228 protein-coding genes, 1 tRNA gene and 8 pseudogenes (2 of these 237 running past the window's edge) are annotated in these 230,686 nt (G+C 41.8%); 25 read left to right on the top strand and 212 right to left on the bottom strand.

Annotated features, from left to right (window positions below):
• From AR335_RS03490 to AR335_RS03460, 7 genes are all read right to left on the bottom strand, one after another.
• Nucleotides 1-1,028, bottom strand: the 5' portion of a protein-coding gene (locus AR335_RS03490; RefSeq protein ID WP_062232035.1) for an aspartate aminotransferase family protein. 340 nt of this gene lie to the left of the window's left edge; only the first 1,028 of its 1,368 coding nucleotides appear in the window; the start codon lies at nt 1,026-1,028; its stop codon lies off the left edge, out of view.
• A 67-nt stretch (nt 1,029-1,095) separates the two neighbouring features.
• Nucleotides 1,096-1,374, bottom strand: a complete 279-nt coding sequence (locus AR335_RS03485) for a YokU family protein (RefSeq protein ID WP_053354352.1) — start codon at nt 1,372-1,374, stop codon at nt 1,096-1,098.
• A gap of 10 nt (nt 1,375-1,384) precedes the next feature.
• On the bottom strand, nt 1,385-2,803 hold the full coding sequence (gene ablA / locus AR335_RS03480) for a lysine 2,3-aminomutase (protein ID WP_062232555.1): 1,419 nt from the start codon (nt 2,801-2,803) through the stop codon (nt 1,385-1,387).
• Nucleotides 2,804-2,977: 174 nt separating this feature from the next.
• Nucleotides 2,978-4,378, bottom strand: coding sequence for a sigma-54 interaction domain-containing protein (locus AR335_RS03475; RefSeq protein WP_053354353.1), 1,401 nt, complete (start codon nt 4,376-4,378; stop codon nt 2,978-2,980).
• A gap of 68 nt (nt 4,379-4,446) precedes the next feature.
• The gene (ablB, locus tag AR335_RS03470; protein WP_062232033.1) at nt 4,447-5,310 is read right to left on the bottom strand and encodes a putative beta-lysine N-acetyltransferase; all 864 of its coding nucleotides are present in this window, start codon (nt 5,308-5,310) and stop codon (nt 4,447-4,449) included.
• Nucleotides 5,311-5,414: 104 nt separating this feature from the next.
• Nucleotides 5,415-6,257, bottom strand: coding sequence for a PHP domain-containing protein (locus AR335_RS03465; RefSeq protein WP_062232031.1), 843 nt, complete (start codon nt 6,255-6,257; stop codon nt 5,415-5,417).
• Nucleotides 6,258-6,305: 48 nt separating this feature from the next.
• Nucleotides 6,306-7,142: a sulfurtransferase gene (locus AR335_RS03460; protein ID WP_062232029.1), complete on the bottom strand. Its 837-nt coding sequence runs from the start codon at nt 7,140-7,142 to the stop codon at nt 6,306-6,308.
• A gap of 92 nt (nt 7,143-7,234) precedes the next feature.
• On the opposite strand from AR335_RS03460, the gene zwf reads away from it, so the two are divergent.
• Complete coding sequence (zwf, locus tag AR335_RS03455) at nt 7,235-8,743, top strand: glucose-6-phosphate dehydrogenase (protein ID WP_369795793.1); 1,509 nt, start codon at nt 7,235-7,237, stop codon at nt 8,741-8,743.
• Nucleotides 8,744-8,771: 28 nt separating this feature from the next.
• On the opposite strand, the gene AR335_RS03450 is transcribed toward zwf, so the two are convergent.
• Nucleotides 8,772-10,028 (bottom strand): MFS transporter, encoded by a 1,257-nt coding sequence (locus tag AR335_RS03450; RefSeq protein WP_062232025.1) that lies wholly within the window; start codon nt 10,026-10,028, stop codon nt 8,772-8,774.
• A 168-nt stretch (nt 10,029-10,196) separates the two neighbouring features.
• Here AR335_RS03450 and AR335_RS03445 point away from each other — a divergent pair, with 168 nt between their 5' ends.
• Nucleotides 10,197-11,366, top strand: coding sequence for an aminotransferase A (locus tag AR335_RS03445; protein WP_062232023.1), 1,170 nt, complete (start codon nt 10,197-10,199; stop codon nt 11,364-11,366).
• Nucleotides 11,367-11,399: 33 nt separating this feature from the next.
• Here AR335_RS03445 and AR335_RS03440 read toward each other — a convergent pair whose 3' ends face one another.
• A complete protein-coding gene (locus AR335_RS03440; protein ID WP_062232021.1) occupies nt 11,400-11,663 on the bottom strand; it encodes a DUF2533 family protein in 264 nt (87 codons plus the stop codon).
• 172 nt (nt 11,664-11,835) lie between these two features.
• Here AR335_RS03440 and AR335_RS03435 point away from each other — a divergent pair, with 172 nt between their 5' ends.
• Nucleotides 11,836-12,360, top strand: coding sequence for a hypothetical protein (locus AR335_RS03435; protein WP_062232019.1), 525 nt, complete (start codon nt 11,836-11,838; stop codon nt 12,358-12,360).
• Here AR335_RS03435 and AR335_RS23520 read toward each other — a convergent pair.
• The 4 genes from AR335_RS23520 to AR335_RS03420 form a co-directional block, all read right to left on the bottom strand.
• A complete protein-coding gene (locus AR335_RS23520; RefSeq protein WP_156418830.1) occupies nt 12,319-12,564 on the bottom strand; it encodes a hypothetical protein in 246 nt (81 codons plus the stop codon). The two genes, AR335_RS03435 and AR335_RS23520, sit on opposite strands and share 42 nt — an antisense overlap.
• A gap of 32 nt (nt 12,565-12,596) precedes the next feature.
• Complete coding sequence (locus AR335_RS03430; RefSeq protein WP_062232016.1) at nt 12,597-16,280, bottom strand: dynamin family protein; 3,684 nt, start codon at nt 16,278-16,280, stop codon at nt 12,597-12,599.
• 110 nt (nt 16,281-16,390) lie between these two features.
• Nucleotides 16,391-16,942: a GNAT family N-acetyltransferase gene (locus AR335_RS03425; protein WP_062232015.1), complete on the bottom strand. Its 552-nt coding sequence runs from the start codon at nt 16,940-16,942 to the stop codon at nt 16,391-16,393.
• A 93-nt stretch (nt 16,943-17,035) separates the two neighbouring features.
• Nucleotides 17,036-18,541, bottom strand: coding sequence for a DEAD/DEAH box helicase (locus AR335_RS03420; protein ID WP_062232013.1), 1,506 nt, complete (start codon nt 18,539-18,541; stop codon nt 17,036-17,038).
• A gap of 394 nt (nt 18,542-18,935) precedes the next feature.
• Between AR335_RS03420 and AR335_RS03415 the strand changes: the two genes are divergently transcribed.
• The gene (locus tag AR335_RS03415) at nt 18,936-20,345 is read left to right on the top strand and encodes a Na+/H+ antiporter NhaC family protein (RefSeq protein ID WP_053354365.1); all 1,410 of its coding nucleotides are present in this window, start codon (nt 18,936-18,938) and stop codon (nt 20,343-20,345) included.
• Here the strand turns inward: AR335_RS03415 and AR335_RS03410 are convergent.
• Both AR335_RS03410 and asd (AR335_RS03405) read right to left on the bottom strand, forming a co-directional pair.
• On the bottom strand, nt 20,342-20,977 hold the full coding sequence (locus tag AR335_RS03410) for a uracil-DNA glycosylase family protein (RefSeq protein WP_062232011.1): 636 nt from the start codon (nt 20,975-20,977) through the stop codon (nt 20,342-20,344). The two genes, AR335_RS03415 and AR335_RS03410, sit on opposite strands and share 4 nt — an antisense overlap.
• Before the next feature lie 77 nt (nt 20,978-21,054).
• A complete protein-coding gene (gene asd, locus AR335_RS03405) occupies nt 21,055-21,882 on the bottom strand; it encodes an archaetidylserine decarboxylase (RefSeq protein WP_062232009.1) in 828 nt (275 codons plus the stop codon).
• A gap of 172 nt (nt 21,883-22,054) precedes the next feature.
• Here asd (AR335_RS03405) and AR335_RS03400 point away from each other — a divergent pair, with 172 nt between their 5' ends.
• The gene (locus tag AR335_RS03400; protein ID WP_053354368.1) at nt 22,055-22,342 is read left to right on the top strand and encodes a HesB/YadR/YfhF family protein; all 288 of its coding nucleotides are present in this window, start codon (nt 22,055-22,057) and stop codon (nt 22,340-22,342) included.
• Nucleotides 22,343-22,362: 20 nt separating this feature from the next.
• Here the strand turns inward: AR335_RS03400 and AR335_RS03395 are convergent, their stop codons facing one another.
• From AR335_RS03395 to acnA, 7 genes are all read right to left on the bottom strand, one after another.
• Nucleotides 22,363-22,683, bottom strand: a complete 321-nt coding sequence (locus AR335_RS03395; protein WP_062232007.1) for a hypothetical protein — start codon at nt 22,681-22,683, stop codon at nt 22,363-22,365.
• Between the two features lie 2 nt (nt 22,684-22,685).
• The gene (locus tag AR335_RS03390) at nt 22,686-23,114 is read right to left on the bottom strand and encodes an acyl-CoA thioesterase (RefSeq protein ID WP_053354370.1); all 429 of its coding nucleotides are present in this window, start codon (nt 23,112-23,114) and stop codon (nt 22,686-22,688) included.
• Between the two features lie 138 nt (nt 23,115-23,252).
• Entirely contained in the window at nt 23,253-23,474 is a 222-nt protein-coding gene (gene tlp, locus AR335_RS03385; protein ID WP_062232005.1) for a small acid-soluble spore protein Tlp, read from the bottom strand.
• A gap of 67 nt (nt 23,475-23,541) precedes the next feature.
• Nucleotides 23,542-24,051 (bottom strand): hypothetical protein, encoded by a 510-nt coding sequence (locus AR335_RS03380; protein WP_062232003.1) that lies wholly within the window; start codon nt 24,049-24,051, stop codon nt 23,542-23,544.
• 161 nt (nt 24,052-24,212) lie between these two features.
• Complete coding sequence (locus AR335_RS03375) at nt 24,213-24,353, bottom strand: acid-soluble spore protein N (RefSeq protein ID WP_053354373.1); 141 nt, start codon at nt 24,351-24,353, stop codon at nt 24,213-24,215.
• A gap of 70 nt (nt 24,354-24,423) precedes the next feature.
• Complete coding sequence (locus AR335_RS22895; protein ID WP_082316242.1) at nt 24,424-24,552, bottom strand: FbpB family small basic protein; 129 nt, start codon at nt 24,550-24,552, stop codon at nt 24,424-24,426.
• Between the two features lie 112 nt (nt 24,553-24,664).
• Entirely contained in the window at nt 24,665-27,394 is a 2,730-nt protein-coding gene (gene acnA / locus AR335_RS03370; RefSeq protein WP_062232001.1) for an aconitate hydratase AcnA, read from the bottom strand.
• Between the two features lie 268 nt (nt 27,395-27,662).
• On the opposite strand from acnA, the gene AR335_RS03365 reads away from it, so the two are divergent.
• Together AR335_RS03365 and sspO are read left to right on the top strand one after the other, a co-directional pair.
• The gene (locus AR335_RS03365) at nt 27,663-27,854 is read left to right on the top strand and encodes a DUF378 domain-containing protein (RefSeq protein ID WP_053354375.1); all 192 of its coding nucleotides are present in this window, start codon (nt 27,663-27,665) and stop codon (nt 27,852-27,854) included.
• A gap of 89 nt (nt 27,855-27,943) precedes the next feature.
• Complete coding sequence (gene sspO, locus AR335_RS03360; RefSeq protein WP_062231999.1) at nt 27,944-28,120, top strand: small acid-soluble spore protein O; 177 nt, start codon at nt 27,944-27,946, stop codon at nt 28,118-28,120.
• A gap of 1 nt (nt 28,121) precedes the next feature.
• Here the strand turns inward: sspO and AR335_RS03355 are convergent, their stop codons facing one another.
• On the bottom strand, nt 28,122-28,376 hold the full coding sequence (locus AR335_RS03355) for a hypothetical protein (RefSeq protein WP_062231997.1): 255 nt from the start codon (nt 28,374-28,376) through the stop codon (nt 28,122-28,124).
• An 80-nt stretch (nt 28,377-28,456) separates the two neighbouring features.
• Here AR335_RS03355 and AR335_RS03350 point away from each other — a divergent pair, with 80 nt between their 5' ends.
• Entirely contained in the window at nt 28,457-28,597 is a 141-nt protein-coding gene (locus AR335_RS03350; protein ID WP_062231995.1) for a small acid-soluble spore protein P, read from the top strand.
• Between the two features lie 31 nt (nt 28,598-28,628).
• On the opposite strand, the gene selA is transcribed toward AR335_RS03350, so the two are convergent.
• Nucleotides 28,629-30,014, bottom strand: coding sequence for an L-seryl-tRNA(Sec) selenium transferase (gene selA / locus AR335_RS03345; protein WP_062231992.1), 1,386 nt, complete (start codon nt 30,012-30,014; stop codon nt 28,629-28,631).
• A gap of 94 nt (nt 30,015-30,108) precedes the next feature.
• Between selA and selD the strand changes: the two genes are divergently transcribed.
• The gene (gene selD, locus AR335_RS03340; RefSeq protein ID WP_082683333.1) at nt 30,109-31,167 is read left to right on the top strand and encodes a selenide, water dikinase SelD; all 1,059 of its coding nucleotides are present in this window, start codon (nt 30,109-30,111) and stop codon (nt 31,165-31,167) included.
• A 28-nt stretch (nt 31,168-31,195) separates the two neighbouring features.
• On the opposite strand, the gene selB is transcribed toward selD, so the two are convergent.
• Nucleotides 31,196-33,094 carry a selenocysteine-specific translation elongation factor gene (selB, locus tag AR335_RS03335; RefSeq protein WP_062231987.1) on the bottom strand — a complete coding sequence of 633 codons (1,899 nt, stop codon included), beginning with the start codon at nt 33,092-33,094 and terminating at the stop codon, nt 31,196-31,198.
• A gap of 135 nt (nt 33,095-33,229) precedes the next feature.
• Here selB and AR335_RS03330 point away from each other — a divergent pair, with 135 nt between their 5' ends.
• Together AR335_RS03330 and AR335_RS23515 are read left to right on the top strand one after the other, a co-directional pair.
• Nucleotides 33,230-33,448, top strand: coding sequence for a helix-turn-helix domain-containing protein (locus AR335_RS03330; protein ID WP_062231984.1), 219 nt, complete (start codon nt 33,230-33,232; stop codon nt 33,446-33,448).
• Nucleotides 33,449-33,707: 259 nt separating this feature from the next.
• Nucleotides 33,708-33,804: transfer RNA gene (locus tag AR335_RS23515), tRNA-Sec, on the top strand.
• Nucleotides 33,805-33,864: 60 nt separating this feature from the next.
• On the opposite strand, the gene AR335_RS03325 is transcribed toward AR335_RS23515, so the two are convergent.
• Nucleotides 33,865-34,395, bottom strand: coding sequence for a type 1 glutamine amidotransferase domain-containing protein (locus AR335_RS03325; protein WP_062231982.1), 531 nt, complete (start codon nt 34,393-34,395; stop codon nt 33,865-33,867).
• A gap of 485 nt (nt 34,396-34,880) precedes the next feature.
• Between AR335_RS03325 and AR335_RS03320 the strand changes: the two genes are divergently transcribed.
• The gene (locus tag AR335_RS03320; protein ID WP_062231980.1) at nt 34,881-35,306 is read left to right on the top strand and encodes a DUF2621 domain-containing protein; all 426 of its coding nucleotides are present in this window, start codon (nt 34,881-34,883) and stop codon (nt 35,304-35,306) included.
• Between the two features lie 34 nt (nt 35,307-35,340).
• On the opposite strand, the gene AR335_RS03315 is transcribed toward AR335_RS03320, so the two are convergent.
• From AR335_RS03315 to yneA, 11 genes and pseudogenes are all read right to left on the bottom strand, one after another.
• Entirely contained in the window at nt 35,341-35,799 is a 459-nt protein-coding gene (locus tag AR335_RS03315; protein WP_091005558.1) for a CcdC family protein, read from the bottom strand.
• A 90-nt stretch (nt 35,800-35,889) separates the two neighbouring features.
• Complete coding sequence (locus AR335_RS03310) at nt 35,890-36,600, bottom strand: cytochrome c biogenesis protein CcdA (RefSeq protein ID WP_062231978.1); 711 nt, start codon at nt 36,598-36,600, stop codon at nt 35,890-35,892.
• Nucleotides 36,601-36,689: 89 nt separating this feature from the next.
• Nucleotides 36,690-36,884, bottom strand: a pseudogene (locus tag AR335_RS03305) (ABC transporter ATP-binding protein); the annotation flags it as partial.
• A 16-nt stretch (nt 36,885-36,900) separates the two neighbouring features.
• The gene (locus AR335_RS03300; protein WP_062231976.1) at nt 36,901-37,125 is read right to left on the bottom strand and encodes a hypothetical protein; all 225 of its coding nucleotides are present in this window, start codon (nt 37,123-37,125) and stop codon (nt 36,901-36,903) included.
• Nucleotides 37,126-37,446: 321 nt separating this feature from the next.
• Nucleotides 37,447-37,659, bottom strand: coding sequence for a YneF family protein (locus AR335_RS03295; protein ID WP_053354387.1), 213 nt, complete (start codon nt 37,657-37,659; stop codon nt 37,447-37,449).
• 80 nt (nt 37,660-37,739) lie between these two features.
• Nucleotides 37,740-38,180 (bottom strand): sporulation inhibitor of replication protein SirA, encoded by a 441-nt coding sequence (gene sirA / locus AR335_RS03290; RefSeq protein WP_053354388.1) that lies wholly within the window; start codon nt 38,178-38,180, stop codon nt 37,740-37,742.
• A 137-nt stretch (nt 38,181-38,317) separates the two neighbouring features.
• Entirely contained in the window at nt 38,318-40,315 is a 1,998-nt protein-coding gene (gene tkt, locus AR335_RS03285) for a transketolase (protein ID WP_062231974.1), read from the bottom strand.
• A 180-nt stretch (nt 40,316-40,495) separates the two neighbouring features.
• Complete coding sequence (locus AR335_RS03280; RefSeq protein ID WP_062231972.1) at nt 40,496-40,780, bottom strand: iron-sulfur cluster biosynthesis family protein; 285 nt, start codon at nt 40,778-40,780, stop codon at nt 40,496-40,498.
• 106 nt (nt 40,781-40,886) lie between these two features.
• Nucleotides 40,887-41,126 (bottom strand): DUF896 domain-containing protein, encoded by a 240-nt coding sequence (locus AR335_RS03275; RefSeq protein WP_053354391.1) that lies wholly within the window; start codon nt 41,124-41,126, stop codon nt 40,887-40,889.
• Nucleotides 41,127-41,170: 44 nt separating this feature from the next.
• On the bottom strand, nt 41,171-41,827 hold the full coding sequence (locus AR335_RS03270; protein WP_062231971.1) for a YneB family resolvase-like protein: 657 nt from the start codon (nt 41,825-41,827) through the stop codon (nt 41,171-41,173).
• A gap of 7 nt (nt 41,828-41,834) precedes the next feature.
• Nucleotides 41,835-42,113 (bottom strand): cell division suppressor protein YneA, encoded by a 279-nt coding sequence (gene yneA / locus AR335_RS03265; protein WP_053354393.1) that lies wholly within the window; start codon nt 42,111-42,113, stop codon nt 41,835-41,837.
• A 155-nt stretch (nt 42,114-42,268) separates the two neighbouring features.
• Here yneA and lexA point away from each other — a divergent pair, with 155 nt between their 5' ends.
• Nucleotides 42,269-42,889, top strand: a complete 621-nt coding sequence (lexA, locus tag AR335_RS03260; RefSeq protein WP_062231969.1) for a transcriptional repressor LexA — start codon at nt 42,269-42,271, stop codon at nt 42,887-42,889.
• A 65-nt stretch (nt 42,890-42,954) separates the two neighbouring features.
• On the opposite strand, the gene cysI is transcribed toward lexA, so the two are convergent.
• The gene (cysI, locus tag AR335_RS03255) at nt 42,955-44,673 is read right to left on the bottom strand and encodes an assimilatory sulfite reductase (NADPH) hemoprotein subunit (RefSeq protein WP_062231966.1); all 1,719 of its coding nucleotides are present in this window, start codon (nt 44,671-44,673) and stop codon (nt 42,955-42,957) included.
• Nucleotides 44,674-44,699: 26 nt separating this feature from the next.
• Complete coding sequence (locus AR335_RS03250; protein ID WP_062231964.1) at nt 44,700-46,514, bottom strand: assimilatory sulfite reductase (NADPH) flavoprotein subunit; 1,815 nt, start codon at nt 46,512-46,514, stop codon at nt 44,700-44,702.
• A 236-nt stretch (nt 46,515-46,750) separates the two neighbouring features.
• Here AR335_RS03250 and AR335_RS03245 point away from each other — a divergent pair, with 236 nt between their 5' ends.
• Both AR335_RS03245 and AR335_RS03240 read left to right on the top strand, forming a co-directional pair.
• Nucleotides 46,751-47,644 carry a LysR family transcriptional regulator gene (locus AR335_RS03245; RefSeq protein ID WP_062231962.1) on the top strand — a complete coding sequence of 298 codons (894 nt, stop codon included), beginning with the start codon at nt 46,751-46,753 and terminating at the stop codon, nt 47,642-47,644.
• Nucleotides 47,645-47,851: 207 nt separating this feature from the next.
• Nucleotides 47,852-48,769, top strand: coding sequence for a DMT family transporter (locus AR335_RS03240; RefSeq protein ID WP_062231960.1), 918 nt, complete (start codon nt 47,852-47,854; stop codon nt 48,767-48,769).
• 122 nt (nt 48,770-48,891) lie between these two features.
• On the opposite strand, the gene AR335_RS03235 is transcribed toward AR335_RS03240, so the two are convergent.
• The 12 genes and pseudogenes from AR335_RS03235 to AR335_RS24800 form a co-directional block, all read right to left on the bottom strand.
• Nucleotides 48,892-49,674, bottom strand: a complete 783-nt coding sequence (locus AR335_RS03235; protein WP_062231958.1) for an SDR family NAD(P)-dependent oxidoreductase — start codon at nt 49,672-49,674, stop codon at nt 48,892-48,894.
• A 690-nt stretch (nt 49,675-50,364) separates the two neighbouring features.
• Nucleotides 50,365-50,583 (bottom strand): annotated as a pseudogene (locus tag AR335_RS22890) (IS110 family transposase); the annotation flags it as partial.
• 175 nt (nt 50,584-50,758) lie between these two features.
• The gene (locus tag AR335_RS03230) at nt 50,759-51,106 is read right to left on the bottom strand and encodes a VOC family protein (protein WP_062231956.1); all 348 of its coding nucleotides are present in this window, start codon (nt 51,104-51,106) and stop codon (nt 50,759-50,761) included.
• 283 nt (nt 51,107-51,389) lie between these two features.
• Nucleotides 51,390-52,310 (bottom strand): dihydrodipicolinate synthase family protein, encoded by a 921-nt coding sequence (locus AR335_RS03225; protein WP_062231954.1) that lies wholly within the window; start codon nt 52,308-52,310, stop codon nt 51,390-51,392.
• Nucleotides 52,311-52,884: 574 nt separating this feature from the next.
• Entirely contained in the window at nt 52,885-53,349 is a 465-nt protein-coding gene (locus AR335_RS24805) for a CBO0543 family protein (protein WP_234293175.1), read from the bottom strand.
• Nucleotides 53,261-54,451, bottom strand: coding sequence for a DUF2515 domain-containing protein (locus AR335_RS03215; protein WP_062231952.1), 1,191 nt, complete (start codon nt 54,449-54,451; stop codon nt 53,261-53,263). Before AR335_RS03215 ends, AR335_RS24805 begins: the two co-directional genes overlap by 89 nt.
• A gap of 771 nt (nt 54,452-55,222) precedes the next feature.
• Nucleotides 55,223-56,098, bottom strand: a complete 876-nt coding sequence (locus tag AR335_RS03210) for a LysR family transcriptional regulator (RefSeq protein ID WP_062231950.1) — start codon at nt 56,096-56,098, stop codon at nt 55,223-55,225.
• 111 nt (nt 56,099-56,209) lie between these two features.
• Nucleotides 56,210-56,341: an ATP-dependent Clp protease proteolytic subunit gene (locus AR335_RS22885; protein WP_082683329.1), complete on the bottom strand. Its 132-nt coding sequence runs from the start codon at nt 56,339-56,341 to the stop codon at nt 56,210-56,212.
• A 1,438-nt stretch (nt 56,342-57,779) separates the two neighbouring features.
• Nucleotides 57,780-58,685 (bottom strand): class A beta-lactamase, encoded by a 906-nt coding sequence (gene bla, locus AR335_RS03205; RefSeq protein ID WP_082683352.1) that lies wholly within the window; start codon nt 58,683-58,685, stop codon nt 57,780-57,782.
• A 756-nt stretch (nt 58,686-59,441) separates the two neighbouring features.
• Nucleotides 59,442-61,238 (bottom strand): BlaR1 family beta-lactam sensor/signal transducer, encoded by a 1,797-nt coding sequence (locus AR335_RS03200; RefSeq protein WP_062231946.1) that lies wholly within the window; start codon nt 61,236-61,238, stop codon nt 59,442-59,444.
• Complete coding sequence (locus AR335_RS03195) at nt 61,238-61,627, bottom strand: BlaI/MecI/CopY family transcriptional regulator (RefSeq protein WP_062231943.1); 390 nt, start codon at nt 61,625-61,627, stop codon at nt 61,238-61,240. Before AR335_RS03195 ends, AR335_RS03200 begins: the two co-directional genes overlap by 1 nt.
• Nucleotides 61,628-61,884: 257 nt before the next feature.
• A pseudogene (locus AR335_RS24800) lies at nt 61,885-62,672 on the bottom strand (tyrosine-type recombinase/integrase).
• Between the two features lie 54 nt (nt 62,673-62,726).
• Between AR335_RS24800 and AR335_RS03185 the strand changes: the two are divergent.
• Nucleotides 62,727-63,356: a recombinase family protein gene (locus AR335_RS03185; protein ID WP_234293172.1), complete on the top strand. Its 630-nt coding sequence runs from the start codon at nt 62,727-62,729 to the stop codon at nt 63,354-63,356.
• A 104-nt stretch (nt 63,357-63,460) separates the two neighbouring features.
• Here AR335_RS03185 and AR335_RS03180 read toward each other — a convergent pair whose 3' ends face one another.
• The 7 genes from AR335_RS03180 to AR335_RS03155 form a co-directional block, all read right to left on the bottom strand.
• Nucleotides 63,461-64,180, bottom strand: coding sequence for a DUF5131 family protein (locus AR335_RS03180; RefSeq protein WP_062231942.1), 720 nt, complete (start codon nt 64,178-64,180; stop codon nt 63,461-63,463).
• Nucleotides 64,181-64,244: 64 nt separating this feature from the next.
• Entirely contained in the window at nt 64,245-65,390 is a 1,146-nt protein-coding gene (locus AR335_RS03175; RefSeq protein WP_062231940.1) for a three-Cys-motif partner protein TcmP, read from the bottom strand.
• A 1,047-nt stretch (nt 65,391-66,437) separates the two neighbouring features.
• The gene (locus AR335_RS03170) at nt 66,438-66,719 is read right to left on the bottom strand and encodes an AbrB/MazE/SpoVT family DNA-binding domain-containing protein (RefSeq protein ID WP_062231939.1); all 282 of its coding nucleotides are present in this window, start codon (nt 66,717-66,719) and stop codon (nt 66,438-66,440) included.
• An 821-nt stretch (nt 66,720-67,540) separates the two neighbouring features.
• Entirely contained in the window at nt 67,541-67,900 is a 360-nt protein-coding gene (locus AR335_RS03165; protein WP_082683328.1) for a lecithin retinol acyltransferase family protein, read from the bottom strand.
• Nucleotides 67,901-67,975: 75 nt separating this feature from the next.
• A complete protein-coding gene (locus AR335_RS23510) occupies nt 67,976-68,122 on the bottom strand; it encodes a hypothetical protein (protein ID WP_156418829.1) in 147 nt (48 codons plus the stop codon).
• A gap of 800 nt (nt 68,123-68,922) precedes the next feature.
• Entirely contained in the window at nt 68,923-70,155 is a 1,233-nt protein-coding gene (locus AR335_RS03160; RefSeq protein WP_062231938.1) for a hypothetical protein, read from the bottom strand.
• Between the two features lie 709 nt (nt 70,156-70,864).
• A complete protein-coding gene (locus AR335_RS03155) occupies nt 70,865-71,374 on the bottom strand; it encodes a hypothetical protein (protein ID WP_062231936.1) in 510 nt (169 codons plus the stop codon).
• A gap of 542 nt (nt 71,375-71,916) precedes the next feature.
• Here AR335_RS03155 and AR335_RS23505 point away from each other — a divergent pair.
• Nucleotides 71,917-72,063, top strand: coding sequence for a hypothetical protein (locus tag AR335_RS23505; RefSeq protein ID WP_156418828.1), 147 nt, complete (start codon nt 71,917-71,919; stop codon nt 72,061-72,063).
• Nucleotides 72,064-72,103: 40 nt separating this feature from the next.
• Here AR335_RS23505 and AR335_RS03150 read toward each other — a convergent pair whose 3' ends face one another.
• The 11 genes and pseudogenes from AR335_RS03150 to AR335_RS22855 form a co-directional block, all read right to left on the bottom strand.
• Nucleotides 72,104-74,746, bottom strand: a complete 2,643-nt coding sequence (locus tag AR335_RS03150) for a TrlF family AAA-like ATPase (RefSeq protein ID WP_062231934.1) — start codon at nt 74,744-74,746, stop codon at nt 72,104-72,106.
• A 690-nt stretch (nt 74,747-75,436) separates the two neighbouring features.
• Nucleotides 75,437-75,953 (bottom strand): annotated as a pseudogene (locus AR335_RS24795) (dihydrofolate reductase family protein); the annotation flags it as partial.
• A 199-nt stretch (nt 75,954-76,152) separates the two neighbouring features.
• A complete protein-coding gene (locus AR335_RS03135; protein WP_062231929.1) occupies nt 76,153-76,428 on the bottom strand; it encodes a hypothetical protein in 276 nt (91 codons plus the stop codon).
• Between the two features lie 180 nt (nt 76,429-76,608).
• Nucleotides 76,609-77,121, bottom strand: a complete 513-nt coding sequence (locus tag AR335_RS03130) for a DinB family protein (RefSeq protein ID WP_062231926.1) — start codon at nt 77,119-77,121, stop codon at nt 76,609-76,611.
• A gap of 112 nt (nt 77,122-77,233) precedes the next feature.
• A complete protein-coding gene (locus tag AR335_RS03125; protein ID WP_062231925.1) occupies nt 77,234-78,019 on the bottom strand; it encodes an SDR family NAD(P)-dependent oxidoreductase in 786 nt (261 codons plus the stop codon).
• Nucleotides 78,020-78,303: 284 nt separating this feature from the next.
• A complete protein-coding gene (locus tag AR335_RS03120; RefSeq protein WP_062231923.1) occupies nt 78,304-78,768 on the bottom strand; it encodes a DinB family protein in 465 nt (154 codons plus the stop codon).
• Nucleotides 78,769-79,032: 264 nt separating this feature from the next.
• A complete protein-coding gene (locus AR335_RS03115) occupies nt 79,033-79,992 on the bottom strand; it encodes a sigma-70 family RNA polymerase sigma factor (RefSeq protein WP_062231921.1) in 960 nt (319 codons plus the stop codon).
• 1,268 nt (nt 79,993-81,260) lie between these two features.
• A complete protein-coding gene (locus AR335_RS03110) occupies nt 81,261-81,668 on the bottom strand; it encodes an enoyl-CoA hydratase-related protein (protein WP_062231919.1) in 408 nt (135 codons plus the stop codon).
• Nucleotides 81,669-81,708: 40 nt separating this feature from the next.
• Nucleotides 81,709-82,446: a DUF421 domain-containing protein gene (locus AR335_RS03105; protein WP_234293170.1), complete on the bottom strand. Its 738-nt coding sequence runs from the start codon at nt 82,444-82,446 to the stop codon at nt 81,709-81,711.
• A complete protein-coding gene (locus tag AR335_RS03100) occupies nt 82,436-83,134 on the bottom strand; it encodes a carbonic anhydrase (protein ID WP_062231917.1) in 699 nt (232 codons plus the stop codon). The genes AR335_RS03105 and AR335_RS03100 overlap by 11 nt, the downstream gene beginning before the upstream one ends.
• A gap of 801 nt (nt 83,135-83,935) precedes the next feature.
• Nucleotides 83,936-84,168 (bottom strand): annotated as a pseudogene (locus tag AR335_RS22855) (transposase); the annotation flags it as partial.
• Between the two features lie 47 nt (nt 84,169-84,215).
• Here AR335_RS22855 and AR335_RS03095 point away from each other — a divergent pair.
• Entirely contained in the window at nt 84,216-84,437 is a 222-nt protein-coding gene (locus AR335_RS03095; RefSeq protein WP_062231914.1) for a DUF3006 domain-containing protein, read from the top strand.
• A gap of 133 nt (nt 84,438-84,570) precedes the next feature.
• Here the strand turns inward: AR335_RS03095 and AR335_RS25415 are convergent.
• Together AR335_RS25415 and AR335_RS03090 are read right to left on the bottom strand one after the other, a co-directional pair.
• Nucleotides 84,571-84,783 (bottom strand): annotated as a pseudogene (locus AR335_RS25415) (hypothetical protein); the annotation flags it as partial.
• Nucleotides 84,784-84,873: 90 nt separating this feature from the next.
• On the bottom strand, nt 84,874-85,479 hold the full coding sequence (locus tag AR335_RS03090) for a hypothetical protein (RefSeq protein WP_062231911.1): 606 nt from the start codon (nt 85,477-85,479) through the stop codon (nt 84,874-84,876).
• Nucleotides 85,480-86,670: 1,191 nt separating this feature from the next.
• On the opposite strand from AR335_RS03090, the gene AR335_RS03080 reads away from it, so the two are divergent.
• Nucleotides 86,671-87,009 carry an STAS domain-containing protein gene (locus AR335_RS03080; RefSeq protein WP_062231908.1) on the top strand — a complete coding sequence of 113 codons (339 nt, stop codon included), beginning with the start codon at nt 86,671-86,673 and terminating at the stop codon, nt 87,007-87,009.
• A 696-nt stretch (nt 87,010-87,705) separates the two neighbouring features.
• A complete protein-coding gene (locus AR335_RS03075; protein ID WP_156418827.1) occupies nt 87,706-88,278 on the top strand; it encodes an STAS domain-containing protein in 573 nt (190 codons plus the stop codon).
• 322 nt (nt 88,279-88,600) lie between these two features.
• Here AR335_RS03075 and AR335_RS03070 read toward each other — a convergent pair whose 3' ends face one another.
• The 15 genes and pseudogenes from AR335_RS03070 to AR335_RS03005 form a co-directional block, all read right to left on the bottom strand.
• Nucleotides 88,601-89,629 (bottom strand): alpha/beta fold hydrolase, encoded by a 1,029-nt coding sequence (locus tag AR335_RS03070; protein WP_062231904.1) that lies wholly within the window; start codon nt 89,627-89,629, stop codon nt 88,601-88,603.
• Between the two features lie 381 nt (nt 89,630-90,010).
• Complete coding sequence (locus tag AR335_RS03065) at nt 90,011-90,853, bottom strand: tyrosine-type recombinase/integrase (RefSeq protein ID WP_062231902.1); 843 nt, start codon at nt 90,851-90,853, stop codon at nt 90,011-90,013.
• A gap of 398 nt (nt 90,854-91,251) precedes the next feature.
• Nucleotides 91,252-92,280: a winged helix DNA-binding domain-containing protein gene (locus AR335_RS03060; RefSeq protein ID WP_234293169.1), complete on the bottom strand. Its 1,029-nt coding sequence runs from the start codon at nt 92,278-92,280 to the stop codon at nt 91,252-91,254.
• A 129-nt stretch (nt 92,281-92,409) separates the two neighbouring features.
• A complete protein-coding gene (locus tag AR335_RS03055) occupies nt 92,410-92,952 on the bottom strand; it encodes a DinB family protein (RefSeq protein ID WP_062231899.1) in 543 nt (180 codons plus the stop codon).
• 128 nt (nt 92,953-93,080) lie between these two features.
• Entirely contained in the window at nt 93,081-93,386 is a 306-nt protein-coding gene (locus tag AR335_RS03050) for a hypothetical protein (RefSeq protein ID WP_062231896.1), read from the bottom strand.
• Nucleotides 93,387-93,499: 113 nt separating this feature from the next.
• Nucleotides 93,500-94,726: an aminopeptidase gene (locus AR335_RS03045; protein ID WP_062231894.1), complete on the bottom strand. Its 1,227-nt coding sequence runs from the start codon at nt 94,724-94,726 to the stop codon at nt 93,500-93,502.
• Between the two features lie 121 nt (nt 94,727-94,847).
• Nucleotides 94,848-95,390, bottom strand: a complete 543-nt coding sequence (locus AR335_RS03040; RefSeq protein WP_062231892.1) for an NADPH-dependent FMN reductase — start codon at nt 95,388-95,390, stop codon at nt 94,848-94,850.
• Between the two features lie 198 nt (nt 95,391-95,588).
• On the bottom strand, nt 95,589-96,134 hold the full coding sequence (locus AR335_RS03035; RefSeq protein WP_062231889.1) for a dihydrofolate reductase family protein: 546 nt from the start codon (nt 96,132-96,134) through the stop codon (nt 95,589-95,591).
• A 417-nt stretch (nt 96,135-96,551) separates the two neighbouring features.
• The gene (locus tag AR335_RS03030) at nt 96,552-97,052 is read right to left on the bottom strand and encodes a VOC family protein (RefSeq protein WP_062231887.1); all 501 of its coding nucleotides are present in this window, start codon (nt 97,050-97,052) and stop codon (nt 96,552-96,554) included.
• A gap of 148 nt (nt 97,053-97,200) precedes the next feature.
• Nucleotides 97,201-97,886 (bottom strand): annotated as a pseudogene (locus AR335_RS22845) (IS1595 family transposase); the annotation flags it as partial.
• A 346-nt stretch (nt 97,887-98,232) separates the two neighbouring features.
• Nucleotides 98,233-98,409: pseudogene (locus AR335_RS03020) on the bottom strand (KGG domain-containing protein); the annotation flags it as partial.
• A 471-nt stretch (nt 98,410-98,880) separates the two neighbouring features.
• Nucleotides 98,881-99,147, bottom strand: coding sequence for a GlsB/YeaQ/YmgE family stress response membrane protein (locus AR335_RS03015; RefSeq protein WP_062231881.1), 267 nt, complete (start codon nt 99,145-99,147; stop codon nt 98,881-98,883).
• A 254-nt stretch (nt 99,148-99,401) separates the two neighbouring features.
• Complete coding sequence (locus tag AR335_RS25410; RefSeq protein ID WP_369795791.1) at nt 99,402-99,497, bottom strand: hypothetical protein; 96 nt, start codon at nt 99,495-99,497, stop codon at nt 99,402-99,404.
• Nucleotides 99,498-99,514: 17 nt separating this feature from the next.
• Nucleotides 99,515-99,784 (bottom strand): hypothetical protein, encoded by a 270-nt coding sequence (locus AR335_RS03010; RefSeq protein ID WP_234293167.1) that lies wholly within the window; start codon nt 99,782-99,784, stop codon nt 99,515-99,517.
• Between the two features lie 223 nt (nt 99,785-100,007).
• Nucleotides 100,008-100,880 (bottom strand): AraC family transcriptional regulator, encoded by an 873-nt coding sequence (locus AR335_RS03005; protein ID WP_062231879.1) that lies wholly within the window; start codon nt 100,878-100,880, stop codon nt 100,008-100,010.
• 521 nt (nt 100,881-101,401) lie between these two features.
• Here AR335_RS03005 and AR335_RS03000 point away from each other — a divergent pair.
• A complete protein-coding gene (locus AR335_RS03000) occupies nt 101,402-102,109 on the top strand; it encodes a hypothetical protein (RefSeq protein ID WP_062231876.1) in 708 nt (235 codons plus the stop codon).
• A gap of 138 nt (nt 102,110-102,247) precedes the next feature.
• Here AR335_RS03000 and AR335_RS02995 read toward each other — a convergent pair whose 3' ends face one another.
• From AR335_RS02995 to AR335_RS02970, 7 genes are all read right to left on the bottom strand, one after another.
• Nucleotides 102,248-102,532 (bottom strand): hypothetical protein, encoded by a 285-nt coding sequence (locus AR335_RS02995; protein WP_062231874.1) that lies wholly within the window; start codon nt 102,530-102,532, stop codon nt 102,248-102,250.
• Between the two features lie 248 nt (nt 102,533-102,780).
• Nucleotides 102,781-103,758, bottom strand: coding sequence for an NAD(P)H-dependent flavin oxidoreductase (locus AR335_RS02990; RefSeq protein ID WP_062231872.1), 978 nt, complete (start codon nt 103,756-103,758; stop codon nt 102,781-102,783).
• A 341-nt stretch (nt 103,759-104,099) separates the two neighbouring features.
• Nucleotides 104,100-105,611: a phospholipase C gene (locus tag AR335_RS02985; protein WP_082683325.1), complete on the bottom strand. Its 1,512-nt coding sequence runs from the start codon at nt 105,609-105,611 to the stop codon at nt 104,100-104,102.
• Between the two features lie 215 nt (nt 105,612-105,826).
• Nucleotides 105,827-106,270 carry a JAB domain-containing protein gene (locus AR335_RS02980; protein WP_082683324.1) on the bottom strand — a complete coding sequence of 148 codons (444 nt, stop codon included), beginning with the start codon at nt 106,268-106,270 and terminating at the stop codon, nt 105,827-105,829.
• A gap of 751 nt (nt 106,271-107,021) precedes the next feature.
• Nucleotides 107,022-107,189: a hypothetical protein gene (locus tag AR335_RS23500; RefSeq protein WP_156418826.1), complete on the bottom strand. Its 168-nt coding sequence runs from the start codon at nt 107,187-107,189 to the stop codon at nt 107,022-107,024.
• Nucleotides 107,190-107,217: 28 nt separating this feature from the next.
• Entirely contained in the window at nt 107,218-107,592 is a 375-nt protein-coding gene (locus AR335_RS02975; protein WP_062231871.1) for a hypothetical protein, read from the bottom strand.
• A 14-nt stretch (nt 107,593-107,606) separates the two neighbouring features.
• Nucleotides 107,607-108,104: a M23 family metallopeptidase gene (locus AR335_RS02970; RefSeq protein WP_062231868.1), complete on the bottom strand. Its 498-nt coding sequence runs from the start codon at nt 108,102-108,104 to the stop codon at nt 107,607-107,609.
• On the opposite strand from AR335_RS02970, the gene AR335_RS24790 reads away from it, so the two are divergent.
• Nucleotides 108,096-108,236: a hypothetical protein gene (locus AR335_RS24790; RefSeq protein WP_234293166.1), complete on the top strand. Its 141-nt coding sequence runs from the start codon at nt 108,096-108,098 to the stop codon at nt 108,234-108,236. The genes AR335_RS02970 and AR335_RS24790 overlap by 9 nt on opposite strands.
• A gap of 230 nt (nt 108,237-108,466) precedes the next feature.
• Here the strand turns inward: AR335_RS24790 and glnA are convergent, their stop codons facing one another.
• The 5 genes from glnA to spoVK form a co-directional block, all read right to left on the bottom strand.
• Entirely contained in the window at nt 108,467-109,801 is a 1,335-nt protein-coding gene (gene glnA / locus AR335_RS02965) for a type I glutamate--ammonia ligase (protein ID WP_062231866.1), read from the bottom strand.
• A gap of 45 nt (nt 109,802-109,846) precedes the next feature.
• A complete protein-coding gene (locus AR335_RS02960) occupies nt 109,847-110,239 on the bottom strand; it encodes a MerR family transcriptional regulator (RefSeq protein ID WP_053358269.1) in 393 nt (130 codons plus the stop codon).
• 126 nt (nt 110,240-110,365) lie between these two features.
• Nucleotides 110,366-111,628, bottom strand: coding sequence for an aminotransferase class I/II-fold pyridoxal phosphate-dependent enzyme (locus AR335_RS02955; RefSeq protein ID WP_062231864.1), 1,263 nt, complete (start codon nt 111,626-111,628; stop codon nt 110,366-110,368).
• A 12-nt stretch (nt 111,629-111,640) separates the two neighbouring features.
• Nucleotides 111,641-112,876: a GTPase HflX gene (hflX, locus tag AR335_RS02950; protein WP_062231862.1), complete on the bottom strand. Its 1,236-nt coding sequence runs from the start codon at nt 112,874-112,876 to the stop codon at nt 111,641-111,643.
• Between the two features lie 40 nt (nt 112,877-112,916).
• Nucleotides 112,917-113,855: a stage V sporulation protein K gene (gene spoVK, locus AR335_RS02945; RefSeq protein WP_062232540.1), complete on the bottom strand. Its 939-nt coding sequence runs from the start codon at nt 113,853-113,855 to the stop codon at nt 112,917-112,919.
• Nucleotides 113,856-114,174: 319 nt separating this feature from the next.
• On the opposite strand from spoVK, the gene AR335_RS02940 reads away from it, so the two are divergent.
• Nucleotides 114,175-114,786, top strand: a complete 612-nt coding sequence (locus AR335_RS02940; protein ID WP_053354411.1) for a YitT family protein — start codon at nt 114,175-114,177, stop codon at nt 114,784-114,786.
• Between the two features lie 125 nt (nt 114,787-114,911).
• Here the strand turns inward: AR335_RS02940 and AR335_RS02935 are convergent, their stop codons facing one another.
• The gene (locus AR335_RS02935; protein ID WP_062231858.1) at nt 114,912-115,487 is read right to left on the bottom strand and encodes a YhcN/YlaJ family sporulation lipoprotein; all 576 of its coding nucleotides are present in this window, start codon (nt 115,485-115,487) and stop codon (nt 114,912-114,914) included.
• A 136-nt stretch (nt 115,488-115,623) separates the two neighbouring features.
• Here AR335_RS02935 and AR335_RS02930 point away from each other — a divergent pair, with 136 nt between their 5' ends.
• Nucleotides 115,624-116,625 carry a tyrosine-type recombinase/integrase gene (locus AR335_RS02930; RefSeq protein ID WP_062231856.1) on the top strand — a complete coding sequence of 334 codons (1,002 nt, stop codon included), beginning with the start codon at nt 115,624-115,626 and terminating at the stop codon, nt 116,623-116,625.
• Nucleotides 116,626-116,667: 42 nt separating this feature from the next.
• Here the strand turns inward: AR335_RS02930 and hfq are convergent, their stop codons facing one another.
• The 7 genes from hfq to miaB form a co-directional block, all read right to left on the bottom strand.
• The gene (gene hfq / locus AR335_RS02925; RefSeq protein ID WP_053354414.1) at nt 116,668-116,895 is read right to left on the bottom strand and encodes an RNA chaperone Hfq; all 228 of its coding nucleotides are present in this window, start codon (nt 116,893-116,895) and stop codon (nt 116,668-116,670) included.
• Between the two features lie 17 nt (nt 116,896-116,912).
• On the bottom strand, nt 116,913-117,875 hold the full coding sequence (miaA, locus tag AR335_RS02920; protein ID WP_062231854.1) for a tRNA (adenosine(37)-N6)-dimethylallyltransferase MiaA: 963 nt from the start codon (nt 117,873-117,875) through the stop codon (nt 116,913-116,915).
• A 129-nt stretch (nt 117,876-118,004) separates the two neighbouring features.
• Nucleotides 118,005-119,903, bottom strand: coding sequence for a DNA mismatch repair endonuclease MutL (gene mutL / locus AR335_RS02915; RefSeq protein WP_062231852.1), 1,899 nt, complete (start codon nt 119,901-119,903; stop codon nt 118,005-118,007).
• A 13-nt stretch (nt 119,904-119,916) separates the two neighbouring features.
• Nucleotides 119,917-122,490, bottom strand: coding sequence for a DNA mismatch repair protein MutS (gene mutS, locus AR335_RS02910; protein ID WP_062231850.1), 2,574 nt, complete (start codon nt 122,488-122,490; stop codon nt 119,917-119,919).
• Nucleotides 122,491-122,618: 128 nt separating this feature from the next.
• Nucleotides 122,619-123,191: an outer spore coat protein CotE gene (cotE, locus tag AR335_RS02905; RefSeq protein ID WP_053354418.1), complete on the bottom strand. Its 573-nt coding sequence runs from the start codon at nt 123,189-123,191 to the stop codon at nt 122,619-122,621.
• Between the two features lie 256 nt (nt 123,192-123,447).
• Entirely contained in the window at nt 123,448-123,879 is a 432-nt protein-coding gene (locus tag AR335_RS02900; protein ID WP_053354419.1) for a RicAFT regulatory complex protein RicA family protein, read from the bottom strand.
• Nucleotides 123,876-125,399: a tRNA (N6-isopentenyl adenosine(37)-C2)-methylthiotransferase MiaB gene (gene miaB / locus AR335_RS02895; RefSeq protein ID WP_062231848.1), complete on the bottom strand. Its 1,524-nt coding sequence runs from the start codon at nt 125,397-125,399 to the stop codon at nt 123,876-123,878. Before miaB ends, AR335_RS02900 begins: the two co-directional genes overlap by 4 nt.
• A gap of 212 nt (nt 125,400-125,611) precedes the next feature.
• Between miaB and AR335_RS02890 the strand changes: the two genes are divergently transcribed.
• Nucleotides 125,612-126,805: an MFS transporter gene (locus AR335_RS02890; RefSeq protein ID WP_062231846.1), complete on the top strand. Its 1,194-nt coding sequence runs from the start codon at nt 125,612-125,614 to the stop codon at nt 126,803-126,805.
• Between the two features lie 31 nt (nt 126,806-126,836).
• On the opposite strand, the gene AR335_RS02885 is transcribed toward AR335_RS02890, so the two are convergent.
• The 106 genes from AR335_RS02885 to ftsY all read right to left on the bottom strand — a co-directional run.
• Nucleotides 126,837-127,703: a 2-oxoacid:ferredoxin oxidoreductase subunit beta gene (locus tag AR335_RS02885; protein WP_053354422.1), complete on the bottom strand. Its 867-nt coding sequence runs from the start codon at nt 127,701-127,703 to the stop codon at nt 126,837-126,839.
• Nucleotides 127,704-129,440 carry a 2-oxoacid:acceptor oxidoreductase subunit alpha gene (locus AR335_RS02880; protein WP_062231844.1) on the bottom strand — a complete coding sequence of 579 codons (1,737 nt, stop codon included), beginning with the start codon at nt 129,438-129,440 and terminating at the stop codon, nt 127,704-127,706.
• Nucleotides 129,441-129,760: 320 nt separating this feature from the next.
• Nucleotides 129,761-130,021, bottom strand: coding sequence for a stage V sporulation protein SpoVS (spoVS, locus tag AR335_RS02875; protein ID WP_053354424.1), 261 nt, complete (start codon nt 130,019-130,021; stop codon nt 129,761-129,763).
• A gap of 129 nt (nt 130,022-130,150) precedes the next feature.
• Nucleotides 130,151-130,945: a TIGR00282 family metallophosphoesterase gene (locus AR335_RS02870; RefSeq protein WP_053354425.1), complete on the bottom strand. Its 795-nt coding sequence runs from the start codon at nt 130,943-130,945 to the stop codon at nt 130,151-130,153.
• A gap of 57 nt (nt 130,946-131,002) precedes the next feature.
• Nucleotides 131,003-132,568 (bottom strand): ribonuclease Y, encoded by a 1,566-nt coding sequence (gene rny, locus AR335_RS02865; RefSeq protein ID WP_053354426.1) that lies wholly within the window; start codon nt 132,566-132,568, stop codon nt 131,003-131,005.
• Nucleotides 132,569-132,984: 416 nt separating this feature from the next.
• The gene (gene recA, locus AR335_RS02860) at nt 132,985-134,034 is read right to left on the bottom strand and encodes a recombinase RecA (protein ID WP_062231842.1); all 1,050 of its coding nucleotides are present in this window, start codon (nt 134,032-134,034) and stop codon (nt 132,985-132,987) included.
• A 124-nt stretch (nt 134,035-134,158) separates the two neighbouring features.
• Complete coding sequence (locus AR335_RS02855) at nt 134,159-135,400, bottom strand: competence/damage-inducible protein A (RefSeq protein ID WP_062231840.1); 1,242 nt, start codon at nt 135,398-135,400, stop codon at nt 134,159-134,161.
• An 84-nt stretch (nt 135,401-135,484) separates the two neighbouring features.
• The gene (pgsA, locus tag AR335_RS02850) at nt 135,485-136,063 is read right to left on the bottom strand and encodes a CDP-diacylglycerol--glycerol-3-phosphate 3-phosphatidyltransferase (RefSeq protein ID WP_053354429.1); all 579 of its coding nucleotides are present in this window, start codon (nt 136,061-136,063) and stop codon (nt 135,485-135,487) included.
• A gap of 48 nt (nt 136,064-136,111) precedes the next feature.
• Nucleotides 136,112-136,996, bottom strand: a complete 885-nt coding sequence (locus AR335_RS02845) for a helix-turn-helix domain-containing protein (RefSeq protein ID WP_062231838.1) — start codon at nt 136,994-136,996, stop codon at nt 136,112-136,114.
• Between the two features lie 25 nt (nt 136,997-137,021).
• Nucleotides 137,022-137,795 carry a DUF3388 domain-containing protein gene (locus AR335_RS02840; RefSeq protein ID WP_053354431.1) on the bottom strand — a complete coding sequence of 258 codons (774 nt, stop codon included), beginning with the start codon at nt 137,793-137,795 and terminating at the stop codon, nt 137,022-137,024.
• Between the two features lie 157 nt (nt 137,796-137,952).
• Nucleotides 137,953-138,210, bottom strand: a complete 258-nt coding sequence (locus AR335_RS02835) for a DUF3243 domain-containing protein (protein WP_053354432.1) — start codon at nt 138,208-138,210, stop codon at nt 137,953-137,955.
• Nucleotides 138,211-138,308: 98 nt separating this feature from the next.
• Complete coding sequence (gene ymfI / locus AR335_RS02830; RefSeq protein ID WP_062231836.1) at nt 138,309-139,034, bottom strand: elongation factor P 5-aminopentanone reductase; 726 nt, start codon at nt 139,032-139,034, stop codon at nt 138,309-138,311.
• Between the two features lie 60 nt (nt 139,035-139,094).
• Nucleotides 139,095-140,384 carry an EF-P 5-aminopentanol modification-associated protein YfmH gene (yfmH, locus tag AR335_RS02825; protein WP_062232538.1) on the bottom strand — a complete coding sequence of 430 codons (1,290 nt, stop codon included), beginning with the start codon at nt 140,382-140,384 and terminating at the stop codon, nt 139,095-139,097.
• A gap of 1 nt (nt 140,385) precedes the next feature.
• Complete coding sequence (yfmF, locus tag AR335_RS02820; RefSeq protein WP_053354434.1) at nt 140,386-141,669, bottom strand: EF-P 5-aminopentanol modification-associated protein YfmF; 1,284 nt, start codon at nt 141,667-141,669, stop codon at nt 140,386-140,388.
• A 128-nt stretch (nt 141,670-141,797) separates the two neighbouring features.
• The gene (locus AR335_RS02815; protein WP_053354435.1) at nt 141,798-142,760 is read right to left on the bottom strand and encodes an ABC transporter permease; all 963 of its coding nucleotides are present in this window, start codon (nt 142,758-142,760) and stop codon (nt 141,798-141,800) included.
• Entirely contained in the window at nt 142,760-143,815 is a 1,056-nt protein-coding gene (locus tag AR335_RS02810; RefSeq protein ID WP_062231834.1) for an ABC transporter permease, read from the bottom strand. Before AR335_RS02810 ends, AR335_RS02815 begins: the two co-directional genes overlap by 1 nt.
• Nucleotides 143,812-145,341, bottom strand: a complete 1,530-nt coding sequence (locus AR335_RS02805; RefSeq protein WP_062231832.1) for an ABC transporter ATP-binding protein — start codon at nt 145,339-145,341, stop codon at nt 143,812-143,814. Before AR335_RS02805 ends, AR335_RS02810 begins: the two co-directional genes overlap by 4 nt.
• 133 nt (nt 145,342-145,474) lie before the next feature.
• Nucleotides 145,475-146,545, bottom strand: coding sequence for a BMP family lipoprotein (locus AR335_RS02800; RefSeq protein ID WP_062231830.1), 1,071 nt, complete (start codon nt 146,543-146,545; stop codon nt 145,475-145,477).
• 89 nt (nt 146,546-146,634) lie between these two features.
• A complete protein-coding gene (locus AR335_RS02795; RefSeq protein ID WP_062231828.1) occupies nt 146,635-147,360 on the bottom strand; it encodes a GntR family transcriptional regulator in 726 nt (241 codons plus the stop codon).
• Nucleotides 147,361-147,573: 213 nt separating this feature from the next.
• Nucleotides 147,574-149,928 carry an FtsK/SpoIIIE family DNA translocase gene (locus AR335_RS02790; RefSeq protein WP_062231826.1) on the bottom strand — a complete coding sequence of 785 codons (2,355 nt, stop codon included), beginning with the start codon at nt 149,926-149,928 and terminating at the stop codon, nt 147,574-147,576.
• Nucleotides 149,929-150,022: 94 nt separating this feature from the next.
• Complete coding sequence (locus AR335_RS02785) at nt 150,023-150,253, bottom strand: YlzJ-like family protein (protein WP_062231824.1); 231 nt, start codon at nt 150,251-150,253, stop codon at nt 150,023-150,025.
• Nucleotides 150,250-150,993 carry a ClpP family protease gene (locus AR335_RS02780; protein WP_062231822.1) on the bottom strand — a complete coding sequence of 248 codons (744 nt, stop codon included), beginning with the start codon at nt 150,991-150,993 and terminating at the stop codon, nt 150,250-150,252. Before AR335_RS02780 ends, AR335_RS02785 begins: the two co-directional genes overlap by 4 nt.
• A gap of 97 nt (nt 150,994-151,090) precedes the next feature.
• Complete coding sequence (locus AR335_RS02775) at nt 151,091-152,764, bottom strand: ribonuclease J (RefSeq protein ID WP_062231820.1); 1,674 nt, start codon at nt 152,762-152,764, stop codon at nt 151,091-151,093.
• Between the two features lie 224 nt (nt 152,765-152,988).
• Complete coding sequence (gene dapA / locus AR335_RS02770; protein WP_053354444.1) at nt 152,989-153,861, bottom strand: 4-hydroxy-tetrahydrodipicolinate synthase; 873 nt, start codon at nt 153,859-153,861, stop codon at nt 152,989-152,991.
• A gap of 48 nt (nt 153,862-153,909) precedes the next feature.
• Nucleotides 153,910-155,160 carry an aspartate kinase gene (gene dapG / locus AR335_RS02765; protein ID WP_062231818.1) on the bottom strand — a complete coding sequence of 417 codons (1,251 nt, stop codon included), beginning with the start codon at nt 155,158-155,160 and terminating at the stop codon, nt 153,910-153,912.
• A gap of 20 nt (nt 155,161-155,180) precedes the next feature.
• Entirely contained in the window at nt 155,181-156,227 is a 1,047-nt protein-coding gene (gene asd / locus AR335_RS02760; protein WP_062231816.1) for an aspartate-semialdehyde dehydrogenase, read from the bottom strand.
• Between the two features lie 195 nt (nt 156,228-156,422).
• A complete protein-coding gene (dpaB, locus tag AR335_RS02755; protein WP_062231814.1) occupies nt 156,423-157,010 on the bottom strand; it encodes a dipicolinate synthase subunit B in 588 nt (195 codons plus the stop codon).
• Nucleotides 157,010-157,909, bottom strand: coding sequence for a dipicolinic acid synthetase subunit A (dpaA, locus tag AR335_RS02750; RefSeq protein WP_053354448.1), 900 nt, complete (start codon nt 157,907-157,909; stop codon nt 157,010-157,012). Before dpaA ends, dpaB begins: the two co-directional genes overlap by 1 nt.
• A 288-nt stretch (nt 157,910-158,197) precedes the next feature.
• Entirely contained in the window at nt 158,198-159,436 is a 1,239-nt protein-coding gene (locus AR335_RS02745; RefSeq protein ID WP_062231812.1) for a M16 family metallopeptidase, read from the bottom strand.
• Between the two features lie 86 nt (nt 159,437-159,522).
• Nucleotides 159,523-160,506 carry a polysaccharide deacetylase family protein gene (locus AR335_RS02740; RefSeq protein ID WP_062231810.1) on the bottom strand — a complete coding sequence of 328 codons (984 nt, stop codon included), beginning with the start codon at nt 160,504-160,506 and terminating at the stop codon, nt 159,523-159,525.
• A gap of 101 nt (nt 160,507-160,607) precedes the next feature.
• A complete protein-coding gene (gene pnp / locus AR335_RS02735; RefSeq protein ID WP_062231808.1) occupies nt 160,608-162,728 on the bottom strand; it encodes a polyribonucleotide nucleotidyltransferase in 2,121 nt (706 codons plus the stop codon).
• Nucleotides 162,729-162,900: 172 nt separating this feature from the next.
• Nucleotides 162,901-163,170, bottom strand: a complete 270-nt coding sequence (gene rpsO, locus AR335_RS02730) for a 30S ribosomal protein S15 (RefSeq protein WP_053354452.1) — start codon at nt 163,168-163,170, stop codon at nt 162,901-162,903.
• 142 nt (nt 163,171-163,312) lie between these two features.
• The gene (ribF, locus tag AR335_RS02725) at nt 163,313-164,251 is read right to left on the bottom strand and encodes a bifunctional riboflavin kinase/FAD synthetase (protein WP_062231806.1); all 939 of its coding nucleotides are present in this window, start codon (nt 164,249-164,251) and stop codon (nt 163,313-163,315) included.
• Between the two features lie 24 nt (nt 164,252-164,275).
• Nucleotides 164,276-165,199 (bottom strand): tRNA pseudouridine(55) synthase TruB, encoded by a 924-nt coding sequence (truB, locus tag AR335_RS02720; RefSeq protein ID WP_062231804.1) that lies wholly within the window; start codon nt 165,197-165,199, stop codon nt 164,276-164,278.
• A 73-nt stretch (nt 165,200-165,272) separates the two neighbouring features.
• Nucleotides 165,273-165,626: a 30S ribosome-binding factor RbfA gene (rbfA, locus tag AR335_RS02715; RefSeq protein WP_053354455.1), complete on the bottom strand. Its 354-nt coding sequence runs from the start codon at nt 165,624-165,626 to the stop codon at nt 165,273-165,275.
• Between the two features lie 26 nt (nt 165,627-165,652).
• Nucleotides 165,653-165,931, bottom strand: a complete 279-nt coding sequence (locus AR335_RS02710; RefSeq protein ID WP_053354456.1) for a DUF503 domain-containing protein — start codon at nt 165,929-165,931, stop codon at nt 165,653-165,655.
• The gene (gene infB, locus AR335_RS02705; protein ID WP_062231802.1) at nt 165,928-168,216 is read right to left on the bottom strand and encodes a translation initiation factor IF-2; all 2,289 of its coding nucleotides are present in this window, start codon (nt 168,214-168,216) and stop codon (nt 165,928-165,930) included. Before infB ends, AR335_RS02710 begins: the two co-directional genes overlap by 4 nt.
• Nucleotides 168,217-168,235: 19 nt before the next feature.
• Nucleotides 168,236-168,538 carry a YlxQ family RNA-binding protein gene (locus AR335_RS02700; protein ID WP_369795759.1) on the bottom strand — a complete coding sequence of 101 codons (303 nt, stop codon included), beginning with the start codon at nt 168,536-168,538 and terminating at the stop codon, nt 168,236-168,238.
• A 1-nt stretch (nt 168,539) separates the two neighbouring features.
• Nucleotides 168,540-168,800, bottom strand: coding sequence for an RNase P modulator RnpM (gene rnpM / locus AR335_RS02695; protein WP_062231800.1), 261 nt, complete (start codon nt 168,798-168,800; stop codon nt 168,540-168,542).
• 27 nt (nt 168,801-168,827) lie between these two features.
• On the bottom strand, nt 168,828-169,919 hold the full coding sequence (nusA, locus tag AR335_RS02690) for a transcription termination factor NusA (protein ID WP_062231798.1): 1,092 nt from the start codon (nt 169,917-169,919) through the stop codon (nt 168,828-168,830).
• A 17-nt stretch (nt 169,920-169,936) separates the two neighbouring features.
• Nucleotides 169,937-170,410, bottom strand: coding sequence for a ribosome maturation factor RimP (gene rimP / locus AR335_RS02685; protein WP_053354460.1), 474 nt, complete (start codon nt 170,408-170,410; stop codon nt 169,937-169,939).
• A 161-nt stretch (nt 170,411-170,571) separates the two neighbouring features.
• Nucleotides 170,572-174,867: a PolC-type DNA polymerase III gene (locus tag AR335_RS02680; RefSeq protein ID WP_062231796.1), complete on the bottom strand. Its 4,296-nt coding sequence runs from the start codon at nt 174,865-174,867 to the stop codon at nt 170,572-170,574.
• A gap of 100 nt (nt 174,868-174,967) precedes the next feature.
• The gene (locus tag AR335_RS02675; RefSeq protein WP_062231794.1) at nt 174,968-176,680 is read right to left on the bottom strand and encodes a proline--tRNA ligase; all 1,713 of its coding nucleotides are present in this window, start codon (nt 176,678-176,680) and stop codon (nt 174,968-174,970) included.
• Nucleotides 176,681-176,700: 20 nt separating this feature from the next.
• Nucleotides 176,701-177,978, bottom strand: coding sequence for an RIP metalloprotease RseP (gene rseP / locus AR335_RS02670; protein WP_053354463.1), 1,278 nt, complete (start codon nt 177,976-177,978; stop codon nt 176,701-176,703).
• A 16-nt stretch (nt 177,979-177,994) separates the two neighbouring features.
• Nucleotides 177,995-179,143 (bottom strand): 1-deoxy-D-xylulose-5-phosphate reductoisomerase, encoded by a 1,149-nt coding sequence (locus tag AR335_RS02665; protein ID WP_062231792.1) that lies wholly within the window; start codon nt 179,141-179,143, stop codon nt 177,995-177,997.
• A 23-nt stretch (nt 179,144-179,166) separates the two neighbouring features.
• Nucleotides 179,167-179,961, bottom strand: coding sequence for a phosphatidate cytidylyltransferase (locus tag AR335_RS02660; protein WP_062231790.1), 795 nt, complete (start codon nt 179,959-179,961; stop codon nt 179,167-179,169).
• A gap of 15 nt (nt 179,962-179,976) precedes the next feature.
• Complete coding sequence (locus AR335_RS02655; RefSeq protein ID WP_062231788.1) at nt 179,977-180,735, bottom strand: isoprenyl transferase; 759 nt, start codon at nt 180,733-180,735, stop codon at nt 179,977-179,979.
• An 86-nt stretch (nt 180,736-180,821) separates the two neighbouring features.
• Entirely contained in the window at nt 180,822-181,379 is a 558-nt protein-coding gene (frr, locus tag AR335_RS02650) for a ribosome recycling factor (RefSeq protein ID WP_053354467.1), read from the bottom strand.
• Nucleotides 181,379-182,104, bottom strand: a complete 726-nt coding sequence (pyrH, locus tag AR335_RS02645; RefSeq protein ID WP_053358273.1) for a UMP kinase — start codon at nt 182,102-182,104, stop codon at nt 181,379-181,381. The genes frr and pyrH overlap by 1 nt, the downstream gene beginning before the upstream one ends.
• 94 nt (nt 182,105-182,198) lie before the next feature.
• The gene (gene tsf / locus AR335_RS02640; protein ID WP_062231786.1) at nt 182,199-183,083 is read right to left on the bottom strand and encodes a translation elongation factor Ts; all 885 of its coding nucleotides are present in this window, start codon (nt 183,081-183,083) and stop codon (nt 182,199-182,201) included.
• A 102-nt stretch (nt 183,084-183,185) separates the two neighbouring features.
• On the bottom strand, nt 183,186-183,911 hold the full coding sequence (gene rpsB, locus AR335_RS02635) for a 30S ribosomal protein S2 (protein WP_062231784.1): 726 nt from the start codon (nt 183,909-183,911) through the stop codon (nt 183,186-183,188).
• A 175-nt stretch (nt 183,912-184,086) separates the two neighbouring features.
• The gene (locus AR335_RS02630) at nt 184,087-184,515 is read right to left on the bottom strand and encodes a DUF6115 domain-containing protein (RefSeq protein WP_062231782.1); all 429 of its coding nucleotides are present in this window, start codon (nt 184,513-184,515) and stop codon (nt 184,087-184,089) included.
• A gap of 28 nt (nt 184,516-184,543) precedes the next feature.
• Nucleotides 184,544-185,311 (bottom strand): FliA/WhiG family RNA polymerase sigma factor, encoded by a 768-nt coding sequence (locus AR335_RS02625; RefSeq protein WP_062231780.1) that lies wholly within the window; start codon nt 185,309-185,311, stop codon nt 184,544-184,546.
• A 26-nt stretch (nt 185,312-185,337) separates the two neighbouring features.
• Nucleotides 185,338-185,826, bottom strand: coding sequence for a chemotaxis protein CheD (locus AR335_RS02620; protein ID WP_156418825.1), 489 nt, complete (start codon nt 185,824-185,826; stop codon nt 185,338-185,340).
• On the bottom strand, nt 185,819-186,460 hold the full coding sequence (locus tag AR335_RS02615) for a chemotaxis protein CheC (RefSeq protein WP_053354473.1): 642 nt from the start codon (nt 186,458-186,460) through the stop codon (nt 185,819-185,821). The genes AR335_RS02620 and AR335_RS02615 overlap by 8 nt, the downstream gene beginning before the upstream one ends.
• Nucleotides 186,460-186,927 carry a chemotaxis protein CheW gene (locus AR335_RS02610; RefSeq protein WP_062231777.1) on the bottom strand — a complete coding sequence of 156 codons (468 nt, stop codon included), beginning with the start codon at nt 186,925-186,927 and terminating at the stop codon, nt 186,460-186,462. The genes AR335_RS02615 and AR335_RS02610 overlap by 1 nt, the downstream gene beginning before the upstream one ends.
• Before the next feature lie 22 nt (nt 186,928-186,949).
• The gene (locus AR335_RS02605) at nt 186,950-188,947 is read right to left on the bottom strand and encodes a chemotaxis protein CheA (RefSeq protein ID WP_062231775.1); all 1,998 of its coding nucleotides are present in this window, start codon (nt 188,945-188,947) and stop codon (nt 186,950-186,952) included.
• A 15-nt stretch (nt 188,948-188,962) separates the two neighbouring features.
• Complete coding sequence (locus AR335_RS02600; protein WP_062231773.1) at nt 188,963-190,015, bottom strand: protein-glutamate methylesterase/protein-glutamine glutaminase; 1,053 nt, start codon at nt 190,013-190,015, stop codon at nt 188,963-188,965.
• On the bottom strand, nt 190,003-190,887 hold the full coding sequence (locus tag AR335_RS02595; protein ID WP_062231771.1) for a MinD/ParA family protein: 885 nt from the start codon (nt 190,885-190,887) through the stop codon (nt 190,003-190,005). The genes AR335_RS02600 and AR335_RS02595 overlap by 13 nt, the downstream gene beginning before the upstream one ends.
• Complete coding sequence (gene flhF, locus AR335_RS02590) at nt 190,880-192,004, bottom strand: flagellar biosynthesis protein FlhF (RefSeq protein WP_062231769.1); 1,125 nt, start codon at nt 192,002-192,004, stop codon at nt 190,880-190,882. Before flhF ends, AR335_RS02595 begins: the two co-directional genes overlap by 8 nt.
• The gene (gene flhA / locus AR335_RS02585) at nt 192,001-194,034 is read right to left on the bottom strand and encodes a flagellar biosynthesis protein FlhA (protein ID WP_053354479.1); all 2,034 of its coding nucleotides are present in this window, start codon (nt 194,032-194,034) and stop codon (nt 192,001-192,003) included. Before flhA ends, flhF begins: the two co-directional genes overlap by 4 nt.
• A 30-nt stretch (nt 194,035-194,064) precedes the next feature.
• On the bottom strand, nt 194,065-195,138 hold the full coding sequence (gene flhB / locus AR335_RS02580; protein ID WP_175501852.1) for a flagellar biosynthesis protein FlhB: 1,074 nt from the start codon (nt 195,136-195,138) through the stop codon (nt 194,065-194,067).
• Between the two features lie 5 nt (nt 195,139-195,143).
• Complete coding sequence (gene fliR / locus AR335_RS02575) at nt 195,144-195,914, bottom strand: flagellar biosynthetic protein FliR (protein WP_053354480.1); 771 nt, start codon at nt 195,912-195,914, stop codon at nt 195,144-195,146.
• A 4-nt stretch (nt 195,915-195,918) separates the two neighbouring features.
• On the bottom strand, nt 195,919-196,191 hold the full coding sequence (gene fliQ / locus AR335_RS02570; RefSeq protein ID WP_053354481.1) for a flagellar biosynthesis protein FliQ: 273 nt from the start codon (nt 196,189-196,191) through the stop codon (nt 195,919-195,921).
• 17 nt (nt 196,192-196,208) lie between these two features.
• On the bottom strand, nt 196,209-196,829 hold the full coding sequence (gene fliP, locus AR335_RS02565) for a flagellar type III secretion system pore protein FliP (protein ID WP_231689253.1): 621 nt from the start codon (nt 196,827-196,829) through the stop codon (nt 196,209-196,211).
• A 52-nt stretch (nt 196,830-196,881) separates the two neighbouring features.
• On the bottom strand, nt 196,882-197,559 hold the full coding sequence (locus AR335_RS02560) for a flagellar biosynthetic protein FliO (RefSeq protein ID WP_062231767.1): 678 nt from the start codon (nt 197,557-197,559) through the stop codon (nt 196,882-196,884).
• Nucleotides 197,560-197,577: 18 nt separating this feature from the next.
• Nucleotides 197,578-197,940, bottom strand: coding sequence for a response regulator (locus tag AR335_RS02555; RefSeq protein ID WP_053354484.1), 363 nt, complete (start codon nt 197,938-197,940; stop codon nt 197,578-197,580).
• Nucleotides 197,941-197,958: 18 nt separating this feature from the next.
• Nucleotides 197,959-199,101: a flagellar motor switch phosphatase FliY gene (fliY, locus tag AR335_RS02550; protein WP_062231765.1), complete on the bottom strand. Its 1,143-nt coding sequence runs from the start codon at nt 199,099-199,101 to the stop codon at nt 197,959-197,961.
• A gap of 1 nt (nt 199,102) precedes the next feature.
• On the bottom strand, nt 199,103-200,089 hold the full coding sequence (fliM, locus tag AR335_RS02545; RefSeq protein WP_156418853.1) for a flagellar motor switch protein FliM: 987 nt from the start codon (nt 200,087-200,089) through the stop codon (nt 199,103-199,105).
• A 29-nt stretch (nt 200,090-200,118) separates the two neighbouring features.
• A complete protein-coding gene (gene fliL, locus AR335_RS02540) occupies nt 200,119-200,562 on the bottom strand; it encodes a flagellar basal body-associated protein FliL (protein WP_062231761.1) in 444 nt (147 codons plus the stop codon).
• Nucleotides 200,563-200,778: a flagellar FlbD family protein gene (locus tag AR335_RS02535; RefSeq protein WP_062231759.1), complete on the bottom strand. Its 216-nt coding sequence runs from the start codon at nt 200,776-200,778 to the stop codon at nt 200,563-200,565.
• A 49-nt stretch (nt 200,779-200,827) separates the two neighbouring features.
• Nucleotides 200,828-201,619: a flagellar basal body rod protein FlgG gene (gene flgG / locus AR335_RS02530; protein WP_062231757.1), complete on the bottom strand. Its 792-nt coding sequence runs from the start codon at nt 201,617-201,619 to the stop codon at nt 200,828-200,830.
• A 33-nt stretch (nt 201,620-201,652) separates the two neighbouring features.
• Nucleotides 201,653-202,120: a flagellar hook assembly protein FlgD gene (flgD, locus tag AR335_RS02525; RefSeq protein ID WP_062231755.1), complete on the bottom strand. Its 468-nt coding sequence runs from the start codon at nt 202,118-202,120 to the stop codon at nt 201,653-201,655.
• Nucleotides 202,121-202,123: 3 nt separating this feature from the next.
• Entirely contained in the window at nt 202,124-203,341 is a 1,218-nt protein-coding gene (locus tag AR335_RS02520) for a flagellar hook-length control protein FliK (RefSeq protein ID WP_062231753.1), read from the bottom strand.
• Nucleotides 203,342-203,360: 19 nt separating this feature from the next.
• On the bottom strand, nt 203,361-203,978 hold the full coding sequence (locus AR335_RS02515; protein ID WP_062231751.1) for a MotE family protein: 618 nt from the start codon (nt 203,976-203,978) through the stop codon (nt 203,361-203,363).
• Nucleotides 203,979-203,993: 15 nt separating this feature from the next.
• Nucleotides 203,994-204,431: a flagellar export protein FliJ gene (gene fliJ / locus AR335_RS02510; protein ID WP_053354493.1), complete on the bottom strand. Its 438-nt coding sequence runs from the start codon at nt 204,429-204,431 to the stop codon at nt 203,994-203,996.
• A 1-nt stretch (nt 204,432) separates the two neighbouring features.
• On the bottom strand, nt 204,433-205,749 hold the full coding sequence (gene fliI, locus AR335_RS02505; protein WP_062231749.1) for a flagellar protein export ATPase FliI: 1,317 nt from the start codon (nt 205,747-205,749) through the stop codon (nt 204,433-204,435).
• Nucleotides 205,739-206,521, bottom strand: a complete 783-nt coding sequence (fliH, locus tag AR335_RS02500; protein ID WP_062231747.1) for a flagellar assembly protein FliH — start codon at nt 206,519-206,521, stop codon at nt 205,739-205,741. The genes fliI and fliH overlap by 11 nt, the downstream gene beginning before the upstream one ends.
• On the bottom strand, nt 206,514-207,527 hold the full coding sequence (gene fliG / locus AR335_RS02495) for a flagellar motor switch protein FliG (protein ID WP_062231745.1): 1,014 nt from the start codon (nt 207,525-207,527) through the stop codon (nt 206,514-206,516). The genes fliH and fliG overlap by 8 nt, the downstream gene beginning before the upstream one ends.
• Before the next feature lie 10 nt (nt 207,528-207,537).
• Nucleotides 207,538-209,127 carry a flagellar basal-body MS-ring/collar protein FliF gene (fliF, locus tag AR335_RS02490; RefSeq protein WP_062231743.1) on the bottom strand — a complete coding sequence of 530 codons (1,590 nt, stop codon included), beginning with the start codon at nt 209,125-209,127 and terminating at the stop codon, nt 207,538-207,540.
• A 115-nt stretch (nt 209,128-209,242) separates the two neighbouring features.
• Nucleotides 209,243-209,545, bottom strand: coding sequence for a flagellar hook-basal body complex protein FliE (gene fliE / locus AR335_RS02485; RefSeq protein ID WP_062231741.1), 303 nt, complete (start codon nt 209,543-209,545; stop codon nt 209,243-209,245).
• Nucleotides 209,546-209,562: 17 nt separating this feature from the next.
• Nucleotides 209,563-210,018, bottom strand: a complete 456-nt coding sequence (gene flgC / locus AR335_RS02480) for a flagellar basal body rod protein FlgC (protein ID WP_062232534.1) — start codon at nt 210,016-210,018, stop codon at nt 209,563-209,565.
• A gap of 3 nt (nt 210,019-210,021) precedes the next feature.
• Nucleotides 210,022-210,408: a flagellar basal body rod protein FlgB gene (gene flgB, locus AR335_RS02475; protein WP_053354499.1), complete on the bottom strand. Its 387-nt coding sequence runs from the start codon at nt 210,406-210,408 to the stop codon at nt 210,022-210,024.
• A gap of 301 nt (nt 210,409-210,709) precedes the next feature.
• Complete coding sequence (codY, locus tag AR335_RS02470) at nt 210,710-211,489, bottom strand: GTP-sensing pleiotropic transcriptional regulator CodY (protein ID WP_053354500.1); 780 nt, start codon at nt 211,487-211,489, stop codon at nt 210,710-210,712.
• 13 nt (nt 211,490-211,502) lie between these two features.
• Nucleotides 211,503-212,900, bottom strand: a complete 1,398-nt coding sequence (hslU, locus tag AR335_RS02465; RefSeq protein WP_062231739.1) for an HslU--HslV peptidase ATPase subunit — start codon at nt 212,898-212,900, stop codon at nt 211,503-211,505.
• A 17-nt stretch (nt 212,901-212,917) separates the two neighbouring features.
• Nucleotides 212,918-213,460, bottom strand: a complete 543-nt coding sequence (hslV, locus tag AR335_RS02460) for an ATP-dependent protease subunit HslV (protein WP_062231737.1) — start codon at nt 213,458-213,460, stop codon at nt 212,918-212,920.
• Nucleotides 213,461-213,484: 24 nt separating this feature from the next.
• The gene (xerC, locus tag AR335_RS02455; protein ID WP_062231735.1) at nt 213,485-214,387 is read right to left on the bottom strand and encodes a tyrosine recombinase XerC; all 903 of its coding nucleotides are present in this window, start codon (nt 214,385-214,387) and stop codon (nt 213,485-213,487) included.
• Nucleotides 214,388-214,447: 60 nt separating this feature from the next.
• Nucleotides 214,448-215,752: an FADH(2)-oxidizing methylenetetrahydrofolate--tRNA-(uracil(54)-C(5))-methyltransferase TrmFO gene (gene trmFO, locus AR335_RS02450; protein ID WP_062231733.1), complete on the bottom strand. Its 1,305-nt coding sequence runs from the start codon at nt 215,750-215,752 to the stop codon at nt 214,448-214,450.
• Between the two features lie 18 nt (nt 215,753-215,770).
• Nucleotides 215,771-217,846 (bottom strand): type I DNA topoisomerase, encoded by a 2,076-nt coding sequence (gene topA / locus AR335_RS02445; protein WP_062231731.1) that lies wholly within the window; start codon nt 217,844-217,846, stop codon nt 215,771-215,773.
• Nucleotides 217,847-217,981: 135 nt separating this feature from the next.
• Nucleotides 217,982-218,857 (bottom strand): DNA-processing protein DprA, encoded by an 876-nt coding sequence (dprA, locus tag AR335_RS02440; RefSeq protein WP_234293165.1) that lies wholly within the window; start codon nt 218,855-218,857, stop codon nt 217,982-217,984.
• 62 nt (nt 218,858-218,919) lie between these two features.
• Complete coding sequence (gene sucD / locus AR335_RS02435) at nt 218,920-219,834, bottom strand: succinate--CoA ligase subunit alpha (protein WP_062231729.1); 915 nt, start codon at nt 219,832-219,834, stop codon at nt 218,920-218,922.
• Between the two features lie 36 nt (nt 219,835-219,870).
• Nucleotides 219,871-221,031: an ADP-forming succinate--CoA ligase subunit beta gene (gene sucC, locus AR335_RS02430; RefSeq protein ID WP_062231727.1), complete on the bottom strand. Its 1,161-nt coding sequence runs from the start codon at nt 221,029-221,031 to the stop codon at nt 219,871-219,873.
• A gap of 202 nt (nt 221,032-221,233) precedes the next feature.
• Complete coding sequence (locus AR335_RS02425) at nt 221,234-221,416, bottom strand: hypothetical protein (RefSeq protein ID WP_062231725.1); 183 nt, start codon at nt 221,414-221,416, stop codon at nt 221,234-221,236.
• Nucleotides 221,417-221,475: 59 nt separating this feature from the next.
• Entirely contained in the window at nt 221,476-221,745 is a 270-nt protein-coding gene (locus tag AR335_RS02420) for an EscU/YscU/HrcU family type III secretion system export apparatus switch protein (RefSeq protein ID WP_062231723.1), read from the bottom strand.
• Nucleotides 221,742-223,292, bottom strand: coding sequence for a hypothetical protein (locus AR335_RS02415; RefSeq protein ID WP_062231721.1), 1,551 nt, complete (start codon nt 223,290-223,292; stop codon nt 221,742-221,744). Before AR335_RS02415 ends, AR335_RS02420 begins: the two co-directional genes overlap by 4 nt.
• Nucleotides 223,293-223,311: 19 nt before the next feature.
• Complete coding sequence (locus tag AR335_RS02410) at nt 223,312-224,091, bottom strand: ribonuclease HII (protein WP_062231719.1); 780 nt, start codon at nt 224,089-224,091, stop codon at nt 223,312-223,314.
• 95 nt (nt 224,092-224,186) lie between these two features.
• The gene (gene ylqF, locus AR335_RS02405; RefSeq protein WP_053354513.1) at nt 224,187-225,047 is read right to left on the bottom strand and encodes a ribosome biogenesis GTPase YlqF; all 861 of its coding nucleotides are present in this window, start codon (nt 225,045-225,047) and stop codon (nt 224,187-224,189) included.
• 8 nt (nt 225,048-225,055) lie between these two features.
• On the bottom strand, nt 225,056-225,595 hold the full coding sequence (lepB, locus tag AR335_RS02400) for a signal peptidase I (RefSeq protein ID WP_053354514.1): 540 nt from the start codon (nt 225,593-225,595) through the stop codon (nt 225,056-225,058).
• Between the two features lie 92 nt (nt 225,596-225,687).
• Nucleotides 225,688-226,032, bottom strand: coding sequence for a 50S ribosomal protein L19 (gene rplS / locus AR335_RS02395; RefSeq protein WP_007202524.1), 345 nt, complete (start codon nt 226,030-226,032; stop codon nt 225,688-225,690).
• A gap of 129 nt (nt 226,033-226,161) precedes the next feature.
• A complete protein-coding gene (gene trmD / locus AR335_RS02390; RefSeq protein ID WP_062231717.1) occupies nt 226,162-226,899 on the bottom strand; it encodes a tRNA (guanosine(37)-N1)-methyltransferase TrmD in 738 nt (245 codons plus the stop codon).
• 1 nt (nt 226,900) lies between these two features.
• A complete protein-coding gene (rimM, locus tag AR335_RS02385) occupies nt 226,901-227,419 on the bottom strand; it encodes a ribosome maturation factor RimM (protein WP_062231714.1) in 519 nt (172 codons plus the stop codon).
• Between the two features lie 156 nt (nt 227,420-227,575).
• Entirely contained in the window at nt 227,576-227,803 is a 228-nt protein-coding gene (locus AR335_RS02380; RefSeq protein WP_053358276.1) for a KH domain-containing protein, read from the bottom strand.
• A 14-nt stretch (nt 227,804-227,817) separates the two neighbouring features.
• Nucleotides 227,818-228,090 (bottom strand): 30S ribosomal protein S16, encoded by a 273-nt coding sequence (gene rpsP / locus AR335_RS02375; protein WP_053354517.1) that lies wholly within the window; start codon nt 228,088-228,090, stop codon nt 227,818-227,820.
• Nucleotides 228,091-228,177: 87 nt separating this feature from the next.
• Entirely contained in the window at nt 228,178-229,521 is a 1,344-nt protein-coding gene (gene ffh, locus AR335_RS02370; protein WP_053354518.1) for a signal recognition particle protein, read from the bottom strand.
• Between the two features lie 14 nt (nt 229,522-229,535).
• Entirely contained in the window at nt 229,536-229,859 is a 324-nt protein-coding gene (locus AR335_RS02365; protein ID WP_062231712.1) for a putative DNA-binding protein, read from the bottom strand.
• Nucleotides 229,860-230,293: 434 nt separating this feature from the next.
• A protein-coding gene (gene ftsY / locus AR335_RS02360) for a signal recognition particle-docking protein FtsY (protein ID WP_062231709.1) crosses the window boundary here: on the bottom strand, nt 230,294-230,686 show its final stretch. It continues 594 nt past the right edge of the window; the window shows 393 of its 987 coding nt (coding positions 595-987); its start codon lies beyond the right edge, outside the window — the gene reads right to left on this strand; the stop codon is at nt 230,294-230,296.

The raw sequence follows: 230,686 nt of genomic DNA, 5'->3' as shown, positions 1-230,686 counted from the left end.
TTCAATCCATTTAATAAACGTTCTCCTTGTTCCTCGGCATTCTGAACAAGATTTTGTTGATCCATATAATCCATGACTGCACAGCATGCCGCAGCAGAAAGAGGGTTCGCACTGAAGGTGTGCCCGCTCATGACCACTCTGGATCCTTTTCGTATCACATTAATAATGCGGTCGGACACCACGGTTGCCGCCATTGGGGTATATCCTGCACTGAGCCCTTTGCCGAGGGTCATAATATCAGGCTCTATTCCCCAGTGTTCGATAGCAAACATTTTTCCTGTTCTGCCCATCCCCGTCATCACTTCATCAGCGATGGTTAAAATATGATACTTGTCACAGATCTCTTTCACTTTTTCATAATAGCCCGGTGGAGGTACAATCGCGCCGCCTGCAGCGCCAATGATAGGTTCAAAAATAAACGCAGCGATGTTTTCAGGCCCAATCTGTTCAATTGCACGTTCCAATTCGTCAGCACATTGTAATCTGCATCCGGGGTATGTATTTTGCAAAGGACATTGGTAGCAATAAGGTGCGGGAACAGCCGGGAAATCTTCAAGCAGCTCCGAGAATCGTTCTCTTCTCATATGATGGCCGGACATCGACAGAGCTCCGAGTGTTATGCCATGATAGCTGGTCCATCGGGAAAGTATTTTTGTTTTCGTGTAAATTCCTTGTTCCTGGAAGTACTGGATCGCTACTTTTAATGCGGTTTCCGTGGCTTCTGATCCGCTGTTGACAAAAAAGGTCCAGTTCAAGTCACCAGGAGTCATACTTGCTAACTTCTTTGCAAGTTTTTCTGCCGGCAGACTTGTGAAGTGCGAACGGTAAACGAAGGCAACCTGCTTTGCTTGTTCATGTATCGCATCCGCGATTTCATCCACACCATGGCCGATGTTTGCGGTTACGGCTCCTGAGGATCCATCGATATACCGATTGCCTTTTTCATCATATAAATAGATTCCCTTTCCATGACTGATCATGGGATAGCTTGCATCCAGCACCGGTTTAATAATTCCTGTTTTGTCCATGAAAGGCACTCCTTCCAATCATGATGGAAAAGCAACGGAAATCCGCTGCTTTTCATTGAATGCTTGTTTAATAGGATTTAAAGTAATTTTTCTTTAAAAAACGTTCTTGAGCCATTAATTCTTTGAACGTCAAAACCTGACTCAGCTTTTTTGTATCAATCAATAAAAGCTGATCTTCAATTTCTTCTACGATTTCATCTTCATGATATTCCATATTGCAAGACTCGCAATAAAGAGCCGGGATTTCTTTTATTTGAAGTGCCCGGGTACCGTCATGCAGTTCCCAGTATCCCGTCTTGGTAATGTCTTTGGCTGAGTGATCATTGCACCACATGCATTCCTTCATGAGCGGCCTCCTATGCTTCTTTCACTGTGCCATCATCCTGAATGGCTGTTTCTTTTTTCAGTTCATGTTTGAATTTCTTTTCTTTCATTTCGTCCCGTTTTTCACGTTTATCTTTCAGCGTGGCATGTTCCGGGTTCGTTTCGTATGTTTTTCTTCGGTCAAATCGGTTTAAGCCTTCAGGAACGATATTGAATTTCTCATCCTTCATAAGTGCTGTAATTCCTATTGCGGCCGGCTGCTCTGTAATACCCATGGTCTGGTTAAAGTACTCATCTGCCAATCCGGCTTTATAGTTTTGAGGTTCGGGATAAGACGTGATAACTCCTTCAAAGTTTCGTAAAATTACTTTATCAGGGCTCTGTGAAATCAAATAATTTGGCTGAAGAGAAATTTTGCCTCCCCCACCCGGTGCATCCACAACAAAAGTCGGAACAGCATATCCGGACGTGTGGCCACGTAATGCTTCTATGATCTCCAGCCCTTTTGAGACAGGTGCACGGAAATGTCCGATGCCTTCAGATAAGTCACATTGATAAATATAGTAAGGGCGTACACGGATCTTTACGAGATCGTGCATCAGCTTTTTCATAATATGCGTGCTGTCATTGATACCAGCCAGGATAACAGACTGGTTTCCGACCGGTACACCGGCATTTGCCAGCATTTCACATGCCTTTTTGGATTCCTCTGTAATTTCAATGGATGTATTAAAATGGGTGTTGAGCCAAACCGGATGATATTTCTTTAAGATGTGGCACAGATTTTCGGTAATTCGCTGCGGGAACACGACAGGAGCACGTGTTCCGATCCGAATGATTTCCATATGCGGGATTTCTCTTAGCCTTTTTAGAATATATTCAAGGATGTTGTCATTGATTAATAAACCGTCTCCTCCAGAAATCAGGCAATCTCTCACCTGCGGAGTCGCTGCAATATAATCAATGGCTGCGTCGAGCTGCTTTTTAGGTACACCCATTCCGATCTGTCCGGAGAAACGTCTTCTCGTACAATATCTGCAGTACATGGAGCATTGATTGGTTACCAGGAATAGCACTCTGTCAGGATAACGATGTGTCAGTCCAGGAACTGGAGAATCTTCATCCTCATGCAGGGGATCTTCAAGATCATATTTTGTTTTCAGGATTTCCTTTCCAATCGGTACGGACTGCATCCGGATCGGACAGCGCGGATCATCCTCGTCCATCAGCCATGCATAATACGGGGTGATATTTAAAGGAATCGTCATGGTGGATATACGAACGCCTTCCTCTTCTTCAGGCGTTAAGTTTACGACTTTTTTTAAGTCTTCAAGATTTCTTACCGTATGCGTCAGCTGCCAGAGCCAATCATTCCACTGCTCTTCTGTGACGTCCTTCCATAACTCAATTTCTTTCCAATGTCTTTTTGGCTGGTACAATCCATTCATGATAGGCATTGCGTTACCTCCTTGTATACTTAGCTCGTTAATCTATACTTGCAAGTTCCGTGCCAAAATGAATGATACTGAAAAAAAGCCTTAGATCCCTGATTATTCTGATAAGGATAATATATGCGCCTATCCACTTGTTTGGGAAAAAGAAAAAACTGCCGAAAATCCGGCAGTTCAGTGTGCATTGATTTTTAATTTATATTGCAGTGTCTGTCTCGGTATTTTGAGCAGTTGTGCAGCTTTCTGAATATTTCCATCCGAAGCAGAAAGAGCCTTGGATATCAGCTCGCGTTCCCGATGAGCGAGAGCCTCCCTAAGAGGAGGAATGGGTGTCTGCTCAATAGAGCCTGCAAGAGAAGGAGTGGCCAGGAGATGATGAGGCAAGTCTGCCACTTTTATTTCCTCATTATCATCCGCCATATTCATGGCATATTCGATCACATGTTTCAGCTCCCTGACATTTCCTGGCCATGGATATTGCTGAAAAAGATGGAATGCTTCTTCTGAAAGCCCCTTAATTTGTTTTTTGAATTGAACATTATATTGAGAAATAAAGTGCTCCGCAAGCAGATGAATATCTGAAATACGATACCGCAATGGAGGGATTTCAAAAAAAATCACGTTCAGCCTGTAGTATAAATCTTCCCTAAGTTTATTTGATTTAACACATTCTGAAGGGTGTTCATTCAATGCAGCCATGATCCTTACATTCACCAATTTGCCCTGAACAGCACCGATTCTGCGGACTACCCCATCCTGAAGGACCCTCAATAATTTTGCTTGGATATCAAGAGGCATAGAATTGATCTCATCTAGAAACAGGGTTCCACCATCCGCCAGTTCAAAAAGGCCCGGCCGGTCGACAGCACCCGTAAAGCTTCCCTTCACTGTACCGAATAAAATACTCTCCAAGAGCTGTGATGGAATTGCAGCACAGTTCTGGGCAATAAATGGTTTGTTTTTTCTCAATGAATGATTATGTATACCTTGAATAAGAACTTCTTTTCCGGTTCCGGTCTCCCCGAAGATCAGAACGGGTGAGGAAGTTTCAGATACTTTCTTCGACAGTGACTTTAACTGATCAATCTGAGGATCAGCTGAAATAAAATCCTCTAAGTGATAAGATGCATAATGGCCATTTTTTATGGTAACGGAACGGTCTTTATGAAACTGCGCCTGCATATCAAGAAGCTTCTCGGACAATTGTTTTATTTTTGTAAGGTCCTTTGATATTTCAATCGCACCGATCAGTTCCCCGTCAACTATGAGCGGCAGCGTCGTGTTGACCGTATCCACCCGCTTGCCGTTTACGTTTGTATACGTTTGATGCTGGTTGATGATCGGTTTTCCTGTTTTAATAACGTTCAGCAATGTACTGGTTTGCTGGTTTAATGAAGGAAAAGAGTATAGTACGTGCTGGTTTAGCACTTGAGGAACTTTTAAACCATCAAGCCTTGCGGCAACTTCATTATAAAAAATGGTCATTCCGCTGGCATCCACTGCATGAATTCCTTCATCAATCGTCTTCAATATGGCTTTTAGCATCTCAATGGTTTCAACCGAGTCTTTAAACATAGGCACCTCCACTCTGAATCAAAAGAACAAGCTGCTCAATTTTCATCAGGATCGCCGAAAATTCGGCACTATTTTGCTGACAGATCTCTCATCCAGAGGTTCATGTCCTCGTATTTATCAAAAATCAGGCAATTTTTTGTGAATCTCCCATGATATTTATAGCCTCTTTGAAAAAAGACGGCATTCATTCCAAACGACAAAGAGCGTGCGATGGAATAGGCACAATAGATCTTACGGTTCTTCAGTTCCAGTTCAAGCTTCTCAATCAAGATTTTCATTAGACCAAATTTTCGGTGTTCAGCCAATGTAGCACAGTCTGTAAGTTCTGCATTGTGATATTGCTGATTAATATCCGCAGATGCAGCACTTACAATTTCTTCATTCTGTTCGATCACATAATAAATGGTCCCCTGCTCCATTGTATTTTTAATATAGGAAGAATCATTCATTGGAGTGGGATATACTTGGAATACCTTTCCATATAAAGTGGATAGGCCTTCTGTATCGTTTTGGTTAGCTAATCGGATAAGGTAGTTTTCTGGCAGAGAATATCCGCCGGATTTGCCCTCTGGAAGTTCAAAAATTCGATCCATAATCTTATCTTCCTCAACCCAATAGTCACTTCTCTTCCTTTCGTTTGTGTAATATCGGCACATCGCCACAGCGTCGCTTCCATTGAAATATTGGCTGAATACCGCTTCAGGCAAAAAGCCCAATGCTAGAAAAGCTCCAACATGTTCTGATTTTGCCTTAATGATCACTTTTGAGAAATCATGCTGAACAGCCAGTTCGTTGACTTCAGCGGCCAAGGAAGAAATATTTCCCCGATAATCATCCACTCTCAAGCGTTCATTAAAATAATCCAGAAATATCTCAGCTGTTACATCTTCTTTATTAATTTCTGTTTGTTTATAAAACGTTTCAGTTTGCATTTGATTATTACCCCCATTTCTACCTTGTTTATTCCATAGCCATTTGTTTATTCCTTTAAAAATTTAAAATGAAAGGCGAAAAGAAAAAACTGCCAATTGGCAGTTTAACGATATTTTTTTGATAAGCTTTTTAACTTTTCTACTGTTATTAAGTCAGAGTATCGATTACCAAGGTCTCCGTGAAAAACTTTTCCGTTTCGAATTCCATGATAATCACTGCCTCCTGTGGGAATTAACTGGTAGCGCTCAGCAAGGTTTCGATAATGCACTTCCTGCTCGGCTGAATGATCCGAATGGTAAACCTCGAGCCCTGCTAATCCATGCTCCTTCAACTGCGGAATCAGTTCGTCCTGATCATATAAACCCGGGTGAGCCAGAACAGGGACACCCCCGGCATCAAGAATAATATTAACGCCATCAGCCGGTGATATTCTCTCAGTGATGGCATAAGCCAGCTTCCCTTTGCCTAAATACTTTTCAAATGCTTCTCTCAAAGAGCTGATGATTCCTTTCTCCATCAGTACTTCAGCAATATGAGGACGGCCAATATTACCACTGGATGATTTCCTTTTTGCTGTTACTTCTTCCATGGTGATTGAAATTCCGAGCTCCTGAAGGTTGTTAACGATCTTTTCATTTCTTTTATTTCTGACAGTACGAAGTTCCTCCAGCTTTGAAAGGAATTCAGCATTCTCATGGTCAATGAAATAACCAAGAACATGAATATCTTGGCCGTTGTCGAGCGTACTGATTTCAATTCCTGGGATACATAAAAAGTTTGAATGACTGGCAGCCTCGCTTAGTGCTTCAGAAACGCCTGAAACCGTGTCATGATCGGTAACTGCAAGCCCGCCAAGCCCTTTTTCTGCGGCAAGTCTGACGTTCTGAGCAGGCGAGTTTACTCCGTCTGATGCGGTTGAATGAGTATGCATGTCGATGTTTGCCATATTTATTTCCTTTCAATTCATACTTTAAATACGGTACGTGAAATTATTTTATTGTTTTTCAATTTTATTTTCCGGATAAGATATCCAGTCACTCCAGCTTCCAGGATATAATCTTACATTCTCGATGCCGGCTTCGTCCATGCCGAGTATATTGGCGCACGCCGTTACTCCAGATCCGCAATAGACGATCACTTCAGGTTTTTCTTTCAGACCTTTATGAACACACTTCAGCTCTGATGATTCAAGCCATTTACTTCCTTCACTCACGTTCTTTAGCCACGGAATATTCACCGCTCCTGGAATATGCCCCGCTTTCTTATCGATCGGCTCATGCTTACCTTTATACCGTTCAGGGTCCCTGGAATCAACAACAATGGCTTCCTTACCATCTTTGAGCGATACTAGTCTGACTTCTTCCATACTGACCGTTCTCCATTTGCTTTCTTGAGGAGTAAAAACCATTGGCTGCAGAACCGTATTCTCGGACGTCACTGGGTACCCTTTCCTTTCCCAGGCAGAAAAACCTTCCTGCAGGACAAAAACCTTCTCACTGCCCAGAAGCTTCAGCATCCACCATAACCTTGCAGCATATGAGCCTCCCTGATCATCGTAAGCTATAACGGTTTTCTTTTCATCAATTCCTAAACGTCCAAACGCTTGCGACATTTCTTTTTTTGACGGAAGCGGATGGCGACCTCCATGCTCTGTGACACTCCTTGACAAGTCTTTTTCTAGATCCACATAAATTGAACCTGGAATGTGTCCCGAATCGTACTGTTTCCTTCCGGCTTCCGGGTCGGATAGGCTATACCTGCAGTCACATATGACAAGCTCTGAGCGCGATAAATGAGACTCCAGCCATTCTTGTGTTACAATATTTTTCATGAGGCGACTCCTTTCGATAAATAATTCACGTATTTTTATGAAACATAGGGGAAACTGATGTCATACGCAATATTAGCAAAGTGAGGATTGATATCATGAACAACCATATTCCAGAAGCCTGTATCGTACTTTTCGGTGCAACAGGAGATCTGGCTCACCGTAAACTGTACCCTGCACTCTTTCAATTGTACCAAAAGCAAAAGCTCAACGAAAAGTTTGCTGTCATCGGTGTCGGAAGAAAAGAATTTTCACATGAAAAATTTCAGGAAGATGTGAAACTTTCTATTTCTAAAGAGAAAAACATCCAAAATGACAAAGTGGATGAATTCATCTCCCATTTTTATTTCCTTCAAATGGATGTAACCAACGAAAAAAGCTATCAAGATCTAAAATCTCTTGCTGATGAACTCGACAGCAAATACAGCCTTGGCGGAAACCGTATGTACTATCTTGCGATGGCTCCGCAATTTTTCGGTACCATTCCTTCCTTCTTAAAATCAGAAGGACTGACTGAGACGGAAGGCTGGCAGCGCCTGGTTATTGAAAAACCTTTCGGACACGATCTTCACTCAGCCACTGAACTGAATGAGCAGCTTCAGAAGAGTTTTCCTGAGGAAAGCATCTACCGTATCGACCACTATCTTGGTAAAGAAATGGTCCAAAACATTCAGGTCATCCGCTTCGGAAATGCGATCTTTGAATCGATATGGAACAACAAGTACATATCCTCTGTTCAGGTTACCTCCAGTGAAACACTTGGTGTAGAAGACCGCGCATCCTATTATGAAAAATCCGGTGCGATATTGGATATGCTGCAGAACCATATGCTGCAGATGGCGATGATGGTTGCTATGGAGCCTCCCGGCGGACTGGATCCCAAATTAATACGCGATGAAAAAGTTAAAGTGCTTCGTGCCCTGCGTTTCTACAATGAAGAAGAAGTGGCTAAAAACGTGATCCGCGGACAATATAAGGAAGGCACAATGAACGGAAAAACCGTTCCTGCTTACGTGGATGAAGAGAATGTCGATCCTGCTTCAAAAACGGACACATTTGTTGCGGCTCGCGTGTTTATTGATAATTTCCGCTGGGCTGGTGTACCGTTCTACCTTCGTACAGGTAAACGTATGGCAACAAAGGCAACAGAAATCGTGGTTCAGTTTAAGAACGGACCAATGGCGCTCTATCACGAGCATGATGACCATTATCAGCCAAACCTTCTGAGAATTCATATTCAGCCGGATGAGGGCTTGAGTCTCTCGCTGAACGCGAAGCCTCAAGGTGATTTCCCTGCCCTTCTGCCGATCAACATGAGCTATTGCAACAACTGCCATAATGAGTTGAACAGTCCTGAGGCATACGAGAAACTGATGCACGATTGCCTCCTCGGAAATTCAACGTATTTCACGCGCTGGGATGAAGTGGCTCTTTCTTGGGAATTTATTGATGGAATTACAAATGCCTGGAAAAATGGAAATATTCCTCTCTACAAATATTCTTCAGGAACAATGGGTCCTCTTGAAGCGGAAGAACTATTGAACGAAGACGGCTACACTTGGTGGCCGCCAACAAACCTTAGAACTGATCGCGATGAAAAGTAAAAAGCTCACGGCATATGCCGTGAGCTTTTTAATGCAATGCAGGGTTCAGCGGTTTTGCCTGCCCTTCTTCTTTTTTGCCTTTTTCACCTTTTTCCTTTTCGGGTTTAATCGCAAAAAAAGCAAGCAGTGCAGCAAACAGACTGACACCCGCGGATGTATAAAATACGATGGAATGATCGGATTTCATGATGATCGCATAAATGGGAGGTCCGAGAGCAACCCCGACAAAGCGCATTGAGCTATACAATGAGGTGATTGTCCCTCTCTCTTCTTTCTCTATACCTTCTGTGATTAAAGCGTCCAGACATGGCAAGGCTGATCCAATTCCTATTCCGCTGACAAAAAGAATGGCAAGCAGGAAATAGAGTCCATCTGTAAACGTAACACTCAAGATCGAAACGGCAAGCAGCATGATTCCCCCGAAAGTGAGCCATTTCATGAAAGACTTGTTCTGGCCGATCTTCTTGCCAGCAATATATGAAGAAATAGATAACGCAAGAAGCGGAATGGCTAATACGAATCCCTTTTTAATCCCGTGTATGCCGTATTCTTCTTCAAGTGTTGTGGATAAATAAAATAAAATGCCAAACAGCACAAACATGATGATCCCCCCGATTGCAAAGATAGCGATCAGCCATTTGGCGTTGTTCTTGAACGTTTTCTTAAACGATCGTAAAAATTTCTTGAAAGCCGGCGGTGCCTGTTCTTCTTTCTTTGGAGTCTTCACAAGAAAAAAAACAAGGCCGATGGAAATCAAGCAGAAAATGGGAATAAACCAAAAAGGAAGATGCCAGATGAAGGTTGCCAATATAGCCCCCACGATTGGGCTCAACACTTTGCCAAACGTATTGCTCGTTTCGATCAGGCCGAGCCCTGAGCTTACTTCCTTTTCATCATCAAACATATCTCCCACCAATGGGAGTACGACCGGAGCTGCTCCTGCTGAACCGATCCCCTGCAGCAGCCGTCCGGCCAGGATAATGTAATAAGGATCATTCATTTTCCAAGAAGCCCAGCCTGTTACGAGCCCCCCAATACCTGCTATGATCAAACTTGGAATGATGACTTTTTTTCTGCCCAGCCGATCGGACAGGTAGCCCGCGATAGGAATAAGGATGATAGCCACTATAGAATATACCGTAATGATCATCGAGACTTGAAAAGAAGATATATGCAGTTTCTTTTCAATCGAGGGCAGTACAGGGATCAACATTGAGTTTCCCAGCGTCATTACCAGCGGGATTGATGCAAGTGAAATTAAGTCCAGCTTTTTTTTCGATTCCATATTCTCCTCCAGATCCAAATAGCATACAGGCTTTTTCTTAGTATGGTTTTCACAGCTTTTTACATACAAGAAATTCAAACCATTGACTCTAAAAGGAGTTTAAAGCTAAACTTAACAACAACAGATATCCGCTGCTAAAAGCAAACGGATAAAGAAAGGAAGAATGAGTTGGAACATTTATTGAATCCCTCGGTCAGACATATTCAAATATCGGGGATCCGTACGTTTTATAACCTTGTCAGCCAATATCCGGACGCCATTTCTTTTACCTTGGGACTGCCTGACTTCCCTACTCCGGAGCATATTAAAGATGCTGCCAAACAGGCCATTGATGAAAACAAAACCGTGTATTCTCATAATGCCGGCTATTTAGAGTTAAGGAAAGCCGCCTCTTCCTTCTTGAATGAAAAATATGGAATGGAATATCATCCAGAACATGAAGTGATCGTAACGAACGGTGCCAGTGAGGCAATCGACATTTCTCTGCGCACGATCTTAGATGAAGGATGTGATGTCCTGCTGCCCGGTCCAGTATACCCAGGCTATGCTCCTGTCATCGAGATGTGCAAAGCGAATCCAGTTTATGTGGATACCACAAAAAGCGGCTTTAAACTTAACGCCGAGCTAATTCAGGAACACCTCACCCCCAATACAAGGTGCGTGATCCTGCCCTATCCTTCCAATCCAACGGGCTGTATATTATCTCCTGGCGAGCTCAAGGAAATTGCAGATGTGCTAAAAGATCAGGATGTTTTTGTACTATCCGATGAAATCTACAGCGAACTCACTTTCGAGCAGGATCATGTCTCGATCGCATCGATGCCAGGGATGAAAGAAAAAACGATTGTTATCAACGGGCTCTCCAAGTCACATTCTATGACCGGATGGCGGATCGGCCTCGTCTTTGCCCCCGCAGAGATTTCAAAACATCTATTAAAGGTGCATCAATACAATGTGACATGCGCTTCAACTATTTCACAGATGGCTGCGATTGAAGCATTAACAGCCGGCAAAGACGATGCGCTTCCCATGAAAAAAGAATATAGCAAGCGTTTAGAGTTTGTCATCAGAAGGTTAACTGAAATGAAACTGCACGCCGAAAAGCCAGGAGGAGCTTTTTATATTTTCCCTGATATCTCTCCATATGGGATCACTTCACTGGAATTTGCCACAAAGTTATTGGAAAAAGAGAGAGTAGCCGTAGTTCCCGGTTCAGCCTTTTCTGAACTGGGTGAAGGCTACATCAGGATTTCTTATGCAGCATCTATGGAACAGCTATCTGCCGGTTTAGACAGGCTGGAATCCTTTTTAAAATCCCTATCCATCACTAATCCTTAATTATTTTAGGAAATCACAAAAAAAACCAGGCATTTAAGCCTGGTTTTTCTTGTGCGCATATTCCTTTACCATTTGTTCTGTGATCAATTTCCGCTGAGGAACAATCCCCTTTTGAGCGAGCTGGTTCATTTGTTTACTTACTTCATTAATCTCTTTCACACTGAAAGGAAGTCCTTTTCCGCATTGCTCAACCGCGATATCGATCAAATTTTCTCTTCTTTGTTCCAGCCTCAGAAATTCTGATACAATCGCATGCTGTCTGCTGGAATGTTTGCTGATCTCTTGATGTACACTCATTCCTTTTCCTCCTCAAACCTCATCTTTGGTTTAGTATACCATGTGATTGATCAACATTCGTTTTTCAAAACATTTTAAATAATTTATCATTTTACAACTGACTGAAAACATAATAAACTAGATTTTGCCGGCCGATTTCTAGAAAATTACATATTTAGGGAGGTTTTGTGATATGAAGAAATTTATGAGTATTGCCGCAGTACTTTTGCTTGTGCTGAGCGTAGGATGCAGCCAGGAAAAAGAAGCAAAAGGCCAGGAAAAACCAAAATCAGAAACTTCATCGGACAAAAACAAAGAAAAATCCGCAGTATTGGATTTTGAAGTTGAATTAGGAGCAAAACTGCGTGAATATCATGCGCCGTTCAATGCCTATGCAGCAGCTCTTGATCCTGAAAAGAAAACACCAAAAGCAGACCTTGAAAAATTAGCTGCAGCAGCCAAGGACTCTGGAGAGAAAGCAGCGAAAGAAATCCCTGAGCTGAAGGTTCCATCTTCCTTGACGAAAGAAGATCAAGATGTCTTCAAAACAGCTTTCAAAGACCTTAGCCAATCGTATAAGACAAGAGCTGAAGGCCTAGGAGATGAAGCGAAAACAGCAGAAGCTGACAAACAGTTCAGTTCTTTTGCCGAAAAAGTAAATACAATCCATAAAAAACTAGGATTGATCGAAGCAAGCTTTGTCAGTGAGATCCAATAAGAGCAAAAGGGGCTGTCCTGAAAGTCGAAAATTGACCTTCAGCAGCTCCTTTTTGGCTTGAAAATCTTCAATGAAAAGTTGATTGAAGTGGAAGGTGCGAGACTCCTGCGGGACTAGCGTGACAGGTGAGACTCCCGCAGGCGCTAGCGCCAAGAGGCTCACCGCACGCCCCGCGGAAAGCGAGCACCCTGGAACGGAAATCAACAGCTTACAGACTTCTTGGACAGCCCCTTTTTTTATAATTGATTCAGTTCCAGTAAGCTTTTCTTCATCGTTTCCAGAAGCCCAGGAGTTTCAAGCGCTTTAAGCAGTCCTTCATAATAAAGGACAGCTTCTTCTTTTCTACGGCTGATTTCGGATCGCGCTGAATCATTAAATGCTGAAAGATAATACATATAGAACACCCCTGCACTATCATCCACAAAAGTTTGAACTGGGTTTTCCATCATGGTGTACATCTTTTCCATGATGTTTTTCTTTCCCCCTTCTTCAAAGAAATGACGTGCGTTCTTAAATTCTTTAAGAATCGTTTGTTTTCCCTCGGCCTCGTGAAGCTTCGTTTCAATTTCAAGGCTCTTGAACTGAATTTCCTCTTTTTCCATGTGATACTCCGGACCATTAAACCTTTTTAATGCCTGATCCATTTCCACGTGCATCTCACTGAGCAAGTAAAGAATGTATTTCTCTACCCTGAGCATGGTTGCCCTCGATTCCTGCTGCAGATCAAATTGAATCCTCTGATGCAGTTCTTTCCAGCTTTCAGGCAAAGCGTTCTTTTGTTCTTTTACCGATCCTGTGATCACAGAGGAGTTGAATGCCTCATTAAAAAATTCGGTAAACCGAAGCATAACTCTTTGTTTTACATAAAACAGCAGCTCATTGATTTCTTTTTGAAGAAGCTCTTCTTTTTGCTGCAGAAAATAGCCTTCCATCGTTTGCAGCACGTTCGTGCATGTATTCTTAAGCTCTTGTGTTTTTCTTTCACGGTCCTTTTGACTGGAGGCTGCTTCGTCGATCAGCCGCTCCAGCATAAACTTGGATTGCTGGAATTGGTTAATCGCTGAATTCATCAGCACATCTGCAAGGTCTTCTTTTAAGAAGGACATAAAGGCGTTCATGAACGGCAGGAATCCTGTCCGCTGCAATAGTTCCTGCCCTTGTAACTCTTGGTATTTGCTTCCGAGCCGGTTTCGTTCCTCCTGAGACAGTTCACCCGTCGGTTTTTGTCCCAGCAATGAAAAATAGCTCGACATCGGATACAGCTTTGGATGTCTAATCCCGAACCGGCGCAAATTATCACCGACGTGTTCCACAACATCGATGAGCTCTTCACCATCCTTCGCCAGATCTGATGCATTGATCACGAAGAACATTTTATCCAGTTCAAAGGTGTCTTTGACACGTCCGAGCTGGATCAGAAACTCACGGTCAGCGGCTGAGAATGCATGGTTATAATAGGTTACATATAGTATGGCGTCTGATTTTTTTATAAATTCAAAAGCGACGTTCGTATGGCGGGCATTGATGGAGTCAGCTCCCGGTGTATCCACCAATGTCACCCCCATCTTTGTCAGCGCGCAATCATAATAGACCGATACACTTTCTGTAAAACATGCCTTTTCTTCATCGGCAACGAATGCCTTAAACTCTGCAGCAGTAATAGACATTTCGGTACCCATCCGCTTTTCTATGGCACTGAACCCTCTATGGACCGCCATTAAAAATTGAAGGTGTGGACGAAGCTTATCAGAGCTTTTTCGACTGTCAATCTGGCCCGCTGCCTGTATGGCTTCGAGAATATTTCCTGCCTTTTTTCCAAAATAAGAAAGTGACAGGTTGATCTCATCTAAAAGATCTTGTTCTTTTTTAAAATAAATGAGTGCTGTGCCGTGCTGATGCTCTTGATCAGGCGGAACAATCCTATTGATCGTGGCAGTCGTTGGATTCGGAGAAACGGGCAAGAGTTCTTCCCCGATCAGCGCATTGGCAAACGATGATTTTCCAGCAGAAAAAGCACCAAACAGCGAGACCGTAAAATCCCGGTTTAAAAGCCGTTCTGAAAAACGTTTCATATCATCAGAACGATTTTTCATCATCTCAAGCCTGGACAGGATGGTTGCTGCGGATTCTAGCTTTTCTGCTTCATCCTCAAGACGGGACGACTCCCCGGTCTTTGCGCGGTTCACTGCTGTTTCTCCAATAGGGACGTTATCCAGTATTTCGGTTTCTTCAGAAGGATTGGCGTTTTTCTTTAAGTCTTCAACGGTAAGTTTAGAAACCTCCTCCACTTGTGCTGCAAGGACGAGATCTGCTTCTTCCATAGCAACTGCATGGTTTTGTTCATTGTACAAGGCATCTAAAATCATGCTTTCTGTGGATATCCATTTTTGGCTCACTTCTTTTGTTTTTCGCAGTGCGGCTAAAATATTTTCCTGCTCTGAGATCAGCACCTTGTACTGTTGAATCTCTGCTTGCGCGTTTTTGTCTGTCTCAATAGTGATCTGATCAAGTTCCGGCCGGTAATGCGACATAAAAGTACGCTTGATATCTTCCACGACATCATTGCAGTATTGCAAAACATAATTGCCGTTTAATGAAGCTCCAGGCTTGATAAGAGCAGCCAGCCGGTCTGGACTCAGTACCGGCTCTTCTTTCATTACAACGGAATGTGCATGAAAGTAATCTTTAAGATGCCAGTTGATCTGTGTCTTTATGTTCTCCTGCACTGATTCATAAAAGGCATGAAGCCGTGCATTTCGTTCGGCTTCAGTTTTTTTAGAGGCGAACAGAACGCCTACTTTAAAACTATCCTGCCGGCTCTCAATGTAGTTCTTGGCAAGTTCTCTCGTCTGAAAGGGCATAAGGATAGCGTTGTCCAGGATGTCTTTAAACCGTTTCGCGGCATCCGCTTTCTTTTGTACCACATCTCTTTCCAACGTTTCAATTTTACCAAGAAAATGAACAGCTTTTTGTTCACTCGCGTTTTCTTCTTCTCCTTCAGCTGTTTCAAATGCTTCTCTATAGCGGTCTTCATCAAGGTCAAGACCAGTTTGTACCGTTTTTCTGATCAAGCGCTCAGTTTCGCTGAAGGCGTTTTCCTGAATCCATTCGTCCTTCGCCAAATAAAATTTTTGGAAGAGCGTTTTGATCTCCTGAAGCTGGTTCCCGGAATGGCTGTGATCCATGATGGTGGTAAAAAAGATCTCTTCCGGTTCAATGTCCCAGCTCTTGAATCCGCTCTTAATTTTGTTTGTAAATTCACGGAACGTGATCTCTTTTTCATTGTGTTTATCGATCTGATTCACGATCAGGTACAATTTCTTTCCCTGTTCTTTCAGCAGCCGGATAAAAGTAAAATTCAGCTGTGAAAGAACATGGTTATAATCCATGATATAAAATACGACATCTGCCATATGAAGGGCAGATTCTGTTGCAACCTTATGGGCATCATCCGTTGAATCAATGCCTGGTGTATCATAGATGGCGATTCGGTCGGGAAGAACAGTACGGTCCACATTGATTTCAATACTCTCGATCTCTTCGCCGTTCTTTGCCCATTTTTTTATCTCTGACACATCAATAGGTGGATCTACACTCACTATTCCTTTGTTTCTTAATAAGATTTTTGCTGAAGGTGTTCCATTTTGGACTTTCACCACATTTGCACTTGTTGGAATCGGGCTTGAGGGCAATATGTTTTCCCCGATGAGCTCATTGATCATGCTGGATTTACCGGCAGAAAAATGGCCGCAGAACGCGATGGCAAACTGCTGGGTTTTCACTTTTTCATACAAATCCAAGACCGCACCAGCCTCGCCCCCAGAACCGAGTTTTTTTAATTCACGGTAAGCTGCGGCAATGGATGAAGCCGCACTCTTTATTTGCTGTTCACTTTGTTCGGTGATTCCTGCTCTATTCATTGAACTCTCCACTTCTCCAATACCTTTAGTCCTCTTCACTTTACCATAATTATGTATGATTCTCTATGAATGAATCTATAAAAAGAAAACTGGGGCTGCCCAGTTTTTCGCTACTCGCTTTCTTTTTTAAGGAAACAGGCCATATACCATTCATCCTGCAGTTCTTGATTGATGATCACTTGTCCTTTTTGAACGCCTTCCACGGTAAAACCAGCTTTTTCATAAAGCCTGATGGCGATTTTGTTTTCTGAGAAGACAGTCAGCCAGATCTTATAAAGTCCGTTCTCCTTCCCCCATTGGATGGAATAGTCCATTACCTCTTTGCCTATCCCTAAACCCTGTCCTTTTGAATTAATCCACGTTCTAAACATCCCCGTATGTTTTTTCATCGTAAGTTCACCTTTAATGATACGGGCGATCCCGATCACAGTTCCCTGTTTTTCGATGGCGGTATACATATTTCCTTTCATCCGGCAGTCACTGATAAAATCTTCTTCCTCACTTTTTGTGCGGGGCCTCTCTTTTTGTAAAAATTCTCCTGCATCAACGATTTCCTTTACTGCATCAACGATCTGCCCGGCATCTTCCATAACAACAGGTCTCAAGGTTATTTTTTCACCGTTCTTGGCAATAAATGTATAGGTTGAACCGATTATTTCCATCGTTATCCCTCCTATAGCTAGTATGCCAAAATCGGTTCATTGAAACCAAAAAATAAAAAAGGAACCTGCTGATTCGCAGATTCCTTTCGTATGTTATCTTGCTTTTTTGTCTTCTCTCATGCGTTTTGGCGCACGGTATGACATGTCTCGGTTGCCGCCGCCTTGACGCTGTTTGTCACTGCGGTTGCCTCCGTTTCTTCTCTTGTCTCTTGATTCGTTGCTGCTGCCGCGCTGAGGGCGCCGGCGGTCTCCGAATCGGTTGTCCCGGCGTTTTTTCACCGAAAGTGGCGGTTCGAATGTCAATTCGATCGGAGTGCTATCCGGCTCTTTAGTCAACAGTTTTAATGCTGCAGACAACAGGGATACGGAATCATGCTCTTCAAGCATTTCCATCGCTGTTTGTTTGTAGATTTGGATATCTCCGTCTTCAATCACGTTAAGAAGCTTATCAAGCGCCATGCGCTGCTGGCCTTCAATCGCCTCGTTAAGTGAAGGAACAGGACGTTTCACCATTTTACGCTTCGTGATTTTTTCAATCGTATAGAGGTGATCGATCTCACGAGGAGTGATGAACGTAACCGCATATCCTGTTCTTCCCGCACGTCCTGTACGTCCGATACGGTGAACATAGCTTTCAGGATCCTGTGGAATGTCAAAGTTATATACGTGAGAAACACCGCTGATGTCTAATCCGCGAGCTGCAACGTCAGTAGCGACCAGTACTTCAATCGTGTTGTTCTTAAACGCGCGAAGAACCATGTCACGTTTCGATTGCGGAAGGTCACCATGGATCCCTTCAGCAGAATAGCCTCTCTTGTTCAATGCTTCAGCCAATTCATCAACACGGCGCTTCGTACGGCCGAAAACGATGGCAAGCTCTGGAGATTGAATATCAAGCAATCGGGTAAGAGCATCAAACTTTTGTTTTTCTTTAACTTCTACATACTCTTGTTCAATGCTTTTAACCGTCATCTCACTTGCTTTCACACGAATGACAAGAACATCTTTCATGAAACGCTCAGCGAGCTTTTGAATCTGTTTTGGCATTGTAGCAGAGAAGAGCATCGTATGGCGCTCAGTCGGGACATTTTCAAGGATTGTTTCAATGTCTTCGATAAAGCCCATGTTCAGCATTTCATCTGCTTCATCAAGAACAACAGTATGAACGTCTTCAAGCTTTAATGTTTTTCTGTTGATATGGTCGATCACTCGACCTGGTGTACCCACAATAATATGCGGATTGTTTTTTAGTGCTTTGATCTGTCTGACGATCGATTGTCCACCATAGATCGGAAGGGTTTTAATCCCCTTAAATTGGCCAATCTTGTTTAGTTCTTCACCAACCTGAACTGCGAGTTCACGTGTTGGAGCAAGAACGATTCCTTGAATTTTACGGGCTTTTACGTCGATCTTTTCGATCAACGGAATACCGAAAGCAGCGGTTTTTCCTGTTCCTGTTTGAGCCTGTCCGATAAGATCCGTTCCATTAAGAGCGGTTGGAATCGTATCACGCTGAATCGGCGTAGCTTCTTCAAAACCCATATTGTTAATTGATTTTAGCAATTCGGGACTTAAACCTAATTCACTGAATGTTGTCAATGTGTAACTGTCTCCTTTTTCGTCAAAACCATTTCCTTATACTTCCAAGTAAATCTCCTGAAATCATCTTTTACAATCTTAAAAATCACTGGTTTAGTGTTCAATATAAAGATTATTAAACAAAGTAGGCCTTAAAAAAAGGCACATATTTAGATATAATATGCCCCTATACAGAAGTATATATAAACAGTTTTGCTTTACAATTTATTATCGAACATAACCTTAACATGACAGAAGAAATAATGCAACCTCTACATGCTGCAAACAGATCTTGCGGCATACATAATAGTGTATGCCGGTAAGGCTTTGTTGGCGATTCATGAACGATCAAGAATAATTTCCCTTGAGCATCACATGATAATGATTAGTCAATCCAGATGAATCGGGGGGCATTATGAATCAAACTTGGCTGTCCATCATACCTTTTCTTGTTGTCATTCCCATAGCGGTTAAAACGAGGCAAGTTCTGCCGGGCTTATTTATCGGCTTTCTGGCGGGCTGCTACCTGTTGGAGCCTTCCCTCATCGGCGGTCTCAAAAAAATGATCACTTTTGTCATTGAGGGTTTAACCGATAAAAGCAACCTGAAAATCCTGTTGTTTCTTTATGCTTTTTCAGGACTGGTCGGCATCATTAAACTTTCAGGCGGTATTCGCGGTTTCGTAGAAGCAGCCTCTTCAAGGATTCAGACAAAAAAAGGAGCGTTGTTCTTAACTTACGTTTCTACGATCGGCACATTCAGCGCACCCAGCTTCCGGTTCGTAACCATTGCTCCGATCATGAGGTCATTGATGAAAAAAGTAAAAATGTCTACCCAGGAATTGGGGTTTGTCATCGAAACTACAGCGACGCCGATCATTGTACTCATCCCGATCGCGACCGCTTTTGTAGGCTATATGACTTCCATCGTTGATATGGCTTTAGAGAATGAAAAGATAAAAGGCGATGCCTATTCCCTCTTTATCCAAAGCATTCCCTATAATTTTTTTTCAATTGTTATGATCATCCTTGGCATTTATTTAAGCTTTTTCCACCATTCCAGCTCACAGCCCATGAGCAGCAATGAGTCCATCGAAACTGAGGAAGATGACTGGCATAACTGTGATCCTGCGGTGTCAAAAGATCTTCCCGTCAAGCCGTGGAACTTGCTCATTCCGTTGATTATTGCCGTTTCTCTCACGTTATTCCTCACTTGGTGGGACGGGAGCAAAAAAAGTGAAGGATTTTTTAACGCCTTCATTAAAGCGGATGTACTAGATGCCATGGTGATGGCTCTTATCATCACCATATTGTTTTCGTTCGTCTACTACCGATTTCAAGGTGTGAAAACGGGGCCCCTGATGGAGGGCTTCATTGCCGGCGGAAATGAGCTGATGTCTGTTATCGTACTGCTTACCGTCGTCTGGGGCTTGTCCTCCGTGACCGACAAGCTGGGATTCTCGCGGTTTATTACCGACCATTCAGGATGGATTCCTTCCGCATTCGTTACTCCTGCTCTATTCGTTTTCGGTGCAGCAGTGTCATATTTTATTGGTTCAGCCTGGGGAACATGGGGCATTCTGATGCCGCTCGGGATCTCCATGTCCCAAGCTGCCGGCATCTCCCTTCCTCTTGTGATCGGAGCAGTATTCGCGAGTGGAACGTTCGGAGCCTTTGCATCACCGCTCAGCGATGATACGAACACGATCGCCCGGATATTGAATCTTCCAGTCATTGACTATGCGAAATACAAACTGAAGCCCGCGCTTATTGCTGCAGGAATTACTGCCGTCCTGTATGGTGTAAGCATGCTTTTCTTTTTTTAAATGTAACCCACGGCCTCAGTAACCTCGGCTATCTGTGCACTATACCGATCCTTTGACCAGGAATTATAGGAAGGATGTGGGACATCGCTGACAACTTTCCAGTTGGAAGACTGGACATCAGCAAGCCGGAACTGTTTCTGTGCAAACCGTCCGCACGGGACGATGACCAAAGGCTGATAGACAAGTTCGGTTAACCTTTGGTTAAAATCCTGCTGCATGATTTCCTGGAAAGCATTCCATGTTTCGTCCCTGTACACATCTTTATCATTCCCCACACGGACTTTTTCCGCAGCACTCACAAATTCAGGGTGGCTATCACACCATTTGCTATCTGGAATCGCTGCGCTCTGCAGCGGAAACGGGCAAACATTCAAGATGCCAAGATGGCAATAAGGTTTCTTATCGCTATTTTCTTTCAGCAGCAATCCAAAGGGGAGGCTTTGTTTCCCTTCAAATAAAACTTTGCTTACCGACCTCCCTGAAGAACCGGCCAACGGTATATGATGTTTGATTTCCTCGCGATGCGGGGACTCCAGGATAAACAGAATTCGTACATGAGGTGATATGATGTCGGACACTGAAAAATCCGCCTTCGCCTGCTGAAATAATTGTTCAATTGTTAAGAAGCTCATGAACTTTTCCTTCCTTTCTTCTTTTACTTTTTCGCTGCTAAAGCCACTGTTTTAAAAGGATGCAAAAAAGCCCGTAATTAACGGGCTTTAATCTTTCCTATTCTTTGGCCCATTTTAACAGTTGAACCGGCTTTGACAGATGGATCGAGCTCCATTTTTCCGTTTTGAAAGATTAAGATGACGGTCGAACCGAATTCAAAATGGCCGATTTCTTCCCCTTTTTTATATCGTTCAGAGGGATGCTCTGTTTTTAGCACCTTTTTTCTTGCCCGTTTATACGGCTCGCTGTATGCCACTTGCACACTTCCGACGATGAATGCTCCGACCTTCACGATGGCGATCTCCCCTGCTTTTGTGTCAGCATAGGTGACGAGTCTTTCATTTTTCGTAAAGAGCCCTTTGACATGATTAAGGCCGATATCGTTGACAGGAAACAGACGCCCCGGTATATACGTGCTCGAAGTTATTTTTCCGTCAAGCGGCATATGGATGCGGTGATAATCTTTTGGACTTAAATAGATCGTAACAAAGCTTCCTTCTTCAAAGTCCTCTTTCGCCTCACCCAATAAAGAATGCACCGAATAATCGATTCCTTTCGCCTGGATGATCGTCCCCTTTTGAATTCGTCCAAACTGAGATACCACTCCGTCAACCGGAGAAATGATCGAGTCAGCCGAATTATCAATCGGGCGCGCATTGATCTTTAATTTTCTTGAAAAAAATTCAGTAAGGTGCTTATAGTCCTGTATTGGTTTTTCAATTTCTGATAAGTTAATGTCATACATTTTGGCATATGGTTTAACATACCATTTGCTCATTTTTGTTCTTCCCAAGGAACCGGCAATACGGGAGATCCCATTTTGCGGAAGCATGGAAATAAAAACCTTTGCTACTCTATGTTTCACACTATTGTCCCCTTATATGTTACCTGTATTTCTGTCCGGTATGTATCGATATTATTATAACATGTTTCATTTAAAACAAAATTCTTTATTTGATGAGAGGCTTCAGCTATAGTAGCAAAGATGAGGAATGGAATGTTACAATCAGGCTCTCAAGGAGGTTTTACTTACTACTATGAAGATGAACATTACGGACTCTGCTGTTGCATGGTATAAGAACGAAATGGAAATAAAAACCGGAGATTTTGTGCGTTTTTTTGTGAGGCTTGGCGGCTGCAGTACAGTCCAGAGCGGCTTTTCACTGGGAGTTGCAAAAGAACAGCCGAAAGAAGCAGGTTCTGAAGTTCAGAAGGATGGAATTACATTCTACGTTGAACGAGATGACATGTGGTATTTCGATGATCATAACCTGAACATCGACGTGGATGAAGACGGTCAAACGATCGATTTTCAGTATGAATAAACAAATGAGAGGAATCGTGATTACCGATTCCTCTTTTCTGTCTTTTTTATCAGCCTTTCTACCTGATCCATTTTGTTTTCTGCCCGAAGAATTGCTGTTTGCCTGTGCCCCATCAGATCGAAGTGGGGATAGCCATGGCGGTGATGGATCCATTCTTTCTTTAGGCCATACTTCTTACCCCATTCTTCTAAGGCTATCAGATCTGAACAGCCAACCTTCGTGACCGTTTTCATATCAGGAAAGCGGGGATCATACCAAAAATGAGTAATAAAAGCAATTTTGCCGCTGGCCGCTCGTTTCTTCCAATCGTTCAGCTCTTGTCTTGCTAAACCGAATGCCATGATTATCCCTGCTTTTGTTTTTTCTGTGCTTCATAAGCCTGATGCCAATCCGGAAAAACTTTCTTAATTGAAATGGGACGAAATGAATCTTTTTTGACACAAACATGTGTCGAATTCCCAGTCACACACAGCTCATCTTTGGAATTTCTGATTTCATAACCGTATTTTACCTTCAGCCCTGTATATTCATCCACCCATGTGAAAATCTTGGCCTGATCGCCATATGTTAGAGGCTTCTTATAATTGGCATGGATCTCAGTGACTGGAGATAAAATTCCATCCTTCTCCATCTGTGCATAGCTGAATCCGAGATCTTCAATAAATGCCGTCCGGCCAATCTCAAACCAAACTAAGTAATTGGCATGATAGACGACACCCATTTGATCTGTTTCTGCATACCTTACGTCCACTTTTGCTTCTGAAACTAACATGTTCTGTCATCACCTGTCTTATATTTTCCTTTATCCGCCATTCCAATAAAGTGTAACACAGTGAAGGTGCACGGCTGAAGCAATATGCAAAAAACCCCCTATCGCAACGAATGTTACAGCAGGGGGCGGTTCTTTTATCTATTGGTTATTGCGGTAAGATTGCTCATCTTCAATCTCGCTCTGAAACGATTGAATGCTTTCTTCTCTTCTCTCGTTCTTGTTCTTGATCTGTTCTTTTTGCTGGGAAGTCATATCTGTATTCTGAACAGATTCATTTGCTTCCTGAATGTTTTGCTGCGTATTTTCTACCATCTGCTGCAGCCTTTCAACATTATTGCTTCTGTCGTCTGGTTTAACCATCGGGATTTTCCCTCCTCTAAATTTGAATCAAACATAGTTTGTATCAAAGAGGAAAAAATATTCCGGGCTAATTTCTGTTCATAATGACTGGCGAATGATATTCGATGCTGAGATCGCATAATTCTTTAAAAGCGTTCCAGCAATCCACCACTTCCTTGTCCTCCAGGTTCTGCATGGTAATACCGAGCCAATTAAGCTCTTCCGCAAGCCTGACTGAGGAACCGATCCAAATTTTTTTATTTTTCACCGTTATGAAGAATGGCTCTTCAAACCGGAACGGGAGATAGAACCCTTCCACATTCGGATGCATGATAATGTGCTGATAGACCGTGCCTTTTGTTAATTTTGCATAAAGCAAAAGAACACCGTCGCTTTTAGCGGCAGCTTTTTTAAGTTTATTTATGATTGAGTCAGGCCCAATCTCAACCGATCCTATTTCATTTCCCCAATTTAATTCTTCACGAAAAGGAACAAGATGACCGAGACGCTGCATCTGTAATTCAAGCTCCCGATATAAAACGTCCTGATCTTCCTTCTTGGTTGAGACAGGCAATGGTTTCACTTCTGCAGTTATCAACCGTACCCCTCCTATTTCTCATCTACTACATACTTCGCTAAATATGTTGATTTATATGGTGGTAGTGAACAAAACAAGAAGGAAATGCCAGAGTTTTCATTCGGAAAATGTCAAAAAAGAGGTTCTATCGCTGACGTGCAGCAATAGAACCTCTTTTTTATTCAGCCTTTTGTGGGCACATAATCAGGATGTTCATTGCCTTTGTTGGCCATTTGTTTTCCCTTATTGCCTTTTCCTTCTCTTGGCTGTGTCCCCAGATGGCTGGGTACAAAGGATTGCGGATGTCTTTTCGGGTTGCTCATATATATCTGCCTCCTTCATTACATAATATTTACTCAAAATAAAAAAAGAAACAGGAACTTCCTGTCTCCATTAGGCTTTTTTTGTATGCTTTTCTTCAAGTTTCTTCTCAATTCGTTCCATGGCTTCCTGATCGCCCAGCAGTTCCCTCTTGTTTTCTCTGACCAGGTCCTTAAACGAGATGTGTCTGTTCTTCCTCAAAATCATCACTCCATCATCCATATTCTGTTACTGTTATGGACAGGAAAAAATGTTATTATTCAAATTTCAGAAAAATAAAAAAGCCCTCCCAAAGGAGAGCTTCAATATTCATTTAGTTTTGAGGCTGTTTGTTGGAAATTTTGTTGCGAAGAACCATTGGAAGAATTCCTCCATGGCGGTAGTAGTCAATCTCTACTTCACTGTCGAAGCGTGCGATGACTTCAAACTCAATTTTTGATCCTTCTTCAGTCACGGCCGTAACCTTAATTACGTCACGCGGCTTTACATTCTCGTCAACTTGTACAGTAAAGGATTCCTTGCCTGTAAGACCGAACGTTTCTGCAGTTTCGCCTTCTTTGAATTGAAGAGGAAGCACACCCATCAACACGAGGTTGCTGCGGTGGATCCGTTCAAAACTTTCAGCAAGAACCGTTTGGATACCAAGAAGGTTTGTACCTTTTGCTGCCCAGTCACGAGAACTTCCCATTCCGTAATCTTTCCCGGCGATGACCATTAAGCCTGTGTTGTTTTCTTTATATTTCATTGCAGCTTTATAAATGCTCATTACTTCATTTTTCGGCCAGTATGTTGTCCAGCCGCCTTCTGTTCCAGGTGCGATCTGGTTGCGGATACGAATGTTGGCGAACGTTCCGCGCATCATCACTTCATGGTTACCGCGGCGTGAACCATAAGAGTTAAACTCGCGAGGCTCTACACCGTTTCTGATCAAATATTTTCCTGCTGGAGAATCTTTAGCGATTGCACCTGCTGGAGAAATGTGGTCAGTTGTAACTGAATCACCGAACTTCGCGATCAGGCGAAGATCTTTCAGCGGCTGAATTTCTTTCAAGTCAGCAGAAAGTTCTTCAAAGAACGGCGGGTTTTGAATGTAGGTTGAGTTTGCATCCCAGCTGTAAAGCTTTTCAGCACTTGTTTTTAATGCGTTCCAGCGAGCGTTCTCATCAAAAACACTTTCGTATTCTTTTTTGAACACTTCCGGTGTAACCGCTTGGTTCATCGCTTCTTTAATCTCAGCAGAAGACGGCCAGATATCTTTGAAATAAACATCGTTGCCTTCACTGTCTTTGCCAAATGAATCATTTTGAAGATCGATGTTTACCGTTCCCGCAAGCGCGTATGCCACAACAAGCGGAGGAGAAGCGAGATAGTTCGCTTTTACCAGCGGATGGATTCGTCCTTCAAAGTTACGGTTTCCTGAAAGTACAGAGGTAACCGTAAGATCATTTTTAGCGATGCCTTGTTCTACCTCAAGAGATAGTGGGCCGGAGTTACCGATACAAGTCGTACATCCGTATCCGACAAGGTTAAAGCCTAATTGGTCAAGGTAAGACATAAGTCCTGCTTTTTCTAAATATCCTGTAACAACTTTTGATCCAGGAGCAAGAGATGTTTTCACATAAGCTGGAACTTTAAGTCCTTTTTCAATGGCTTTTTTTGCAAGAAGCCCGGCACCAAGCATTACATATGGGTTAGATGTGTTTGTACAGCTTGTGATCGCAGCGATAGCAACTGCTCCCGTTTTCAAGACAGATGTTTCTCCGCTCGGATGCTTCACTTTAACTTCCTTGTTGATCTCTTCGTCTGTTAAACCGAATCCTGCGTTGCCTTGAGGAGAAACAAGCGCTTTATTAAAAGCTTCTTTCATCTTAGACAGCGGAATCAAGTCTTGAGGGCGTTTAGGACCGGAAAGATTGGATTCAATTTGTGTTAAATCGATTTCAACTACGTCAGTGAAGATCGGATCTTCAGCTCCCGGTGTGTAGAATAAGCCATTTGCTTTGCTGTATTCTTCAACAAGGGTGATCTGCTCTTCACTTCTTCCAGTAAGCCGAAGATAGTTTAGCGCTTCTTGGTCTACAGGGAAGAATCCGCAAGTCGCGCCATACTCAGGCGCCATGTTGGAGATCGTGGCACGGTCTGCCAACGGCATTTCCGCAAGCCCAGGTCCAAAGAATTCAACAAACTTGCCGACTACTTTCTTTTCGCGCAGAACTTGTGTCACTTTTAACGCAAGGTCAGTTGCGGTTGCACCGTCAGGAAGTTCACCGACAAGCTTCACGCCGATTACTTCAGGTACTGGGAAATAAGATGGCTGTCCAAGCATTCCAGCTTCGGCTTCAATTCCGCCGACACCCCATCCTAATACACCAAGACCATTGATCATTGTTGTGTGGGAGTCCGTTCCAACAAGTGAATCAGGGAAAGCTTCAAGTTCCCCTTCTACTTCGTGGCTTTGCACGACAGAAGCAAGATACTCAAGGTTTACCTGATGGACAATTCCTGTAGCAGGCGGCACCGCACGATAGTTATCGAACGCGGACTGAGCCCAGCTTAACAGCTTATAGCGCTCTTCGTTTCGTTCAAATTCAAGGTTCATGTTTACATTTAAAGAATCAGCTGTTCCATATTTATCAACCTGTACAGAGTGGTCAACTACAAGGTCAACCGGAATGTCAGGGTTAATTTGAGCAGGGTCTCCACCCATATCTTTCATGGCTTTTCTAAGAGAAGCCAAGTCAACGACAGCAGGCACACCTGTAAAATCCTGCAGGATTACACGTGACGGCTTGAAAGGAACATCGATATTCTTAAGTTCTGGAGTTCCCCATTTCGCTAGGTTCTCAATATGTTCTTTTAGAATTACTCTGCCGTCATGCTGCCTTAAAACGGATTCAAGCAAAATTTTAACGGAGTACGGCAATTTGGAAACGTTGCCCACACCCGCTTCTTCGAGTGCATTCAGTCGATAGTAGTTGTACGTTTTTCCATTTGCGCTAAATGATGAACGCGCTTTAAAAATGTCATTTTGTTGTTTAGTCATAACTCCACTCTCCTCCTTCAAACCAATCATACACCAAACAAGAGAAAAATTGTCGAAAAGTTGCACATATACTGCAAAATTCTCTCTTTACTCATTCTACAATTTCCTTCCCTTACCTATCATACGAAAGTGCTTTCAATAAGTAAATAACAGATATGTTATTAAACAATATAAGAAAATCTTATGTTCGTTTCCATTCACCAAAGATTTGCGTTTTCGTATGATATAGAGACTTAAATAACTCTCTTGGGAAAGGAGCTGAGGGCACATGGCTATTCTAAAACAACTTGCTACACTTCTTGCAATTATCGGAGCACTGAACTGGGGTCTGATTGGTTTATTTGATTTTAACGTAGTTACCGCAATTTTTGGAAGCGGTTCCGCATTAACGCAAATCATTTATGTATTGGTTGGCTTAAGCGGTCTCTGGCTGCTTGTCGATTGGTTCAGGAAAAAATAGCCTGTTCTTTTATAAAAAGCACTCCAGAATTAGGGAGTGCTTTTTTTCTTTGTTCTGCACACACTAAAGGAACAAGGGGGGTGGATCTTATGGCAAAAGCAAAAGGGAAAGCGAATCATATCCGTCCGGGAATGAATGCAGCTAAAGCTCAAGGCGGCGGCGCAGGATATGAGACGGAATTTGGCAACGAACAGCTTCACGCTTCCAACGAACCTTTGACAGAGGCACAGAAACAGAACAATAAAAAGACAAAAAAACGAAAATAAATCAGCTGTTATATTGTGAAATAAATCCTTGGAGCTCTGAACGGTACTGCTCGAGCTGCTGTCTTTGAGTTTCAGAGGACACTTCGAGTGCATTATCGATCTGCTGCAGTGCTTCTTCTGCTTCTTTTTTCAGTTCTTTTACCCTTCTGCCATAATCGGCAGCTTGGGTTTGAATGAGCTGATTTGCAGAAACTGCCTGAGAATATCCTTTTTCTGCATCTTGAAAAGCCTGTTGTTTATCTTTGTGATACGGCATTGTTCTTTCTCCTTTGTTTGATGTCATAATGTCTTTACTATGCCAAAACAAGGAATAATTTATTCAATACGGAGGGTCTTATGACAGAGCATAATAGGTTTGATGATATTCGCAAAAATGCCCCAAAAGGTCAAAATCCAGGACAGCCTGAACCGCTGAGCGGATCAAAAAAAGTGAAAAACAGAAACCACACCCGCCAGAAGCACGGCGGAAAAATGTAATTCCTCTAAAAGCCAACCTAAGCGTTGGCTTTTAGTTTAGGTTTAAGAACGTTTGAATCAGAGCCTTTTCATCCGTTTCATCCAAAGTCCTCGGATCGATGACACATTTATTGTTTCTTACCGTTACGATCACAGGAACTCTCTGCTTTCTTAACTTCTCCGCAAGCTCAGAAGGTGACAGATTACGATCCGTTACTTCTATTATATAAGCAGGCAATAGCACATCCGGCATCGTTCCGCCTCCCGGCATGGAAAACCCTTTTTTCACCGTACAATTGAACGTGCCTTCCAGCTTTCTTGCAATCCTTTCGGCCTGTGTCTGGATTTCCTCCTGTGTTCTCAGCATGTCCCGGATAACAGGAATCTCTTTCGCCTTCTCATCATTATGATAAGCGAGCAAAGTGGCTTCCAGAGCAGCAAGTGTAAGTTTATCTACACGAAGCACCCTCGCAAGCTGATGGTTTTTTAATACGGTTATTAATTCCTTCTTTCCTGCGATAATCCCCGCTTGAGGGCCGCCAAGCAATTTATCCCCGGAAAAAGAGATCAGGTCAATTCCTGCCTGAACGGCTGGCTTTATCTCCGGTTCGTCTCCGATCTTATACCGCGAGAACGGAAAGAGCGATCCGCTCCCCATATCCTCATATAAAATAAGTCCCGGATTTTTTTCTTTCAATTTCAGCAGTTCGATTGCAGGAATACTTTTTGTAAAGCCACTCATTTTGAAATTGCTGCTATGGACTTTCATAATCATAGCCGTTTCACTTGTGATCGCTCGTTCATAATCTGCCATATGCGTTTTATTAGTCGTGCCCACTTCAATCAGGCGGGCACCGCTTTCTTCCATGAGGGATGACACTCGAAAGGAGCCGCCAATCTCCACAAGCTCTCCCCGCGAAACGATAACTTCTTTCTCTTTCGCTAAAACATTCAGGATAAAATAAACGGCTGCGGCATTATTGTTTACCACCAATGCCGCTTCACTGCCAGTGATGGATGTGATCTGCTTCTCAATAACCTCATTCCGAGATCCTCTCGATCCCTCTTCAAGATTGTATTCAAGGTTCGTATAGGAAGACGCAGCCTCGGCCACCCTTTCTGCGGCAGCTCTGCTCAGCCTTGCCCTCCCTAGATTCGTATGTAAAACAACACCTGTTGCATTGATTACTTTCTTCAACAAATAGGGACCTTCTTCGTAAAGCCTGCGGCTGACTGCTTCACATACCCGGGATAGTAGTTCTGTATTTTCGGCTTTTCCATTATAGCTGCCCTTCAGTATGGCTTCCCGGAGATTACTGATTTCTTCCTGAACCCATCGTGTAATTATTTCTGCCGGAACTTCCAATTTCTCCGCCTGCCAATCTTTGGCCTGCAGAACAGCATTCACAGCAGGCAATCTCCTCAACTTTTCCTTCACGTTCCTGCTCCTTTCTTCTTTCTCTTTTTTTTAATTGTACTTTTTCGCACTTCGCCTCAAAAATGTTTATACTACATTTAAGGAGGTGGAATTCATGACAAGCCAGGATAAAATCCGTTTGACCCAGTTTTCAACCAAAGGCGGCTGAGGCTGCAAAATCGGTCCCGAGGACCTGGCACAAGTTTTGTGCCATTTACCAGAAAGAGAAGCTGACTCTAACTTGATCGTCGGCCTGGAAACTTCTGATGATGCAGGAGTATACAAACTGAGTGAAGAAGTTGCCATGATTCAAACCGTAGATTTCTTTACACCCATTGTAGATGATCCGTATATGTTCGGACAAATTGCTGCAGCCAATGCTTTAAGCGATGTATATGCGATGGGCGGCACCCCAAAAACCGTCTTAAATATTGTCGGTTTTCCGCTAAAAAAATTGGGCCATGAAGTATTAGCAGAGATTCTAAAAGGCGCGGCCGACAAAGTGCAAGAGGCTGGTGCTCTTATCGTTGGAGGACATTCCATCGATGATCAGGAGCCAAAATTCGGCTTATCTGTTACAGGCTTTGCCCACCCGGCGCAGATCTACAAAAATGTAGGATTAAAGCCCGGCGATGCTCTTATACTTACAAAACCGATCGGAATCGGCATTCAGACGACCGCCATCAAGCAGAACCGTTTGAATGAGGGGCAAGTCCGGTATGTTTCGAAGATCATGGCCTCATTGAACAAAACCGCGGCAGAATGCCTTGCTAACTATCAGCCTAATGCTGTGACCGATGTGACCGGATTTGGTTTGCTGGGACACGCCAGTGAGATGGCTAAAGGCAGTGAATCAGTTTCGGTCGCTCTCTCTTATTCCAGAACACCGGTCGTCGAAGGAACAGAAGCACTTGCCATGCAGGGAGTCGTCCCAGGCGGCACGAAAGCGAACCATCAATGGATTGAAGATTTGATCAGGTATGATGAGTCGCTGACAGAAACACAGCAATGGATATTATGTGATGCTGTTACGTCCGGCGGATTATTAGTCAGTCTGCCGGAGAACCAGGCCGATGCATATCTTAGAGATCTGCATAGCGCAGGATTAAAGCAAGCAGCAAAGATCGGCAGTGTTACCGAACGAAAAGAAAGATTGATCATCATTGAACCTTAAAAAAACTCCGATTACTGCGGAGTTTTTTTCATGCCTTATTCCATCTTCTATGATCACCTGCACGTTCTGTATATCCCAGCTGATCCAGTAATTCAAGAAACGGAATAAGAAATTTCCTGGATACCTTCAATGCCGTTTTTGCTTCCTGTATGGAAAAGGACGGTGCACAGTTCTCCTTTAATGTCTTCATATGCAAATTCAGGGCTTTGCTGTGGATCAGCCTGTCTCCCCCTGCTTGTACAGCCTGGCCTGTGCGTCGCAAATAGGATAAGATGTCCAGTCGCATTCCTTTCGGCAGTCCAGCCTGTTCGTAAAGCTGATCAAAAGGATCTGACTCAATTCCCTGCTGAAACAGCCTTTGCTCCAACTGTCGGTAACGCACTTTCCATTGGTTTGGAATCTCCGGCTGAAAATTGCTTTGTGCGATCAGATTCTGATTTTGCCGCAATGCAGCTTCATGGAGCAGTTCTTTTAAAACATATTCAATCAACAAGGCAGGATATCCTTTGAGCCGCTGTAGAAGTTCGGCTTTATCCAACCCTTCCCGCAAAGGATATAGCTGATGAAAGCGAGCTGCTTCTTCTACGATCCTGTTTTTTATCTCCGAAACGCTCTCTGACAGTGCATAATGTTCTGAAGAAACCTCAACGATGTGCTTTTCAGCCAGTAAACGCTGTAGATGGCCAGACAGAACGGCAGGGATGCCCGTCAATTTTGCCATCTCATCCACGTGCAGCAAATGATGTGATTGCAGGTGACGGATGATCCATTCTTCTGGAGCACCCTCTTTTTTCTCCTTCAGGAATGCAACAGTCTCCTCTCCAAACCGGTATTTCCCACCATTTGGATCGATCACTTCTCCGCCGCCGATCGTTTCTTCAGGAGAAGGACGCCTCAAAATGAACCGGTCACCCCGCTTGGCTATGACCGGGTGGACTAACCGAACCTGACAATAAGCAGCTCCCGCTTTTTCAGTAGATTCGTTTCTGTCAAAGAATACGATCTTACCCATGATTTCTGTAGTTCCTATGTAAAATTTGATGAGCTGGCGCTGCTTGATCTTCTTATGATTCTTGGTTAACAGCAGCATGATGTCCAATGTATCCGTAACTTGATACTCTCCTGGAGAAAAAAGAACATGCCCTCTTTTAACATCCTCATGCTTGATCCCCGTGACATTCAGGGCGGCCCTTTGTCCCGCCAGGGCATAATCCACTTGTCTGTTGTGTATCTGCAGCTGCCTTACTTTTACTATATCTCCGCCCGGCTCCATTTGCAGTGTGTCACCGACAGAGGCGGAACCTTCTAAAATCGTTCCTCTTACAACCGTTCCTTGTCCTGCTACAGTAAACGAATGGTCGATCGGCAGCCGAAATGGACCGCAGACATTTTTAGCGGTTACGTTTTCCGCCATGCCGAGGAGTTCCAACTTCAGTTCTTCCAACCCTGTTCCTGAAAAGCTGTCGACAAAATGAACAGAATGGTTAAGGAACGAGAAGCTCTTCATCATCTCTTCGATCTCTTCGAGGAGCAATGACTTCCATTCTTCATTAACCTTATCTGCCTTGGAAACTGCACAAACTAGATCCGTGATTCCCAGAAATTGAAGAATTTCAAGATGCTCAACGGTTTGCGGCATAATTCCTTCATCTGCTGCAATCACAAGGATGACCATATCAATTCCTGCTGAGCCAGCAATCATCTGGCGGATGAACCGTTCATGCCCAGGAACATCAATGATAACTGATTGGATTCCATCACCGAGGTAAAAATGAGCGATCCCGGGTTCAATTGTAATGCCTCGCTCTTTTTCCTCTTTTAACGTATCAGTATCCACGCCGCTCAACGCCTTCGTCAGTGCTGTTTTCCCATGGTCAATATGGCCGGCAATTCCAATCGTAATATGCTTTGCTCCGATCGCAGACACCTCCCTGTATTTTCTCTTTTCTTATTATATCGTACCATTTTATTTGCAGACAGGCTTCTGCGGGAAGCTTTATTCGGGTGAAACTATCTATTCCATTGCGATTGTGTTATACTATTTAAAAAGTGAGGTGGCGTTTTGAACGTTTATAAACCTAAAAAAAGCAATCTGAAATCTTTAATTGCTGATAAGAACATGAAGATCCAAGCTCTTTCAAAAAAAACCAATATCTCTGTTGACCAGTTAAACGATTACCAGTCTAAAAAAATAATGAGTCTAAGCAATGCTATGACCATCGCAAAAGAATTAGATTGCCAGATTGAAGAACTTTATGACTGGAAGAAAGTAAAAGAGTGAAACTTTCACTCTTTTTTTCCTGTTTGTTTGTTACTCAGAGCTGAAGCAATACTTTATTACGAATTAGGGAGAGAACCAACCTGAAAAATAATCTGTTTGCCGCCGGTGAATCCGTAAAAATTAAAGCTACCGATGAAATGGTCACTGTTTTACGATGCAAGTTTATTAAGAACATGAAACGCTATTCTTACATTGTGAAAGAAAATCCTTCAACATTCTACTTTGAAGAAGAACTTGTTAAGAAATAACTTCCTTCCACGGGGCCAGAAGTGCAGCTGGTGCTCGCCTGGGTCTTCAACACCTCTTGGGAGGCGCGTGCCGTCTCCGGTGGGTTCGATTCCCACATGGTCCCGCCATTGATAATGAATGAACCAAATATAAAAGAAGACGGCAGATGCCGCCTTCTTTTTTTATTGTTAGTTATACTCACCGGCCAGTACATCAGCAAATGCTTTCACATATGGGGGCAGGTCTGGCGGACGGCGGCTTGAGACCAGGTGGCCATCAACGACTACTGCCTCATCCAGCCACACTGCTCCGGCATTCTCCATATCATCCTTTATCCCGGGTGTGCTCGTTACATTTTTACCCTGAAGCATTTTTGCAGAGATCAGGACCCATCCGGCATGGCAAATTTGACCGATTGGCTTTTTATGAGTTTCCATATGCTGAACGATTTCTATAACCTTTGAAAAACGTCTCAGTTTGTCGGGTGCCCACCCGCCTGGAACGAGTAAAGCATCATAATCTGAGGGATCAATCTCGTCAAATGAATAATCCGATTCCGCAGGTACTCCGTATTTTCCTTTATAGGTTTCTCCCGCTTTCTCCCCGGCAAGATCGACTTGAGCTCCTTCTTCCCGCAAGCGCAGAATAGGATACCATAATTCCAGATCTTCAAACTCATGATGTACAAGACTCAATACCTTTTTGTCCGCTAACCGCATGTAAGGCACCTCCAAAATAATAGATTACTCTCTGTCCGATAATGTAACGTGAGTCTCAAGGTGAAGTCAAGCCATCCCGCTTGCTGCCATGATCATTATTTCCCAGCATCCATAAACGGTAGGGAGGTATACTTCTTTTTCCAGCAGGTTATCCCAGCGTTTATGCACACATGAATATTTATGCAGGCTTAGTTATCCCAGGTTTATCCACAATTTAAATTATTTACAGTTATCCACAACGAGACCTGTTATAGTGTTAATAACTTTCTGTACCAATGAATAAACTGTTATAGTTTCATTTTCGAACTGTTATAATCCTTTGGAGGATGTCATTTTTTGTCGTATAAATTATTTCCCGTAATCGATCTTTCCCTCCCCTCTTCACACACTTCCAGATGTTTATTGATTTCGTCCTGTTTCTCAAGATATAATTGTTAGAGAATACATAATAAGGTTGAAGAAACCTATTGATCGGGGTGGACAGCATGTCTGCAGGTTTTTTTCTATTCATTGCAGCCTGGACAATATTTTTAATCTCAATGTTTGCGATCGGCGGTTATTTTATGTTTCGAAAGTTTTTGAAACGGCTTCCGAAAGAAGACGGAAAATCAATCTTGGACTGGCAGGATTACTATATCCAGGAGACGATCCATTTATGGACTCCGCAGCAAAAGGCCTTTTTGGAGGAACTCGTCACACCTGTTCCCGAACTTTTCCGTGATGTTGCCCGTGAAAAGATTGCAGGAAAAATCGGCGAGCTTGCCATACAGGAAAAAGCATCTGTGATGACGCAGGATCTTATAGTACGGGGATACATTATCGCTACACCGAAAAGAGATCATAAATGGCTTATCAAAAAGTTAAACGAAAAGCACATTGACCTCTCTCCCTATAAGAGCCTTTTAGGATAAAAAAACTCGATCACCATTTGGTGATCGAGTTTTTTTATGATTTCAGCACTTTTTGATATCCGAAATACATCGCCACTCTCCAGGGGAGAATCATCCCAAACGCCACGATAAAAAACAGACCGCTCGTTTCTGTATAGGAGATCTGATGGCCAAGGTACGTCTTCATCGCCATTCGTATGAGGAAAAGAGCAATCAAAATCGCTACAAAAGCTTTTGAGCGGATAAGATATACCTCCCCTCCCCTCTTTTCAAACTTGCTTGTTTTTATAAGAAATATTGAAAAGAGACAGCCAACCAGGAACGCCTCCCCTGCCTCCCACCAGGTAACTCGGAACTCAGGAAATGCAAACATGAGAAACCCGGTGGACATGAAAAAAGGAGGAAGTATAATCTTTTTAAGTGAGGCAGGTTTTTTCGTAGCCTTCAAACGTACAAAAATAACGGTGACAGCCATGACGGCTGCCAGTATACTGCTTGCAATAAAAAACAAAATCTTTTCCTTCTTTCTTATTCAGATGGCTCAAAAAATTGTTGTTGTTTTTAAAATAAGATCGTTGCTGCTTCTTTCCAGGAGTGATCCTTCTTAAAATCCTTGAAAGCCGCCAAAAACGCGATTTACGAGAAACGAAGTGAACTTGGTCATCCAGTCAAAGTATAACATGACCCCCATAGCGACCATAAGAAAACCGCCAGATTTCATTATTTGTACATTATACCTCTTTATGCTGCTTAGTTTATCCAAAAAGAAACTTAAAAAGAAAAAAGGAACCGCAAAACCAAGAACATAAAAAGCCATATACAGCATGCCCGCTCCTGGATTGGACACAGCCAGAGCGATCACTGCACCTAGAATCGGGCCTGTACAAGGTGTCCATCCTGCAGAAAAACCGATTCCAATCAAGATGGAGCCCATGTATCCCGCAGGCCTGTTTCTGAAAGCCAGCTTTCTGTCTTTCATTAAAAACGCCGGCTTCAATAAGCCTAAAATGATCAAGCCAAAGATGACAATGATAATCGCTCCGAACTGGCGAAGAAAATCTTTGTATTCAACAAAGATATTGCCGATGAATGAAGACGATAACCCTAGGACGATAAAAACGATCGAAAAACCGAGCAAAAAATAAGCCGTATGCAGCATGGCTTGTTTTCTTTTCATTCCCTTTTCTTCTTTGATCTCCCTGACTGAAATTCCTGTGATATAAGAAAGGAAAGCCGGATAAAGCGGCAGGCAGCACGGGGAGATAAAAGACAGTAAACCAGCTCCAAAAGCCAGCCATATATTCAAGTCTGCCATCAAGTCTACTCCTCTTTATGTAATACTTTTAGTTTATAGATTTAAGACCGCTAGTTCAATGAAAATGAAGAAAAATTCCTCAGGGAGGATCATCTGGCATCATAGAAGAGCTTTCCTTTTTGCTGAAGGGAATACATTTTGTGATATAAGCCTCGTGCTTCCACCAGTTCTTGATGAGTTCCTCTTTCCACAATCTCTCCCTGATGAAGAACAAGAATCAGATCAGCATCTTGAATAGTGGACAGACGGTGAGCGATTGCGATCGTCGTTCTACCTGCCCTCATTTTCTTTAATATGTAACTAAGATATATTCTCCGACAACTCTTCCTCTAAATCCACTTTAACACCAAATATTTCAGCTGCAGCTGAATCATTTCCTGGAGCATGAATTACCATCTCAACCTTGTACAGATTCTCATTGTCAGTTAAGTATTCTCCCTGCGATGGGACAGTTTGAAATTCGTAATATCCAGCATCTCCATGGTCTTCGCCTTTAGAGTATAAATGCAAATAAATTTTTATCATAGAGTTTCTCCATCCTAAACTAACTCACTTTTCTCCCTGTAAAGTAAAACCTATACGTCTAGCCGACTCGGCTCTATATCTACTCCATTCGATAAAAGGAATTAATTTCCTTTGACTGAAAGAAGATCAACTTCCTTTTTCAATTGCTAGTAATACTCCTCCATTAATCTTTCTAATTTCATTAAAAAAACCACCCTTTCTGCTGAATCTTACGCAGAAAAAGTGGTAGTTGTCGTGATATACGAAAAATTAACCAATGACTTAAGGAATGATCAACTGATTAATCTTAATTGATGAAAAAAGCCTGCTGGTACGGGCTTTTTACTTCATCTGGTTGTTCATTGCTTTCATCATCTGATTGATTTTCTTTTGGGACGGCTTCTGACCCATTTGCATCATCATCACACGCAGCATGTTTTCATTGATTGGTGGATTCTTTTGTAGGTAATTCATCATGTATTTGCGGGCAATGAAAAATCCAATTGCTACTCCTGCAAGAAGCGCTAAAATGCCCACAAGGATATAATAAAACATAGTAAAACTTCCTCCTTCGTGTTGTCTAGCACTAGTTTACTATAAAAAGACAATCAGTTACAAGATACACGCCAAAATATTTATGACCCATAGCCTGACCTAGCCTTTAACGGATTCAACCAGCCATAGCGGTAATACTTAAAATCCATCGCAAAAAAACAGCGTTCATACTTTCGTATGTTTTCAAAAATGGCTGTTTCCGCCTCAAAACTGCCTACGCTTTGAAGAAGCATATAACGTTCTGAAAAGCTGAGCCGCGCAGAGCTTTTTTCACACTCCAGAAGGAAAGAGTGGACTTCCGCCTGAAATCCTTTTGATGAGAGCAGCATCTGTTTTATAAACGATTGAAGAGGGTTCAGCTGAAGCGGAGAGGTGATGTAAAGGATTTGTTTCATCAATACTTCTTTTTGCTGAGTAAAGGTTTTGTATTCTTCCAAAAACAGCTGAAAGAGTTTGATTTCTTTCCCAAAATACTCTTCGGCGACATCTTCCTTTATCTTATAGATCAAATACTCTCTCAAAACCGCCACCTCTCTCCCTTTTTTACAATTAGTATAATGGATTCTTTACAAAATACTTGTCTTATGCTGTAGCATGAGGCCACTTCTTTTGTCGAAAAAGAAACCCCGGAGAAAATATTCTCCGGGGTTTATACAGCTTATTTATTCAATAAAGCTTTTAATTTATTGGATACATTTTCGACTGTAAAGCCGTATTCAGCAATGATTTTTTCTCCAGGTGCTGAAGCGCCAAATTTGTCAATCGCAATTGTGTCGCCATCCAAACCAACATATTTGTGAAAGCCTTGAGATGCCGCCATTTCAATACCGAGTCTTGTTCTTACCGATGAAGGAAGAACGCTCTCTTTGTATTCTGCAGATTGCTTTTCAAAACGATCCCATGAAGGCATTGAAACAACAGAAACTTGGATTCCCTCTTGTTTTAATTGTTTCTGTGCTTCGATCGCCAAGCTGACTTCAGAACCAGAAGCGAGCAGCAACCCTTGAGGTGTACCTTCAGCTTCAGAAATAACATATGCACCTTTTTTGACATTCTCATATGCACTTTCTTTTGTCCCTTCTAGAATCGGAAGGTTTTGTCTTGTTAATACTAGTGCAGTTGGCTGATCTACACTTTCAAGAGCCAGCTTCCACGCAGCAACAGACTCATATGCATCTGCTGGCCGGATGACAGAAAGCCCAGGCATCGCACGGAGTGACGCAAGCTGTTCTACCGGCTCATGGGTAGGGCCGTCTTCACCAACTGCTACACTGTCATGGGTAAACACATAGGTTACCGGAAGCTTCATGATGGAAGCCAGACGGATTGCCGGGCGCAAGTAGTCTGAGAATACGAAGAACGTTGCACCGAATACTTTCAGTCCGCCATGAAGCGCCATTCCGTTAACAGCTGCACCCATCGCAAATTCCCTTACTCCAAACCAGATGTTGCGGCCGCTGTAATTTTCACGGCTGAAGTTTGTTTCTCCAGTAAGCATCGTGTTGTTTGATCCTGCAAGGTCAGCAGATCCTCCAAACAACCATGGAATATTTTTTGCAAAAGCATTCAATGCTTTTCCTGAAGAACCCCTTGTCGCAACAGCTTTATCAAATTCAGGAAGATTCGCATCAAAGTTTTCTGGTAATTTGTTATCGATCGCTGTTTTCAATTGAGCTGCAGCTTCACTGTGCTCTTTTTCATAGCGTGCAAATAACTCATTCCATTCCTGTTCTTTCTTTTTGCTATCTTCTTTCAATGAAGCAAAGTGTTCACTTACTTCATCAGGTACGAAGAAGTCTTCTTCAAACACCCAGTTGTATGCTTCTTTTGTCAGTTTTACTTCATCTGATCCAAGAGGAGCACCATGAGAAGCAGATTTACCGGACTTGTTAGGAGAACCGTATCCGATTACTGTTTTCACTTCGATTAACGTCGGATGTGAAGTATCCTTTTTTGCTTCGGCGATCGCATTTTCGATCTCTTCAAGGTTTGTTCCGTCTTCTATACGAAGTACTTGCCATCCATATGCTTTAAAGCGGTCTTCTACACTCTCAGAAAACGAAAGATGAAGATCTCCATCAAGAGAGATATCATTTGAATCATAAAGAACAACAAGTTTTCCGAGTCCAAGATGACCTGCTAAAGATGCAGCTTCAGCTGATACGCCTTCCATCAAATCTCCGTCTCCACAGATAGAGTACGTATGGTGGTCAACAACTTCAAAGCCGTCTTTGTTGTAAGTTGCAGCAAGATGGCGTTCTGCCATTGCCATACCTACAGCCATCGCGATCCCTTGTCCAAGCGGTCCTGTTGTAGCATCTACACCAGCCGTATGTTTGTACTCAGGATGTCCTGGCGTTTTGCTTCCCCATTGGCGGAATTGTTTTAAGTCTTCCATGGACAAGTCATAGCCTGAAAGGTGAAGCAGGCTGTAAAGCAGCATGGAGCCATGCCCTGCAGATAACACAAAACGGTCACGGTTAAACCATTCAGGATTTTCCGGGTTGTGATTCATGAATTTCGTCCAAAGACTGTAAGCCATCGGTGCAGCACCCATTGGCATACCAGGGTGTCCAGATTTGGCTTTCTCAATGCTATCTATAGCCAAGGTACGGATAGTGTTGATTGATAATTGGTCAATTGAAGCAGTAGACATTATTTAATCATCCCTTCATCTACATATGTAAAAGATTTCTCGATACCATCATAAACATATTGGACATTTTATACAAGCACAATGCCCACCAATAGTGTCCCATAAAATCTTTCTTTGATACAAATAAAAAAACCTGCATTATAACTTTATAACTTTTTGTTATAATACAGGTTCCTTTATTTAGTTTAACGCAGGGAACTCACAATAAAAGATATCTTCCCCTTCGTCATAGTCCAGTTTCATATCATCTACGAGCCAGCGGTCATCCGGTTTAACACAAAATTTCAATCCGCTTATTTCCTGAATATCATCACCGTCTGCCGGCTGAGCTGGGATGACGCCTAATGAGTATCCGCCGTTGCTTGCACTGCCGGCATATCGCGCATATAACCGGAGTGCCTCACCTTCATTAAGATCGATCTCACTATACAGTCTGACCACAGAATCCGTTATTGAAAAGGCCAAGGTGTTCTCCCCTTTCACAGTTGTTATATAACAGTATATACGAAATTCTGAATTTTGCAACAACAAAAAAGCCTGATTTCTTTGTACTGAAATCAGGACTTTTTCCTTAATGCTTCATATTGTTCTGGCTTTTTTTACTTTCTTTTAGCTTATCCGGTGTTACATCATTGCCTTCAGGGTCAATGATCTTCAATGAATGCAATCTATTTTGAAAAGAAGTTCTGACGTTTTTCAGATACTCTTCCCTTAATTGCTTTTGTTCTTTGGCTTCTTCTGTTGACAAACCTTCTTGTTTAGATTTTTTGGCAAGAAAATTTATCCGTTCCAGTTTATCTGGTGTAAGCATGGAACACCTCTCCTTTTTCCTCGATATCCCTATCGTAACGAATATTAAGTAGAGTTTCCAGTCGGAGCACTTTCTAAATACTCCTTATACCTGCGGTGAACTGTCGCTTTTGATGCTTCATATCCAAAACCCCTTAGCGTAACGGCAATTTCTGCAAACGTAAGATCCATTCCTCTAAGCCGGATGATTTCATCAACCGGAAGCACCTTCCGGTCTCTTCCTCCATGATGGATGTTCTTTAAATTCTTTTGTGGTTTATAGCCTTTTTGAACAGCCTTCCTCATTCCTCTTTTTATCTTTAAGTTATGTAGCTTGCGCTGATATTCCTCTACAACGGCAACGATTTCAAGCACCATAGACTCCGCTTCGGAAAGATGGTATTCCCCTTGGCTGCTGTAGGTATAAACTTTAATGCTCCTCTTCTGAAGTTCGTGAAGAAGAACGATCTTGGCGTTCCCCCTGCCCAACCGGGTATCATCCGTTACAAGAAGAACATCAAATTCTTCGTTTTGGGCCCGCTCGATTACCTCAAACAAACCATCCCGTTCCAGGCTGTATCCGCTTTCTCTATCTTTTATAACAGAGACAATGCCGAACCCATGGCTGACTGCCAGCTGTCTCAATTCATCTTCCTGCCGGGATAAAGAGGATGTCTGCTCTTCCTTTTCGGTGCTTACTCTGCAATAAATGATCGATCTCAATTGTGCCTCACCTGTCTTCTTCTGCCTTGATCGGTATCGTTAATTTCTGTCCTGGGGTAATGGTTCCTGCCTGTATTCCGTTATTCTTTTCAACCCAGTTGACAAATTCCCAATTTGAACCTTTGTCCTTCGTATATTCTTCGGCGATCTCCCAAAGTGAATCACCTTTATTAACGGTAATCTCCATATATTCTCTGGATCCTTCTGCGTGAGACTGATAAGCGAACATAATAAAACCTGCTGCAACAATAGATAATAGCATAAATACCGGTGAAAATCCCTTCATCGTATATCTCCCCTTTGCGAATATGTGTTCTTATTAATTTTCATTATAATAGGAACACCTGTTCTTTACAAGGGTTTTTTTCGAACTTATGTTTGTATATCTTGTTCCTGCATGCTATACTTTTTTCAAGAGTATTCAGTGAATGAGGTGTAATCATGACAAAATTATCCAGAAGACAAATCGATATCCTGGACTTTATTAAGGAAGAAGTAAACGCGAAAGGCTATCCACCATCAGTCAGGGAAATCGGTGAAGCAGTTGGACTGGCTTCAAGCTCAACCGTACACGGCCATTTATCCAGGCTTGAGAAAAAGGGGCTGATCAGGCGTGATCCTACCAAACCCAGGGCCATTGAAGTGCTCGGCCTCGAATCAGATCAGATCATAAACAGAACGCGATCAGTTAATGTACCGATCATCGGTAAAGTTACCGCGGGTTCACCGATTACAGCAATCGAAAACGTTGATGAATATTTTTCATTGCCAGAACACGTTGTAGGAGACGATAATGTTTTTATGTTAACTGTAGAAGGAGACAGTATGATAGAAGCTGGCATCTACGACAGGGACCTCGTGGTCGTCAAGCAGCAGCCAACAGCTGAAAACGGTGACATCATTGTGGCCATGACAGAAGAAAATGAAGCTACTGTAAAACGCTTTTTTAAAGAAAAAGACCACATTCGCCTGCAGCCGGAAAACGCCGCTTTATCTCCAATTTTGCTGCAAAACGTGACCATCCTTGGTAAAGTAATCGGTGTATATCGAACACTTCAATAAAGAAAAGCAAAAAACAGCGACCCCACAAACATGGCTGGGTCGCTGTTTTAGTTATAAGGATAATATTAATTATGAAAGTTTGTACCGTCCGTCGTTGCTTCTATAATGCCCGCACGAATCACAAAGTCTCCAAAGTGCTCGCCTTCTTCGCGTTCTTTCGTAAATCTAGGGAACAGCATCTTCAATTCTTTTAAAATCTCTTCCTCCCCTATGTTTTCACGATACATTTTGCTCAATCGGCTGCCGTCAAACGCTGCACCCAAATACATGTTATATTTTCCTGGCGCTTTACCGATAAACCCAATTTCACCTAGCGCATGGCGGGCACATCCATTGGGGCAACCCGTCATCCGAACGGTAATCTCTTCGTTTCTCAAGCCGTTTTCTTCAGCTATGTTATCAATCTTGTTCATTAGCACCGGAAGATAGCGTTCTGCCTCCGCCATGGCTAGACCGCAAGTAGGAAGGGCCACACAAGCCATGGAATTGCGCCGGATCGCAGAAACTTTTTGGCTGTCGAGCATTCCATACTGTTCCAACAACTCTGTAATCTCTTGTTTCTTCTCTCTCGTAATATTGGCAATTATAAGGTTCTGGTTGGCAGTCAAACGGAATTCCCCTGTATGGACCTTTGCGATTTCCCTTAAACCGGTCATCAGCTTGTAGTTCTCAAAATCCGCGATACGGCCGCCTTCAACAAACAGAGTAAAATGCCAATTCTCCTGCACACCCTGTACCCAACCATACCGGTCTCCATTATCTTCAAAAGAAAAGTCTTTCGCTTCATCCAGACTCCAGCCTAAACGGTTTTCCAGCTCTTCTTTAACGGTTTGAAGACCTAACCGGTCGACTGTATATTTAAAGCGGGCGTTCTTTCGCTGTGAACGGTTTCCATAATCTCTCTGAATGGTAATGACTTTTTCAGCCACCTCAAGAATCTGGTCCGGCATGCAAAAACCAATCACTTTTGACAGCTGCGGATAGGTTGCTTTATCTCCATGTGACATTCCCATGCCTCCACCAATGGACACATTAAATCCAATTAGCTTCCCATCTTCTACTACGGCGATTAAACCGAGGTCCTGTGAAAAGACATCAATGTCATTGGAAGGTGGAACTGCAATGCCGATTTTAAATTTACGCGGCAAGTAAAGCGGTCCGTACATCGGTTCAACTTCTTCTGTTTCTGGAGTGCCTGCTACTTTTTCCTCATCCAGCCAAACCTCGTGGTACGCTCTCGTTCTTGGCAAGAGATGGTCACTGAGTTTTTTGGACCATTCATACACATCAGAATGAACTTCTGATTGATAAGGATTGGAGATGCACATCACATTACGGTTTACGTCACCGCAAGCTGCAATCGTATCGAGCATTGATGCATGGATCTCCTGAATGGTGCTTTTCATGTTCCATTTTAAAATGCCGTGCATTTGAAACGTCTGGCGTGTGGTTAATTTTAATGTTCCATTACCATACTGGTTGCCCAGCTGATCCAAAACCAGCCATTGAGAAGGCGTCACCACTCCCCCTGGCAATCTTACTCGGAGCATGAACTGATAAGCTGGTTCAAGCTTTTGTTTCTGCCGCTCTGTACGAAGGTCTCTGTCGTCCTGCAAATAGCTGCCATGATGCTTCATGAGGCGGTTATCATCATCCGGGATACCTGCACTGATCCGGTCAAGCATCACTTCCTTCAGCGTACCCCGTAAATAATTACTCTCTTCTTTTATACGTTCCACATCACTCGGTTTGCCTTCCGGTGCTTTTAATAATGGGTTTGACATCTCTTTAAACTCCTTTCTGTTGCCGGTCAATACACGTCACGCTGATAACGTTTTTCCTGCTGCATGCGGGCCACATACTCTTCCGCTTGTTCATGGGTCATGCTGCCTTCATTTTCAATGATTCCGATCAGTGTTTGATGAACATCTTGGGCCATGTTTTTCTCATCGCCGCATATATATAAAACAGCACCTTCTTCTAACCAATGGAAGAGTTCTTTACTGTGTTCAAGCAGACGATGCTGTACATATACTTTTTCCTCGGTGTCGCGGGAAAACGCCACATCCATTTTTGTCAGAACGCCATTCTCCAGCCACTTTTGCCATTCTGTCTGGTATAGGAAATCACTGACAAAATGCTGATCTCCAAAGAACATCCATGATTTCCCCTCTGCACCTGTTTCCTCACGTTCTTGCATGAACGCCCGGAATGGCGCTACTCCTGTTCCAGGTCCTACCATAATGATCGGTGTTTCTCCGTTCGCTGGCAGTTTAAAATTCTGATTGTGCTGGATGTAAACCGGAAGTGTGTGCCCTGGCTCCAGCCTTTCCGCACATAAAATGGAACAAACGCCGCTGCGGCTGCGTCCGAAGGATTCATAACGCAAAGCGCCGATGGTTAGATGAACCTCGTCCGGATTGGCCTTCAGGCTCGAAGCAATCGAATACAAACGAGCTGGCATTTTACGTAAAATGTTGACAAAGTCCTGTGGTGAAACGGCCCATGGACCAAAGTCTTGAACGAGATCCAGAAGATCACGGCCTGAAAGATAACTTTTCAGCTCGCTCTCATGCCCTACTGACAAAAGTTCATGCAGTCTTTCATTTTCAGTTAACTGTGCTGCCTGCCGAAGCAGCGGCTTTGTTAAAACTGTAATTTCAAAATTGGTGATAAGCGCCTGCTTCAGAGCTGCCATATCCCCCTGCTTGTTCACTGTTACAATTTCTTCAGGATTCCAATGTAATTCCTCAAGAAGCAAATCAACCAGTTCCGGATCATTTTCAGGGTAGATTCCAAGACTGTCACCCGGTTCAAAAGATAGATTCGACCCTTCAAGCGAAAGTTCTAAATGGCGGGTCTCCTTATTCGAGCCGCGTCCGTTCAAATTAATATTTTCCAGAACCTCTGCATGAAATGGATTGGTCCGGGAATACGTTGCCTCTTCGGCTAGGGTTGCTGAAGCCTCTTGAAAAGCTTCACTTGCAGTCTCTCCCTGTTCCTCATTTAAACCTAATATTACTTTTGACAGCCATTCTGCTGCCGGCTCATCATAATCGAGATCGCAATCCACACGCGGTGTCAGGCGTTTACCCCCAAGCTCTTCCAGGACCTTATCAAAATCTTTGCCCGTCTGACAGAAAAACTCGTAGGAACTGTCACCTAGGGACAGGACTGAAAAACGAAGATCTTCTAGTTTTGGAGCTCTTTTGCCATGGACAAATTCATGGAACGAAATCGCATTATCCGGCGGATCTCCTTCTCCATGTGTACTAACAATGATCAGCAGGTTTTTGAGTTTCTTTAGCTGATTCGGTTTAAAGTCACTCATGGAAGAAACCGTTACCTCAAAACCTTTCTCTTTGAGAGCTTTACTGCTGTTATCCGCAATGCCTTGAGCATTCCCGGTTTGAGATCCGTAAAGGATGGTTACTTCTTTAGAAACGGGCAAAATGGAGCCGTGCTTTACAACAGCTACTGGTCCCACTGGTGCTGCAAGTGACTGAGAAGCCGCTAAGTAACCGGAAAGCCAAAGCTTTTGTGCTTCAGTTAACGTTGGTATCAGCTTGTTAAGGAGCTCAGCTTGCTCCTGATCGAATGGACTGTTTGTTGCCTGAAGTTGCAATGATAACACCTCACATTGAAATATAAACATAATTTTCCGTCATTTTTTACTTTAAAAGTTTCCCTCTAGGTTAAGACTAAATTATTTCTATCCATTAACTCGGTTTTAATCTTAAAAATAGTCAGAACCCTTAAAAAATTTATATCCTCTACTTTACCTCAGTACAAAACATTAGTAAAATACATATTAATTATCGTTGCCATTAAGATTACTAATCATAAAGGATGTTTTAAAAAATGTATTATGATGCATTAAAAACGTTCGTCACCCTGGCCGAGGTAAAAAATTTTACAAAAACAGCAGAACTTCTTCGGATGTCTCAGCCGAGCGTCAGTTTGCATATTAAAAATCTGGAAAAAGAGTTTCAAACCAAGCTTTTTCTCCGCTCACCCAAGTTTCTGCAAATTACGCCTACAGGTGAAATATTATATGACCGGGCAAAACTGATCCTTACGATTTACGAACAAGCCCGGCAGGAGATTGGAGAGCACCATACAACGATTAAAGGTGAGCTGAAGATTGGGGCCAGTTTTACCATCGGAGAATATATCCTCCCCTCACTTCTTTATGAGCTGCAAAAACAACACAAAGAGCTTCAGCTGCAAGTGCTGATTGGAAATACGGAAGAAATCGTTGGATCCGTGCGCAACTACAAAGTGGATGTTGGATTGATTGAAGGGCAAACAAACGAAAAGGAGCTTTCAGTCCATCCGTTTATGAGTGATGAACTCTTTATCGTTTCTTCCCCAAGCCACTCCCTTGCCTCCAAGGACAAAGTGACCATAGATGATCTGCAAAATCAGCAATGGGTATCAAGGGAAACGGGATCCGGAACACGCGATTATCTTACTCATGTCATCAGATCCAATGGTTTGAAAACAAAGTCTCTGCTGACGATCAGCTCCAATCAAGGCATTAAAGAGTCCGTCATTCATGGGCTGGGGCTGTCACTGCTTTCCGGCAGCGTGATCGAACGGGATGTACAGTACGGCAACCTGTCTATTATAAAAATCCAGAATCACTTCTTTAACCGAAAATTTTCCTACATTTATTCGCCCATTGTCCAGGAAAACAGAAACGTCTCTGCTTTTCTGCAGGTCATCCATCAGAAATATCCCTCTTCAATTTAATAACTGCATAACGAAAGACACTGCATTATTTGGCTGTGTCTTCTTCATGTCTCTGCAGCTGATTCAATAGTAGAACAATGAATCATTGTTTCCGTCAAGTTGGTCTAATTGGAAAATAAAAATTTTCATATATATTTTAATCAGCGTATCTACTAGATATATTTAACTTACTCACCTTTCACGTCAAACTTTAAGGAAGGATCTACGATGAAACATCATACAGTCCCCTTATTAAACATGGTTTTCATTGCTATTCTAGTATTGATATGGGGCTTTACCTGGCCTATTTCCAAGGTAGCACTTCATTATTGCCCTCCTGTACTCTTATCGGGTTTCCGATCACTTGGAGCCGGAATTCTATTGTTTCTTTTTGCTTTGCCACGATATAAGAAAATGAGTTTTAACAGAAACTGGAAGATGTACTTTTTCTCAAGTCTGTTTAATTCGGTCTTGTTCTATGGCCAGCAAACCATTGGACTGATGTTTATGCCAGCAGGATTGTTTAGTGTCATTGTTTATTTACAACCGGTTCTGATTGGTATTATTGCGTGGTTATGGATTGGAGAAACCATGACAGCTTGTAAACTTACAGGTTTGATTCTTGGTTTTACCGGAGTGGCTACGGTCAGCCTTGGAGGATTATCTTCTCATATTTCTCTCATTGGCATACTGCTCGGGGTCTGTACAGCTTTAAGCTGGGCAATCGGTACCGTTTATATGAAATCAATCAGCGCAAAAGTCGATGGGATCTGGCTGATTACCATTCAAAGTATTATCGGCGGACTGATCATGACAGGAGCAGGCAGCGGAGTGGAGAAATGGTCCAGCATTACATGGAGTTTTCCCTTTGTTCTGACCATGTTGTTTTTAGCTTTATTTTCTGTAGCCATTGCTTGGTTAATCTACTTCCATTTGCTCTCCAGAGGAAATGCAAGCATGATTGCTTCTTTTAATTTTCTCGTGCCGATCATCTCTATTTTTATTGGTATCTTATTTTTGGATGAGCCGTTCACCAACACACTTTTAATCGGATTACTCCTGATCATTGCCAGCATATATCTGGTGAATCGTAAATCAAAATTATCTGTGAGAAGAGCGAACGCTAATTTACCTACCATAAAATAAAATAATATGTATCGATTAGCCATCTTTAGTTTTCCAATTAACAATGTAGTCCCCAGCAAATTTTGATTTTCCGTTTTCCTCTATTCATTCATATTGCCAAAGAAGAAGTCTCTTCACTCATTTTATTTGGTTCTATTTTTTAACCAGCTGTCAAATTCGGTGGCGACTAGGCGTTCACCTGTTAATCCTTCAGATTGCTCGGAAGCAAGATAAACGATAGGTTTTGCCATGATTTCCGGCTTCAGAAGCTGAGAGTTTCCTTCAAGTTCCCTTCTCACTTCATCAGGTATCATTCCGGTTACGGTGGCCCCGCCAGGAAGAAGCATATTTACCGTCACACCAAATTCACGCAGGTCTTCAGCCATGATAAATGACAGGGACTCGGTTGCGGCACGAGAAGGGCCGTATGGGACAAATCCTTTTCGTTTCATGGTTTCATAATTCATCGATATATTGATGATTTTTCCTTTTGCCTGCTTGACCATCAGAGGAGCGAATCCCCGGGCGGTTAGGAAATAACCGGTCACATTTGTATCGATTAAATTTCGAAACCCTTCAGGAGAGACCTGATAGAAAGGCTGTGGTTCTGTAAGGAATTTTGGGTTTACAGTCCTCATGCCTATCCCGGCATTGTTCACGAGGACATCGATCTTACCCCATTCCGTTTTTACCCAGTTCACTGCATCATGTACCGATTCCTCTGACCTGACATCCAATGGAAGTTCAAAAACATTCGAATATCCCTTATCTTGAAGGTTTTTTACAGCTTCCGTCATTTTTGCTCCCGGACGGGATGCCACTGCAACCGTTGCTCCTTCATCAAGAAGTGCTTCTACCATGGCATATCCTAAACCGCTTGATCCTCCTGTAACAACGGCATGTACGCCAGTTAATTCTTTTGCCATTTTTCCACCTCATTTGGTTTAAATTCAAATCTTCGAAAGGATTATGATAGTATGTACAGTTTTTATATATCAGTTCCCCTGCAGTTAAAAATTTTATGTGTATCGGAAGCGACTAAGCTTTTCCAAACTTATTCTTTCTTTCTTTGCTAATAAAGTCCAGCCAAATAATCCATTATCTTAAAAACCTGGGATGGTTAAAGATCAGGAAAATCCCGACCACTAATTTAACCCTTTTTTCCATAGAAATAAATTCCTTCCAAATTCCAGAATATAACTTTATTATATCTCAAATTACTCTGAGAATAAAAAAGCTGATCCTGTAAGTGTACATAAGAACCTCGGGGTCAGCCTGACTTATTGATGTATCGATTGGATGATTTTATTTACTAAACCTTCCGCATCTTTTGCTTCTACAGTCGTTAATTGGATGCGGCAGAACGGGTTTACCCGGAACTCCAGGCACCTTCTAAAGCAATCTGTGACTTTTACATCAACTTCTTATGATGTTCGAGGCGGAGTAATTCCAACACTTTTCAGGTTTTGGTTTTCTTGTTAAACTAAACCAGCTAATAGGAGTCAATAGTTTTTTATTAAAATGAATTATCTCTCGTGGTATACTTTTTAACGGCAGGCCAAATAACCCTCCAAATACTGTTGGAAGGTTTTTCATACGCTGTATTTTTTTATGGATTAATCCAAATCTAGGAACTGCTCATTTCGTTTTAGTATTGCAAAAATCCAATGTAGGAGTTTATTTACACAAGCTATCATCGCTACTTTTGAGGGTTTTCCTTCATTTCGTTTTCGATCATAATATTCTTTTAGCTTCTTGTTTCGAGTGCTTCTTATTCCACATAATACGGCCATATACAAAGCGTGTCGTAACCGGCTTGAACCTCGGTTTAGTAATATGATTTAGGGGGCTAACAGTTTAGTTGACGAGATCTAACTCCCACGCACCCGTACGTTCTACCCTGGCTACTGAAATAATAGGTCCTATAAAAAAAAGAGCAACCAGTAAAAACTGGTTAACTCCATAATACGAATGCACCCGTTAGCTCAATAGCAAATGAATTACAACTCGCTATTTCTCCCAAAGCTCGACCAGTCGACCTTCTGGATCTTCAATCCAAATAAACTTTCCATATTCACTAATCTCATTTTTCTTTGCAAGAGGTACACCAATATGTTCGAGATGCTTAATAGTCTCGTCTAGATTATGTACTTGGAAATTTAACATCACTTGTTGTTCTGTTGGAAAATAACTGTCATTCTCGGTAAAGAAAGAAAAGATAGTTTCATTTCCTGATTGGGGTTTTATCATAGCCCCATTCCAATTTTCCATATCAATCTTCAACACTTCACTGTACCATTTTTTTACAACTTCAAGATTCTTAGTTCTCCAAAATATTCCTCCAAAACCTTTTATCATCTTATCTAACTCCTGTCCGTCATCAAATTTTCAGCTATTTCCTTTTTCAACATTACTGCTTCGTTCGATTATTAAATTCAGCAAAAAGGTGCGTAATCCTTCTTGGATCAACGCACCCGTTAGTTCAATTGGAAATCTTTTTTTCGGCATAATCCATTCTACACATGGTCCAATCAAAACTTGTTTTTTGATTTTTCCACACAGATTCCAAAAGCTTAATAATAATTCTTACTTCAACATTTCTTTTTAAAAGTTCTCCAAATATTATTGTGTTAAAAACGGTTTAGTTTGACGAAGGTATGGCTTGATTCAATACTTTATCCATACATCGCTGTATTTTTTCCTTCTTTTCAGCACTTAAAGGACGTGAAGGTGCCAATACATCGGTAGAGATCTCGATTCCCCGCATCCGTATGGCTTCTTTAGCTACATTCACAAAAGGAGAATCGAGTTTATATAAAAGGGGAAATGGCGCTAACTTTTTGTGTAATTCAATGGCTTTCCCGTAGTTTCCTTCCTTAAAAGATTGATAGAGGCCAACAGTAAGCTCAGGAATAAAATTGGCAGTTAACGGGATGGCACCGTCCCCGCCAACAGATAATGTATTTAATAAGTGATCATCGTATCCAGAGAGAACCGCAAAATCTTCTTTAAAGGACTTCACCGTTAAGATCATTTCCCTGGTATGCCCCACTGATTCAACCGTTTCTTTAATGCCCACGATATTTGGATGCGATTTCACAAGCTTAAGTACAAATTCTGGTGATAAATCTTGTCCTGTTAATCCAGGGAAATTGTAGAGCAGAATGGGTAAATCAATCGCTTCAGCAATATCGGCATAATGTTGAAAAAGATTCTCCTCCGTAAGTTGCCAATAATAAGGGTTAATGACAACAATACCGTCTGCTCCAGCCTCTTTTGCATGCATACTTAATGAGATGGTTTCTAGTGTGCTTGGAGTACCTGTTCCAATTAGAACGGGGACTCGGCCGTTAACAAACTGAATGGCAAATTCAGTTACAGCTTTTCTTAATTCAACCGTCATCTGGCTGAATTCACCACCTGTCCCTAAAAAGAACAGTCCATCTACTTTTGATTCAATTAAGAAATCAATCAGATTTCCCATACCCTTTTCATCTAGTCGTCCATCTTTATGTAATATGGTTGGAATCGGTGGAATAACACCTTGGAATTTTGCTGACATATGATCTCTCCTTTTTTAAAAATTGATTAATAGTATTAAAGCAGATCTGAGCTATATAAACCTCCTTTCCACCTAAAGGATTTTATAATATCAAACAAGGTTTCAATTCTCTGAATATATCATAACACTTTATCTGAAAAATTAGAATTATATGCCAATGGGAATAACGGACTGTAGTGTCCTTGGTACCGGACTCAATTGTTCTATTGTACGCAAAAAAACAACTAGGATTTACCTGGCTGCTCTTTTACTGATTATTCTTATCTTTTATGTATTTATTTAAGTATACCAAACTACTACGGCTATACATGCTATAGCGCCTGCCACCATGTGCTTAATTTCATTTGCCATCAAGCTATTCAGGTAAATTATGAAAAAACTTGATTTCTAAACAAATGGGGTTGTTTTTGTAGCAATCAAAACGGTTTTACAAAATCCACTTTTTCACTCGAAGCGAGTCATTTGACCGCTGTTGACGTTAGCTCACTATAAACAGAAATTTAGTTAGGTGGTTTAGAAAGGGGATACCTTATAAACTAGATGCAATTCTTTTATTTCGATAACACAGTCGTGGTTATTGAAACCATCGATAAAATTTCCATATAAGGAACATGAAGATGCTGTATCCGAAAAATGAATAAGAATGATGCCACGCTTCGCTATGAGTAAACAATCCTAATTTCTCTCCAAACTGTTCGGAAATACTTATAAAAAGTCCAATTAAAACGATAAATAGAATTCTTAAAAGCTGAGGCAACTTTTTTACGATCCGTAAAAAGAGAGCAGTAAAGATTGGCAATATCAATAATGTAAAGGCAACATTGATGGTAAATACACCTGGGAATGGTCTTGCTGGAAAGGCATACATATGTTTTCCGACAAACAGTAAGTCCAAATACGTTCCTGTGAAAGAAGAGAAAATGATGGTGGCTACAAAAGCTCCTTGATGGCTACTCTTCTTCTGCCTCTTCGCGGAGAAGGACGTTTTTTTTTGCCATAATGGCCAGTTCAATTTTTTCAAGTGTTTTGCAGTATTCATCATAAATTTTCCCATCTGTAGTTTCTCCCTTATCAATTAAGTAGTCAATGATATTCCAGTCTTCAAACCAGTCTCCGCTTTCAGGGTCTTCGTGATTAACATCTTTCCATGCGTATATTAATCGAGGACTGTATAAACGATGTGCCCCTTTTTTTAATTGGCATTTTTTTATCCGCCGTTTATAAAAGGCACGGGAGAATGACTCGTTTACATCATAAAACAAATGCGGCCAGTAGTCTTTTCTCGAACCGGTATGTGGATAATCATGAGCCCAATCGACTACTCCAGATAAGATGTTCTCACGGCAAAACAACAGTGAGTATAATCGCTTGCCCAGCAAAATCCGTTCATGAAGGGAGGTGAAATGCTTCATTGTATCACCGACTAACAATGTTTCTCGTTTGGTCTCATCCTTATAGAATGGAAAAAGAATGTGATTAAAGCGAAAAAAATCATAAAGTTTGAATCCAACGCTATTTAGCACAGTCTTTTTAAAATGGGCTTTTTGAATAACCTTTTTTTCTAAATAGCTTTGTTCATTGATAACAGTAGCAATGGCTAACGTATAGCGGTCGCCCGTCCTCCAAAAATGATTCCACATCGTTTCCATAAACGTTGACACATTGAAAAAAGGTAGAAGATGAAACAGTTTTTTGGATCTTTTCACACTTTGTTCATACAACAAAAATTGTGGATATACATCCAGGAAGATTAACCAGTTCCCTCGTTCCAAAAAAGAAAAGTAGGTGAGTTGATCTTTTTCAGACAATAGTCTCTTATATAACTCCCCTTTTAAATCCGTCATATTCCAACCGCCATTACGCGATACCATATGTCCAAGTAGTGCCCAATGGATTTCTGGGTATCGGAGGTAAAACTGATAATAGGCATGCGTACGTGTCACATTATTTTTATTGCGTTGTCTTGTACATTCTTTAATTTCATGAATTAGCATTTTCTCTTCTTCCGTTAATTCCAACGATTTAACAGAAGCTTGTTTGCTTTTACCTTTTTTCTTTAATTCATGTTTGACATCTAAAAGAAAATATGGAAATGTATGGGAATAACTATTCCATTTCCTTTTCCAATCGTTGTTATGCATCCCTCTTCCTCCCGTTAACATGAATGTTGCTCTTTCAAGGGCGATTAAGTTAATGTGGGGAATACAATAAGATGATCAATTTTTCAATCTATACAAAAGAAATGAATCTTCTACTCTACTAGTAACAAAGGGGCTACTATCATTTTATTACGAACATTAGGAATAAATGATGATCGTTTTTTCAACAACCAAACGTGATTCAGTGCTATTCAGCTTTTTCTTTTGTCGATAGAAATTGTTACCGAGAGATGCAGCCCCCATATCTTGCAAGCTTGGAATGGCACCCTCTAACATGTTAAGTACAAACTGCCGTTTAGTGTACACCATGACCTCAAGGTAATTGTTTAAATATCCTCAAAACAAGAGAATCCGTTCTCTTCTTGTCATGATTCTTCTGGATCCCTAAAAAAAGGAATTCTTAAAAATAAGAATTCCTTTTTTTAGCCATGTTTCAATTAGTCTTTAAAAAATCATGGTTATATATTTCTTCCATTCTATTAAGTTGAGCAAATCGTTCATACTCAATAGGTAATTTTATTTAATGTTCGCAATCCAGTGATCACCGTTTTGAACAAGCCTTGCTTTCCTCCATGTCTCCGTATCCCAAAGCATAATTTACTTTTCCGGGAGTTAGGCTTAGCTTTGTTTACCTTTACATTTACATGCTACGCTTATTTTCATATGAAAAATAAGCGTACTTCCTCCCCCGGTCCCAATAAATATCAAATTTACTTTGATGTGCATCATAAGAAAAGGGCATAATTACGAGAATCATGTGAAATGTTCGTTTAACCATAAGGTCGATGCTGCTATAAATTTTTCGGCAGCTGGCGGAAGATTTTTGAAGGATATCGAACCAATGCCGATGGAGGAAATTGCTCGATCATCTGAAAGGGGTATTTTTTTTACACCATCAGGCAGATTATGTAAAGCGATGTCTGGCAGGATGGCTACACCAAGGGAGTTTTTTACCATCGAGATAACAGCATGTTCATCGTCTAAATGAAAAGCAATTTCAGGAGAAAGTTTATTTGATTTCAAAATGTAATGGATGATTTTAAGGGTAGAATTTTGGACAATCAGCTTCTCTTCATTCAGTGCATTTGTCTTTATAGAATTTTCAGCACCAAGATGGTGGGTTTCCGGCACAACACAGCAAAACGCTTCTCGCTTTAAATGGAGAACCTCCAGATCGGCAGCAGGCAGCATTAAAAAACCGAAATCTACAATCCCCTGTGAAATCCACAGAGAGATTTCCTCCTGTTTCCCCTCCATAATGTCTACTTTTATATGAGGATATTGATCCATGAATTTTTTCAATATTCCAGGAAGCCATACAGCAGAAATAGATGAAAATGTGCCAATCCTAACAGTCCCTATTTCTAGTCCTCTTATTTCCCCAGCCTCCTGAAGCATTTTTTCATTTAAATATAGAATCTCCCTAATATATAACAACATTCGCTCACCGTTTACGGTTAGCCTGATGCCTGCTTTATTACGGGTTAATAAGGAAAACCCCAGCTCTTTTTCCAAGCTGGAAATGGCATGACTTACCCCTGATTGGGAAATATTTAACGATTCACTTGCTTTTGTTAAGCTGCCAAGTTCTACAACTGTATGAAATATTTCATATTTGCCTATCGACAAATTCATCCCTCTTTATATTAGTTTTACTCATAATATAACATAAAAAATGAATTAACTTCATCATATTCCGACAATAAAAGAGACTGTTTGAGCAGTCTCCCTCTTGAAACATCATTTCGGAAAAATGATTTCATCTATAATCCCATACTCTTTAGCCTCTTCAGCACTCATAAAGTAATCCCGGTCAGTATCTTTAGCCACTGCTGTGTTCCTTCGCGTCTTTTGTTTCATCATCTGGTGCATGTTCCGGCTGTTGTTTTGGTCTACGAAGGATTGTTCCTAGAAGTGCCCCAGCTAATACAATCTCTGCAGCATAATTGTTGCAAATTTAAAGGAAGAAAAACCCTATTTTATAAAACTAATGACTAACAAAAAATGATATCTAAATATAAGATCATTTTGTGGTAGCTTCAGGAACCGCATATTTACAAAGTTAAGGAAATTCCAATATTAAAAAAGCCCAATTTCTTAGCATTAATCTTAAGAAATTGGGCTTTTTTTCGTTACTCCATTAAAGCACCCTTAATAAAGTAAGGAAAATAATCGTATTAAACTATTACACGAGGAGGGTAAGAACAAACTCTTCTACGTTCTCGCCACGTGCGTTGGAAAACCCGCTATCATCACCCGAGATTGTAAATCCATATCTCTCCAGAACCTTGAGTGACCCGATGTTGTCCTTAACGGTACGAGCATATAGGGGACGGATTATTTAGAAAGTAACCCGTGAATAAATTGAAATAATCAATTTAAAAAACTTAAATCTCTTAAAATTTGGTGGTCAAAATGTGGTCAATGATTATTCCAAAAAATAAAACTGATCACTAAAACCACAAACAAAAAACCCTTAACACCAATGGTGTCAAGGGTTTTGAATCTTAATACATGGACATATATTGTTCGCGTTCCCAAGGGTGAACTTGTGTGCGGAACATATCTCACCCTTTTTTCCTTTATTAAAATATGCTCAAAATGCTATAAAATCAGCAAATTTAATTTTAAAGTTTTCAAAATATATCTTATCTTTTTAAATAATTTTGGTCATTTTTTGGTCGAGATTTTGGTCCATCACTCTAGGGATCTTCCTGTTAACAAGGAAGGGTATTTCTATCCAAGTTCGAAGAGGTAACAACCTAGACTTTTTATTATGAATGAACTTGCAAATAAATATAAGTCTCCTTATAAAATTCACCAAAGGGCTAAGGACCATTTTTCAGATGAATGATGCCCTTTTCTTCATTCTGCGGAGCGATCACTTTATTCCGCAATCGCACCCTATTATAGAATAAAAAAAAGAGCTGTTATTTGCCCTCTGGATCTTCAACTAAAGCGCCCGATTGTGGAAGATTGAAAATATGAAAGAGCTGCAAATAATCCTCAGTAATTTAACTATAGCACCAGTTAGTTGAACTAGTTTTTCACATTAAGTCCTTTATCATTTTAGTCTCTGCACCCAAATCCAATTACATGATGGGATTTTATTTCTGCATAAACTCCACCCCCGCCTAATGATGGATTACCGTATAAAAGCAAATCCACAAATAAACATCTACACTAGTAATTATTTACAGCCACAGCCTAAAAAAAGACTAATCTTTCTAATGATTGTATATGATTACTGAATGATAAGCATGTTCACTGATGCAATTTAGAATTGTGATGAGTAAATTTACTTATCTGTTCACTTAAGAGCGTTAAGTGCAACCTCTGCAGCTTCTGCGATTAAGTTATTGTCATAGGTGGCATTCTGTGCATCGCGGCTCGATAGAACTGCGATGACAATGGGAGCTCGATTCGGCGGCCAAACAATCGCAATGTCATTCCGTGTTCCATAGCTTCCTGCCCCGCTCTTATCATCGACTTCCCAATCTGTTGGTGCACCAGCCCGTATCAATGCATCTCCAGTGGTATTTCCCCGCATCCAATCCGTCAGGATCGTACGTTTTTCAGTAGGGAGCAAGTCGCTGACCGCGAAAGCCTGGAGGCTGGTAACAAGTGCTTTTGGTGTGCTTGTGTCCCGTTTATCTCCAGGAATAGCTGAGTTCAAATCCGTCTCGTAGCGATCAACTTGGGTAACGTTATCGCCAATCTGCCTCAGTGCAGTTTCAAATCCCGTAGGGCCTCCCAGCTTCTCTAATAAAAGGTTCCCTGCGGTGTTGTCGCTATATCGAACAGCAGCCTCAATAACTTCCCGAAGAGTCATCCCGGTATCTACGTGAAGCTGTGTTACGGGTGAATACGAAACGATGTCCTCGCTGGTGTATTTGACTAACTCGTCGAGTTTATCAATTGAGTAATGCTGCAGCAATGCACCTGCGGCTAGAGCTTTGTAAGTAGATGCGTAAGCGAACCGCTCATTAGGCCGATAGGAGACAATCCGATCTGTACCTGTATCGATAGCGTAGACTCCGAGCCGGGCGTCAAATTTGCTCTCGAGATCTGCAAACTCTCGGTGTATATGGGATGCTGGTGTTTTCGTGACGCCCTTTCCTGGCTTGTCAGAAGGGTTATCGGTGGTCATCGACCAGCCTGCAAGAGGTACAATTACAACCACTAGCACAAGCATGGTAAATATAAAATTATGCATACTGAAAATATTATGTGTTTTCCTCAAAATCTTAACCTCTTTCTATTCATAATAGATGTCCTGAAAATAGAATAAGCGGGTTTAATCATTATGTTTTGATAACACCAATCGGCTATTAACCAGCAGATTCTAAAAAATTGTGTATTACTTGCGGATTCAAATTCATTATTTTTGCAACGAAAAATTTATTCCGTTTACAGCTTATTTATCGTATTCAATATCACTTTTTCATAACCTTATGCTTCCCCGAAATGCTGGAGAAGAATTTCCTCCTTTCATCAATATTGATTACATGTGTAATATTAGATTTTGCATAATACTACATATGTAGTATTTGATTACGTGTATAATACTACACTTGTAATAAAAAGATGTCAATCTTATTTTGTAGTTGACTGTCCTTTTTCATTAAGGTCAAAATATGCCTGAAAAACCCTCTGACTGATGATATTAGCTGCACTGTGCGGCTGAGCATAACCATCGCGATAGGCATTTGGCAAAATAACTGCAATGGCAAACTCAGGCCAAGTCGGAAAATCAGGATAGAAAAATGAACAAAGACCATAAAAAAGGGACCATTCAGTCTTCATCGGATTGGGTTTTTTACTTTATTTTCTTTTGGATTTTTCTCTTCAAAACACATCAGCCTATTCGTTTTAGGATTTTGTGTAAAAGGCAGTTATAAATACTACAATTGTAGTATTTTATCCCGGAAAGTCCCAAAAAGGAAGGGTAATCCTTTCTGGGATTTAATTATTAATATATCTTTTTATAATGCAGGATCTGCTTGGCTATCTCCGCTGCCTTACTTCCCTGGGCTTGACCATCCTTATTTTGAATATTAATGGCAAAATAAAAACGATCATCACCTTTATCGACAAAGCCAATAAACCAGCCATTTACATTTTTCCCATTAACCATACCGGTTCCCGTTTTACCATACAACCGCCCATTCTTTTGCACGTCTATTAAAATGGCCTTTTTTACCGCTTTGATATTATCCGCTTTAAAACCCCATTTATTTTCTTCTAATTGGTATAATAATTGGACTTGTTCAATGGGTGATATTTTTAGGGAAGATTCCATCCAGTAACTATCCAAATTCCCTGAAAGATCCTCATTCCCGTATTTTATCTTGTGAAAATAATCTTGCAGCGGCTTTCTCCCTACCTCTCGATCGGTATTCTGGAAATACCAATTCACGGAACGGCTTAAAGCAGTCGTTAAATTTTGATTTTGATTCCATTCTGGAAAGGGATAAATTTTCCCGTCCCAAACCTGTTTATTGTTATTCGGGGAAACCACTTTAGATTCCAATGCAAATAAGGCAGAATATATTTTATAGGTACTATCAGGAGAAATCCTCTGTTCACTCATCTCTCGATTATATATTTGATATTGGTTTTTAGAGGGATCATATAAAACAAAGCTGCCCTTGGAGCCCTTAAAATAGGAGCTTAGATCTTCATAGACTGCATTCTTCCCGCTAAACTGATACACATCATTTGGTGTGGAAATAACGGTGGTGATTGGAGCAAGGAATAGCACAACAATTCCTAAAACAGCACAGATGACCTTGCTTTTCCATTTCAATAATAGAGAATCTCTAGAGTAACTTGCAATGCACTGGATTCTTTGATTGATTTGTTTTTTTGTCCCACCTATACCTGGAGCATACTGTTCAAGGGGCCGATTATATTTTTTATCTGCAAAACGAATGATGGTATACCCATATTCGATATATCCGCTCTCATCCAAGAGGTTTAAAACGGATGCATCACAGGCCAATTCCCGATCCATTCGAATCCTTTTTAAAGCATACCAGACGACCGGGTTAAACCAATAAATAATCTGAAACAGCCACATGACGTAATTCACGAACAGATCTTTGCTTTTATGATGGTGCAGCTCGTGCAATAACACGTATTTTAATTCATTTAACGAGAACGTTTCTGTCGTTTTGCTTGGTAAAAAAATAAAGGGCTGAAAAATCCCGAACGTGATCGGCGAGGAAATAAGAGAGGTCTCCCTCAACTTTATGTTTCTTTTCACCCCAACCATCTCTTTGCACACTTCTAATAGTTTGTTTACCTTTTGGTTATGAACAGCCACAGCCGACTTTTTGATTTGATAGATTTGATAGTTTGAATAAACAGCAGCCCCAACAAAAAGAACCACTCCAATGACCCAAACTGTAAAAAATGTATGGTAGACGAAATCGGGCGTTGACTTGTTTACCGATATCGTGAAATCATGTAATAAATCGCTGTTTGGCGCCTGAGAGGCAGCCACTCCATTAATCCTTTCACTCTTCAATGGCGCTTCTCTATGAAAAAAAAGTAAGCTTTTAAAATAGTCAGCTCCTTCTTTAAGGCGAAAATAATTCCAAGGTAAAAAGGCAGCAAGGATTGGAATGCAAAGAAAATACCAAATATGATAATGTGCTTTTACTGTCATATGATTGTTTAATAGCTTTTTGATTAACAGAATGATGAAAATAAGGAGGGATACCACGATTGTACTTACTAAAATCCGCAGCAGAATGGTATCCATTATTTCTCCCCTTCTTTCTTATCCCTCATGGACAATATTTTCTTTAACTCCGATATTTCTTCGTTCGATAGCTGATCATTTTCAATAAAATTTAAGACCATTGAATTTAACGTACCGCCGAAAAACTGCTGCAGAAAGGATTTACTTTTTTGCTCAACATAATCGTGCTTTTCAACCAGTGAAGTATATATAAACACTCGCCCATCTTTTCTTGCATGCAAAGCCTTTTTCTTAACAAGGCGTGCCAACATGGTGTGAATGGTATTTGGCTTCCAATCACTCTTATTCGATAATTTCTCCACTACATCAGGAGTCGAAATCGGCTCATAGTTCCATATAACCTTCATCACTTCATATTCTGCTTCTGATATTTGTGGAATCTCCTTCATGATAACTCTCCTACTTTTACAATTGTAGTATTTATTATAGCAGAACGGTACAAAAATATAAAGAATGTTCACTCCTTTAGCCTATGGTAAATAATCTCCCTGTGTGCTTAGGATTTATTCTGATCCCATTCGCCTTATTTAGATATAAAAATAGCCGCCCTATTCACAAGAATTATGCAAGAATATGGCCCGATACAAAAAGACACGCATTTATCTATGCGTAATCGATTTCGATTAAATATTATTTTTAGTAGCTTTCAAAAATATTTACTATAAAAATCATGTCTTAACTTTCCGCTAAGCTGCGCATATATTTTTGTAGTCTCACTCTTGCTCATGACCAAGTAAGCTTTGAATTACTTCAAGAGGTGCTCCGTTGTTGATCATGTGAGTCGCATAACTATGTCGTAATTGATGCGATGAATACTCTTTTTTATTCCCGCACGACTTGAAATACGCTTAATGATATATCTCATAAGGTCGATACTCATACGTCTTTTGGGTCTTCTTTCGGTGATAAACAGGCATGGATCCTCATCGTCTCTTTCGTCTAAGTATCTATTTAGCCAAAAAGAGCGGCGAGTATTGAAGTACACTTCTCTTTCCTTATCACCTTTTCCATGTACAATAACAGAATTTGTGGAGAAGAAAGTATCATCTCGATTGAGTTTTACAACTTACGACAACCGGTAGAATAAATAAATTCAAATAATGCATTTTCCATGGGGATATGGCACGCTTCCCTAAGATGTTCTATTTCAAGTTCTGAAAGGAATTTTGGGATTCTTTTGCCCATCTTCGGTTCCTTTAATTTAGTAGCTGGATTCTTGGAAATGAAACCTTCATCATATGTCCATTTGAAAAGTGATCGAATACAACGAACCCGATGCCCTAGACTAGACGGTTTTAAATGTTCTCCCACTTCAATTAAATAGCTTTTGAGTTTTTCTGTTGTAAATTCATTCATATTAATATCGCCAAAAAATCTTAATAACAGATTATATTGAAAGCCATAGGTTTTTAATGTTCGTACCACCTTCACCATGAATCCTGATTTTGTTAAATACCTTTTGCAGCAGGTCTACTTGGTACGGAATGAATGGATAAAGAGACGCAAACTCTTCTGCCGTACGATAACCTGAACGTAGCTGTGTCGAGTTTTGGTCAAAAGATAAGCGGTTTCGTACGAGTTGTTCAATTGGTTCGTATGTCATTTTTAACGTTTTTTCCGCTGGTTCCGTTTTTTCAAGGATACGACGAAAAGATGTCAGGTCCCAAAGATGATCGACCAGAATTGATCCAAGCATTAAGGATGTTACGAGCTGGGGATAAGTTCGTAGTCTATAAACTGGATCGGTTGGCCAGATCCACCAAGAGGCTGATCGAGATCGCCGATCAGTTGAAAGGGAGAAACATAGAGTTTGTAAGTCTTCAGGATAATTTCGATACGAGTACACCTGCAGGTAAAGCAATGTTTGGTATGCTTTCGGTTCTTGCTGAGTTTGAATGGGACATCATTCGAGAAAGAACGTTGGCTGGACTTTATGCTACACGAGCTCGGGGACGAAAAGGAGGAAGACCAAAAGCCAACGCTCAAAAGTTAAGACAAGCCATCATACTATATAAATCACAAGAGATGACCGTAAAAGAGATTCAGCCTGAAACAGGGATATATCCTTCGACACTATATCGAGCACTCTCTAAAACTTCTAGATGTAGTTATATTTAATAGTAGAAACTTGATTCTTCTCCATAATGGTTAATTATTACTATCACTTACATAAATTATAGCGATACAAAAAAAACCAAAAGAAAAGACCTTTAAAAGGTCTCTTATATAACCGCAACTTCAGGATATTCATCATAGGTTTTTCCTTCAAGTTGACGACCGAACCTATGTTTTTGAACACCACCCCACTGTTTAAAGAAAAAGGCAGTATTTTGATCTTTACACTGATCACGAATGGACGTAACCCATTCTTCGTTCATCGGTCTTGAACCTGGCCCTGATTCGCCACCAACAATTACCCAATGAATACCATTTAATTTTAAATAGTTTAAAGGACCGATTAAAGGTTCACAAGAAAGAAAACGTACATCAGCTGGAACTTTTCTTAAGTCTTTAATACGGTCAACTACTCTTTCGTCCTCGACGCTTACACCAATCCATATGTTAGGTGCCCAAGGTAGTTCCTGTCCTAACTCCGCTAATCGCTCACTTCTTTTCGTTAAAACCTGAAAAGTATGATGAGAAGCTTTAACCATTGTCTCGAATACAGAATAAATGAAAGAATCCGGAACATCTTTATGAAAAAGATCAGACATAGAATTCACAAAAATTCTTTTAGGTTTTTTCCATTCTAAAGGTTTTATGATTAAATCATGATGTAATGTAACGTTAAATCCGTTAACATAGCGGTGGTTTCCCATGGCATGAAGTCTTTTCGCCATCCGGTGAGCATAACAATTACGACAACCTTCTGACACTTTTGTACAACCTGTAACGGGATTCCAAGTAGCTTCTGTCCATTCAATGCTTGAAGAACCAGCCATAAGTATAATCCCTCCTTTATTAAGAAAATTATACCATATCCGACGAACCGGAACAAATGTTCGACTAATTAAAAACTATTATTGAATTTGGTGGATAACTATAAGGTCTACTCCTATTTTTTACTGTTATTAAACCTTTATCTTCTAATAATTTTAATGCTGCAGTTGAATGAACAGATTTCCGGAAGATAGTATCAGTTATAACAAAATCCTTCAACTCATTTGTAAGAACTTCTTTACCACTATACTCATTAAATAGTTCATCAGCCAAAACATTTAAATCTGGTTCATCGAATTCAATAAATTTAAGTTGACTTTTATTTGCTTCATAATCACTAAAGGTATATGCACCAGATCTATCTACTGACCACATAGCATCTTTCATTTTTTCTAAACCACGAATATGACTAGTACCATAGTAAAGAAAATATTCTGTTGCATTTTTTTCATTTTTCAATTCAAATGAAATTACATATTTGTAACCAGCTTTTTTTAACTGTTCCTGATATAAAGAGTGCAGAAAATACCGTCTCTTTTCTGGTGTATAATCATTCATATTTTTTAACATATCAAGCCATCTATCTGTACCAAACAATTTATGATAGTGTTCCTGTAATGATGGGAGTTTAAGAAATCTATTGATATCTTCATACATAAAATTAACAAAAATTTCTGATCCACTATTTTTGTTAAACCTTTCGATAATCTCATAAGGCGTATCTTTAAAACCGAAAGGATCAATAAATGCAAAGGTTGGGGCCATCCTACCATCCATATGGTCTAATAAATGGTTTATTGTATCAATGAACGAATGGTTGTAAAAATAAATTATTATGTTGTTGTATTGTGAAGGCGAATAAGGTGAGTTAATTGTATGATAATTGTCATTGAACAACTCGCAAACTTTTCCTTTGAGATTATTAAATCGTTCTGCGTTTTGTTCAATAAAAATAAAACGGAGTTGTGGTTTATGACTAGGGAATTGCTTCATGTATTCTACAGCTTCTTTTAGAATAATTACTGGTGAACCATCTTCTCCGCCTTCATATTCTCCAGGCCCAGAAAAACCATCTATAAAAATGGCAGGTTTATTGTGATTAATTCCAAGTGTCATTACTCTCATCCAAACCTGTAGGTACTTTCTTAAAAGTTGATGTTTTGCTGCTGTGTGTGGTTGCAATGGCCATAGCATAGGTAATCTTTTTGACATAATTTCACCTCATATTGTAATTTTTATATCCATGAAAAGTACCAACCTTACCGCTAACAGAGACAATCACATCAACCTTCCAATCGAACTCAGCTGCAGACGTTATTGTTCTGCTTCTTCATCTATAAGGAAGTGATCAGCTATGTTGTCGATCATGTTGTTGCCGGTCAAACTATTATTTTGCTTAATACAATCATGAATCCAAATTTTTAAGACATATAGATTCCATTCTTGCATGGATATATCAATCTATATTTTACCAAATTTTTAATAAAATGGTTATAAAATATTCGTAAAATCATTTATTACTTTTATTGAATCAATACTTCACTATTTATTAAAACGTTTTTAATTAATTATCTTCTTTCAAAATGCATCACCTTATTTTATGAATTCATCACTTTTTCCTGAATCACAGAAACCATTTTGGTATTCGTAAATGGGATGTCCTATTCCCTTATTCCACCGTTTCTAAATTAAAAACCAATAGAGTCTACCCTTATGGGACGTTAAGTCAACAAAAAAAAGACTCATTAGAGTCCTACTTATTTTATTCATTTTTGAGTAATATTTAATTCAAATTATTTCTAATATTACTCCTTGTCTTTTCCTTCAAATAAGAATCGATTGTTTTCTTGAATTCTATTATTTCTTTGTTATAATCATTTTTTTAATTTTAGGGAAAAGGTTAACTACTTTACTCTTTTTATTATTTTGCATACCTATTCTCCTTTAGAGGATGATTGTAAATATATAGTATTCTCAATAAAAAAATATGCAAACAAAAAGAGGTCAAATAAATGACCTCAATCTTCAACACTCGTAAGAAGTTTATCTTTCTCGTTTTCTTTTTCTTCAAGCAATGCAGTAATTTCATTTAAATTTGAAATTTTTTGTACCTGTCACTTCTAACCTTATCCTCATCCCAACCCAATGGGTTCTTTATTGTTTGCGGTTTTGGTCTTCCATACGTTCCGTAGTTGCAACCAGAGGCAAGGTCGATTCTTTTATTTGTAAAGTTCTGTCTTAAGCATTTTATTTTCGAGATTATGCGATTTGTAGTTTATCTTTTAATTCTATTATAAGTTTCATTGTTTCTTCACGACTTAACGTGATTTTTCCGTTAGCAAGTGAGATATTGTCATTTAATACCTCCCCAGTTACCATACATGCATTATAGGCTGTATATTTTTTTAGAATGATTTGTTCTCCCTCAACAAAGATTTCGACAGGATCTTTTATTTGAAGATCCTGAGTTCTTCTTAATTCGATTGGTACAACAATACGTCCTAATTCATCTACATTCCGAACAATACCAGTTGATTTCATTTGTTCCCTCCATTTTATAATTATTGACAGTATTTATAATAAAGCAAAAACCTAAAATCCGATAGGTTTTCTCCTAATTTGTAACACGTTCATAAAAGAAGTCGACCATTAATAAAAGAAGTACCCTCACATCATAAAGAAAGGTTCCTCAAATATACCCATTAAGCTATAACTCATAAGCCTTTATGTTTCAATTTTCAATAGAATAATCTTACCAGCAAGGAATATTGACTTAATCCACACAAAAAATTTTCGAGAAAAGTTTGGGCAAATAGTGGGCAATTAGGTGGGCAATTCTTACTTTTCAAACAAATAAAAAAAACTCAACACTAATAGTGTCAAGGGTTTACAGGTTTTAATACAAGCTCATATATTGTTCGCGTTCCCAAGGGTGAACTTGAGTGCGGAACATATCTCACCCTTTTTTTTCTTTTCAAAATATATTCAAATCGCTATAAAATCAGCGTTTATCATATTTGGTTTTTAAAATATTTCATTTCTTTTTAAATTATTTTGGTCCGATTTTGGTCGTGATTTTGGTCCAATATTCTACCTTCCTTAACTATATCATCGAGGAAGCTTAAACAAACTGATAAGGGATAAAATTCATCTACTAATTTCTGGAGGTACTATTGTATTATATCCTGAGAATAATTTTGGTATGGGGATCAGGCATGATTCAATTAAACCTTTTATCTCCAACTTTCTATATTAATAGAATAATCCTTTTGTAGTGAGGAGAACAATAATTCATTTCATCCAGCCAGATAAAGGCAGCCATAATATAAATTAGGCTGCTTTTTTAGTTTTAGATATATATCTTAAATACCGTGTGTAGTACTGCTACCACTTCTACACCAGTTTACAAAATGTTCGCAGTTGTTAAAAAGCAAATTATAATTTGACTCACCAATTCTTGAGTATGCTCTACTTATAATAATTTCTTTTGAATAAGTACATACACTATCACTTACTCTTAATTCTCCACCTCTTCTAAAGGCATCTAAACTATCTACCCTAACTTCACCATTTTGGTAATGGATTACTTGGTCATCTCCAAGATAAATGGCATGGTGAGAATATCCAGGAAATCTTACTCCCCCTGTGACGCTAAGATGGTCAGCTAATTCTAAGTCATCTTCTCTCCACAGTTCCTTCATATCTCTAAGAATGTTCTTCATATCAGGAACTGTTGTATGAGGTTTAGGGGCAGAGTTTATTACGTTTCCCACCGTTTGTACTAATCTATCGATACCTTAAATTGCTTTACCCATAGTAGGATTATGTTCCTTTACTAAATCTTTCATATCTGTCCTAAACTCTTTCCCGACTTCTCTTACTCCTGAGACTAGCTCTTTGTTAGCATCATGCATATCTTCTATAAACCATTTTACATTTTTCAAGAAATCTATTTAACTTCCCCTTCACAGTGTAATTTTACCTATTTTTTCTATTATATGGGATTAATATAGATGAAATAAAGCTTTTTTCACCTAAAGGAATCATTAAATGAAGCTGTAGGACATCAGCCATAAATTCATTATGAATATAAAGAAGTATGGTATTTTACCAAAATGTGACCCCAAGCATTTAAAAAGTACTTTTTTAAGTGCTTGAGGATGCCTGTGGGGGACTTGCCCCCCGAATCTTCCCTGTCAAGGAGGAAGAGCGAATCGGATTATAACAGATCTAGTTGGAAAACTTTGATTTAATAGGCTAATATTTTTTCTATGTAGGATTTAAACAGATGTAATTGGTGGCAATATGATTGGTTTTGCCACCAGGCTTTATATTTAACAGACCTTTCATAAATCAAATATCATTCAATGATTTAGACTTTGGGTAGATACGTATTAACCCTTTCAGCAACTCTTTTCCAACTAAACATTTTTCTTTTAGTGATTCTTGAACATCCATTTCATATTCACCTTTAAATCGATATGATGGGGGGCAGTGATGTGAACGGTTTTCTAGAAACTATCATCCTTTAAAAGTATTTTTAAATTAAAAGAAGACGTTCGTATAATACAGTTTCGAACAATTGTGTATGCAAATGATAAGAGTTCTACCAACTGTATCACTTTTATATAGTTCATAATCAGGGTGCTGTTCAATAAATTTTAAGAATTTTACCTCCATGATGTTTAATTTAGTTAATCCAATCTCTTTCCCATCTTCCTTAGCTGAGATCTGCTAAGTCCCCTCAATCTTTAAATAATTCAAAGTAATTTTCTATTTGATTTCGAAGCCATTGATGGTTATAAACATTTAGCTTAATCAAATTCCCGAAATTTTCCTCTTTAGTATCTTTCTTTAATATCAAGTTATGATAACCTATATTATTATACTTTTCTGCTTCTGATAAAGGTATGTCCTCAAGAAAATCCTCTGCTAGTTTTATATAATTCGGATTACATAAGATCTCTCCATTATATCTAAAATTTTCAACTCTATAAACAACTCTGTCTATAGAGAAAAGATCACTTAAACTATTAACCCCTTTATACATAAGATCTAGATCTTTCATACTTCTGTGCACCCATTGGTTGATTATATACATGTTATTATCTCCATTAAAAGCAACAGTAGGATCGAAGCCAATGGTTAGATTCTCAGGGTCAAAAAGATTAGAAGGAGTTGCAGGGGAATAATCATAAATATCTTTGATTTGGACCTTTTTTTTCGAGATATGATCGAATAATATTGGAGATCCATCTTCCATGTTATATGTATAATGGTGCTCTCTACTCATTTCATTTGTCGAAGAATAAAATGAGCCTTTGATCTCTTCACCGCACATTTGAAATGCGGAAGATTCTAATATAGAAATTGCAAAGACAGGAGAAACCCCTAGTTTTCTAAAAGAGGATGCTCCACAAAGTTTGAAGATCAACTTCAATTCAGCCCTTAAACTGTTGGCTAGTTCAAATAAATTATATTTATTATCTTTAGTAAGATTTACAGCAACACGCTGAATACGATTTTGAATATCAGGGATACTGCTTCCCGATCCAATTACTAAACAGGTATTATTTGGTACTTCATAAACATTGCAACCCAAACCTGCTTCTCCTCGAATTTGAAAAGTAATATTTTTTTTTGTATTTGGCTCAACTAAAACACCAATAGCCCCCAAAATTTGATTTGATTGACCGGGTATAATCTCTAAACATGACTGTAAAGCAATCTTTAAAGGCCCTTCAGAATCAAGAACGTTATCAATGGTTATATCTTCCTTTATATTTTCTATAGCCTCTAAAGCCATTTTCCAATGATTGACGTTTCCTGCTAAAAAAATAGCCATATTGTTGTTAATTTTTCTGAATTTATTCATCGCATCTACTTGTTGGATTCCAGATAAACCAGAATTAGTTACTCGAAAGTCATTAATAAATACTGCTTTATTGTCTAATTTGTACATAACTGCAATTGTCATTTTATCCCTCCAAAAATATTAGTAAATATTTTATTGTTCAATAGACTAATTGGTAAATAATCTATCGATTTTAAGTTTCTGACAAATCATTAATACATTTGATATTTCTTAAATCGAAATTTCAATCGCAGCTTCTACCACCTTATTAATTACATTTTTCACTTTAAGAGGTAGATCACCAGTTTATCATATCGGCTAAAGGCATTCTGTATAATCCTTATCATAACTATTCCTCCATAGATTTTCTAAGGACGATCACCACATCAATCGGAAAAAACACATGGAAAAGTGTTTTGTTTTATTTGATTGATTGCTTGATTAATGTGTTGTTTTGCTTGTGAAATGTTGTTTGATTTTTGGTAGTCAACAAATGTTCATCTAATAAAACAGCACCTTCCACATTAACTGGAATGGTGCTGTAGCTGTTTTTCAGAAAAAACCTCATTTACTTATGGTAAGGCTCACCTGAGTTAATTCTAAACCGATAATAGATTACATAAATTTATATCACTTTCACTTCTTCAAATATTTAAATCGTTAGTTAAGAAAATAAACTCACTAATATATACTTTTGACGCTAAGTTATGACTCCCTTCAAAGCCTTGATAATACTGCAATAGAAAAACAGCATCAAAACTCCTAAGTTATGACACTCAAAAAATATAAAAAAAGCCGAATTTAATCGGCATTTCAAGGAAGATTAATCTGATTATTTTACTATTTGTTTAACAGACTTTTGGGCAATCATCTGAGTACCTTTTTTTAGTAATTCTGGATTCTTTGTAAAAACAAAGAGACCAGCACCTATACCTACAACGGCAACACCAGCCACTAATCTTCCAAACTTAAGTCCGTGTTCTTTATTATCTTTGGATTCTTTTTGTAATCGATTAAGTATATCATCTATTTTTTTATCAATTCTCTCTTTTTCCTCAAAAGTAGTTGCTTTTTCAGATTCTTTCCTTAAATCTTCGACAAGCCATTTTAGCGTTTGTGAGTATGTATCACTTGCAGACTCATGTATTTTAGTAATATTGCCTAATCCATCAACAAAGGTTTTATACGTTGTATTGTTTTCTTTTACAAATTCTTTAAAAACATCTTTACCGAATTCACCTTTGATCTGCATTTCAATTAATTTATTCATGTTATCACTTGTTAGATTATCAGGATTCATTCCTAAATCTATTATTTTTTCAACTAATTGTTCTCTCTCCATTCAAAACCCCTCAATCTATTTTTATTCAAATTTTACCAGTTATATATAAATAGTTATATCCACATCCTAATAAATACTGTTTATGTACCATAATTCTTAGGTTATGACACTTTCATTGAATTATAAATTCATTTGAAAAACCAATAATAAATTCCTAACTCAAGAGATAAATATAACAACTCCAGATTATTACTTATTAAATTTCTCTTTCATGTGCCATTCCAAAAATTCCTTTTTTTGGTGGAGAAAATTTCGGATATTTTAATTTCTTATTTTCATAAGGTTTTAGTAGGTCATGTAAGGCTGGTAAGAGTTTCAAATGGAATCTCTAAACTTATGAGTGGATCTGAAATTGTATAACCTTCAACATTTTGCTTTTCCGGATCCAACTAGAACCAAAATCCTCTGCTCATCGCAGCAAAGGATTTTTTTCTTCTAAATAGTATTATATAAACTTAATTATACTCTAAGTCCTTCTCATTTACCTTTAAGTGCATGGTAAAATAAAGAGATAGTATAAGCAATTGGAGGTAACGCAGAAGATGACTCCTCAAACTGAAAAGACTGAATTAAACAAAACAAAAGATTTAGGAAAAGAAACTCAGAGGAGAAGCTTGTTAGAAACACTCACAGGAATCAAATTATGGAAAGATGATGCATTTATGCTAGCATTACCATTACCTGCTTAGCACGCCCCCCCATTTGTGATGGAGGGTTCATTTTTAACGTTTATTTAAATTGATACCTTTTTTCCCTTTGTTCAAATGCTCTCTGGCCACCTTCTAATCGCAATAAATTTTTCCTGTATTTTGTATTTTCAATAGTTAAGTGGGAAAAGGTTGTTTTTCTATCTTCACCTATGCCTAGAAAATGAATTAATTCTGCATCTCCATTGATTACAAAATTTGCATTATGAGTGGCAAAGATGATTTGTCGTTTTAATTTACTTTCTTTTATCATTTCAACTAGATAATCAGCAATTAAACTACTATCAAGATGTGCTTCAGGCTCATCAATAATAATGGGATTGTTTCCTAGTAGTAAAAGTACCACTATGGCTGCCGTACATCTTTGCCCAAAAGATGTATTTTCTAAAGGCTTTCCGTCATAATACACCTTTATCATCTTAAACTGTTCAACGTCAGAATAGACTTTTGCTATTAACAGTTTGTATACCTCAAAATTACTTTCATCTGAGAAAACTTGGTATAGTGATTTGTAAGTTTTTGTTTTGTTACCAACTTTGGCTAATGCTTCAAGGAACTTTTTTTGTTCCGAAACTTCCTTAGGATCACAACAAAAAAGGTACTTTTTAATATCGTTTGTTCTTAGGCTATTGAACATTTCATTTGTAGTAAACTTTTCCTTAACTCTTTCTAAAAAGATACTGTTCGCCATCTCATCATTAAACTGATATTTTAATTCAATGGTCTTTACATGTTCATTTAGTTTTAATAAACTTTGATTCAGCATAGTTAGCATTTCTGAGATTTTTTCTTCATACTTTATTTGGAGTTCCTCATTGTGCTGAAATTCTCTAATTTCATTTGCTATAACCATTGTGTCTTCTTCAATGCCTTTGATTAATCGACTAAATCGATTAATATTTTGATTAGCTTCTGATATGTCCTTTAAGTTTTCTCCCGATAAACCTCTTTCTTCTAGGAAATCACTTAATTCTTTACGAGCATGTGTTAATTGTCTTTCCAATGAACTTTCGTGTTGTTTAATCCGTTCATAACTATCTTTTGTTTTAATATCCATGAACTTCTGTGAAATAATGCCTATAATGCTCTTATAGTGCTCATCATATAGATTTAAAGTTTTAACATTAGTGTTATATTTTTTTAATACTGTCTCTAAATCTTTAACGATGTTACTTAGCCGCTTTTTAGAGGAAGAGATAGTCTGTAATTCTTCATCAATTGATTGAATGTTCTTTGTAATTGAAGTGTAACGGTTATCTTCAAGAGAAGAAACCAGTTTCTTGTTAGTAATCAGCTCCTTTGAACAATCCGCTTTTTTCTTTTTCAATGCCGAAAGATTTTGTTGATACTTAATGATTTCTTCAATTCGGTTTAGATGAAGAGAGAGTGTTTCAGAGTGTTCCTCCAATTCATTTGATTCATCTAGTTTATTTAATCTTGAAAAGATAGCCTTGGTAAATTTCCCATGATCTAAAGCAAATTCTTCAATTTCATTTTGACTTAGAAACTCAATATACTTTTCATCATCATCATCATCAATTTTGACATAATCTTTGAGCTTTTTATCCCCATCCATGGATAAAGTATGTTTTTCAAAAAAACGGTTTTGTAAAGGTAGAAGCTTCTCGTGAATAAGGTTAAGAACGGTACTCTTTCCACTGCCTCTTCCCCCAATGATACAAGTTAAATTAGGACTGAAGTATAACTCGTTACTGCCAGTTAAACAAAACTCCTCCTCTCCTAACCTTGTTTCTTGTGGAAAATCAATAGTCACCTTATCAATTCGATAAATAGGATCTATAGGAACGCTTCCTCCTAAATGAACTCTATTTTTCGGCTCAAATATTATTTGCTTTAATCCTTCGAAAGTTGGATCTGCTTTAATAAATGTGTACTTTTCTCCAGTATATTCTGAATGTGAATCAGAGCAGTGTATACAAGGTTTGTTAAATACCTCCAAATAAAACTCTTTACTCTTTAGATTAGATTTACTTAAAGAAGGTAGTTCGCAAACGTCAATATACTTTGTCATTAAATTAGTTTTTAAATAATTAAAAGTGTTTAAAATTTCATCTTCAGAAGGATTAAGCTGAGAATGAGTTAATCCCCCATCAAAACCATTCGATTTCGAGCCGTTATGTACAACAGTAATACCACCCATTTCTCTTGCCAAATCACAAGCAGTCTCAAAGTTAACATTTATCGACAACAAACCTTTATCATAATTCCCCTCTCCTGCAGCACGTATATTACTATCTGTACATGAGAGTTTACTTAGAAATTCAGACTTTAAAAAGGCTGTATCAACTTTCTCCTGATAGCCATCTTTTTGTATGTATTGTGGAAACAGAGCTATAAGATGAATCGGTTTATTTCCTTTGTCAGTTTTTAGCTCCATTCCTGGGATAAAATTTATATAATCATTATAATTATATGTTTTTCCATCTTTTTCAAACGTTGACTCATACAATTTCCATGCTTCATCCAGCGCTTCCACATTCGAGTGGTCAGTGATTGCTATTACCGAAATTTCTTTCTCAATTGCTTTCTTAAAAATATCTTCAACTGAAAGTTTGGCTGAAGTTTCTTTTGAATGTTTAGAGTGGATGTGTAAATCCCATTTTCGCCAAGACGATCCAACAGGATTTCCATATAATTTTTTCACTTCAGTTCCCCCATTTCCCCATAAAAAAAACCTTACTACTATTGTAGCAAGTCACAGACAAATTTCCATATTTTTCTTCAATTAATCGTCTAATTTATCAAATAATTCATTTTGATTAATTTTATGATAGCACTGAAAACAAATACTAATTTTATTTTTATTTTTTTTATTTTGAACTTCATAAATATATTTATCCCACCCATTACACAAAAAGCACTTTTTCTGTTCATCGTTTACTTTTTCATTTGTGAACCAGGGGTTATAAGACACATATTTACCTCCATTCATTTGTTATCTAAATTTTATTTATTATTTATAAATTTATTCAAAAGTGTTTTCAAAATGAACGTTATGTATACGTACACACCCCATACATTTTTCCATATCCAACGATTTTTTAAAGTGTTGGTGAATAAAAAAGACCCTCAACCAAAAAAGTTGAGAGCCTTAAAACGTTAATAATTAACGTTTTGAGAACTCCTTCCAGTGGTAATCTTTCATTTATATTTAAACTAAAAGTTACGTATGGATTGACGTGAACAGCAAAGACTCGACGAAGCAGGCAGTATCGGAGGAAAAGTTTAGTACGAAGGAACCCAAAAGGCTCCTCCTTATCTTATTTAGCCATATGGATGTTGATTTCCTGATCAATCTTATCTTTCCGGAAGATACGTGAGAACAACGACACCTGACACCTGAACCGAATGTCTTTGTTTCCGCCAGTTTCAGCGCTTTCTTATCGATCCCTTCTCCAAAGAGACGTTTTCCTTTTCCAAGCTTAACAGGGAAAACCCTGAAGACGATATTCGTCGATGAGGTCAAGCTGCATCAGCGTTTGAACGAGCGTGCAGCTGCCAAATACCAAGATATCCTTACCAGGCTGCTGCTTCAGCTTGGATATTTCCTCAGTGATATTGCCCTTAATCAGCGATGAATTGTTCCATTCCATTTTCTCCAGGGTAGTTGAAATCACGTGCTTGCGGTAATCGTTCATCATCCGGCCATATTCCCCTTCTTGCTCGATCAAATTTGGCCAAGCCGCTGCAAAATCAACATACGTTTCGCGTCCAAGCAGAAGAGCGTCGCTTGCTTTAAGTTCATCGAATTTGAATTGTTTTGTTTCCTCACTACGGAATTGTACCGTCCACTGAGGATTCTCCATGACGCCATCCAACGATACAAACTCAGATACAACTACTTTTCTCATTTTCATTCTCCTTAATGGTTTCCATTTTGAATGACCTCACTCGAATATTGTTTTTTATTCTCATTTATTTAAACGAAATCCGATTGCAAAATTCTTCGGTCTAATTGTTCAGGAAGCCCCAATCTGAAAAATAATTTTGCTTTAATGAAATTTTGGATGTGAAAGATTCTCTTGTCTTTCGTGACAATGACGGAAAGGCCTATGGGGCCAGGCTGTTTTGTCGCTGCTCGGCATATATTGAGCGAGAGTGGGATATTCGCCATTCACCGTAGTTGGTAAAAACCGTGATCCGTCGCAATGCCAGCGCAAGCGTATAAACATGAAACAAATCGTCCTTGCGTACCGACATTGGGAAAGGCGGCATGGACATATGGTCTTCTTCATGAAACAAGGTCCCCAGTGCATGGATATCAAATTTTGCAAATGCTTCCACATACCGTGGGAGCAATTCTTGATCAGGCTCGAGATCCTTCAAGCTATATTCTTCAGAACGATGTTTCGAACGAACTATCGTCTCTGGCCCTTTACAAGGCGCTGTTAACGGCTACCGGCTACATTCTTCCATAAAAAAGAGCATTTCTCATGCTTAGAGAAATGCTCCCGATTGCGGAAGATTAAACTCTTTCAATCCCCTCTCCGAGACAACAAAATATCTTCAATTTACACACCCGTCACTTAAAAAGCTTTGTTCTAACTCCTCTTTTTGGCGCAAGTGATGATGAAAATGCAATTCAACTAAATCATACCATTCCCTTGCATTCAGCCAGCCGAACGAGATATGCTCGATTTTATAATTTGGGTTTATATCATCCACTTTAGATTCCCATTGGTTCAACCTTAGAATTACTTGATCAATTCTGCTCGTAAGCACGTCCTTGCTATCTGAATTATTAGGTGGAGTATTTAGTTCATCTGGTAATTTAAATTTAACCGGTGGAAACCCAAACTTAAATAATTTCTCAGCAAACTCCGTTTTCCCAAGATGTTGTACCTCATTCAAGGTGGAACATGTTTCCATATTATCTAAATAAGAATGGGAAACCAGGATTAAATGGTCATACATTTGCCCAATAGACCAAACCTCTTCTTCAGATTTATATCTTAGCTGTTCTAAAGAGTAATTTTGAAGCTCGTTTTTATAAGTATTGATCAGTCTATGTTCTCTCAATTTAATTCCTTCTTTGTATGAACTAACTCAAATCTAAAACTTTTACACTTTTTTGATATGTAGCTAATTATTTAATTTCTACATGCATTAGTACTAGCTGTATACGTATTCTTCAATCTACAATTTCTCCGCAGGTCACATTGGCCACGGCGCCTGTAATTGCGCTTGCACGATCGGAGGCCATAAGGACTGCAGCATTCGCTACTTCTGCAAGTCTTGGCAACCGCTTTAGCAGTGTTTTTTCAGCGATACCTGCCTCAAACCCTTCACGGGTAATACCAGCATTTTCCGCATGTCGATGGAATACCTCATCAACACCGGGTGCATCCGAGGAGCCAGCTGAACGAAGACAGACGACACGGATACCCAGCGGTCCAACCTCAATGGCCAGTTGACGACAAAAGCCCTCGATCGCTGCTCCCGCAACCCCGAAACCACCTACATCTCGATAAGGTTTACGGGCGGCTTGGGCAGTTAGAGCCAGGATAACTCCCGCCTTCTGCTTAGCCATGTGTCGTGCTGCTGCGGTGGCAGTAATGAAATGCGTTTGCATGGCTGTAACGATTGGGTTTACAAATCGGCCCTGTTCCATGTCGACGAGTGGAGCCCCCTGAGTTTCGCCGAGTCCAATAAGATTGAAGGTGACATCTATACTCCCGACTTTGTTTATTACTTGGGAAAGGTGGCTTTCTACCGCCTCCTCATCCAGAGCATCGACTTGAGCGGTCTCAACTTCTCCTCCACGGTCAGTAATCTCCTTTGCTACCACATTAAGTCTTGTAAGAGTCCGACCCGCAAGAAAGACCTTTGCCCCTTCTTCGGCGAATGCACGGGCAACGGCACCTCCGATTGCGCCTCCTGCACCATAAATCACGGCGTTTTTGTTCCTAAGTAACATTTTTGATTCCTCCTTTTTATTTGACTCATCTATTAATGCTTACACTATATAGACGAACAGGCGATTAGAAAATCAACGGTCCACCCCTTGTTTTTTCGACATGTACCATTACAAACAGATAGTTAAGTCTAGATTCGTAGGCAGTTTAAGGAGAGTATATAGTGCGGGATCGATGAAGGTATGTACATGGATTATCCTATTATCACGAATCTCGGGCACATGGATACCCCACGGTACTAATTGTTCATTCGACTGAGCTCCTCGCTGATTGAATAGCTCTTACGTTATGCCCTCAAATCAGTAACGGGAGGTATATGTCCGAGGTGTCGACCTATTGATACAATCTGGCCTTTGTGGTGAAATTCATGTGTGATGGTGTGCGTAAACATGTAGAGTGGAGTTCTTGGTTCAAGCTCATCTTGGAACGGAATTTTTACGATTAATGGAACCTTCCATCTGTCTTGGTATTTGTCAATGAACCGTTCGACTAATGTATCAATCTCACGAAAAACTAATTGAATCTCGTTTTCGTTATGAATTGCTGATTTAAACTCAGCTAATTGTAAGCCTTGAACACCAATCCAATACCTATAGCAATAAGCTACATGGATTAGTAAATAGTGCATAGAGGCCCCTGCAAACTCATCAAGTCCATGCACATAATCTTCGTATGGTATCGACTCACAGTAAGTAAACAACGCTTCTCTTGTACGCTTAACAAGGGCATATTGGTCTGTGAATGTGTTCATTCCTAATCTCCTTTTCTAATCTTCATTCATTTTGGATTGGTATGCGCGAACCTGTCGCAATTGAATAATTCGCAGTATCGTAACAACACTTCCCTCGTTCACCTTATCCATTCGTACTGCATCGTGCAAATTTTCATTGAAATTCTCTCCTCGTCGATTTTTTGACCAAATACTGCATCGATTGATGCTTACACTTATATAGACGAACGGACGACTGGAAAATCATCGGTCCAATAGATGTATTTTTAATTTGATCTACTACAATCAAATAGTTAAGTCTAGCTTAGTTGGCAGCCCTAGTCGGGAGTATATTGCGGGATGGATGAAGGTATGTACATGGATTATCCTATTATCACGAATCTCGGGCACATGGATACCCCACGGTGCTAGTTGTTCATTCGATTGACCTCGAGCATACTGAGCAAGGGCAACTGTACCATTGACTCTGGTTGGCAACAATCGTGAGCCTGCACAGTGAGACCGAGTTAGTTCATAAAATGCGGCAAGATTCGCACGACCACTGATCCATATGACGAAAGGCGGCATCGATATGCTTCCGTCCTCATGAAAAAGTTCTATAAGCGCATCAATATCAGAGCGTTCAAAAGCATCGACATACCGGTCAATCAACCCCTGATTCACTTCCGCATCAACATCATTCAGTGCTTCCGATTTCAAGTTAGCACGATTAAGTGTCCGCCTTGCTCGCTGTAGCGCGCTATTGACTGAGGTAATTGACGTTTCTAATACTCTCGCGGTTTGACTGGCTGACCATCGGTACACATCTTGTAAAATAAGTACTGCACGCTGGCGTGGCGGCAGTGTTTGTAAAGCAGCTATAAATGCTAGACGAATGGTATCTTTCCGAATTGTCACATCAACTGGATCAATCACGTTGTCGGGTACTGGCCAGATCCAATCCGTCAAAGGCAATGTTTCCGTGGGCACCCGTACGGTCGACACCGGTTCTGAGAAGTCTATTGGTATTACTCGGCGTTTCGATCCTCTTACCTTATCCAAACATACGTTGGTAGCGATTCGATAGATCCAGGTCCTGGGAGAAGATTCATTGCGAAAACTGTCCCAACCCTTCCAAGCTCGAAGCATTGTATCTTGCACAGCATCTTCAGCGTCAAATACACACCCCAACATTCTGTAGCAGTAGGCGGTTAGCTCCGGATGCAATTCTTCAACCCATGCCATTTCAGGTGGCTTTTTGCTCATTTCATTTCACCAAACCTCTCATTGTGTTTCACTTCGGCCGATAAATCAACGTTAGGCATTGTTAATATATCGTAATATTCAGATAATAAATATCAGATAGTTGCCCATTACTGTAATAAGGTTAGCCCACCGCACATGACTAGAGGCAGTTACGGGCAATTAACAACGTTTCATCATTTGAATAATTACGAACTTTCTTTTCTGCTGCTGATAATCTATTATCCTTCAATCATTAGAGGAAACGACAAGTAATAAATCCAATCATACACCATCTTATATAGTCCAAATTTTTGGACTATATAAGGGTAATTTTTTATGGTCTTATTTCTACATTTTTCGTTAAAAAACCTGCTCTGGTTTTAAATTACGCATATTTTTAACTAATTTTTGTAAATCCCCTTATTCCACAATCTGGCCCGTTTCTGGAATAAAACATAAAAGGTCTCATATTTAAATCTGAATCGGCACGAAATCGGCACGCGGCTAATTTAAACATAAAAAAACCTTGGTATATTCCTTATATACCAAGGCTTTTCGTTATTTATCCGATTGAACCTTCCATCTCGAACTTGGTTAATTGAATTTTTCATACTGTGTCATAGGTTTGTAAAAACGTTGATTTAACGTTTTTCGAATTTACTTTTCAAAGCTTTTTAAGGTTTTTCAAATTCTATCGGCACATGGAGATAACTCTGTTTCTTTGTTGTCAAAATCTTTATTAATTCTACGGTTAGGCTTCCCAAATATGAACTTGTGTACGGAACTTATACTATGAGATTTTATAAGTAGTTTTAAGAGATAAAACCCCATGAAATCAATATTTTGAAAAATAAGTGTGTTATTAAATGGACCAAAGTTGATATACAGGTGGGTAAAATGTGGGAAGTTTGGTGGGCAATCCATTTGAATATTATTTTATAAAGAACGTTAAACGTTAAATTCGTTTAACAAGGAGAAATAAAACGTTAATTAATTTTTCAATTGAGAACAAACAAAGCCTTAAAAGGTAAGGTTTGTTTTCCAGGTACTTGTGTTATTTACCGCAAAATATATTTTATTATCCATTCACTAATTCAAAACTGTAACCTAGATCATCAAAAGTTACACGGCTTTTTCTTTTTAGCGTCCCTTAAAGGAAGGTTGCTTCTTTGAAAAGAATGCTGTGACTCCCTCTACGGCGTCTTCTGAAGTCATCACTGTCTTTACATTTTCGCGCTCGATCTCTAGACCCTCATTCAGGACACTACTGCCACCTCTGACCACGGCATCTAAAATGCCTTTGATGGCCAAAGGTGGGCCTGCCGCCCCCAATTAATCGCTTCATCCAAGAGTTGTTCCTGTGGGACAACACGATTAACAAGACCCAGTTCAAGCGCCTTTTGTGCAGAAATTCGGTCGCCGCCTAACATGAGCTCTAATGCCCGCCGTTGAACTATTAACCTCGGAAGTCGCTGTGTCCCGCCATATCCGGGCATAATTCCTAGCCGGACTTCAGGAAGCCCCAATTCTGCGGACTCAGAAGCAATTGCCAGATGACAGGCCATCTGCAGCTCATTACCTCCGCCCAATGCTTTTCCATTAATACAGGCGATGACTGGTTTTGGGAAACTTTCTACCTTATTAAAAAAATCATGCATACGTCTAAGCGTGGCATCCGCCGTGTCCCCGTTCAGCAAAATATTTCCTTTATAAAAAAAACATCTACCTTCTTAATCCTTAATGTACGATTCGGTGAGTAGCTTTCGTAACCTCATTGACAAATGAGAAATGCAGTTCGTGATTATCATTAATCGAAGCGAAAAAAATGCTATCCAATTCTTTGATTCCTTTCTTTTGTAATTGATTTATTAACCATTTTTCATTTAAGTTTAACTGGTTAAGAACAGTAGAATCAATTTTTCCCTCCAAGATGACAGGGTAGGATATGCCTTCATGTTTCTTTTTAATTTCTAAATCCTCTATCGTAACAAAAGATTTGTTCGCTTTTTTATAAACGGTTAAATTTCCATTTGCTTCTACTATTGCAAGTTCCACATCTGTTAGATTAAATATATCCTTTTCTCTGAGCATCTGAAGAATGTTGTCTAAGGAATAGCGGATACGCTTTAAATTTCCCACAAGCATGGTCCCGTTTTGTATGACTATTGTTGGCTCAAATGTAATCAATTTACCGATTCGTCTATTTTTTATTATTAAAGTCGATATGACTCTTTGCAGAAAGGCAATAGCCGAAATGGCGATCGTAGTATTTAAATGGCTGATGTTCGGGTTGGATATATCCACTCCAGCAACGACAGCAAGTGTAATGATGATTAAAAAGTCAAACACAGGTATTTCACTAATAGAACGTTTCCCTATAAATAATGCTGTAATCAATAAAAAAGGAACGAGGGTGATAATTCTTCCGTATAATACAACAATTTCTTTTACCCACTCCAACATTTCATTGATCATCCCTTTTGTATCCGTCTACAAGTTCTTTATAGTCTGAAATCATTTTCTGATTAAAATCATAATATTGGTATTGTGATGTGATCTTTGGCAACTGATCTGCTTCGTCTTGACTAGTGACTACCTTTCCTGCTGTAACGTATCGGTTTCGAGGAACTTTCACTCCTATTACCTTTGAAGCTGGTTCTAATACCACGTTTTCCTCTACGTAAGAATCAAAGACTAAACATTGCATGCCAATAAGCACTTTATTATCGATCCTGGCAGGTCCATGTACTTGGCACTGCGGTGCTAACGTAACCTGATCACCTATATAGATTGAGTAAGGCTGATTTTCTTTAAAAGTTGAATGATTGGCCAACACACCTTGATATTCATAATTTTTTAACCCATGCAGCACTACCCCATCCTGTACATTGGTTCCATTTCCAATATGGATCCTTAACCCCTCATCTCCCCTTAAGGATGAAAACGGACCTACAAACACATTCTCACCTATGCTAACACTGCCAATTACGGAAGCGAAATGATGGATATAAGCTGAATGATCCACAATAGGTTTATCAATGTTCAAATTAAACGTAGTTGTTGTATTTGGGGTCACATTATCTTTATTGTTTAAAGCCTCCATAACTTTACCAACAATGGAAGAAACGGTAAAACCTAAGATTAATTTGTTGCTCATTTTCATGTTCACACCATCCTTTCTGTAATATTCCATTTTTATTTATTTAAATATTTTAATTTACAAATAAAATTTTTAAGCCCCCTTTCATTGCCTACAAAGTAAATGTAGCTCGTGGTTCATCCATCAAAATAAGTATGTTCACCGGTTTGTTTAATCTTTATAAAAGACATTTATAATATACCCGCAACCAATTTGGTTATTGAATTTTTTATGTCGAATTTTTTATTTAAGGGTAAGTATAAGTTTATATACTGAACGTATGGCAGCGAAATAATGGTTAAATTTTATTTCTATTATGATTTACAATCGTATATTAAAAATACCCACCTAATCGTGGGCATTTAGGAATAAAGGCTATTTGTTGGTAAATGGATTTTTACTAGGAATTAATTCCTTCGCAAACTCTGTTAATCCAGCGATATTCGGTTTTTGGACACTTTTTCCCATGGGAAAAATATTCATTAAGTTTTGAACAGGATTCTGTATCTTTCTGTTTTGATTTCTTCTTAATCCATAAACAGCCACACTAATTGCAAGACTTAAAACAGACGCCCAACGCCCACATCAATCCATTATTGTTTCTCCTTCTGCCAAACATATTTATAAAAGAGGTTGGAAATCCACATTGATAACGGAAGCGTAGGTCTTTGTCCAGTCGCTTATGTAAAGCTGTAAACGTCGTGACAATCAAAAAGACCGAGCTTATGCTCGATCTTCCAGAACGTAGACAAAGCCCTTCTCAATTTTTTTTGAGAAGGGCTTTGTCCATTTTTTATGTGCTTTTTAAAGAAATCCTAGCCTATATTAGGCTGGATATGGCCCTCGCCATGTCCAGTTTGCCAGTTTTTTAGGGTTCATGGCAGCGAAAGTAAGCATCGCGTGTGCGGAAACTTTTTTAAGCCCTCGAAGCTTCGTCCATCGCATACCATGCTTTTCTTTTGCATCGGTGAATACCCGTTCAATCGTTTCTTTACGCTGTGCATATATCGAAGGTGGTTAGCTTCTTCCAGATAATCTTCCCAGATGTGACGGTGGATCGTCGTCTATAGGTGCTGTTGACGCTGCTAAAAACGGAGAAAAAGTAATGAAGAAGGTTAAGGGGATTATTGACCGCTTTGAAGGTGAGTATGCTGTCATCGAGATCGGCAATGAAACCAAAGACATCCTTCGCACCTTGCTCCCAAAACAGGCAAAAGCAGGCGACGTTATTTATTTTAAAGACAATGAAATTGTTATTAATAAAGAAGAAACAGAGAAACTAAGAAAAGAAATTGAAGACCTGATGGACGAGGTATGGGATGATTAAGAAGTGAAACGAGCTTGAATCTCAAGCTCGTTTTTATTTTTGTATTCAACTAACGCACCCTTATATGAAACTAGACGCATTCCTTATTAAAGAAATGCGCCCTATTCTTGAAGATCGTTCTCCACACAAATGTTCACATCTTATTATCAAGATTTGCCTTAATTTGTTTAACATTAATCAATTCAGTTTTTTTAAATTCTTCAATTGTGTGCTGTATGCTCTTTGTATCTCTCATCATATTTGTTAGTTCAGATGTTATGATTTGCCACCATATCCCGTATTTATCTACCAACCAAGCACTTGCTTCTCGATAAAATCCATTTCCTTCTTTTGAGAGTTCATTCCAATAATAGTCAACTTACTCGATTGATCCGCGAGAATGGGTTTAACATTGTTAAAACATCTTAGACTAAACCCGTCATCTCATCGCTCTTTTTTATATTTGTTTCAATTGTTTTAGTATGGTTATCCAGATTCTCAGACCTGTCACCCATAGCGTCAAAGCAGAGCCAAAACCGATAAAAGTAGACGTCGCAATTAGAGATACATTGCTAACAGTGGCATTCATTGGTAATAAGAAAGTAATAATGCCTAAAATACAGAGCACTACACCTGTACCATAATAAAAATTTTCTCGAAACAATTTAGCTAAAGGAAAAAAATGAATACCGACAATAATAGCCATAATAGGGAAAAAGACTTCAAAATGGTTGATTATGTTACAAATCACACTTGCAATAAAGATTGCAAGACCTTCTAGACCAAAGATCAAACCAAATTTCCGATTTATTTTTTTCCATTGTTCCCTCTCTTCCGGTGTAACAGCATTGTTCATGTTACGAGCTTTACCAAAAAGCGATATGGCTCCAATGAGTAAGATTAATGTCACAACACCCGAAAGAACAAGTAACCATGGAGCTCCAAGTCCGTGTGAACCAATAATACCAATGGAAGCCCAAAGTGCTCCAAAAAAAGTCATGAACATCACTCCATTTGCAGCCCCAAAGACAGCAGCTTTCGGCAATTTTACTAAATCAGTCATAATTAAGCAGTCTCCAAAAATCCAAATTTTTTATCTACTCATATATAAACATCCATTCTCCTTTTTTGTCTAGCTTTTTTAACAAATGCTATGTTAAATTATATTTTGGTTTGGAGATGATTCAACTTTGGATCTAAAGCAAATGTAGAAACTAGCGAAATAACAAGAAAGGATTTCCAGTGTGAGGCAGGGGTACCACCGACTGTTGTGCCAAAAAAACCTCACTTACTTATGATAAGGTTCACCACCATTTATCTTACACTATTTCATCTTCTAATTAATGGGTTAAATTGTAGATATTACTCCGCAATCTGGCCCGATTCTTGAATAAAGAGGTTGCACGGATCAAATTCAAACAAAAAAAAGACCTTGGTATGTACCTTATATACCAAGGCCTTTTAGACTTTATCCGATTGAACCTTCCATCTCGAATTTAATTAATGAACACTTTCATAACGTACTTAATAAATGAAAATTGACATCGTTCCATCTTCATCAGTGCCTTCAATTTTGTAAAATCCCTAGTGGTGCAGATCTAGGAACACATCCACACGACCAAATATTGAATTCGGTAGTAGCCCGCTTTTTTGTACGGTATTTTAGGATAAGACCAAGATCGTCAAAACTAGTACTTTTACGACAAATTAACCCAGTACCTATAAATAAATTATTATGAAATAATAAAATCATCCCAAGTACAGACTGCATTTAAGATCTCCTTAAGGAAAAGGTGAAAATGATTTGTTCGTGCTTGAGGTACTGGCTAGCTTTGCAAAACTTGTCAGAGCAGATTTATATTAAGAACGGGTTTGTGTAAACATACCCAACTTTATAAAATGGTCTCGTTCTTCTTAACAATTCGAGGGTATTTTTGTACTAATTGTGATTTGAAGAACACCATTGATCCCCTTCTTTCTTTTTTGATTCCAAATTTCTTTTCACTTTCATAACTAACAAGTCCGTCCACTTTGTTGAACTTTAGGAGGATCATCCTGTTAACCATTAAATGGGGGATTAGATAGTATGTATTTTTTATATTCTGTTTTATCGATCATGTGGAATTGCTGATGTGAATGTCTATAAAAAATAACAAAAGCCAATTCGTCGTCCCTACATATAACCTACGCTAATACACTATATAAAGTTAAGGATGAATTTTCTGGCCAATTCTACTCTTGGGAGGAAAAACGGATGAATCTTAAAATTAAACATGAACAATTAAACGATGCACATTATTTAGTATTGAATGGAGAAATTGATGTCTATACTGCACCAAAGTTAAAAGAAGTACTTATACCACTATCAGAAGAAAAAAGGAAAGACATTATTATCGATCTTCAACAAATTGACTTCATGGACAACACGGGGTTGGGTATTTTCATTAAAGTTCTTAAGTCCTTGAAAAAGAACGACAGTACGCTAAAGCTAAGAGGGTTGACGGATCGTGTCCACCGATTATTTGACGTATCCGGTCTTACAGAAGTGATGGACATAGGGAAGAAAACGGAATACTTCCCCCAAAAGGTATAATTTATTATCCCCTTCTACCTTATAAACGTCCTTCTTTATATTACATATAGAATATACGACAGCAAAACGCGTAGGGTATACTAAGACGATTCGGTCTTTTAAGTGTAATTATTCACAATCTGTATTTCGAATGATTTAGTTGTTGAAGAAAATGCGGGACTTGCCTTCATATATAGTAATATGTCTTTAATAGTTTACAATGGGTCTGAAGAGAAACTACGCCAGATTACTAATAGATTTACATTTGGATTAAAAAAGGTTGGTTCAACCACTTGAAAGAGGTCCTTTATTTCCAAACTCTTATTAAACAATCCTGCCCTTTTAGTTTAAAAGCAAAATCATTTCTCAGGATTTGCTGCACAAGTGATTTGTATCACCAAAAATTATTAAAGTATATTGTATTAATATTTGCTTGAATTTTGAATATTGTAATACTTTATTGTCTCAATTATACTTGTTCTATAATGATTTAAGGAGAGGTTTGCCATAACTATTGAACTTTTTAGTCAAACAAACATTCCAACGCTACTTGATAAGGTTGGTGAAAATATATTAATTACCAATGCTGACTATGAAATCGTATGGATTAACCAATCTGCCAAAGAACTCCTTAAAGTAATTGGACCTTTTGTCAATATTGATAACCCAGAAGATTTTATAGGGCAAAACATCTCTAGATTTCATAGTCAAAAATCGTTGGAATATATGAAAAATGGGTACTTTCCTCATTCCACTACTATAACTTTATTTCAACGATTTAAATCCAATATCGTAGTCAACACCTTAACCTCTGAAGCAGGGGAAAAGCTGGGTTATATTCTTACTTGGAAAGACCTTACCGAATTTGACAACGCCATCCAGGAAAGAAACGAACAAATTAAGGAATTAGAAAGCCCTATTATTCCACTTGCTAATGATACTTCTGTCCTTGTTCCCCTTCTCGGGAAAATCACGGAAGACCGAATAAATCATATTGAGAGCAAAGTATTAAAATACTGTGCCAATCATCAAATTAATGACGTCCTTTTTGATTTATCAGGGGTTAACGAAGGACTTAAGCCTGAAACCGCATCTCGCCTGCAACAGATGCAAACTGCACTTTGCTTAATGGGTGTAGAACCTATCTATGTCGGAATCAAACCCGAGCTTGCCCAATCTATTGTTAGGGATCAAATTTTTATTGGTGCGAAGACCTTTACGTCCTTCAAACAAGGAGTCTTATATGTCTGGAAGAAGTCAGGGTATCCATTACAAAAAAATCAGAGATAAAAAGCATATATAGGACACTTACATCCATTAGTTTGAGTACAATTATTCATCTTGCATATTCAACAAACCTGCCACTTTAGTTCCATAAGAAAAAGCCGCCTTAAAGACAGCTCCGATCTTCAGCTAACGCACCCGTTTGTTTAAGTACATTTTTTCACAAACTTGCTGTAACCAAAAAAAGAAACTGCCGAAGCAGCCTTAGTATTATACATAAATCGCTGGCATTTACACATATTTATTCATACTTTTTAAAAACAACGACGGCATAATGACTACCAGATTCACAAGAATTGGATAACCCTAACTCATTAGTAATTAATATTTAGGTGATAATTAGTGGTAGCACCCTTTCAGTAAGTTCTCCAAGAAACTGATTAGGTTGAGCAAAACAGGCTAAATGACCTGCGTTTTTGATTGAAACAAATTCCTTGTAAGGTGCTAATATATCATCAAAATAGTCTTTTGCTAATTCGGTGGGAGTTATAATATCTGAATCCCCTTGAAAAATAAAGAATGGTAATTCAAAACTTCTTCCTATCTTATTAAAGTCAAAGGGAACTAATTCTTTGTAAAGGTGATCAAGGGAAAATGACATCCCTTTCAAATAATCAACTATATCATTTACTGTATGATCAGGGGAAGAAACTAATGAAGGCAATATTAAATCAGTAACCATATTAGGAACACCTCTAATAGCTTTAACAAGAAACCGATTCTTTTTTTCATAATCTTTTCGGGTCCAATCAGAAGGATTTGGTCCCATCCTTTCAACAAATTTAACACCTTTTGAGACACCTCCTTTTTTAAGGGCATCCAGTGTTAATGTATATAAACGTCCTTTAAGATCGGGGGCATTCTGGTCAGTGCTTACATATGCCCAAAAAAGGTCTGGTCTTTGTTTTGCCATCATTAAACCAATCAAACTACCAACAGAGCTGCCAATCAAGATCACCTTTGGTTGACCGATTATCTTACACAAATATTCTGCCACTTCAATACCATCTTGAGTAAGTCTTTCGAATGTGATTGCTCCACAAGCTTCTTTACCATTTTTCCGAAAAGTCTTTCCAGCACCTCTTTGATCCCACTGGACAACTGTAAAGAACTTCTCCCACGAACGCAACAAAGGGGTGAAAATGGAATAGGTACTACCGGGTCCCCCGTGAATAAATAACAGGATTGGATTATTATAATCCTCACCTCGTATAGTTATCCACTGTTCAATTCCTCCGATTTCTTCGAAACAACTCTCAACAATTTTATTTGGATTTTCAATTTGAATTATATTTGCTTTCTTTTTTCGGGTTTGCCCTCGCATAACTAAGTCTTTCAGGAGATTATGTGAACCCATATTTCACCTCTTTTCATTCATTTTCCTAACCATTAATACGGAAATACCTTATTTAAAATATGATGGGCTCCTTTTACTTATTACCTTTGTTAAATGCTTTCTTTCAAAATGAGTTATTTGACCATTATGTGGACTAAGATAACAAGGCTGCCACAGCATAGCGGAGTCTGTTTGGATTTACAACACTTTAAAAAGTTAGGGAAATTACAAGTTAAAAAGCACACAAAAAAGCACCGTAATTAGTACGGTGTATTTGTGTTTTTAATGTTATTTTAATTCTTCAACTAAACTGCCCCGATTGCTTAATACCAATTATTTCAAATTATATCAATTAACTCAATCCTAAATTCAATAAAAAAAGTACGTCTACTAAAACGCACTTTAGAAATATCTACTATAAAAATCCTGTCTTTGCTTCCCACTAAATTGAGCGTATATTTTTGTTGTTTCGCTTTTCTCATGCCCTAATAAACTCTGTATTACTTCAAGAGGTGCTCCATTATTGATCATATTAGTAGCGTAGCTATGACGTAATTGGTGGGGATGAATACTTTTCCTGATTATAGCACGACTAGATATACGCTTTATGATGTACCTTATGAGATCAATACTCATCCTTCTTCTAGGTTTCCTATCTGTGATAAACAAACATGGGTCTGTATCGTCTCTTGAATCCAGATACCTTTTTAACCATAAAGAGCACCGAGTATTAAAGTAAACTTCACGTTCTTTATCACCTTTTCCGTGTACAATAACAGAGTTTGTTATAAATTTAATATCATTACGGTTTAATTTTACTACTTCACCAATACGACAACCTGTTGAGTAAAAGAACTCAAATAAAGCATTTTCCATAGTGTTTTGACAAGATTCTCTTAAATGTTCAATTTCAAGTTCAGTTAGGAATTTAGGAATTCTCTTTCCGAGCTTTGGTTCTTTCAATTTTGCTGCAGGGTTCTGATTAATAAAACCTTCATCATGAGTCCATTTGAAAAAAGAGCGAATAAACCTAACTCGATGCCCTAAGCTTGATGGTTTTAAATGCTCTCCTTTGTCGATTAAATAAGCTTTTAACTGATCGGTAGCTACTTCATTCATATCAATGTCTCCAAAATACCGAAGTAACAAATTATACTGATACGAATACGTTTTTAATGTGATTAATGAATACCCTTCTATCTTTTTATCAAGCTGGTACTTCTCCCACGCGTTCGAAAGTAACATTTGACCTCACACTCCATGAACCAATTAAAATTCTATTCTAGTATTGGCATGGAAAGGAAAAGCCAAACACTGTTTATTCAACAATCTAAAAACTAGTCAAAAATAAAGTAAAGGATGCTTTTGAATAAAAGCACCCGATTGTTGAATAACAGTACTTCTAGTTGTTTAAATCACATATCTTACTATTAAGAACAGATAAAATAACACAATTAGATATGTAAACAGCATCAAAACGACCAGATTTATGTCTGGTCGTCTTCTTATAACCTAATTCTCTTAAAGCACCCGAACGTAATATAAGGTTAGCCGGAAGTTCTAGTTGCCCTTAATTGAATAAGAAGTGCTGAAAGGCGAATTTCTCATTTTCCATACAAACACACCAAAGTAGGTTTAATCTTTTAGATTGGCGCCAAAAATTGAATGTCCTTAACCTTTGAATCCCCAGCAGCAAAATCAAGTAATTTAGTTCCTTCAAAAACCAGTTCATCTTTTTCAATCTGGGACAATGGCTTAAAAGGCTCAATAATAAGCGTTGTGGAATTTCTTTGACTCTTAATCCTCCAAAGCCCATAGACGAAGCCGTCAATTAGAAAAGTGGCTTTTATAATACCATTTACTGTAAAGACTCGACTTCGATATTCATCAGCTATAATCCTAGCCCGATTCTTATGCGAAAGTAATATATTATCGAACTCAGCTAAAAACCGAACTGGAACTGGAGTGTCGACATCCGGAAATTCTGCATTAGGGACATCAAGCAATTCATTTCCATCTTCGTCAAAAAATATTTCCAGATGAGGTTTGATTTTCTCAATCACTTCATGAATTTGGGTAAAGCCCGACCAAATCTGTATATCAGATATTGTCGCTGGACCGAAAGCCTTTAAGTAGCGTAAAATCAGTGTTTCTATACTGTAATTGGTGCTAAGCGATTGACTGAACCAGTGCTCTGCTGAAGTATGCAGGGCTTTGCCTTTGGCTCCCCAAATACCTCGGGGAGGAATCTGAACCAATGGTATCAAGTTGCGGGCTGCTGCAGCAAGAGCAGCAGGTTCTTTATCAAACCATTTTTCTTTCAAAAGTTTCCCGAGATCATTTAATGTACGAGGTTGACTTTCTACCAGATTTCTACTGAATTTAGAAAGTTTTTCATAATCCAGACCCATTAGTTTTTGACCGAAATTAGCCCTTAAAGTCCGATCCATTACAGGCTGCACAAGTGGTCGAATCACCATACAATCACGCTTAGTGACAAGAAATATAGTTGAACGCATAAGAGCTATACGGACAGCTTGGCGATTTAACAATAACTGAGACAATGATTCATGTACAAAATTGTCTGTTCTGCTCCACAAACTTACATAGGGAGATGTAGGTGATTGTGATTGCATTCCAATAAGATGTTCTAGCACATCTGGAATTAACATGTTAGACCGCTTTATAAGAAACTGTCGGGCTAATAGTGTTCTGTTAAGAACACGTGAATTCATGACTCTTCTTAGGCTCTTGTCATTGTTATTTGTCTTCATTGCTTACCATTCATTTTCCTCCCAAGTTTATGAATGCTTACTAGCTCGTCCAACATTTATTTTTCTTTCTTTGGAATATAGATAAAGTCCATAATCTTGCATAACAGAGGTGTGACCCATTTGCCGCAACATAGTTGCTATATTGCCACGGTGGTATGAACCGTGTGTGACAACGTGTATTAAAGTTTCAGATATAGAAGTTTCAAGTTGCCCAGCATACGGATTATCAACTATTAGCAACACGTCCATATCATTTTGACTGTTCAGAAGTATTTTGTATCTTTCGGATAGATTTAGAAATATCTCTTTCATTTCATTTAAACTCTTTAATTCCACCTCTTTTTTCAATTGATTTGTAGTTTCCATTGCCTCATTCATACTTTTACCTTGGATAATTTCAAACCAAGCATAATCTGTGAGATAAATGTGCGTCAAAATTTGTGAAACTGAAGAGAAGCCACTTTGAATTTCCTTGTGATAAATTTCTTCAGGAAGTTCTTTTAATCGCTCAATGATTACATCATTTGCCCATACATGAAAATTGTACATTTCTAATGTGGAATGAGTCATATTTAGTTCCTCCAATTCACATTTTTCAAATCTTAAAATAATTAAAGGTTACGTTTGTTAAATAAGTTCAATAAAAAAGTGTACTTCTCCTTCTTGAAGAAAAGCACCCGATCGTGGAATAACAAACCTTAATAGTATTTTTCTTTAGAAGTTTCTTCAAAAACCTTCCAATGACCATTCATTATTGAAGAGTCATATCTCATAATAATAAAGTTTTTTACATTTTTTCCATCTTGGGTTTGTACAAAGTAAGTATCAGAACCTCTATAATCAATATCAAGAACTTCTAATTCTTTAAAAGTGTTATCTGAAGAAATAAAATCTTTTAGAGCACCTTTCTCGTTAAATTTGGAAATTATATTAAATGGACCTAATGACGAAATCCCCATAATAAATACAAATATAAGTAAAATTATTAAAATCTTTTTTCTCACAAAGTCCTCCCAATACCTCTTTATTCCACAATCCTGCACTTTTCTAGAGTAATTGGCGTACAAAGGCTGTTTACGGGAAACGTACCCTTTCGTCTATGTTTCTATTATTAATCCTAAGCCCAGTTCCCTTTACGGAATAGGGATTCTATTGTTCCATCCGGAAGTTCTCCATCGATATCAAGCTCCGAAGATCCAATCATAAAATCCACATGAATCATACTCATGTTCACTCCTCGACTAATTAAATCTTCTTTCGACAGCTCTATTCCTCCTTCTAAGTTAAATGGATATGCATTTCCTAAAGCAAAATGGCAGGAAGCGTTCTCATCTAGACCAATATTATAAAAGATCCTGTTCATATCTGAGATAGGTGAACGATGGGGAACGAGAGCCACTTCACCAAGGTATCGGGCTCCTTCGTCAGTCTCGAATAAAGTTTTCAGGGCATCATAACCCTTTTCAGCAGTAAAGTGAGTTACCTTTCCATTTTCAAATGTTAAAGAGAAATCCTCGATTAGATTACCGTTTAAATTCAAAGGCATCGTGCTCTTAACCGTTCCATTGGTCCCCCCGCGTAATGGCATTGTGAACACTTCTTCAGTTGGCATGTTAGCTACAAAACGATTACCAGCTTGATTTATACTTCCCCCTCCTGTCCATACATGATCTTGGATAAGTTCTACAGTCAAGTTTGTACCAGGAGCGCTATAATGTAGTTTTTTGTATCGTTTATCGTTCAATTTGTCTGAAATTGACTTCAATGAACGGATATGTTCATTCCAAGAGATAATGGGATCTTCCTTATCAACACGGTTCATGTAGAAAATACTTTCCCACATCGCAGCCATTCGTTCTTCGGCTGGTAAATCAAAAAAGACCTTATCAACCCAAGCTCTTGTTGGTACGTTAATTAAGCACCAGCTAATTTTATTTGACCGGATGTAGCCTAAGTAATTTTGTCTTGCAGAAGCCGCTGCTCGTCTAGCTTTAGCAATTTTGTTTGGATCAATGCCTTCGAATAAAACGGGATTTGGACTCACAAGGTTAAGGATAGCTCCACCAGACTCGGCGATTTGTTCCATTTCAGATGCTTTCCATTTTGGATAATAATCAAAGGAGTCGTCATAAGCTGATTCAAAGCGAGAACGTGTGATGCCCTCATCGTCCCAGTTTACCTGAACATACTTTGATCCTGCTTCGTATGCTTTACGTACAACAATACGTGTGAATTCAACCGATTCCAATGGGGATTCAATATAAAGAACCTGTCCCGGCTGTATGTTTACCCCTACTTTAATAATCAGTTCTGCATACTTTTGTAAGTCTTTTTGAAAATCCATAGTTAACCCCAATTCTCTACTTTTAGAAGTATTTAGTAAATACGTTTGATCGTTTTTAATATCAGTTTTGTTGAGTTTAAGATTCTTTAGTGTGATATTCCATCATTGTAGGTCATGCCGATTAATGGCAAGCTTGCTCTAGAGCCTTTAGCAAAGATAGTAATTCTTCCTTCGTCTCAGGATCTGAAATAACTCCTTCTGTAGTTAATTTTAAACCGATGTGCGGTATCATCATCGTTCCACTTTCTACAATCACAGCATTCATCATTTTAAGGGTAAGTAAAAGTGAATCATACGCTTTATCACCGCCCATAGGCGATGGTGACGCACTGATTACCGCTGTAGGTTTATTCATAAACTCACCTGAGGATACAATCCAGTCCAAGGCATTTTTCAAAACGCCTGGCACACCGTTCCCATACTCTGGTGTACATATAAGCACACCGTTTGCCTCCTTAAGTTGCGCCCTTAGTCCACCGATAGGAGGAGGTCCGTCATCCACATCGATATCAGGGTTAAAATGCGGAAGGTTGCCCAAATCGCCATAGATTGTAAATTCCATATTTTCTGGGGCTAAAGCAATAATAGCGTTCATTAATTTTGTATTGGAAGAATTTTGACGAAGACTGCCCGAAATGGCCAATATGTTAATTAATTTTCGCATTCGATATCAACCTTTCCTTTTGAAATCATACTACTCCACAATACCTCACCCTTAGTATTTATCGGAAAAATGTCTTTATTTGGAAATACCCTGCGTTGCAATATTGGGCGGTATCCGGAGGAAAAGTTTAGTACGAGAGAACAGAAAGGTTCCTACTTATATGATTTAGCCACATGGATGTTGATTTCCTGATCAATCTTAACTTTCCGGAAGATAGGTGAGAACAACGACGCCTGAACCGAATGTCTTAATATCCGCCAGTTTCAGCACCTTCTTATCGATCCCTTCACCAAAGAGACGTTTTCCGTTTCCAAGCACAACTGGGAAAACCATGAGCCGATATTCGTCGATGAGGTCAAGCTTCATTAGCGTTTGAACGAGCGTGCAGCTGCCAAATACCAAGATATCCTTACCAGGCTGCTGCTTCAGCTTGGATATTTCCTCCGTGATATCGCCCTTGACCAGGGATGAATTGTTCCATTCCATTTTTTCCAGCGTTGTTGAAATCACGTGCTTGGGGTAATCGTTCATCATCCGCCCATATTCCCCTTCTTGCTCAATCAAATTTGGCCAAGCAGCTGCAAAATTAACATACGTTTCACGTCCAAGCAGAAGAGCGCCGCTTGCTTTCAGTTCATCCAACTTGAATTGCTTTGTTTCCTCACTACGAAATTGGACCGTCCACTGCGGATTCTCCATGACTCCATCTAGGGATACAAACACAGATACAACTACTTTTCTCATATTCTTTCTCCTTAATAGTTTTTATTTTGAATGACCTCACTCGATTATTGTTTTTTTTATTCTCATTTATTTAGACGAACTTCGATTGCAAAATTCATCGGTCTAATTGTTCAGGAAGCCTAAATCTGAAAAATAATTTTGCGTTAATGAAATTATGGATGTGAAAGATCTTCTTGTACAATGACGTGGATGCCAATCCTCGCTTTAAATTCAAGAATGACCATTAAAATTCCTCCTTTCCTCCACAATCTGGCCTGCTCATATAAAAAGGCACATTTCTTATTACAGAAATGCACCCTTTAATGGAATAACTAAAATAGTGCCTTATTAAAAAAACATTTATGTTTCTTCAACTAACGTTCCCCTTAGAGCAATGTCTCGTGGTACGATATTCCGTCAGTAATAGCAAATTTCACCCTAGCCGTCATACGCTTGCATCAAAGTTTTTATGTCAATTTTACTCTTCGTTTGGAGCAATGCTTTCATAACTCTTTCTGATTTTTCTGGATCTGGGTCGTTTACCATCTTGGTTAGAGTGGAAGGAATAATTTTCCACGACACGCCATACTTATCTTTTAGCCAACCGCAGTTTTGAGCCTTTTCATCTCCGCCTTCAGAGAGTTTTTCCCAAAAATAGTCCAATTCCTCTTGTGAGTCACAATGGACGATAAACGATATTGCTTCTGTGAATTTGAATTGCGGACCACCATTTAGTGCTACAAATTCTTGTCCTTCCAGTTGAAATTCTACGGTCATTACTGTTCCCTCAGATATCCCGTGCATTTCATGCGCTTTTCCATGGCGAGTGATTCTTCCGATCTTCGAATTTTTGAAAATAGAAGTATACAACTTCGCCGCCTCTTCGGCTTGTGTATCGAACCACAAGTTTGTTGCGATTTTTTGGATTTTGTTATTCATAATTCTTTCCTCCTCAGCCTTCAAATGTTATGGAATTCTACAATACATATTAGAATAAAAAATGAGCCGTGGTTTCTTCCAGATTGCTATGTTTGAAACGTTACAGATGTAAAAATTAAGCAGATCACAAATAACGCTGCCCGATAGCTCAACAGTAAGTCATCCGTCGAAGTCTGGCGTTCGTATCCTTCACAGAAAACAGGCATGAAGTCACCAACATGTTTTTCTTATTCGACGTTATGTTCTCATAGTCCTTGCTGTCGAGACAGCGGAACCACGCCAAATAATGCTCCAAATACTTTGTGGCAACCCCGTTGAAGCGGTCCATCCATTTTTTCAGACGGCTATGGTAGCTGTTGACGTTCTGGATATGGTAAACGCCTTTTACGCGCTGTTTTCCATCGGATTTGAAACGGTAATGCGCCAATCCCTTTCGATTGGCATAGGAACTGAATGCACGCCAGGAATCAGTGCAAAGCAATGGAACTAGACAGGTGAGTACCAATTGATTCATCTAGCTTGGTTGTGCGGATGCGCCCACGTCCAAGAACGCCCGAAAATGTCATCTTCTGACGGTCTCGGGCGACCAGTACACAAACTTGGTCGTTGCTGATACCACGGTGCTTAGCTTTACCGCCGCGCTGACGCGGCTTGCGTTCGGGTAATATTCCGCTTGCCCTTTTCCGAGTACAGGAAGTAGGTCTCGTCCATTTCGACAATACCTTGGAATGTTTCGGTTGGAATCTGTTTAAGGGCAACGAGAATTTTATGCCGCCAGTAAAACAAGGTCGATTGAATTTTTTGGTTTTTGCGAAGCCAATATCCATCGGCCAATCATTCGAAGTCTAGTTAACATAAAGCCAGTTACTGGAAGTACAGAAAAACCGATCCCCTTAGAGATCGGTTTTTTATTAAGAAACGGCGATGTAATCCTTAAACCAATATTCTATGGGCTATTGGTAATGTAGATCAAACACATAAGGCAAAATTAGCACGCTAGTTTGCATAAAGTGAGTTTTCGGAAGCAAATTCTTGTCCTCAGATTGATTACTTTATTTATAGCTTGATTATCGTATTTACAATTGTTCTGCAACAAAAAACCTGATCTTCTTATTGAAGATCAGGTTTTTCTAATTTTGCTAATTGAACTAAAAATGGTGCCTGGAGCCTCGCTCCGTTACTCGTTGTTATTATTACGGGCTTCTCCGCCCTTTTTCCCAATTTCCTTGTAAAATTCCTTATCATGACTTTTGGATGTGGCTTCTCCGCCCTTTTCACCAATTTCTTGGTAAAATTCTTTATCATGATTTTTAGATGTTGCTTGTCCGCCTTTTCTTCCAGCTTCTTCCCTGCTCATACCGTCTCTCTTATTAGTAGCCATGTTATTTCATCTCCCTTTTCTCAAGTGCTCAAGTTTGATCTTGGCTATAGTAAGGAAATTCCCTCTGAGTTCATTCCTAAACATCAACGCGCAAATTTTCAACATAAAAAAGGTAAAATAAGAAAATGTCCAGAAAAGTAAATTTTTTAAGATGGTAAGGCAAGTAAAACCAAATAAAGAAGGGGAAATGCCGTGATGAAGAACTCATGTTTACGGTCACATGTAAAGGAGCCCCTAGAGGGCTCCTTTTCTATGAAATACATGGTTAGAGTGATTTGTGTTCATGTCCTCTTGAAAGGACAAAACCCTTTCTCTTAGCTTAGGGACTAAAAGAAAGGGCCGTTAAGGAACTTGAAGGTGTTTGGCTCAAATTTATTTTAACATCTGTGAAATCAAAAAATAACAAAAAAGGACTTTTTTATAAACTCTTTACAATCATTCCTTCTATTATATATGGGTGCCTGATCTTCTCCTTGTTTTTCTCATAATCCAACTTACAATCAAAACAAAGACGATCGCTCCTAAAATGGCCGGTATAATAGCAAAACCTGCAACAACAGGTCCCCAACTGCCTAAGACTAACCCTCCGAGCCAGGCTCCTACAAAGCCCGCGATGATGTTTCCAATAATACCTCCTGGAACATCACGTCCAATAATGACTTGAGCAAGCCATCCAATAATACCTCCGATAATAAGTGCCCAAATAAAACTCATTATAGGAAAATCCTCCTTTAAATAAGATTTATTAATCGATTCCCAATGGGCATCAAATATAAACATCGGATTAGCTAGAGAGATTGATTTCATCAGAGAATTAAGAGACTTTGGATTTGATGACACTTATTTATGTCCCCATAACCATACAGAAGGCTGGTATATTGAGTCTAGTTAACATAAAGACAGTTTTCGGAATCAAAAAGAACCGATCTTTCTTAGTCGGTTTTGCTTTTCAACTACGCACCCGTTAGTTAAATATTTTCATAAATTTCTATAAGCGAACCATCAGGGTCTCTAAAATGGGCTACCTTAATTCCCCAACCCTTTTGTTCAGTAGGTTTAGTAATAAACTCTACTTTATCTTTTAATTCTTGATATTTTTTTCAACGCTACTCACTTTAAAAATCAAAGCCGTTCGATCAACCTTTGTAATATCAGCAGAGTATTCTACACCGACCGCTTCAGCCATTTGTTTGCGGGTGAAAATCCCTAAACTTGCACCACTATTAAATTTAAAATCAGCATATCCTGAGTTTTCATCACCCCAAGAAATTTCAAAACCTAAAACATCTTTGTAAAATAAAAAACAGTCTTTGTAATTATCTACAAGCAAACGTGTATGAGTTAATTCCATTACTAAAAAATCACTCCTTTTCTAAGTTTCCTAATAAATTACAAATTCGATCTACACCTCTTAAAATCCTGTGAAAAAGATCGAATAAGCAAGCTAGTTAACATAATGGTAGTTTTCGGAAGCAAAAAAACCGATCTTATCAATAGATCGGTTTTGCTCTTCAACTATCGCGCCCGATTCTGGAGCTGAAAATTTGACTGGTTGTAGGTCACATTGATTATTATTACTTTTTTAATACCGGTATCCATATTTCGCTTTTGAAAGTTGGCAAAGTTACATCCTTATCCTCATTCCACAGGATTTCTGGACCTTGTATTTGTTCATAATTTGAGGATGGAAACCATTCGGAATAAATGCGTCCCCATACATTTTGCAGTGTATCTGGAAATGGTCCGATTGCTTCGAATACAGCCCATGTTGAGGCAGGAACTTCAAGCTGCGAGAGGTTATTTGGACACTGCTTCGTTGTGGCTACGCCAATATAGTGATCAAGCTCTCCTTTTTCCTCCATCCTACCTTCAGAAAAGTTCGTGGAGGCACTAATCAGTCCCAAAGGCGCGACATTAGAAAGCTTTTTAAGTTTATTTATCTCTTCACCATCTAAACTTTCCCACATAGAGGCAATTTCCGGATTAACCCCGTTGAAAATAATAGGAACTCTTTTCATAATACCAACGATGCGAAATGCCTCTTTTTCTTCAATTCGATAGTTCATTTCACTTCCTCCTTTTATTGATAACTGGAAGGTCATTCGTGGGTATGCTTTAAGTGAATGGCCATTATTTCTGGCTTCTGATGGTGTTATGCCATGCAAATTTTGAAAAGCTCGTGTAAAAGAATCTGGTGAGTTATATCCGTATTTTATTGCAATGTCAATGACCTTTACACTGCTATCTTTAAGCTCAAATGCTGCAAGAGTAAGCCGTCTGCGACGGATGTATTCCGATAATGAAATACCTGCAAGGAAGGAAAACATCCTTTTAAAATGATATTCGGAGCAGAAAGACAGCCTTGCTACTTCTTTAAAGTCAATATCATTAGTAAGATTTTCTTCAATATACTTTAATGCTCGATTCATGTTTTTAAGCAAATCCATTTATATGACCTCCATTATCAAAAGAATAGCAGGATTTGAATGTATCCATCCGACTTTTCGTGCACAATTATGTAGGGTTAACTCATAAGTAATAAAGCATGTTATTCAACAAAATGGCCCGATTGTTTAATAAGGTAGTAAAAATAAGAGACCAAAAAATTGATCTCTTAATGTCAATAGACTCACATGAGGGTTTATTGCTTGTACCAACAACTAATAATTTTCCAATTTTAAATGTTGTGCGAGTTAAATTATTATTTAAATTTTCACGACTAATAAATTCAATTTTTTCATTTATATTTCCAAAAAGAGATTTCATTTGTATCATCACTCCATATGCGTTTTGTTTTTACGCATATTGTTATATATAGAAAATTCGCAACTGTAGCCTAAACCAGAGAAAAATTTTATTTATTTGATAGTTGGTTTACAAACAAAAAAGAATTATGTAGTAGTGAAAAAGACCCAATTATCGGGTTCGATGTGGTAAAATATTCAAAAAGAGATTTGGAGTTCGTGAAATGTTTAGTACGAGGGAAATCGCAGTCTTAATATGGATTGCCATATTTGCAATCTTTGCATTTAGAGTTTTAAAGAAAAATAAGCAACTAGGAACTGTTAGTCACATTTTTAAAGCGACAGGAAAAGTAATCAAGCACCCATTAATGGTAATAACAATCATATATATAATTCTAATCTATTTACTGCTAAATCAATTTAAAGTTATCACTGGTTTGGGACTTATTAAAGATTACTGGAAAGTTATTTTATTTGGTCTATTCCCAATGATCGTTAAGGTAGCAACAGATTATGAAAATGTTAATGTACATAAAATGTTTTTAGGGTTGTTAAAATTCAGTATTATCCCCTTATTTATTATTGGTGAGTACACCTTTAATATTTTTATTGAGTTAGTTTTGGTTCCAGTTCTTACAGTAATGGTCATGATGATTACTTATATTGATTACCATCCAGAATATAATGCAGCAAAAAAGCTGTTAAATTGGATTCTAAGCATAATAGGTCTGTGGATTTTTGCTTATGCGGTTAAAACTTTTGTTGCGAATATAAATGATTTAAAACAACTATTGTTTTGGGAAAAAATGTTTCTAGAATTACTTCTTTTTCTACATCTGCCTTTACTCATCTTTTTAAAGGCAACTAGTTATTATGAACAGATTTTGATCCGACTTTATATATTCTCTGGATTTCATTTAACTATTTTATAAAAGGAGAATTTTATGCTTTAAATTCAAGAATGACCATTAAAATTCCTCCTTTACTCCACAATCTGGCCCGCTTCATATAAAAAGGCACATTTCTTATTACAGAAATGCACCCGATTGCTGAAGATTGTATTCTTTCATTTAAGCCTTTGTTGCACTGTTTGTTGTAATGCCTATAAGAATTATTATGATTCCGTTGATAAAAAATAAAGTAGAATAAATCAAAGTAATAGCTCCAGTTGCAAATCCGCCAGGGTCAAAGGAACCTATAACATCTAATGAAATTTTAAAGATTAAAGGTGTGATAAGAATAACTATAACTCCTGATATAATTCTTCTTTTTTTATTCCTTCCCGCTACTTTAAATGCAATAAGGTTTGTCAGCCCTAAGATGAGCAATATGATTCCAATAAAAAGAACTTCCATAACTAACCTCCCCATTAACAATGACATCTTTACTCTAAATATTCTTAAAGTAAATAACATATTCCTTATGCCACAATCCTGCCCCTTTAGTTGAAGAAAAATAGATGGAATCGCCGCAGCAATCCCATCTTTAACATAAGCACCCGTTAGCTTAAGTATTTTATTTCACAATCTTTGCTTTCATAATAAAAATGGTTGCCGCAGCAACCATTAACGATTCAGATAACGTCCATAAATATAATAAATAATTATCGATGGGTCTGCTCTCCGATCATATTACCAATACGGTTTAATCCTTTTTCTGTTGTTAGAATCATTTCATCAAATAACTCCTGAACAGTAGGAATATTGTTAATAAGTCCGATTACTTGTCCAGCCCATCCAAAACCTTCATCTTCATTTCCATCAAAGATATATCTGCAATTAGCATTTCCGCTAATTATTTCTTGCAGATCTTCATAGGTGGCTCCTTCTTTTTCACGTTCGATAATATCCAGAGTAAATTCACTTTTCAAGACTCGTCCTGGTGAACCAATTGTTCTCTTAATAATTACTGTATCCGACTCTTTCGCATTAACAATTGCCTGCTTATATTTCTCGTTTGCGTGAACGCACTCTTTAGTAGCAATAAAGCGAGTACCCATTTCAATTCCTTCTGCCCCAAGTGCAAAAGCTGCCAATAAACCTCGTCCATCTCCAATCCCACCGCTCGCTAACACTGGAATCGATACGGAATCGACTACACGAGGAATAAGTACCATTGTACCAATATCGTCTCGTCCTAAATGTCCACCGCCTTCCTGTCCAACTGCCATTACAGCGTCAGCACCGAGTTGTTCTGCTTTCTGTGCCTGTCTAACGCCTGCAACAAGGACAAGCGTTCGAATATTTTCTCCTTTTATACGTTCAAAAATAGTTTGAGGATTAGCTCCTGTTATAGAAATTGCAGGTACCTTTTCTTCAATAGCAACTTCAAGCAATTCCTTATATTGTCCATCGTGCCTTGCAATGGCAAAGTTTACGGCGAATGGGTTATTGGTAAGTGTGCGTACTTTACGAATTTCCTCCCGAAGTTTTTCAGGTGAACGCAGCGTTGCTGCAGTAATTTGTCCAAGTCCTCCTGCATTCGAGACCGCAGCCGCCAGTTCAGCATAAGCAAGGTAGGCAAGTCCTCCTTGTACAATTGGATATTTAATTCCAAAAATCTCGGTTACTCGTGTTTTCATAGTTTATCCCACTCCTTTTCAGATGTTCTATGTATGAGGTTAAACATTCCACACAAAAGATTATTAATCCTGCAAATGTTCCTAAAAAGGAAGCTCTTGTTGTGCTAATCTGCCCAGTTCAACAAGAAAAAATGACCGCCGCAGCGATCATCTCCTTAACAAAAGCTACCCGTTAGCTTAAGTACATTTTTTCACAATTTTTATGATTCAATTATTTAAAATTAACAATGCGGGGAAACAATCGCTTTAGTTAACAAGAATAAGGATTCCACAATATTTTATCCACACTTTCTTAATTAAAAGAGTTGGCCAAAAGGCCAGCTCATCTTTCCTTCATTTATTTACTTCTTCTTGATTGGCTGTCCGGTTTCTGGATCAAGGAACAGTTTTTTATCCGAAGGGGCATGATTAAAGTCAAACATGTTTTCCATGCTGCCTGCAACCGAATCAAACGAATAATCTCCTATTTTTCCAAGACTCCAGTTATCCTCAATAAATCGAAGAATGGATGTTTGATCCGTTAATGAATGATCCACAAAATTCTTCTTCGCATATGGCGAAATCACAAGCAATGGCAAGCGAGGACCAAATCCGGCTCGATCTTTATAGGAGCCCAATCGAGGCTTTCCAGCATCTCCAGGACCATAAAGTGCGTCTGTTTTCAGATCATCTGAACCGTTAACCAGAGGGTTATGCATCACGTGATCATACCAACCATCTGAATCATCGTAGGCTAATACAACGGCAGTATGTTTCCAGTCTGGCAGCTTTTGAAGATGGTTAATGGTATTAACGATGAAATGCTGTTCATCGAGCGGATCAGAATAACCTGCATGGCCATCTTGATAGTTGGCCGCTTTGAGGAAACTTACAGCAGGCATGTTACCTTTATCGGCTGCTTTCCAAAAGTCTTCAAGATCATATTGATGGTTCGCTTGATCGTTATGCCCAATTTTTTCAACAGAACTTGGCGGCAAGTGGTCCGGATTGGCTGTTGATTTATAGTATTGGAATGGCTCATGGTGCGGATTGTAATCTGTACTGTATTGGCCCGCTATGTTGGCGTGTTTAGCAGTGGTATCTCGGAAACCTCCCTGAAACCAGCCCCATGTGACGGATTTTTTGTTCAAAAGATCCCCAACATTTTTTCCATCCATAGCGGCTTGTGCCCGTTTTGTATTAGAAGCATTGTCATAATGAGGGTCCGGGTCACCAATCACTGATCCATTTGCAATATTTTCTTCAATATCTCCTACTTTCACACCATTTACAAATCCTGTTCCACCGTGGGTTTGGCCAGAGATCAAGTTAAGTGCTCCTGGAGTGGAAGGCCCAAAAGTTGTATTAAATGAATTATCGCTCATTGCGTAGTTTTGCGCGTAATTCCACAGGCCGGTAACTGTATTGCCATCATAATAATCCATTACGAGGGATTTATCGGTTCCACCTGATGTATTCTCCACAAACTTGTCCATTTTCCCACCGTTGAATGCTTTTTGTTCAGCAGTATACTCATGGTCCATATCATCTGTTACTGCTTGTGCACGGCTTAATCGCTTTGGATTAAATTGGTTTGGGTTATTGGTAAGAAGTTCTTTTGACAAGCCATTCACCGATGGTGTGTTTGGCTTAGCAGTAAATTTAGGTTCACCGTCTGGATTTTTAGCATGTGGATACGTGCCGAAATAATGGTCAAATGAAACATTTTCACCAAATAAAACAACCACGTGTTTAATCGGTGTTTTAGTATCTAGGTCTGGATTAACTTGCGTGTTGTTCCCTGCATGCGTTGTAGAACATGCCATCGTAGAGCATAAAGCGGCTATTCCCATTACACTGAATAACTTTTTCATAGCTGTCTCCTTTATATCGTGCCGATTGATGATTCTGTTACATATCAAGACTAATGTTCAATTATTAACTTTTAGTTACAAAGCTTTTAAGCTTTAGTTTAAACTTATTTTTTTGAGGATTGACAAATGTGTGTTGATTCCAGAGGATGGCAAGTTAATAAAAACAGCATTTTGAAAAAATAAAAGGAAGAGATTTTCATCCCTTCCTCCTGTTTTTACATATAGCCCTTTTCCTTAAGACTTGTATAATTTGCTTGAGCATTTACAATTAAATGATCCAGAACTTCAATACCCAATGTCTTACCTGCTTGTGCCAAGCGTTCGGATACAGCGATATCCTCTCTAGACGGTGAAAGATCGCCACTGGGATGCTGGTGAGACACGATGATCGACGCTGAGTTATTCAAGATGGCTGCCTTGAAAACCTCTCTTGGATGCACGATGCTTGAATTTAATGCTCCTACATGACAACGGTGAACAGCAACCACACGATTCTTAGTGTTTAGACACATTACGAGAAACACTTCTCTATCATCTTCTCCAATCAACGCTGCAGCAATTTTTGCTCCATCGATGGGTGAACGGACAATATGAATCTCTCCTTCTCTCACCTCTGCAACAACTTGCTTAATTTGAAGAATTTCATAAAGTTTTTCCATATCTTTAACAGCTCCCTTCTTTGTTTGAAGGCGCAAGAATCTTTGCGAAAAGAGTTGTCAAGGGACTAGAAGTTTGTGAAGTTTTTGGATCTGTAAAAAGTTCACAAAGTTTGCGGAGAGCTAGCGCAGCATCCCTTTACTGCTCTCCTGAGCATACGATTAAACTGAGGAGAACAAAGAAGGCAAAGAGCTCCCCTATTGTTTAATATCAATTTTTTCCGATTTTTGTAATTACTTATCATTTAAGCAAACCTTTTCGATTCTCGTGCATAAAATAGATTACAGGATTTATCCTGTAATTCTCCTTTAAAATCGGACAACCTGTAAAAAATTACGCTTAAGTGATAGATTGATCTCAATATCTGATTGAGGATTATGAGGGGGTATGGATATGACAACTATTCTTTCCATAACTGTTTTAGCACTGGCCCTCCTATTATTCGCAAGTATATATAAAGATAAATAAAACTATTAGTATTTATTCAGGAAAGCCCACCAAAATAGGTAGGCTTCAAAAATATGTCGGAAAATACAACTTATTTTTGCATTAAAATTGTTTTCAGGTGTGTTTCTCAAAGATTATTGCTAATTAAACAACTAAACCGATTGTTGTATAGAACGTTTTAGTTATCTTTTACACTAACCTTAACCTAACAGGATTAACAAAGGTGTTTCCTCATGTATGAAGAAACACCTTTCATTTATATTTTAATAACTTCTACAAATTTAAAAGTCAAACAGCAATAATCAACTATATTGGTTCAGCATTCACTTGTCGGAATCGATTCACCAGCCACTTACTTCCCTCTTTCTGCAAGAAAACTTCCACCATAATGGCTGAACGTTCTTTTTGGCCATTAGCAAGCGAAGTCATCGTTTCTTCAAACGTTATTATTGCACTACCATTTTCACCATTCATACGTGTATAAACCTGAGAATCTCCTACTTCATGCTCGTATTGAAGTTTCTCGTCTTTCTTCTTCTGCAGGGAAGTACTTTTGGAACATGTCTTGCGTTAGAACTTCTTTCGCTTTTTCACGCCGTTGGTTTAACTGATCCTTTTTTACTTGGTAAAGGGATTGAACAAAAACATTCACGCTCTCTTCCATGTTTTTGCTTTCTGATTGTATCGTCTGCTGGCTTTGATGTTGGCTGCTGGTCTTCAAAAACGTAATCTGATCATTTTGCCGATTAACCTTTTGGGTTAATGTGTCTATCATTGTGGCTTGATCATCGATAGTCCGGAAACCAAACCATACTGTACCAATCATAATGATCGCTATCATTAATAGACCTGTTTTTAAAAAGAACTCCAGCTTCATCTCTTCACCTTCCTCTAAAGTCCTAAAACGGATTTGGGATTGAGATGGCCGCCCCATTCCGAAGTTTTGACTTCAAAGTGCAGGTGGGGGCCGGTTGAATGACCTTTGCTGCCGCATACTCCAATTTGCTGACCCTCTTTTATAGCTTGTCCTTTTCTCACACTGGTTTCGGATAAATGAGCATCGCCGGAATAAAGTCCTTTTCCATGCTGAAGGATGACGAGATTGCCATAACCAGGTGCTCCACTTTTGTTTTTGTGAAATTGAGAATATACTACTCTCCCCTGACGTGCTGCATAGATGGGGGTTACATGATTAATACAGCCAAAATCTAGACCTTTATGGTTCTCTTTGCTTTCATCATCCCATTTTCTTGATCCAAATCCACTGGTTACATCAACAGCTCCTTCAATAGGAAATGTCCATTTCCCTTTTCCCGAGACCGGCGAAGTAAAGTCATAGTATTTTAAAACGACATCCGTCTTTCTGATGTAAAACCGATTATGTATCAAAAATTTTTAAACCAGCTGACAGCTCAGGGTTACAGTAAACGTACCGTTGAAATAATCCACACGACCATGAATAATGCCCTTGAAAAAGCTGTAACATTAGGAAAGCTTAAAAAAAATCCATGTGTTGTGTAACGATTAAAGGTAAGAAAAAAGATGTCTCTTTGCGATTTATTGAGTCGCAAGACATCTCTCGTTTTCTGCAAGAAGCTTATAAATATGATTATATCTATAGTATATAAAAAATATAATAAAATGAAATATTTTTTGGTCGGATTTGGTCGAGAGCAATTGATACTATAAATAACTATTTGGACCAAAAAAATAAAAACCCCTGATACCAATAGTATCAAGGGCTTTCGGTTTTAGTACATGCTCATGTATTGTTCGCGTTCCCAAGGGTGAACTTGTGTGCGGAACATATCCCATTCGATTTCTTTCGCTTCAACAAAGTGCTCAGCCGCATGTTCGCCAAGGGCTTTAATCAGCACTTCGCTTTTCTTTAAGCGGTCAACTGCTTCTTTTAATGTAGCAGGAAGATCTTTAATTCCTTCTGCTTCGCGCTCTTCTTTATCCATCACATAGATGTTGCGGTCAACCGGTTCTGGAGTTTGCAGCTTGTTTTTGATTCCGTCAAGACCAGAAGCCAACAATACGGCCATCGCAAGGTATGGGTTTGCTGTAGGGTCTACACTACGGACTTCTACACGTGTGCTTAGTCCGCGGGAAGCCGGAATTCGGATAAGCGGGCTGCGGTTTTGCATAGACCACGCTACATAACAAGGAGCTTCATATCCAGGAACCAACCGCTTATATGAGTTAACTGTCGGGTTTGTGATCGCTGTAAAATCTTGTGCGTGCTTTAAAATCCCTGCCAGGAACTGCATCGCTGTTTCACTTAGTCCTGTTTCATTGGACGGATTAAAGAATGAATTGTCTCCATCCTTAAACAAGGACATGTTCGCATGCATACCGGAACCGTTCACGCCGAATAGCGGCTTTGCCATAAACGTCGCATGAAGGCCGTGTTTGCGTGCAATGGTTTTAACAACGAGTTTAAACGTCTGGATGTTATCACAAGTAGTGATCGCATCTGCATATTTAAAGTCGATTTCATGTTGTCCTGGAGCTACTTCATGGTGGGAAGCTTCGATTTCAAAGCCCATGTCTTCTAGCTCTAGAACGATGTCACGGCGGCAGTTTTCGCCAAGGTCAGTCGGCGCAAGGTCAAAATATCCGCCTTTATCGTTTAGCTCAAGTGTAGGCTCGCCCTTTTCATCGTTTTTAAAGAGGAAGAATTCCGGTTCTGGCCCAATGTTAAAGTCGGTGAAACCAAGGTCTTCCATTTCTTTTAATACTTTTTTAAGGATTCCGCGAGGGTCTCCGGAAAATGGAGTGCCATCTGGATTGTAGATGTCACAGATCATACGTGCTACTTTCCCTTTTTCAGATGTCCAAGGGAAAACAACCCATGTATCTAGATCAGGATATAAAAGCATATCTGATTCTTCGATACGAACAAATCCTTCAATGGAAGAACCGTCAAACATCATCTTATTGTCTAATGCTTTTTCCAATTGTCCTACAGGAATTTCAACGTTTTTAATGACACCTAATAGATCGGTAAACTGAAGGCGAATGAAACGTACGTTTTCATCTTTAGCGATTTGCATGATGTTTCCTTTAGTAAATTTAGCCACTTGTTACTCCTCCTTAGTAATTGAATACAGCATTCTTTTTTAAGATTAGTGGAAAAAGCGGGATAATTCCCCTTGGATCAATGAAGTTTTGCCAAGACGCCCTGCATGCATAAGCTCCCGTTTTAAACGGCGATGCAGTGCTGCTTCAGACATTTGCTCGTTCTTAACCTCATCTTTCAGTATGTTAACGGCTTGTCGGTTGAGTTCAAAAACTCGTTTGATGCCAGCCAGGTTAACTCCCTGTTCGATCAGAGTTTTGATCTCCAGCAGTATATCCACATCGTTGAAAGAAAACATTCTCCGGTTTCCGTCGGTACGGGCCGGATGAATCAATTCATGTTCTTCGTAATATCGAATTTGCCGGGCAGATAATTCAGTCAGTTTCATAACAATACTGATCGGAAATAAAGGTTGATTCCTTCTCGTATCATCATTCATCATCATAAGCCCTCCTTCCAACTACTTTTATCTTATGTTACAAAACCTCACATGTCAACCTTATGTCAGAAAAAATAACATAAAAAACATCCGGCATTCGTCTACCGGTTATTTTTACCTTTAAAATTAGATTAAATTCTCCTGTATCAAATGGTCTGCAGCGGTTAGTATAGCAATCTTGACATGTTCGTATGTCAGTCCGCCCTGCACAAAAGCAATATATGGCGGACGGATCGGTCCGTCAGCTGTCAGTTCAATGCTTGCTCCCTGTATAAATGTACCAGCTGCCATGATGACATCATCCTCATAGCCCGGCATGTATGCCGGATAAGGAACAGCATGGGCATTCACAGGAGAAACGAGCTGAATCGCCTGGCAAAAAGCGATCATCCGATTTTTATCTTCTAATTTGACGGATTGGATCAGGTCTGTCCGTTTTGCATCCCATGATGGAATGGTTGACATTCCCAGGCTTTCAAGAAAAGCAGCTGTAAATACCGCACCTTTTAAGGCCTGTGCTGTAACGTGAGGTGCTAAAAAGAATCCTTGGTACATTTCGAGAAGACTGTAAAGGGAAGCACCTGCTTCTGCACCGATGCCAGGCGAAGTTAAACGATAGGAACACCTTTCGACGAGTTCTTTCTTGCCGGCGATATACCCGCCTGTTTTGGCGAGTCCGCCTCCAGGGTTTTTAATGAGTGAACCTGCGATCAGATCAGCCCCGACTTCGCATGGTTCTTTTTCTTCTACAAATTCACCATAGCAATTATCAACAAACACGATGACATCTGGTTTGATCTCCTTCACATAGGAAATCATTTCACCGATTCCTTCTATAGTAAATGACGGCCTGTCTGCGTAACCTTTTGAGCGCTGAATGCCGATCATTTTCGTTTTGCTGTGGATGGCCTTTGAGATGGCGTTGAAATCAGGCCTTCCCGCTGGGGAAAGGTCTGTATGGGAATAGGTAATGCCATACTCTTTAAGCGACCCTGTCCCTTTTCCGCGTATCCCTACGATTTCTTCAAGTGTATCGTATGGTTTTCCTGTGATGTACAGCAGCTCGTCACCAGGAAGAAGCACACCGAACAATGAAAGAGAAATGGCATGTGTTCCTGAAATGATCTGCGGCCTTACGAGGGCTGCTTCCGCGCCAAACACTTGAGCATACACCTTTTCGAGGGTATCGCGGCCGGCATCATCATAGCCATACCCTGTTGACGGGGTAAAATGAAAATCACTTACCTGATGATCACGAAAGCTTTTTAATACTTTTAACTGATTAAATTCAGCTCTCTGTTGAATGCTGTCATGCTGGGACCGGATCTTTTTCTCCGTCTCTTGTGCTAATTTTTGTAGTCGATCTCCGTTTTGAAACTGTGAAAACATAAGGTGCTCCTTTTATTGTAATTTCATGGACGGCAGGGCATAGCCTCTGCATTCGTAGCTTTGTGTATCTTCAATGAAAACCTGTTCCAGCAGGATGGTGCTGTTTTTCAGCATCGACAGCTTTCTTCCTTCTGCTGCCGGAACAAAAATATGATAGTATTCCAGCTGCTTCTTCACTTCGGTTTCAATCACATCTTTTAAAAGAATCAGATCCTCTTGTTGAAAAGCCGAGATGGAGAAGGAAGCTGTTGTGGGTATGAAACCTTCTTTAAACTGATCTTTTTTATTGTAGACTGTAATCATCGGGATGGAGGCAGCGTCAAGATCCTTCAAAATGGAAAGCACTGTGGATTCATGCTGATCACGGTCTTCGCTTGAGCCGTCAATGACATGGATGAGAACGTCTGCTTCCTTTACCTCTTCAAGCGTTGATCGAAATGCGGCAATCAGGGATGTGGGAAGGTCTTGTATAAAGCCGACCGTATCTGTCACAAGCACCTGGAGACCTGCTGGCAGCCTCATTTTTCTTGTCAGCGGATCCAATGTGGCAAACAGTAAATTTTCTTCATAGCTGTCTGCAGAGGTTAGCCCATTGAAAATGGTAGACTTGCCTGCATTCGTATAGCCGACCAGCGCTGCCTGGATCGCCTGATTTTCTTTTCTTCTTTCTCTGTACCGTCCACGATGGCTGACGATATCTTCGAGCTGGCGTTTGATCTCAGTGATCCTGGACCGGATGTGCCTTCTGTCTTTTTCAAGTTTGGTTTCCCCTGGGCCTCTTGTACCAATACCTGCACCAAGTCGTGACAAAGAAACCCCGATACCCGCCAGCCTAGGAAGAATATATTGCAGCTGTGCAAGTTCAACCTGAAGTTTTCCTTCTCTTGACCGTGCGCGTGTTGCAAAAATATCAAGGATGAGCTGAGTTCGGTCAATGATCCTTGCGTCAAAAAAGCGGGAGAGATTTCTGTTCTGCGCAGGTGTCAGTTCGTCATTAAAAATAATCAGATCCGGCTCCAGTTCCTCTTCGAGCGCCAGTATCTCTTCAATTTTACCTTTGCCTATAAATGTAGCAGAATCATACCGCTCCCGCTTCTGGGTAACAGAAACGATAGCTTGTCCCTGAGCCGTTTTTGTCAACGACTCCAGCTCTTCCATTGAATAAAAAAATCGCTCGTCGGTTTGCCCTGGTAACTGGCAGCCAACGAGGATGGCTTTCTCTAGATGAGAATGCTTGATTTCTTCCAAATAACCTACCTGCTTTCCTATTCATTATATAGCTATCATATCAAATTCCATGTTTTTCTTCCAGATGAAGGTCATCAGCGATCAGACTCATCAATGCCTTCTTATCTGTCCTCTCTTCTCTAAGTAAACGAACTGATTGTTTCCTGACGGCTTTTTCAATGATATTCCGGATATATCTGCCGTTGCTGAAGGATTTCTCTCCAGCTGCACATACCCGCTGAAGATGCTGCCGGAGCTTCCATTCTGAATCTTTCGCCATGATATATTGCCGCTCAGCTACCATCTTTCTTGAGATTTCCATAAGTTCATCGACGGAATAGTCGGGAAAGGAAACCATAATGGGAAATCTTGACGGCAGACCTGGATTCAATTTAAGAAAACGGTCCATTTCCCCCGAATACCCCGCTAGGATAAGAATAAAATCATGCTGCTGATCCTCCATTGCTTTTACAAGCGTATCAATGGCTTCTTTCCCAAAATCTTTTTCTCCGCCGCGTGCCAGTGAATAGGCTTCATCAATAAAAAGGATGCCCCCCATAGCTTTCTTTAGGAGCTCTCGTGTTTTTTGCGCAGTGTGGCCGATATATTCCCCCACAAGATCCGCTCGCTCTACTTCAATCAGATGTCCTTTTGACAAAACATTCATCTCATGAAAAAGGTTTCCGAGCATCCGTGCAACCGTCGTTTTCCCGGTGCCTGGATTTCCTTTAAACATCATATGAAGCACTTGTTTTTCCACTTTCAGTCCTTGTTCCGCTCTGCATTTATTCACATAAAGCCAGGCATAAATTTCTTTAATAAAGCCTTTTAACTCTTCCATTCCAACGAGCGATGACATTTCCTGCTCCATCTTCTTTAATGGAAGGTGCTTTTCAAGCTGTCTTTCTTTCGCAGAAGGACTCGCTTCTTCTTCAACACGATCTCTTTCATTATTTTGGTTCAGAATAATATTAATTTGCGTCTTCTTTTTAAATGTCATGGAATCATGCAAGAGATTCACCTCTCTTTAGCTGTCTAGGATTATTATACTCATGACATTAATTATGGTGACAAATGCCTATCGTTTAGCCCTCATTCTAATGTATTCTCGAAAGTTTCAATTATACGGGCTTACTCTAGGGTTGAAATATTAATCTTCATTAATCTGTATGAATATTTATTCAAATTAAGTTATCTAAATCGTCTAATAAATCATATTTTCAGAATATTAAATGTATATTTAATCAAAATTATGTATTGACTATTTTTTCTTGCTGCCTTATTCTTGAAAATAGCTGCATAAAAAAGGAACGATGAATATGTATTTTTTGAAAAAAGCCCTTTTAGTTCTTATGGGGCTGTTCTTAACTGCTCTCGGAACTAAACTTCTTACCGTTTCCCACCTGACATTTGGTGGAACAGCAGGGATTTCCACCCTGCTGACCTTCTCGACCGGTATTTCATGGGGTGTCTGGTTTTTCGTGATCAATCTCCCTTTCTTTATTTTATCTGTAAAAAGGCTGGGGATTTCCTTTTCGGTGTATACACTTCTCTGTATCTCGCTGATTTCATTGATCAATGAATTTCTTAAGATTGCTCCCTCGCCTGGAATGCATCCTCTTCTCATTGCGATTGCATCAGGACTGATTATCGGAACAGGAGTCGTGCTCGTGTTAAACAATGGTGCATCACTTGGCGGCATTCACATTTTGGCTGTCTATATGGATCAGCATCTTTCAATCAACCGTGGGAAAACATTATTTCTGACCGACTTTATTATTGTTATTTCTGCAACCTTAATGGTCGGCTTTGTACATGCACTCTACTCCATCGTTACAATCACGATCGCAAGTTACCTTGCCGGCAAGTTCAAACCGCAAGTAACGAAAAATAATGATGAAAACGATCTGACGCTCGAAGCTCAGGCATAAATAACGCAAAAAACCACTCATTCGATAATGGGTGGTTTTTTTAGGTTCTGGGTTTTCGAACGATCTGCAGATATCCAATAATCAAGCGGTTTTTTGTCAGTTCCTGCGCTTATCCGGGAAATAATCTATTCGTAGATCTGCCTGCCCATATTATTTTGCTTCGTCCGGTCGAGGTCTTTCTGATAATTCCGTTTCGCCTGATTTGAAACTGGTGTAATTTTACCAATCAGTATTCCTAATTTATTATAAACATCATCCGTATTAAGATTGTCACCTGCGTCGATCTTTCTTTGAATCGCCCTCATTTCCCTGATCAAGGAAGGGGCGGTCGTGATGGCTGCGTTCTTTCCATGTTCATTTCCTTTAATGGTCTGATAAACCCTCAACCTCAGATGATCACTTTTTCCCTTTGTAAGGTGATGATCCGGTGTGATGCCTACCAACGTATAAATCCCGCTCACAATCACATCTGCATTTTTGACCCCAGGTACCGTCTCTGCCAAATCCGAAATTTCTTTCGCATTTTTTGATTCATAATTTTTTTCATTTACGTTCGGGGCATCATTCTGGGAGTTGGGCAAGTTCTTCATGTTGACTTTCGTAGGAGCTTTATAGCTCTTATCTTTATCGAGATCCAGTTCGTTCTGCGAACAGCCGGATATCCAAAGTACAGCCGCTGCAGCCAGTACATATCGTTTCATGGAAATAACCCTCTCTTTTTATCATCGATAAGGTTAGTGTTCAAACTTAACGGTCCAAATATTCATTTGGATTTAAAAGTGCTTCACTACGTGGAAGTTGGTATAATTAAACAAAAACGCCAAACGGAGGTAACCCATGTTCCCGCTAATCGATTCCTTGCCCAGCTATTCGGCAGTGTATTTAGAGACCTTGGAGAAGAAAGGCAGACAGGAAAGTACCATCAGGCGCTATTTTTACGATCTGAACGACTTTTTAGCGTGGATGAGAGTCGTTAAAGAGGAGGACAGCTTTTCTGTATTCCAATCTCTGCGAACAGAAGACTATCAGTCCTATTTTGACTTTTTGATACATGAAAGAAATTATTCGCTTCGAACATTGCGCCGGGTATTGACGGTGTTAAAACAGCTTGTACAGTTTCAGATTACGATAGGCAAACTTGCCTACAATCCGGTAAACGGAGTGGATCTTGGGATTGGGGAGGAAACTGAATTTACAGATGATGACTTTATTTCTTCCGAGGAATTGGACAAACTCTTTGAGGTCATTAAATCGTATGAAGGACTGACGGAGAACCAACAAAAATACCGGCATCTTCTGATCAGCCGCAACCTTTCCATCGTCATTCTTCTTTCTCGTTATGGCCTGACATTACTTGAATTGACATCCTTGAAGATGAGACACATCAATTTTACAAAGGGAATCATACAAGTACCTTCTGAAACGAGCCTCACCCGAAAAATAAAGATAGAACGAGAGGATCAAGCGTTTCTTTATTCTTATTACGAAACGATCCCTGCTGTGGTTCGTCCTGCCTGGTATTCCAATGATTCGTTCTTTGCCGCCTTTGATTACCAGCGTGGAACCTACCGCTGGGTCTACAAGACCAATTCACCCAAACCGCTGACTGAGATCGCTGTACAAAAAATGATCCGTCTCGAAGTAAAAAGGTCTGGGTTGCGAAAAGGCATCTCCGCACAGCACATGAGACGAACTTGCATCCTTCGTGAACTTCAAACGGAGAAAGAACCCCAACAGATCAAAGAAAAATTTGGGTTCAAGTCCTCTTTAAGCCTCGAACGTTATTATAAATATCTGCAATCCGTTTCGAAGACAAAAGAGAAAAACCTTGCTGAGTGAACCCAGCAAGGTTTTTCTTTTACTTCCCAACAAACCTATGTATTAATTTTCAGCCGGCAGCTCGACCGGACGATGAGGCGTAAAAGTTGAGATGGCATGCTTGTATATTAAGTGCTGCTTCCCATCTGATTCCAGGATGACCGTAAAATTATCGAACCCTTTCACCAGTCCTTTTAGTTGAAAGCCATTCAGTAAATATACAGTCACATAAATGTTTTCACGTCGTAATTGGTTTAAATACTGATCCTGGATATTGATCGCTTGCTTCATGTATACAGTCCTCCTCATTAGCCATTAGAATAATCATTCGACAGGTTCTTTAATTTTCCTTCTACAAATAATCTGATTTCTTTAAAATTATCATAAAAGTTTTGTGAGGACATATCAAACCATTTGATGTCCATCTGATTTCTGAACCAGGTATACTGCCGCTTGGCATATCGCCTGGAGTTCCGCTTAAGAAGTTCGACCGCTTCATCCAACGTCAGCCTGCCCTCAAGATACTCGTAAATTTCTTTATACCCGATGGCTTGGACGGATTGGCAATCACGCACTCCCTCTGAATATAAACGATGGGCCTCTTCCACCAATCCTGATGCTACCATCTCATCCACCCTCTGATTGATCCGCTCATACAGAAGTTCACGATCCATCGATAATCCAATCAAAACAAGTTCGTACGGTGATTCCTCGTGTGTTTGCTGTTCTGCGAGCGTATCAGACATCGTCTTGCCAGTGCTATGATAGATTTCAAGAGCCCGGATCACTCTTCTTATATTATTAGGGTGAATTTTTTCTGCACTTTTAGGGTCGTTCTTTTCGAGGAGAGCATGAACATGCACCTCGCCTTTCTCCCTTGCAAGCTCCTCCAGTTCCTGGCGATAGCCTTCATCCCCGGGAGCCGATGAGAATTCATACTGATGTGTGACCGAACGGATATATAATCCGGTACCGCCAACGATAATCGGTACTTTTCCTCTTTTGTTAATATCAGAAATGCTTGTTCTGGCCAGCTCCTGAAACTCAGCTGCTGAAAATGAATCACAAGGATCTTTAATATCAATCAGATGATGAGGAATTCCTTCCATTTCCTCTTTTGAGATTTTTGCTGTGCCTATGTCCATACTGCGATAGATCTGCATGGAATCACCGCTGATGATCTCCCCATCAAACGCTTTGGCGAGTTCGATACCTGTTTTCGTTTTGCCGACAGCCGTCGGACCGACAATCACGAATAATCTTTCTTTCATAAAAACTCCTATCATACCGTTTGTTTTATTTTTCAATTGATATCTTTATCATAACGCGAACATGAGGAAAAATCCAAAAAGGGAAGGAATAAAAAACGGCGGCCTTCTAAAAGGACACCGTTTTTACGATCACATAACTCTTTTAAACATCTTTTCCATCTCATACGTCGAAAAATGGACGATGATCGGCCGGCCATGGGGGCAGGTGTAAGGATCTTCGCTTTTTCTAAGTGTCTCAAGGAGCATGAAGATCTCATCGCTGCGCAAATGATGGTTAGCTTTAATCGATCCTTTGCACGACATCATAATGGCGGCTTTTTCTCTTAACTTTTTGATATCAGCCTGCTTTTCTGCCAATACCTGTTCTATGATTTCTTCGATGCTTTCTTTCTCATGCCCTGCTGGGAACCATTGAGGATGTGCTTTCACGATATACGTTGTTTGGCCGAACGGCTCGAGAAAGACCCCTACCTTTTCCAGTACTTCAAGATTTTCATTAATGATTAAGGCTTCCTTATTTGTAAACTGGAATGTAATAGGAACAAACAGCTCCTGAAGCTCTGAAGCTACCTGTCCTACCTTTTCTCTGAAGAATTCGTATTTAATTCGTTCCTGTGCTGCATGCTGATCGATCAAATACATGCCCTCTTCATTTTGAGCGATGATATATGTGCCATGCATCTGGCCAATCGGATACATCACAGGAATTTTGCTGGGATCCTCTTCCGGGAGTTCCTTACTTTCGGGAGAAAGCTCCGGATTCAGAGAAAACGGCTCATCCTCCATAAAATGCTGGTCCTCTTTTATTTGATCTGGAAGCTCTGTTTCCTCCTCTAAAATCCTCTCAGTTAACATAGGATCCGCAGAGATTTTTTCAGTTGGAGGCATTATCTTCTTATGATCATCCATCACATTTTCCATAGCTTTCTTCTCAGTACGCTGAGATGGCTGCGTTCCATGATCAAACGTGAAGGTACTTTGTTCTGAACGGTCTTTCTCCAGTTTCCTTACAGCAGCTGAAGACGAAGGTTCGGGAATCAGCCTCAGCTTCCGCAGCACGTACCTTACTTCTTCTTCCACTAAAGAGTTGAGTTCCGGCTCCTTGCTCAGCCTTGCTTCTAGTTTTGATGGATGGACATTCACATCGATGATAGACGGATCCATCGTGATCGACAGGACGACAAGCGGGTATCTGCCGATGGGAAGAAGCGTGTGGAACGCCTGCTGAACAGCACGCTGGACCGCGTAATTCTTGATATATCTTCCGTTCATGAACAATGAAACGTAATTTCTTGATGCTCTCGTAATCTCAGGTTTTGAGATGTATCCTTCAATTTCATAATCGAGGGACCTGGCAGTTACAGGAACCATATTCCTGGCCACACTCATTCCATATACAGCAGCAATGACATTGAGCACGTTTCCGCTTCCGTTTGTGTTTAATAGATCCCGTCCATTATGCCTGAGCCGGAAGGAGATTTCAGGATGGCCAAGTGCCAGCCGGTTGATAACGTCAGTTATATTGCCGAGCTCGGTGTTGATCGTCTTCATGTGCTTCAATCTTGCAGGTGTATTGTAAAACAGGTGGCGAACTGTGATATCGGTGCCTTTTCTGGAATTTGTTGAAGATACGGATTGGATCTGCCCGTTCATGATCGTCAGAGCAGTACCCGGGCCTGAGCCTGTCCCTGTTTTCATTTCCATCTGGGAAACCGAAGCGATCGAGGGGAGCGCCTCCCCCCGAAAACCCATTGTTCGGATTTGAAACAGATCCTGCTCTTCTTTTATTTTACTCGTTGCATGCCGGCTGAATGCCAATTGACAATCATCAGGTTCGATCCCGTCTCCATTATCAATGATCCGAATTAAAGACAGGCCCCCCTCTTCAAGCTCGATCTCGATTCGGCTGGAATGAGCATCGATGGAATTCTCAACAAGTTCCTTGACCACAGAGGCCGGCCGTTCTACTACCTCGCCGGCAGCGATTTTATTGGATAGGTGATCGTCCAGTTGGATTATCTTTCCCACTTGATCGTCTCCTTTATTTCACTTTTTTTTGCAGATGAAACAGAGCGTTCATTGCATCCAGTGGTGTCATTTCCAAGAGGTTCATCGTTTTCAGAAACTCTTCCACCTCCGATTTTTCATGTTTCCTTTTTGATATGTTGTCTGCAGCGTTTTCTTCTATAAATAGACTCAGCTGGGTATCAGCCTCGATCGCTGCTTTTTTTGGAGAACGCTCGTCCGATTCAAATTCCTCTAAAATGAACTTAGCCCTCTCGATTACTGCTGAAGGAAGCTCTGCAAGCTGTGCAACATGTATCCCAAAGCTCTTGTCAGCTTGTCCGTCGATCACCTTATGAAGAAACACAAGCCTTCCTTGTTCTTCAATCGCTGATACATAAACATTTTTCAACGAGCTGAGCTGCGTCTCCAGGACCGTTAACTCATGATAATGCGTCGAAAAGAGCGTCTTTGCTCCGATATGGTCATGAATAAACTCTACGATGGACTGAGCGAGCGCCATTCCGTCATAAGTAGATGTTCCCCTCCCGATTTCATCGAGCAAAATCAGACTTTGGTCCGTTGCTTTATTTAAGGCATACCTTGTTTCGAGCATCTCAACCATAAATGTACTCTGCCCGCCGACAAGGTCATCCGCGGCTCCAATTCGGGTAAAGATCTGATCAAAAAGCGGAAGTTCTGCATCATCTGCCGGCACGAAACAGCCAATCTGCATCATGACAGAAGTGAGTGCAAGCTGCCGCATGTATGTGCTCTTACCGGCCATGTTCGGACCTGTGATCAGAAGCATCGACCGCTCATTATTCAAATAGATATCATTTGGAACATACTCCTGGGCATCCATCACCTTTTCCACGACGGGATGACGGCCGTTAGCAATAGCCACGCGGTTATCAGAAGAGATGACAGGCTTCACATATCTTTGTTCCTCACTGACCACAGCAAATGCCTGAAGTACGTCGATCTCGCTGAGCTGCTTAGCCAGTTGCTGCAGCGATTGAATATAGCTCTTCACATGCTCCCTTACCTGCAAAAACAGCTCGTATTCGAGCGAGACCATTTTTTCCTCAGCCTCTAGGATTAGCCTTTCTTTTTCTTTAAGTTCAGGGGTTACAAACCGTTCGGCGTTAGCCAGTGTCTGCTTTCTTTCATAGCGTCCATCGGGGATCAGAGAAAGGTTCGAGCGGGTAACTTCAATATAATAGCCAAAAATCCGGTTATAACCGATCTTTAACGATTTTATGCCGGTCTCCCTTCTTTCTCTTTGTTCAAGCGACGCGATCCATGCTTTACCGTTCACACTGGCATCCCGGTATGTATCAAGTTCGTCATGATACCCATCCTTGATCAGTCCGCCTTCTTTTATAGAAAGAGGAGGATCGTCATGCAGAGAGCTCTCAAGATAGTGATACAGTTCTTCATGGCTGTCCATCTTGTCTGCCAGATCTCTGCTGTACGGGTTGGATAACTGAGAGAGGGTCTGTTTGATGCCCGGTACGCTTCCCAGTGTCTGTTTTAATTGGATGAGGTCACGGGCTGTAATATTGCCAAACGAAACTTTACCCGCCAGCCTTTCCAGATCATACACCCTTTTTAATTTGTCACGCAGTTCCTCGCGCACAAAAAATTCCTTGATCAGCTCTTCCACAACATTCAGCCGCTGCTCAATCAGCGCAGGGACGAGAAGAGGCTGCTCAATCCATTGTTTCAGTCTTCTGCTTCCCATACCAGTCACTGTCCGGTCGAGGAGCCATAGAAGTGATCCTTTTTTTCCTTTTGAACGGTTTGTTTCAACAAGCTCCAGATTCCGCTTGGAAAAGCTGTCGAGCTTCATGAATTCGTTAATATGCTGGATGCTTAAAGGCTGCAGATGCTCCAATGATCGTTTTTGTGTATGGAGCAAATAATGAAAGAGACGTCCGCATGCTTTCTTCAGCAGCTCTCTTTCGTTTTCTTGGACTAAATGCTGAAAAGGATCTGGCACCTCACTCTGGTCCTGAATGGAACTGACGATCTGATATCTCATTCGAACAATTTCAGCAATCTGTTCATAAAGTTCAGACGACATGATGACTTCTCTTGCATGCATGACCTGAAGCTCCTGTATGAGCATAGATGTATCACCTTTATAAACGTATCCTTTTAATTCCCCGGTAGAAAGATCGTTCAATACGATGCTGTATTCTTCATCGTTATATGAAACGGCTGCAATAAAATTATTCTCGGTTTCTTTAAGCAGGTTATGGTCCATCACGGTTCCTGGAGTAATGATCTGGATGACTTCCCGCTTCACGACCCCTTTTGCGGATTTAGGGTCTTCTACCTGCTCGCAGATTGCCACCTTGTGGCCGGACTCAACGAGCTGTTTAATATAATTGGCAGCGGAATGGTGAGGGACCCCGCACATCGGTATGCGTTCAGAAGTTCCACCTTCCCTGCTCGTCAGTGTAATTTCAAGCAGCTGGGATGCTCTTGTCGCATCCTCAAAAAACATTTCATAAAAATCACCGAGCCTGAAAAATAAAAAAGCGTCACGGTGAGCCGATTTTATTTTTAAATATTGCTGGATCATGGGTGTGTATTGTGCCATGCTTTCACCTAACTTCTAAGTTCTTTTTTCAATAGTTCATTATAGCATAGGATGCAGATTTGGATTCAAGAAAACAAACCCCCTCAACATAAAAAAGCAAGGAAGAAGATATCTTCTTCCTTGTTTCGTTATTCATCCAGCTCACCCATGAAGAATTGGTCAATATCTTCAACATCTTGATCATCCAGTCCGTAGTCCCAGTCTTTTTCTTCCCAATCATCAAGCGCACCGTCAGGGTTCACATATACACAAACTTTGGTCTCCCCGATTACGTCACAGGTGAATTCACGTTCACATTGAATGACCATGCGGCTGCCATTTGGAGAGATCGTTGCTTCTAAAGTGTTTGGAGCCTGAATGCATCTGGCAGATATTTCAAGATCTTTTCCCGTCGCATGCTCATCTCTTGTACTAAGTACGATCGAATCCTTATACCCTACTGTTTCCGTAACAACTTCGGTCTTTGTGTTATTGTTGTATGAATACCAGACGTTAATATCATAATGGCCTTCCACTTCAACCGTGTCATCACTTTGTCTGGAAGCTTTATATGAATGATTGATGATCCAGCTTCCAAGGATACTCGTAGGTCTATGGCTTGGAGTGATCGTATGTGTTGACTGAGAGAATTTCCGCCCCTTGCCGCATACTGCTTTGCAAATTATCTCTCTGTAATTCAGATCTTGATCTATGTTTGACATAGACTTAATCCCTCCTCTTCCAATCTTCATTTCATCCTATGCAGGGCAAATGACTAGTGTGCTAAAAAACTTTTTATGATTCCGTTAATACAGTTTATGTAAGATGCCCAGATGGTGACCTATTTTTAAAAATTTTTATTATTAAAATACGGTACGTGAAATTACAAAGACGGTTAACTGTATTACTTTCTTTTATACTGTTGGTTTTCAAACAAAAAAAGATCAGAAGAATGTTAGATTCTTCTGATCTTTCCTATTAATGACAGCCGCAGCTTCCGGTTGAACATCCGTCCGCAGAGCCTGTTGTTCCTTTTAAAAGGTCTCCGCCTGTAGACTCGATGATCTCATCGGTGACTGTATTAGAAATCGTATGGGAAACCATCTGCAAAATATCGTTCACATCAGCCTGAGATTGTTTGAACTCCAGGACTACCGGAATACTGTCCATTTCCTTCATCAGGTTATCGATCGTTTCTTCGACTTCTTTGTGGGCTTCCTGCTTGCCGTAATGCTGAAGGTTGACCGCTTCTTTCTGCAGCTTTTTAATCTGTGCGATCAAGAAGGAAACGGTGCCGTTTTCGTTGATCTGCTGTTCCGCCTTTTTGAAAAAATCAACTTCCTCTGTTTGTGCAATCATTTCTGCCAGCTCTTTTGCTTTGTCTAAAATATCACTTTTTGTATATGTCATCCCTCTAACACCCCCGCCTTTTCTTCTAGTAGATCCCCGCTTAACGTCCACGTTTTCGCATCTTTAATATGAACCTTTACAATCTTTCCGATGAGATGTTTCGGCCCTTTAAAGTTCACCACTTTATTCGTTGTGGTATGCCCTGATAATACATCTGGATTCTTCTTGCTTTCCCCTTCAACGAGCACGTCAACGACCGTGTCGAGGTAAGCTTGGTTCTTGCTCAGCGAAATATCGTTTAAGATTGAATTCAAACGCTGCAGTCTTTCTTTTTTCGTTTCTAAAGGCACATTATCAGCCATCTTGGCGGCTGGTGTTCCTTCCCGCGGTGAATAAATAAAGGTATAGGCAGCATCGTACTCGACTTCTTTTACGAGAGACAGCGTTTCCTCAAACTGCTCTTCTGTCTCGTTCGGGAAACCAACGATGATATCTGTCGTTAAAGCGGCATTTGGAATGGCCTTCTTAATTTTTCCAACGAGCTCAAGATAGTGATCACGCGTATACTTTCTCGCCATAAGCTTTAAAATGTCACTGTTGCCGTGCTGGACAGGAAGGTGGATATGTTCGACCAAGTTTCCGCCCTTCGCGAGTACTTCAATCAGATGATCATCAAAATCCCGCGGATGACTTGTCGTAAAGCGGATCCTCGGAATGTCAATCTTACGGATCTCATCCATCAGGTCACCGAGACCGAATTTAATATCTTCAAAGTCTTTTCCGTAAGCGTTCACGTTTTGCCCCAAGAGAGTTACTTCCTGATAGCCGTTGCGGGCAAGGTGCCTTACTTCTTCAATGATATCTTCCGGACGGCGGCTTCTTTCCTTCCCTCGCGTATAAGGAACGATACAGTACGTACAGAACTTGTCGCAGCCGTACATGATGTTGACCCATCCCTGAATGTTGCCTTTTCGTACACGCGGAAGATTCTCAACGATATCTCCCTCTTTGGACCATACTTCAACGACTCGTTCTTTTGAAAGATAAGCTTCTTTCACGATCTGCGGAAGTCTGTGGATGTTATGGGTACCGAATATCATATCCACCTGATTATAGGTTTTCAACAATTTATTGACAACAGATTCTTCTTGAGACATGCAGCCGCAGACCCCGATCAATAGATCAGGTTTGTCCACTTTCAGCGGCTTGAGATGTCCCAGTTCACCGAAAACCTTATTCTCGGCGTTCTCTCGGATGGCACATGTATTAAGCAGGATTAGATCGGCATCCATCACTTCTGTCGTAGCTTCATAGCCCATGTCTCCGAGAATTCCGGCCATGATTTCCGTATCATGCTCATTCATCTGGCAGCCATAGGTCCTGATATAAAATTTCTTGCCATTTCCAATTCTTCGTAAATCATCATCAATTACAAAATCTTTTACAATCTTAATTTCTTCTTTTCCGCGTTTTTTAGCGTCCTTTAAGGAAGGCGGCTGGTACGTAGTTTGAAAATAGCTGGCGTAATCCTTAGAGGTTTTATTTTTATCTTTCACAGGATTCGATCCCTGTTGGTTCATTGCAATTTCCTCCCTTGCAAACAGCGAAACTCTAGAGGTGTTTTTCTCTGATAACTTCAATATTATAACAGACTTCGATTGTAAAAGGAATGATTGGTGTCCCTTCAAAATATCAATAATACTTAATAATTAAGAATACTTAAATTTCACTTTATTAAATGATAGGAGTAAAATAAAAGGCAGAAACCGTATATGAAAGAGATGATGCTGCAATGTATTGGAAACGATCACTTTGGATTCTTTGGCCGGCCAATTTTCTGATCGCCGCAGGAATGAGCTTGATCATCCCCTTTTTGCCACTATATATTGAAAAACTTGGAGTTTCAAATATTCAAAGTGTTGAACATTGGACAGGTTGGATTTTTTCTGCTCAGTTTATCACTTCTTTTTTATTTCAGCCGCTATGGGGCTCACTTGCTGACCGATATGGACGAAAGGTCATGCTCATCCGTTCTGCTATAGGGATGGGAACTGTCACAGCTTTAATGGGGCTTGTGACAGGGCCGGAACAGCTTCTCGTATTGCGTCTGATCAATGGTCTGTTCTCCGGTTTTATCTCCATGTCCATCTCCCTCCAGGCTTCCGTCACACCAGACAAAGATGCAGGAAGGTCCCTCGGCACACTGCAGACCGGCCAGATTGTCGGCACACTGATCGGTCCTCTAATCGGAGGCTTCCTGTCTGAGATCTTTGGGTTTGAAGGTGTCTTTTTTGTCACAGGAGGACTTATTTTGATCGCAGGGATGGTCGTCATGTTCTTTATTAAAGAAGATGTAGCTGTTAATAAGGAAAGAAGCATCAAAAAGAAAAACGAATGGGGAGCACTTAAACCCCTGTTTCCTGTATTTATCGCGGCTGCCATCACCCAGCTGGCAATGATGAGTATCCAGCCGATCATCACCCTTTACACCAGGACGATTTACCATGGCAGCCATTTGACTTTAGTCGTAGGGCTGATCAGTGCCGTAACGGGTATTGCTAACCTGATCGGGTCACCGATCCTTGGAAGAATCGGCGACCGCTATGGACAGCGGAAAGTTCTCATCTTCTCTTTGATCATGGCTGCATTTGCTTTTCTGCCTCAAGTTCTGGCTACCGATGTAAAGGTCCTGTTAGCAGGCAGATTTTTATTAGGCCTATTTATCGGAGGAATGATACCTTCACTGAATGTTCTCGTAAAAAAACTGGCACCTCCAAACCTGCAGGCTACCGCTTTTGGAATTAGCTCTTCTGCCCGTTTTCTCGGGAACCTGTTCGGCCCATTGCTGGGAACCTTTGTAGCTGCGGCCTATAACATTAAAGATATCTTTTATATCACGATCATTTTCCTGCTCATCAATATGGTCTCCATTGTCAGAAACAAAAAACTTGAACTTGCGCTGCGCAATCATAAAAAGGCATCCTGAACATGAATGTTCAGGATGCCTTTTTTATTTATTACATAAATTCGGCAAGTAAGCCGTTAAATTTCTCTTCATCCATCTTCAGGTCCGCTTTGGATAATGCATCCTTGCTGTATCCGTGGGCAAGGTCCTGATAGGAAGGTTTTACTGTATTCTGATAGATGATGCCTTTGACGAGTCCGTCGTTTTCCATCAGAGTCTGCATCGCCATCATCCGATTGGAAGGATCATAGCCTTCGATCGTATCAAGGCTTGTTAGGTGTTCTTTGAACCAGTCATATGTGTTTACCTTATTATAGGTTACACAGGGAGAGAACACATTGATCAATGAGAAGCCTTTATGTTCAATCCCTTTTTGTATGATCGCAGTCAGTTCTTTCAGGTCGCTTGAAAAGCTTTGCGCAACGAACGTTGCACCTGCTGTAAGAGCAAGTTCCATCACTCCGATAGCGGACTCTACAGAACCTTCCGGCGTACTTTTCGTTTTAAACCCTTCAGCAGAGCGGGGAGAAGTCTGCCCCTTCGTTAATCCGTAGATTTGGTTGTCCATTACAATATAGGTTACGTCAATATTTCTTCGGATCGCATGAACGGTATGGCCCATTCCGATAGCGAATCCATCACCGTCTCCTCCAGAGGCAATAACTGTCAGATCACGGTTGGCCATTTTCACGCCTTGGGCGATTGGAAGAACACGGCCGTGAATGCCATGGAAGCCATAGGATTTAATATAACCGGAGATACGCCCGGAACAGCCGATCCCCGAGATCACTGCTAGGTCGTTCGGTTCAAGCCCGACGTTTGCTGCCGCCCGCTGTATGGATGCCTGCACGGAAAAGTCGCCGCAGCCAGGGCACCAGTTCGGTTTTACTGAATTTCTGAAGTCTTTAAACGTCGCCATTTAAACCAGCTCCTTGCATTTATTGAAAATTTCAGAAGGAAGAAATGGATTACCGTCATATTTTAAGATGCTCTCAATCTTGTGATGAGAACCCAGGTTCATTTTCAGGATATTGGCCAGCTGTCCAGTGGCATTATTCTCAATGACCGCTACCTTTTTCGCTGAATCAATTAAAGTCTTCATCTCTTCAACCGGGAATGGATGAATCAAACGTAGATGTGCATGGTTTACTTTGATTCCTTCCGCTTCCAGACGAGGAATAACCTCCTCAATCACGCCTCTTGTGGAGTTGAACCCGACAAGTAGAAGATCAGCCTCTTCATTCGGGGTATATTTTACGACCGGCGTGTTGAATTTCAGGTTCTTCAGTTTTCGGAGACGCTTATCCATCTGCTTCAAGCGGTTTGCAGCAACTTCTGACGGCTTGCCCGTTTCGTCGTGCTCGACGCCTGTCACGTGATGAATGCCGTTTTTCATGCCCGGGATGACACGAGGAGATACTCCGGAATCCGTCAGTTCATAGCGTTTATAGTAGCCGCCTTCTTCTTCAGGAAGCTCTGCATTCAAATCCAGGGTGCCGCGGCGGATTTCAACTTTGCTGAAATCAAGCGGTTCTACGGATTGCTTGCCTAGAGAAAGCTGAAGATCAGTCAGTAAAATAACCGGGCATTGGTACTCTTCTGCAATATTCAATGCTTCTACAGCATCATAGAAAGCTTCTTGAGCTGTGCTTGGCGCCATGACGACCTTTGGAATCTCACCATGTGTACCGTAGATCATCGCCATTAAATCCGACTGTTCCTGTTTGGTCGGAAGCCCTGTACTTGGACCGCCGCGCTGTGTATCAACGACGACGAGCGGTGTTTCTGTCATTCCTGCAAGGCCGATGGATTCCATCATGAGGGATAAACCAGGACCCGCAGAAGAAGTCACAGTACGTACACCAGCATAGTTAGCGCCGATGGCCATTGTACAAGCTGCGATCTCATCTTCAGTCTGGATAACTGTTCCGCCAAACTGAGGAAGTTTTTTAATGAGGTATTCCATAATCTCAGAGGCCGGAGTGATCGGATAAGCCGCCATGAAGCGGACACCGCCAGCTACAAATCCAAGAGCGATGGCATCATTGCCGATCATAAACATACGTTTTTTTCCGTCAGCTTTATTTAGCTGGAACCCCTCGAGCGGACCGCCTGCTGCTTCATTAAAGAACTCAGCGCCTTTGCGGATTGCATCCATATTCTTTTCTACGACTTTAGCGCCTTTTCTTGAAAAGATTTCCTCAACCACATCTATGTACGATTCAGCCGGCAGATCGAGCACTGCACTCGTAGCGCCGATGGCCACCATATTCTTCATCAAGGAAGTGCCAAGCTCATTCGCTATTTCCGTGAACGGGACTGAAAAGAGCCTTACTTTTGAGCCTTCCGGAACAACTGGATTAAACTTCGCGTCGCCGATGACGACTCCTCCGTCCCGCATCTCATGAATATTTACATCAATGGTTTCCTGGTCAAACGCGATTAAAATATCAAGATCATCCGAGATCGACCTTGTTTGTTTCGTGCTGACACGAATCTTGTTGTTCGTATGTCCGCCTTTAATACGTGAAGAAAAGTGCCGATAACTGTAGAGATAGTATCCAAGACGATTTAAGGCCATTGCAAAAATTTCTCCGGTACTGTCTATCCCTTCCCCTTGCTGTCCGCCAACTTTCCAGGAAAGTTGATCAATCATGAACTCCACCCCTTCTATGCTTATCATTCTATATACTCACCAATTGCGTTTTCTGGAGAAAACATAAGTCTCCATGTATAAAAATACGCTATTTTCCGAAAGAAAATAAGCGCGCTGATCACTAAGATGGGTATAAAGATCGTTGTTAAAAAATATGTACTAAACGTTTACAATTCTAGACCTAACTTCACAAAAAAGCAAGTATTCATTGAAAAATTAATAGGTGGCGTCAGTGAATTTTTGTATGCTCTCACCCACATTTATGCACTCAAAAAAACCTGTTTGCGCAAAAAGGCAAACAGGCAGCTTACTGTTTTTAGTTAACGTGGCTCGACAATCAGCTTAATCCCAGTTCTTTCTTCTCCATCAATCAAAATATCGGTAAACGCAGGAATACAAATGAGGTCAACTCCGCTAGGCGCTACAAATCCTCGTGCGATTGCTACTGCCTTAACGGCTTGGTTTAATGCACCGGCCCCAATTGCTTGAATTTCAGCTCCTCCTCTTTCACGAAGAACTCCGGCGAGTGCACCAGCTACAGAATTAGGGTTGGATTTTGCTGAAACTTTTAATATTTCCATTAATTTGTACCTCCTTAGAGATATGATACCAATTCTACTATATTCATTGGTAAGAGCCCGTATTCCTGCAGTATGGAAAAGTTTACAACAATATGCTGGCAAGCGTAAATTGTTATACCAAAAGTACTCTTATTCAAAAAACGGGTGGTCGTCGTTAATCAAAATGGTCTTGATCGTTTTCGCTTTTCCAGTTGCAGGATCACACTCTATTAAAACGCCACTTAACTGTTCCCTTCCGGAAGAAACTTCAAACCTTACCGGTAAACTGGTAAGAAACTTTTTCAAAACAGCTTCCCGATCCATCCCTAATATCCCGTCATACGGGCCGGTCATCCCTACATCTGTCAAGTAAGCGGTTCCTTGTGGAAGAATTCGCTGATCCGCAGTCTGGACATGGGTATGCGTGCCAACGACCGCTGTTACTTTGCCGTCGAGGAACCAGCCCATCGCTTGCTTTTCACTTGTTGCTTCTGCATGAAAATCGACAAAGATAATCGGCGTCCGCTTCCGCAACTCTTCAACCAGTTGTTCAGCCTTTTCAAAAGGGCAGTCGAGAGGAGGGAGAAATGTCCGTCCTTGTAAATTAATGATGCCGATTTCAAGCTGGTTCATCTTTATGAGAGCTGATCCGTTGCCTGGTGTCCCAACAGGAAAATTCGCTGGCCTAACCAATTGGGGAGTAGTGTCGATGATCTCAAAAATCTCTCTATTGTCCCACGCGTGATTTCCGAGTGTGATGGCCTGTGCCCCCGCTTCAAAAATCCCCTTTACGATCTTTCCGGTAATCCCCCTGCCATGGGCAGCGTTTTCACCGTTCACAATCGTAATAAGCGGCTGATATTTACGTTTTAATTTAGGCAGATACGTGTCGATCATCTTTCTGCCTGGAGATCCAACGACGTCCCCTACAAATAAAATCTTCATGAAGAACTCCTTTTACTGCATTCTGTATAAAAACAAAATAAAGTGGTATACACCACTTTATTTTGCGTACTCAACAGCTCTTGTTTCCCGAATGACTGTTACTTTAATATGTCCTGGATAATCCAGTTCATTTTCAATTTTTTTCGTAATATCCCGTGCTAAACGGTAAGAAGCCAAATCATCGACTAAATCTGGTTTAACCATGATTCTGATTTCTCTTCCGGCCTGGATCGCAAATGATTTTTCCACGCCGTCAAACGACTCGGAAATCTCTTCGAGTTTTTCCAGACGTCTGATATATGTTTCCAACGTTTCACGTCTAGCTCCAGGTCTTGCTGCTGACAATGCATCAGCGGCGGCAACAAGAGTAGCGATAATTGAAGTAGGTTCAGTATCTCCGTGATGGGAAGCAATTGAATTGATAACTACTGGATGTTCCTTATACTTGGTTGCCAATTCCACACCGATATCGACGTGGCTGCCTTCTACTTCATGATCAATCGCTTTCCCAATGTCATGAAGCAAACCAGCACGGCGGGCCAAATGAACATCTTCTCCAATTTCTGCTGCCATCAAACCGGCGAGGTACGCTACTTCCATTGAATGTTTCAATACATTTTGGCCGTAGCTTGTACGGTACTTCAAACGCCCTAAGATCTTAATCAAATCAGGATGAAGTCCATGAACTCCTACTTCAAAAGTAGTCTGCTCACCTACTTCTCTGATATACTCATCCACTTCACGGCGAGATTTTTCAACCATCTCTTCGATTCTGGCAGGATGAATTCTGCCATCTTGAACGAGCTTGTCAAGCGCCATACGGGCAATTTCCCTGCGGATTGGGTCAAAACCAGAAAGAATGACGGCTTCAGGCGTATCATCAATAATCAAATCAATGCCTGTTAGCGTTTCCAGCGTACGGATATTTCGTCCTTCACGCCCGATAATTCGGCCCTTCATCTCATCATTTGGCAAGTTCACGACAGAAACTGTCGTTTCAGCAACGTGGTCAGCCGCGCATCGCTGGATAGCAAGAGAAAGAATCTCTTTTGCTTTTTTATCCGCTTCTTCTTTAGCGCGATTTTCCATATCCTTCACCATCATAGCCATTTCATGAGAAACTTCGTTTTCTACCTCGCCCATGATGATCAGCTTGGCTTCTTCACGCGTAAAGCCGGATATACGTTCCAGTTCTCTTTGCTGCTCTCTGAGCAGCTCCTCCACTTTGCTTTCAATCTCTTCAATTTGTCGTTGTTTTTTGGTGAGAGACTCCTCACGTTTCTCCAATGATTCCTCTTTTTTATCAAGAGTCTCACTTTTCCGGTCAAGAATCTCTTCTTTTTGTACCAATCGTTGTTCTTGTCTCTGAAGCTCATTTCTGCGTTCACGAATGTCGCGCTCTGCTTCTGTTCTTAGCTTATGGATTTCATCCTTGGCTTCAAGCAGGGCTTCCTTCTTGCTCGCTTCCCCATCTCGCTTTGCTTCTTCAACGATCTGAGCAGCAGCATTTTCCGCGCTTGAAATTTTTGCTTCGGCAATTTTTTTCCTAACAAGATATCCGACAACTGCACCGACACCTGCTGAGACAAGCAAACTGGAGATGAAGACAATAATGTTTTCCATGTTTCCACCTCCTCTTGCTATCTACTTTTTTTACTGGGTCATAAGCATCATTCGTGTAACAAAGTGTTGTGCACAAGTCATGCCATTCTCATTTCAGGTTATATCTTTTAATTTCAAATGAAATCAAAGTATATCTCCATTTTATAAAGGACAGCACGTTATGTCAAGAGATGTCAAATTATCTATGATAAATCTTCCTTTCAAAATTGGCAAGTTTTATTTATATCCAATCAAAGGAAATTATCGGACCATGAGCAGACAGGGCAGTGCCCCTGTCCGGCCGCGGCCGCCAAGCGTGAACCGCAGCTTTTTTGCAGAAATTACGCAATCTATTTATCCCACAAATCCCTTTAAAACTAATACTTTCCTATCCTTCTAAAAAAACCGTACATAGCAGGTATGTACGGTCTAAAATGCTATTCGGATAATTCAAACTCCTCTGTTTCTTCCTTTGTTGCAGGTTCTGGAGTGTTGGCTTCTTCACCGAGGCGATAGTAGCTTCTGATCTGTGTAATGATCTCTTCTGCTACTTCCTTGTTCTCTTTCAGGAATTGTTTGGAATTCTCTCTTCCCTGGCCAAGGCGGTCTCCTTCAAAGGAATACCAGGCACCGCTTTTTTGAACGACGTCAATATCGGAACCGATATCAAGGATTTCACCTTCTCTTGAAATCCCTTCACCGTACATGATGTCTACTTCCGCCGTCTTGAATGGAGGAGCCACTTTATTCTTAACCACTTTAATTCTTGTTTTGTTCCCTACCATATCCGTGCCCTGTTTCAATGTTTCAGCACGGCGTACTTCCAAACGGACGGAAGAATAGAACTTTAATGCACGGCCCCCAGGTGTAGTTTCCGGGTTCCCGAACATCACGCCGACTTTTTCACGGATCTGGTTAATGAATACCGCGATGGTTTTTGATTTGCTGATCGCTCCGGAAAGTTTTCTTAATGCCTGAGACATCAGTCTTGCCTGAAGACCTACGTGGGAATCTCCCATTTCTCCTTCGATCTCTGCTTTAGGAACCAAAGCCGCAACCGAGTCAATGATCAGAATATCCACTGCTCCGCTTCGGACAAGGGCTTCCGCGATCTCAAGAGCCTGTTCGCCAGTATCCGGCTGAGATAAAAGAAGCTCATCAATGTTTACGCCGAGCTTTTGGGCATAGACAGGATCAAGCGCATGTTCTGCATCAATGAATGCAGCTTGTCCGCCGTTTCTCTGCACTTCTGCAATCGCATGCAGAGCAACTGTTGTCTTACCGGATGATTCAGGTCCGTATACTTCGATGATCCGCCCTCTTGGATAGCCGCCTACGCCAAGTGCGATATCAAGCGCAAGAGATCCGCTGGAGATGGTGGAAACTCTCTGTTCAGCCTGCTCGCCAAGTTTCATGATGGATCCTTTTCCGAATTGTTTTTCAATCTGGCGCAAGGCCATTTCCAATGCCGCTTTGCGGTCGCTCATGTAATCACTCCTCAAATTTATATCATTGCACATGTAAGTACATTGTGATGTCATTTCCTATAGCTTTATTTTACTTCTTTTTTCACCGTTTGCCAATCTTTTTGCGAACATTTATTCGATTTTTTTATTGTCCTTTTTTGACCTTTGATAATAAGTAAAACAATCCGTACATCACAGACCTCTCTCTGACAGCGGTCCTCGAACCGGATAATGCCAGCGGGTACACCTCGGTGCCTGTTTCATCCGCCAGTCCGATAAAGACCGTGCCGGCTTCTTTGTTTTCACTTGGTCCCGGTCCTGCAACCCCGGTAAAACTGATGCCGATATCCGATCCGGTCAGATTTCTTACCTTTTCCGCCATCTGTTTCGCGCAGTTCTCGCTGACCGCTCCCTCGGACACAAGCAGCTCATGAGAAACACCGAGCAGCTGCTCTTTTATCTCATTCGTATAACAAACAACTGAGCCTTTGAATATTTCCGAACTGCCCGGCATGTCGGTTATCTGCTTTCCAAACCATCCGCCTGTCAGACTCTCGGCAGAAGAAACGGTCAGCTTTTTATCTTTCAGCTGTTCTGCTGCTGCTTTTTGCAAGGAATCATCTCCGTATCCGTATAGGAACTCTCCTACCCGCTCACGGATTTTTCCTTCCAGCACGTCCAGCTGCTCTTGGGCAATCTTGTTGTCCAGAAATTTTGCTGAGAGCCTAAGCGTAACTTCATGGTTTCCAGCGAGAGGCGCCACAGTCGGATTACTCTGCTGATCGATAATGTCCTGAAGTGTCGCTTCAAGCAGTGATTCTCCAATCCCGAAGAAACGAAGAACCCGTGAGACGATCGGCTCTTTTCCAGGCAGTCTTCCTGAAAGATAAGGAACCGCAAAGCTGCTGAACATCGGCTGCATTTCTTTGGGAGGACCCGGGAGAAGAATATAGGACAGTCCGTCTTCATGCAGCGCCATTCCCGGAGCCATGCCGGGTTTGTTCGGCAAAATCTCAGAACCTTCAAGAACAAGTGCCTGCTTTCTATTGTTCTCAGACATGACCCTGCCTGTTCTTTTGTAGTACATTTCAATATGATCCATCGCTTCTTGGTCATAGACCAGGTTCTTTACCAGAACAGTGGCGATGGTTTCTTTAGTGAGATCATCTTTCGTCGGTCCGAGACCTCCGGTAAAGATGAGAAGATTTGAACGGCTCTGTGCTGTTTTTATGACAGATTCCAGCCGTTTCGGATTATCGCCCACGACGGAATGATAGAAAACATTGATCCCTAAGTCTGCCAATTCAGCAGAGATAAATTTAGCATTTGTGTTTGCAATCTGTCCCAACAAGAGCTCGCTTCCAACGGCAATGATTTCTGCATTCATTTGCGTATTCCCCCGTATTGTACGTTTTTAAACGAAGATTTTTCTGATAAAAAAAACAGGAGATCTTCTCTCCTGTTCCTGCTGTTATTTTGATTTTAGCATAACTTCTTTGTTTTGAATAAAATATTCCCATCCTGAATATAGAGTGATGAGTGTAGCTGCCCACAGGCTGATCTGAGCGAATGGGATACCGATCCATTCAAATGGTATGTTGTGCAGCAGCAATGCAGAAATGGCAATGATCTGGATCCATGTTTTCAGCTTGCCCATCTGGCTTGCTGCAATTACTGCACCTTCAGCTGCTGCTACAAGGCGTATGCCAGTCACCGCGAACTCCCTGCTCAGGATAATGATGACCATCCATGCCGGTGCATAGCCTACTTCAACAAGGGCAACAAACGCAGCGGTAACCAGCAGTTTATCCGCAAGAGGGTCTAAAAACTTCCCAAAGTTTGTAACAAGGTTGAGTTTTCTCGCATAATATCCGTCTACCCAGTCTGTACAGGATGCAATGATGAAAATCAGGGCGGCAGCCAAATGGGTGACTGGAATATCAACATCCAGCCATGTTACCTTTCCCCAATCAAAAGGGGCAAGAAGAACGATCATGAATACAGGAATAAGTAAGATCCTTGAAATTGTAATTTTATTAGGCAAGTTCATTTTTATTTCCTCCAATTTTGACAATCATTACACGGCGCTCTACGTAAGTTATTGTTTGCCGGAAGCCGTGTTTTTAATGACGATCCTTTGGTGAATTCCCCTCTTAACAGGCGGAATCGGATATGAGAACGGTTTTTCATTGATCGTCATTTTTGCAAAATTGGCGGCACCAATATTAAGTTCAACATCTTTCTCACCTGATAAGTCATAGCTGGCTGTATCACCTTTTTTAAACATCTTGCCAGCCAATGTCTTGCTGCCTGTTTTCACTTCGAGATATACCGGCCCGTCCATCTTAAAGGCGATTTTAAAGTCATCCGCCTGGCTTAGCTCATATGTAGTGGTAATTCCCTGTGTAGCCTGCTTGGTCAGAGTAAATTCTTTTTTCTTCGGTTCTGCCGGTTTCTTTGGTGAATCACTATTCGCGGGCTTCTCCGGTTTTTTATCTTTGGCCTTGTTTGTATTCTCAGCCTTCTTGCTCTTATCAAGCTGAACACTGGCAGGTTTATTTGAGTCCTTTGAATCAGCGCCGTCATTCCCTCTGTTGGCAAGGTAGGCCCAAACGCCGATCAGAAGTGCCAGAACGAAAGCAAAAATCAGTACTTTAGGCAGCCAGCTTGATAATACAGAGTCCTTTGCATCCAGGGTCTGCTTATTCCGTTCTGATCGGGGAACAAATTCTGTCGGTTCTTTTTCGGCTTTTGGAATTTCGTTTTCAAATTGGGTAAAGACTTCTTCAAAATTGAGTCCTACTGTTTCGCTGTAATTTTTTATAAACGCTCTGGCATAGAAAGAACCTGGTAGAATCTCGTATCGTCCTTCTTCAATCGCCTGCAGATAACGTTTTTGTATTTTTGTTTCGGTTTGAAGCTGTTCAAGAGAAAGACCTTTTTCTTCCCTTTTTTCTCTTAAATAATTTCCTAATTCAGTCAAATTTACCACCTTCCACTAATTGAAGTTATTCAAATGCGGAAAATCCTACATCTGTCTCTATTACTTCATATGTAATTTCTTCATTCGGATCGTTTCTAAGCTCGATAATATAATCAAAATCGTCAATGCTGTATTCGGTCTGCTGAACGAAAACATCTGGATGCTCGATGACCTTCGCAGATGGAAGACGCATGATTTCCCTGACCAGCTGCCAGTGCCTTTCATTTGAACGCCTCGATGACACGATGCCGTCAATAATATAAACATTATCTGTGCTGTATTCATCATCCGCAAGCTGTGTCCGAATGGTTTGCTTGAGCAGCGTAGAAGATATAAATACCCATTTTTTGCTCGCGCAAACACTTGATGCTACGATCGATTCAGTCTTTCCGACCCTTGGCATACCCCGGATGCCGATCAGTTTATGGCCCTCGACTTTATACAGTTCGGCTAAAAAGTCAACGAGAAGCCCAAGTTCGTCTCTTACAAATCTGAATGTTTTTTTATCGTCTGCGTCCCGTTGTATGTAACGTCCATGCCGGACGGCGAGAATATCTCGTAATTTGGGTTTACGGAATTTCGTGACTGTAATATTATCCATCGATTGTAAAATGGAGCGAAGGCGGTCTACCTTCTCTTGTTTGTCGACAATTAACAGCAATCCTCTTCTCTCATTGTCTACTCCATTGATCGTCACGATATTTATTCCAAGCATCCCGAGAAGAGATGAAATATCACCAAGAAGTCCGGGGCGGTTTTTATTTATCTCGTATTCCAAATACCAATCCTGATCGCCCATTCTTCATCTCTCCTTCCTTTTTCTGTTGCTTAACATTAATTTCCCGCTTCATTAATTAATAATATCTGATTTCAATTTATTATGAAAGAAAAAATAAAGGGATGTTAAGAAAAATCCTTAACATCCCTGTTAAGAAAAATCCTTAACATCCTAATAATTACTGTGCGTTGTCATTCTGGACTAATTTAACCATCATATTGGCAATGGCGTGTTTTTCATCGTCGCTGGCAACCTTCCAAAGGTCAGCAAGCACTTTTTCTTCGGAATTCTTAGGATCTACATGAGAAGCAAGATATCCTCCGATTTCAGTTGCTAAATTGGAAACGGTTGATTGGTCCATTCCCTGGCCTTCTGCATGTTCAAGACGGTCAGAGAGAAAATTCTTCCACTGTCCAAAATTATCTAATACTGACATTTAATTTCCTCCTTAAAATATGGTACATACTATAATATTTCTAGAAGGAACATGAATTATGCATGGGATTTGACATTTTCCTCTGCGCTTTCCTGCGATTAATTATGCCAGCCGCCTGTTGCAGAAATAATATGCCCATTGATATAAGATGAGCGGTCTGACAAAAGGAACATAACGATTTCCGCCATTTCTTCCGTCCGGCCTAGCCGGCCTTCTGGAATCTGGTCTTTCAGCGAGTTCAATTCTTCCTCAGTAAAATCCTCCATCATCCGTGTCTCGACCGCGCCGGGAGCGATGCCGTTCACCCTGATGCGGTTGGGGGCTGCCTCTTTGGCTAATGCTTTGACGAATGTATTCAGGCCACCTTTTACGGCAGAATAAACGACCTCACACGAAGCCCCTACTGATCCCCACACAGATGAGATGACGATGATGTTTCCTTTTCCTCTCTTCATCATAGCTGGCAGAAGATGTTTCGTGATCAAGATCGGACTTGTCAAATTCAGCTGTACCATTTTCTGCACCGTCACGCTGTCCATATCTGTCAGCAGTCCGTAATAAGCACCAGCACTATTATGTATAACGGCATCAACCGGCATAAAGAGTGATGACAGCAATTTATCAGTTCCGGCAGGATCTGATAAGTCTGCCTGCACCAATAAGGTTTCAACACCGTATGCAGTTACCTCTTGCTGGAGATCTCTTGCTTGCCGGCTGCTCAGATGGTAATGGAGAATAAGGTTGAAGCCATTTTTCGCAAGTGCCCGGCAGATGCTCGAACCGATCCCGCCGCTTGCCCCTGTCACTAAAACCCAGCCTGACATATTATTTTCACCCGCTTAAAAACATCCCTGCTTATGAGCAGGGATGTTTTTTTTTCTTCATTATGACTGTTTTTTCTTAACCTGGCAAATGGTCAGCTGACTATCCTGAAAATGGTCACTCAGCGCTTTTTCAAGGTGTGCAGCCGTTAAATCTTCAAACGTCGGGATCACGTCAAAAAGATTCATTCCGTTAAATTCATACCTGGTGAATTGATTCGCGATAAACTCGGGCGAGTTCAGCGCTCTTAAAAAAGAACCGATTTTCTTTTTTCTTGCTCTCTCCAGGTCCTCTTGGTTGATATCCGTTTTCTTGAAATCCTCTACCATACGCGAAATGGTATCAGCGAAAGCATCAGGATCAGTTGTATCGCCTCCGATCATGGAGAAACCGTAGCCTTGCTCTTCTGTATAGTCAAAAGAAAAAGAAGGGTCGATCAGCCCATCATTATAAAGCTTCTCGTAATTTTTGGTGCTCTTTCCAAACATCATCTCCAGCAGCAAATTGACGGAGAGTTCCCGGAGAAGCAATTCTTTCCCTTGCCTTTTGGGACGTTTCTCTTTATATCCCATATAGCACTTCGGTGTTTGAACCGGCATGTTCAACACTTCTTTTCTTTTGGCGGGCTGAGCTGGTTCCTCATCAAAAAAGCGCTCGATCGGCGGCTTGTCTTTATAGTCCTTGCCGGCCTGGTTCTTCTCGACAAGATCCATGATCTTTTCTGCATCAACCGGCCCTACAATAAAGAGGAGCATGTTGCTCGGATGGTAGAAGGTCTCATAGCATTCATACAGATCATCTTTTGTAATTTTGGCAATCGATTCAACCGTTCCCGCAATGTCGATGGACACTGGATGGTTTTGATACATGCTGGCGATCAAACCGAAATACACGCGCCAGTCCGGGTTGTCATCGTACATTCTGATCTCCTGTCCAATGATTCCCTTTTCTTTCTCCACCGTCTTTTCGGTAAAATAGGGTGCCTGAACGAAATCGATCAACGTCGTCAGGTTCTTTTCAACATCACCGGTCGTTGAAAACAAATAAGCGGTCCGTTTAAAGGTAGTAAAAGCATTGGCCGATGCTCCTTGTTTACTGAAATCCTGAAAAACGTCACCGTGCTCTTTTTCAAAAAGCTTATGCTCCAGGAAATGGGCGATTCCATCCGGCACCTTGACTGGTTCGTTCTTTCCAAGCGGAACAAAATGATTATCCACGGATCCATAATTAGTCGTAAACGTTGCATAGGTTTTATTGAAATCCTTTTTTTCTAAAATGAATACTTTCAGTCCGTTTTCAAGGGTCTTGCAGTTTAGGGTCTCTTTGAGCTGCTTAAAATGAATTTGTTCCATATTATTCATCGCCCCTCCCTCTTAAGAAATAGATCGTATCAAGTTCAATCTTTTTTGAAACACCGATCACTTGCTCTTTCGTAACATTCTCGATGCCTTCGAGCCATTCCTCAATACTCCGTTTATGCCGGGAGACTACTTCGTGATAAAGTACCTCCACCAAACCTGTAGAATCATCCACCGTCTCAAGGATTTGGTTTCGGATCATCGCTTTCGTCTGCTCCAGTTCACCGTCTGAAATGTTGCCGTTTTGAATTTCTTTTAGCTGTTCATTAATGATTTTTACTGTTTTTTCATAATTATTGGTTTCAATCCCTGACATAACAAAAATAATCCCTTTATGACTCTCAAAACGAGAAGCAGCATAATAGGCCAGACTCTCTTTCTCACGGACGTTCATGAACAGTTTGGAATGCGAAAAACCGCCGAAGACGCCGTTGAATACTTGAAGAGGAAGATATTCGGGATCGCAGTACGTAATGTAGGTGCGGTATCCCATATGGAGCTTTCCTTGCTGCACTTCCTGCTCTTCAAATATCTCTTTCACTTCATCCACTCTTCGTTTTCCTGAGGAAGCCACTCGTTTCGGCTCTGCTTTAGCATTTGGAAACACAAAATGCTTTGCCGTAAAATCCTTGAGAATTTCTTTGGAAACATCTCCCACGACATACAAATGGACCTCGTCTTCCTGGATGACTTTCTTATAATAATCATATAAAATCTCAGGAGTGATGGAATCGACTTCCTTTTCGCTTCCGTATACATTGAAACGATAAGGCTCGTCTTCGAACATCTCCTCGATCAGGCGCTTGTTGGCATACCTCATCTTATCATCGTATATGGATTCAATCTGCTGCTTTAACGACCGTTTTTCTTTCTGGACGATATCGGATAAAAAGGCATTCCCCTGTTTTGCCGGCTTGAGCAGTACATCGGAGAGCAGTTCAAACGCCTTGTCGAGCAAAGGTGTATTATCCGATAGAAATTTTTCATTCGCTACATCAATTCTCAGGGTGATAACCTGATATTCTCCTTTTTTAGAGAGATCCGCCCCCAAGGTTGCTCCATAAAGGCTGTCCAGCGCTTCACGGAGCTCTTTACTGCTAGGAAATCTCTCTGTCCCGCTCTGCAAAACATAGGGAAGCAGGGCACGTTTAGTAACTTCCTCCTCCACGATCGGACTTTTCAGCTGAAGAATTAACGAAGTGGTTTTATATTTAGTGGTTTCGACTGTATGTAAGGTAATACCGGGCAAGTCAGCCACATGATGGTCTACGAGTGTCATTTCGCTTCCTCCCTTTTTAAATAGGTTGTTGATCATACTTTCTAGTGTACCCACATTCCATAGTAATCATGACTTTTCCTGCTTTAAACAAAAAAACCTGCTTCAATAACTGAAGCAGGTCCTGTCTATTATCGTTTTCCTTTTTCGTATGGCTGTCCGGATGCCTTGGGAGCATCTGCACGGCCAACAAATCCTGCTAGTGCAAGAATCGTAAGCACATAAGGTGCGATCAGCAGATAAACATCAGGAATATCCTTGAGAAGAGGGATCTGTTCCCCTGTGATACTTAAGCTTTGAGCAAGCCCGAAGAACAAGGCCGCTCCCATCGCTCCAAGCGGATGCCATTTTCCAAAAATCATCGCAGCAAGAGCCATGAAGCCTTGTCCTGAGATCGTTGACTGTGTGAAGTTTCCAGCGATGGAAGCCACATAGATGGCTCCGCCTAGACCAGCGAACGCACCCCCGATGATAACAGAAATATAACGGGTTTTATTAACATTGATCCCCATCGTATCAGCAGCCATCGGATGTTCACCGACAGAACGAAGACGAAGGCCGAACGGCGTTTTGTAGATGATGTACCATACCACAAAAGCCAGGAAAATCGCTACAAAAGAAGTTGAGTATGCATTGGAGAAGAACAGGTCTCCGATAACCGGAATCTTGGACAGCACCGGGATATCTCCTTTGCCGATCCGTTCCTGAATATCAGGAGTCTGGCCTGCATCAAAAAGTTTCTTCGTCAAAAAGATGGACAGTCCCGCTGCAAGGAAGTTAAGAGCAACACCGCTGACGACTTGATCGGCTTTCAGCGAAATGCTTGCCACTGCATGTGGAACAGCAAAGAGTGCACCCCCAACGATAGCTACTGCAAAACTCATCCATGGAGAAGCAGCGCCTAACCCCCATTGTTCACCATAGTGGGTAAAGATCGCCCCTAAAAAGGCGCCGAACATCATAAGTCCTTCAAGTCCAATATTAACAACACCAGAACGTTCACTGAAAACTCCGCCCAAAGCAGTAAGGATAAGGGGAGCTGCTGAAACGATCGCAGCAGGCACAATAAGGGCAAGGATATCGAAGAAGTCCATTAAAGTTTACCCCCTTTAGTAAATCGGTTGGTCAGCCAGCGGATAAGGTAACTGGACGCCACAAAGAAAATGATCAATGCGATGACGATTCCAATGAGTTCAGTGGGAACTCCTGCTGTAGACTGCATAGTAAGAGCACCGATTTTCAGTCCGCCAAACAAAAGGGCGGCGACAATGATCCCTACCGATCCATTGGCTCCGAGCAAGGAAACGGCGATTCCATCGAATCCTACCCCTGTAAACGCGTTATTGATCGTCATATATTGATAGGTTCCAAGGCCTTCCATCGTTCCCGCAGCACCCGCAAAGGCACCTGATATAGCCATGGCTAGGATAATATTTTTCGATACGCTTATTCCCGCATACTGTGAAGCATGCTGATTGAAGCCGACTGCTCTTAATTCATAGCCGGTTGTTGTTTTCCATAATACAAACCACATAATAAGTGCACCAATAATTGCTACAACAATTCCGTAATGAAGACGAGAAAAATCAGTCAGCTGCTGAAGCCAAGGAGAAGCCAGGGATGCTGATTCTTTAATATCCTTCGTCCTCTCTCCAGGTGCCAGCATATAGGCACGAATAATGGCATTTGTTACATATAGCGCGATGTAGTTCATCATGATGGTAGTAATAACTTCGTGAACTTTAAAACGCGCTTTCAGAATACCTGGAAGCACTCCCCAGATTGCTCCAGCTAGAGCACCTGCGATAACCGCTAGCGGCAGGTGGATGATCTTAGGGAGATCAAAGTTGATCCCGACATAGACCGATGCTAGCCAGCCGACAAGCAGCTGCCCTTCCACACCAATGTTAAAAAGTCCCGTGCGAAACGCAAAAGCCACGGCTAATCCCGAAAGAATGAGCGGTGAAGCCGCACGGATCGTTTCACCCATATTGTATCCATTTCCGAAAATGCCCTCAATTAAAGCAGAGTAGGCTTTGACGGGATCATAATCTGAGACCAGCATGATGATACCGCCGATCAAAAGTCCCAATAGCACGGATATGGCCGGGACAAGAATATGGAATAAACGGCCTTTAATTACATTCATTGCAAATCACCTGCTTTTTGTTTCTTGCCGCCCGCCATGAGCAGTCCAAGTTCCTGTTCAGTCGTTTGTTTTGGATCTACGACTGCAACAATTTTCCCTTCATATATAACCGCGATGCGGTCGCTTACATTCATTACTTCATCCAGTTCAAACGAGAGAAGAAGGACTGCCTTTCCTTTATCACGTTCCTGAATAAGTTTGGAATGAATAAACTCAATTGCACCAACATCAAGACCGCGTGTAGGCTGTGCTGCAATAAGGAAATCGGGACTTCTGTCCACTTCCCTTGCAATGATCGCTTTCTGCTGGTTGCCTCCTGATAATGCACGTGCCAGCGTATGTTCACTCGGTGTTCTCACATCAAATTCTTTAATAAGATTATTGGCCTTATCAAAAATTGCGGGAAATTGAAGAATTTTATGTTTGGAAAACGGCTGTTGGTAATACGTTTGAAGCACCATATTCGTACCGATCGAAAAATCAAGGACCAGGCCGTGTTTGTGTCGGTCCTGAGGGATATGCCCCACTCCGGATTCTGTTACCTTTCTCGGCTTAAGGTTCGTAATGTCCTTGCCGTTAAGCTGGATGGTGCCGCTGGTTGCTTTCCTTAAACCGGTGATCGCTTCGAGAAGTTCAGTCTGTCCGTTTCCGTCCACTCCGGCGATGCCGAGGATTTCTCCTGCTTTGATCTCAAGGGTCAGCCCGTCAACGACCGGCACTTTTCTTGAATCTTCAACGACCAGGTCATTAATCTGCAGTACAGGCCCTTTTGGCACAGCATCTTCTTTATCAACCTTGAAATTTACCTCGCGCCCGACCATCATCGCCGCCAATTTATCAGGGTTGGTTTCAACAACGTCGACCGTGCCGATTCCCCGGCCTCGGCGAATAACCGTACAGCGGTCACAAGCTTCCATGATCTCCTTCAGCTTATGGGTGATCAGTATAATTGATTTTCCTTCTGCCACTAGCTTTTTCATGATCTCCATAAGTTCATGAATCTCCTGAGGAGTTAATACAGCTGTCGGCTCATCAAAGATTAAAATTTCAGCTCCGCGATAGAGCGTTTTCAAAATTTCCACACGCTGCTGCATTCCGACGGAAATATCCTCGATTTTCGCATTTGGATCTACTCGCAAGCCATAACGGTCAGATAAGACTTTTACTTCTTTCGCTGCTTTTTTCAAATCCACTCTGCCCGCTGTTGTTATCTCTTTGCCAAGAATAATATTTTCTGTTACGGTGAAGTTTTCAACAAGCATAAAATGCTGATGCACCATTCCGATTCCAAGACGGTTAGCAACGTTCGGATCAGAGATCGAAATCTTCTGGCCTTTAACGTGGATCTCTCCCTCTTCCGGCTGATACAATCCGAAGAGAATATTCATGAGCGTTGATTTTCCCGCACCATTCTCACCGAGAAGAGCATGAATCTCGCCTTTCCTTACTTGCAATGTGACATTGTCATTGGCAACGATGCCAGGGAATTCCTTGCGGATGTTCCTCATTTCAATGACATACTCCATTGTGTTCACCCCTTATGACAAACTATAAACCTTTCAATCTTGTTTCTTCATCCTGCAGAGGGAGTCAGAAGTCTAACCTTTCACTGCGTAAATAAAGGCCAGTAAACGAATACCAGCCTTTACTTTTTACCATTTATTTTTTCATATCTGCTTCAAACTTTTTGAACTCTTTATCCGTTTTAGGAACCATAAGGCTTCCGTCCTGGATTTTCTTTTTGTACTCATCAACTTTTGCCAATGCTTCTTTCGTTACATTGTCTTTGTGAGGAGCAATTCCTACACCGTCTTCATTAAGACCGAATTCAACTACTTTTCCGCCAGGGAATTTTCCATCCATCGTATCCTTTGAAACTTGTTCAACAGCTTTGTCTACACGCTTGACCATTGAAGTCAATGTTACATCCTCAGGCATACCTTCTTCGTGCTGATCGCGGTCAACACCGATAACCCAAACTTTTTCACCATTCTTAGCTCGGTTCTTCGCTTCGGTAAATACACCTTTACCTGTTCCGCCAGCTGCATGGTAGATAATGTCTGCGCCTTTTCCGTAGAACGTGTTAGCGATCGCTTGGCCTTTTTCAGCTTTGTTAAAGTCACCAGCGTATTGAACAAAGATTTCTGCTTTTGGATTAGCCGTTTTTACTCCGGCTTTAAATCCGTTTTCAAACTTTTTGATTAATTCACTGTCCACGCCGCCGACAAAACCGACTTTGTTCGTTTTTGTCTGCATTCCAGCAATTAGGCCGACAAGGAATGAACCTTCGTTCTCTTTAAAAGTGATGCTCGCAACGTTCTTTTCAGGAACAACCATATCAACAAGTGCAAGGTGTCCGTTCGGCTGCTGCTTTGCCACTTTTTGGATATCCTGTGCCATCAAGAATCCGATTCCGTAAACAAGATCAAATTTTTCCCTAACTAATGAATTCAGGTTGGGAGCGTAATCACTTGCAGAGGATGATTGAAGATATTTGAAGTCTGTACCTTTTTTAAGATCGTTATCTTTACCGAACTTTTGAAGCCCTTCCCAAGCAGATTGGTTAAAGGACTTATCGTCAACACCGCCAGTGTCTGTTACCATCGCCACTTTAAATGCATCTTTTTTGCCGCCGCCAGTTGACTTTTCGCCTTCATCCTTACCACAGGCAGAAAGCAATGTGCCGGCTGCTAAAGCTAGACTTAATAAAACTCCAGTTCTCTTTTTCAATTCTTTTTCCCCCTATTTTTTTATGCGAATAACACTTGTAACACATTGAACAACGGTGTTGCACATCACCCCCTAAAAATGATAGACAGCTATAAGCGCTTTCTTACGACTGTAAAGTTAAATTTATCAGCTCTAAAGTAATTACAGGAATAAAGAACAGGCTCATCATTCTGATCATAGTGCATCTGTTTTAAAACGAGAAGAGCCGCTTCCTCAGGACATTCCAGGATCTCCGAAATCCGCTCATGGAAGCCTAGGGGTTCAATGTTTGTTACCGCATACATTACACGCTTGCCGGCTTCTTTTTCAAGCATTTCAAGCATGGAGAGGTACTTATGCTGTGATTCAGATGGCATATAAACTGCGGGTATATGGTCGATGCAATAAACGACAGGTTCAGAATCAGCCGTTCTTACCCTTTCAACAACATTGATTTCTTCGTCTTCTGCAAGATTAAACTTATTCTTCAAGTCATCAGCTGCAGGAATGACGACGGAGGAGACGAAGACGGTGGAAGCCTTTTTGCCTGCTCGCTCAATCATGTCCGTCACACTGAAGAGTTCTTCAATACCAGAGGAAAAGAGTGCTCTGGTTCTGACGAAGGTTCCCACTCCATGTTTTCTGATCAGAACATTTTCGTCTTCAAGAATGCGGAGCGCTTCCCTTAATGTAGCTCTGCTGATGCCCAGCTGTTTAGAAAGCTCAAATTCTGACGGGAGTTTCTCGCCTTCTTCGTAAGTGCCGTTCTCAATGTCGGCTTTCAGTTTCTCAATAACTTTTAAATACAGCAGACGATGATCCGTCTTAATGGACACGTTGTTATTCACCTCTATGACAACCAAAACCAATAACAATTTACTGTTTTTCAGTGTAATGTTTATTTGACAAATATTTAAAATAATCGACATAAATATATCATTTTTATCTGTAGAAATAAATACTATTTTTAGAGAATTTTTTAAAACCGAGAATAAACGCATTATTCAGATAAATAAGATAAAAAAACAGAACCCTTAAAAAGGGTTCTGTTAAGAGCTTGATGCTTGATTCTGTTCGGGAAGTGAGGTAAGCAGAACCTCTCTCGGCTTGCTGCCCTCATAAGGCCCGATGACACCTTTGGCCTCCATCGCATCCACCAGCCGGGCGGCACGAGAGTACCCGATACGAAAGCGTCGCTGCAGCATGGAAACGGATGCTGTCTGCATGTCGACGACTAGCTTTACGGCTTCAGGAAACAGATCATCCTCCATTTCCATGGTAACTTGTGCTTCTTCAGTTGGAATCATCTCTTTTTGGTATTGCGCTTTTTGCTGTGATATTACAAACTCCACAATCTTTTCTACTTCTTGATCCGAAAGAAAAGCTCCTTGAATTCTGGTCGGTTTGGATGCACCTGAAGGCAGGAAGAGCATGTCGCCTCGGCCCAGCAGCTTTTCAGCACCGCCCATATCCAATATCGTTCTAGAATCAGTCTGAGAAGAGACACTGAAAGCGATGCGTGAAGGAATATTCGCTTTAATGATCCCTGTGATAACATCAACAGAAGGTCTCTGCGTAGCAATGATCAGGTGGATTCCTGCAGCACGAGCCATCTGGGCAAGGCGGATGATCGCATCCTCGACATCTCCTGAAGCAACCATCATCAAATCTGCCAGCTCGTCCACAATGACTACGATATAAGGCAAGGAAGGCTGTTTTGCCCCGCTCTCATTGTTCTGTCTTTTAATACTGTCGTTGTACCCTTCTATGTTTCTCGTACCGCTATGGGAGAACAGTTCATAACGCCGTTCCATCTCACTTACGACCCTTTTTAAAGCTTGTGCTGCTTTTTTCGGCTCTGTAACAACAGGTGCCAGCAAGTGAGGGACGCCATTGTACACGTTCAGTTCTACCATCTTTGGATCGATCATCATCATCTTGACTTCATGAGGCTTCGCCCGCATCAAGATGCTTGTTATAATGCCGTTGATACATACGCTTTTCCCGCTTCCTGTTGCTCCTGCAACAAGAAGATGGGGCATTCTCGAAAGCTCTGCGAAAATCGGCTCGCCCGAGATATCACGCCCGAGACCAATCGCCAGTCTGGAGGTTTGTTTCTGATACTGGCTGGATTCAAGTACTTCTCTTAAAGTAACTGTAGCTACTTCTTGGTTGGGAACCTCGATACCGACAGCTGACTTTCCAGGTATCGGTGCCTCAATCCTAATGTCTTTAGCAGCAAGGGCTAGGGCGATATCGTCCGCCAAGTTGACGATTTTGCTGACTTTTACGCCCACATCAGGATATACTTCATACTTCGTAACAGCAGGACCAAGATGGACTTTCAGCACTCTTGCTTTTACCCCGAAGCTCTCAAATGTCTTCTCAAGTTTTTTAGCATTGCTTTTACTTGCTGCATACTGCCTTTCTTTATGCTGGCCAGTAGCAGCGGGCCGATCTAAGAGGTCCATGGAAGGAAGTGCATAGTTTTCATTATGTTCTTCTTCTGTCTGTTCAAAGCTTGTTTGCAATCCTGCCGGTAAAGAATCTTCTTGTTCTTTTTCTGTCTTCTCATTTTTCTCTTCATGAAATCCTTTTGAGCCAAATTTCAGCTGTACGGCAGAACTCTCGTCGCGGTCCAAGTTCCTGGTAAAATCCTCAATGATCGGCTCATAATCTTCGTCTGCAGGCTTATGTTCTCCTTGCTGCTCATCCACTGAAGGCGCTTCTTTTTTAGATGTTCGTTTTTCGCTTTTCCTCTGGCTGTTTTTTAATTCTTGTGTTTTAGTCTGCAGAGATTCGTATGTATGAGAAAAAAAGTTGCCGGCTGCCTCTACGATTTTTGAAATGACACCTGACAGTGATTTTCCTGTGATGAGAATCAGTGAAATAATCATAACAAAAACAAGAATGACGCCAGAGCCCTGTACTCCGAACAAAAAGTGAAACATTGCAAAACCGACTGATCCGATCATCCCGCCTCCGAGATCTGCCTCTGGCGTGTTCCCTGAAAGCTGTGACCAATAGATCTCCCAAGTATTCCTGATGACAGACGTATCTGCCCATCTCCCCTGTTTTGAAAGCAGAGAAAATAATTTCAGATGGCTAAGAATGAGCATCGATATGTAGAACAAATAAAATCCCGCAAGCCTTTTTCCCCAAACCGGCGGAGTCTTGCGTTTCCAGATTAAATAGATTGACACGGCCAGCGTTCCGACGAGAAGCACGCCGTACCATTCGCCGCTGAAGAATCTGAGAAACTGTACAAAAGCCAGTCCTACTTTTCCCATTCGGGCCAATGCAAGCATCGTTAAAGCAAGCAAAAGAAGGCCGGCAAGTTCATAGCTTAATTGTTCTTTCCAAGCTGACGTTTTTTTTGAAGCTTTTTTATTTCTTTTCGCCATTCTTTCACCTCTTAACTAAACCAAGTAAAGCAGCCGCTTGAGGGCTGCTTTTGTTCTTTATTATATCACAGGACCTGGCCTGTTTACTATCGCTTTAGAAATGGCCTGCTCTTAGAATTTGGCCTGGGCAGCAGTCGGCATTCATAAAATGGGCAGGATCAGTGCTGATCACCCGTACCACTTTATATTCCATTGGGGAGATCTGCTCCACAAGGACCGGGATATCGTTAAAAAGCATGGTGGATTGAACGCTGTTTTCAGCTGATTGCCCTTCCTGTCCTTCAGGAAACATAAGTTCATGGGGCATGAGTGTATACCAGGTCATTGGATCACCTCAAGTCCTTCATCCGGTTTTTCTCGGTGCTGCTCCATCAGTTCGTTCAGCTTCGCGATCGCCTGGCCGACACCGCCGACTTCATTGATTAGTCCATCATTGACAGCATCTTTTCCAATCACATTCGTCCCGATATCCCTGGTTAGGTTTCCTTTGGAAAACATGAGTTCTTTAAATTTTTCTTCGGTTATTTCTGAATGTGAGGTAACGAAATTGATGACCCTTTCCTGCATCTTATCGAGATATTCAAACGTTTGAGGCACCCCGATAACCAGCCCGGTAAGCCTGACAGGATGAATTGTCATCGTTGCGGTTTTTGCGATGAAGGAATAATTTGCTGAAACAGCAATCGGCACTCCAATCGAATGCCCGCCTCCAAGAACGAGTGAAACGGAAGGCTTGGAAAGCGAGGCGATCATTTCAGAGATGGCAAGACCTGCTTCAACGTCCCCTCCCACCGTATTTAAGATGATCAGCAGCCCTTCAATCTTCGGGTTTTGCTCGATCGCAACCAATTGAGGGATCAGATGCTCATACTTTGTTGTTTTGTTGTTCGGCGGAAGCTGAACATGTCCTTCTATCTGGCCTACAATCGTAAGGCAGTGGATACTAGAGCCTTCCATCTGCGGAACGTTTGTTTGTCCAAGTGACTGCAGTTTATTTACGAGACTGTTCTGATCCGGATTGTTGTCAGGCAATGACAGCTGTTTTGGTTCTTGTTCCTGATTCATACGAATAACCCCCTTATGCTTGTTCAGCATTTTCTTTTAGTATGAACGCTGGGGTTATTTTCATTCTGCATAAAAAAATGCCTGCAGACTGCAGGCATCAGATTTCCATAATAATCGGCATAATCATCGGCCGACGGCGTGTTTTATCAAATAAATAATGACTCAGTGAGTCGCGCATGTTTGATTTTAATGAGGACCAGTCCTTCACTTTCTCCTGCATGCATTTATCGAGCACTTCTGTAACGAGTTTATTGGCTTCCTTAAGCAGTTCCTCACTCTCGCGAACGTATACGAATCCGCGGGAAATGATTTCAGGACCTGAGATGATCTGATTGGATGCCCTGCTGATCGTAACGACAACAACCAATATTCCGTCCTGAGACAAAAGCTTGCGGTCACGGAGCACAATGTTTCCGATATCTCCTACACCAAGACCATCTACAAGAACATTCCCAGCAGGAACTTTTCCTGTGCGTTTAGCAAGACCATCCGCAAATTCAACTACTTCCCCTTTTTCAAGGATAAAAATATTTTCAGCTTCAACGCCAACTTGAAGGGCAAGATTTTGATGCGCTTTTTGCATTTTATATTCACCATGTACAGGGATGAAATATTTCGGCTTCATCAAGCTAAGCATCAATTTTAATTCTTCCTGACTGCCATGTCCGGAAACGTGAACTTTGCGCTGCCCGAAAATTACATCGGCGCCCGTACGCATCAATAAGTCTACAATTCGCGCTACAGAGCGCTCGTTGCCCGGAATCGGAGTGGCTGCAATCACCACAGTATCTGTATGGCGGATCGCAATCTGTTTATGGGCTTTATGCGCCATGCGCGACAAAGCTGCCATCTGTTCTCCTTGACTGCCCGTTGTTAAAATAACAATACGGTCTTCCGCATAGTTATTCATCTGATCAATAGAAATGACACTGTCTTTCTCGATGTTCAGATACCCTAGATCAGAAGCGATATCAACAACCTTTACCATGCTTCTGCCGGTAATCACAATTTTCTTGTTGGTTTTGGCAGCCGCAGTAAAGATCTGCTGGATCCGGTGGACATTGGATGCAAAGGAAGCAATGATGATTCGGCCTTTTGCTTCGGAAAACACATTATCGATCTCATAACCGACCGATTTTTCAGAGCCGGTCATTCCAGGCCTTTCCGCATTTGTGCTGTCTGAAAGCATACATAATACACCTTTGCTGCTCAGTTCAGCGATTTTACCAAAATCCGTATGCTTTCCATCAATCGGAGACTGGTCAATTTTAAAGTCTCCTGTATTCACGATGACTCCCTGCGGCGTGTGAACGGCAATGCCGACGGAATCAGGAATACTGTGGTTCGTGCCAAAGAAAGTAACTTTATACTCTCCAAAGTCAAGGACGGATTCTGAACTTACTAAGTGGGTTTGAGTGCTCTTATGAAGTCCAGCTTCTTTCAGCTTTGCTTCTACAAGCCCAAGGGTAAGCTTCGTTCCGTAAACAGGAACAGGAAGCTGCTTTAAAATAAAAGGAAGGCCGCCGATGTGGTCTTCGTGTGCATGGGTCAGAAAAATCCCCTTCACCCTGTCCTTATTCTGGACAAGATAGGTAATATCAGGGATCACGATATCGATGCCAAGCATCTCCTCCTGAGGAAACATTAATCCTGCATCCAGGACAAAGATATCTTCACCCGCTTCGACCACATACATGTTTTTGCCTATTTCGCCAATACCGCCCAGGGCAAAAACTTTAATCTTTTCGCTATTTTGTTGTTTCGTTGTCAATGTAATAATCCTCCTAGTTGATGTGTTTATGTATTCTCCGTTCACGTCACTTGAATTCATTATAGCTTATGTTCGAAAGCGAATACAAGATAAAGAAGGCAAGGCTTATATTTTTATCAGTCGATGTTTCACTTATGTACGGCGTGAAATGCGCTGGAACTCCCTATGTGATTGAAAATCAACAAAAAGACAAAAAAAAAACAAGCGGCACTCTGGCCGCTTGCTTACAATGAGGAATGCATGATACGGGATAACGATTCCCGCTGCTCCTGGTTCAATGGCAATAAAGGAAGACGAACGCTTCCGACATCGAGGCCCTTTAGCTGAAGAGCTGTTTTAACAGGAGCAGGGCTTGGCGCTTTGAACATCTCATCCATTATCGGGAGAAGCTTTCTATGAAGCTTTGCCGCTTCCTGCACATTGCCTTCTTTAAAAGCCGAAATCATTTCCTGCATTTCGTTTCCGATCACATGGGAAGCGACAGAAATGATTCCTGCCCCTCCAATGGAAAGCACAGGCAGTGTGATTCCGTCATCGCCGCTGTAAAGCAGGAATTCTTCAGATGTTTCTTCAATGATCCGGCTCATCTCACCCAAGTCGCCGCCAGCATCTTTTATGGCAACAACGTTTGGAATCTTTGAAAGCTCAATAACAGTATCAGCTGAAATACTAACGACCGTACGGCCTGGAACATTATAAACCAAAATCGGGAGGCTGGTTTCTGCTGCAATGGCTTTAAAATGGGCGATGATGCCATCCTGGCTCGGTTTATTATAATAAGGTGCCACGATCATAATGGCATCGACTCCGGCTTGTTCTGCCTTTTTTGTCAGATCGATGGACGCTTTTGTATTATTGCTTCCTGTACCTGCAATGACAGGTACCCTTTTATCAACAACTTTTACGACGTGCCTGAACAGGGCGATCTTTTCTTCAGTTGATAATGTCGGTGACTCCCCTGTTGTACCTGCCACAACGAGGCTTTCTGTTCCGTTCTGAATTAAATAATTGACCAGCTTTGTCGTTTTGCTGAAATCAATATTTCCTTTACTGTCGAACGGGGTAACCATGGCTGTACTAATATTTCCAAAATGCATCTCGATTCAGCTCCTTAAATCTTGCAATGTCCACTAAGTATCTTTTTTTTAATGATTTGGCGAGTTTAATCCCTTGGAATGGATTTTATCTAATTCAAATGCTCTATGCAAAGCATTTACCGCCTTAACCATATCATCCTGTCTGACGAGCACCCAAATGGTTGTATGCGAGTCGGCTGACTGCAGAATCTGAATGTTTTCATCTACCAGCGCTTCTACGATCTTAGCCGTAACGCCGGGAACCCCTGACATCCCCGCCCCTACTGCAGAAACTTTAGCGCAGCTCCTTGTGATCTCCGGAGAATAACCGAGATCGTTCAGGACTTTCTCCGCATGTTCAGCCATATTTTCCATTACAGTATACACTACACCTTTAGGGCTGATATTGAAAAAGTCTACTGAAATTTGTTCTTTGGCCATCGCTTTAAAGACCTTTGTATGGTGGTCATATTGTGAGTCTTTAGCTAATACTTTGATTTGCGTAACACCGGGAACATGCGCGATCCCGGTGATCACATGATCCTGAACATCCCGTCCTTCTGCTCCTTTTGATGTAGCTGAGGTGACTAGGGTACCCGGAAGATCCGAATACGTCGAGCGGATCCGTAATGGAACCTTTGCCTGCATAGCGATCTCCACCGCGCGAGGATGGATGACTTTTGCTCCCTGATAGGCCATGTTGCAAATTTCATTGTACGTGACAACAGAAAGAGGCACAGCTTCTTTTACAATCCGAGGATCAGCTGTCATTACTCCTTCAACATCAGTAAAAATATCAATATATTCAGCTCCGAGTGCAGCACCAAGCGCGGATGCGGATGTATCACTGCCTCCTCGTCCGAGCGTTGTTACATCACCTGAGGCAGATTCTCCTTGAAATCCAGCCACAACGACAGCATCATGTGAATCAAGCATGGACCGCAGCCTGTCACATTGCATATCTGTAATCCTTGCATTCTTATGTTCATCATTTGTCCTGAAGCCCGCCTGTGATCCTGTCAAGGCAGCAGAGGAGATTTCTTTTGTTTTTAAAAGGTTGGAAAATACAACAGAAGAGATGATTTCTCCACAAGAAAGAAGCAGATCATACTCTCTGCTTTCCACTTGGTGACCAGTAGCCCCTATCAGGCTTAGAAGTGTATCCGTTGCATACGGATCACCTGAACGCCCCATCGCCGATACGACACAGACGACCTTATATCCGTCAGCAACTGCCCTTTTGACATGTTCGGCCGCAAGTTCCCTGCCGGTATTGTCTTTTAAGGATGTGCCGCCAAATTTTTGTATAATTATCTTCATGAAGTTAGCACCTTCTTTGATTAGTTCAGCAATTCAAGCTTAATAAGGCTTTCTGCAATCTGCACTGAGTTCCAGGCTGCTCCTTTTAAGAGGTTGTCAGAAACAATCCACAGATGGAATGCGTTATTGCGGTCTAAGTCTCTTCTGATTCTTCCGACAAAAACGTCATTTTTGCCTACACAATGAGCAGGCATAGGATAGATTTGATTTTTAGGATCGTCTTGCAGCGTTATGCCTTCTGAGGAAGCCATCAGATCCTTGATCTCTTCGAGTGATGATACGTTTTCCCCTAATTCAACATAAACCGATTCAGAGTGGCCCGTCTCAACCGGGAGCCTGACACAAGTGGCAGCCACTTCTAGTTGAGGCATATGCATAATTTTTTTCGTTTCATTGATCATTTTCATTTCTTCAAAGGTATAGCCATTTTCCTGAAACTTATCAATCTGCGGCACAGCATTAAACGCGATCTGATAGTGCTTTTCATCACTGGCACACGGCAGAATTTCTGGAGTGAACTCTTTACCGTCCAGGATATCCTGTGATTGCGACTTTAATTCTTCAATCGCTTTTGCACCTGCTCCAGAAACTGCCTGATAAGTAGATACGATGACTTTGTTCAAGCCATACTTCTCATGAAGCGGCTTTAAAGCAACAACCATCTGGATGGTCGAACAGTTTGGATTGGCAATGATACCATTATGGTTGCGAATATCTTCTTCATTGACTTCCGGTACGACCAATGGAACATTCTCATCCATCCGGTATGCACTGGTATTGTCGATGACAACGGCTCCGCGTTTCACTGCTTCAGGAGCCAATGCTTTAGATATAGAGCCGCCTGCTGAAAACAAAGCGATGTCAACTCCTTCAAAGGCTTCCGGGAGCGCTTCTTGAATGATGACTTCTTTACCTTTATACACTGCTGTTTTGCCGGCAGACCTGCTGCTTGCAAGAAGTGATAGTTTTGCAATCGGAAAGTTTCTTTCTTCAAGCGTTTTAAGCATTTGTTGCCCAACGGCACCCGTGGCACCGACTACCGCTACATTAAATCCATTCTGAGTCATTTGACTGTATCTCCTTTTTTGTTTAATCCATAATCATTGTCATGACAGAAGGAGAAACACGAATGTTTCTCCTTCAAGTGAAACATCTTTGTTTCCCTCATTCTGATTTTAAGAGAGAATCATTTTAACAATACACATTTTATTTCACATTTTAACATACTTCCTGCTATTAGAAAGCTATTTTTAACGATTTGCTCAGCTATTCGTCCGCAGGACAGGCTGCAGCTGTTTTCCCTCTAGTGCTGCTTCAACCGTTTCTAGGAGGTAATCCATATGCGCGACGAGCGAATTTTGCTTGTGCACAGGGTCATCCTGGCCGAACGGTACAAAATAGATGTTCTTAGCCGCCATCAGCTTCATAATATTAACACCATTTAAACCGAGACCATCATTTGTAGAAATGCCGAGGACGACAGGAGATTGATTGCGCATCGTGGCTTTCGCTGCCATCAGAACCGGAGAATCGGTCATCGCATTGGCAAACTTGCTGATGGAATTGCCGGTCAAGGGAGCGATAATCATACAATCCAGCGGCGTGTTCGGACCGAAGGGCTCTGCTTTAACAATAGAATTCACGGGTTCGATTCCGGTAAGCTCTGTTATTTTTTGCAGCCATTCTTCACCCTCACCAAACCGGGTGTCTGTACTTTGAACCGTATAAGTAACAAAAGGAGTTACCTTCGCCCCTTCGTCAATCAGCCTCTTGATCTGAGGAAAAACCACCTCATACGTACAATGAGAACCAGTTAAGCCAAAACCGATATGTTTTCCATTGACTTTCATCAAGCTTTCCCCTTTCGATTAACCATTTCTACCTGCATTAATTGGGAAAGGACATTTCCAAGAATCTGTCCTGCCGTCTTAGGTGCAACAATACCCGGCAATCCAGGAGCAAGGAGGGCTTTTATGCCCCTTTTTTCGGCATATTTAAAATCTGTTCCGCCGGGCTTGGAAGCCAGATCTATAATCAGCGTATGGGTTGGCATTTTTGAGATAATATCTGACGTCACAATCTGAAAAGGTATCGTATTAATGCAAACATCCGTGTCGATTACTTCTTTTTTTAAATGATCGAGATGAAAAGGTATAAAACCCATTTCACTGATCCTTGCTATATGTTCCGGTTTTCTAGCCCCTACTTTTACTTTTGCTCCAAGAGCCGCAAACGCTCTTGCGACACTCATTCCGACTCTGCCGAAACCTAAGACAACCGTATTTGATTTATGAATGGTCGTGTCGGTGTTCTGAATCACCATCATAAGCGTGCCTTCCACTGTCGGAATACTGTTGTAGATGGCTACATCATCTCTTTCGAAGAGCTGAGTATGCCCCCGTCCGCTTTCTGCAATAATGCCATTCAGATAAGCATTCGTTATACCTGAATACACATGGCAATGCTTCGGGGTCTTCTTTAAATGTGCGGAAGTAAGTACAATACTTTTATTTGAGAAAATGGTATCAATTTCACCATTTGGACCTGTGCCATTGACCGGCAGTACGATACAATCCAGTCTGGAAAAATCAACTTCTCCAATATCCATTTTCGAGGCTCCGGTAAACCCGTGATCCAGCTGATCAAACCCAACCAGTACAAGGTTGGCGCCTTGTTCAGTCAGTTTGCGGATCACCTCCAGCTGTCTGGCATCACCGCCAAATATGGCAATTTGCAAGTCAGTTAACATGCTTCCTCCCCTTTCTCTGTTGCTCCGCAAAAACAGGGGAAATCCTTGTTCATGTTCGCAACACCATCATATGAACGCATTGCCCAGATGGTGACTCTACTCACTCGGATGCAACAGTATTCAAACCATTTATTATTCAGCCTTCATTCGCCATGCTTCTCATTTACCTCAACAGTATATTCAGAAATAAAAATTGGGATTGATTAGACAACCTAATGACAAGCCCGAATTTAAGAGATTCCTTTGGAAAACGACGTAAAAAAACCTGCAGCATATGCTGCAGGCCTATTATTGCAATCCTTTTGGGAGTTCACCTGTCGGGCTGACTAACGATGCGGAACATTCATTGCTGAAGATCCGATGAATCAATGTGTCCACGCTTTCTTTTGAAACAGCATCGATCAGCTGCACCATTTCATCAAGAGAACGGTGATAGTTTAAGATCAGTTCATTCTTGCCGTTCCTACTCATTCTGCTGTTCGTACTTTCGAGGCTGAGCATGAGGCTTCCTTTGATCTGTTCCTTCGAGTTCAATAGCTCTTTATCTGTTATACCTTTATCTTTAAGATCATCAACGATCATCAGGACTGTATTGTACAGCTCATCAAGCTGTGCCGGAGCGGTTCCTCCATAAATGGTAAACAGTCCATTGTCCCTGTATGCGGAGTGGTATGAAAAGACAGAATAAGCGAGGCCTCGCTGCTCACGGACTTCCTGGAATAGCCTGCTGCTCATGCTGGAACCGAAAATATTGTTCAAAACGATCAGCGAGAACGTATTCGGATCTTTCAAAGACAGACCCGGAAAGCCCAGGCACAGATGTGATTGTTCTGTTTCTTTTTTTCTTGCCAGCTTTTCACTATGGAAAAACGGTGCCTCGATGTTCGAATCGGCTGGAGTGCCGGAATAACCGCCGAACAAGTTTTCGACCTCTTTAATAAAACTTTCGTCAACGTTGCCTGCTACAGAGACCACAACGTTTTCCGGTGTATAGTAATCAGCCATATAATCGCGGAGCGTTTTACCATTAAATGTATTCAAGGTATTCTCTGTCCCGAGGATCGGATACCCTAGTGAATGCTGGTGAAAGCTCGCTCTGCTTAATAGGTCATGCACGATATCATCCGGAGTATCTTCATACATTTTTATCTCTTCAAGAACGACGTTTTTCTCTTTTAAAAGTTCCTGTTCGTCGAATGTAGAGTTGAAGAACATGTCAGACAGGACATTAAGAGCCCTGGGTGCATGGGTATCGAGAACTTTGGCATAGTAACATGTATATTCTTTTGATGTAAACGCATTGACTTGGCCGCCGATGCTGTCAAATGCTTCTGCGATCTCCCTCGCACTGCGGGTTGTTGTCCCCTTGAAGAACATATGCTCCAAAAAGTGGGAAACCCCATTGTTTTCGGGAACTTCAAACCGTGATCCGGTACCGATCCAAACACCGATGGCAACGGAACGTACGGTTGGAATCTTTTCCAAGACGACTCTCACACCGTTTGGACACGAATGTCTAATAATCAAACTTATTTCCTCCTAGCTGTATTCCATCTCGATCAACCGTTCTCATAGGAACAATATACCATTAACATAACCATCATACAACAATGTTATTTTACTGGAGGTTTGGTTATCATCCGCTGTTCATTCATCAGTTCTGATACGGTTCCGATCGAATAACCTTTGGCTTTAATGCCTCCTATTATCCGTTTCAGGCCATCTGCCGTGGAAGACGTCGGATGCATGAGCACCATTGCACCAGGGTGCACTTTTTTGACTACAGATTCCGCCATCCTGCCAGGATCCGGATTCCTCCAGTCAACAGTGTCTACGGTCCAAAGAATGGTTTTCATCTTCTGCTCTGCAGCGATCTTCACGACATCATCTCTGTAGCTTCCGCTAGGCGGAGCAAACCACTTCGGTATTCTTTTTTTTCCAAGCGTTGCCTCTATCACACGGTTTGTGCTCGAGAGCTCATCCCTGATTCGTTCATTGGTCATTTTCTTCAGATCCGGGTGGGTATACGCATGATTTCCGATCTCATGGCCTTCATCCAGGATCATTTTTGCTAGACTAGGGTTTTTCTTCACCCAGGATCCATCAAGAAAGAACGTAGAATGGACATGAGCTTCCTTCATCGTCTTCACCAGTTTTGGCAAGTATTCGTTACCCCAAGCCACATTGACCAGCAGGCTCACCATGGGCTTTTCAGGATTTCCCTTGTATATAGGGGATGGCGGCAGATCGTTCAGTTTTACTTTTGGAGGAATCTGCTTAAAAACGAGTTTCTTATCATCAATTGTTTTTAAACCTCTCATCTTTTTATAAGAAGCATCGACATCCAGTTCAACTCCGTTGTATCCCGGTACAGCCTTCCACACTCTGTCCACGGCTGCATTGATCGGCGGTTTGTTTACTTCACCGGCTTTTTTTTGCAGCTGCTCAAATAAACTGTTGTCCTGCATTTTAGACACCATTGTTGTCTGTGCTTTCATACTATCTAAATAGGTAGAGGTAAACGGGTTTTGCACCGTCCCGACAGTTACTCCAATTATTAGAATGAACATACTCACATGCAGCAGATTTCTTTTCATTGAACTCCCCTCCTGTAAAAAGGGTATGTCCAGCAATGGCTTGTTAGAACATCGCCAAATCGGTGAAAGCCATAAAAAAAAAAACCGGTTAAACCGGTTTTTTATTGCTCGCTGTTCTTTTGTTCTTGTTCTTTTTTCTGTTCTTTTAAAACGACTTTTCGGGAAAGGTTGACACGTCCCTGGTTATCAATCTCTGTAACCTTGACGCGGATCACATCGCCTAATTTCAAAACGTCTTCCACTTTTCCGATTCTTTCTTCTGCAAGTTCTGAAATATGAACCAGTCCATCTTTGCCAGCGAACAATTCAACGAAAGCACCGAACTTTTCAATTCGTTTTACTTTACCGTCATAGTACTCGCCGACTTGAACTTCACGGACCAGATCAGCAATAATTTTTTGTGCTTTCTCGTTCATGGTCTGATCAGCAGAAGCAATGAATACCGTACCATCTTGTTCGATATCTATTTTTACGCCGGTTTCTTCAATAATCTTATTAATGACTTTTCCGCTCGGCCCGATAACATCTCTGATCTTATCAGGATTGATTTTCATTGTAATAATCTTAGGTGCGTAAGCAGATAGCTCTTTTCTAGGCTGATTCAGTGTTTCCATCATGGAAGAAAGAATATGCAGACGGCCATCTTTTGCTTGCGTTAACGCCTGTTCCAAAATTTCACGGTTGATACCAGAGATCTTAATATCCATTTGCAGTGCCGTTACACCTTTTGACGTACCGGCAACTTTAAAGTCCATATCTCCCAGATGGTCTTCCATTCCCTGAATATCAGTAAGAACGGTCACATCTTCTCCGTCGCTGACCAATCCCATAGCGATTCCAGCTACCGGTGCTTTAATCGGAACACCTGCATCCATCATCGCCAGGGTGCTGGCACAGATGCTCGCTTGTGAAGTTGATCCATTGGATTCAAGGACTTCAGACACAAGACGAATTGTATATGGAAAGGATTCTTCAGAAGGAATGACAGCCTCAAGTGCACGTTCCCCAAGTGCTCCATGTCCGATTTCTCTTCGACCTGGGCCCCTCATAAAGCCTGTCTCGCCGACACTGAATGGAGGGAAGTTATATTGGTGCATGAAGCGTTTTGATTCTTCAACTCCCAATCCGTCAAGCACCTGAACATCACCAAGCGCTCCAAGTGTACATACACTTAATGCTTGAGTTTGTCCGCGGGTGAACAAACCGGATCCGTGCGTGCGTGCCAGAAGGCTGACATCTGAAGACAATGGGCGGATCTCGTTGCTCTTTCTGCCGTCCGGACGAATTTTTTCCTTGAGAATTAAGCGGCGGACTTCTCCTTTAATGAGAAGCTGAAGAACTTCTTTCGCTTCATCTACTTTTTCCTCGTCAGTTTCTTCGTAATGAGCGACAACTCTATTTTTCAATTCATCAAGAGCAGTCTGTCTTTCCTGTTTATCAAAAACACTGACAGCCGCTGTTAAATCTGCAGCAATAAAGCTGCGGACTTCATCAACCAATTCCTGATCGACCTGGTGAAGCTGTATTTCCATCTTTTCTTTCCCAAGTTCCTCTACAATCTTTTCTTGGAAAGCAATCAGCTTTTTAATTTCTTCATGTGCGAACATTATTGCTTCGAGCATCACTTCCTCAGGAACTTCTTTCGCTCCTGCTTCAACCATGTTGATGGCTTCTTTCGTACCTGCCACGATTAAGTTGATATCACTTTTTTCATTTTCTTCGATTGTTGGGTTCACAACAAATTGGCCGTTAATGCGTCCGATGGTCACACCTGCAATCGGTCCTTCAAAAGGAATGTTAGATATAGATAACGCGAGAGATGATCCGATCATCGCTGCCATTTCAGAAGAACAATTCTGATCCACGCTCATTACCGTGCTCACTACTTGAACTTCATTTCTGAAGCCGTCGGCAAACAGCGGACGGATTGGACGGTCAATGAGGCGGCTGGCTAGAATCGCTTTCTCACTAGGCCTTCCTTCACGTTTAATAAACCCTCCAGGAATCTTACCAACTGCATAAAGGCGTTCTTCGTAGTTGACAGTCAGCGGGAAAAAGCTTAAATTTTTAGGCTCTTTAGAAGCTACTGCTGTAGAAAGCACAGCTGTATCTCCGTAACGTACGAATACCGCTCCGTTAGCTTGCTTTGCAAGGTTTCCAATTTCGAATGACAGTTCTCTGCCTGCCCAGTCCATAGAAAAAATACGTTTCTCTTGTTCCATTTCTTTTGGTACTCCTCTCGACAATAAAACAAATAATTTATGTCTATATTATATCCTAAACACATCTTTCCTAAAAAGGAAAACTAGGCTTCTTCTTTCAGTATACAGCCAATCTATTATGTATGGGTTTTTTTACAGAAAAAAAGCGGGAAAATTTTCCCGCTTTTTCCGATTAACGACGTAATCCAAGCTTATTGATAAGCTCACGATAACGCGTAATATCTTTGTTACGAAGATATGTTAGCAAGTTACGGCGCTTACCTACCATTTTCAAAAGACCACGGCGTGAGTGGTGATCTTTCTTATGGGTACGTAAATGGTCATTAAGAGTGTTAATCTGCTCTGTAAGGATAGCGATCTGAACTTCCGGAGATCCTGTATCAAGATCATGAGTTTTGTACTCGCCAATAAGTTCATTTTTACGTTCTTGAGAAATTGCCATCCTGTTCACCTCCTTTGAAATATAAACCCCGGCAACCGAGCATGCGTCGGTGAAATCGCGATGCCAAGCAGCGGTTTTTTTAGTGTACAATGAAGTACAAATATTAGATTACCTCTTTTTTAAGGATATTGCAAGAGTAACCCTATTTTTCATAAAAAAAATCCAAGGCAGCCTGTTTGTCAGCAGCTATTTGCTTTACAAGACTGTCAACTGAGTCAAACTTTCTTTCATCACGGATCCGTGACAGCCATGAAACTTCAACCATTTTCCCATAAATGTTAGAAGAGAAATCAAACAGATGAACTTCAATCGACGCTTCACGGTCTTCATGGAAAGTCGGCTTCTTGCCAATGTTCGCCACTCCGTTATAAACCGTATCTCCGATCTTGACCTGCACAATATATACTCCATTCGCAGGAATGAGGAAATCTGCGCTGCTGCTGATGTTCGCAGTGGGAAATCCGATGGAAGTCCCCCTGCTCTCACCGTGGATTACCATACCTGTGATGGAATAAGGCCTGCCAAGATATTCAGGGATCTGATCAACCGTACCTTCCTTTAGAAGGTTTCGAATCAAGGTCGAACTTATTTTCTGGCCATTGATCTGCATTTTTCCAATGACTGTCTGTGAAAATTGGCCGTTGGCATACTCCGCCATCTTGGCCATATCTCCTTTTCCGAACTTTCCGTACGTATAATCGAAGCCCGCGACTACATGGCTAACGTTAAGGCCGATCAAGTATTCCTGTATGAACGTCAGCGGTGCGAGTGAAGCAAATTCTTCATTGAACTCCACCAGATAGAAGATGTCAATGCCCATATTACGAAGCAGGGCTTCTTTCTTCTCCAGAGGCGTTAAATAGGATACATGTGCTTCTTTCTTCCCTAAAACAACAGAGGGGTGCGGATGAAACGACATCACTGATGATACCGCCTTTTTCTCTTTGGCAATTTCAGCCGCAGTTCCGATCACTTTCTGATGTCCTTTATGAATACCGTCGAAATACCCTAAAGCCATGACTGTAGGGGGAAGTTCGTTCTTATTCAGCTGATGAGGATGTGACAGTGTAATTGTTTTCAAAAATCCACCTTCTAACTCTTTGCCTTACTCTACGGCTAAAATTTTTTCTGGTTTCATTAAATGAGGTTTATCGGGATGCTGTTTATAAATCGCAAGGCACAGCCCTTTTTCATTATAAACGGCAAACCTGTTATTTTGCACATCTTTTGCCATAGGCAGTACGGATCCGTGCTTGATCCTGCGTTCCATCTCTTCATCAGCGACGATGGACTCAAAGTGGCCTATCGCCTTTTCAATGGGCAGGAACAGCTCGGCGATCGTCCCGTTTTCTGCGGCTGTCTCTATTTCCTCAAAGGTATAGCAGTCCTTTAGCTGAAACGGACCTGAGGCTACTCGCACCAATTTGGACATATGTGCAGGATAGCCCAATTTTCTGCCCATATCTACCGCCAGGGTTCTTATATAGGTTCCTTTGCTGCATCTTACAAAAAACGAGAAGGCAGGGTAAGGTCCCGGAAATTGACGATCATGTGAGAGAAGCTTGAGTTCGTAAATGTTTGCTTCACGGACAGGACGCTCCACTTCGATCCCTTCACGAGCATATTGATAAAGCTTTTTACCATTAACTTTTACAGCAGAAAACATGGGAGGAACCTGCTGGATAATCCCCTTAAAAGACTGTAAGACTGTTTCAACCTGCTCAGCACTGATCTCTCCGGGAACTTCTTTTGTTTCAACGGTTTCTCCATAAGCATCTTCAGTAGCCGTTGCTTTGCCTATCGTAGCTTCCGCTTCGTATGCTTTCGGATAATCGGTCATATATTGGGCTATCTTTGTGCCTCTTCCGACACAGACCGGAAGAACCCCAGTCACCTCAGGGTCTAAGGTTCCTGTATGCCCTACTTTTTTTGTTTTTAAAATTTTTCTTAACTTTGCCACACAGTCATGAGATGTCATTCCTGCAGGCTTTAATAAAGGCAAAACGCCCTCTGGCTGGTGTGCCGGCATATCCTTACCACCTATCTGCATGAAAAAAGAAGAGACAGACAAACCACTGCCTGTCTATCTCTTTTTGTAATCACTATTCCTCATCAGAACCTTTTATATCAGTCAGCAATGTTTCAATTCTGCTTCCATATTCGATGGATTCATCGAATTTAAAAGAAATTTCCGGCGTTTTGCGCAATCGGATTCGTTTGCCGATCTCTGTTCGGATAAAACCTGATGCTTTTGCCAGACCACGAAGTGTCTGTTCTTTTTGTGCATCATCTCCAAACACGGAAATATAAACAGTTGCCTGCTGTAAATCTCCCGTTACTTCAACACCTGTTACAGTTACAAAGCCAATGCGGGGATCTTTTAGCTTCCGGCCAATAATATCGCCAAGTTCTTTCTTCATTTGTTCTCCAATGCGATTGGATCGGATTTTGCTCATTCTTCCACCCCGTTTCTATCTGTACATTATAACCACTCTATTGCAGTTGTTGTCACTTCTAGCTCAGGAATGCTGCTGATCAGCTTGATCGCTTTCTGAAGTTCCTGTTCTACAATTAGTTTGTCCTTAGAGATGGTTACAATTCCAAGTTCAGCTCTCTGCCATAAATCATGAAAGTCGGTCTCGGAGACAGCAAGATTAAATTGCTGCCTTAACCGAGTAACGATCTTTTTAACTACCGAGCGTTTATCCTTTAGTGAATGCGATTCATAGATGAAACATTCAACCGTCAGGAAACCAATCATGCCCGTTTAATTTCTTCCATGATGTACGCTTCGATGACATCTCCCTCTTTGATGTCATTGAACTTTTCTAAAGTTATTCCACATTCATACCCTGCACTAACTTCTTTTGCATCATCTTTGAAACGTTTTAACGCATCGATTTTACCTTCATAGATCACGACACCGTCACGGATGAGCCTAACAGTTGAATCACGTGTTATTTTTCCATCGGTAACGTAACAGCCTGCGATCGTTCCTACTTTAGAAACTTTAAAGGTTGTTCGGATCTCAACTTGGCCGATTACTTTTTCTGCAAACTCAGGATCAAGCATCCCTTTCATCGCAGATTCGATTTCTTCGATAACGTTGTAAATGATACGGTGAAGACGAACATCGACTTTCTCCGCTTCAGCTGTACGTTTGGCATTATTATCAGGGCGAACATTAAAACCGATGATGATCGCGTTAGAAGCAGAGGCTAAAATAATATCAGATTCAGTAATTGCACCCACTCCGGTATGAAGGATCTTAACCTTTACGCCTTCTACATCGATCTTTTGAAGGGAGCCGGCAAGCGCTTCTGCAGATCCTTGTACGTCCGCTTTAATGATCACGTTGATCTCTTTAATGTCGCCTTCTTTGATCTGGTTGAACAGATCTTCTAGATTTAGCTTCGATGATTCTTTACGCTGTGCTTCAACCTGTTTCTTGGAGCGAGCTTCACCAATCTGGCGAGCCTTTTTCTCCTCAACAAATACCATAAACTGGTCCCCGGCTTGAGGAACTTCGTTTAGGCCCGTGATTTCTACAGGAGTTGAAGGGCCTGCCACTTTTACACGGCGCCCAATATCGTTAACCATCGCTCTTACACGTCCGAATGTGTTTCCGACAACAATCGGGTCACCGACATTCAATGTTCCGTTTTGAACGAGAAGGGTAGCCACTGATCCGCGGCCTTTATCAAGCTGTGCTTCGATAACGGTACCTTGTGCGGCACGCTTCGGATTCGCTTTTAGCTCTTCTACTTCAGCAACAAGCTGGATCATTTCAATCAGGTCATCAATACCTTCACCTTTTAGCGCGGAAACATTGACGAAAATGGTATCGCCGCCCCAGTCTTCTGGAACAAGTGCATGCTCGGTTAATTCCTGCATGACGCGGTCAGGGTTCGCCGCCTCTTTATCCATTTTGTTAACAGCAACAATGATCGGAACTTGGGCAGCCTTCGCATGATTGATCGCTTCCACAGTCTGTGGCATAACACCATCATCAGCCGCAACGACAAGAATCGTGATGTCTGTAACCTGTGCTCCCCTTGCACGCATTGTAGTAAACGCGGCATGTCCAGGAGTATCAAGGAAAGTGATTTTCTTTCCTTTGTCTTCGATTTGATAAGCGCCGATATGCTGCGTGATGCCTCCAGCTTCACTTGCAGTTACTTTCGTATCACGAATAGAGTCTAACAGCGTTGTTTTACCATGGTCAACGTGCCCCATGATCGTTACAACTGGAGGACGGACTTGAAGATCTTCTTCTTTATCTGCGTTGTCAAAATTTTCGAATTCAGTTTCGTCGATGATGATCTCTTCTTCTACTTCAACGTTGTAGTCGCTCGCAATCAACTCGATAGTTTCTTTGTCAAGTTCCTGGTTAATTGTTGCCATAACACCTAGGAACATTAATTTTTTAATGATTTCAGATGGCTCTTTTGCCAATTTTTTAGCCAGTTCACTTACGGTCAGAGAACCTGAGAAGGTAATCTTCTCTGGAGTGACGGGTAATGGTTTTGGTTGTGGTGCAGGTGCAGATTTGCCTCGGTTGTTGTTATTCTTGTTGTTTCTGTTCTTATTATTATGATTGCTGTTATTATTTTTGTTTCCAGGCTTGAAGTTGCTGCCGCCTTTTTGTCCTGGCTTGGCATTCTGGCTGTTGTTCCCGCTTTTCGGGGCTGGCTTGCTGTTCTGGCTATTGTTTCCGCTCTTTGGAGCCGGTTTGTTGTTTTGGCTGCTGTTTGGCTTTTTAGGTGTTTCGTCTTTTTTTATTTTCATAGTATTCTCTTTTTTACTTTCATTTTTATTTTCTACCTTGTTCACATTGGATGTATTCTTTTTCTGTTCTATTTTATGTTTCTCCTCTGTCATCTTATTTTTGGGCTGATATGCATCGTTTAATTTACGGATCGCGTCTTCATCAATCATTGACATATGATTGGATACATCGACGTTCATCGTTTTTAATTTATCAATGATATCCTTGCTTTGAACATTTTGTTTTTTTGCATATTCATACACACGCATCTTACTCATATGTTCACCCCCGATTGGTTTAATCAAGTAAAGCAGTTAACTTTTTCGTAAAACCAACATCTGTCACGGCAACCACTACCCGCTGGTCTTTGCCGATAGCACTGCCGAGACTATAGCGGTCATCTACCCATCTTACTTCTACTTTATAGTAAGCGCATTTATCGGTAACTTTCTTCCTTGTGTTTGCCGATGCATCCTGTGAGAGGATAACAAGCTTTGCGTTCTGCCGCTGTACAGCTTTAACAACAAGCTCCTCTCCGGAAATGCATTTACCTGCCCGGTTTGCCAACCCCAGCAGTGAAGCCCATTTAGATGCAGTCAAATTAGAGGACTCCTTTTTCGAGTTCTGAAAACACATCATCCGTAACAGGAGCTTTCAGTTGATTGCTCAAGCTTCCTTTTTTTTTCGCAAGTGCAAAACAGGACGCCTGGTTGCATAAATACGCGCCTCTGCCCGATTTCTTTCCGGTTCGATCAACGAAAACTTCGCCTTCAGGAGAACGGACCACACGCACTAACTCTTTCTTGGGTTTCATTTCCTGGCAAGCCACGCATTTACGCATAGGAATTTTACGGGTTTTCATCCAGTCCCACCCCCATCTTCATTAAAACTATTCTTCGGAAACTTCGAAATTCCCCTCTGCTTCTTCAGAGTTATAAAGCCCTGATTCTTCAGCATCAGACTGGCTTTTAATATCAATCTTCCAGCCCGTCAATTTCGCTGCAAGCCTCGCATTTTGTCCACGCTTGCCGATTGCAAGAGACAGCTGATAATCAGGAACGATGACAGTTGTCATCTTTTCTTCTTCATTGACAAGCACTTCAAGCACCTTTGCGGGGCTTAGAGCATTTGCCACATAAACGACCGGATCTTCAGACCAGCGGACGATGTCGATCTTTTCACCATTAAGCTCATTTACGATAGTTTGGACACGGCCGCCTTTTTGTCCAACACATGAACCCACTGGATCCACTTCGGGGTCAGCAGCATGGACGGCAATCTTGGAACGGTCTCCTGCTTCCCTCGCAATGGATTTCACTTCTACTGTTCCATCATAGATTTCAGGAACCTCAAGTTCAAATAGGCGCTTCAGCAATCCCGGATGTGTTCTTGAAACAAGGATCTGCGGCCCTTTCGTTGTTTTTTCAACTTTTGTAATAAAAACTTTAATTCGGTCATTCGTAGTGTGTTTTTCACCCGGCATCTGTTCTGTTGCAGGAAGCAATGCTTCAACTCGGCCAAGGTTCACATAGATGTATCGGTGGTCTTGTCTTTGAACCACTCCTGTAATGATATCTTCCTCGCGGTCGATGAATTCAGAGAAAATAATGCCGCGTTCAGCTTCGCGGACTCTCTGGGTAACAACCTGTTTTGCCGTCTGTGCAGCAATTCTTCCAAAATCACGCGGAGTGACTTCCAGCTCCACAATATCTTCAAGCTCATACTGCGGATTAATCTTTTGAGCTTCTTCAACTGAAAGTTCCTGCCTTGGATCCGTTACTTCTTCAACAACGTTCTTTCGGGCAAAAACCCTGATGCTTCCAGTCGTTGTATTAAAATCAACTCTTACATTCTGTGCTTGGTGAAAGTTTCTTTTATAAGCTGAAATCAGTGCAGCTTCGATCGCTTCAATTAATATATCCTTGCTGATTCCTTTTTCTTTCTCCAAAAACGTCAGTGCATCTAATAGCTCGCTACTCATCCATCTTCTCCCCTTTATTAATTGAACACAACCGCAAGTCTGGCACTTGCTATCTTGTTATATGGCAGTTCTACCTCGGTATTCCGGGTTTTAACTTTTACCTGCAGTTTTATAGTTTCTCCGTCAAATCCTAGCAGTTTGCCCTCAAACTCCTTTACACCATCAACCTGCTCATACATTTTAATGTGGACATTTTTCCCTATCGCTTTTGCAATGTCTTCCGGTTTTTTCAAAGGCCGTTCAACGCCGGGTGAAGAAACTTCCAAAAAGTATGCCTGTTCAATCGGATCAGAAGCGTCCAGCTTTTCGCTGAGCCGTTCACTTACCGTCCCGCAATCCTCAATGTCTACACCTGTTTCATTATCAATAAATACGCGAAGGAACCAGTTTTTTCCTTCTTTTACAAACTCGATATCTACCAGCTCAAGGTTCAACTCATCAAGTATCGGCACCACAAGCTCTTCGGTAGTTTCAGTGATTTTCTTACTCATTAGAATCCTCCCTTCTACCAAAAAAATCCTTTTCCAAAACGAAACGAAAGAGTGGGTTTCCCCACTCTTTTCCCGAAAGGTATTCATAAGTATTTCCAAATTTACTATATCATAATCTAAGGGTTTATGCAACTTGCCTTACCATCAGCGCTATGCTCATTTTAGAAGAGAGAGAGCTGGTTGGCTTCAGGCATGCCTGCAAGACAGCCTTGTTCATCCAGATAGTCGATGATCGTTTTAGATAGGCGAGCCCTCTGCTGAAGATCCTCTTTCGAGAGGAACTCACCGTCTTCGCGCGACTTCACGATATTGAGAGCCGCATTGGTACCAAGGCCGGCAATGGAGTTGAACGGCGGGATAAGCTGGTTTCCTTCCACCAAAAACTCGGTTGCGCTTGAGCGGTAAAGATCCACTTTTCCAAAAGAGAATCCTCGTTCGCACATTTCCAACGCCAGTTCGAGAACTGTCTGCAAGTTCTTTTCCTTTGTAGAGGCATCCAGCCCTTTAGAAGAGATCTCTTCAATTTTAGCTTTGATGGCGCTTGAGCCTCTTACCATGGCGGTGATGTCAAAATCGTCGGCACGGACCGTAAAATAAGCAGCATAGAAAAGAATGGGATAATGCACTTTAAAGTAAGCGATTCTAACAGCCATCATAACATAGGCTGCAGCATGGGCTTTCGGGAACATATACTTGATCTTCAAGCATGAACCTATATACCAGTCCGGCACATCATTCTTTTTCATCTCTTCTACCCATTCAGGGATGAGTCCTTTTCCTTTACGGACGCTCTCCATGATCTTAAAGGCGAGTGAAGGATCAAGGCCTTTATAGATCAGATACACCATGATATCGTCACGGCAGCCGATTACGTCTTTCAGTTCGCACGTTCCATCAGCGATAAGCTCATTGGCATTATTGAGCCATACATCCGTTCCGTGAGAGAGGCCGGAGATCTGCACAAGCTCTGAGAACGTGCTCGGCTTCGTCTCTTCAAGCATCTGCCGGACGAACTTTGTCCCAAATTCCGGGATCCCTAGAGTACCGGTCTTACATAGAATCTGATCTTCTGTTACACCGAGTACTTCAGGCCCGGAAAATATTTTCATAACTTCCTGGTCAGATGCTGGAATCGTCTTCGGATCAATGCCGCTTAAATCCTGGAGCATCCGGATGACGGTCGGATCATCGTGTCCCAGTATATCGAGTTTCAAAAGGTTGTCATGGATGGAATGGAAGTCAAAATGCGTCGTCTTCCACTCGGAGTTCTTATCATCAGCAGGAAACTGGATCGGACAGAAGTCATAGATATCCATGTAATCCGGAACAACGATTATTCCGCCAGGATGCTGGCCGGTCGTCCGTTTTACACCGGTACAGCCAGAAACCAGCCTGTCCACTTCTGCAGAACGGAGATTGATGTTATGGTCAGATGCGTATCCTTTTACATAGCCATACGCTGTTTTCTCAGCAACTGTGCCAATTGTCCCCGCTCGATATACATACTCTTCTCCAAAAAGTTCCTTCGTATAATTATGGGCTCGCGGCTGGTATTCACCTGAAAAGTTTAGATCGATATCTGGTACCTTATCCCCTTTGAAGCCAAGGAACGTTTCAAATGGAATATCCTGCCCGTCTTTTCTGTAGAGCACAAGGCATTGCGGGCATTCTTTGTCGGGAAGGTCGAAACCTGATCCGACAGAACCATCATCAAAAAAGATCGATTCCTTACATTCCGGACAAACATAATGTGGCGGAAGGGGATTAACTTCCGTAATTTCTGTCATCGTCGCCACAAAGGATGACCCGACTGACCCCCTCGAACCAACAAGATATCCGTCAATCAGTGATTTTTTAACGAGCTTATGAGAAATGAGATAGATAACAGCGAACCCATGCCCAATGATGCTGTTCAGTTCTTTTTCCAGCCGTTTTTCCACGATTTCAGGCAGTTTCTCGCCATAGATGCTGCGAGCCATCGAATAACTCATGTTCCGCACGTCATCTTCAGCACCAGGAATTTTTGGCGTGTACAAGTCATCAGGTATCGGCTTGATCTCTTCGATCTGGGCGGCAACTTTTTGGGTATTCGCTACAACAACCTCAAACGCCTTCTCTTCTCCCAGGAACGAGAAACAATCGAGCATTTCGTCTGTTGTCCGAAAATGGACTTCAGGCAAGCTTTGCCTATTAAGCGGGTTTGCCCCACCCTGGCTTGAAATAAGAATTTTTCGGTAGATGGCATCATTTTGTTCCAGATAATGGACATTTCCTGCAGCAACTACAGGCTTTCCAAGCTTTTCACCAAGTTTGACGATATTCCCGATAATCTCCCTTAACGCCAGCTCATCCTGTATCAGCTCTCGTTCGATCAGATGATAGTAGTTGGATGGAGGCTGGATCTCAAGATAATCATAAAACTTTGCGATTTCTTCCACTTCTGCCGGAGCTTTCTGCATCATGCCCTCGAAGACTTCTCCCTTGTCACAGCCTGAACCGATAAGCAGTCCTTCCCGGTATTTCGCCAGACGTGAGCGAGGAATCCTTGGTGTTCTGTAAAAATAATTCAAATGAGACTCAGATACGAGCTGGTATAAATTTTTCAATCCCTGCTGGGTTTGGGCGAACAGAATACAATGAGAAGGCCGGCTCCTCATATAGCCACCCTGCCCCATGTTTTCATTCAGCTGGTCATGAAACTCTATCCCTTTTTGGAATGATTCCTTTAATAGTTTCCATAATAGATACCCGGTAGCTTCTGCATCGTAAATGGCCCTGTGGTGCTGGGTCAGTTCAATATCAAACTTTTTACAAAGTGTGTTCAGTCTGTGATTTTTCAGTTCGGGCAGAATAAAACGCGCAAGTTCCAAGGTATCGATGACCGGATTACGAGCCTCCTGGATTCCGATTTTACGAAATCCTTCGTTCAAGAATCCCATGTCGAAGCTGGCATTGTGAGCTACAAGAATATCATTGCCCATGAACGTTTCAAAACGCTTTAAAACTTCCTCAATCTCTGGAGCGTCTCTCACCATATCGTCGGTGATTCCCGTCAGATTGATCGTAGTGTCTGAAAGCGGCTCATGCGGATTCGCAAACGACTCAAACCGATCAATAATCTCCCCGTTTAGCACCTTAACGGCAGCAAGCTCAATGATCTTATTGTAAACGGCCGATAAACCTGTCGTCTCTACGTCAAAAACGATATAGGGCTCATCGGCGAGTTTACGATGCTGCTCATTGTATGCGATCGGCACTCCGTCATCCACTAGATTTGCTTCCACACCATACAGGACTTTAATTCCATTCTTCTTCCCGGCAGAGTAAGCCTCCGGAAAGGATTGAACGCCAGCATGGTCGGTTATCGCTACTGCTTCATGGCCCCATTTGCTCGCTTGGCCGATCAGCCTGGATGCCGATGTTACGGCGTCCATCTGGCTCATTGGGGTATGAAGATGAAGTTCTACCCTTTTCTTTCCTTCTTCAGCAAAATCTTTCCTTGTTTCAGGTTTGATCTCGTTGATGTCGTTAGCGATCATTACTAGATCACGAACGAACGTATCATTTTGGATTCCGCCCCGGACCTTCACCCAGATTCCTTTTTTAACAGCTTGTAAAATCGGTATATCCTCTTTATCTCTTGAGAAGATCTTCACCATGATTGAATCGGTGTAATCTGTAATCTTAAACGTAAGCAGCGTTCGGCCGCTTCTAAGTTCCCGTGTCTCCGCATCAAAAACGAATCCCTGCAGAGTAACCTTCCGTTCTTCATCTTGAATCGTTTCAATGGAAACAGGGTCATCCGGAATCTTGTAACCTATCATGATCTCTGATGGAGCAGAAGAAGCATCTCGTTTATCTGCTTTCTCCTTCTCAATAAGCGCAGCGAGCACTTTATCTGCGTCTTCCTGCTTTTTCTGATCAACGAACTTTTGAAATTCCTCTTCACTGTGTTTTACTTCGATCTCGAGAGACACCGATTCCATACCGAACGAGCGGTAGACTTCTGTCATCGCTGAAGAAAGCTTTCTTTTGATGAGCAATCCTTCAGCCTCGTTTCTTACCGTAACTTTTATTTTGTTCCCCGTCACTTCTGGTGTCTGCCCTAAGAGGCCAGGTATAAGAGAGCTCGCTGTTGTTTTAAGCTTCTCACAGCATATCTCCCAATATTGGCTCAATAATGCTTCTTCGCAGTCTTTCGTTTCGCAGCGGACGGAAAACGATACTTTTGCAATATGTTCAAACGCCTGAGTTAATTTCGCGGTAAAAAACGTATAAACATTGGCAGACATTGGCTTAGGCAATGAAAAATAAAAATGCCAGCTTCTGTCGTTCTTATCGATGGCGAGCTTTTGAACGCTGCCTTCGCCAAGGTGCTGGCGCAGTTCGTCCGGGATGCCAATCTGGTCCAACAGCAGAGCGAAGCGTTCTTTTCTTACCTGATCGTCACTGTTCATGATGCCCTCCTTCCATAAATAAGAGGATGACTTAGGTTGGAAAGCCCAATTCCCCAAAGAATTCCTTCGGGTGTCAGGCACATAAGTCATCCCCTGGATGCTAGCGCGCTAGTATTTCGCGGCGGCTTTTAACGGCCTCCACTAGTTCTGAAACATGTATCTCGGCAACTTCACCGGTTTTTCTGATTTTCAATTCCACAATTCCTTCGCCTGCTTTTTTTCCTGCAGTAATGCGGATTGGAATTCCGATTAGATCAGCATCGGCGAATTTGACACCTGCACGCTCTTTTCGGTCATCATAAAGACAATCATAACCTGCATCCTTTAACTCATCATACAGTTTTTCGCTGAGACTTGCCTGAATGTCGTCCTTGCTGTTGGCCGCAATGAGATGCACATCAAACGGAGCAAGTGAAACTGGCCAGATGAGCCCTCTTTCATCGTTGTTCTCTTCCGCTACAGCAGCAAGTGTACGTGAAACCCCAATCCCATAGCAGCCCATTGTCATGATCTGATTTTTTCCGTTCTCATCAAGAAATGCTGCGTTTAATGGTTCACTATAGACTTGTCCGAGCTTGAAGACATGCCCCACTTCAATTCCTTTTGCGAACCGGATCGTTCCATTTCCGTCCGGTGAAGCATCACCTTCCTGGATGAAACGGAGATCAGCATATTGAGAAACACTGAAATCTTTACCCGGATTCACATTTTTATAGTGATAGCCTTCTTCATTAGCACCAATGACGGCATTCACCATATACTCAACTGCTTCATCTGCGATGACCTTCACATTCTCAGGTGCTGAAACAGGGCCGATATTGCCCGGCTTGCAGCCCATCATAGCTTCTGTCTGCTCAGCAGCTGCCAGTTCCACTTGTTCTGCACCAAGCGTATTTTTAACCTTGATATCATTTACCTCATGATCTCCGCGGACGAGAACGAGTACAGGTTCATCGTCTGCCATAAACAGAACAGATTTGATGATTTGACCTGATTCTACATTTAAATAGGCAGCCACTTCTTCAATGGTTTTTGCATTATCGGTTTGAATTTTTTTCGATTCTTTTTTTGCTTCATCAGATGTTTCATAAACCGCGCTGACAGGAGCCATTTCAATGTTCGCTGCAAAATCGGATTCGGTAGAATAAGCAATCAAGTCTTCACCAATCTCAGAAAGTACCATAAATTCATGATTGTCTTTTCCGCCAATCGCTCCTGAATCTGCAAGGACCGCTCTAAAGTTTAAGCCACATCGGCTGAAAATAGCTTTATAAGCTTCTTTCATTCCTTCATAGGTATCATCCAGGCTTTCCTTATCAGCATGGAAAGAATAGGCATCTTTCATGATGAACTCGCGGCCTCTAAGAAGCCCGAAACGAGGACGTTTTTCATCTCTGTATTTTGTTTGGATCTGAAAAAGATTAAGTGGCAGCTTTTTATAAGACTTTACTTCATCGCGAATCAGGCTCGTGATGACTTCCTCATGGGTTGGACCAAGCGCAAATTCACGCCCGTGACGGTCTTTTAAACGCATGAGTTCCGGGCCATAGGAATACCATCTTCCTGATTCCTGCCATAGTTCAGCAAGCTGAAGCGCCGGCATGCCAAGCTCATTGGAGCCTGCATTCTCCATTTCTTCGCGAATGATTGCTTCTACTTTATGAAGTACCTTTTTCCCTAAAGGCAAAAACGAATAGATTCCAGCTGCATTCTGACGGATAAAACCCGCTCTGAGCAGCAGCTGATGGCTGACAACATCGGCATCTGCCGGAACTTCTCTTAATGTTGGTGCGAACAACCTGCTTTGCTTCATCTCTCCACCTCAACTAAAACTTATTGATCAATTTTATCTAAAAAGAATTTATGAATATCATTCCATGTAACGACCAGCATCAGGAGCATCAGAAACGCAAATCCGATAAAGTGGACGAGCCCTTCTTTCTGCGGATCGATAGGCTTTCCTCTCAATGCTTCAAGTGCCAGGAATAGGAGTCTTCCGCCGTCTAGTGCGGGCAGCGGCAATAGATTAAAGATGGCCAGGTTGATGCTAAGTACAGCCGCCCACTGCAGCAGCATAGGAATTCCGCCCTCTGTTGCTTTATTCGTATACTCGTAAATTCCAACCGGTCCGGAAAGCTGATCAAATCCATGTTTTCCGGTAATCAGGTCACCTAGGCCAATAAAGATCATCTTCGTCATGAACCATGTCTGTTTTGCTCCGTAGGAGACAGAACCCAATAAAGAAAACTCAGTGGACGGATAGGCTCCGATAAACCCTTCCTTGTTCCCTTTGTTATCCATATCCCTTTCGCCTGGAGTGACTGGCTTTTTAAGAGTCTGTCCGTTCCGGTCAATTTCAAAGGTCAGTTCTTCTCCCGGATTCTGTTGTATGAATGAAACCAGCTCTTCCCAGTTACTGACTTTATCACCGTTGACCGAAACGATCTTATCACCCTTCTGCAGGCCAGATTTTATGGCAGCTCCATCCGGTGCCAGATTACCCAGCCTCGCTTCTTTCGTCGGGATGCCCTGAAACAGTGAAAAACTCATCAATACGATGAACGCAAGCAGCACATTCATGAACGGACCGGCAAAGATTGCGAGCGTCCTCTGCATTAGCGTCTTGGAACCAAACTGTCTGTCATACGGTGCGATCTGCATTTCCTGGTGGTCAGCTGCATACATCGCTTGCGGATCTACTTTATAGATAAGACGTTCGCCTTCCTCATTTTCAAATCCCCGGATAATCAGATCCCTTTCCAGATCGGCACTTTCTACGGTAATGACTTTTTGAATCTCATATTTTTCTTTATGGTTCACGATAATCTTCTGTACATTGCCTTCCGGGTTAAAAATCAAACCAACCCTGTAGCCCGGTTTAAGCTCGATGCCTTCAGGATCTTCCCCAGCCATTCTTACAAATCCACCAAGGGGGAGAAGGCGAACCGTGTATGTCGTTTCGTTCTTCTTGAATGCAAAAATTTTAGGACCGAACCCGATGGCAAATTCTCTGCATAGAATACCCGCTCTTTTGGCAAGAAGCAAATGGCCAAGTTCATGAAAGAACACAAGTGCACCCAGGATAATAACGATGGCAATGACTGTATTCATAACCTTTTACCCACCTTTAATTTAGTAATGACTGAACATACTGCCTTGTAAGTCTATCGATTGCCTGTATCTCTTCCAGCGTTGGCCGTTCGATGAACTCATGCTGCTCCATAGCCTTTTCAATAAAATCTTCAATCCTTAAAAAAGGAATCTTTCGGTCTAGAAAAAGTTGAACAGCTTCTTCGTTTGCAGCATTCATGGCTGTTGTCATCGTACCGCCCTTCTCACCGGCAATGTATGCCAGCTTCAGGCAGCGGAACCGTTCCTGATTCATCTTTCCAAAGTGAAGTTTGCTTATTTCCCATAAGTTTAACCTTTTTGATGAAGGCAGTTCAAGTCTGTCGGGATACGTAAGAGCATACTGGATAGGAACCCTCATATCAGGGTTTCCAAGGTGAGCCAGTGTGCTGCCGTCCTTGTACTCTACCATAGAGTGTATGATGCTTTCTTTGTGTAAGATGACGTCTATTTTTGAATACGGGATATTAAACAGCCAATGTGCTTCAATAACTTCTAATCCTTTATTCATCATCGTAGCGGAATCAATGGTGATTTTGGCACCCATCGACCAGTTTGGATGGTTCAGCGCTTGATCTACTGTTACATCAGCCAGCTGGTTTCTCGTATAATCACGGAAACTTCCGCCGGAGGCCGTCAAGATCAGGCGTTCGATCTGCTTGGGATTTTCTCCATTCAAACATTGGAAGATCGCTGAATGCTCACTGTCCACGGGCAGAATTCGGACACCATGCTTTTCTGCGAGTTCCATCACGATATGCCCCGCCGTCACTAGTGTTTCTTTATTAGCGATTGCAATGTCTTTGCCGGCTTTTATTGCATGGATGGTAGGCAGGAGCCCTACACTCCCCATCACAGCGCTGACGACGATGTCTGCTTCGGTCGCAGCAGCCGCTTCGATTAAGCCTTCTTCCCCAAAAACGATACGGAAGCTGTTTCCCAGCTTCAACCGAAGCCGGTCAGCATCCTCCTTTTTCTGGACAGCAATCACTTCTGGCTCAAACTTATGGATGATCTCCAGGCCTTTTTCCATATTCTTCCCAAAAGAAATGGCTGTTAACCGAAACTGCTCAGGGTGCTGCTCGATCACATCAAGAGTCTGTACTCCTATTGAACCTGTAGCACCCAACAAACTGATTTTTTTCATAGATTACTCCTTGTCCTTTTCTCTTAAGCAAGCAAGTGCAGAATATGCAGGAGAGGAAGAACGAACAGCCAGCTGTCCGTACGGTCTAAAATCCCGCCATGCCCCGGCAGCAGATTGCCAGAGTCCTTCACCCCGTAATGCCGTTTAAATGCAGACTGCGCAAGATCCCCGATTTGTCCAAAAATACCCGCGATAACCGCCATTAAAATGACTATTGAGAGCGTAAAAGGAATAAAGTTAAACGCATAGCACAGCAAACCTACAGCAATGCTGGTGATAATTCCGCCTACAGCCCCTTCCACGGTCTTATTCGGGCTGATTACAGGCCATAGTTTTGTTTTCCCTATCGATTTCCCTGTAAAATAAGCTCCCGAATCTGCACCCCAGATCATGAATAGGATGAAGAATAAGATCGGCAAGCCTTGATCCATCAGCCTCGTTTCAAGAATATAGTGAAATCCATATCCGACATATAAAGAAGAGAGAATGACGAATCCAGCATCATCAAATGTAAATCTGTTCTTAGTTATAACCGTTACCACCAGGATCAGCAGCAAAGCAAGAACAATCGGTTCAGCACCTGAGAAATAGCCAAGATACGTTTCTTTCCAATTTTCGGGAATAACGGTCGCCAGAGTCAGCAGCAGCCCGATGAGCCCCTGAACAGACAGAATCGTTATCTTTTTCATTCTAAGCAATTCATGCAAACCAATCACTGCCAATGCGATGATAACGAGAGTAAAGGGCAATTTGCCATAAACGGTAACTCCTATAAAAAGAAGAGCGGCAATAATACCCGTGATGATACGTTCCTTCATAAATCCTCCTTCTTATTATACACCGCCATAACGCCGACCGCGATTTTGATAGTCGTAAATGGCTTTTTTAAAATGTTCCTCAGTAAAATCGGGCCAATTGATGTCGGTAAACCAAAATTCACTGTAAGCCAGCTGCCATAGCATAAAATTGCTGAGACGGACTTCTCCGCTTGTTCTGATGAGCAAATCAGGATCAGGCAGGCTTGCACTCATCAAATATTGGCTGATCAGTTCTTCGCTGACGTCCTCCTGAGTCACTGCACCTTTGCCGATGTCTTGGATAATTTGAGTAAGAGCGGTTGTAATTTCGTTTCTGCTTCCGTAATTCAAGGCAAAATTCAAAACGAGTCCCGTGTTGCTCTTTGTTTTTTCAATCGCCTCGTCAACAGCCTGGATGGTATGTATCGGCAATACTTCTTTATGCCCCATGATCGTAACGCGCACATTCTGTTCAATCAGTTCAGGCAAGAAGCTATTCAAGAATTCACCGGGCAGCTTCATAAGAAAATCCACTTCATCCCGCGGACGCTTCCAGTTCTCTGTTGAAAAAGCATAAAGTGTAAGAACTTTTACGCCAAGATCACTTGCGTGCCTGACCACTTTTTTAACAACCTTCATTCCTTCATGATGTCCGGCAATCCTTGGGAGACCGCGCCGTTTTGCCCAGCGTCCGTTGCCGTCCATAATAATAGCGACATGAGCGGGTATTAAATCATCTTTTATATCCATCACAGATTTTTCGTCTTTTTTCCAGAATGTAATTCTGTCAAGCATGGCAGAGCCCCCATTTAGTCCAGACTTAACAAAAAAACCCCCTGTATAAAGAGGGCTTTTCTTATTTTATTTTACATGGAAATCAATTATACTTCCATGATTTCTTTCTCTTTATTTACAGCGACAGAATCTACTTCGCTAATGTATTTGTCTGTAAGCTTCTGTACGTCCTCGCTGTAGCGGCGCAGTTCGTCTTCTGTGATCTCACCGTCTTTTTCTGATTTTTTCAAATCATCGTTGGCATCCCGGCGAACGTTTCGAAGAGCTACTTTTGCTTCTTCACCGTATTTTTTAACGAGCTTAACGAGTTCTTTGCGTCTTTCTTCTGTCAGAGGAGGAATCGCAATCCTGATCACTTGGCCATCATTAGAAGTCGTCAGCCCAAGATCAGATTTTTGAATCGCTTTTTCAACATCATTCAAGGCGGATTTGTCATAAGGCTGAATGACCAATAAACGGGCCTCCGGCACAGATATTCCCGCTAATTGGTTAATCGGAGTCTGTGCTCCGTAATAATCGACATGAATACGATCCAAAAGCGCAGGGTTAGCTCGGCCGGCACGTATAGTTGAAAGTTCACGCTGAAAAGATGAAATGCCTTTTTTCATTCGGTCTTCTGCGTTTGTCAAAATTTCCTTTGCCATTAATTATTCCCCCTAATCGTCGTTCCGATTTCTTCACCTATAACTACACGCTTAATGTTGCCCTCTTCCATGATGGAGAATACGATAAGCGGTATATCATTGTCCATACATAAAGAAGAAGCTGTTGTATCCATTACTGCAAGTCCTTCTTTCAGAAGATCAAGGTAGGATAAAGTATTGTATTTTACAGCTGTTTGATCAATCGTCGGATCAGCAGAATATACGCCATCCACATTGTTTTTAGCCATCAGTATGACTTCAGCTTCAATTTCCGCAGCGCGTAGAGCAGCTGTCGTATCCGTTGAAAAATATGGATTTCCTGTTCCTGCTGCAAAAATAACAACACGTTTCTTTTCAAGGTGACGAATAGCTTTTCTGCGAATATACGGTTCAGCTACCTGACGCATTTCAATTGAAGTCTGTACCCTTGTCTGAACACCGATGTTCTCCAGGCTGTCCTGCAACGCCAGGGAGTTCATGACGGTCGCAAGCATTCCCATGTAATCAGCGGAAGCACGATCCATTCCCATTTCACTTCCCGCTTTGCCTCTCCATAGATTACCGCCGCCAACAACTACAGCAACTTCTACACCAAGCTCAACGATGTCTTTGACTTGGTTGGCTATGGACTGAATGACAGCCGGGTCAATTCCGCTGCCTTTTCCGCCGGCAAGTGCTTCTCCGCTTAGTTTTAGGACTACTCGTTTGTATTTTGAAGTACTCATAATTCCCTCCGTATCCATCACCTTATTATAGCTTGCTTCTTCCGTTCTGAAAAAAGGGAACACACTGTGCTCCCTCATTCTGCTTTTTACTGCATTACTTTTTAACTTGAGACATTACTTCTTCAGCGAAGTTATCTTCGCGTTTTTCCATTCCTTCTCCAACTTCAAAACGAACGAATGCTTTTACAGTTCCGCCTTTAGAAGCCACATATTTACCTACTTTTTGATCTGGGTCTTTGACGAAAGACTGGTCGTTCAAGCAGATCTCTTCGAAGAACTTGCCAAGGCGTCCTTCTACCATTTTAGCAACGATATTTTCCGGCTTTCCTTCGTTTAGAGCTTGTTGAGTAAGAACTTCACGCTCACGCGCTACTTCTTCTTCGCTTACCGCATCACGGGAGATGTAGCGAGGGTTGACTGCAGCTACATGCATAGCTACGTCTTTTGCAACTGCTTCGTCAGTAGTTCCTTCTACTACAGAAAGTACGCCGATGCGTCCGCCCATGTGAAGGTAAGCTCCAAATACAGCATTTTCGCCTTTTTCAATGATTTGGAAACGGCGAAGAGAGATTTTCTCTCCAATTTTAGCGATCGCATTGTTTAGGTAATCGTTAACGGAAATGCCCTCACTTTTGATTTCTGAAGAAAGTGCTTCTTCTACAGAAGAAACGTTCGCTTCAAGAAGGTGCTTAGAAAGCACAGAGATCAATGCTGTGAAGTTTTCGTTTTTCGCAACAAAGTCAGTTTCTGAGTTCACTTCAAGGATTACAGCTTTGTTTCCGTCTACAACAACAGAAGTTAAACCTTCTGCAGCGATACGGTCAGCTTTTTTAGCTGCCTTCGCGATTCCTTTTTCACGAAGGAAGTCGATTGCTTTTTCCATGTCACCGTTTGTTTCTGTCAAAGCTTTTTTGCAATCCATCATCCCTGCGCCTGTTTTTTCGCGCAATTCTTTTACCATTTGAGCTGTTACTGCCATAATGTAATTCCTCCTTTGGTTTATGTAAAGCATGGTTGACTTTAGCATTAAAAAAGGGCGTGAAAGGGCTTATCCCCTCCATCACCCTTCTGTTTATATTGCTTATGCAGATGTTTCTTCGTCGTTTTGAGCTTCTTGCTCTTCTCCGCCTTGGTTAGCTTCAATAATAGCATCGGCCATTTTTCCAGTAAGAAGTTTTACTGCACGAATCGCATCATCGTTACCAGGAATCACGTGATCAATTTCGTCAGGATCACAGTTTGTATCCACGATAGCGATAATAGGAATGTTCAGCTTGCGAGCTTCTGCTACAGCGATTCGCTCTTTGCGAGGATCTACGATGAATAACGCATCTGGAAGGCTGTTCATTTCTTTGATTCCGCCCAAGAACTTTTCAAGACGATCCATTTCCTTTTTAAGAAGGATAACTTCTTTTTTAGGAAGAACATCAAAAGTACCGTCTTCTTGCATTCTTTCAAGTTCTTTTAAACGGTTGATACGTTTGCGGATAGTTCCGAAGTTTGTTAATGTTCCACCTAACCAGCGTTGGTTGATGAAGTACATGCCAGAACGAGCTGCTTCTTCTTTAACAGAATCCTGAGCTTGTTTTTTAGTACCTACGAAAAGAATTTTACCGCCGTTTGCAGCGATGTCTTTCATTACGTTGTAGCACTCTTCAACCTTTTTCACTGTTTTTTGAAGATCGATGATGTAAATGCCGTTACGCTCAGTGAAGATGTAACGAGACATTTTCGGATTCCAGCGACGTGTTTGATGTCCAAAGTGTACGCCGGCTTCCAATAGTTGTTTCATTGAAATGACTGCCATGATGGCACCTCCTGATGGTTTTGTTTTCCTCCGCCTGCTTCGCCTTTAGCCAAAACTGCAAATATGCAGCACCAATGGTTAAATCCGCAGACGTGTGTGATTAACACCGAAATTAAATATACCATACTTCGGCACAGAGTAGCAAGATAAAATATAATTTCTTGTCGATAAATCCTTATCTAGCTCCATGAAACTTTAGGATCAGCTCGATCTCACCCTTGCCCCTGTCAAGCATTTTCGCAATCTGATCTGCAGTATAGCCACTTTCCGCATAATTTAAAACATCTTGATGCAAGATGGCGACCTGAATGTCTTCTGTTGCGGCAGCTGGGTTGCCATTCTCGGCTTCCTCTATATGATTTTCAGCAGCAGGCTCGGTTTTTACAGGGCCTGTGCCGCAGTTTTCTTTGATCAGGTTCATGATCTCATCGTTCTGTTCTTTCATCTCGCTGGCATAGGCAAGGAGCAGATCTTCAAGCTCTCTTTTTACCTGTTCATCCTGAAGAGCAGCTCCACCGCCGCTCTGTTTCTGCCATAACACGGCAATCAAATAAAAACATAATACATTCAGCACTAAACTGACAGTGGTTAGAAAATACAGCATGTGATCCCCGCATTCTGAAAATGAAATTTTATAAATACCGTTTTAACACCTGTCTTAGCCGGAAAAGAGCCTTGGAATGAATTTGTGATATCCGTGAAGTTGATAATCCGAGCACTTGGCCGATCTCTGTGAAAGTCATTTCTTCGAAATAGAATAAACTGACCACAAGCTGTTCTTTTTCATTCAATTCCGTAATGACTTCTGCCAATTCCTTATGCAGTTCGGACTGTACGATCTCTGACTCTGGAGACAGACCCTTTTTATCTTCTATTGTATAGCCGATCTTTTCTTTGTTCTCATTATCCCTGTTATCTTCATCGATGGAAAGTACATTCGCAAAAAAACTTTCGGAGATGACGGAATTCACTTCGTCTTCTTCAATTCCAAGTTCTTCAGCCACTTCAAAAGAACTCACCGTCCTGAGATTCTGCTGTTCTAGCTTCTCGATGGCCGTTTCAATTCTTTTTGTTTTTTCCCTCAGCGACCGCGGAAGCCAGTCCTCTTTTCTCAACCCGTCAAGTATTGCTCCTCTGATTCGAAAGGAAGCATACGTATCAAATTTAAGATCCCTCTCGGGCTCGAATTTTTCCAGAGCATCAAACAAGCCGAGCATGCCCAGGCTCTTTAACTCGTCACGGTTAACGTTCTTTGGCAGACCGACTGAGATTCGCTGCACATGGTATTGAACCAGCGGCATATACGCTCTTAAAAGTATATCTCCGGCTTCGCTGTCCCTGTCTTCATGCCATTTTTTCCACGTTTCCTGCTCTTCTACAACAGAAGATGAAGATGTCATGCCTACTCCCCCTGAATTTCAGTTTTTTAAATGATGAACTCCTTTTGGTGTACGGTTTTGATCATCAGCTCAAATGTGTCTGTGTTAAACTCAATCGTTCTTCCTTTATTTCCGCCCGTATCCTCAGCGACCAGCGGTATCCCTGAATCCGCCAGTCCGCTCTTCACAGCTTCCACATTCCTCTGGCCGATCCGCATGGATTCCTGGCCTGAAGAAAATTGAAACATCTGTGCACCGCCTGCTATTTTAGCTTTCAGCCGGATCTTCTTGACACCTTGTGTCTCCAGATTTTTCACAAGAGCTTTTACAGCCGTATCTGCAAACTTCCCTTCATTAACTTCAGGTGTTCTTGACATTGATGAATCCGGCAGCATGACATGTGCCATACCTGCCATCCTTGTTATCGGATCATAAAGGATAATGCCTACACAAGATCCAAGGCCGGTTGTCCGGATAAACGCGGCCGGTCCTCCATAGGAGATTTCTGCTATGCCAACTTTAATCACTTCACTCATGCAAAGGCACTCCAAGCGCATCAAATATTTTTTCAAACGAATCAGGATCAGGCAGCAGAAAAAAGTATCCGTGAATACTGTCCGAGTGCATGTTTTCCGGTTCGGTAAGTGACGTGTTAATAATAATTGCGTAATCACTTGATTTCGATATTTCAATCAATCCATAGCCCAGGATAGCACCTGCCATATCTATACTCAGTGATGGAACAGATGGCTGTATGTTCATTCCTGTAAGATCGGATAAGGCCGACAAGTAAGATCCGGAAAGGATGTTGCCCGCCTCTTGCAGGGCAGACAGGGTCAGTTCGGAATACACACCTTCAGCCGGGTCATATGGTTCTCCGGCTAACAGATGGCTGACAAGCTTTTTTGACTGATTCAGGGGAAGCATGAAGAACATCGATCCTGGAGCGTCACCAAGCATCCGCAGGTAGACTGCAGCCACAACCGTTTCTGTTCCTCCAAGGAGTTCTGTCATCTCCTGAAGGGAGACAATATTCACTGAAGGAACCCTCATATCTACGGTTTTCCCGAGAAGTTCTGAGAGAGCGGTAGCCGCATGCCCTGCGCCTATGTTTCCGACTTCCCTCAGTACATCCAAATGAAAACCCGTCAAGCGTGCATATCCGGCCATTATCCCTGATTACCGATTAAATGTAATTGTGTGACTTCTTCTTTGTTCAGCACTTTGTCTAACTGGAGTAGAATCAGCAGTCTATCCCCAATCTTAGCAACACCGTCCAGATATTCTGCGTTTATTCCGCCTGCCACCTCTGGTGTAGGCTCAATATCCGCAGCAGGAATGTCAAGCACATCATTTGCGGAGTCAACGATCAGGCCGACTTCCATCTCATCCGTATTTACAATAATAATTCTCGTGTTCTCATCCGTTTGTTTTTCTTCCATTCCGAATCGGCTGCGAAGATCAATAATTGGGGTTACAATTCCTCTAAGATTAATCACACCTTTTACAAACCCGGGAGTTCTTGGAATTCTTGTAATATGAGAAACTCGCTCGATCGATTTCACCTGGTGTACATCTACGCCGTATTCTTCGTTTTCTAATTGAAATACAATGACTTTTATCTCTTGTCCGTTCATGTCAGACTACCTCCGTATATGGTTATTTTATAAGTGCGTTACAATCTAGAATAAGAGCAACTTGACCATCACCCAGAATGGTTGCGCCCGAAACTGCAAAGACGGATGCCAGGTAATTCCCAAGTGATTTCAAAACAATCTCCTGCTGGCCGATCAGGGAATCCACAGCAAGCCCCGCCATCTTGTTTCCTTTTTTAACAATGACTACAGAACTTCTGTCCTTTTCATCCCAGCCCGGTACAGGCACTTCAAACAGTTCGCTCAACGAAATAAGCGGAACTACTTTGCCCCTGAAATCAATCATTGGCTGATGATGGACGGTCATGATATCGCTCTGTTTTATCAGTGCCGTTTCTATAATAGAAGAAAGAGGAATGGCATACGTTTCTTCCCCTGCCTTCACGAGCATGGAAGAAATGATGGAAAGCGTCAGGGGAAGCTGGATTGAAAATAAAGAACCGCTGCCTTCCCTTGAATCTACAGTGACGAAACCGCCTAACGATTCAATTTTATTTTTCACTGCATCTAAGCCAACACCTCTTCCAGATATGTCAGAGATAACGTCCGCTGTTGAAAAGCCAGATGCGAACAATAATTCAAAAACTTGTTTATCTGTGAAATCTTCTGATAATTCCCGGTTTACAATTCCTCTCTCAATGGCCCGTTCGAGTACTTTGTGCCTGTTAATTCCTGCTCCATCATCTTGAATTTCGATAAACACATGATTTCCGCTATGATACGCCCTAAGATGGATCGTACCGATCTCGCTTTTCCCCGCTTCAGCCCTCTTTTCGGGTTTCTCGATTCCATGATCAATGGAATTTCGCAGCAGGTGAACAAGCGGGTCACCGATCTCATCGATCACCGTCCGGTCAAGTTCTGTTTCTGCCCCCGTTATCTCAAGAGAGACTGATTTTCCAAGGTCTTTTGCCAATCCCCGTATCATACGCGGAAAGCGGTTAAACACCTGGTCTACCGGCACCATTCTCATGTTTAAAATGATGTCCTGCAGATCAGATGAAATTCTCGACATCCTTTCGACCGTTTCATTCAAGTCATTGCTTTTCAAGTCTTTTGATATCTTTTCAAGGCGTCCCCTGTCGATGACCAGTTCCTCAAAAAGGTTCATCAGGCGGTCCAGCCGGTCTATGTTAACTCTGATTGTTTTACTTCCGGCCGATGCGGAAGATGTTTTTTGAGCGGGCTCGCCCTTCATATCAGTTCCAGTCTTTTCTTCATCCGGATCCGCCTCTTCTGCTTCGTTCTGAACAATGTGTTCTGCCATAATACTTTCTATTGAAACCCTATCAATCTCAGACACCTTCAAAAGGTTGTTTTGAATGGTCTCAGGCTGTTCTTTTGAAATGAGGGTTACTTGAAATTCCCGTTCGAATTTTTCCTGTTCGATAAGATCTACCGAAGGGACTGATTTCACCACTTCACCCATCTGCTCCAATGTTTCAAATGCCATGTACGCCCTTACGGCTTTTAGCAGACAATCATCGCGAAGTTCAACAGATATTTGGTATACGTGAAAGTTTTGCTCAAGTGACTGTTTCATGATTGTCAATTCATATTCATCAAATATTGCTTGTCCTGGCTTGCTCTGTTCTTGTTTATTTTGAGGAGGCTCCTCGCTCTTTCCGGACTCGATGGCATGAAGAAGGCGTACGATATCTTCCACGTCTTTTTTTCCATCTCCTCCGTTGCCAATGGATAACACCATCTCTTCCAGGTGATCAATGGAAACGAACAAAGCATCCAGGAGGTCCTGCGTAACGGTCAGCTTGTGATTCCTTATGCCATCGAGCACGTTTTCCATAATATGAGTCAGGTTCGCTAGATCTTCATAACCCATTGAAGCAGACATACCTTTCAGCGTATGGGCTGAACGGAAAATTTCCTGAACGATAGATAATTCATCAGGCTGTTTTTCCAAAAGCAGAACCTGTTCATTCATTGATTGTAAATGTTCTTTACTTTCTTCAATAAAAATATCCAAGTATTGACTCATTTCCATCTGGTTTCACCCTGCCTAAACAAAATTTAAAATACTGTCAGCAACATCTTTAATATGAACAACTTGATCTACTACACCGGTAGCAGCGGCTGCTTTTGGCATGCCGTATACGACGGAAGACTCTTCAGACTCCGCAATGATCAGCGATGGCCCTGCTTTTTTTATTGCTAAAATGCCGGAAGAACCATCCGAACCCATACCCGTTAACACAACAGCCATCGCATGGCACCTTACAGCAGATGCACTGTTAAACAGAACATCCACAGAAGGCCGGTGTCCTCTTACGGGATCACTCGTATTTAATGATATAGCCAGTCCTTCTCTATCCTGCCTCAGTTCCACATGATACCCTCCTGGTGCCAGATAAGCTGTTCCCGCCCTTAACATCTCGCCGTCCACTGCTTCTTTTACCTTCACTTTTGATATGGAATCAAGCCTGTCGGCAAGCGAAGCCGTAAATCCTTTCGGCATATGCTGGACGATAACGATAGGCAGGGATAAGTTACCCGGCAGCTTGGAAAACACGTGGTGAAGAGCTTTAGGGCCTCCGGTAGAAACACCGATTAAGATCACCTTTTGGCCGGCCGGCTTATGTAATGTTGAAATCATCTTTCCGGTATTAAAACAATGATTTGAATGTCTATCCGCTGAGCTGTCGCCAATTTTTCTATTCTTGAGCGCCGACCTTACTTTAAGAATCAGTTCCACCTTCACTTTTTCGATATCCAAGGAAATCGCTCCCGAAGGCTTTTCAATAAAGTCAAACGCCCCGGCCTCCATTGCAAGAATCGTATTGTCGGCCCCAGTTTTTGTTGTGCTGCTGAGCATGATGATCGGTATCTCTTTCAAGGCTGTAATTTTTTTTACCGCATCTATTCCGGTAAGCACCGGCATCTCGACATCCATTGTTATGACGTCCGGATTAAGATCCATCGCCTTGCTGAACGCTTCTTCCCCGTTTCTTGCTGAGCCGACAACCTCAATGCCTTCTGCAGAATTCAGCATATTGCTGATCATCTTTCGCATAAAAGCAGAGTCGTCAGCCACCAAAACTTTTATCTTTTCCAAGATTCATCTCTGCCTTTCTTAAAAAAAGCCGTGAGCCTTTCAATAAAACGCTGATAGCTAATAGACTGTTCTTCTTTCACATTCCCTGAGAACTGATGTGCCGCTCTGATGATCCCAGCACTTGCTGGTGACCGGGGCTGGTGCAGCAGAAACGGTTTCTGCCGCTTGACAGCGAGCTGAACGGAAGGATCAAAGGGAACAGATCCAAGATTCTTAATCTCTTTGTTAAGAAACTCACTTGTAACCTTTGCCAAACGCTGATGAACTTCCATTGCCTCCCGGGTACTCCGGCATTGATTGACTACCGTAAAAACCGGAAGTTCAGGGCATCTGGCATGAAGCATTTTGATCATAGAGTAGGCATCGGTAACAGACGTAATCTCCGGGGTTGTAACAAGGATAGCTTCATGCCCGGCCATGATAAAATTCAGGCTTGTCTCTGAAACACCCGCCCCGATGTCAAAAACGATATATTCATAGATACTGGAAAGGTCCTGGAGCTGCGCAGCAAAGAATGCTGATTTTCTTTCGTCCATTTCAACCATCCGGGTGAGGCCGCTCCCCCCGGCAATAAAGCTTAGATTGCCAGGGCCCTTTTCAATGATTTCCCAGATAGAAAGCCGCTGGTCCAGAAGGTCAACGATCGTTCTACGAGAAGGGGACCCTAGCAGAAGATTGACATTTCCCATCCCGATATCAAGGTCGACCAGCAGCACCCTCTTTCCCAGCTTGCTAAGTGCCAGCGAAAAATTCACCGCTACGTTGGACTTGCCGACTCCGCCCTTTCCGCTCAAAACGGAAAATACTTTCGTCGGCTGATCAGATGAAGCTGCTTCTATCTTCAAACGCAGAATTTCAGCTTGATCACGCATTCACTTTTGCCTCTAAGAACATTTCAATGATATCTTCCGGTTTTGGTTCAAATATATCGTCAGGAACATTTTGTCCATTTGTAATATAAGCGGCTGATATACGCTCCTCGATCAAGAGGTTCATCAAGGAACCGAGCGATGACGTTTCATCCTTTTTTGTAAAAATATATCGATCAATACCCGCTTCTTTAAATTGCTCGATCGTCTTTTTCATATCTTCAAATTTGGAAGTTAATGATAAGACCAGATAGTTCGTCATCTCATCTTTTGATTCCAGAAGGCCCTGAAGTTCATGGACGTACGTGCTGTTCAGAAAATTGCGGCCTGCACTGTCGGTCAATACCAGATCACACTCGCTGAACTCCCGTTTTGCCAGCTGAAAATCTTCTGCACTGTGCGCTACTTTTATCGGCACATCTAAAATGGCGGCATAAGTTTTCAACTGCTCAATCGCAGCGATCCGGTAAGTGTCTGTTGTGATAAAAGCAACCTTTTTCCCATCATTCAGCTTGGCTTTTGCTGCCAGCTTCGCCAAGGTAGTCGTCTTGCCAACTCCCGTCGGTCCCATGACGTTTAAATATTTTGTTTCATAGTTAAAACCGTTCCATCCATCATTCGTGATCCGGCTGAGCATCCAATCTGAAATCCAGGGAAACCAATCAATGTCTTTCTTTTCGCTGCCATGCAGCAAGTCACACTTCTCTGCCATCTCTGAAACGATTGAGGCAATCACAGATTCACTCAGACCGCGATTCCGTAAGAAACCTTCCCAGAACTGGATGGATTCATGGATGACAGGGCCGGAATCCCCGGATGACAATCGTTTTACCATCTGTTTCAATTCATTGATGTCTTGGGTTAAACTCTTCGCAATTTTGTCTGGTTCATTCTGCAACGGAGGACTATCTTGCCTGTTCACCGGATGTTTTTTGGTGGCAGGCACCGGTTCTGCATCAAGAAGAGCAACTACTTCAATGCTCGTCTTTGTAAAGAACCCCATAAAACCACCGGTCTGGACCTCCCGGCTTTGCAAAATGACCGCTTCACTTCCAAGCTCTCCCCGAATTTTTTTCATAGCTTCCTGAATGGTAGGAGCGCTGTATTTTTTCACCTTCATATATTCACTACTCCTATGCTTTGAACCTCCAGCTCCGGCTCCAGCTCGTTATACGATAAGATGACAAGATCAGGCATGTAGCGTTCGAGCAGCTGCCTTACATACATGCGCACTGCGGGCGAACAGAGCAGGACCGGCGTTTGCCCAAAACTCCTGCTTTGTTCAAGCTCTTTTGAGATATGGTCAAAAATAAGCTGAGAATCTTGCGGATCTAGGGACAGATAATTGCCATGCTCTGTTTGCTGTACGTGATCTGCTATTCTTTTCTCGACCGATCCGCCCAGCGTAATGACTTTTAATGGCTGATTATCCTGTCCGTATTGTTTTGATATCTGTCTTGAAAGGGCCTGCCTTGCATATTCAGTCAATAGATCAATATCTCTGGACATTTTTCCGAAATCAGCCAGCGTCTCAAAAATAACAGGGAGATTTCGGATGGATATTTTTTCTTTTAATAATTTAGACAGTACTTTCTGAATTTCCCCGACAGAAAGCGGATCAGGTGTAACTTCCTCGATCAGTGTAGGATAGCTTTCTTTCATATGGTCGATGAGCTGCTTTGTCTCCTGGCGCCCGATCAGTTCGTGAGCGAACTTCTTAATGATTTCGGTCAGATGGGTAGAAACGACGGACGGGGGATCCACTACGGTATATCCCGACATTTCTGCCCGTTCCTTCATGTCTTCGGAGATCCATTGGGCTGGGAGTCCAAACGCGGGCTCCACTGTATCTATCCCTTGAATCGCTTCATCTTCAATTCCCGGGCTCATCGCCAGGTAATGATCCAGAAGCAGTTCCCCTTGCGCCACCTCATTGCCCTTGATCTTAATTCTGTATTCATTCGGCTGAAGCTGAATATTGTCACGAATCCGGACAACCGGAACAATCATGCCAAGTTCAAGTGCCAGCTGCCTTCTGATCATGACGACCCGGTCCAGCAGGTCCCCGCCCTGATTGGTATCTGCCAGAGGAATCAGGCTATACCCAAACTCAAATTCAATCGGGTCGACCTGCAGCAGGCTGATGACACTTTCCGGACTTTTAAGCTGTTCTGTTTGAATGTCTTCTTCGATGACTTCATTCATTTCCTTTTGTTGATTTTCTGCTTTTATCAGCAGATATCCGCCGATCGCGATAAGGCCTCCAATGGAGATGGTGACAAAATCGTTAATCGGTGTGAAAAGCCCTAAGGCGATGATGGTAGCGGCTGCCACGATGAGCATATGAGGATAGGCTAGAATCTGTCTTGAAATATCATATCCCAGATTTCCTTCAGAAGCGGCTCTTGTAACGATGATCCCGGTGGCGGTAGAAATAATCAATGCCGGAATCTGGCTCACAAGCCCGTCACCCACCGTCAGCAATGTAAACGTATGCGCGCTTTCGGCAAAACTTAATCCCATCTGCGTCATGCCGATAATAATACCGAACAGCATGTTGATCAGGACGATAATGATCCCGGCAATGGCATCTCCTTTTACAAACTTACTTGCACCGTCCATCGCCCCGTAGAAATCTGATTCCCGCTCTACCTTTTCTCGTCTTTCTTTCGCTTCACGGTCTGAGATCATCCCTGCGTTCAGGTCAGCATCGATACTCATCTGTTTCCCAGGCATCGCATCCAAAGTAAACCTGGCCGCCACTTCAGAAACACGTTCTGATCCTTTTGTGATAACGATAAATTGAATGACTACTAGTATAAAGAAGACGACAATTCCGACTAAAATATTGCCTCCTACCACAAACTCTCCGAATGTATGGACCACGTTCCCCGCTTTTCCGTACCCCAGTATAGACCTCGTCGTCGATACATTCAGACCGAGCCTAAAAAGTGTTACGAGCAGCAGCAATGAAGGAAAAATGGAAAACTGCAGCGGCTCCTGCATATTCATAGAAATTAATATGATGATAAGCGCCAATGTGATGTTGATGATGATAAAGAAATCGAGCAGCCATGTAGGCAAAGGAATGATCAACATGGCGATGATCATGATTACCCCGACTAAAATGCTAATATCTCTTGCTTTCATTTTTTCCTTCTCTCCTTACATTTGCTGCACTTATTTCTTTAAATGGTAGACATAAGCCAATATTTCAGCGACTGCCTTAAACAGATCTTCAGGTATAACATCACCGATCTCAGCCCGGCTGTAGAGGGTTCTGGCGAGCGGCCTGTTCTCGACTAAAGCCACCCGGTTCTCCGCGCCTATTTTTTTTATTTTTTGCGCGATCAAATCTACTCCTTTAGCTACGACGACAGGAGCTTCCATTCTCTGATCGTCATATTTTAATGCGATTGCATAGTGGGTAGGATTGGTGATGATCACATCGGCTTTTGGCACTTCCTGCATCATCCTTCTCATGGCCATCTGTCTCTGTTTCTCTTTAATCTTTGACTTGATTTTCGGGTCACCCTCTGATTTTTTGTATTCATCCTTGATGTCCTGCTTGGACATCCGGATGCTCTTCTCAAAATCAAATTTCTGGTACATAAAATCAAGCAAAGAAAGAAAGAGAAGAACGAGAGAAGCATAAAACCCCATTTGAAAAGCCAAACCGCCAAAGATGCCAAGTGCAGATTCCAGGCTGACCTGCGATAATTTCATCAGCTGGTCTTTTTTATTCCAGATCACCAGAAAGGTAACTGTTCCGATAATGGAAATCTTCAATATGGATTTAATTAGTTCGACCACTGCTCTCATGGAATAGATTTTTTTAAACCCTTGCAGCGGATTGAGCCTTTCAAGCTTCATCTGGACAGCTTCTGCCGAGAACAAAAATCCGGTCTGGATAAAACTCGCAAAAACACCAGCGGCTAGAACAGTCAGCAATACAGGAAGAACGATGCCTGCTGACTCCTCGACGAGATGGACAAACAGCATTTGAACATTTTCTTCTGTCGGCTCGAGCGACAAACCGTTCTGCAGCGAATAGTTCACGAGGTGAAGCAGTTTCCCGGCGGCCGTCTTGCCGGTGAACCAAAGCATTAAAAAAGCGGCGAATAAGGTAACCGCAGTGTTCACGTCCGCGCTTTTGGCAACCTGTCCTTTTTTCTTGCTTTCTTCTTTTTTCTTTGGAGTGGCTTTTTCGGTTTTCTCGCCTGAAAAGTACTGCAAATCAATGTGTAATGGCATGGGTATCACTCCTGAAGCAACATGAGCAGCTTCCTCATGGCCTGTGACATCTCATCACTCAAGTACTGTACGCTCATAAAAAACGCCGGCATGATGACGAACAAGATGCAGAATGCTGCAATAATTTTTATCGGAAGGCCAACTGCAAAAATATTGACCTGAGGTACAGTCCGCGCAACTACTCCTAAAGCGAGATCGACGAGAAACAACGAGCCTACGATCGGGAGCGCCATCTGAAATGCGATAACAAACATGGCAGAAAACACGGAGACTGCGTGCCTTGCAACTTCTCCATCTCCCCATCCAAAATGCATGTCAGTGAGAGGTACAAAAGAATAGCTGTAAAATAATCCGTCGATCAGCATGTGATGGCCGTTCAGTGCAAATAGAAACAAGATGGCCAGATTGTATAAAAATTTACCAATCAGCGGTGTCTGAACTCCTGTTTGCGGATCAAACACCCCGGCGATGGCGAACCCCATCTGCAGATCGATGAATCCCCCTGCAACCTGAATCGAAAAGAGCAGGATGGAGGCAATCAGACCAAGCGACAGGCCGACAAGCGCTTCCTTAAAAATCAGGACGATGAAGTCGCTGTTAACTGAAACTTCAGGGGATCCAAGGGCGTAAAGCATGATCCAGGAAAGGAAAACAGCCAGCCCTGCCTTATGTACGTTCGGTATGTTTCTATAAGAGAAGATCGGTACGGTTGCAAAAAAGGAACCGACTCTGACTAAGATTAATAGAAAAGCAGGGAACGAATTCAAAAAATCCATGCTGTTACAAACCTACAAAGTGATTTAAATTATTAAATATTTCATACGTGAACGTTACCATTTGAGAAAGCATCCACGGCCCGAAAAATATGAGCGCGATCAGCACCGCTGCTATTTTAGGGATAAAAGCCAGTGTCTGCTCCTGAATCTGGGTGGTCGCCTGAAAGATACTGACGATGAGACCGACAACCAGGGCGATTACGAGGAGCGGACCGCATAACAGGAGTGTCGTGTAGACCCCTTTTTCAGCAATGGATATAACAAATTCTGAATTCATACGATACACCTACTTGTTTAATAGCTTAATAATAGAGATTTCACAATCAAGTACCAGCCGTCAACGAGAATAAACAGCAGGATTTTAAAAGGGAGCGAGATCATGACCGGCGGAAGCATCATCATACCCATCGCCATCAGAACACTTGCCACTACCATATCGATAACAAGAAATGGAACAAAGATCATGAATCCCATCTGGAAGGCCGATTTCAATTCACTGATCGCATAGGCAGGGACGAGGGCCAATAACGATATATCCTTTATTTTTTCTGGCTTCTTCGCACCGGAGTAATTCAAGAAAAGCTGGAGATCCTTTTCCCTCGTATGCTTTGTCATGAATTCCTTTAAAGGCAGAGTCCCTTTATCAAAGGCTTCCTCCTGTGTAATCTTTCCTTTTATGAGCGGGCCGATCGCATCATGGTTGATCTCCTGAAAGGTGGGGGCCATGATGAAAAATGTCAGGAAGAGTGCGATGCCGACAAGTACCTGGTTGGGAGGCATCTGCTGGGTCGCCAGTGACGTTCTTACAAAAGACAGAACGATTACGATTCTAGTAAAACACGTCATGAGAATTAAGATGCTGGGTGCCAGTGATAAAACCGTCAGCAGAAGCAATAACTGTATCGTGGTTTCCATGCCGCCAGAGCTATGATTGTTTAATAGATCCAGGTTGAGTCCTGGCAGTAGATCACTCATCCGCTTTTCCTTTCTTGCCAAGCATTTTTAACACTGATTTCCTCTCGGTTGTCATTTCTTCAAGCTGCGCTTTCATGACACTGGAAAAATCAGCGGAATGTGAAGCCGACTGTCTTTTTTTCTTAAGGCTGTTCCACACTTCTCCCGCCCTCATCGGCAGTTTTGGCGTTTCTGCCGGATCCTGCCTTAGCAGTTTCTCAACTTCCTCCTCGTCGGTTACTTCCTTCAAAAGAGTGACCGATTCACCGACCCCGACAATAAGGACACTTGAGCCGACTTTGACAGCCTGTATGGACCGGTTGGCACCGACACCGATACCGGCAACAGACTGCAGAGCCTTTCCTTCTTGAAAGTTCTTCGTTCTGCGCTGAATAAATTTCAGTAAATAAATCAATAGAAACAGTACAAATCCCAGGGCGATAATAACCTTAACAAACGTGAGAAAACTGCTTCCTCCGCTCGTAAGGGAAGACTGTTCCTGAACATTTTCCTGCTTCTTACCGCTTTCGCTTTTTTCTGCCTTCTTATCCAGACATTCATAAACGGTCTTGCATTCTGCAGAAGAGGCTCGGGAACTTCCTCCTTCTTCTGCAGAAACAGCTTGATATCCGTTAAAAAGGAGCAGGAAGGAGAAAAGTACGATTGTCGTGCACCTTATAAACTTGCTCAATTGCTGCACCACCTGATGTTAACTTAATGTTTTATTGATCGCTTCAATAACCCTGTCAGCCTGAAACGGTTTGACGATAAAATCTTTTGCCCCAGCTTGGATTGCATCGATGACCATCGCTTGCTGTCCCATGGCTGAGCACATAATCACTTTCGCGTTCGGATTGATCTTCTTAATTTCTTTTAAGGCTGTGATGCCGTCCATCTCAGGCATTGTGATGTCAAGAGTAACAAGGTCAGGAGCCAGTTCTTTAAACCTTTCAACCGCCTGCAGCCCGTCTCCAGCCTCCCCGCAAACCTCAAAACCGTTCTTGACAAGAATGTCCTTTACCATCATTCGCATAAATGCTGCGTCATCTACTACTAAAATACGTTTAGCCATTATTTTGCCTCCTTGTTATTATCTTAAATTTTGAAGTCTGTCTCTTCTGCTTACGATTTCGGTGACTCTCACCCCGAAGTTTTCATCAATGACGACCACTTCACCCTTGGCGATCAGCTTCTGATTCACAAGAATATCAACCGGTTCTCCTGCAAGCTTGTCCAATTCAAGAATAGAACCTGGTGATAATTCCAGAATATCCTTTATGCTTTTCTTCGTTCTTCCCAGCTCGACTGTTACCTGAAGCGGGATATCCAGCAGCATATCAAGGTTTTTCGTTTCTGTGAACGTGCTGCCGCTTTCTTCAAAGTCAGAAAAGATGGCCGGCTGTACTGAAACGGTTCTTTGCTGAGGTGCTGGTTCAACAGCCTGCTCTGCTCTTGGAACTTCGTTGGCCACAGGCTGCTCATTATGGATGGAAACTTGCTCTTTCATTACTGGATGCGCCACCGGAACACTCTCCGGAATATCAGACGGACCAGCTGCCATCGGCTCAGGATTCATGAGCTCTTTTACTAGATTTTGTGCAAAATCTGTATGTACGAGCTGCATAATATTCGAGTCGATGAGGTCACCTACTTTCAGGCGGAACGAAACTTTTATAAGGATGTCTTCATTCGAAATGACAGGAGCCGGGGAATCGATGTCTAAAAAGTCAATTGTAGGCGGTGAAATATCCACCCGCTTATTAAAAATCGTAGAAAGCGACGTGGAAGCTGATCCCATCATCTGATTCATCGCTTCACCCACCGCACTGAGCTGCAGTTCCCCAAAGTCAGGTGAAGGATTTGTTCCGTCTCCTCCAAGCATGAGGTCTGCGATGATCTGAGCATCAGAAGTCTTGATCACAAGGAGGTTTGCTCCCTGAATGCCTTCCACATATTCCACCTGTACTGCCACGTGGGGAATCGGGAATTCATCCTTTAATTTTTCTTTCGTTACCATCGAAACAGCCGGAGTTGTAATCTGCACTTTCTGGTTCAGCAAGGTTGAAAGCGCTGTTGAGGCACTGCCAAAAGATATATTTCCGATCTCTCCTAGTGCATCCTGTTCCATTGGACTCAGGTAATCTTCAATCGAGACATCGTCTTCTGAAGAAGAGTCTCCTCCGTTCAGCAATGCATCAATTTCATCTTGCGAGAGCATATTTCCGCCTACCATGTCACTCTTCCCCCTCTAATTGCTCTATGATCTGCACAGCCATCCGGTTTTTCGATTTACCGGGCTGGGCTAAGAATTTCTTGTTGTTTTCCACAAAAACGTCCAATGGTTCATGGATTCCTTTGTTTAGCTGGATGATGTCACCTGAGTCAAGCTGTAAAAACTCCTCCACCTTCATATTTGCAGAACCAAGTTCTACTACCATCGGCAGCGGTGTCTGCCTGATTTTCTGTTCGATCAGTGCAGCCTCTTCCGGCATGCTGGCTTTTTGATTATTCTGCATCCAGTAATGAACAGAAAGCTTCGGTATGATCGGCTCCAATACCACATGAGGGAGACAGACGTTCATCATCCCGCTCGTTTCGCCGATTGTTGTTGTCAACGAGATAACAACCACTGTTTCATTAGGCGAGACCATCTGCAGGAACTGAGGATTCACTTCAAAATCCAGTACAACGGGCTCGATTTCCATCACATTGTTCCAGGCTTCCTTGTAATTCGCCAGTGCACGTTCAAAAAGCTGAGAGATGATCTTCGTTTCTATTTCTGTCAGGCTGTCTACCTTGTTCATGCTTGCCCCGTAGCCGCCCATCAGTCTGTCAAGCATCGAATAAGCGATGTTGGGGTTGACCTCAACGAGCAGCCTGCCCTCGAGCGGATGGGCTTCAAAAATATTTAAGATTGTCATCCGCGGAATGGAGCGTATAAATTCTTCATAAGGCAGCTGATCGACTGACGCCACTGCTATTTGCACATAGGTTCTGAGCTGAGCTGAGAAATATGTTGTCAGCAGCCGGGCAAAGTTTTCATGAACCCTCGTGATGCTTCTAATCTGATCTTTTGAAAAGCGCAGTGCCCGTTTAAAATCATACGTTCTGACTTTTTGTTCTTTCTCTTCTCTCTTCAGCTCTTCCGCATCCATTTCACCTGTGGAAATTGCAGAAAGCAGCGCATCAATCTCATTCTGGGAAAGTACTTCCGCCAACAGCCTCACCCCTTTTCTATGATGATTTTTTTCTATTGAATAATCTTTTCAATCGTATAAACTCTTTTAATCTTGCCTTCCTGCATCAGTTTACTAACCTTGCCTTTCAAGGTCCCTTCAAGATGGTTGATCCCTTTTTGGCCTTGCAGGTCACCGGTTTTCATTCCAGACAATTCATAGATAATAATGTTGTTTACTTGGAACAGCCTTTTTTCCAGCTCAGCTTTTGCATCTTCAGTGTCAGCCTGAATTCTGAACTTGATCTTGATGAAGGATTGGTCAGCCAGATTCGTCGTGATCTCTTCCGTCTCAACTGTTACCTTATCCAATTCTTCAGCTGAAGGTTCAGCAAAAGCTTCGGTTTTTGATGGCATCTGGAAGAAAACATAATAGCCGATCCCCCCCATGATGACCAAAGCGGCCAGCATGGCGATAAGAATTGGTTTTCCCTTAGACTTTTTAACTTCTTGTTCCATTTACAAATCCTCCTTCTTCAACCCCTGAAGGTGAAACGGAGAAATCTTCCGGTAAAAGGAGACGGCTTTTTCTGCAACCTCAGTTTCTGATTCTTTCACCACAAACTTTTTTCCAGAAGTCAGTGTAATGGTCGTATCAGGAAAAGACTGGACTTGTTCAATAAAGACAGCGTTTAAAGTAAATGTCTCTCCGTTTAATTTAGTTAACATAATCATATTATGGGATATAAGTAAGAGGTTATCTTACTCCATCCTCCCTTCCAGCTTATCGTTTGAGATTGACTAGCTCCTGTAAGATCTCATCGGATGTTGTAATAATCTTTGTATTTGCCTGGAATCCCCTTTGAGCGACAATCATCTCCGTGAACTCTTCTGACAAATCAACGTTGGACATTTCAAGAGCACCAGATACGAGGTCACCAGCTCCATCAATACCTGGTCCCGAAAAAGATGCAGGCAATGAGCCTGAATTGGTTGATGTGCGATATAAATTACTACCTGCCTTTTCAAGCCCTGCTGGATTAGAAACTTTAGCAATAGCAATCGTATTAACAGTCGACGATGTACCATCACTTTGAACGACATTAACGGAACCATCTGCTCCAACGCTAAAACTCTTTGCAGTGGATTCAATCGTAATCGGTAAATTATCTGTTCCTAACAATTCATAGCCGTCTGCATTCACGATTTTACTCTCTGTATCTGAAGTTGGTGTTAAATAAAAGTTACCCGCACGTGTCAAAAACTGCTGAGATCCGTTTTGTACAACAAAATACCCATCTCCAGAAATCCCTAGATCAAGTGCTCTCCCTGTTGTCTGCAAGCTTCCTTGTGTGTCAACCGTGTCGATTGAAGCCAACTGAGAGCCAAGACCCACCTGCTTAGGGTTCGTTCCGGCACCCGCTCCGGAAATCTGCTGGCTTACAAGATCTTTGAACGTCGTCCGGCCTTTTTTGAAGCCATATGTATTAACGTTGGCAATATTGTTGCCGATCACATCTAGTTTGGTTTGAAAGTTTTTCATTCCGCTGATTCCTGAATACATTGAACGTAGCATTATTTGTTCCTCCCCTTAATTAACGGATTGCCTTTATTTACTGGCCTGTACATCTTCATTCGAAACTTTTGTGATCGAATTACTTCCGATTATGTTTCCGTCGGCCAGCTGGAATTTAGCTTCTCCGTTTTCAAACAAGATGGCTTTTACCTTACTTTCTTTTGATTCTGTTTTTACCGCCCCTGACTCATCCTGTGTTTCTTGCAGATACGTAACGTTCTTACCGATTAAACTGCTCTGCTGGATGAAAAGATTGTCATACTGCTGAGCGATAAATTTATCGAAGCTGCTGCTCATATTGGTCATCTGCTCCAGAGAAGAAAAGGTCGCCATCTGCGAGATAAACTCTTTATCTTCCATAGGGCTCGAAGGATCCTGATTCTGCAGCTGCGTCATCAATATTTTCATGAAATCGTCTTTTCCCAAAATGTTCGAACCCGTTTGGCGCTCTTTTTTTTGAAGGTTTGACAGGTAAAGATCATTGCTGATTGATGATGCCATCTTTTATTCCCCGCTCTCTAATTCATCCAACAGGTCACTGAACAGTTCATCCTGTACACCGTCATCCTGCGGCTGTTGCTGATGTTGATGCTGCTGATGAGGCTGCGGATTCGTATCCTGCTGCTGAAATTTTTGTTCCTGCGGCTGTTCCAGGACAACGATCCGGTCAAGCTGAATGCTGTTTCCATGCAACGCGTTCTTTAATACATGAATTTGGGATTCCATCATTTCTTTTGCACCGACGCTGCTCGTAAGAATTCTGGCTGAAAGCTCACCATTCTTTGAGATGAGCTCAATGTTCAATGTGCCTAAATGCTCCGGAGTCAGCCTGATGTTCAACTTTGCCATACCGTTTGAAGAAGCCGCAAACTTCCCTGACAAAATAATGTTTTGAAACTCTTTTACAAATTGCTGCTGAGCTGCCTCACTGTTTCCTGATCTCGGCGCGTGCAGAACAAATTGTTCCAGAGCCGGCATATAAGCAGGGGTATGAGCAGGTGAGAAAACCGGTCGGTCGGTTTGTTTAGTTGCCGTACTATTCCATTGAAACGGCATAACCGGCAGTTCTTTTTTCAGAACAGCACGTTCCATTTTATCGAAAAAGGTTTGAGGATCCAGCGCCTTAAACGGTTTGCCACCGTTTTTCGTCTCCTGTTTATGCAGTTGTTCTATGAGCCCTATTAAAATAGCTTTTCCTGACTTTACTTCCTTTTGGTCTCGTAAAATCGGGAACAGATGCTCAATGCTTTTTTTAATTTCAGGTATTTCAAATTTAACAGGGTCACTCGTCTTGATTGGATCTGTATTCTGTGTTTCTTTGCTGAACTGATGAATCAGTACCGTGATAGCTTTTACTGCAGGCGGAGATTCACTCTTTATCATTTCTGCAACACTCGTTCCGCTTTGGAAGAGCTGTTCGATCTGATGTACGAGGTCCGAAGGCAGCTTCGCTAATAAAGCCTGTACGTCCGGTAAAACCAGGTCCCCTTTCTGAAGAGGCTGATCCTCTTTGTCCAGTGCATGAAGAATGGTTTTAAGCAAACTTTCTAACGATACATTCCCCTGCTTATGCGGAACAGCTGATGCTAAAGCCTGCAGCGCGCTTTCTGACTGTGCAAGACTCATAGAAAACAGAGAAGCCTCCATCTTTTTTCCAGGTTGTTGAGGACCAGACTGCTGTATAACAGATCGATTTTCTAGTAAAGCAATGGGTAAATTCACGTTGAATCACCTCCTCTAATTACTTTGTTTTCAGCATGAGAGTAAGTTCAGCAGCCTTGGAAGGGTCCATTTTCGCAAGAATGCTTCCTGTCACTTCGTCATCAAGCATCTGCAAGATTTCTACTGCATCTTTACTTTTCATTTTAGAGAGGATATCGGCTGAATTTTTTGGTGACATCGTGTTATACCATGCCGCTATTTTCTTTTTATCCGGATTCTGCTGTGAGGAACCTGCCCCTGTATTGCTTGAGTTCTGTGTCTCGCTTGAACTTTGTGCAATTCCTGATTCCGATTGCTTTTGTGCGGCAGCAAGATCCGATTTCAGGCCCTCTGCCTCGGTTTCTTTCTTATCAACATCACGCTGCAGAAGCTTGATCATTCGGTCGCGGTCGCTCACCTTCTTTTTCCAGTACGCCTCCGATTGTGCGTTCTGATCAGCTGGATTTACGGAGCTGTCACCTTTATCGATGAGGGATGACACAATAGGGATGCCGCTTCCGATCTCTTTCGCTTTATCACCGATATTCACACCCATGAACAAGAGGATCAGTGCCAGAATGACGATAACAAATATCGCGGGCACTACGATGACGAGCAGGATCCAGGAGAACCGGTTTGTCTTTTCTTTTCTTTCCAACGAGTTCACCTAATTTCATTGGTTAATGTAGCGCAGAATGGAAAACTCATCATTTTGCTGATTTTCTATTCCAGTCACGAACCGCTGGTAATCAGCATGTTGTTTTTCCTTCAGCTTTTCATATTTCTTTACTTCGATGGTTTTTTCGACCAGTTCTTGCTGTGTGATATTCATGATCTCCCGGGCCTTCTGCACCTGTGATTGAACCATGCTGATCTTTTGAGTCAGAGAAAGCAGAAAACGCTGTGTCTGCTGAAGCTCATTGATCACCAGCCTCGTCCTGAACTGTTCATCCGAATGCTGTTCTATTTCCTCTTTTTTCCTGAGAAGATCATAGAGTGATTGCGCCAAGCTCTCAAACATTCTTACGCTCTCGCCGTACTCAGACTCCACAGCTTCTTTTTCTTTCGTTTTTAGAGCCAAGATTTTTTCCATCTTAAACTGAAATGCCATGTTACTGTTCTCCTCCAAACTCACTCAGCAAGCGATAAATCGAGTCATAGTATGAAGCCTTTTCATCAACTTCCTGCTTTAAGAAAGACAGGATTTTAGGGTAAGCTTCAATGGCTTTGTCTATTTTTTCTGATGATCCTCTTTTATAGGCTCCGATGGTGATCAGATCCTCCGCATCCGTGTAGGAGGCGAGAAGTTCGCGAAACCGGCTGGCTGCTATCCGATGGTCGCTGTCTACAATATCACTCATTACCCTGCTGACACTTTTCAGCAAGTTTACCGCAGGAAACTGGCCTTTATTAGCCAGGTTCCTGTCCAGTACGAGGTGACCGTCAAGTATCCCTCTGACAGTGTCAGATATGGGTTCGTTCAGATCATCTCCATCTACAAGCACTGTATAAAAAGCTGTTATGGATCCCTGGACATCCGTACCGGAACGCTCTAAAAGCTTCGGCAGCATTGCGAATACCGATGGTGTATATCCTTTCGTTGTTGGCGGTTCACCGACAGCAAGCCCGATTTCCCTCTGAGCCATGGCAAAACGGGTGACCGAATCCATCATCAGCATGACATCTTTTCCAAGGCTTCTGAAGTATTCCGCAATGGCCGTGGCGGTCAGTGCACCTTTAATCCTCATCAGCGCCGGCTGATCAGAGGTTGCGACAACAACCACTGATTTTCTGAGTCCCTCTTCTCCAAGATCTTTTTCGATAAAATCCATAACCTCTCGCCCACGTTCCCCGATAAGGGCGATAACATTGAGATCGGCAGTAGAGTTTCTAGCGATCATCCCCATCAAGGTTGACTTTCCGACCCCGCTTCCAGCAAAGATACCTACCCGCTGGCCTTTGCCAACCGTGAGGAGACTGTCGATGGAACGCACCCCAAGTTCGATGCTTTCCTGTATTCTCGGCCGTCTCATCGGGTTTGGCGGGTCATTCTCAGAAGGGAAACTGCTTAATCCTTTCAGCATTGTACTTCCGTCCAATGGGTTCCCTAAACCGTCAAGCACCTGTCCGATCAATGCGTGGCCCGCCTTAATCTGAACCGGGCGCCGCGTCGCTTCTACGAGGCTGCCTACTGATATGGATTTTAGTGCCGTAAACGGCATGAGAAGTACATTTTCTTCATTAAACCCGACGACTTCCGCCTTGATCTTATGATGGTTGCTGCTCCCCGTATGGATATAACACATATCCCCAATTGAAGCTTTAGGGCCACGGGATTCAATCATTAAACCTACCACTCTCGTAACCTTTCCAAAGCGCTTGTAGGTGTCGATCTGATCAATACTTTCCAGGAGGCCATCAGTGTTCATCGTTTTGATCACCTATCGTTTCTATCAGCTTTTCTTTCAATTCATTGAGCTGGCTGTCCATGCCTCCCTCAATTCTGCCAAACGGAAATTCGACAACGCAGCCGTTTTCGCTTAGTTTTTCATCCGGATAGATATACAGGACGGATGTGTGCATCAAAACGTTTTGTAATTCCTGTTTGGCGTTCAGTGTCGTTTCATACCAGTGCGGATGGACATATAATTTCACTTCAGGATAATCTCTGACTTCTTTTATGAGACCCTTTAAGACCACGGTCCATGCTTCTTTATTTTCTGTCAAAAGTTCACCAACAAGTTTTCTGGCCATCTTTGCTGCCAGTTCGATAATAACGGGTTCAGCAGACTCAACTTGCTGCTGATAATCCTGCTTTGAGCGCTCTACCGTTTCCCTTGCATGACCCAGTAAACTCTCATAACTTGATCGTCCTTCTATCAAACCTGCCTCAAACCCCTCATGAAAGCCTTCTTTTCTAGCTTCATCGCGCTCTATGATGACCTGTTCGTTCCATTCTTTTTTGCTGTTTTCCAGGAAAGCTTCATGTTCCCTGCGTTCCTTTGCCATTCTTGCGGTCATCTCTTCATAGCTTCGTTCCGCTTCCTCCAAAATGTTCTGCGCTTTCTGCTTGGAGATCTCCATCCTGGATTCAGGCGTAAGATGTTCCTGTTCCATTATTTTTTGCTTTATTTTTTTGATTCCGATTGTACGATTCAAGTCCTGGTTCTCTGCAAAAGAAGATTTAATGATCCTAGACAATAATGTCATCTCCTCCGCCTCTTGCGATTACAACTTCACCAGCATCCTCCAGTTTCCGGATGATTCCGACAATTCCGGATTGTGCTTCTTCTACATCACGCAGCCTGACTGGACCCATAAATTCCATCTCTTCTTTGAAATTCTCCGCCATACGCTGGGACATGTTTTGGAACAAAATTTCTTTAACTTCTTCACTTGCTGCTTTAAGTGCAAGAAGCATATCTTCGTTCTGCACTTCTCTGATCACGCGCTGTATTGCACGGTTATCAAGGGTGACAATATCTTCAAATACAAACATTCTCTTCTTGATTTCTTCTGCAAGCTCCGGGTCTTGAATCTCAAGCGCATCAAGAATGGTTTTTTCCGTCGCCCGGTCTACTCCGTTCAGCACATCCACAACAGATTCTACACCGCCAGCCTGCGTGAAGTCCTGGCTTACGGTAGCAGAGAGTTTTCGTTCGAGGATTTGCTCTACTTCATTAATGATCTCAGGAGATGTGCGGTCCATGATGGCGATCCTTCTCGCGATGTCCCCCTGCAGCTCCTGAGGAAGTTCTGAAAGAATCTGTCCTGCCTGTGATGAATCCAGATAGGACAGGATCAAAGCAATAGTCTGTGGATGTTCATTCTGTATGAAATTAAGAATATGTCCTGGATCCGCTTTTCTTGCAAAATCAAACGGCCTTACTTGCAGGGTGGATGTAAGCCGGTTGATGATATCCATCGCTTCCGACCGGCCTACAGCCTTTTCCAGGACAGTTTTAGCGTAACCGATACCCCCCTGAGAAATATAATCCTGTGCAAGAGCTATTTGATGAAATTGTTCAATAATGTTCTCTTTCACTTCTGAATCTACTTTTCTAATTTGTGAGATGTGTAGCGTCAGGCGCTGGATCTCATCTTCATTTAAGTGCTTGTATACCCGGGCTGCCACATCGGGTCCCATAGAAATCATCAGCATGGCAGCTTTTTCTTTTCCATTCAATTCCTTGGCGGCTTTTGCCATAACTAACCTCCTATTCTTCGGATAGCCACGTGCGGAGCAGCTTGGCAAACTCTTCAGGCTTTTCCTTTGCCATTTTTTCAAGTTGCTCTTTTCGGACTGTTCCCTCAGATTCCCGGTCCATGTTCACATCTGGTATATTAAAGAACTCTTGCTCGAACACGACATCTTCTGATACCGGCTCTTCTTCTTGCTTCCTTTTCCTGAGAAGAAGGATTAAGAGAAGAATGATAACGACCAGCAGAATTCCGCCAGCAATGTAGATCCAAACCGGAATAGCTGAGTTAGCCGATGCAGCCGTTCGCTGCTTGCCATTAAACGGTTTGGCTGAAACAAATATCTTTTGGTTGACCTGCTGCTGCGACAGGTTTGCGGCTGTATCTTTTGAGATGCTGGTCCTGACAATATTTCCAAGCATCTGCTGGATGTCATTCAGTGTTCCTTGCTGCAATGAAGTTGGATCGTTTGGCTTAGGCGGCTCTACCATAACCTGAATGCCCAGATCTTTAATCTCGTAAGGACTTTTAACGATCTGTCTTTTTATCCGGTTAACCTCATAGTTGATTCTGTCTTCTTCTTTTTCATAATCGCCGTTGGATCCGTTCGCTCCGCCCTGATAGGTTGGCACATCACTCTGGCCTGTGTTGTCGACCCCTCCAGGAACCGTTCCGTTCCCTGTGAACGTTTCTTTGACTTTTTCAGCACTCAGCTTTATGCCTTCCATCTTGTCCTTATCGACAGGCTCAACGAGTTTTTCTTCTCTTTTTTCTTTTGTAAAATCAATATCAGCTGTAACGGTGGCCACCACTTTATCCGGCCCCATGATCGTACCGAGCATCTGCTGTACCCTCGTTTGCAGATCACGTTCGATATCCTGCTTGATCTGGCGCTGTTCTTCGTATGCCGTCATATCGGAATTCGAGTTTGTCTGGTCAAGCGAAAAGGTATTGGAATATTGATCGGATATCACGATATTCTCTACCGGCAGATTCGGAACGCTTTTAGAAACAAGATGGTACAGTGATTTAACTTGGCTTTGATCAAGTTTATACCCTGGCTTCAGTGTTAGAACGACTGACGCTGAAGAGGTATCTTTCTGGTCATTCACCCAGATGCTCTTATCCGGTGTTGTGATCATCACACTGGCTTCTTCTACACCATTTATGCTTTTGATCAACTTTTCGATCTCTGTCTGTGTTGCTTCTTTTTCTAAAACGCTGAACTCGTTGTCCGTCATCCCGAACCCTTTGTTCTCTCCGAAGTAAGAGTAATCAATGCTTCCACTTTTCGGTATGCCCTCTGAAGCAAGTTCGACTTTCAGCTGGTCAACTACACCTTGAGGAACAGAAATGACCTTGCCCCCATTAGAAAGCTCGGATGTGATTCCTTTTGAATCAAGGCTTTCTTTAATTTGACCGGCTTCCTGGGGAGATAGGTCAGAATATAACGGGACTAGTTTCGGTTTTGCTATAAACGTAAACAGAAATGCGGCTGCTATAATAACAAATGCGATGGAACTGATCAAAATGATCTTTTGCTTTTTAGGGCGCTCTTTAAAATTCACATAGATTCTGTTCATAGTGCTCTTCAGTTTTTCAATCATCGTTTCCCCCGATTAACAATCTCCTCAAGGAAATTCTCTTCTTTTTTTATTTTAAAAAAGTGTTTTCTTCCTACCCCTATAAACCAGCCTGACTATCCGAAAAATTTATTGAAAGCTATATTTGTGTACGCATTACCTCTTGATAAGCCTCTATGACCTTATTTCTGATTTCCAATGTTGTTTGCAAGGTTAAGCTGGCTTTCTCCGCAGCAATCATGACTTGATGAAGATCGGTAGTCTTGCCGGTTACCAGATTTTCAGTAGCAGTGTTGGATGCCGTCTGTGAGTCATTGACTTTATGGAGCATGTTGTTCAGCATGCCCGCGAATGATTTCTGAGCATCTGCAGGAGTTTGCTTTCCGGCGGAATACGCATTCTTTACCAGGCCTGCTGCTGATGTAACATTGATAGTATTCATATGTATCTCCTATCCTTCTATCTACCTATTTCCAAAGCTTTTAAATACATTCCCTTAGCTGCATTCAATGCCGTCACGTTGGCTTCATAAGACCGTGTAGAACTCACTAGATCTACCATTTCTTTTAAAGGATCCACATTAGGAAGTTTTACATAACCGTTCTTATCCGCATCCGGATGATCAGGCTGATACACCATTTTAAATGGTGTTTGATCAACTACTATACCATCAACCTTTACTCCTCCACCTGTACCTCCTGAGCGGCCGTCCACGGCTGTTTGAAACATCGTGCTGAATGAAGACCCATTCGGTTCTGTGACGACCATTTTCCTCCGGTAAGGCTCCCACTTTCCATTAACCAGTTTTCCTCTCGTTGAATCTGCGTTTGCAATGTTGGAGGACACCACATCCATTTTCAGGCGCTGTGCTGTTAGAGCTGAAGCGGAATTGTTTAATGCATCGAACATACCCATCAATTACTTGCCCCCTTTAATAACCATTTGCAGTGAATTGAATTTTCCGTTCAGCCTTTGAACCAGGGCCTGGTTCAAGATCTGGTTCTTCGCCAGATCGGCCATCTCTTTATCTAAATCCACATTGTTCCCGTTGTTGTTCATCATTGTACTGCTGTCCCTTGTCACGGCGATGCTTTGGCCTCCAGACGTACTGAATGGAACATGCCTGCTGCTCGTGCGGTAAGCTGTTAAACTTCCATCGAGCTCAGTTTGAAACTCTACCTTCTTTGCTTTGTAGTTTGGCGTATTGATATTTGCCAGATTGTCAGTGATTGTTTTTTGTTTTAACGCTGTGGCATCCAAGCCTCTTTCAAGCATTTGAAAAATAGAACTTGAAAACATTACTATATCCCCTCTTTTTTACTACTAAATTTTAAAAAGAGTACCAAAAGTTACCGATATTCCATATTTTAAGGCATAAAACCAAAAAGTGTCTATGTATTTTTTACCAAAGTGACTTTTTTCGATAAAAAGAACTACTTTATGTCCAGGTCTTTAGGCCTAATAAGTTCTTACTAGAAGCCTGATACACAAGGATTTATTGGATCTGAAATGTCTTGGGACCTCTGCACGGTTCGACAAATTCATCCGATACAAAAAACCCATCCTGCTTTTTAGCAGAATGGGCTCCTTGTGTATGACATGATCTTCAGCTTGTTTTAAGTTTTGATAATTCGAGTAAAAATTTATCGTTAAGCACTTTAATGTATGTGCCTTTCATACCGAGAGAACGGGATTCGATAACACCTGCACTTTCAAGTTTACGAAGAGCATTTACGATAACAGAGCGGGTAATCCCAACACGGTCAGCGATCTTACTTGCGACAAGCAAGCCTTCGTTTCCTTCAAGCTCTTCGAAAATGTGCTCAATTGCTTCTAGTTCACTATATGAGAGTGAACTGATCGCCATTTGAACGACAGCCTTATTTCTAGCTTCTTCTTCAATCTCTTCTGCTTTTTCATGCAGAATCTCCATTCCAACAACAGTAGCTCCATATTCTGCCAGCAACAGATCATCGTCATTGAAAGAATTGGAAAGGCGGGAAAGAATCAGCGTTCCAAGACGCTCGGCTCCACCGATAATGGGAACAATGGTCGTTAATCCAGAAGAGAAGAGTTCTTTGTTCTCGACCGGAAAAGCCGTATATTCACTTGCAATATCCAAGTTAGATGATGTTTCTGTAACATTAAACAAACCTTTTGTGTACTCGGAAGGAAATTGTCGTTCCTCGAGCATTTTTTTCATTCTCTCATTTTCAATTTCTTGTTTTAAAGAAATTCCAAGAAGCTTTCCTCTTCTGCTGACAACAAAAACATTCGCTTCGATAACATCCCTGAGAGTTTCCGCCATTTCTTTAAAATTGACGGGCTTTCCTCCGGATTGTTGCAGCATCGCATTCAGCTTTCTTGTTTTTTCTAATAAATTCATTTTTCATTTCCTCCTACAGGATATACTGGCTTAAATCCTTATTCTTTGCGATTGTCGCAAGTTTTTCTTCTACGTACTCTGGTGTGATCTTTATGGCATTCATTGTTACATCAGGTGCTTCAAAGGACAGATCTTCAAGCAATCGTTCCAGGATGGTATGAAGTCTTCTTGCACCAATATTATCGGTTTCCTGATTCACTTGGAAAGCAATACTTGCAATCTTAGAAATAGCTTCGTCAGAAAATTCAAGATTTATACCTTCTGTTGCAAGCAACGCTTTGTATTGTTTTAAAAGGGCATTATCCGGCTCTATTAAGATCCGGGTAAAATCCTCGACAGACAGCTTTTCAAGTTCTACCCTGATTGGAAAACGGCCCTGCAGCTCAGGTATGAGATCTGAGGGTTTTGCCATATGAAACGCACCTGCTGAGATGAACAGAATATGATCTGTCTTGATGGATCCGTATTTCGTCATGACGGTAGATCCTTCAACGATCGGCAGGATATCACGCTGTACACCTTCTCGGGAAACATCAGCGCTGTTTTGGTTCTTACCTGCAATCTTATCAATCTCATCAATAAATATAATACCTGTTTGTTCGGTTTTGTAAACCGCATCACTTGTGACTTCATCCATGTCGATCAGCTTGGCAGCTTCATCCTGCGTGAGCACTTTTCTGGCCTCGGAGACCGCCAGTTTGCGTTTTTTCTTTTTCTTGGGGACGATGCCTCCAAGCATATCTTGCATGTTAATGCCGAGCTGGTCAAGTCCTGCGCCTTGAAACATATCCATCATGGTATGATTCTGTTCTTCCACTTCAACGGTTACAAGATGGTTCTCAAGCTCTCCAAGAGCGAGTTTATGGGCCATCTGCCTGCGCTGCTGGCTGATCGATGCATCATCTTCTTTGTCGCTTGGAGCTTGGGCATTATTGCTGTTGTTAGAACCAAAAAACATTTCGAGCGGATTTTTATAGGATGATTCTTTTTGTTTTCCAGGAACCAATAGTTCAACAAGCCGTTTATTGGCGTTCTCTTCCGCTTTATCTTTTACATCATGCATTTTTTGTTCTTTAACAAGACGGATCGATGTCTCCACAAGGTCCCGGACCATGGATTCAACGTCCCGGCCGACATAACCTACTTCTGTAAACTTGGTAGCTTCCACTTTAATAAAAGGGGCGTTCACTAGCTTTGCCAGCCTTCTTGCAATTTCGGTTTTTCCGACACCGGTCGGCCCGATCATCAGAATGTTTTTAGGAGAGATCTCGTCTCTAAGCTTTTCATCGAGTAATCCTCTTCGATACCTGTTCCTTAAAGCAACAGCTACCGCTTTTTTCGCGTCTTTTTGGCCGATGATATACTGATCAAGCTTCTCAACAATCTGCCTTGGAGTTAAATGTGTGTTCATCTCTTCCCACGCTCCTTCTACAGCTCTTCCAAAATAATTTGGTCGTTTGTATAAACACAGATTTCACCGGCAATTTCCAAAGCCGCTCTTGCGATTTCGGCAGCTGACAGATGAGGAGCATTTCTTTTCAAAGCCCTTCCCGCAGCAAGCGCATAGTTGCCGCCGGATCCGATCGAAAGAATGCCATCATCCGGTTCGATGACCTCCCCGGTTCCAGAAATGAGCAGGAGACTTTCTTTGTTCATGACGATCAGCATGGCTTCAAGCTTCCTCAGCACCTGGTCGGTACGCCATTCTTTGGCGAGTTCGACACTGGCACGTGCGAGGTTGCCACTGTATTCCTCCAGTTTGGCTTCGAATTTTTCATACAGCGTAAAAGCATCCGCAACTGAACCTGCAAATCCGGCGAGTACTTTTCCACCGAAGAGTCTTCTAACCTTCTTGGCAGAATGTTTCATGACTACGGCATTGCCAAAGGTAACCTGGCCATCGCCTGACATCGCAAACTGTCCATTATGGTGAACGGCAAAAATAGTCGTTGCATGGAATGTATGGGTCATTAAAAAATCCCTCCTTACTTTCATTTATGCACGAGGATGAGCGTTATTATAAATTTTTTTCAAATGTTCTTTTGTGACATGAGTATAGATCTGTGTAGACGAAAGATGAGAGTGTCCGAGCAATTCCTGCACGGCCCTCAGATCAGCGCCTTCGTTTAATAAATGGGTCGCAAACGTGTGGCGCAGGACGTGAGGGCTGATATGTACGGTTAACGTCGTTTGCTGAATCATGCTGTTTAATACATTTCTGACGGAACGTGCAGAAAGAGAACCTCCTTTATAGTTAAGGAATAGTGTTTTTACAGGCTGGCCGGCTTTCTCTGCAAGCTGTTTTCTTCCATCTTCAATATAACGAGTCAATGCTTCTATCGCATAGCTGCCCAGAGGCACATACCTTTCTTTTTTACCTTTTCCTTTAATGAGCACCGTTTCTATGTAAAAATCGATGTCATCGAGCTGGATCTTGCAGCATTCACTCACCCTGATCCCTGTCCCGTAAAGAAGCTCCAAGATGGCCTGGTTTCTCTGACCCAGCGGATCAGACAGGTCACTGACATGAAAAAGCTGTGCCAGTTCTTCCTCATAGATAAAATGGGGAATGCTCTGGCCTTTTTTGGGCAGAGATGCGGCAGCAAACGGATTATGTTCAACAATCTTTTCCCGGTTAAGAAAACGATAAAAGCTGCGGAGAGACGAAATTTTTTTGGCGACCGTCCTTCTGGAATAGGACTGCTCGTGAAGCCACGTCAAATAATGTCTCACCAAAAGATAAGAAACAGCAGCGAATCCTTCGATTGCTTGCTGTTTCATAAACGTCTTGAAGTGTAAGATCGCTTTTTCGTAATTTTCCGTTGTATGATGTGAACTATTTTTTTCTATTTGCAAATACTCGATAAACATCTTCAAATAGCGGTCATTTAAATCCACTTATCACACCTCACAAAGCCCCTAAATCGTATCACAGATTAGGGGCAATGACAAGTAAGTTCACAAATTTGTTATAAAATTCTGAATTGTTTCCAGCGCTCGATCAGCCAATGCTTCATAACGCTCTTTCTTGTTTCTAATGCGGGTTTCAAGAGCAGGAAGCAACCCGAAGTTCGCATTCATCGGCTGGAAGTTCTTCGCATTAGCCGTCGTAATGTAATGGGCCATGCTGCCGATTGCTGTTTCCTGAGGGAACTCCAGAAGCTCTTTTTCTTCCATAAGCCTTGCCGCATTGATTCCGGCGATCAGTCCCGATGCTGCGCTTTCCACATAGCCTTCAACACCGGTCATCTGGCCTGCGAAGAAAAGATCCTGTCTGTCTTTAAACTGATAGGTCTTCTCTAAAAGATTCGGGGAGTTGATAAATGTGTTTCTGTGCATCACACCATAGCGGACGATCTCCGCTTTTTCAAGCCCGGGAATCAGCTGAATGACTTCCTTCTGCGGTCCCCATTTCAGATGCGTTTGAAAACCTACTATATTATAGAGAGTTCCTGCGCTATTATCCTGTCTTAGCTGAACGACTGCATATGGCTGTTTTCCGGTTTTTGGATCCTCAAGCCCTACTGGCTTAAGCGGGCCGAACAGCATCGTTTTCTTGCCTCTGGAGCCCATGACTTCGATCGGCATGCAGCCTTCGAAGAAAATCTCCTTTTCAAACTCTTTTAAAGGCACCGTTTCAGCAGAGATCAACGCTTCATAGAAACGGTCAAATTCCTCTTCTGTCATCGGGCAGTTTAAATAAGCAGCCTCACCTTTATCATAGCGGGATTTTAAATAGACTTTGTCCATATCGATGCTCTCTACATCGATGATCGGTGCTGCCGCATCATAAAAATACAAATAATCCTCGGATGTCAGTGTTCTTAATGACTCTGATAGTTCCTTTGATGTGAGCGGGCCTGTAGCGATCACAGTCGGCCCTTCAGGAATTGACGTTACTTCCTCTTCAAAAACCGTAACGTTCGGATGGTTCTTAACCCGATCTGTAACCATCGCAGCAAATTCGTGGCGGTCGACGGCAAGGGCCCCTCCAGCCGGCACCGAACAATCATCCGCTGAAGCAATGATCACCGAATCCAGCTTTCTCATCTCTTCTTTCAGCACACCAACCGCATTGGTCAATGTATTGGAGCGAAGGGAGTTGCTGCAGACAAGCTCTGCAAACTTATCTGTATGGTGAGCTGGCGTCTGTTTCTTTGGCCTCATCTCATATAAGTGGACTTTAATTCCTCTTTTGGCGATCTGCCAAGCTGCTTCACTTCCCGCTAGCCCGGCGCCGATTACATTTACAAAATCGTTCATTCTGTGAAAAACTCCCCTTTAACCTTGCTCCTCAGTGTAATCACAAGAGATACACTGTACAACTTTTCCTTTTTTCGTCTTCTTTTCAACAAGAATTTTACTGCATTTCGGGCATGTTCGGCCGACAGGTTTATCCCATGAAACAAATTCACACTCTGGATACCTGCTGCAGCCGTAAAAGATTCTCCGCTTTTTGCTCTTACGTTCGACGATTGTTCCTTCATGGCATTCAGGGCATTCAACACCCGTGTCTTTTACAATTGGTTTTGTGTTCCGGCATTCCGGAAAATTGGAACAGGCCATAAACTTGCCATAGCGCCCCATCTTAAAGACCATTTCGTGCCCGCACAATTCACAGTCCTCACCGGCAGGTTCATCTTTGATCTCGACTTCCTTCATTTCCTCTTCTGCGACAACCAGCTGTTTTTCAAAGCTTTTATAAAACTCATCAATAACTTCGTTCCAATGCTTGTCGCCGTCTTCGATTTCATCGAGATCCGTTTCCATCTGAGCAGTGAATTCTACGTTAAACACTTCTGAAAAGAATTCAAGTGTCAGTTCAAGAACGACTTCTCCCAGCTCGGTCGGCTGAAACTTCTTGTCATCGAGCATAACGTAGCCTCGCTTTTGGATCGTATCCAATGTCGGGGCATACGTTGAAGGGCGTCCAATACCGAGTTCTTCCATTGTTCTGACGAGCCTTGCCTCACTGTACCTTGGAGGCGGCTGTGTAAAGTGCTGAGTCGGTTCGATTTCTTGTTTTTCGGCCGTCTTGCCTTCTTCAAGATTCGGCAGTAAACGGTCTTCATCTTTCTTGCCGTCATCGTTTCCTTCAATATATACCTTCATGAATCCAGGAAATTTCACTTTTGAACCATTGGCACGGAAAATTACTCCCTGATTCTCGAGATCAACAGTCATGGTGTCCAAAACAGCTGAAGACATCTGGCTCGCAATAAAACGCTCCCAAATTAATCGGTATAACCGGAGCTGGTCACGGCTCAAATACTCTTTTAATTCTTTAGGATGTTTGGAAGCAGAAGATGGTCTGATCGCTTCATGGGCATCCTGTGCATTTTTGCCTTGTTTTTTCTCTGCGCGATTACCTTGGTCCGCATACTCCTGACCATATTCTTCTGTAATGAAAGTTTTCGCTTCCTCTTTTGCAAGATCTGAGATCCGGGTGGAATCCGTTCTCATATACGTGATTAGACCGACTGTGCCTTCTTTTCCGAGATCGATTCCTTCATACAGCTGCTGTGCAAGCATCATCGTTTTCTTCGCTCTGAAGTTCAGCTTTCTTGCTGCTTCCTGCTGCAATGAAGAAGTAATGAAAGGCGGTGCAGGATTACGTTTTCTCTCCTTCTTCTGAACCGAAGCGATTGAAAAGGTATTTCCTTTGAGCTTGCTTAAGACTTCCTTGACTTCCTCTTCATTCGATAACTCTTTCTTCTTGCCGTTGATACCATAAAAATTGGCTTCAAACTCTTCTTTGCCATAGGAGAAAGCGGCTTTAATCTTCCAGTATTCTTCAGGAATAAAAGCCTTGATTTCTTTTTCTCTCTCCACGATCAAACGAAGAGCTACGGTCTGTACCCTTCCGGCACTGAGGCCTTTTTTCACTTTCTTCCATAATAAAGGGCTGATCTTATAGCCTACGAGACGGTCGAGTATACGGCGAGCCTGCTGGGCATCAACGAGATCCATGTTTATCTTTCTCGGTCGTTTAAACGAGTCTTTAATAGCATTCTTTGTAATCTCATTAAAAACAACCCGGCATTCGGAATCCAGATCAATATCCAGGCTGTGGGCAAGGTGCCAGGCGATCGCTTCGCCTTCTCTGTCGGGGTCAGATGCGAGAAAAATCTTTTTTACTTTTTTGGCCGCTGTCTTCAACTCTTTTAAAACAGGCCCTTTTCCCCTGATCGTTATATATTTCGGATTATAATTCTCACTAATTTCTACTCCCATTTGGCTTCGGGGCAGATCTCTAACATGGCCCATCGACGCCTTAACGATATATTTGCTTCCCAAATACTTCTTTATCGTTTTTGCTTTGGCGGGAGATTCAACGATTACTAAATACTCTTCCATTTTCAGTGCATCCCCCTTTAAGGGTTTAATCAAATCTTCCCTATTATTAAATAGACTCTCATCATTTGTCAAACGGTTTTCAATTATTGCCAATCGAATAAAGAGAAATAACAGGGACTAATACTTCATTCTGACCTAATATATCAAACTTAATTCACTTAAAATATCCTCAGCTTCCATTACAAGCTTGGCTCCCTGCTGAATCAGGCGGTTAGTGCCTGATGCACATTCATCCAATATGGACCCTGGAACAGCAAATACTTCCCTTCCCTGTTCCATTGCTTGATCTGCTGTAATGAGAGAACCGCTTCTTTCCCGCGCTTCAACAACGAGAGTACCACGGGTTAATCCGCTGATGATTCTGTTCCTTTGCGGAAACTGCCATTTTCTTGGCGGCAGATCATACGGATACTCAGACAAGAGAAGGCCTTTTTTTGTAATCCGGTGTGCCAAGGCTGTGTTGGCCTTGGGGTAAATACGGCCAATTCCTGACCCGAGTACTGCAATCGTACTGCCTGACTGCGTTAAAGTCAATTCATGGGCATGGGTATCGATCCCTGCAGCAAGCCCGCTGACCGTTACCCAGCCTTTTTCCAGCAGGGGCATAAGCACTTTATTCAGGCTTTTTAATCCGCCCTCGGTGGGATTCCTGGTTCCTACTACACTAATAGCGAGAGGAGCTGACAGCGCCTCTGTGTTCCCTTTGCTGTACAACACCCAGGGCGAATCAAAAATATGGCGGAGAGGAACGGGGTAATGACTATCAAAATATGTATGTATTTTTATATTATGCTTTCGGTATGTTTGTTCGATGGAGCGGTAAGACAGCTTCCGGATATCTTCTAAAAAATCATTGCTGTTCTGATGACTCATACGGAACCGTTCTATAAGCTCTTTCTTGCTCAATTGAAAAACAGCTTTTAACTCCGGGTCAAATGCTAAGAATGACTGGATGGCTTTCCTCCCTGCTCCGCGGCAATGATGAAGAAGAATTAACCGTTCTCTGTCCATAGTCTCCTCCAATAAAACCAAAATTTTTTTAAAAAAAGCTCCCAAAAACGGGAGCTTTATGCTTATACATTCGCTTTATGAGTTGTGCAGCGGTCAAGAAGCCCTTTTTCCTTAAGTGCAGAAACAAGTGTTTCTCCCATAACTGAAGGAGTTTCAGCGACTTTAATTCCGCATTCCTGCATGGTTTTGATTTTTTCGGCAGCAGTACCTTTACCGCCGGAAATGATCGCACCGGCATGGCCCATACGTTTTCCTGGAGGCGCTGTTTGTCCGCCGATGAAACCGACAACAGGTTTTTTCATGTTGGCTTTTACCCATTCAGCAGCTTCTTCTTCAGCTGTTCCGCCGATTTCACCGATCATGATGACAGCATAAGTATCTTCATCTTCATTAAATGCTTTTAGCACATCAATGAAATCTGTTCCATTTACCGGGTCTCCGCCGATTCCTACTGCTGTAGATTGGCCGATTCCGCGCTGTGTAAGCTGGTGAACCGCCTCATAAGTCAATGTTCCGGAACGGGATACAACCCCAACGTGCCCTTTTGTATGAATGTACCCAGGCATGATACCGATCTTGCACTCATCTGGCGTGATAACACCCGGGCAGTTAGGACCGACAAGACGAGTTTTCTTGCCTTCCATGTAACGTTTTACGTTAACCATGTCCATAACCGGAATACCTTCTGTAATACAGATAGCAAGATCAAGTTCTGCCTCAACTGCTTCCACGATGGAATCAGCGGCAAATGCAGGCGGAACATAAATGACAGAAGCCGTAGCACCTGTTGCTTTAACCGCTTCTTCAACTGTATTGAAAACAGGAAGGCCTTCTACTTCCGTACCGCCTTTACCCGGTGTAACACCGCCGACAATTTTCGTTCCATATTCAAGCATCTGCTGTGTGTGGAACAGGCCTACAGATCCTGTAATCCCTTGCACGATGACCTTTGTGTCTTTATTGATAAAAATACTCATCTATTTTCTCCACCCTTCTACCTTATTTCGGGGAATTTATTTTACTAAAGAAACGATTTTCTCAGCACCGTCTGCCATGGAATCTGCAGAAGTAATGTTCAATCCAGATTCATTAAGGATTTTCTTGCCAAGCTCTACGTTCGTACCTTCTAAACGGACAACCAGCGGCAGGTTTAACCCTACTTGTTTTGTAGCTTCAACTACTCCGTTAGCGATAACGTCACATTTCATAATTCCGCCGAAAATGTTAACGAAAATCCCTTTAACTTTTTCATCAGAAAGGATAATTTTAAATGCTTCTGTTACTTTTTCAGCAGTTGCACCGCCGCCTACATCAAGGAAGTTGGCAGGGTCTCCGCTGTAGTGTTTGATGATGTCCATCGTTGCCATAGCAAGACCAGCGCCATTAACCATACATCCGATGTTTCCATCAAGGGAGATGTAGCTCAAGTCATATTTGGAAGCTTCGATCTCTTTTGCATCTTCTTCTTCAAGATCGCGGTACTCAAGAATGTCCTTTTGGCGGTAAAGCGCATTTGAATCAAAGTTTAACTTCGCATCAAGTGCCATTACGTTGCCGTCACCTGTTACAACAAGCGGGTTGATTTCTGCGATAGAGCAGTCTTTTTCAACGAAAGCTTTATAAAGTCCCATCATGAACTTTGCCGCTTTGTTCACAAGCTCTTTCGGGATGTTGATGTTGAATGCTAAGCGGCGAGCTTGGAATGCTTGAAGCCCGATCGCTGGGTCGATGACTTCTTTGAAGATTTTCTCAGGCGTCTTTTCAGCCACCTCTTCAATTTCAGTACCGCCTTCTTCAGATCCCATCATGACAACGCTTGATGTTGCGCGGTCAAGCACGAGGCCGATGTAATATTCTTTCTTGATGTCGCAGCCTTCTTCGATAAGCAAGCGTTTAACTTCTTTACCTTCAGGGCCTGTTTGATGAGTGACAAGCACTTTCCCCAAAATTTCATCCGCATATGTACGAACTTCATCAAGGTTTTTAGCCACTTTAACACCGCCGGCCTTTCCTCGTCCGCCAGCGTGGATTTGAGCTTTAACAACAGTAACAGCGCTTCCTAATTCTTTTGCAGCTTCAACTGCTTCTTCTACGGAATACGCTACTTTACCGTTAGGAACAGCCACACCGTACTTTCTTAGTACCTCTTTACCTTGATACTCGTGGATATTCATTCTCCATCCTCCTATCATGTTCAAAACTAAACTACCGATACCATTTTATATAATAGAAGCCGAACTGTCTACCATTCTACAGAATTATTGCAAACGCATTCACCTAATTTCGACATTTTTACATATTAAAAACTACACAATATGTAATAAAATAGGAGATATATCGCCTCATACTGCTTCTAAATGAAAAACAAAAAGCAGGTTATTCATCCCTGCTTTTTGTTTCTTTCCTGCCGTTCGATTTTTCTTTTTTTCTGTCTGGCTTTTTTTCCGTAAAATCCCGTTCTGCAGCCGGACGGTAGATCCCGAATTCTTCGCCGATCTCTTCCCTGTACTGATTGAGCATCGAGTCGACACCAGGAACAAGCAGTTTTCTTCTTGGCATGATGGACGCCTCCTTTTTTAGTATAGGATGCCCAATCACACTAAAAATATCGTCTCCTGTCAATGCTGTCCCAGATCCACTTGGTAGATGAACGCAAATACTTCTGCGACCACTTCATAGAGTTCTTGTGGGATTTTTTCATTGATCTCCAGCTGTGAAAGAAGTGCCACAAGGGAGGGATCCTTCTGGATGGGAATATTGTTTTCCTGGGCCACCGATAAAATTTTTTCTGCTGTTTTTCCCGTTCCTTTTGCTGTCAGCTTGGGCGCCGCCATATTCTCATGATAGGAAAGGGCAGCGGCACGAGGTAGTGTTTTCTCTTTATTCATATTCGCAGATCAACTCCCTTCATAGGCTCAGGAGCGCTTTTAGCCAGTGCTGGCCGCTCCTTGCCTCCGCCCATTATCATAACCCCTGATAAGTGGTAATCGATTTGTTTGAGAGACTCCCGAAGCATCTCGATACGGTCCTGAGGTATCTTGTTGGCTTTCTCCTGGCCGTTCCAGATCTGCAGGGAGAGGATGCGGTTCTGAATCGTTACTCCTACTGTTGTTTCTTTCATATTTTCAAGCTGTAAAATAAAGAGAATTCGGCAAAAATCACTGTCGATTTCACCAGTTTCTGTCTTTTTTCCTTCCCATCTCACGGTAAGGTCAGCCGCCTGTATGCCTAACATCATCGGAAGCTGAAGCAGGACTTGTTGAACGTTCTCCTGGCTTTGGAGCATGTTCAGCTGAAGCCCGGTTATCTTATGCAGTACCTTTTCAGCCTGTGTTCTGAACGCTGCTGTCATCGTCTCGTTACTCTCAAGTACTTGAAGAAGGAGTGACTTTACACTTTTGTTCACTGCTTCTTTCTGAGACTGTAAGGATTGCAACCTTGCTTCATGAAACAGGCCAAGATGGTCAACCTGCTTCTTAATGGCTGCCGACAGCCTGTCTTTGCTGTGGTCGGATAAAAGTAAGGATTGAACGAAAGCACGATCTTCTTCAGGAAGTTCAGGCAGAAGCTTCAAAAGCTGGGTCATCGCTTGTTCCCGGCTTACACCCTGCTTTGAGAAAAATTTCTCCATATCAACGTTGGCTGCTGTTCCGTTTCCTTTTGACGTGCTGCCGGCTTTGATTTCCTCCAATGTCCTGGCAGGATCCAGCCACCCGGCTTTTTTTAGTATATATTCTAGCTGCCCGGCTGTTTTTGGCTGTTTTTCGCTTACTAAGGCATTGAGAATCGCTGCTGCCGGCTCTTCCAGTGATACAGCCACAGAACCTTTTAATACACCGTTTAACGCTTGCTTCAGCTCGTTTAACAGTCTGGCAGGTTGGTGATTATCGATCATATTCAGGAGCCTCAACAGCTCTGTCCGCAGCGGGCCTGTTTTTTCATAAGCTTCCATGGCCCTGAACGTACCTTCTGTCAATGGAATATCTCGGTTCGTCATCTGGTGAAGAATTTCTGCTGTTTTCGGTTCATTGTTCTGTGAAATTCGAAACAAATCCGCAACTGTTGCCAGCTGTTCATTTGTAGCAGGCAGTTTGGAAGTCAGCAAAAACTGAGCGGCCATTCTTGCTGCAGGATCTTTAGGAGATCCGAGCTGTGCTGCCACAAATTCTGCAGAATTCATTTTACCGCCTTTTATGGCTTCCAGTTTCTTTAACGCCAGGGGTTCGGTTTGACTGACTTCAAACCAATAGCTTTCTCCTGCTTGAAGGGCGGTTTCCAGCAAAGCTGTCCTAACCTCTCCCTGCAGAGACAATTTCGCCACGTTTCCTGGCAATATTTGCAATACCTTTGCTGCCGTCAGCTGTCCTTGCACCAATGCGGATCTGTTCTTGAAGGTTCCAAGCAGGGAAAGGAGCTCCCCGTTTTCTACTCTCATAAACTGCTCCTCCTTAAGCTTAAAGCAGTGAACCTTGCAGTACAGGAGAAAAGGATCGGCGGTGTTCCTCAACTGGACCGAATCTTTCCAATGCTTCAAGGTGCTCCTTCGTGCCATAGCCCATGTTTTTATTAAAATGATATTGAGGGTGGTTCCTGTGCAGCTTCTTCATATACCGGTCTCTAGTCACCTTTGCAATGATGGATGCGGCCGCAATAGAAACACTTTTTGCGTCCCCTTTGATGATTTTGGACTGGGTAACAGCAAGGGGAAGTTCCATCGCATCAATCAGCAGATGATCAGGCTGCTCCTTCATAGCTCCGACTGCTTTTACCATCGCTTTCTTGGAAGCTTGATAGATATTAATTTCATCAATTTCCTGTGCGGTCACCAGACCGATGCCGATCGAAACCGCGTTTTTCATGATTTCTCCAAATAATTCTTCACGCCGCGATTCACTGAGCATTTTTGAATCATTCAATCCTGGTATGTATGTGCCTGGTTTTAAAATGGCTGCAGCTGCAATCACAGGGCCTGCAAGAGGGCCTCTTCCCACTTCATCAACCCCTGCGATTACATGCTTTCCTTTACTGGTCCACTCCTTCTCAAACACCATCATCTGTTCATAGTGATCCTTGAGCAGCCGGGCAGATTCCAGTGCTTTTTCATGTCTCAAAATGATTTTCTTAACTCCGGAACGTTCATCACTCTGAAGTTCATCTATAAAAGCATCAAGTTCATTTTTTTCTTCTTTAAGCGCATGGATTCTTTCTTCAATTTCCTTGATCGTAAGTTTCATCGTCAACCTTCGCTTTCTATGTATATCGGCCATCATGAATTAATCATTTAGCAGTTCAGGTTTATTATAAAGAAAATAGGCACGCTTGTGCGTGCCTACTGGATAAAATCTTTTGGTCTTTCATACGACAATCTGCCTAATTTTTCAGAACGTATGTCGCGCAGCACTATTTCTGCTGTCTTCTCATAATCGATATAGCCGCCGCTCATCAAACAACCGCGTTTTTTTCCAATCTCATCAAAAAGGACGATCGGGTCTTCTGGAATTGACTCAAGATTGTATCGTTCCTGCAGCCGGGCAGGATAGTGATCCTTAAAATACTTAAGCGCAAACAGAACAATCTCCGAAAAATCAAGAAGTGTTTCTTTGATGGCTCCTGTTACAGCCAGCTTCAGCCCAATGGATGGATCCTCAAATTTCGGCCAAAGAATACCCGGTGTATCGAGTAATTCCAGTGCTGAACCCACTTTAATCCATTGCTGTTTTTTGGTGACACCCGGTTTATCACCGGTGACCGCAATGTTTTTTCCTGCCATCCGGTTGATGAGCGTGGATTTTCCAACATTGGGAATTCCAAGGATCAACGCTCGGACAGCTCTTGGCTTAACGATGCCTTTGGCTCTCATCTTATCGAATTTTTCCTTGACCAGTTCTTTTGCTTTTGCCTCAATACGATTAATGCCCTGGCCCGTTTTAGAATTAATCACAAGAACAGGGAGGCCTTTCTGCTCGAAATAGTCCGACCAAAGTTTTGTAACCTCCGGATCCGCCATATCCGCCTTGTTTAATAACAGCAGCCGCGGTTTTCCGGCTGTAATCTCGTCAATCATCGGATTGCGGGAGGCAAGGGGCACTCTCGCATCTACCAATTCAAAAACAACATCGATCAGTTTAAGTTTTTCTGTAATTTCTCGCCTGGCTTTTGCCATATGGCCAGGAAACCATTGGATGGTCATTCCTTCACCTACTTTACTACACCTATATCATTAATCGGCCAGAATTTCACGCTGGCTTTGCCGATAATATCATCCATGTCTACAGTGCCGATATTCCGGCTGTCACTGCTGTGTCTTCTGTTATCTCCTAGCACAAAAACTTTCCCCTTGGGAACAGTCTGTTTTCCTGTCACTTCATACAGAGTGAAATCATAGGTTAAGTTTCCATCTTTCGTCTGTTTCTTATACGGATCCAAATATTTTTCCTTTAGAGGTTTGCCGTTTACATACAGAGTATCGTTTTTGTATTCAATCTTGTCGCCCGGAAGGCCGATGACCCGTTTAATGTAATCCTTCGTTTCTGTTGCCTTGAACACGACGATATCAAATCGTTCCGGTTTATCCATTTTATTAACAACAAGCCGATCCCTGTTGTGCAAGGTAGGCATCATGGACTCGCCATCAACCACGATCGGAGCGAATAAAAAGTAACGAATTGCTCCGGCGAGAATCAAGGCCACTGCCAATGCTTTTAACCATTCCCAAGATTCTTTTTTCTGACGTGCCATACTTCATCCTCACATTCAACTTAATTTTTTTTCACATTATTTTAAATATGTAAAAAGGAGCTTGAGATGAGTCAAGCTCCTTTTGTGTGTAATTAGCGAATCTCTTTAATACGCGCTGCTTTACCGCGAAGTGCACGCAAGTAGTAAAGCTTAGCACGACGAACTTTACCGCGTCGAACGACTTCAAGGTTCGCGATTTTAGGTGAATGTAAAGGGAATACACGCTCTACACCAACACCGTAAGAAATCTTACGAACAGTGAATGTTTCGCTTATTCCAGTTCCGCGCTTTTTGATTACAACGCCTTCGAAAAGCTGGATACGTTCGCGAGTTCCCTCGACAACTTTAACGTGAACACGAACAGTATCACCAGAACGGAACTTAGGTAGATCCGATTTTAGTTGCTCTTTAGCAAGCTCTGCAATAATCTGTTGCATAGTTATTGCCTCCTTCCGACAGATGTTCTTGCCTCGTTTTCTTCAGCAGCGGAACACCTTAATACTGGCCTAAGCCACGAGATTTATCTTACCATAGGAGGGAGACAGAGGCAAGTAGTTCCATAAAATTTAGTCCTCTTTTTTAACCTCTTCAAGCCATTTTTTCTCTTGAGGGGTTAAGTCCATTCCTTCTAAAAGATCAGGCCTTCTTCTCCACGTGCGTCTTAACGACTCTTTAGCACGCCATTCTTCAATGTTTTTATGATTCCCTGACAATAGGACCTCTGGCACCTTCATCCCCCTGAAATCTGCGGGTCTCGTATATTGGGGATGCTCGAGCATTCCGCTGCTGAACGAGTCCTTTAACGGTGACTCTTCATTGCCGAGAGCACCAGGGAGAAGCCTCGTCACACTATCGATAACGACCATCGCGCCGAGTTCACCGCCAGTGAGAACAAAATCGCCGATCGAGATCTCATCTGTCACTAAATTTTCCCGGATGCGTTCATCATATCCTTCATAGTGTCCGCAGACAAAAATCAAGTGCGATTCTTTCGAAAGCTCCTCCGCTTTTCGCTGGCTGTAGCGCTCTCCCTGCGGACAGAGAAGGATGACCCTCGGCAGCTGAGTATCTTTCTCCCGCTTCAAGGCTTCTACAGCGTCAAACAGAGGCTGGGGTGTCAGGACCATGCCTGCTCCGCCGCCATAGGGGTAATCATCAACACGCCGGTGTTTATTTTCTGTATACTCTCTAAAATCGGTCACATGAAACTGGACGAGACCCTTTTCCTGTGACTTTTTGAGGATAGATGAACCGAATACACCGGTAAACATCTCAGGAAACAGCGATAAGACATCAATCTTCATGTTAAATCAGACCATCCATCAGATGAATCGTGATTTGTTTGTTTTCGATATCCACCTTTTTTACAACTGGAGGAATGTAAGGAACCAGGATATCAGGCCCGAAGTTTTTTCGTTTCACGACCCATACGTCATTTGCTCCCGGAGAGAGAATTTCTTTTACCTTTCCGAGTTCTTCGCCTTCTACCGTTATCACCGTGCAGCCGATGATATCATGATAGAAGAATTCCCCCTCATCAAGTTCAACGGAATCGTCCGCAGGCGTTTTCAGGAGATGACCTTTATACTTTTCAACGTCGTTAATGTTCGGATGTTCTTCAAACTGCAAAAGGTCGAACTGTTTGTGAACCCTGTGCGCGGCTATGACAACCGGTATCAGGCTGCTCCCGTCTTCGAAATCCACATAAAGTGTGTTTCCTATTTTATATCGTTCTTCAGGAAAATCCGTGCGGGAGATCACCCGAACTTCCCCTCGTATACCATGTGTATTAACGATTTTTCCTACGTTTAACCATTTCGACATATGTATCCACCCTTGTGCCCGTTTCTTATATACAGTGTGGGCTGAATGATTAGAATCTATAATCAAAAATCATTTAAAAGTGCAAAAAAGGGCTGAGGCTGCCCTCATCCCTTTTCAAGCTTAAAGAAGTAACTTTGCCGCCGAATTCAAATCCGGCTATACGATTTCTAGTGAAATACGTTTGTTCTGGCTTGTTCCAGCAGCATTGACAACAGTACGGATCGCTTTTGCCACCCGGCCTTGTTTGCCGATCACCTTGCCCATATCTGAGCTGTGCACGGTTAATTGATAAACAAGCTTTTCGCCATCAGCTACCTCTTTCACGCTGACTTCTTCTGGATGATCAACAAGAGCCTTAACAATCGTCTCGATTAACTCTGTCATCATATCATCACCCATTATTTTTGTAGTTTAGCGTTATGAAACTTTTCCATGATCCCTGCGTTAGAGAAAAGGTTACGTACAGTGTCTGAAGGCTTTGCGCCGTCAAGCATCCATTTAAGAGCCTGCTCTTCGTTGATTTTAACTTCTGCAGGATTAACAACTGGATTGTAAGTGCCAATCTCTTCGATAAAGCGACCATCACGCGGTGCGCGAGAATCTGCTACTACTACCCGATAAAATGGAGCTTTCTTTTGCCCCATGCGTTTTAAACGAATTTTTACTGCCATTGTAAAAATACACCTCCGAAAATTGTTCACACAAATCAATATAATATAATAAATTCCCAGCTTTGTAAACCAGAAAATTCATCCATTTTACATAAACGGAAATTTCATTCCGCCTTTTTTCTTGCCCTTCATCATACCGGACATTTGTTTCATCATCTTCTTCATATCGTCGAACTGCTTGATGAGGCGGTTTACTTCCTGTACGGTCCGTCCGCTCCCTTTCGCAATCCTTTTTCTTCTTGAAGCGTTGATGATCTCCGGCTGTTCTCTTTCGAGTTTGGTCATCGATCGAATGATAGCCTCAACATGGCCTATCTGTTTCTCATCTATGGAGACATTTTTCAAGCCCTTCATCTTGTTCGCGCCCGGCATCATGCTAAGCAGTTCATCAAGAGGGCCGAGATTTCTGACCTGCCCCATCTGATCAAGGAAATCATCGAAAGTAAAAGACATGTCCCGCATCTTCTTTTGCAGTTCTTTTGCCTTTTCTTCGTCAACGTTAGTCTGTGCTTTTTCAATAAGCGTCAGCACATCACCCATTCCAAGAATCCTGGAGGACATTCTGTCTGGATGGAACGGTTCTAGCGCATCCATCTTTTCTCCCATACCGACAAACTTAATCGGGAGATCTGTCACTGCTTTAATGGAAAGTGCAGCACCGCCGCGAGTATCTCCATCAAGCTTGGTCAGTACGACACCGGTTAATCCAAGCTGCTCATTAAAGCTCTCGGCAACATTAACGGCGTCTTGCCCGGTCATGGCATCAACGACAAGGAAAATTTCATTGGGATTTGCCAGTTCTTTGACCTTTTGAAGCTCATCCATCAGTTCTTCATCAATGTGAAGGCGTCCTGCCGTATCGATGAGAACATAATCATGATGCTCTTCCTTTGCCTTAGCCAGTGCCTGTTTTGTGATCTCAACCGGGCTCACTTTGTCCCCCATTGAGAAAACAGGAAGACTCAGCTGTTTGCCAAGTGTTTCGATTTGCTGAATCGCTGCAGGACGATAGATATCGGCAGCCACCAGAAGAGGATTGCGGTTATGCTTCTTGCGAAGATGATTCGCAAGCTTCCCGGTTGTCGTCGTTTTCCCTGCCCCTTGCAGCCCGACCATCATAATGACGGTTGGCGGCCGGTTGTTGACAGCGATCTTGCTTTGTTCTCCGCCCAATAGAGCAGTGAGCTCTTCGTGAACGACTTTAACAACCTGCTGGCCTGGAGTAAGACTCTTCAGCACTTCCTGACCTATGGAACGTTCTGTCACTCGCTTGATAAAATCTTTTACTACCCGGAAGTTAACATCGGCTTCCAATAGTGCAAGCCTGACTTCACGCATCATTTCTTTAACATCAGCTTCTGTTACCTTACCCTTGCCCCGGATTTTCTGCAAGGTGTTTTGAAGCCGGTCGGCTAATCCTTCAAATGCCATAGTATTGTCGCCTCCTATTCCATGTTTTCAAGGCGATCAATGATCTCAAGAACTTTATCAGACGAATTTCCGAGCAGTTCTTTTAATCTGGAAAGTAACTGATCGCGTTCCTGAAATTTCGCAAATAAACCGAGTTTTTCCTCGTATTCTTCAAGCATCGCCTCGGTCCGTTTTATATTATCATAAACGGCCTGGCGGCTTACATTATATTGTTCAGCGATTTCTCCAAGGGAAAAGTCATCCAGATAATAAAAAGCCATGTAATTCTTTTGCTTCGGTGTCAGCAAGGACTGATAAAAGTCATAAAGATAATTAATTCTCATCGTCTTATCCAGCATCCCAACACCCCTTGTTAAGTGAAAAGCCTTTACGTTAAATTATAGTACACTGTCGAAGAAACAATGTCAAGATTTTTTCTTGATAGATTAGAAAAGCTGAGATACCTGTTTAGGGACGATAAGCACTGGAGGTCTTTGGCATAAAACGCACTTTGTTTTCTGACAAAGACCGAAGTGATACAGTCCCTGGGTGTCGAAGCTAGATCAAGAAAAGCTGAGATACCTGTTCAGGGACGACAAGCACTGGAGGTCTTTGGCATAAAACGCACTTTGTTTTCTGACAAAGACCGAAGTGATACAGTCCCTGGGTGTCGAAGCTAGATCAAGAAAAGCTGAGATACCTGTTCAGGGACGAAAAGCACTCTCCGCAAATACTGAGAAGTTGTCCGAAACACTTCCATTCAGCCAACCTCATACAAAAAAAGAAAAGCGGATTACTCCGCTTTTTCTTCCTCCAATCCAGAAAAGAGTCCGTAGACAAACTGATCAGGATCAAATGCCTGCAGGTCGTCGATTTTTTCACCTAGGCCGACAAATTTCACAGGGATATCAAGTTCGTTCCGGATGCCGAGAACGATTCCGCCCTTGGCTGTACCATCGAGCTTAGTAAGTACAAGACCTGAAACATTTGTCGACTGGCTGAATATCTTCGCCTGGCTCATCGCATTCTGTCCAGTCGTCGCATCAACGACAAGCAATACCTCATGCGGTGCTCCCGGCACTTCCCGTTCGATAACGCGTTTCACTTTTTCAAGCTCATTCATTAAATTAACTTTGTTCTGCAGCCTTCCTGCAGTATCGCACAGCAGAACATCCACGTTTCTGGA

It is taken from the genome of Fictibacillus sp. FJAT-27399, assembly GCF_001510655.1.
GTDB lineage: Bacteria > Bacillota > Bacilli > Bacillales > Fictibacillaceae > Fictibacillus_C > Fictibacillus_C marinisediminis.
The sequence above is the reverse complement of the archived record's forward strand: the minus strand, read 5'-3'. Positions and strand labels throughout refer to the sequence as shown.

Excerpts from the sequence above, each read along its gene's own strand:
- AR335_RS03215 (WP_062231952.1), bottom strand. The coding sequence starts at position 54,451 with ATGCATAACAACGATTGGAAAAGGAAATGGAATAGTTATTCCCATACA.
- AR335_RS03090 (WP_062231911.1), bottom strand. The coding sequence starts at position 85,479 with ATGACTGATTTAGTAAAATTGCCGAAAGCTGCTGTCTTTGGGGCTGCA.
- AR335_RS03325 (WP_062231982.1), bottom strand. The coding sequence starts at position 34,395 with ATGCGGTTAGCGGACAAAAAGGTATTGAGTCTTGTACATCATGAGTTT.
- flhF (WP_062231769.1), bottom strand. The coding sequence starts at position 192,004 with ATGAAGGTGAAAAAATACAGCGCTCCTACCATTCAGGAAGCTATGAAA.
- hfq (WP_053354414.1), bottom strand. The coding sequence starts at position 116,895 with ATGAAGCAAGCGATCAATATCCAGGATCAGTATTTAAACCAATTACGA.
- AR335_RS02620 (WP_156418825.1), bottom strand. The coding sequence starts at position 185,826 with ATGAGTGAAGTGATTAAAGTTGGCATAGCAGAAATCTCCTATGGAGGA.
- AR335_RS03320 (WP_062231980.1), top strand. The coding sequence starts at position 34,881 with ATGTCTGCAGGTTTTTTTCTATTCATTGCAGCCTGGACAATATTTTTA.
- AR335_RS03295 (WP_053354387.1), bottom strand. The coding sequence starts at position 37,659 with ATGTTTTATTATATCCTTGTGGGCATTTTAGCGCTTCTTGCAGGAGTA.
- nusA (WP_062231798.1), bottom strand. The coding sequence starts at position 169,919 with ATGAGTAGCGAGCTATTAGATGCACTGACGTTTTTGGAGAAAGAAAAA.
- fliF (WP_062231743.1), bottom strand. The coding sequence starts at position 209,127 with ATGATTGAAAAACTGAAGAGCACTATGAACAGAATCTATGTGAATTTT.
- AR335_RS03475 (WP_053354353.1), bottom strand. The coding sequence starts at position 4,378 with ATGTTTAAAGACTCGGTTGAAACCATTGAGATGCTAAAAGCCATATTG.
- AR335_RS03040 (WP_062231892.1), bottom strand. The coding sequence starts at position 95,390 with ATGCGAAAATTAATTAACATATTGGCCATTTCGGGCAGTCTTCGTCAA.
- AR335_RS03035 (WP_062231889.1), bottom strand. The coding sequence starts at position 96,134 with ATGAGAAAAGTAGTTGTATCTGTGTTTGTATCCCTAGATGGAGTCATG.
- AR335_RS03080 (WP_062231908.1), top strand. The coding sequence starts at position 86,671 with ATGAATCTTAAAATTAAACATGAACAATTAAACGATGCACATTATTTA.
- AR335_RS02740 (WP_062231810.1), bottom strand. The coding sequence starts at position 160,506 with ATGAAAAGAAATCTGCTGCATGTGAGTATGTTCATTCTAATAATTGGA.
- AR335_RS22885 (WP_082683329.1), bottom strand. The coding sequence starts at position 56,341 with ATGCACCAGATGATGAAACAAAAGACGCGAAGGAACACAGCAGTGGCT.
- AR335_RS02680 (WP_062231796.1), bottom strand. The coding sequence starts at position 174,867 with ATGAACAGTGACGATCAGGTAAGAAAAGAACGCTTCGCTCTGCTGTTG.
- AR335_RS03230 (WP_062231956.1), bottom strand. The coding sequence starts at position 51,106 with ATGATAAAAGGTTTTGGAGGAATATTTTGGAGAACTAAGAATCTTGAA.
- AR335_RS02380 (WP_053358276.1), bottom strand. The coding sequence starts at position 227,803 with ATGACAGAGTTAATCGAGACGATTGTTAAGGCTCTTGTTGATCATCCA.
- AR335_RS03120 (WP_062231923.1), bottom strand. The coding sequence starts at position 78,768 with ATGAACACATTCACAGACCAATATGCCCTTGTTAAGCGTACAAGAGAA.
- trmFO (WP_062231733.1), bottom strand. The coding sequence starts at position 215,752 with ATGAACGATTTTGTAAATGTAATCGGCGCCGGGCTAGCGGGAAGTGAA.
- AR335_RS03185 (WP_234293172.1), top strand. The coding sequence starts at position 62,727 with ATGGATAAAGAGACGCAAACTCTTCTGCCGTACGATAACCTGAACGTA.
- AR335_RS02365 (WP_062231712.1), bottom strand. The coding sequence starts at position 229,859 with ATGCTGGATAAGACGATGAGAATTAATTATCTTTATGACTTTTATCAG.
- sucD (WP_062231729.1), bottom strand. The coding sequence starts at position 219,834 with ATGAGTATTTTTATCAATAAAGACACAAAGGTCATCGTGCAAGGGATT.
- fliI (WP_062231749.1), bottom strand. The coding sequence starts at position 205,749 with ATGAACACTGATGGCCTCCTGGAAAGTATTGATCAGATCGACACCTAC.
- AR335_RS03425 (WP_062232015.1), bottom strand. The coding sequence starts at position 16,942 with ATGGAAATAATCGGTTCAACCTATACATTTATTGCCAAGAACGGTGAA.
- AR335_RS02790 (WP_062231826.1), bottom strand. The coding sequence starts at position 149,928 with ATGGCGAAAAGAAATAAAAAAGCTTCAAAAAAAACGTCAGCTTGGAAA.
- AR335_RS02880 (WP_062231844.1), bottom strand. The coding sequence starts at position 129,440 with ATGATTGATCAACTTTCCTGGAAAGTTGGCGGACAGCAAGGGGAAGGG.
- AR335_RS02655 (WP_062231788.1), bottom strand. The coding sequence starts at position 180,735 with ATGCTTGACAGAATTACATTCTGGAAAAAAGACGAAAAATCTGTGATG.
- AR335_RS03430 (WP_062232016.1), bottom strand. The coding sequence starts at position 16,280 with ATGAATAGAGCAGGAATCACCGAACAAAGTGAACAGCAAATAAAGAGT.
- AR335_RS03015 (WP_062231881.1), bottom strand. The coding sequence starts at position 99,147 with ATGAGTTTTATTTGGGCACTTATTATCGGAGGTATTATTGGATGGCTT.
- AR335_RS03375 (WP_053354373.1), bottom strand. The coding sequence starts at position 24,353 with ATGAGCAACCCGAAAAGACATCCGCAATCCTTTGTACCCAGCCATCTG.
- spoVK (WP_062232540.1), bottom strand. The coding sequence starts at position 113,855 with ATGACATTTAAAAAGAAGACGCAAATTAATATTATTCTGAACCAAAAT.
- AR335_RS02870 (WP_053354425.1), bottom strand. The coding sequence starts at position 130,945 with ATGAAGATTTTATTTGTAGGGGACGTCGTTGGATCTCCAGGCAGAAAG.
- fliG (WP_062231745.1), bottom strand. The coding sequence starts at position 207,527 with ATGGCAAAAGCCGCCAAGGAATTGAATGGAAAAGAAAAAGCTGCCATG.
- AR335_RS24805 (WP_234293175.1), bottom strand. The coding sequence starts at position 53,349 with ATGAATACTGCAAAACACTTGAAAAAATTGAACTGGCCATTATGGCAA.
- rbfA (WP_053354455.1), bottom strand. The coding sequence starts at position 165,626 with ATGAGCAAAATCCGATCCAATCGCATTGGAGAACAAATGAAGAAAGAA.
- AR335_RS02930 (WP_062231856.1), top strand. The coding sequence starts at position 115,624 with ATGTTCCCGCTAATCGATTCCTTGCCCAGCTATTCGGCAGTGTATTTA.
- AR335_RS02710 (WP_053354456.1), bottom strand. The coding sequence starts at position 165,931 with ATGATTGGTTTCCTGACGGTTGAATGTTTCATCTATGAATCGCATTCA.
- AR335_RS02975 (WP_062231871.1), bottom strand. The coding sequence starts at position 107,592 with ATGAAGCTGGAGTTCTTTTTAAAAACAGGTCTATTAATGATAGCGATC.
- fliJ (WP_053354493.1), bottom strand. The coding sequence starts at position 204,431 with ATGGCATTTCAGTTTAAGATGGAAAAAATCTTGGCTCTAAAAACGAAA.
- AR335_RS03355 (WP_062231997.1), bottom strand. The coding sequence starts at position 28,376 with ATGCCGTATCACAAAGATAAACAACAGGCTTTTCAAGATGCAGAAAAA.
- ylqF (WP_053354513.1), bottom strand. The coding sequence starts at position 225,047 with ATGACCATCCAATGGTTTCCTGGCCATATGGCAAAAGCCAGGCGAGAA.
- yfmF (WP_053354434.1), bottom strand. The coding sequence starts at position 141,669 with ATGACACTCGTAGACCATCATGTGGCTGACTTGCCCGGTATTACCTTA.
- truB (WP_062231804.1), bottom strand. The coding sequence starts at position 165,199 with ATGCCGGCACACCAGCCAGAGGGCGTTTTGCCTTTATTAAAGCCTGCA.
- AR335_RS02990 (WP_062231872.1), bottom strand. The coding sequence starts at position 103,758 with ATGAAAACACGAGTAACCGAGATTTTTGGAATTAAATATCCAATTGTA.
- fliE (WP_062231741.1), bottom strand. The coding sequence starts at position 209,545 with ATGAATACTATCAATGTTACATCAGCAGCAGGCCTGGTAAAGAATGCG.
- rpsB (WP_062231784.1), bottom strand. The coding sequence starts at position 183,911 with ATGGCAGTCATTTCAATGAAACAACTATTGGAAGCCGGCGTACACTTT.
- acnA (WP_062232001.1), bottom strand. The coding sequence starts at position 27,394 with ATGACTAAACAACAAAATGACATTTTTAAAGCGCGTTCATCATTTAGC.
- AR335_RS03070 (WP_062231904.1), bottom strand. The coding sequence starts at position 89,629 with ATGGGTTCACATAATCTCCTGAAAGACTTAGTTATGCGAGGGCAAACC.
- AR335_RS02665 (WP_062231792.1), bottom strand. The coding sequence starts at position 179,143 with ATGAAAAAAATCAGTTTGTTGGGTGCTACAGGTTCAATAGGAGTACAG.
- rplS (WP_007202524.1), bottom strand. The coding sequence starts at position 226,032 with ATGCAACAGATTATTGCAGAGCTTGCTAAAGAGCAACTAAAATCGGAT.
- AR335_RS02615 (WP_053354473.1), bottom strand. The coding sequence starts at position 186,460 with ATGGCCGGATATGCACGCTTGACGGGTTTTCATTTGGATGTACTGAGG.
- AR335_RS02955 (WP_062231864.1), bottom strand. The coding sequence starts at position 111,628 with ATGTTTTCACAGTTTCAAAACGGAGATCGACTACAAAAATTAGCACAA.
- AR335_RS03200 (WP_062231946.1), bottom strand. The coding sequence starts at position 61,238 with ATGGATACCATTCTGCTGCGGATTTTAGTAAGTACAATCGTGGTATCC.
- AR335_RS02855 (WP_062231840.1), bottom strand. The coding sequence starts at position 135,400 with ATGAATGCAGAAATCATTGCCGTTGGAAGCGAGCTCTTGTTGGGACAG.
- AR335_RS02610 (WP_062231777.1), bottom strand. The coding sequence starts at position 186,927 with ATGAACGGACAAGAGATAAAAGTCATTGTATTTCAATTAGAAAACGAA.
- AR335_RS02410 (WP_062231719.1), bottom strand. The coding sequence starts at position 224,091 with ATGAAACTTACGATCAAGGAAATTGAAGAAAGAATCCATGCGCTTAAA.
- pgsA (WP_053354429.1), bottom strand. The coding sequence starts at position 136,063 with ATGAACTTGCCTAATAAAATTACAATTTCAAGGATCTTACTTATTCCT.
- flgD (WP_062231755.1), bottom strand. The coding sequence starts at position 202,120 with ATGGCATCATCAATCAGCAATGATCTTTACCTGTCAAACCTTCAAAAA.
- AR335_RS03125 (WP_062231925.1), bottom strand. The coding sequence starts at position 78,019 with ATGTTACTTAGGAACAAAAACGCCGTGATTTATGGTGCAGGAGGCGCA.
- AR335_RS03170 (WP_062231939.1), bottom strand. The coding sequence starts at position 66,719 with ATGAAATCAACTGGTATTGTTCGGAATGTAGATGAATTAGGACGTATT.
- AR335_RS02980 (WP_082683324.1), bottom strand. The coding sequence starts at position 106,270 with ATGGAAAAACTTTATGAAATTCTTCAAATTAAGCAAGTTGTTGCAGAG.
- AR335_RS02630 (WP_062231782.1), bottom strand. The coding sequence starts at position 184,515 with ATGCTGTATTTTCTAACCACTGTCAGTTTAGTGCTGAATGTATTATGT.
- AR335_RS03300 (WP_062231976.1), bottom strand. The coding sequence starts at position 37,125 with ATGATAAAAATTTATTTGCATTTATACTCTAAAGGCGAAGACCATGGA.
- rimP (WP_053354460.1), bottom strand. The coding sequence starts at position 170,410 with ATGAGTAAGAAAATCACTGAAACTACCGAAGAGCTTGTGGTGCCGATA.
- AR335_RS24790 (WP_234293166.1), top strand. The coding sequence starts at position 108,096 with ATGTATCAAAAATTTTTAAACCAGCTGACAGCTCAGGGTTACAGTAAA.
- lexA (WP_062231969.1), top strand. The coding sequence starts at position 42,269 with ATGACAAAATTATCCAGAAGACAAATCGATATCCTGGACTTTATTAAG.
- AR335_RS02535 (WP_062231759.1), bottom strand. The coding sequence starts at position 200,778 with ATGATTATGTTAACTAAATTAAACGGAGAGACATTTACTTTAAACGCT.
- AR335_RS03005 (WP_062231879.1), bottom strand. The coding sequence starts at position 100,880 with ATGGATTTGCTTAAAAACATGAATCGAGCATTAAAGTATATTGAAGAA.
- AR335_RS02900 (WP_053354419.1), bottom strand. The coding sequence starts at position 123,879 with ATGACATATACAAAAAGTGATATTTTAGACAAAGCAAAAGAGCTGGCA.
- codY (WP_053354500.1), bottom strand. The coding sequence starts at position 211,489 with ATGAATTTATTAGAAAAAACAAGAAAGCTGAATGCGATGCTGCAACAA.
- AR335_RS02420 (WP_062231723.1), bottom strand. The coding sequence starts at position 221,745 with ATGAATAAAGAGAAAACACTACCTCGTGCCGCTGCCCTTTCCTATCAT.
- AR335_RS02940 (WP_053354411.1), top strand. The coding sequence starts at position 114,175 with ATGTATTTTTTGAAAAAAGCCCTTTTAGTTCTTATGGGGCTGTTCTTA.
- yneA (WP_053354393.1), bottom strand. The coding sequence starts at position 42,113 with ATGAAGGGATTTTCACCGGTATTTATGCTATTATCTATTGTTGCAGCA.
- cysI (WP_062231966.1), bottom strand. The coding sequence starts at position 44,673 with ATGTCAAACCCATTATTAAAAGCACCGGAAGGCAAACCGAGTGATGTG.
- lepB (WP_053354514.1), bottom strand. The coding sequence starts at position 225,595 with ATGGCACGTCAGAAAAAAGAATCTTGGGAATGGTTAAAAGCATTGGCA.
- AR335_RS03390 (WP_053354370.1), bottom strand. The coding sequence starts at position 23,114 with ATGTTAGTTTCAGAAGCAAAAGTGGACGTAAGGTATGCAGAAACAGAT.
- AR335_RS02885 (WP_053354422.1), bottom strand. The coding sequence starts at position 127,703 with ATGGCGACGTTTAAAGACTTCAGAAATTCAGTAAAACCGAACTGGTGC.
- AR335_RS03450 (WP_062232025.1), bottom strand. The coding sequence starts at position 10,028 with ATGGAATCGAAAAAAAAGCTGGACTTAATTTCACTTGCATCAATCCCG.
- AR335_RS03155 (WP_062231936.1), bottom strand. The coding sequence starts at position 71,374 with ATGGAGAGAGAACAATTAGTTGAAAAAATAATAGATTTAGGAATGAAT.
- AR335_RS02810 (WP_062231834.1), bottom strand. The coding sequence starts at position 143,815 with ATGAATGTAATTAAAGGCCGTTTATTCCATATTCTTGTCCCGGCCATA.
- fliP (WP_231689253.1), bottom strand. The coding sequence starts at position 196,829 with ATGGAAACCACGATACAGTTATTGCTTCTGCTGACGGTTTTATCACTG.
- AR335_RS03440 (WP_062232021.1), bottom strand. The coding sequence starts at position 11,663 with ATGAGTGTACATCAAGAGATCAGCAAACATTCCAGCAGACAGCATGCG.
- AR335_RS02960 (WP_053358269.1), bottom strand. The coding sequence starts at position 110,239 with ATGAATGATGATACGAGAAGGAATCAACCTTTATTTCCGATCAGTATT.
- AR335_RS03395 (WP_062232007.1), bottom strand. The coding sequence starts at position 22,683 with ATGGCATTCGGTTTAGCAAGACAAGAGCTGAACGATTGGAAGAAACGA.
- sucC (WP_062231727.1), bottom strand. The coding sequence starts at position 221,031 with ATGAATATCCACGAGTATCAAGGTAAAGAGGTACTAAGAAAGTACGGT.
- AR335_RS03465 (WP_062232031.1), bottom strand. The coding sequence starts at position 6,257 with ATGGCAAACATCGACATGCATACTCATTCAACCGCATCAGACGGAGTA.
- fliY (WP_062231765.1), bottom strand. The coding sequence starts at position 199,101 with ATGGTAGGCGGAAATATGCTCTCGCAAGATGAAATTGATGCATTGCTG.
- AR335_RS03160 (WP_062231938.1), bottom strand. The coding sequence starts at position 70,155 with ATGACAATTGCAGTTATGTACAAATTAGACAATAAAGCAGTATTTATT.
- asd (WP_062231816.1), bottom strand. The coding sequence starts at position 156,227 with ATGACTCAGAATGGATTTAATGTAGCGGTAGTCGGTGCCACGGGTGCC.
- AR335_RS03095 (WP_062231914.1), top strand. The coding sequence starts at position 84,216 with ATGAAGAAGGTTAAGGGGATTATTGACCGCTTTGAAGGTGAGTATGCT.
- AR335_RS03180 (WP_062231942.1), bottom strand. The coding sequence starts at position 64,180 with ATGGCTGGTTCTTCAAGCATTGAATGGACAGAAGCTACTTGGAATCCC.
- AR335_RS03105 (WP_234293170.1), bottom strand. The coding sequence starts at position 82,446 with ATGATCAATGAAATGTTGGAGTGGGTAAAAGAAATTGTTGTATTATAC.
- AR335_RS03245 (WP_062231962.1), top strand. The coding sequence starts at position 46,751 with ATGTATTATGATGCATTAAAAACGTTCGTCACCCTGGCCGAGGTAAAA.
- AR335_RS03415 (WP_053354365.1), top strand. The coding sequence starts at position 18,936 with ATGAATCAAACTTGGCTGTCCATCATACCTTTTCTTGTTGTCATTCCC.
- flgG (WP_062231757.1), bottom strand. The coding sequence starts at position 201,619 with ATGCTACGTTCAATGTATTCAGGAATCAGCGGAATGAAAAACTTTCAA.
- pyrH (WP_053358273.1), bottom strand. The coding sequence starts at position 182,104 with ATGAGTACTTCAAAATACAAACGAGTAGTCCTAAAACTAAGCGGAGAA.
- AR335_RS02625 (WP_062231780.1), bottom strand. The coding sequence starts at position 185,311 with ATGACATCTTCATCTTCTGTTGTAGAAGAGCAGGAAACGTGGAAAAAA.
- AR335_RS02835 (WP_053354432.1), bottom strand. The coding sequence starts at position 138,210 with ATGTCAGTATTAGATAATTTTGGACAGTGGAAGAATTTTCTCTCTGAC.
- yfmH (WP_062232538.1), bottom strand. The coding sequence starts at position 140,384 with ATGGAACAAATTCATTTTAAGCAGCTCAAAGAGACCCTAAACTGCAAG.
- AR335_RS02555 (WP_053354484.1), bottom strand. The coding sequence starts at position 197,940 with ATGGCTAAACGTATTTTAGTAGTAGATGACGCAGCATTTATGCGAATG.
- flhA (WP_053354479.1), bottom strand. The coding sequence starts at position 194,034 with ATGAAAGCAAGAGATATTAGCATTTTAGTCGGGGTAATCATGATCATC.
- rimM (WP_062231714.1), bottom strand. The coding sequence starts at position 227,419 with ATGTCGAAATGGTTAAACGTAGGAAAAATCGTTAATACACATGGTATA.
- hslU (WP_062231739.1), bottom strand. The coding sequence starts at position 212,900 with ATGAACACACATTTAACTCCAAGGCAGATTGTTGAGAAGCTTGATCAG.
- AR335_RS03460 (WP_062232029.1), bottom strand. The coding sequence starts at position 7,142 with ATGAAAAATATTGTAACACAAGAATGGCTGGAGTCTCATTTATCGCGC.
- AR335_RS03225 (WP_062231954.1), bottom strand. The coding sequence starts at position 52,310 with ATGTCAGCAAAATTCCAAGGTGTTATTCCACCGATTCCAACCATATTA.
- bla (WP_082683352.1), bottom strand. The coding sequence starts at position 58,685 with ATGCATAATTTTATATTTACCATGCTTGTGCTAGTGGTTGTAATTGTA.
- AR335_RS03030 (WP_062231887.1), bottom strand. The coding sequence starts at position 97,052 with ATGAATAACAAAATCCAAAAAATCGCAACAAACTTGTGGTTCGATACA.
- AR335_RS03310 (WP_062231978.1), bottom strand. The coding sequence starts at position 36,600 with ATGGCAGACTTGAATATATGGCTGGCTTTTGGAGCTGGTTTACTGTCT.
- AR335_RS03275 (WP_053354391.1), bottom strand. The coding sequence starts at position 41,126 with ATGCTTACACCAGATAAACTGGAACGGATAAATTTTCTTGCCAAAAAA.
- dpaB (WP_062231814.1), bottom strand. The coding sequence starts at position 157,010 with ATGAAAGTCAATGGAAAACATATCGGTTTTGGCTTAACTGGTTCTCAT.
- AR335_RS02605 (WP_062231775.1), bottom strand. The coding sequence starts at position 188,947 with ATGGAAATGAGTCAATACTTGGATATTTTTATTGAAGAAAGTAAAGAA.
- miaA (WP_062231854.1), bottom strand. The coding sequence starts at position 117,875 with ATGAAAGAAAGATTATTCGTGATTGTCGGTCCGACGGCTGTCGGCAAA.
- AR335_RS03010 (WP_234293167.1), bottom strand. The coding sequence starts at position 99,784 with ATGGAATTAACTCATACACGTTTGCTTGTAGATAATTACAAAGACTGT.
- tsf (WP_062231786.1), bottom strand. The coding sequence starts at position 183,083 with ATGGCAGTAACAGCTCAAATGGTAAAAGAATTGCGCGAAAAAACAGGC.
- AR335_RS02415 (WP_062231721.1), bottom strand. The coding sequence starts at position 223,292 with ATGAGAGTAGAAAACGGGGAGCTCCTTTCCCTGCTTGGAACCTTCAAG.
- AR335_RS03165 (WP_082683328.1), bottom strand. The coding sequence starts at position 67,900 with ATGAAGAACATTCTTAGAGATATGAAGGAACTGTGGAGAGAAGATGAC.
- AR335_RS03000 (WP_062231876.1), top strand. The coding sequence starts at position 101,402 with ATGTTTAGTACGAGGGAAATCGCAGTCTTAATATGGATTGCCATATTT.
- AR335_RS02595 (WP_062231771.1), bottom strand. The coding sequence starts at position 190,887 with ATGCGTGATCAAGCTGAAATTCTGCGTTTGAAGATAGAAGCAGCTTCA.
- infB (WP_062231802.1), bottom strand. The coding sequence starts at position 168,216 with ATGAGTAAGATGCGTGTGTATGAATATGCAAAAAAACAAAATGTTCAA.
- AR335_RS03435 (WP_062232019.1), top strand. The coding sequence starts at position 11,836 with ATGAAGAAATTTATGAGTATTGCCGCAGTACTTTTGCTTGTGCTGAGC.
- ablB (WP_062232033.1), bottom strand. The coding sequence starts at position 5,310 with ATGCAAACTGAAACGTTTTATAAACAAACAGAAATTAATAAAGAAGAT.
- AR335_RS02985 (WP_082683325.1), bottom strand. The coding sequence starts at position 105,611 with ATGAAAAAGTTATTCAGTGTAATGGGAATAGCCGCTTTATGCTCTACG.
- AR335_RS02780 (WP_062231822.1), bottom strand. The coding sequence starts at position 150,993 with ATGAATCAGGAACAAGAACCAAAACAGCTGTCATTGCCTGACAACAAT.
- AR335_RS03365 (WP_053354375.1), top strand. The coding sequence starts at position 27,663 with ATGGCTATTCTAAAACAACTTGCTACACTTCTTGCAATTATCGGAGCA.
- rny (WP_053354426.1), bottom strand. The coding sequence starts at position 132,568 with ATGGAAAACATTATTGTCTTCATCTCCAGTTTGCTTGTCTCAGCAGGT.
- AR335_RS02785 (WP_062231824.1), bottom strand. The coding sequence starts at position 150,253 with ATGACCTGGTATACACTCATGCCCCATGAACTTATGTTTCCTGAAGGA.
- AR335_RS03055 (WP_062231899.1), bottom strand. The coding sequence starts at position 92,952 with ATGACTCATTCCACATTAGAAATGTACAATTTTCATGTATGGGCAAAT.
- fliR (WP_053354480.1), bottom strand. The coding sequence starts at position 195,914 with ATGGATTTTTTGAATTCGTTCCCTGCTTTTCTATTAATCTTAGTCAGA.
- rpsO (WP_053354452.1), bottom strand. The coding sequence starts at position 163,170 with ATGGCAATTTCTCAAGAACGTAAAAATGAACTTATTGGCGAGTACAAA.
- rnpM (WP_062231800.1), bottom strand. The coding sequence starts at position 168,800 with ATGAAAACCCGTAAAATTCCTATGCGTAAATGCGTGGCTTGCCAGGAA.
- recA (WP_062231842.1), bottom strand. The coding sequence starts at position 134,034 with ATGAGCGACCGCAAAGCGGCATTGGAAATGGCCTTGCGCCAGATTGAA.
- AR335_RS03175 (WP_062231940.1), bottom strand. The coding sequence starts at position 65,390 with ATGTCAAAAAGATTACCTATGCTATGGCCATTGCAACCACACACAGCA.
- pnp (WP_062231808.1), bottom strand. The coding sequence starts at position 162,728 with ATGGAACAAGAGAAACGTATTTTTTCTATGGACTGGGCAGGCAGAGAA.
- AR335_RS03115 (WP_062231921.1), bottom strand. The coding sequence starts at position 79,992 with ATGAGCAAAAAGCCACCTGAAATGGCATGGGTTGAAGAATTGCATCCG.
- topA (WP_062231731.1), bottom strand. The coding sequence starts at position 217,846 with ATGGAAGAGTATTTAGTAATCGTTGAATCTCCCGCCAAAGCAAAAACG.
- mutS (WP_062231850.1), bottom strand. The coding sequence starts at position 122,490 with ATGGCACAATACACACCCATGATCCAGCAATATTTAAAAATAAAATCG.
- fliL (WP_062231761.1), bottom strand. The coding sequence starts at position 200,562 with ATGGAACAAGAAGTTAAAAAGTCTAAGGGAAAACCAATTCTTATCGCC.
- AR335_RS03410 (WP_062232011.1), bottom strand. The coding sequence starts at position 20,977 with ATGAGCTTCTTAACAATTGAACAATTATTTCAGCAGGCGAAGGCGGAT.
- tkt (WP_062231974.1), bottom strand. The coding sequence starts at position 40,315 with ATGTCTACTGCTTCAATTGACCAATTATCAATCAACACTATCCGTACC.
- AR335_RS03065 (WP_062231902.1), bottom strand. The coding sequence starts at position 90,853 with ATGTTACTTTCGAACGCGTGGGAGAAGTACCAGCTTGATAAAAAGATA.
- dapG (WP_062231818.1), bottom strand. The coding sequence starts at position 155,160 with ATGAAGATAATTATACAAAAATTTGGCGGCACATCCTTAAAAGACAAT.
- AR335_RS02995 (WP_062231874.1), bottom strand. The coding sequence starts at position 102,532 with ATGGAAGTTCTTTTTATTGGAATCATATTGCTCATCTTAGGGCTGACA.
- fliQ (WP_053354481.1), bottom strand. The coding sequence starts at position 196,191 with ATGAATTCAGAATTTGTTATATCCATTGCTGAAAAAGGGGTCTACACG.
- AR335_RS02935 (WP_062231858.1), bottom strand. The coding sequence starts at position 115,487 with ATGAAACGATATGTACTGGCTGCAGCGGCTGTACTTTGGATATCCGGC.
- AR335_RS03060 (WP_234293169.1), bottom strand. The coding sequence starts at position 92,280 with ATGTTAATTCCAGATGTGCTAGAACATCTTATTGGAATGCAATCACAA.
- flgC (WP_062232534.1), bottom strand. The coding sequence starts at position 210,018 with ATGGGTATGTTCGATGCATTAAACAATTCCGCTTCAGCTCTAACAGCA.
- AR335_RS02675 (WP_062231794.1), bottom strand. The coding sequence starts at position 176,680 with ATGAAGCAAAGCAGGTTGTTCGCACCAACATTAAGAGAAGTTCCGGCA.
- hslV (WP_062231737.1), bottom strand. The coding sequence starts at position 213,460 with ATGACCCATACATTCCATGCAACGACTATTTTTGCCGTTCACCATAAT.
- ymfI (WP_062231836.1), bottom strand. The coding sequence starts at position 139,034 with ATGTCAGGCTGGGTTTTAGTGACAGGGGCAAGCGGCGGGATCGGTTCG.
- miaB (WP_062231848.1), bottom strand. The coding sequence starts at position 125,399 with ATGAACCAACAGGGATCGAATCCTGTGAAAGATAAAAATAAAACCTCT.
- AR335_RS03240 (WP_062231960.1), top strand. The coding sequence starts at position 47,852 with ATGAAACATCATACAGTCCCCTTATTAAACATGGTTTTCATTGCTATT.
- AR335_RS03400 (WP_053354368.1), top strand. The coding sequence starts at position 22,055 with ATGAAGATGAACATTACGGACTCTGCTGTTGCATGGTATAAGAACGAA.
- flhB (WP_175501852.1), bottom strand. The coding sequence starts at position 195,138 with ATGCCATTACACATTGATTTGCAGTACTTTTCAGGCGAGAAAACCGAA.
- AR335_RS02425 (WP_062231725.1), bottom strand. The coding sequence starts at position 221,416 with ATGCCAAGAAGAAAACTGCTTGTTCCTGGTGTCGACTCGATGCTCAAT.
- AR335_RS23500 (WP_156418826.1), bottom strand. The coding sequence starts at position 107,189 with ATGAATGGTGAAAATGGTAGTGCAATAATAACGTTTGAAGAAACGATG.
- ffh (WP_053354518.1), bottom strand. The coding sequence starts at position 229,521 with ATGGCATTTGAAGGATTAGCCGACCGGCTTCAAAACACCTTGCAGAAA.
- AR335_RS02890 (WP_062231846.1), top strand. The coding sequence starts at position 125,612 with ATGTATTGGAAACGATCACTTTGGATTCTTTGGCCGGCCAATTTTCTG.
- cotE (WP_053354418.1), bottom strand. The coding sequence starts at position 123,191 with ATGTCAAACATAGATCAAGATCTGAATTACAGAGAGATAATTTGCAAA.
- AR335_RS03100 (WP_062231917.1), bottom strand. The coding sequence starts at position 83,134 with ATGAAAATGAGCAACAAATTAATCTTAGGTTTTACCGTTTCTTCCATT.
- frr (WP_053354467.1), bottom strand. The coding sequence starts at position 181,379 with ATGGCAAAGGAAATTTTGACAAACGCAGAAGACCGAATGAAAAAAGGC.
- AR335_RS03045 (WP_062231894.1), bottom strand. The coding sequence starts at position 94,726 with ATGGATTTTCAAAAAGACTTACAAAAGTATGCAGAACTGATTATTAAA.
- AR335_RS23505 (WP_156418828.1), top strand. The coding sequence starts at position 71,917 with ATGACTCCTCAAACTGAAAAGACTGAATTAAACAAAACAAAAGATTTA.
- dpaA (WP_053354448.1), bottom strand. The coding sequence starts at position 157,909 with ATGTTAACTGACTTGCAAATTGCCATATTTGGCGGTGATGCCAGACAG.
- tlp (WP_062232005.1), bottom strand. The coding sequence starts at position 23,474 with ATGGTTAAACCAGACGACAGAAGCAATAATGTTGAAAGGCTGCAGCAG.
- rpsP (WP_053354517.1), bottom strand. The coding sequence starts at position 228,090 with ATGGCAGTAAAAATTCGTTTAAAACGCATGGGGCAAAAGAAAGCTCCA.
- AR335_RS03485 (WP_053354352.1), bottom strand. The coding sequence starts at position 1,374 with ATGAAGGAATGCATGTGGTGCAATGATCACTCAGCCAAAGACATTACC.
- AR335_RS02840 (WP_053354431.1), bottom strand. The coding sequence starts at position 137,795 with ATGGGCGATCAGGATTGGTATTTGGAATACGAGATAAATAAAAACCGC.
- AR335_RS03195 (WP_062231943.1), bottom strand. The coding sequence starts at position 61,627 with ATGAAGGAGATTCCACAAATATCAGAAGCAGAATATGAAGTGATGAAG.
- spoVS (WP_053354424.1), bottom strand. The coding sequence starts at position 130,021 with ATGGAAATATTAAAAGTTTCAGCAAAATCCAACCCTAATTCTGTAGCT.
- AR335_RS02815 (WP_053354435.1), bottom strand. The coding sequence starts at position 142,760 with ATGGACTTCTTCGATATCCTTGCCCTTATTGTGCCTGCTGCGATCGTT.
- rseP (WP_053354463.1), bottom strand. The coding sequence starts at position 177,978 with ATGAATACAGTCATTGCCATCGTTATTATCCTGGGTGCACTTGTGTTC.
- sspO (WP_062231999.1), top strand. The coding sequence starts at position 27,944 with ATGGCAAAAGCAAAAGGGAAAGCGAATCATATCCGTCCGGGAATGAAT.
- AR335_RS02660 (WP_062231790.1), bottom strand. The coding sequence starts at position 179,961 with ATGAAGGAACGTATCATCACGGGTATTATTGCCGCTCTTCTTTTTATA.
- AR335_RS03350 (WP_062231995.1), top strand. The coding sequence starts at position 28,457 with ATGACAGAGCATAATAGGTTTGATGATATTCGCAAAAATGCCCCAAAA.
- AR335_RS03235 (WP_062231958.1), bottom strand. The coding sequence starts at position 49,674 with ATGGCAAAAGAATTAACTGGCGTACATGCCGTTGTTACAGGAGGATCA.
- dapA (WP_053354444.1), bottom strand. The coding sequence starts at position 153,861 with ATGCATTTTGGAAATATTAGTACAGCCATGGTTACCCCGTTCGACAGT.
- AR335_RS02805 (WP_062231832.1), bottom strand. The coding sequence starts at position 145,341 with ATGGAGTATGTCATTGAAATGAGGAACATCCGCAAGGAATTCCCTGGC.
- dprA (WP_234293165.1), bottom strand. The coding sequence starts at position 218,857 with ATGGACAGAGAACGGTTAATTCTTCTTCATCATTGCCGCGGAGCAGGG.
- trmD (WP_062231717.1), bottom strand. The coding sequence starts at position 226,899 with ATGAAGATTGATGTCTTATCGCTGTTTCCTGAGATGTTTACCGGTGTA.